The 177,771-nt window shown below is 49.2% G+C and carries 153 protein-coding genes, 2 tRNA genes and 2 pseudogenes; 78 read left to right on the forward strand and 79 right to left on the reverse strand.

All coding sequences use genetic code 11. The annotated features are described in order from the left end of the window. From IT527_RS00165 to hlyD, 5 genes and pseudogenes are all read right to left on the reverse strand, one after another. Window positions 1-211, reverse strand: a pseudogene (locus IT527_RS00165) (carbohydrate kinase); the annotation flags it as partial. A 220-nt stretch (window positions 212-431) separates the two neighbouring features. Beyond that, a complete protein-coding gene (locus IT527_RS00170; RefSeq protein ID WP_292964893.1) occupies window positions 432-1,556 on the reverse strand; it encodes an ABC transporter permease in 1,125 nt (374 codons plus the stop codon). 5 nt (window positions 1,557-1,561) lie between these two features. Beyond that, window positions 1,562-2,710 carry an ABC transporter permease gene (locus tag IT527_RS00175; RefSeq protein WP_292964896.1) on the reverse strand — a complete coding sequence of 383 codons (1,149 nt, stop codon included), beginning with the start codon at window positions 2,708-2,710 and terminating at the stop codon, window positions 1,562-1,564. Further along, complete coding sequence (locus IT527_RS00180; RefSeq protein ID WP_292964898.1) at window positions 2,707-4,479, reverse strand: ATP-binding cassette domain-containing protein; 1,773 nt, start codon at window positions 4,477-4,479, stop codon at window positions 2,707-2,709. The genes IT527_RS00175 and IT527_RS00180 overlap by 4 nt, the downstream gene beginning before the upstream one ends. A gap of 1 nt (window position 4,480) precedes the next feature. Then, window positions 4,481-5,488 (reverse strand): secretion protein HlyD, encoded by a 1,008-nt coding sequence (gene hlyD / locus IT527_RS00185; RefSeq protein ID WP_292964901.1) that lies wholly within the window; start codon window positions 5,486-5,488, stop codon window positions 4,481-4,483. 189 nt (window positions 5,489-5,677) lie between these two features. On the opposite strand from hlyD, the gene IT527_RS00190 reads away from it, so the two are divergent. After that, on the forward strand, window positions 5,678-6,154 hold the full coding sequence (locus IT527_RS00190) for a glutathione peroxidase (protein WP_292964903.1): 477 nt from the start codon (window positions 5,678-5,680) through the stop codon (window positions 6,152-6,154). 67 nt (window positions 6,155-6,221) lie between these two features. Here the strand turns inward: IT527_RS00190 and IT527_RS00195 are convergent, their stop codons facing one another. Next, window positions 6,222-6,782, reverse strand: coding sequence for a carbonate dehydratase (locus IT527_RS00195; RefSeq protein WP_292964905.1), 561 nt, complete (start codon window positions 6,780-6,782; stop codon window positions 6,222-6,224). Between the two features lie 320 nt (window positions 6,783-7,102). On the opposite strand from IT527_RS00195, the gene IT527_RS00200 reads away from it, so the two are divergent. The 11 genes from IT527_RS00200 (at window position 7,103) to IT527_RS00250 (ending at window position 23,125) form a co-directional block, all read left to right on the forward strand. Next, window positions 7,103-7,471, forward strand: a complete 369-nt coding sequence (locus IT527_RS00200) for a DUF6164 family protein (RefSeq protein ID WP_292964907.1) — start codon at window positions 7,103-7,105, stop codon at window positions 7,469-7,471. Window positions 7,472-7,518: 47 nt separating this feature from the next. Then, the gene (gene lnt, locus IT527_RS00205) at window positions 7,519-9,012 is read left to right on the forward strand and encodes an apolipoprotein N-acyltransferase (protein ID WP_292964909.1); all 1,494 of its coding nucleotides are present in this window, start codon (window positions 7,519-7,521) and stop codon (window positions 9,010-9,012) included. An 85-nt stretch (window positions 9,013-9,097) separates the two neighbouring features. Beyond that, complete coding sequence (locus tag IT527_RS00210) at window positions 9,098-10,021, forward strand: glycine--tRNA ligase subunit alpha (RefSeq protein ID WP_292964911.1); 924 nt, start codon at window positions 9,098-9,100, stop codon at window positions 10,019-10,021. Further along, window positions 10,021-12,165 (forward strand): glycine--tRNA ligase subunit beta, encoded by a 2,145-nt coding sequence (glyS, locus tag IT527_RS00215; RefSeq protein WP_292964914.1) that lies wholly within the window; start codon window positions 10,021-10,023, stop codon window positions 12,163-12,165. The genes IT527_RS00210 and glyS overlap by 1 nt, the downstream gene beginning before the upstream one ends. A gap of 22 nt (window positions 12,166-12,187) precedes the next feature. Beyond that, window positions 12,188-12,730, forward strand: a complete 543-nt coding sequence (gene gmhB / locus IT527_RS00220; RefSeq protein WP_292964917.1) for a D-glycero-beta-D-manno-heptose 1,7-bisphosphate 7-phosphatase — start codon at window positions 12,188-12,190, stop codon at window positions 12,728-12,730. After that, complete coding sequence (locus IT527_RS00225; protein ID WP_292964920.1) at window positions 12,730-13,455, forward strand: lysophospholipid acyltransferase family protein; 726 nt, start codon at window positions 12,730-12,732, stop codon at window positions 13,453-13,455. Before gmhB ends, IT527_RS00225 begins: the two co-directional genes overlap by 1 nt. Before the next feature lie 159 nt (window positions 13,456-13,614). Further along, on the forward strand, window positions 13,615-16,056 hold the full coding sequence (locus IT527_RS00230; protein ID WP_292964923.1) for a S8 family peptidase: 2,442 nt from the start codon (window positions 13,615-13,617) through the stop codon (window positions 16,054-16,056). A gap of 56 nt (window positions 16,057-16,112) precedes the next feature. Continuing rightward, window positions 16,113-18,413 carry a glucose-6-phosphate isomerase gene (pgi, locus tag IT527_RS00235; RefSeq protein WP_292964926.1) on the forward strand — a complete coding sequence of 767 codons (2,301 nt, stop codon included), beginning with the start codon at window positions 16,113-16,115 and terminating at the stop codon, window positions 18,411-18,413. Further along, on the forward strand, window positions 18,410-19,465 hold the full coding sequence (gene gnd, locus IT527_RS00240) for a phosphogluconate dehydrogenase (NAD(+)-dependent, decarboxylating) (RefSeq protein ID WP_292964929.1): 1,056 nt from the start codon (window positions 18,410-18,412) through the stop codon (window positions 19,463-19,465). The genes pgi and gnd overlap by 4 nt, the downstream gene beginning before the upstream one ends. Window positions 19,466-19,477: 12 nt before the next feature. Further along, complete coding sequence (gene zwf / locus IT527_RS00245) at window positions 19,478-20,923, forward strand: glucose-6-phosphate dehydrogenase (protein WP_292964932.1); 1,446 nt, start codon at window positions 19,478-19,480, stop codon at window positions 20,921-20,923. A gap of 456 nt (window positions 20,924-21,379) precedes the next feature. Continuing rightward, entirely contained in the window at window positions 21,380-23,125 is a 1,746-nt protein-coding gene (locus tag IT527_RS00250) for a hypothetical protein (protein ID WP_292964935.1), read from the forward strand. Window positions 23,126-23,285: 160 nt separating this feature from the next. Here IT527_RS00250 and IT527_RS00255 read toward each other — a convergent pair whose 3' ends face one another. The 5 genes from IT527_RS00255 to xseA form a co-directional block, all read right to left on the reverse strand. Then, window positions 23,286-24,074, reverse strand: a complete 789-nt coding sequence (locus IT527_RS00255) for a peptidoglycan-binding protein (RefSeq protein ID WP_292964938.1) — start codon at window positions 24,072-24,074, stop codon at window positions 23,286-23,288. A gap of 44 nt (window positions 24,075-24,118) precedes the next feature. Further along, on the reverse strand, window positions 24,119-24,613 hold the full coding sequence (locus IT527_RS00260) for a disulfide bond formation protein B (RefSeq protein ID WP_292964941.1): 495 nt from the start codon (window positions 24,611-24,613) through the stop codon (window positions 24,119-24,121). Window positions 24,614-24,616: 3 nt separating this feature from the next. Next, window positions 24,617-25,783, reverse strand: coding sequence for a THUMP domain-containing protein (locus IT527_RS00265; protein WP_292964944.1), 1,167 nt, complete (start codon window positions 25,781-25,783; stop codon window positions 24,617-24,619). A gap of 63 nt (window positions 25,784-25,846) precedes the next feature. Next, complete coding sequence (locus tag IT527_RS00270; protein ID WP_292964946.1) at window positions 25,847-26,227, reverse strand: DUF423 domain-containing protein; 381 nt, start codon at window positions 26,225-26,227, stop codon at window positions 25,847-25,849. A 65-nt stretch (window positions 26,228-26,292) separates the two neighbouring features. Further along, complete coding sequence (xseA, locus tag IT527_RS00275) at window positions 26,293-27,639, reverse strand: exodeoxyribonuclease VII large subunit (protein WP_292964949.1); 1,347 nt, start codon at window positions 27,637-27,639, stop codon at window positions 26,293-26,295. Between the two features lie 299 nt (window positions 27,640-27,938). On the opposite strand from xseA, the gene IT527_RS00280 reads away from it, so the two are divergent. From IT527_RS00280 to IT527_RS00290, 3 genes are all read left to right on the forward strand, one after another. Continuing rightward, window positions 27,939-28,547, forward strand: coding sequence for a MotA/TolQ/ExbB proton channel family protein (locus IT527_RS00280; protein WP_292964951.1), 609 nt, complete (start codon window positions 27,939-27,941; stop codon window positions 28,545-28,547). Window positions 28,548-28,791: 244 nt separating this feature from the next. Beyond that, window positions 28,792-29,613, forward strand: coding sequence for a VacJ family lipoprotein (locus IT527_RS00285; protein ID WP_292964954.1), 822 nt, complete (start codon window positions 28,792-28,794; stop codon window positions 29,611-29,613). A gap of 4 nt (window positions 29,614-29,617) precedes the next feature. Next, window positions 29,618-30,523, forward strand: a complete 906-nt coding sequence (locus tag IT527_RS00290; protein ID WP_292964957.1) for a hypothetical protein — start codon at window positions 29,618-29,620, stop codon at window positions 30,521-30,523. Here IT527_RS00290 and IT527_RS00295 read toward each other — a convergent pair. From IT527_RS00295 to IT527_RS00305, 3 genes are read right to left on the reverse strand one after another with little or no spacing between them, the layout of a single operon-like run. Then, window positions 30,464-30,814: an EamA family transporter gene (locus tag IT527_RS00295; protein ID WP_292964960.1), complete on the reverse strand. Its 351-nt coding sequence runs from the start codon at window positions 30,812-30,814 to the stop codon at window positions 30,464-30,466. The two genes, IT527_RS00290 and IT527_RS00295, sit on opposite strands and share 60 nt — an antisense overlap. Next, window positions 30,811-31,227 carry an EamA family transporter gene (locus IT527_RS00300; protein ID WP_292964963.1) on the reverse strand — a complete coding sequence of 139 codons (417 nt, stop codon included), beginning with the start codon at window positions 31,225-31,227 and terminating at the stop codon, window positions 30,811-30,813. The genes IT527_RS00295 and IT527_RS00300 overlap by 4 nt, the downstream gene beginning before the upstream one ends. Further along, window positions 31,224-32,366: a GNAT family N-acetyltransferase gene (locus IT527_RS00305; protein WP_292964966.1), complete on the reverse strand. Its 1,143-nt coding sequence runs from the start codon at window positions 32,364-32,366 to the stop codon at window positions 31,224-31,226. Before IT527_RS00305 ends, IT527_RS00300 begins: the two co-directional genes overlap by 4 nt. A gap of 282 nt (window positions 32,367-32,648) precedes the next feature. Here IT527_RS00305 and shc point away from each other — a divergent pair, with 282 nt between their 5' ends. Together shc and IT527_RS00315 are read left to right on the forward strand one after the other, a co-directional pair. Then, the gene (gene shc / locus IT527_RS00310; RefSeq protein WP_292964969.1) at window positions 32,649-34,661 is read left to right on the forward strand and encodes a squalene--hopene cyclase; all 2,013 of its coding nucleotides are present in this window, start codon (window positions 32,649-32,651) and stop codon (window positions 34,659-34,661) included. Between the two features lie 14 nt (window positions 34,662-34,675). Beyond that, window positions 34,676-35,380, forward strand: coding sequence for a purine phosphorylase (locus tag IT527_RS00315; protein WP_292964971.1), 705 nt, complete (start codon window positions 34,676-34,678; stop codon window positions 35,378-35,380). 54 nt (window positions 35,381-35,434) lie between these two features. On the opposite strand, the gene IT527_RS00320 is transcribed toward IT527_RS00315, so the two are convergent. Continuing rightward, window positions 35,435-36,607, reverse strand: coding sequence for an SAM-dependent methyltransferase (locus IT527_RS00320; RefSeq protein WP_292964974.1), 1,173 nt, complete (start codon window positions 36,605-36,607; stop codon window positions 35,435-35,437). Between the two features lie 72 nt (window positions 36,608-36,679). On the opposite strand from IT527_RS00320, the gene IT527_RS00325 reads away from it, so the two are divergent. Beyond that, window positions 36,680-37,420, forward strand: coding sequence for a pteridine reductase (locus tag IT527_RS00325; protein WP_292964977.1), 741 nt, complete (start codon window positions 36,680-36,682; stop codon window positions 37,418-37,420). Window positions 37,421-37,449: 29 nt separating this feature from the next. On the opposite strand, the gene IT527_RS00330 is transcribed toward IT527_RS00325, so the two are convergent. Then, complete coding sequence (locus IT527_RS00330; protein WP_292964980.1) at window positions 37,450-38,067, reverse strand: YqhA family protein; 618 nt, start codon at window positions 38,065-38,067, stop codon at window positions 37,450-37,452. A gap of 92 nt (window positions 38,068-38,159) precedes the next feature. Between IT527_RS00330 and IT527_RS00335 the strand changes: the two genes are divergently transcribed. Together IT527_RS00335 and IT527_RS00340 are read left to right on the forward strand one after the other, a co-directional pair. Then, window positions 38,160-40,232, forward strand: a complete 2,073-nt coding sequence (locus tag IT527_RS00335; RefSeq protein ID WP_292964983.1) for a carbon starvation CstA family protein — start codon at window positions 38,160-38,162, stop codon at window positions 40,230-40,232. Window positions 40,233-40,247: 15 nt separating this feature from the next. Further along, on the forward strand, window positions 40,248-40,451 hold the full coding sequence (locus IT527_RS00340; protein WP_292964986.1) for a YbdD/YjiX family protein: 204 nt from the start codon (window positions 40,248-40,250) through the stop codon (window positions 40,449-40,451). Window positions 40,452-40,504: 53 nt separating this feature from the next. On the opposite strand, the gene folE2 is transcribed toward IT527_RS00340, so the two are convergent. The 4 genes from folE2 to IT527_RS00360 form a co-directional block, all read right to left on the reverse strand. Beyond that, a complete protein-coding gene (gene folE2 / locus IT527_RS00345; protein WP_292964989.1) occupies window positions 40,505-41,311 on the reverse strand; it encodes a GTP cyclohydrolase FolE2 in 807 nt (268 codons plus the stop codon). Window positions 41,312-41,398: 87 nt separating this feature from the next. Continuing rightward, window positions 41,399-43,243, reverse strand: a complete 1,845-nt coding sequence (dxs, locus tag IT527_RS00350) for a 1-deoxy-D-xylulose-5-phosphate synthase (RefSeq protein WP_292964992.1) — start codon at window positions 43,241-43,243, stop codon at window positions 41,399-41,401. A 68-nt stretch (window positions 43,244-43,311) separates the two neighbouring features. Beyond that, window positions 43,312-44,205, reverse strand: a complete 894-nt coding sequence (locus tag IT527_RS00355; RefSeq protein ID WP_292964995.1) for a polyprenyl synthetase family protein — start codon at window positions 44,203-44,205, stop codon at window positions 43,312-43,314. Continuing rightward, window positions 44,195-44,464: an exodeoxyribonuclease VII small subunit gene (locus IT527_RS00360; protein ID WP_292964997.1), complete on the reverse strand. Its 270-nt coding sequence runs from the start codon at window positions 44,462-44,464 to the stop codon at window positions 44,195-44,197. Before IT527_RS00360 ends, IT527_RS00355 begins: the two co-directional genes overlap by 11 nt. Before the next feature lie 166 nt (window positions 44,465-44,630). On the opposite strand from IT527_RS00360, the gene IT527_RS00365 reads away from it, so the two are divergent. After that, window positions 44,631-44,706 (forward strand) — tRNA-Asn (locus tag IT527_RS00365). Window positions 44,707-45,039: 333 nt separating this feature from the next. On the opposite strand, the gene IT527_RS00370 is transcribed toward IT527_RS00365, so the two are convergent. From IT527_RS00370 to IT527_RS00400, 7 genes are all read right to left on the reverse strand, one after another. After that, window positions 45,040-45,116 (reverse strand) — tRNA-Met (locus IT527_RS00370). An 89-nt stretch (window positions 45,117-45,205) separates the two neighbouring features. Next, window positions 45,206-45,760, reverse strand: a complete 555-nt coding sequence (locus IT527_RS00375) for an NUDIX hydrolase (RefSeq protein ID WP_292964999.1) — start codon at window positions 45,758-45,760, stop codon at window positions 45,206-45,208. Between the two features lie 16 nt (window positions 45,761-45,776). Further along, window positions 45,777-46,616, reverse strand: a complete 840-nt coding sequence (locus IT527_RS00380) for a DUF2914 domain-containing protein (RefSeq protein WP_292965001.1) — start codon at window positions 46,614-46,616, stop codon at window positions 45,777-45,779. Window positions 46,617-46,719: 103 nt separating this feature from the next. Further along, window positions 46,720-47,661 carry a DnaJ C-terminal domain-containing protein gene (locus tag IT527_RS00385; protein WP_292965004.1) on the reverse strand — a complete coding sequence of 314 codons (942 nt, stop codon included), beginning with the start codon at window positions 47,659-47,661 and terminating at the stop codon, window positions 46,720-46,722. A gap of 60 nt (window positions 47,662-47,721) precedes the next feature. Further along, window positions 47,722-49,362, reverse strand: coding sequence for a diguanylate cyclase (locus tag IT527_RS00390; RefSeq protein WP_292965007.1), 1,641 nt, complete (start codon window positions 49,360-49,362; stop codon window positions 47,722-47,724). Window positions 49,363-49,387: 25 nt separating this feature from the next. After that, entirely contained in the window at window positions 49,388-50,365 is a 978-nt protein-coding gene (locus tag IT527_RS00395; RefSeq protein ID WP_292965010.1) for an ABC transporter permease, read from the reverse strand. A 22-nt stretch (window positions 50,366-50,387) separates the two neighbouring features. Beyond that, a complete protein-coding gene (locus IT527_RS00400; protein WP_292965257.1) occupies window positions 50,388-52,556 on the reverse strand; it encodes an ABC transporter substrate-binding protein in 2,169 nt (722 codons plus the stop codon). Between the two features lie 263 nt (window positions 52,557-52,819). Between IT527_RS00400 and IT527_RS00405 the strand changes: the two genes are divergently transcribed. The 5 genes from IT527_RS00405 (at window position 52,820) to speB (ending at window position 58,688) form a co-directional block, all read left to right on the forward strand. Further along, on the forward strand, window positions 52,820-53,251 hold the full coding sequence (locus IT527_RS00405) for a group III truncated hemoglobin (RefSeq protein WP_292965013.1): 432 nt from the start codon (window positions 52,820-52,822) through the stop codon (window positions 53,249-53,251). 51 nt (window positions 53,252-53,302) lie between these two features. Next, a complete protein-coding gene (locus IT527_RS00410; protein WP_292965016.1) occupies window positions 53,303-54,280 on the forward strand; it encodes a bifunctional riboflavin kinase/FAD synthetase in 978 nt (325 codons plus the stop codon). A 1-nt stretch (window position 54,281) separates the two neighbouring features. Beyond that, on the forward strand, window positions 54,282-57,104 hold the full coding sequence (gene ileS / locus IT527_RS00415) for an isoleucine--tRNA ligase (RefSeq protein WP_292965019.1): 2,823 nt from the start codon (window positions 54,282-54,284) through the stop codon (window positions 57,102-57,104). Between the two features lie 40 nt (window positions 57,105-57,144). Then, window positions 57,145-57,627, forward strand: a complete 483-nt coding sequence (gene lspA, locus IT527_RS00420) for a signal peptidase II (protein ID WP_292965022.1) — start codon at window positions 57,145-57,147, stop codon at window positions 57,625-57,627. 86 nt (window positions 57,628-57,713) lie between these two features. Next, window positions 57,714-58,688: an agmatinase gene (speB, locus tag IT527_RS00425; protein ID WP_292965024.1), complete on the forward strand. Its 975-nt coding sequence runs from the start codon at window positions 57,714-57,716 to the stop codon at window positions 58,686-58,688. A gap of 55 nt (window positions 58,689-58,743) precedes the next feature. On the opposite strand, the gene ubiE is transcribed toward speB, so the two are convergent. The 7 genes from ubiE to queA all read right to left on the reverse strand — a co-directional run bounded on the left by ubiE (window position 58,744) and on the right by queA (window position 65,520). Then, the gene (ubiE, locus tag IT527_RS00430) at window positions 58,744-59,478 is read right to left on the reverse strand and encodes a bifunctional demethylmenaquinone methyltransferase/2-methoxy-6-polyprenyl-1,4-benzoquinol methylase UbiE (protein ID WP_292965258.1); all 735 of its coding nucleotides are present in this window, start codon (window positions 59,476-59,478) and stop codon (window positions 58,744-58,746) included. A 59-nt stretch (window positions 59,479-59,537) separates the two neighbouring features. Then, window positions 59,538-59,915, reverse strand: coding sequence for a DUF971 domain-containing protein (locus tag IT527_RS00435; protein ID WP_292965027.1), 378 nt, complete (start codon window positions 59,913-59,915; stop codon window positions 59,538-59,540). Between the two features lie 57 nt (window positions 59,916-59,972). Beyond that, the gene (gene secF / locus IT527_RS00440) at window positions 59,973-60,905 is read right to left on the reverse strand and encodes a protein translocase subunit SecF (RefSeq protein WP_292965030.1); all 933 of its coding nucleotides are present in this window, start codon (window positions 60,903-60,905) and stop codon (window positions 59,973-59,975) included. A 24-nt stretch (window positions 60,906-60,929) separates the two neighbouring features. After that, a complete protein-coding gene (gene secD, locus IT527_RS00445; RefSeq protein WP_292965033.1) occupies window positions 60,930-62,777 on the reverse strand; it encodes a protein translocase subunit SecD in 1,848 nt (615 codons plus the stop codon). Between the two features lie 102 nt (window positions 62,778-62,879). Beyond that, window positions 62,880-63,332, reverse strand: a complete 453-nt coding sequence (gene yajC / locus IT527_RS00450) for a preprotein translocase subunit YajC (RefSeq protein ID WP_292965036.1) — start codon at window positions 63,330-63,332, stop codon at window positions 62,880-62,882. Window positions 63,333-63,397: 65 nt separating this feature from the next. Next, entirely contained in the window at window positions 63,398-64,483 is a 1,086-nt protein-coding gene (tgt, locus tag IT527_RS00455; protein WP_292965259.1) for a tRNA guanosine(34) transglycosylase Tgt, read from the reverse strand. Then, complete coding sequence (gene queA, locus IT527_RS00460) at window positions 64,483-65,520, reverse strand: tRNA preQ1(34) S-adenosylmethionine ribosyltransferase-isomerase QueA (RefSeq protein ID WP_292965039.1); 1,038 nt, start codon at window positions 65,518-65,520, stop codon at window positions 64,483-64,485. Before queA ends, tgt begins: the two co-directional genes overlap by 1 nt. Before the next feature lie 152 nt (window positions 65,521-65,672). On the opposite strand from queA, the gene leuS reads away from it, so the two are divergent. The 5 genes from leuS to IT527_RS00485 all read left to right on the forward strand — a co-directional run bounded on the left by leuS (window position 65,673) and on the right by IT527_RS00485 (window position 70,664). Further along, window positions 65,673-68,279: a leucine--tRNA ligase gene (gene leuS / locus IT527_RS00465; RefSeq protein WP_292965042.1), complete on the forward strand. Its 2,607-nt coding sequence runs from the start codon at window positions 65,673-65,675 to the stop codon at window positions 68,277-68,279. Window positions 68,280-68,297: 18 nt separating this feature from the next. Then, entirely contained in the window at window positions 68,298-68,801 is a 504-nt protein-coding gene (gene lptE, locus IT527_RS00470; RefSeq protein WP_292965044.1) for an LPS assembly lipoprotein LptE, read from the forward strand. A gap of 3 nt (window positions 68,802-68,804) precedes the next feature. Further along, window positions 68,805-69,878 (forward strand): DNA polymerase III subunit delta, encoded by a 1,074-nt coding sequence (gene holA, locus IT527_RS00475; RefSeq protein ID WP_292965047.1) that lies wholly within the window; start codon window positions 68,805-68,807, stop codon window positions 69,876-69,878. Then, window positions 69,875-70,294 carry an OsmC family protein gene (locus tag IT527_RS00480; RefSeq protein ID WP_292965050.1) on the forward strand — a complete coding sequence of 140 codons (420 nt, stop codon included), beginning with the start codon at window positions 69,875-69,877 and terminating at the stop codon, window positions 70,292-70,294. The genes holA and IT527_RS00480 overlap by 4 nt, the downstream gene beginning before the upstream one ends. A 214-nt stretch (window positions 70,295-70,508) precedes the next feature. After that, on the forward strand, window positions 70,509-70,664 hold the full coding sequence (locus IT527_RS00485; RefSeq protein ID WP_292965053.1) for a hypothetical protein: 156 nt from the start codon (window positions 70,509-70,511) through the stop codon (window positions 70,662-70,664). Between the two features lie 88 nt (window positions 70,665-70,752). Here the strand turns inward: IT527_RS00485 and IT527_RS00490 are convergent, their stop codons facing one another. The 9 genes from IT527_RS00490 to IT527_RS00530 form a co-directional block, all read right to left on the reverse strand. After that, window positions 70,753-73,683: an EAL domain-containing protein gene (locus IT527_RS00490; RefSeq protein ID WP_292965056.1), complete on the reverse strand. Its 2,931-nt coding sequence runs from the start codon at window positions 73,681-73,683 to the stop codon at window positions 70,753-70,755. A gap of 27 nt (window positions 73,684-73,710) precedes the next feature. Further along, the gene (locus tag IT527_RS00495) at window positions 73,711-74,808 is read right to left on the reverse strand and encodes a hypothetical protein (RefSeq protein ID WP_292965059.1); all 1,098 of its coding nucleotides are present in this window, start codon (window positions 74,806-74,808) and stop codon (window positions 73,711-73,713) included. 127 nt (window positions 74,809-74,935) lie between these two features. After that, window positions 74,936-75,391: a hypothetical protein gene (locus IT527_RS00500; protein WP_292965062.1), complete on the reverse strand. Its 456-nt coding sequence runs from the start codon at window positions 75,389-75,391 to the stop codon at window positions 74,936-74,938. 27 nt (window positions 75,392-75,418) lie between these two features. Continuing rightward, window positions 75,419-76,210, reverse strand: coding sequence for a PEP-CTERM/exosortase system-associated acyltransferase (locus IT527_RS00505; RefSeq protein WP_292965065.1), 792 nt, complete (start codon window positions 76,208-76,210; stop codon window positions 75,419-75,421). 446 nt (window positions 76,211-76,656) lie between these two features. Next, window positions 76,657-78,513, reverse strand: a complete 1,857-nt coding sequence (locus tag IT527_RS00510; protein WP_292965067.1) for an asparagine synthase-related protein — start codon at window positions 78,511-78,513, stop codon at window positions 76,657-76,659. Window positions 78,514-78,625: 112 nt separating this feature from the next. Then, window positions 78,626-79,861, reverse strand: coding sequence for a pyridoxal-dependent decarboxylase, exosortase A system-associated (locus tag IT527_RS00515; RefSeq protein ID WP_292965069.1), 1,236 nt, complete (start codon window positions 79,859-79,861; stop codon window positions 78,626-78,628). Further along, the gene (locus tag IT527_RS00520; RefSeq protein ID WP_292965071.1) at window positions 79,858-81,441 is read right to left on the reverse strand and encodes an acyl-CoA ligase (AMP-forming), exosortase A system-associated; all 1,584 of its coding nucleotides are present in this window, start codon (window positions 81,439-81,441) and stop codon (window positions 79,858-79,860) included. The genes IT527_RS00515 and IT527_RS00520 overlap by 4 nt, the downstream gene beginning before the upstream one ends. A gap of 67 nt (window positions 81,442-81,508) precedes the next feature. After that, window positions 81,509-82,867, reverse strand: coding sequence for a PEP-CTERM-box response regulator transcription factor (gene prsR, locus IT527_RS00525; protein ID WP_292965074.1), 1,359 nt, complete (start codon window positions 82,865-82,867; stop codon window positions 81,509-81,511). 222 nt (window positions 82,868-83,089) lie between these two features. After that, window positions 83,090-85,477 (reverse strand): penicillin acylase family protein, encoded by a 2,388-nt coding sequence (locus IT527_RS00530; RefSeq protein ID WP_292965077.1) that lies wholly within the window; start codon window positions 85,475-85,477, stop codon window positions 83,090-83,092. 457 nt (window positions 85,478-85,934) lie between these two features. Here IT527_RS00530 and IT527_RS00535 point away from each other — a divergent pair, with 457 nt between their 5' ends. The 5 genes and pseudogenes from IT527_RS00535 to IT527_RS00555 all read left to right on the forward strand — a co-directional run. Next, window positions 85,935-86,537, forward strand: coding sequence for a uracil-DNA glycosylase family protein (locus tag IT527_RS00535; RefSeq protein WP_292965080.1), 603 nt, complete (start codon window positions 85,935-85,937; stop codon window positions 86,535-86,537). 311 nt (window positions 86,538-86,848) lie between these two features. Beyond that, the gene (locus tag IT527_RS00540; RefSeq protein ID WP_292965083.1) at window positions 86,849-87,136 is read left to right on the forward strand and encodes a hypothetical protein; all 288 of its coding nucleotides are present in this window, start codon (window positions 86,849-86,851) and stop codon (window positions 87,134-87,136) included. Between the two features lie 35 nt (window positions 87,137-87,171). Further along, window positions 87,172-87,339, forward strand: a complete 168-nt coding sequence (locus IT527_RS00545) for a DUF1328 family protein (protein ID WP_292965260.1) — start codon at window positions 87,172-87,174, stop codon at window positions 87,337-87,339. An 87-nt stretch (window positions 87,340-87,426) separates the two neighbouring features. Beyond that, on the forward strand, window positions 87,427-87,690 hold the full coding sequence (locus IT527_RS00550; RefSeq protein WP_292965086.1) for a hypothetical protein: 264 nt from the start codon (window positions 87,427-87,429) through the stop codon (window positions 87,688-87,690). A gap of 68 nt (window positions 87,691-87,758) precedes the next feature. Next, window positions 87,759-87,995: pseudogene (locus IT527_RS00555) on the forward strand (transposase); the annotation flags it as partial. A gap of 121 nt (window positions 87,996-88,116) precedes the next feature. Here IT527_RS00555 and IT527_RS00560 read toward each other — a convergent pair. The 5 genes from IT527_RS00560 to IT527_RS00580 form a co-directional block, all read right to left on the reverse strand. After that, window positions 88,117-88,296 carry a hypothetical protein gene (locus IT527_RS00560; RefSeq protein ID WP_292965089.1) on the reverse strand — a complete coding sequence of 60 codons (180 nt, stop codon included), beginning with the start codon at window positions 88,294-88,296 and terminating at the stop codon, window positions 88,117-88,119. Between the two features lie 88 nt (window positions 88,297-88,384). Beyond that, window positions 88,385-89,056: a Bax inhibitor-1/YccA family protein gene (locus IT527_RS00565; RefSeq protein ID WP_292965092.1), complete on the reverse strand. Its 672-nt coding sequence runs from the start codon at window positions 89,054-89,056 to the stop codon at window positions 88,385-88,387. 325 nt (window positions 89,057-89,381) lie between these two features. Next, window positions 89,382-91,196, reverse strand: a complete 1,815-nt coding sequence (gene uvrC, locus IT527_RS00570; protein ID WP_292965095.1) for an excinuclease ABC subunit UvrC — start codon at window positions 91,194-91,196, stop codon at window positions 89,382-89,384. Window positions 91,197-91,211: 15 nt separating this feature from the next. Beyond that, window positions 91,212-91,400 carry a 4-oxalocrotonate tautomerase family protein gene (locus IT527_RS00575; RefSeq protein ID WP_292965098.1) on the reverse strand — a complete coding sequence of 63 codons (189 nt, stop codon included), beginning with the start codon at window positions 91,398-91,400 and terminating at the stop codon, window positions 91,212-91,214. A gap of 18 nt (window positions 91,401-91,418) precedes the next feature. After that, a complete protein-coding gene (locus IT527_RS00580) occupies window positions 91,419-92,072 on the reverse strand; it encodes a uracil-DNA glycosylase (protein WP_292965100.1) in 654 nt (217 codons plus the stop codon). Between the two features lie 95 nt (window positions 92,073-92,167). Here IT527_RS00580 and IT527_RS00585 point away from each other — a divergent pair, with 95 nt between their 5' ends. Further along, entirely contained in the window at window positions 92,168-93,964 is a 1,797-nt protein-coding gene (locus tag IT527_RS00585; protein ID WP_292965102.1) for a BamA/TamA family outer membrane protein, read from the forward strand. A gap of 1 nt (window position 93,965) precedes the next feature. Further along, complete coding sequence (locus tag IT527_RS00590; protein WP_292965105.1) at window positions 93,966-97,973, forward strand: translocation/assembly module TamB domain-containing protein; 4,008 nt, start codon at window positions 93,966-93,968, stop codon at window positions 97,971-97,973. Here the strand turns inward: IT527_RS00590 and IT527_RS00595 are convergent. After that, complete coding sequence (locus IT527_RS00595) at window positions 97,970-98,422, reverse strand: Rrf2 family transcriptional regulator (RefSeq protein ID WP_292965108.1); 453 nt, start codon at window positions 98,420-98,422, stop codon at window positions 97,970-97,972. The genes IT527_RS00590 and IT527_RS00595 overlap by 4 nt on opposite strands. A 369-nt stretch (window positions 98,423-98,791) precedes the next feature. On the opposite strand from IT527_RS00595, the gene rimP reads away from it, so the two are divergent. The 15 genes from rimP (at window position 98,792) to IT527_RS00670 (ending at window position 112,760) form a co-directional block, all read left to right on the forward strand. After that, window positions 98,792-99,223 carry a ribosome maturation factor RimP gene (gene rimP / locus IT527_RS00600; protein ID WP_292965111.1) on the forward strand — a complete coding sequence of 144 codons (432 nt, stop codon included), beginning with the start codon at window positions 98,792-98,794 and terminating at the stop codon, window positions 99,221-99,223. Window positions 99,224-99,275: 52 nt separating this feature from the next. After that, on the forward strand, window positions 99,276-100,748 hold the full coding sequence (gene nusA, locus IT527_RS00605; protein WP_292965114.1) for a transcription termination factor NusA: 1,473 nt from the start codon (window positions 99,276-99,278) through the stop codon (window positions 100,746-100,748). 101 nt (window positions 100,749-100,849) lie between these two features. Next, window positions 100,850-103,519 (forward strand): translation initiation factor IF-2, encoded by a 2,670-nt coding sequence (infB, locus tag IT527_RS00610; protein ID WP_292965116.1) that lies wholly within the window; start codon window positions 100,850-100,852, stop codon window positions 103,517-103,519. Window positions 103,520-103,572: 53 nt separating this feature from the next. Further along, complete coding sequence (rbfA, locus tag IT527_RS00615) at window positions 103,573-103,926, forward strand: 30S ribosome-binding factor RbfA (RefSeq protein WP_292965118.1); 354 nt, start codon at window positions 103,573-103,575, stop codon at window positions 103,924-103,926. A gap of 101 nt (window positions 103,927-104,027) precedes the next feature. Next, window positions 104,028-104,948, forward strand: coding sequence for a tRNA pseudouridine(55) synthase TruB (gene truB / locus IT527_RS00620; RefSeq protein ID WP_292965262.1), 921 nt, complete (start codon window positions 104,028-104,030; stop codon window positions 104,946-104,948). A gap of 109 nt (window positions 104,949-105,057) precedes the next feature. Beyond that, entirely contained in the window at window positions 105,058-105,672 is a 615-nt protein-coding gene (gene ccmA / locus IT527_RS00625; protein WP_292965120.1) for a cytochrome c biogenesis heme-transporting ATPase CcmA, read from the forward strand. A gap of 6 nt (window positions 105,673-105,678) precedes the next feature. Beyond that, window positions 105,679-106,338 carry a heme exporter protein CcmB gene (ccmB, locus tag IT527_RS00630; RefSeq protein ID WP_292965122.1) on the forward strand — a complete coding sequence of 220 codons (660 nt, stop codon included), beginning with the start codon at window positions 105,679-105,681 and terminating at the stop codon, window positions 106,336-106,338. A gap of 101 nt (window positions 106,339-106,439) precedes the next feature. Continuing rightward, a complete protein-coding gene (gene ccmC / locus IT527_RS00635) occupies window positions 106,440-107,183 on the forward strand; it encodes a heme ABC transporter permease CcmC (RefSeq protein ID WP_292965126.1) in 744 nt (247 codons plus the stop codon). Beyond that, complete coding sequence (ccmD, locus tag IT527_RS00640) at window positions 107,180-107,362, forward strand: heme exporter protein CcmD (RefSeq protein ID WP_292965130.1); 183 nt, start codon at window positions 107,180-107,182, stop codon at window positions 107,360-107,362. The genes ccmC and ccmD overlap by 4 nt, the downstream gene beginning before the upstream one ends. Further along, window positions 107,359-107,808, forward strand: coding sequence for a cytochrome c maturation protein CcmE (gene ccmE / locus IT527_RS00645; RefSeq protein ID WP_292965133.1), 450 nt, complete (start codon window positions 107,359-107,361; stop codon window positions 107,806-107,808). Before ccmD ends, ccmE begins: the two co-directional genes overlap by 4 nt. 29 nt (window positions 107,809-107,837) lie before the next feature. Further along, window positions 107,838-109,889 carry a heme lyase CcmF/NrfE family subunit gene (locus IT527_RS00650; RefSeq protein ID WP_292965135.1) on the forward strand — a complete coding sequence of 684 codons (2,052 nt, stop codon included), beginning with the start codon at window positions 107,838-107,840 and terminating at the stop codon, window positions 109,887-109,889. Next, window positions 109,886-110,410 carry a DsbE family thiol:disulfide interchange protein gene (locus IT527_RS00655; protein WP_292965138.1) on the forward strand — a complete coding sequence of 175 codons (525 nt, stop codon included), beginning with the start codon at window positions 109,886-109,888 and terminating at the stop codon, window positions 110,408-110,410. The genes IT527_RS00650 and IT527_RS00655 overlap by 4 nt, the downstream gene beginning before the upstream one ends. A 7-nt stretch (window positions 110,411-110,417) precedes the next feature. Further along, window positions 110,418-110,933, forward strand: coding sequence for a cytochrome c-type biogenesis protein (locus tag IT527_RS00660; protein WP_292965140.1), 516 nt, complete (start codon window positions 110,418-110,420; stop codon window positions 110,931-110,933). Next, window positions 110,930-112,264, forward strand: a complete 1,335-nt coding sequence (gene ccmI, locus IT527_RS00665) for a c-type cytochrome biogenesis protein CcmI (RefSeq protein WP_292965143.1) — start codon at window positions 110,930-110,932, stop codon at window positions 112,262-112,264. Before IT527_RS00660 ends, ccmI begins: the two co-directional genes overlap by 4 nt. Before the next feature lie 31 nt (window positions 112,265-112,295). After that, complete coding sequence (locus tag IT527_RS00670; RefSeq protein WP_292965146.1) at window positions 112,296-112,760, forward strand: peroxiredoxin; 465 nt, start codon at window positions 112,296-112,298, stop codon at window positions 112,758-112,760. A 174-nt stretch (window positions 112,761-112,934) separates the two neighbouring features. On the opposite strand, the gene IT527_RS00675 is transcribed toward IT527_RS00670, so the two are convergent. After that, complete coding sequence (locus tag IT527_RS00675; RefSeq protein WP_292965148.1) at window positions 112,935-114,530, reverse strand: multicopper oxidase domain-containing protein; 1,596 nt, start codon at window positions 114,528-114,530, stop codon at window positions 112,935-112,937. Window positions 114,531-114,806: 276 nt separating this feature from the next. Here IT527_RS00675 and IT527_RS00680 point away from each other — a divergent pair, with 276 nt between their 5' ends. Beyond that, window positions 114,807-116,360, forward strand: a complete 1,554-nt coding sequence (locus IT527_RS00680) for an alginate export family protein (protein WP_292965151.1) — start codon at window positions 114,807-114,809, stop codon at window positions 116,358-116,360. A gap of 49 nt (window positions 116,361-116,409) precedes the next feature. Then, entirely contained in the window at window positions 116,410-116,745 is a 336-nt protein-coding gene (locus tag IT527_RS00685) for an NrfJ (protein ID WP_292965154.1), read from the forward strand. A 27-nt stretch (window positions 116,746-116,772) separates the two neighbouring features. Here the strand turns inward: IT527_RS00685 and uvrB are convergent, their stop codons facing one another. Then, window positions 116,773-118,872, reverse strand: coding sequence for an excinuclease ABC subunit UvrB (gene uvrB / locus IT527_RS00690; RefSeq protein WP_292965157.1), 2,100 nt, complete (start codon window positions 118,870-118,872; stop codon window positions 116,773-116,775). A 76-nt stretch (window positions 118,873-118,948) separates the two neighbouring features. Here uvrB and IT527_RS00695 point away from each other — a divergent pair, with 76 nt between their 5' ends. From IT527_RS00695 to IT527_RS00720, 6 genes are all read left to right on the forward strand, one after another. After that, complete coding sequence (locus IT527_RS00695) at window positions 118,949-120,142, forward strand: pyridoxal phosphate-dependent aminotransferase (protein ID WP_292965160.1); 1,194 nt, start codon at window positions 118,949-118,951, stop codon at window positions 120,140-120,142. Window positions 120,143-121,123: 981 nt separating this feature from the next. After that, complete coding sequence (locus tag IT527_RS00700) at window positions 121,124-122,299, forward strand: hypothetical protein (protein WP_292965163.1); 1,176 nt, start codon at window positions 121,124-121,126, stop codon at window positions 122,297-122,299. A 116-nt stretch (window positions 122,300-122,415) separates the two neighbouring features. Then, a complete protein-coding gene (locus tag IT527_RS00705) occupies window positions 122,416-122,784 on the forward strand; it encodes a hypothetical protein (protein WP_292965166.1) in 369 nt (122 codons plus the stop codon). A gap of 82 nt (window positions 122,785-122,866) precedes the next feature. Further along, on the forward strand, window positions 122,867-123,565 hold the full coding sequence (locus IT527_RS00710) for a C39 family peptidase (RefSeq protein WP_292965168.1): 699 nt from the start codon (window positions 122,867-122,869) through the stop codon (window positions 123,563-123,565). 21 nt (window positions 123,566-123,586) lie between these two features. After that, the gene (locus IT527_RS00715; RefSeq protein ID WP_292965170.1) at window positions 123,587-124,087 is read left to right on the forward strand and encodes a hypothetical protein; all 501 of its coding nucleotides are present in this window, start codon (window positions 123,587-123,589) and stop codon (window positions 124,085-124,087) included. A gap of 60 nt (window positions 124,088-124,147) precedes the next feature. After that, window positions 124,148-125,488 carry a transporter gene (locus IT527_RS00720; RefSeq protein ID WP_292965173.1) on the forward strand — a complete coding sequence of 447 codons (1,341 nt, stop codon included), beginning with the start codon at window positions 124,148-124,150 and terminating at the stop codon, window positions 125,486-125,488. 52 nt (window positions 125,489-125,540) lie between these two features. Here IT527_RS00720 and IT527_RS00725 read toward each other — a convergent pair whose 3' ends face one another. Continuing rightward, the gene (locus IT527_RS00725) at window positions 125,541-126,653 is read right to left on the reverse strand and encodes a biopolymer transporter Tol (RefSeq protein WP_292965175.1); all 1,113 of its coding nucleotides are present in this window, start codon (window positions 126,651-126,653) and stop codon (window positions 125,541-125,543) included. Window positions 126,654-126,943: 290 nt separating this feature from the next. Here IT527_RS00725 and IT527_RS00730 point away from each other — a divergent pair, with 290 nt between their 5' ends. Then, entirely contained in the window at window positions 126,944-130,267 is a 3,324-nt protein-coding gene (locus IT527_RS00730; protein WP_292965178.1) for a M20/M25/M40 family metallo-hydrolase, read from the forward strand. A gap of 21 nt (window positions 130,268-130,288) precedes the next feature. On the opposite strand, the gene IT527_RS00735 is transcribed toward IT527_RS00730, so the two are convergent. Then, complete coding sequence (locus tag IT527_RS00735; protein WP_292965180.1) at window positions 130,289-131,287, reverse strand: 2-hydroxyacid dehydrogenase; 999 nt, start codon at window positions 131,285-131,287, stop codon at window positions 130,289-130,291. An 86-nt stretch (window positions 131,288-131,373) separates the two neighbouring features. Between IT527_RS00735 and earP the strand changes: the two genes are divergently transcribed. Beyond that, window positions 131,374-132,492, forward strand: a complete 1,119-nt coding sequence (earP, locus tag IT527_RS00740) for an elongation factor P maturation arginine rhamnosyltransferase EarP (protein WP_292965183.1) — start codon at window positions 131,374-131,376, stop codon at window positions 132,490-132,492. A 65-nt stretch (window positions 132,493-132,557) separates the two neighbouring features. After that, complete coding sequence (efp, locus tag IT527_RS00745; RefSeq protein ID WP_292965186.1) at window positions 132,558-133,115, forward strand: elongation factor P; 558 nt, start codon at window positions 132,558-132,560, stop codon at window positions 133,113-133,115. Window positions 133,116-133,245: 130 nt separating this feature from the next. Here efp and IT527_RS00750 read toward each other — a convergent pair whose 3' ends face one another. After that, window positions 133,246-133,650 carry a VC1465 family Xer recombination activation factor gene (locus IT527_RS00750; RefSeq protein ID WP_300171703.1) on the reverse strand — a complete coding sequence of 135 codons (405 nt, stop codon included), beginning with the start codon at window positions 133,648-133,650 and terminating at the stop codon, window positions 133,246-133,248. After that, a complete protein-coding gene (locus tag IT527_RS00755) occupies window positions 133,640-133,852 on the reverse strand; it encodes a hypothetical protein (protein WP_292965189.1) in 213 nt (70 codons plus the stop codon). The genes IT527_RS00750 and IT527_RS00755 overlap by 11 nt, the downstream gene beginning before the upstream one ends. 464 nt (window positions 133,853-134,316) lie before the next feature. On the opposite strand from IT527_RS00755, the gene IT527_RS00760 reads away from it, so the two are divergent. Then, window positions 134,317-134,814, forward strand: coding sequence for a methylated-DNA--[protein]-cysteine S-methyltransferase (locus tag IT527_RS00760; RefSeq protein ID WP_292965192.1), 498 nt, complete (start codon window positions 134,317-134,319; stop codon window positions 134,812-134,814). 10 nt (window positions 134,815-134,824) lie between these two features. Here the strand turns inward: IT527_RS00760 and rsmA are convergent, their stop codons facing one another. The 4 genes from rsmA to IT527_RS00780 form a co-directional block, all read right to left on the reverse strand. Further along, window positions 134,825-135,595, reverse strand: a complete 771-nt coding sequence (rsmA, locus tag IT527_RS00765; RefSeq protein WP_292965194.1) for a 16S rRNA (adenine(1518)-N(6)/adenine(1519)-N(6))-dimethyltransferase RsmA — start codon at window positions 135,593-135,595, stop codon at window positions 134,825-134,827. Window positions 135,596-135,678: 83 nt separating this feature from the next. Next, window positions 135,679-136,686, reverse strand: a complete 1,008-nt coding sequence (gene pdxA, locus IT527_RS00770; RefSeq protein ID WP_292965196.1) for a 4-hydroxythreonine-4-phosphate dehydrogenase PdxA — start codon at window positions 136,684-136,686, stop codon at window positions 135,679-135,681. A gap of 53 nt (window positions 136,687-136,739) precedes the next feature. Beyond that, entirely contained in the window at window positions 136,740-138,083 is a 1,344-nt protein-coding gene (locus tag IT527_RS00775; protein WP_292965198.1) for a peptidylprolyl isomerase, read from the reverse strand. After that, the gene (locus IT527_RS00780; RefSeq protein WP_292965200.1) at window positions 138,083-140,254 is read right to left on the reverse strand and encodes an LPS-assembly protein LptD; all 2,172 of its coding nucleotides are present in this window, start codon (window positions 140,252-140,254) and stop codon (window positions 138,083-138,085) included. The genes IT527_RS00775 and IT527_RS00780 overlap by 1 nt, the downstream gene beginning before the upstream one ends. Before the next feature lie 201 nt (window positions 140,255-140,455). Between IT527_RS00780 and IT527_RS00785 the strand changes: the two genes are divergently transcribed. After that, window positions 140,456-142,390 (forward strand): ATP-dependent DNA helicase, encoded by a 1,935-nt coding sequence (locus IT527_RS00785; protein ID WP_292965202.1) that lies wholly within the window; start codon window positions 140,456-140,458, stop codon window positions 142,388-142,390. Window positions 142,391-142,442: 52 nt separating this feature from the next. Next, window positions 142,443-144,026: a hypothetical protein gene (locus IT527_RS00790; protein WP_292965204.1), complete on the forward strand. Its 1,584-nt coding sequence runs from the start codon at window positions 142,443-142,445 to the stop codon at window positions 144,024-144,026. A gap of 14 nt (window positions 144,027-144,040) precedes the next feature. Here IT527_RS00790 and purD read toward each other — a convergent pair whose 3' ends face one another. The 9 genes from purD to IT527_RS00835 form a co-directional block, all read right to left on the reverse strand. Then, window positions 144,041-145,336: a phosphoribosylamine--glycine ligase gene (gene purD / locus IT527_RS00795; RefSeq protein ID WP_292965206.1), complete on the reverse strand. Its 1,296-nt coding sequence runs from the start codon at window positions 145,334-145,336 to the stop codon at window positions 144,041-144,043. Between the two features lie 39 nt (window positions 145,337-145,375). Beyond that, on the reverse strand, window positions 145,376-146,938 hold the full coding sequence (gene purH, locus IT527_RS00800; RefSeq protein WP_292965208.1) for a bifunctional phosphoribosylaminoimidazolecarboxamide formyltransferase/IMP cyclohydrolase: 1,563 nt from the start codon (window positions 146,936-146,938) through the stop codon (window positions 145,376-145,378). A 7-nt stretch (window positions 146,939-146,945) separates the two neighbouring features. Further along, the gene (locus IT527_RS00805) at window positions 146,946-147,188 is read right to left on the reverse strand and encodes a helix-turn-helix domain-containing protein (RefSeq protein ID WP_292965210.1); all 243 of its coding nucleotides are present in this window, start codon (window positions 147,186-147,188) and stop codon (window positions 146,946-146,948) included. Next, window positions 147,185-148,198, reverse strand: a complete 1,014-nt coding sequence (gene dusB / locus IT527_RS00810; RefSeq protein WP_292965212.1) for a tRNA dihydrouridine synthase DusB — start codon at window positions 148,196-148,198, stop codon at window positions 147,185-147,187. The genes IT527_RS00805 and dusB overlap by 4 nt, the downstream gene beginning before the upstream one ends. Before the next feature lie 157 nt (window positions 148,199-148,355). Beyond that, window positions 148,356-149,546: an FAD-dependent monooxygenase gene (locus tag IT527_RS00815; RefSeq protein ID WP_363278039.1), complete on the reverse strand. Its 1,191-nt coding sequence runs from the start codon at window positions 149,544-149,546 to the stop codon at window positions 148,356-148,358. A 64-nt stretch (window positions 149,547-149,610) separates the two neighbouring features. Then, a complete protein-coding gene (gene hisD, locus IT527_RS00820) occupies window positions 149,611-150,909 on the reverse strand; it encodes a histidinol dehydrogenase (protein ID WP_292965214.1) in 1,299 nt (432 codons plus the stop codon). A 21-nt stretch (window positions 150,910-150,930) separates the two neighbouring features. Next, window positions 150,931-151,581 (reverse strand): ATP phosphoribosyltransferase, encoded by a 651-nt coding sequence (gene hisG, locus IT527_RS00825; protein WP_292965216.1) that lies wholly within the window; start codon window positions 151,579-151,581, stop codon window positions 150,931-150,933. A 9-nt stretch (window positions 151,582-151,590) separates the two neighbouring features. Beyond that, window positions 151,591-152,229, reverse strand: coding sequence for a superoxide dismutase (locus IT527_RS00830; protein ID WP_292965218.1), 639 nt, complete (start codon window positions 152,227-152,229; stop codon window positions 151,591-151,593). A gap of 72 nt (window positions 152,230-152,301) precedes the next feature. Beyond that, the gene (locus tag IT527_RS00835) at window positions 152,302-152,736 is read right to left on the reverse strand and encodes a biopolymer transporter ExbD (protein WP_292965221.1); all 435 of its coding nucleotides are present in this window, start codon (window positions 152,734-152,736) and stop codon (window positions 152,302-152,304) included. A 191-nt stretch (window positions 152,737-152,927) separates the two neighbouring features. On the opposite strand from IT527_RS00835, the gene purE reads away from it, so the two are divergent. From purE to IT527_RS00850, 3 genes are read left to right on the forward strand one after another with little or no spacing between them, the layout of a single operon-like run. Further along, window positions 152,928-153,419 carry a 5-(carboxyamino)imidazole ribonucleotide mutase gene (purE, locus tag IT527_RS00840; protein WP_292965223.1) on the forward strand — a complete coding sequence of 164 codons (492 nt, stop codon included), beginning with the start codon at window positions 152,928-152,930 and terminating at the stop codon, window positions 153,417-153,419. Continuing rightward, complete coding sequence (locus IT527_RS00845; RefSeq protein WP_292965267.1) at window positions 153,419-154,546, forward strand: 5-(carboxyamino)imidazole ribonucleotide synthase; 1,128 nt, start codon at window positions 153,419-153,421, stop codon at window positions 154,544-154,546. Before purE ends, IT527_RS00845 begins: the two co-directional genes overlap by 1 nt. Before the next feature lie 28 nt (window positions 154,547-154,574). Next, a complete protein-coding gene (locus IT527_RS00850; protein ID WP_292965225.1) occupies window positions 154,575-155,465 on the forward strand; it encodes a phosphoribosylaminoimidazolesuccinocarboxamide synthase in 891 nt (296 codons plus the stop codon). Window positions 155,466-155,520: 55 nt separating this feature from the next. Here the strand turns inward: IT527_RS00850 and IT527_RS00855 are convergent, their stop codons facing one another. Together IT527_RS00855 and IT527_RS00860 are read right to left on the reverse strand one after the other, a co-directional pair. Further along, window positions 155,521-157,023, reverse strand: coding sequence for an EAL domain-containing protein (locus IT527_RS00855; protein ID WP_292965227.1), 1,503 nt, complete (start codon window positions 157,021-157,023; stop codon window positions 155,521-155,523). Window positions 157,024-157,079: 56 nt separating this feature from the next. Then, window positions 157,080-157,910 (reverse strand): hypothetical protein, encoded by an 831-nt coding sequence (locus tag IT527_RS00860; RefSeq protein WP_292965229.1) that lies wholly within the window; start codon window positions 157,908-157,910, stop codon window positions 157,080-157,082. A 508-nt stretch (window positions 157,911-158,418) separates the two neighbouring features. Here IT527_RS00860 and IT527_RS00865 point away from each other — a divergent pair. The 3 genes from IT527_RS00865 to IT527_RS00875 all read left to right on the forward strand — a co-directional run bounded on the left by IT527_RS00865 (window position 158,419) and on the right by IT527_RS00875 (window position 160,057). Then, the gene (locus IT527_RS00865; protein WP_292965231.1) at window positions 158,419-158,619 is read left to right on the forward strand and encodes a (2Fe-2S)-binding protein; all 201 of its coding nucleotides are present in this window, start codon (window positions 158,419-158,421) and stop codon (window positions 158,617-158,619) included. A gap of 54 nt (window positions 158,620-158,673) precedes the next feature. Beyond that, complete coding sequence (gene bfr, locus IT527_RS00870; RefSeq protein WP_292965233.1) at window positions 158,674-159,138, forward strand: bacterioferritin; 465 nt, start codon at window positions 158,674-158,676, stop codon at window positions 159,136-159,138. Between the two features lie 202 nt (window positions 159,139-159,340). Continuing rightward, entirely contained in the window at window positions 159,341-160,057 is a 717-nt protein-coding gene (locus IT527_RS00875) for a tetratricopeptide repeat protein (protein WP_292965235.1), read from the forward strand. A 45-nt stretch (window positions 160,058-160,102) separates the two neighbouring features. Here IT527_RS00875 and IT527_RS00880 read toward each other — a convergent pair whose 3' ends face one another. From IT527_RS00880 to IT527_RS00915, 8 genes are all read right to left on the reverse strand, one after another. Further along, entirely contained in the window at window positions 160,103-161,482 is a 1,380-nt protein-coding gene (locus IT527_RS00880; RefSeq protein WP_292965237.1) for an NAD(P)(+) transhydrogenase (Re/Si-specific) subunit beta, read from the reverse strand. Next, complete coding sequence (locus IT527_RS00885) at window positions 161,483-161,791, reverse strand: NAD(P) transhydrogenase subunit alpha (protein WP_292965238.1); 309 nt, start codon at window positions 161,789-161,791, stop codon at window positions 161,483-161,485. It abuts the gene before it with no gap. A 52-nt stretch (window positions 161,792-161,843) separates the two neighbouring features. Beyond that, window positions 161,844-162,971 carry a Re/Si-specific NAD(P)(+) transhydrogenase subunit alpha gene (locus IT527_RS00890; RefSeq protein WP_292965240.1) on the reverse strand — a complete coding sequence of 376 codons (1,128 nt, stop codon included), beginning with the start codon at window positions 162,969-162,971 and terminating at the stop codon, window positions 161,844-161,846. A gap of 126 nt (window positions 162,972-163,097) precedes the next feature. Then, on the reverse strand, window positions 163,098-166,640 hold the full coding sequence (locus IT527_RS00895; RefSeq protein WP_292965241.1) for an FAD-dependent oxidoreductase: 3,543 nt from the start codon (window positions 166,638-166,640) through the stop codon (window positions 163,098-163,100). 98 nt (window positions 166,641-166,738) lie between these two features. Then, window positions 166,739-168,016 carry a sulfate adenylyltransferase subunit CysN gene (cysN, locus tag IT527_RS00900; RefSeq protein WP_292965243.1) on the reverse strand — a complete coding sequence of 426 codons (1,278 nt, stop codon included), beginning with the start codon at window positions 168,014-168,016 and terminating at the stop codon, window positions 166,739-166,741. A gap of 55 nt (window positions 168,017-168,071) precedes the next feature. Next, window positions 168,072-168,980 (reverse strand): sulfate adenylyltransferase subunit CysD, encoded by a 909-nt coding sequence (gene cysD, locus IT527_RS00905; protein WP_292965244.1) that lies wholly within the window; start codon window positions 168,978-168,980, stop codon window positions 168,072-168,074. Window positions 168,981-169,001: 21 nt separating this feature from the next. Further along, window positions 169,002-169,700 carry a phosphoadenylyl-sulfate reductase gene (locus IT527_RS00910; RefSeq protein ID WP_292965246.1) on the reverse strand — a complete coding sequence of 233 codons (699 nt, stop codon included), beginning with the start codon at window positions 169,698-169,700 and terminating at the stop codon, window positions 169,002-169,004. Between the two features lie 27 nt (window positions 169,701-169,727). Beyond that, a complete protein-coding gene (locus IT527_RS00915) occupies window positions 169,728-171,830 on the reverse strand; it encodes a nitrite/sulfite reductase (RefSeq protein WP_292965247.1) in 2,103 nt (700 codons plus the stop codon). Between the two features lie 305 nt (window positions 171,831-172,135). Between IT527_RS00915 and cysB the strand changes: the two genes are divergently transcribed. After that, window positions 172,136-173,089 (forward strand): HTH-type transcriptional regulator CysB, encoded by a 954-nt coding sequence (cysB, locus tag IT527_RS00920; RefSeq protein WP_292965249.1) that lies wholly within the window; start codon window positions 172,136-172,138, stop codon window positions 173,087-173,089. A gap of 100 nt (window positions 173,090-173,189) precedes the next feature. Here cysB and IT527_RS00925 read toward each other — a convergent pair whose 3' ends face one another. Further along, the gene (locus IT527_RS00925; protein ID WP_292965250.1) at window positions 173,190-174,299 is read right to left on the reverse strand and encodes a transglutaminase-like domain-containing protein; all 1,110 of its coding nucleotides are present in this window, start codon (window positions 174,297-174,299) and stop codon (window positions 173,190-173,192) included. Window positions 174,300-174,380: 81 nt separating this feature from the next. Here IT527_RS00925 and IT527_RS00930 point away from each other — a divergent pair, with 81 nt between their 5' ends. From IT527_RS00930 to IT527_RS00945, 4 genes are all read left to right on the forward strand, one after another. Next, a complete protein-coding gene (locus tag IT527_RS00930; protein ID WP_292965252.1) occupies window positions 174,381-175,055 on the forward strand; it encodes a dienelactone hydrolase family protein in 675 nt (224 codons plus the stop codon). Window positions 175,056-175,070: 15 nt separating this feature from the next. Further along, on the forward strand, window positions 175,071-175,760 hold the full coding sequence (locus IT527_RS00935) for a VIT family protein (RefSeq protein WP_292965254.1): 690 nt from the start codon (window positions 175,071-175,073) through the stop codon (window positions 175,758-175,760). A 50-nt stretch (window positions 175,761-175,810) separates the two neighbouring features. Then, window positions 175,811-176,263 (forward strand): phosphohistidine phosphatase SixA, encoded by a 453-nt coding sequence (sixA, locus tag IT527_RS00940; RefSeq protein WP_292965269.1) that lies wholly within the window; start codon window positions 175,811-175,813, stop codon window positions 176,261-176,263. Between the two features lie 120 nt (window positions 176,264-176,383). After that, window positions 176,384-177,334 carry a polysaccharide deacetylase family protein gene (locus IT527_RS00945; protein ID WP_292965255.1) on the forward strand — a complete coding sequence of 317 codons (951 nt, stop codon included), beginning with the start codon at window positions 176,384-176,386 and terminating at the stop codon, window positions 177,332-177,334. Window positions 177,335-177,771: the final 437 nt, after the last annotated feature.

The following is a 177,771-nucleotide window of genomic DNA, read 5'->3' on the forward strand; positions in this document are numbered from 1 at the left end:
CATTACGCATCAGTCTGATCAGTTTCCGGTGGAGCTCATCGGTACCGGTACGTGTAATCAGCATGGGGTGCAGACCGAATGCCTGAAGATGGCAGCTTACATTCAGGGGAGCGCCCCCCATTACCGGACCATCGGGAAAAATATCAGCGAGTGCCTCGCCGAACAGAATTACATGTTGTCGTGCAAGTGTGTTGTAGAGGTCAGTAGACATGGTGACGAGAATTTCTGCCGGTAGTTACCATGTGTTTCAGGACGGCTATCCATATAAAAGAGGGTATGAACAGCTGCAGAAACAGGCAGAAAACAAGCGCCGGAAGTTGTATTTCCGGCCGGGTGCTTTTTATTCTGGCATGGATGGCGGATATGCGCAAAGAATCATCGGAAAAAAGGTAAAACTGATGGTTTCACGTGATGGATACGCTGTTTTTATTTCACTGCAGCCGGCTGCGGGTAAAAATGATCGCCATGGGCAGCATGGTGAGGGAAATGACAGCCAGTGGCCAGAGGTTGGCAAGAACATCCCGGGGTGGCAGGGCCTTGAGAAAGCAGCCTTCGACAATTACCAGAAAATGGGTGAGCGGGATGGCTTGAGACAGCCATTGCAGCAGCAGCGGCATGTTTTCCACCGGGGTGGCGAAGCCGGAGATCAACACGGTGGGCACGCCGATGACGAATCCGCCCAGAATAGCCTGCTGTTGTGTCATGCTGATAGCGGAAATCACCAGGCCAATGCCGACTGCCGACAGGATAAACAGGATGAGCCCGATCAGTAACAGTCCGAATGATCCGGTAAAGGGAATACGGAAAAACCAGATGGCCATGCTGATCATCAGGAAGGCGAGCAGGGAGCTGATGACCAGTGCCGGCAGTGATTTGGATAAAACAATTTCCAGCGTGGAAGCCGGGGATACCAGCAGTTGATCGAAAGTGCCCAGTTCGCGCTCCCGGGCAATGGAAAGGGCGGTGATCATGAGCGCACTGAAAAAGGCGAGCGTGCCGGTCAGGCCGGGCACCATGAACCAGAGATAAACCAGGTTGGGGTTGAACCAGTGGCGTACAACCACAGATGTTTCCGGCAGTGGAACGGGGTCGGCTGTCAGGCGAATATTCTTGGCGATAGTGGAGAGATAGCCAACAACAATCTGTCCGGAATTGCTGCGCCGGCCATCAACCAGCACCTGGATATGGCCACTTCCTTCAATCGCAACCGTACGCGAAAAATCAGCAGGAATAGCGATGGCGGCAATCACTTTGCCTTGTGCCAGTTGCTCCCGTAACGCTGCGTTGCTGTGGACATGGTGCACCTGCGCAATGAACCGGGCGGCTTCCAGATGCCATATCACTTCCTGTGCTTCCCGTCCTGTGTCCTGGTTATACACGGCAATATCAACATTGCGCACTTCCAGTGTGGCGGCATAAGCAAATATCAGCAGCTGTAACAATGGTGGCACAAACACCACCACCCGGTTGCGCGGATCACGCAGAATACAGAGCAGTTCCTTGATGAACTGGGCATACAAACGGGTAAAAACAACGCGGAAATGTGGATAAGTCATGATCGTTACTCCAGACTTTTACGGGTGTGGCGCTGCGCGATCAGAAAAAATACCAGGCCGATGGCTGCCATACCGATCAGATCGGGGATAAAAACGCTCCAGACATCGCCTGCCAGAAACACCGTTTTCAGTGAAGAAACGAAATAACGTGCCGGAATCAGCCAGGTAATGGCCCGTACGGGGGCAGGCATGGCATCGATTTCAAACAGGAAACCGGACAGCATGAATGCGGGCAGATAGCCGGAAAACAGAGCCAGCTGTGAAGCCAGGAACTGGTTGCGTGTCAGTGACGAAATCAGTAACCCTTGACCCAGTGCCGGGATCATGAAAACAGCAGAAAGTACCAGTAATGCAGGCAGAGAGCCGCGCAGCGGGACATCAAACAGGAATATGGCCAGTGTTGCCGCCGTCAGGGTGGATAACATGCCGAGCACGAAATACGGCAGCAGCTTGCCGGTCAGAATTTCCGGCACGGATGCCGGGGTGGACAAAATAACTTCCATTGTGCCGCGCTCCCATTCGCGCGCGACCACCAGCGCCGTCAGCAGCGTGCCGATAATGGTCATGATGATGGCAATGGCGCCCGGTACCAGCGCACGCCGGCTGGCCAGTTCAGGGTTGAACCAGTAACGCGGCTCCAGCCGGACAGCCGGTGCTGACATGGTTTCGGCAAAACCGGCTGCCCAGGTCTGTATCACGCCCTGCGTGTAGTTGGCGACAAAATCAGCTGTATTGGGCTGTGAACCATCCGTGATGATCTGTACCAGCGGTTGGCCTGTTTTTGCAAAATGCCGTTCAAAATCCTGTGGAATGACGACGTAGCCGCGCAATTCGCCGCTCACCAGTTTTTCGGCAATTTCGCGACGATCATGCGCGTAGGTTACCTCCAGATAAAGGGTGCCGGAAAATGCCTCTGCCAGCGTGCGTGCAGTTGCTCCCGGAGATTCCAGTACGACACCGATGCGCACATGGCGCACATCCAGCGATACCGCGTAGGCAAACAGGAACAGCAGAATCAGCGGTAAAACCAGGGCGATCAGCAGCGTTGACGGATCACGCATGGCCTGCAGGCTTTCCTTGCGTACCAGTGCCAGAAAGCGCGCCAGATCAAAATGACGCACTGTTACAGGTTTCCGGCCGGATGTGCGGTTCATGTTTCCGCCTCATCAGTAAGCGCTGATGTTTCTATCAGATGAATAAACGCATCTTCCATGGTTGGATCGGAGCGGCTGGTACTGGCAGCGTCCTGTTTGAGCGCATCCGGTGTATCCAGTGCAATCAGGCGTGCGCGGTAGAGTATTGCCACACGATCGCAATATTCGGCTTCATCCATAAAATGGGTGGTCACCATGACGGTTACGCCTTTGCGTGCCAGGCCATTGATATGTGTCCAGAATTCACGCCGTGTAATCGGATCCACTCCTGAGGTCGGTTCGTCCAGAAACAGTACCGGCGGGCGGTGCATCAGCGCACAGGCCAGTGCCAGGCGCTGTTTATGCCCCAGTGGCAGTGAGCCGGGTGCGGCGGACAGCCAGTTACGCAGATCAAAGATACTGATCATTTCTTCGATGCGTTCGCGCCGGGTGGCATTGTCCAGTCCATACACACCGGCGGAAAATTCCAGATTCTGCCGTACTGAAAGCAGATCATAGAGTGAAAATTTTTGTGCCATGTACCCCAGCTGTGCTTTGGCGGTACCGGGTGCCCGACGCAGATCCAGCCCGACCACGTGTGCCTCGCCACTGGTGGGTTTGAGCAATCCGCACAGCATTTTGAATGTGGTGGATTTACCGGCACCATTCGGGCCGAGCAAACCGAAAATCTCGCCTTTGCGTACTTCAAAGCTGACATTGTCAGTTGCAACAAAATTACCAAAGCGTTTGGTCAGGTTGTGGCAGGAAACCGCCGTATCAGTCGCTAGTTCGACAGGTGGCAGATGTTCGGCCAGTGCAGAAGTGCCGCCTGGCCCGCCGCCCAGCAGGTCGATAAATGCATCCTCAAACCGTGCCGGGACAGGCAGCAGTTGTGTTCCGGTTCGCTCAGCCAGTGCCTGGATTTGTCCGGGGGATGAGCCGGCACGCAACACCAGGCGCACACTGGCACCTTGAATAACACCATCACTGACACTCTCCAGATCCAGTGCTTCAGCCAGTACAGCGCGGCGCTGCGCACCAACCGCTTCCAGACGGAAACTGCGATTAGTGAGGTGACGGGTCAATTCTCCCGGTGGACCATCAAAAGCAAGTTGCCCCTGGTTGAGCAGCAGTACGCTGTCGCAGCGCTCGGCTTCATCCAGATAGGCTGTAGACCAGACAACGGCCATGCCTTCGCCGGTTAATTCCTGCACCATGCGCCACAGATCCTGCCGGCTGACCGGATCGACACCGACACTGGGTTCATCCAGCAGCAGTACTTCAGGGCGTGCCATCAGTGCACAGGCCAGTCCCAGTTTTTGTTTCATACCGCCAGAAAGATTGCCGGCCAGCCGTCGGGTAAAAGGGGCCAGGCGGGTGAAATCGAGCAGTCGGGTAAACAGATCCGTATGCCGGCCGGTATCCATACCGCGCAGTTGTGCCTGCAGATGCATGTTCTCCATCACCGTCAGATCTTCATACAAACCAAAGCGCTGGGGCATGTAGCCGCTGACCACGTGAATGGCGTCATTGTCTGTTACTGTATCGAAGCCGGCCAGCGTGGCATGACCGGTATCGGGTTTGAGCAAGCCCGTCAGAATACGCAGCAGGGTGGTTTTACCTGCACCATCCGGGCCGACCAGTCCGGTCAGGCGACCGTAGAAAATTCTGGCGCTCAGATTGCGCAGTGCATGTACATTGCCAAAAGATTTGCTGAGCTGACGGATAACAACGGCTGCATTGTCAGATGGGGCAGCAGTAGCAACAGGTAAATCTGCTGCAGCATGCATATCAGGAACCTTCGGCGGACAGATCGGCTGTCGGTCGGGTGTCCACTTCCACTGTGACCGGCATGCCCTGGCGCAACGCCGGATCAGCATCGTTCACCACAATTCGCAGGCGATAAACCAGATCCGTACGCAGCTCGATGGTTTCCACTGTTTTGGGAGTGAATTCAGCGCGGGGAGAAATAAAACCGATCTGGCCATGGTAGGTTTTTCCCGAGGAATCGCTGCGTATCTGAACGGATGTGCCGGGCGCAATACGGCCCAGCACGGTTTCGCTGATGTAGGCGCGCACGTACACCGGATGATCAAGGCTCAGGTTGTAGACGGCATTCTGGCTGGTCACCATGCTGCCGGGTTCGCGGATACGCGCAATAATCGTGCCATCACCGGGGGCAAAAAGCCTGGTATCCGCCAAAGCCGTCGCTGCCTGATCCTGCGCCGCAATGGCTGCCGCCAGCTGGGCTTCAGCCGCTGCGATGTCTTCCTTGCGAAATCCTTCTTCTGCCTGGGATAAAGCCGCTCTGGCTGCCTTGACGCCGGCAACAGCCTGGTCGCGTGCGGCACGGGCGCTATCCATATCCTGCTGGCTGCTGGCTCTGGAAGGCAGCAATTTGTGCACTCGCACGTAATCGCGCTCGGCCCGGTGTGCAAGTGCCTGCGCCTGTTTGAGGGCTTCCCGTGCCTGGGTGATTTCCTGCGGACGCAGGCCGCGATGCATTTTGGCCAGCCCGGCACGTGCCACCTGCACAGCGGCCCGGGCAGCGGCCAATGCTTCCTGATACGGTTGCGCATCCAGTGTGGCCACCCATGTGCCGGCAGCAACAAAATCACCTTCATCGAATAAAACCTGCTCAAGCCGTCCCGGTTGCCGAAAAGCCAGCTGTACTTCCCGGATATCCACATTACCGTACAGATACAGCAGACTCTCGTCCTGGCCGGTACGCTGTATCCACGCAAAGACAGCACTGCCTGCAACGAGCAGCGTAATCATGAAGACCAGAAGCGGTTTCATGGCATGTGATAATTTGTCATATTGTCTACTCCACCTCGCGCAGCTGCGATTTAGAAGAAAATACGCTGTTACCAGCCTAACCGCAAAAACAGACTGCTGCAAGAGAAGGTGGGGAAAGAAGACGGAGCAGGGGAAAGAAACAGAAACCCCCTGAATTGGACGATGATTTTGAACAGGATAATAATTGCGATGACTATCTATAATTACCGCGTAAAAACCAGTGACGGGCAGGAAAAATCACTCAGCGATTATCAGGGTAAAGTTTTACTGATTGTGAACACTGCCAGCCAGTGCGGCTTTACGCCACAGTATCAGGGACTGGAAATGCTTTATCGCCGTTATCAGGATCAGGGGCTGGTTGTGCTCGCTTTTCCCTGCAACCAGTTTGGTCATCAGGAACCCGGCAGTGACCCTGAAATCCAGGCATTTTGCACCACCCGTTATGATGTCAGCTTTCCGGTATTTGCGAAGATGGAAGTGAATGGTGACCATGCTGATCCGCTCTACCGGTTTCTGAAGGATGAAAAGCCGGGTGTACTTGGCTCCAGAGGTATCAAATGGAATTTCACCAAATTTCTGGTAAACCGTTCCGGCCAGGTCGTCAGGCGTTACGCTCCGATGGATAAGCCGGAATCACTGGCCGGTGACATTGAACAGCTGCTGTAACCCGTTTACCTGATGCAGATGTCAGCTTCTGCCGCAATTCGCCCGGAAAACCGGTTTTAGCAGTGTCCTAAAGCTCATTCTGGATACGCTTATACCCCTGCACCAGCGTATTGTTGGTTCTGGCCACATCTTCCGAAAATTCTGAAGCCTGCGGAGAAACCTTGGGAATGGAAGATAAATCCGTGCGCGGCCCGATTCTTTGTGTGGAAGGCACATAAAAGCCTGCCGGCAGATCACAGCCGTCGACCACAGCGTTATGTCGCACAACACATTTTTCACCAATTGTGCAGTTGAACAGCACACTGTTGAATCCGATGAATACATCCGGGCCAACAATGCACGGCCCGTGCACAATCGCCCGGTGCGCAATCGAGGTGCGTTCCCCGATCGTCACTGCCGCACCTGATTTGGAATGGATCACCACGCCATCCTGGATGTTGGAATGGGCACCGACGATGATTGGTTCCATGTTTCCGTTTTCATCTACCTCATCCGCCCGGATCACAGCATAGGGGCCGATAAATACATTTTCATGCACCACCACCCGACCACACAGAATGGCAGTGGGATCGACAAAAGAACTGGCGTGGACAAGCGGCTGATCGCCTCTGGGGTTTTTTCTGATCATGATGATTTTTGAATACGGTTATAAATTGCAATGCGCATCTGTCTGTAACTGTGGTGTAAAAACCAACGGCGGGCAAGGATAAACTATCCGGGTGATAACGATGGTGAAATTTTACAGCCGGCCGTATTGCCGCCTGTCTGCCGGATCAGCACGGCGGGGTGGCTTCGTAAAGATACAGTTACTTTCGCCGTTGTGAGACTGTCGGGTTGAAATAATCCGGAAATTTTCAGCAGGCCGGTTTTACTAATCTCTGAATCTGATGGAGAATTCCTTTTTAACCACAAAATCGTGTTGTCACTTTATTACCCGATTATTACCAAATGGCAAAACTGTTATTCAGGCTGCGTAATGTGCCGGAAGATGAAATAGAGGAAGTTCATGCGCTGCTGAATGAGCATCAGATTGATTTTTATGAGACTTCAGCAGGTAACTGGGGAATCTCGATGCCGGCACTGTGGGTGCGTGATGAAATACAGTATCCGCAGGCGAGGGCATTGCTGGATGCCTATCAGGCAGATCGCAGTGTGCGGATACGTGCGGAATATGCCCGTCTGAAACAGGCCGGCAGGCATCAGACAGTTTTCTCCCGCTTTCGGGAGAATCCATTTGCTTTTATAGCTTACCTTTTTGTCGTGTATGCACTGGTGTATCTGCCCTTCAAATTTATCAGCGAGCTGGCCAAACAGTAAAATCGGCGCTTTGCTTCCGGCTTTCTTCTACCAGATAACCTTCCAAATTGAACAGCACGCTTAAACTGATTTCAGCATTTCTGCTGGGAGGGGCAACAGTTCCCGGTTTCGCCCCTTTTGACTGTTATCCGGTTCCTGTTATAACACTGGCGCTGCTTGCCCTGCTCTGGCGCAAGAGTAAAACACCATTTCAGGCGGCACTGACCGGATTTGCTTTTGGTATGGGATTGTTTGGTGCCGGCGTAACCTGGCTTTACGTCAGTCTGCATGATTTCGGTCATATGGAACCTGCACTGGCGGTACTGGCGCTGATTGTGCTGTGTGCTTATCTGGCACTGTTTCCCGCACTGACCGGGTGGATTGTTACGCTGCGCTGTTTTCGCACCTCCCCGGCCTGGCCGGGAATGGTGGCAGCCCTTTGGGCGCTGACGGAATGGCTGCGTGGTACGCTGTTTACCGGTTTTCCATGGCTGACAATCGGTTATTCACAGGCACCAGACAGCCCGCTGGCTGGTTTTGCTCCGGTGACAGGGGTATACGGCATATCGTTGCTGCTGATGCTGAGTGCAGCCTGGCTGGCCTGCTGGCTGGAAAACAGGTGGAACGGCCGTTTCTGGGCAGGGTTGAGTCTTGTCTGGATTACCGGTTTGGGGTTGCAGCAGATCCACTGGACCGAGCCGGAAGGTGAGCCGGTGACGGTCAGCCTGTTGCAGGGCAATATCCCGCAAAATAAAAAATGGCAGCCGGAACATCTGGCGGCAACCATGCAGGCGTATGCCCGGCTGGTACAGGAAAGTTCAGGCAGACTGATCGTTACACCGGAGATCTCGTTCCCGCTGTTTTACGAACAGGCACCACCGGATTTTCTGTCGCTGCTGGCTGAACAGGCCCGTTCCCGTCAGGGGGATGTACTGATCGGCATGGTGGAGCGCGCGCCGGACAGCGACAGTTATTACAACTCCATGTTCAGTTTTGGTACTGCGCCGGAACAGAACTACCGCAAATATCATCTGGTTCCGTTTGGGGAATATATTCCGCTCAAACCGGTGTTTGGCTGGATTATTGACGTGCTGCACATCCCGTTATCCGATTTTTCGCGTGGCAGACTGGATCAGCAGCCGCTGAATCTGGCCGGGCAGCGTGTAGCCATCAATATCTGCTACGAGGATGTATTTGGTGAGGAAATCATCCTGCAGCTGCCGCAGGCCAGTCTGCTGGTCAACGTCAGTAATGATGCCTGGTTTGGCCGTTCGATCGGCCCCCGGCAGCATTTACAGATTTCACAGATGCGCGCACTGGAAACAGGCCGTTATATGCTGCGGGCGACCAATACCGGTGTTACCGCCATTATTGATGAGCAGGGCAGGGTGCTGGAACAGCTGGAGATGTTTACTACGGCCGGTTTGAACGGCACTGCGCAGGGTTTCAGTGGTGCCACGCCTTATGTCCGTTTCGGTAACCGCCTCCTGTTTGTCATAGCCGGTCTGCTGCTTCTGATCAGTATTCCGGCGGCGTTTTTCGGTCGGGATAAAACGCTGTAAAATGAGCCCGGCTCATTAAAACCGGATCACATTATTTTTAAACCGTTTTCAGGTTATTTTTACGTCGTTTTTACGCCGTCACACTATGCCCAAACCCACTTTTCAGGAAATTATCCTCACGCTTCAGCAATACTGGGCCCGGCAGGGTTGTGCGTTACTGCAACCTTACGATATGGAGGTTGGTGCCGGCACCAGCCATACCGCCACTTTCCTGCGTGCCATCGGGCCGGAACCCTGGCGCGCCGCTTATGTGCAGCCTTCCCGTCGCCCCAAAGATGGCCGCTATGGCGATAATCCCAATCGCCTGCAGCATTACTACCAGTTTCAGGTAGTGCTGAAACCGGCACCGCGCGATATTCTGGAGTTGTATTTTCATTCGTTACAGGTACTGGGTCTGGATTTGCAGCAGAATGATGTGCGTCTGGTGGAAGACGACTGGGAAAATCCCACGCTTGGGGCCTGGGGGTTGGGCTGGGAAGTCTGGCTGAATGGCATGGAAGTGACCCAGTTCACCTATTTTCAGCAGGTGGGTGGAATTAACTGCCGTCCGATCACAGGAGAAATCACTTACGGGCTGGAGCGGCTGGCCATGTATCTGCAGGGAGTGGAAAACGTGTTTGATCTGACCTGGACGGATGGGCTGACCTATGGTGATGTTTATCACCAGAACGAAGTGGAGCAGTCCACTTACAATTTTGAGCACAGTGATACCGGATTTTTGCTGCTCTCCTTTGGCAGACTGGAAGAACAGGCCAACCGGCTGATTGACGCACAGCTGGCGCTGCCTGCGTATGAACAGGTGCTGAAGGCCGCACATACTTTCAATCTGCTGGATGCACGCGGTGCAATTTCAGTGACCGAACGGGCGGCCTACATCGGCCGTATCCGCAATCTGTCACGCCGGGTGGCACAAGCCTATTACGATAGCCGCCTGCGTTTGCAACCGCCGTTTCCACTGGCGCCGCGCGAATGGGTTACTCAAACACTGGATCAGGCGGAGTCTGCGTAATGACCGAAAATCTGTTAATTGAACTGTTGACTGAAGAACTGCCACCCAAATCACTGGATAAGCTGGGTAATGCGTTTGCCGCATCCATTGCCGACAGTCTGAAAAACCAGGCGCTCTCCACAGCAGATACCGTAGTCACAGCGTTTGCCTCACCCCGGCGACTGGCTGTACATCTGACAGCTGTTCCTGCACAGGCACCGGATCAAACCGTAGCGCTCAGGTTGATGCCAGTTGCAGTCGGGTTGGACGCGCAGGGCCAGCCGACGCCTGCGCTGCAAAAAAAACTGGCAGCACTGGGGCTGGGGGAGATTACCGCTACAGCACTCAGACGGGTGCAGGAAGGCAAAGCGGAAATGCTGTTCCTGGAACAGAACGTCACCGGAATCCTGCTGGCAGCCGGATTGCAAAAGGCGGTGGATGAGGCGGTCCGCCAGCTGCCGGTTCCCAAAGTGATGACTTATCAGCTTGATGACGGCTGGGAGAATGTCCATTTTGTGCGACCGGTGCACGGACTGGTTGCGCTGCACGGGCAGCAGATCGTACCAGTCCGGGCTTTCGGGTTTGTTGCCGGAAGAACCACCAGAGGGCATCGTTTTGAAGCCAGGCAGGCAATCCTGGAAATTGACCATGCCGATCATTACGCTGCTTTGCTGGAAACGGAAGGGGCTGTGATTCCGGGTTTCAGCCAGCGCCGTCACCGTATCAGAGAAGGGCTGGAAGCGGCAGCCGGTGCGGTACAGCTGCAATGTCTCAACGATGAGGCATTGCTGGATGAAGTGACTGCACTGGTTGAGCATCCCAACATCCTGATGGGAACATTCCCGGCGGATTTTCTGGAAGTGCCGCAGGAATGCCTGATCTCGACCATGAAGATTAATCAGAAATATTTTCCGCTGCTGGATAGTGATGGAAAACTGACCCACCACTTTCTGATCGTCTCCAACATTACCCCGGCTGATCCGGGGCAGATCATCTCGGGTAATGAACGGGTGATTCGCTCGCGGCTGGCGGATGCCAGATTTTTCTTCGATCACGACCGTAAACGGACACTGGCTTCGCGCCTGCCGGATCTGGACAGGGTGATTTACCACCACCAGCTGGGTTCACAGGGTGAACGTACCCGTTATGTACGTGCACTGGCGAGAATCATCGGGCAATTGTTGGGTGACAGCAATTTGTCCGCACAGGCAGATCAGGCTGCAATGCTGGCCAAAGCAGATCTGCTGACCGATATGGTTGGGGAATTTCCCGAGCTGCAGGGCATCATGGGGCGCTATTACGCCCGGCTTGAAGGTATGGATGAAACCATTGCCTTTGCTATTGAGGATCACTACAAACCGCGCTTTGCCGGAGATGTCCTGCCGCGCAGCATGACGGGAATCTGCGTGGCGCTGGCAGACAAGCTGGAAACGCTGATCAGCCTGTTCAGCATAGGTCAGCTGCCAACGGGCGATAAAGACCCGTACGCCCTGCGGCGGCATGCGCTGGGTGTTATCCGTATCCTGATCGAAAAAGATCTGCCGGTCGGGCTGGACGTGCTGATTTCGCGCGCAGCGGATGTGCTGCAGGATGCGACCATTGGAGATCAGGGGGCAGGTACGAATCATGCCCGCCCGGTAACACCGGCACTGGTACAGCAGCTGCAGGATTTCTTCTACGACCGCCTTGCCGGTAGCCTGCGCGATCAGGGCTATACCGTTCAGGAAGTGGACGCTGTTCTGAATCTGCGGCCTTCACTGCTGTGTGAAATCCCCCGGCGGCTGGCTGCGGTGCGTGCATTTGCCGCTCTGCCCGAGGCAGCCAGTCTGGCGGCAGCCAATAAACGGGTCGGCAATATCCTCAAAAAATCGGCATTTGATGCCACCATTGGAATTGATGAAACCTGTTTGCAGGCCCCGGCCGAGATTGCCCTGTATCGTGCGTTATCTGCAATAGAAACGGATACCCGGCATGCTTTTCAGAAAGGGGATTATGTGACTGCCCTGCAAATTCTGGCTGCCCTGAAAGCGCCGGTTGATACTTTTTTCGATCAGGTAATGGTGAATGATGAAAATGAGGCACTGCGCCGCAATCGCCTGGCGCTGCTGATTGCTTTGCAGGTAACGATGAATCGCGTCGCCGATATTTCCCGGCTGGCTGCCTGATGAATTTCAGAACAGACTGTTAATGAAGCTGATTATTCTCGACCAGAACGGTGTGATCAATCAGGGAAGCGATACCTGTATCAAAACACCTGATGAATGGAAACCCATTCCAGGCAGCTTGCAGGCGATTGCACGGCTGACTCATGCCGGTTATCGGGTAGTGACCGCAACCAACCAGTCCGGAATCGGGCGCAGTCTGATTGACATGACGACTTTCAATGCAATCAACGACAAAATGATCCGTGCAGTACAACAGGCAGGCGGACGGATTGATTCCCTGTTTTTCTGTCCGCATACACAGCATGACAAATGCACCTGCCGCAAGCCGGGGATTGGCATGTTCAGAGAAATCCGGCAGCGCTACGGTATTGAACTCAGTCAGGTACCCGCTGTGGGCGATTCCCTGCGTGATCTGCAGGCGGCTGCCAAAGCGGGTGCGATTCCGGTACTGGTACTGACCGGCAAGGGCCGGACAACACAGATAAGCGGTGATTTGCCTGCAGGGACACAAATTTACCCGAATCTTGCCGCTGTGGCAGATCACCTCGAAATGCAGGTATTGTAATGGCTGGATTACGTTCCCTGATTTATCTGCTGCTGCAGGCGATCATTACTCCGCCATATGCGCTGTTTGCACTGATGTGTTTTCCGCTGCCCCCTCATTCCCGCTATCAGGTTACCTACGGCTGGACCCGGCTGATGCTGTTCATGCTGCGCACCATCTGCGGGCTGCGTTACGAGGTGCTGGGACGGGAGAATATCCCGGATCAGCCGTCGATCATCCTTTCCAAGCACCAGTCTGCCTGGGAAACACTGGCGCTGCAGCAGATTTTTCCACCACAAGTGTGGGTGCTGAAAAAAGAGCTGTTGCGTATTCCATTCTTTGGCTGGGGGCTCGCCATGACCAGCCCGATCGCGATCGACCGCAGTGCCGGTAAAGCAGCGCTGGAGCAGATCGTGGAACAGGGAAAAGAACGGTTGCAGCAAAATTTCTGGATCGTTGTTTTTCCGGAAGGAACACGTATTCCACCGGGTAAAAAAGGCAAATACCGTATCGGTGGCGCCTGGCTGGCGGTACATACCGGTGCGCTGGTTGTACCGGTAGCGCATAACGCCGGTGAATTCTGGGGCAGAAACGCCTTCATCAAATATCCCGGCACCATCACGCTGAGTATCGGCCGGCCAATCGACCCAAACGGGCGCGAAGCTGCTGAACTGATGGCACAGGCGGAAACCTGGATCGAGGCCGAAACCGCACGCATCAGCCGATCGGCAGGGCCAGCCGGATAGCCGCACAGCAACCTCAGGTTTTCTCTCCTCTCCCACTGATTGAAATAACCTGCCTTCGCTGCCACAGGCAGGGGTATTATTTAATCAGCATTGTTTGACCGGATTCAAGCCACCCGGCTCCGATAGAAAACAAGGTGATTCAGACAAGGAGGGTAAATCATGGCTACAGAAAAACGGAGTTCCCATTCCACCAGCAGCAAATCAGTCGGCAGCAAATCAACTGACAGAGGAAAGACCGGACAACCCGGCGCCGGGCACATCAGCCCCTTTGCTGAATTTTCCCGTGCTGCAGCCGGTTTGCCCGCAGAATTCCCGTCGATCCTGAACAAGGAAGGCAGTTCACCGGAAATCGGTACGGTAGTGTATATCCACGGGATCGGGAATAAACCTGTGGCATCCGTCCTGAAGTGCCAATGGGATACAGCCCTGTTTGGATCTCCCATGGGGGATCGTACCCGTATGGCATACTGGGTGGATCGCAACCGTTACCCCAGGCCGGAAGAAGGCAGCTGTGCCGATAAGGATACCCTTCCGGCAGATATGGAGGGGACGGATATACAGGCACTTGCAGAAAATAAGCTGGAATCGGAAATCAAACTGAGTGCTGCTGAACGCAAAATCATGGATGCTTTGGAAAAGCATCTGCGTGCAGAAGAAAAGCAGCCTGGCGATGTCGGTATCAAAGTATTACCCCTGCCGGAAAGTATGCGATTGTGGATCACCCGGCGGATTACCAGACTGTTTCTCAGAGATGTACAGGATTTCTTTTTTGATGAGAACAAGCGCAACCGGATGGTGCAATCACTGCGGGATCGTCTGGATGTGGGGGGCGGGCCCTTCATTGTGGTTGCCCACAGTCAGGGGTCGATGATTGCTTATCACGTACTGCGCCAGTTGCAGAAAGCTGACTGTGATGTGCGCCTGTTTATTACCATCGGATCACCGCTGGGTATTCAGGAGGTGCAGGATGTGCTCGGCAGGATTGATCCGGGTAAACCGCTGGCTGTACCGGAATGCGTGGATCGCTGGCTGAATGTGGCTGAACGTCTTGATCCGGTCGCACTTGATTCACATCTCGAAAATGATTATCAACCCAACAGTCGGGGTATAACAGTCCGGGATTACACCGGCCTGATGATCAATCCTGACTGGGAATCCAATCCGCATTCGGGTACAGGCTATCTTTCACTCGATATCGTGCGCCAGACCGTGCGCGAGGTGGCCGGGCCGACTTTCAGCAACCCGGTTGGCCGCAATATCCTGATGAAGGATCTGGTCGATAACATTGAAGACAGCCGCCGTGAACAGCGGCATCCGACGCTGATCCAGCTGGTATCGGATGACCGTGAAGCTGATTCGCTTGATGAGGTGCGCCAGCGCCTCGGAAAACTGATCGAGGATGTGCTGGTTTTCAATAATGCCAGGCCGGAGGAAGGGCGTATCCAGCTCATGCGCCGTTTTATTTCAGCGGATCTGACCCGGAGCGAAATCGAAGAATTGCGTTCACATTGCAGCGCACTGAAAATTGATCGCGTATGGCGCAATGCTGTCAAGCGCACGCTGTTGTACCAGTCGGCACATACCATCCAGGTGCATCCGGCCAATCTTGGCTATGGCGCCTGTGGAAAAAATATTGCTTGGGCGGTACTCGATACCGGCATTGCTGCCGGTCATCCGCATTTCGAGCAATATAAAAATGTGGTGGCACAATGGGATTGCACGTGTAATGGCAGTCCGAAACAGCTGAAACCAGGGGATAAAGGCTTCGACACGCTGGACGGCAATGGTCATGGTACGCATGTTGCCGCCACCATTGCCGGTACGCTGACCTTGCCGCGTGATGAGAAGGATAAATCTGAGCTCACTTTGCAGGGAATGGCGCCTGAAGCCAGACTGTATGGCTTTAAAGTCCTCAAAGACAATGGCAGCGGGGAAGATGCCTTCATCATCAAGGCGCTTGATACCATTGCGGAACTGAATGAACGTGCCGGAAAACTGGTTATCCACGGCGTGAATCTCAGTTTGGGTGGCAATTTTGATCCAAGCGTGTTCGGTTGCGGCCATACACCACTATGCCAGGAATTGCGGCGACTCTGGCGGCAAGGGGTGCTGGTGTGCCTGGCAGCCGGCAATGAAGGCTATGCACTGCTCGATTCCGCCAGCGGCGTTATCCCGGCAAACATGGATCTTTCCATCGGGGATCCGGCCAACCTTGAAGACGCCATTGCCGTGGGTTCGGTACATAAAACCAATCCGCATACCTACGGTGTTTCCTATTTTTCCTCACGCGGCCCGACTGCAGATGGACGCATGAAACCGGATCTGGTCGCGCCGGGTGAAAATATTCTTTCAGCCCGTCATCAATGGCCAAAGAAAAAACTGACTGTGCGCAATGCCTATGTGGAAATGAGTGGTACCAGCATGGCGACTCCGCACGTCTCGGGACTGCTTGCCGCTTTCCTCTCGGCACGCCGTGAATTTGTGGGTTACCCGGATCGTGTCAAGGCACTGCTGCTGCAGTATTGCACCGACCTTAACCGTGACCCGTACATTCAGGGCAAAGGTATGCCTAATCTGGTGAAAATGATCATGAACACATGATCAGATATCCGTAAAAATCTGGTGGTGTCTGACTGCCTGTAAATCAGAGAACAGATATGAACAAGTTGTGTGGAACACATGCATGGAAAGCGTTACAGGCACATTACTCCACATTCCGGAAAACACATCTGCGCGAGCTGTTTGCGCAGGATGCGGAACGTGCCGGACGGTATGTCGTGGAGGCGGCAGACTGGCGTCTGGATTATTCCAGACATCGTATTGGCGATGAAACACTGAAGTTACTGTTTGGGCTGGCACGTGAACGCAAACTGGAAGCGCAGCGTGACGCCATGTTTGCCGGCAAGGCTGTTAATACCACTGAACAGCGTGCTGCATTGCACATTGCATTACGTGCACCTGCCGATGCAGTCATCAATACGGCCGGTGTAAATGTGGTGCCGGGAGTACATGCAGTGCTCAAACGCATGGCGGAGTGTGCTGAATCGATCCGTGCGGGCAGCTGGAAAGGTTATAGCGGCCGTCCTGTCCGTAACATTGTCAACATTGGTATTGGTGGGTCCAATCTGGGTCCGGCGATGGCGTTCGAAGCATTGCGTTATTACAGTGATCGCAAACTGCAGCTGCGCTTTGTTTCCAATGTTGATGGCACGGATTTTACTGAAGCTGTATATGGGTTGCGACCGGAGGAAACACTGTTCATCGTTGCTTCCAAAACGTTTACCACTCTTGAGACCATGACTAATGCGCACACTGCCCGTAATTGGTTACAGGCAGTGGCCGGGCGTGACGAAAAGAAGATTGCGCCACATTTTGTGGCGCTTTCAACCAATGAAAAGGCTGTCAACGATTTTGGCATTCCTTCCAAACAGATGTTCGGCTTCCAGGATTGGGTGGGAGGGCGCTATTCCATGGATTCCGCCATTGGTCTGTCCACCATGATTGCCATCGGGCCGAAAGCTTTTCACGACATGCTGGCCGGTTTTCACGCCATGGATGAACATTTCCGTACCGCGCCGCTTGAACAGAATATGCCAGCTGTCATGGGGCTGCTGAACGTATGGTATGCAGATTTTTTTGAGACAGGTACGGTTGCAGTTTTACCTTATGCGCACTATCTCAAACACTTTCCTGCCTACCTGCAGCAGCTCGCCATGGAATCCAACGGTAAACATGTGACGCTGGACGGGAAGCAGACGGATTACCACACGGGCCCCATATTCTGGGGAGAGCCGGGTACCAATGGGCAGCATTCTTTTTACCAGCTGATTCATCAGGGGACTCATCTGATTCCCTGTGATTTCATTGCTTTTGCCGAAGCACTCAATCCGGTTGGACGTCATCAGGATCTACTGTTTGCCAACGTGATAGCGCAGGCGGAAGCGCTTGCCATGGGTAAAACACTGGCGGAAGTGCGGCAGGAAGGTGTGTCAGCCAGGCTGGCACCGCATAAAGTCATGGAGGGCAATCGGCCATCGAGCCTGCTGTTTGCCAGACGGCTTACCCCGGCTGCACTGGGCGCGCTGGTGGCGCTCTATGAACACAGTGTCTTTACACAAGCTGCGATCTGGAATACCAATCCGTTTGATCAATGGGGAGTAGAGCTTGGCAAGAAGCTGGCTGCACGCATTGTGGAAGAAATCGAATCACCTGATACCAGACTCGCACATGATGCTTCAACCAATGCCGCAATTGACTGGTACCGCCATGCTCGTCAGGATACCATTCCAGAGAAGTCCCAGCCGTGTCGTGTACTGGTGCTGGATGTGGGGGGAAGCAGTGTCAAGGTCAAAATAACCGGCATGAAATCAAGGATCAAAATTGCCTTCGGACCGGAGATGACCCCGGTTTTTATGCTTGAACAGCTAAAAAAACACTTATGTGATTATCGTTATGATGTAGTGAGTATTGGCTTCCCGGCACTGGTTATGCGCGGACGCATTGCCAATGAGCCTGCCAATCTCGGCAGCGGATGGGTGGGGTTTAATTTTGCCGAAGCATTTGGCTGCCCGGTCAGAGTCGTTAACGATGCAGCCATGCAGGCACTGGGCAGCTATGAAGGAGGAAAAATGCTGTTCCTTGGCCTTGGTACCGGTTTAGGCTCCGCCATGATCATAGATGGGCACATTGAGCCGATGGAGCTCGCTCACCTTCCGTACAAACGCCATACCTATGAATACTACGTTGGGAAACAGGCGCTTGAGCGTTTGGGAAAACGTAAATGGCGAGCCGAGGTATATGCTGAAATAGAGGTGCTGCGTACAGCGCTCGAACCTGACTATATCGTACTGGGCGGAGGGAATGCACGGCTTCTGAAGGAGCTGCCGGCTAATGTGCGCCGTGGTGGTAACGCCAATGCATTCACCGGTGGTTTTCGTTTGTGGGAGAGTGAAATATGAGTAATTCGGTAAATTCTGGTAACACATTGCAACTCGGTTTTGTTGGATTGGGGCGAATGGGTCTTAACATGGTGGAACGATTGCAGAAAACCGGTATAAGTTGCGTGGCATTTGACACCAGCCCCGAAGCGCGTACTGCTGCCGTCAGATCAGGAGCAGGAATCGCTGTTTCACTCAATGATCTGGTCAGTAAACTTGCTTCACCACGCGCAGTCTGGTTGATGTTGCCAACTGCGGTGGTGGATGAAGTGCTTGAAACACTGGCACCTATGCTCGATGCTGGTGATATTGTGATTGACGGAGGGAATTCGCACTATGTGGCAGACCAGCGCCGTGCCATGTCACTTGCAACCAGACAGATTCATTATGTGGATGTGGGTGTCAGTGGTGGAGTATGGGGTCGCGAGCGTGGCTATTGCCAGATGATCGGCGGACCGGATGCAGCCTGTCAGTACCTCGAACCTGTGTTCCGCGCATTGGCGCCGGGTGTACAGGCTGCACCACGTTCATCAGGTCGAAGCGGTGATCCGACACCTGCCGAACTGGGTTATCTGCATTGTGGCCAGAATGGTGCCGGACATTTCGTCAAGATGGTACATAACGGCATAGAGTATGGGTTAATGGCAGCCTATGCTGAAGGCCTGAATATCCTGCATCATGCAAATATCGGAAATATTCAGCAAGAAACGAACGCTGAAACTACACCGCTCGAACATCCCGAACGCTACCAGTACGATTTTCCGCTCGATGACATAGTGGAACTGTGGCGGCGTGGCAGTGTGATTGGGTCCTGGCTGCTGGATTTGACAGCTATCGAAATGAATGAGGACAGGAAACTCTCACATTACACCGGGCGCGTGTCTGATTCTGGTGAAGGACGCTGGACAGTGCTCGCAGCAACTGAGGAAGGCGTCCCGGCGCCAGTGCTCACCGCAGCGTTATTCGGCCGTTTCTCATCACGTGGTCACGATGAATTTGCTGACAAGGTGATGTCTGCAATGCGTCACGGATTTGGCGGGCATATCGAAAAAGCCACTTCAGATAACAGGTAAAGGGGAAAGATCATGCCCGATACGAATCTGGTGATCCTTGGTGCAACCGGGGATTTGACACAGCGCCTGCTGATGCCGGCGCTGTACCGCTTATACCGGTTGGGGTATGCCCGCGATCTTAAAATCACGGGCTATGCTGTTGAAGACTGGAGTGAGCAGTATTTCCGTGATCATATCCGGAAGGCATTACATACGTTTGTACCGGATTACAGGGCTGATGAGGGCCAGGCATTTTGTGCCGGCCTGGATTACATTACCGGTAGTCTTGAAGCCGGGCAGATGAAAGAGATCGGGCATCGTATAAAGGGATCGGCACTTTTCTATCTGGCTTTGCCTCCACCCTTATTCGGTACTGCAGCCATGGCACTCGGTGAAGCGGGCCTTGCACAGGCTTCCGAAGGCTGGCGGCGCCTGGTGGTTGAAAAGCCTTTTGGTACTGATCTCGCAAGTGCTGAAATATTGCGTAAACAGATTCACAGCCAATGGGCTGAGGAAAATATACTGCGTATTGATCATTTTCTGGGAAAGGAAACGACTCAGAATCTGATGGTGTTCCGCTTTGCCAACCGTTTTCTCGAGCCGCTCTGGAACAGCGCACATATCGCACAAGTGCAGATTAGTTGTCCGGAGACTCTGGGAGTCGAGCACCGTGCCGCTTATTATGATCGTGCAGGCGCACTGCGTGACATGCTGCAAAATCATCTGATGCAGCTGTTCTGCCTCACTGCCATGGAGCCGCCGTCAAGCTGGGATGCCGAAGTATTGCGTGATCATAAAGTCGAAGTGTTACGTGCAGCAGTACCGTTCAATGAGCATACGGTATGCAGTTGGGCCGCACGAGGTCAGTATACTGGCGGCAGAATCGGCAGCGAGGAAGTGCCCGCTTACCGTCAGGAACCCGGTATCCCGGGGGATTCAAATACCGAAACCTTTGCAGCATTGCGTTTCGAGATCAATAACTGGCGCTGGCAGGGCGTTCCATTCTATTTGCGCAGCGGCAAGCGCATGGCCAGCAATTGCTCAGAAATCGCTGTACAGTTCAGACAGGTACCAGATGCGCTGCCGGATGGTAAGATTGCACCCAGCAACTGGATGATATTCCGTTTGCAGCCGCAGGAAAGCCTGAATCTGGTGGCAACGGCCAAGAAGCCCGGCATGGAATTTGCCACGCATACCGTCGTACTCACCGCATCGTATGCGCAAGAAAATGCCAAAGAGTTTTCTGCGTATGAACAGTTGCTGATGGATGCAATCGACGGTAACTGCTCGCACTTCCTGCGTTTTGATGAAGTCGAATGGGCATGGCGCTTGCTCGATCCGGTGTTGCGTGCATGGAGCAAGGGCAGTCCGGAGGAATATGCTGCCGGCTCAGAAGGCCCTGCATCGCAGAACCACCTGCTTATACCGGGCCACGAATGGCGGCCGGTCACGGATCCGCACAAAAGAGATTTGCTGTGATTGATTTTAAGAAAAGTACATGGAAACCCGTCACTTACCCCCTGCTGTGAACTGCCGGGGCTGACTCTGAGCAAACCAGTGTGCTGGAGGGTGATTGCACAGCTTCATTGATTGCCAATCCCGTTACGGATAATCGAGATACTTCAATTGCTGATCAGCTATGATCGGCATATTCGGGATTTCACACCACGAGCCGGAAATGCGCTCACCAGAGAATCTCTCCAAACAGTCTGTGAGCGCTGCCAAAGTAGCAAGGAGTTTTCTGAAAAACGTGAATCGGTAGAGCGGTATTCAAACCGCACTGTATCAGCCCCGATTTATAAATGCTGAGCAGGCCGGTGGAAGGTACTGTCCCGATTGTGTGAGGCAGCAGTTCCAGTTGATCGCTGCAACCGGGAGATACATATTGTTTTACCTGCATGATCGATTTTTAAGAAATTCAAAAAGGAGCTGTTTATGAAAGTGCGTATATCAGGATCTATCATGGCAGGTTTGCTGTCAGCGGCTGTCAGTGTTTCCTGCACGACTGTTCCATCCGGTAAAAACCTGGCCGGGCACGGTGAGAACCATGAGATATCAGCTGCAGAGCAGCCATCACACAGACAGCCTGTGCCTGCCGATCAGCTGGTACCCGGAGCACAACCGGCTGCCAGGCTGCAGAATCTTGGTATACATACATTTCCGGTCAGCACTCAGGACAAGCAGGCACAGCTGTACATTAATCAGGGACTTAATCTTGTCTATGGCTTCAATCATGCCGAAGCCGGCCATGCATTTGAGGAAGCAGCAAAACTGGACCCCCGGCTGGCAATAGCCTATTGGGGGCAGGCACTGGCACTGGGGCCTAATATTAATGCACCAATGAATCCGGCAGATGAACCCCGCGCGCTGGAACTGATTAAACAGGCGGAATCATTCATCACATCCGCTTCACCCAGGGAACAGGCTTTAATTCGTGCACTGAAACAGCGTTACTCGGGAGCAGCTGAAAATCGTAAAGCAAACGATAAAGCCTACGCTGATGCCATGCGTGAAGTACACCACAATTTCCCGGACGATTCAGATATTGCACTGCTTTATGTGGAATCGGTCATGGATCTGCGTCCGTGGAATTACTGGATGCGGGACGGTCGCCCGTATGAGGGTACGGATGAAATCGTGGCGGCAACCGAGACGGTATTGCGCAATCACCCGACACATCCTGGCGCGCTGCACATGTATATCCATCTGATGGAGCCCACAAACATGCCGGAACGTGCTGAGCGTGCGGCCGATACCCTGATGACACTGATGCCGGACGCAGGACACATGGTGCACATGTCTTCCCATATTTTTCAGCGGGTGGGGCGTTACGCGGATGCTGTAAAGAGCAATCAGCTGGCGATTGCAGCGGATGAGCGTTATATCGATCACTCCCATACCCACGGGTTGTACCCGATGGTGTATTACCCGCACAACGTTCATTTTCTCTGGTTTTCCGCAACAGCCGGCGGTCAGCGTGCACTGGCGCTGGAAAGTGCACGAAAAGCTGCCGGTATGGTGGACGATGCGTTACTGCGTGAAATGCCGATTACGGCACTTTTTCGTGTGACACCTTACTGGGCACTCGCACGATTCGGGCAATGGCAGGAAATCCTGGCTGAACCTGCACCACCCGCATTCAATGCATTTCTTAAAGGGAGCTGGCACTACGTGCGCGGACTGGCTTTTGTGGCGACAAAGCAGCTGCCACGCGCGGAAAAAGAGCTGCAACAGTTGCGCAGGATCATGAAAAATCATGCTGCACTGAGTGGTACGCTGCTTTCAAGGAATACGACCGGCGATATTCTGCGCATTGCTCCCGAAGTGCTGGCCGGTGAAATTGCGGCTGCCCGTAAGAAATATGATTCTGCCATTGCACATCTTGAACGGGCAGTGCGGTTAGAGGATAGTCTGGCCTATACCGAGCCGGCCGAATGGCATTATCCGCCACGGCTGGCACTGGGCGCTATCCTGCTGGAAGCCGGGCGGCCGGACGAGGCGGAAACAGTGTACTGGGAAGACCTGAAACGTAATCGTGATAATGGCTGGGCACTTTTCGGTCTGCTGCAGGCGTTGCGTGCCCAAAATAAAACAGCAGATGCGGAAGTCATCAGGGCGCGTTTTGATAAAGCGTGGAAACAGGCGGATATAACACTGACAGCATCCCGTTTCGGGCAATGATTGTACCCCTCTCCCTGTATCCGGTAAAAACAGTATGCCAGGGAGGGTTTTCCCTGGCATTGCCGGAAACCTCATCTGCTCATCTGATCTGTTTGCCCTGTTTGGCTATGGTTATCACAGCCGGAGTCCTTTGTCCCGTAACCTGATTCGCAGCAATTCCTTAAGCACGCAGTTTATTCCAGGTGCTTTCTCCAACTATGCCGTTAGCCTCAAGGTTGACGGCTTTTTGAAATGTGATGACGGCAAGCTCAGTGGCTGCACCAAAATCACCATCAATTGAAAGAGAAAATCCTTTTTTAACCAGTAATTCCTGTAGCTGGATGACACCATCGCCAAAAGATCCCCGGTGCAGGACCATCGTGTTACCACCTTCATTCGCCGAGATAATAAGCCCTTCGATTCGTACCAGTTCAGTTTTGGCCTTAATGAGGTAAGTGCGGCGCTCTTCCAGGCCATTCAAACCGCCGTTGACCAGTCTGGTAGCATTTATCAGATCATCCCGGTCGGCTACTGAATTGATATTCCGCTTTTTCCAGTATTCGCATGCTATTTTCAGAGAGGTTGCCGGTTCAGCTGCCATTTCCGGGTTTTGTTCCAGCGGAAGGTCAAGAATCCGGCCAATTTCTCTGTAATTTGCGCGACCGGTGAGCTGAATCAATCCACGTCCCTTGTAGCGCCTTCCATCCCCGGGTTGAGTGTTTCCCAGATCTTGCCGGCCCTCGTAGGCGGCTCCGGAAGCCAATTCTTCCGTAGTAGTGAAACCGGCACATTCGTGTGTGACCTGCCCCATGAAATGGGCAATCCGCAACCGGGTACTGATTCCATAGCGATCAAGTGTTGCTGAAAAAATCGGGGAAATGGCACCGATGATTTTTGTCTGACTGGCTTTCTTGTTACCAGAGAATCGGGGAGCAATCGCGAGTATAAAATTACCATCAACAGGAATCATGTCTTATTCTCCTGAACAGGCCCGATGTCTGTCTGAAATTTTTTCTACCTGAAATTTGCGGGGTGGGCTGATCTGTTTTTCCAGAGCAGTACCGCGGTGAATCCGAATGCGAGAAATGCCAGTAATGACCAGTCAGGAATCGTCAGGGACAGTAATTTCCAGGTGCCATCAGTACAATCCCCATTGGCTTCAAACATGGCCGGCCACCATTGAGCAAGGGGCAATCCGTTCAGGAAAGCTTCCTCCGGGCTGATGCCGCATTCGAATGATTCAGGAAAGCGTATCAGCCAGGCCTGTCGTCCGGCAACTATGGCGCCAGTCAGTGAAAACAGGATAATCAGTACGCAGTAGATACGCCGCCCCAATAGTTGCGGGTTGTGTATAAAGGCGAGTAACGCTGTGATGCCGACCAGCCAGTAGGCAATGCGCTGAAAGATACATAACGGGCAAGGCAGCAGCCCTTCGATGATTTGCAGATACAGTGCGCTGCTTACCAGCCCGGTGCAAACAAGGAAAATCAGCAGGAAGATTATTCGCATAGTTCAATTACTCACAGGTTGATCTTTTTTGCGCATACTGCCCGCAACCAGTTTGTATTCAAGCAGACGACACTCCAGTGCACCGTTGAACAGCGGAATGCGGCGAGAAGGTGTGAGCCGGACAGATTTTGCGAGCTGAGTGTCTGCTGTCAGCAGGAATGCCCGCCAGCCGCTAAACCGTTGTTTCAGTATGTCACCCAGTTGCGGGTAGAGCCCGGCCAGCATCTGCTGATCGCCAATACGCACACCATATGGCGGATTACTGACCAGTATACCGGTTTGGGCGGGCGCGGAGATATCCAGTACATTGGCCTGTTTGAGGGAAACACATTCAGCCAGTCCCGCTGCGGCAAGGTTATGGCGGGCATTGGCCAGCGCATTTCCATAGAGATCACTGCCGTAAACAGATTGAAATGTACGTTCAAGCTGCCTGTCTGTTGCAGTTTGTCTGATTTTTTTCCATGTGCCGGCATCAAACAGTTTCAGTTCTTCAAAGGCAAACCGGCGTCCGGAGCCGGGGGCAATTTGGCAGGCAATTTGTGCGGCTTCCAGCAGTATAGTGCCACTGCCGCACATCGGATCGAGCAGTGGAGTACCGGGCTGCCAGCCGGCCAGCGCGAGGATGCCTGCTGCCAGATTTTCACGCAACGGTGCTTCACCCCGGGTATGACGCAGGCCGCGTTTGAACAGGGCTTCACCCGAAGTATCCAGATAAAGTGTGAACTCCCGGGCATCCAGGAAACCATGAATGCGCATGTCCGGTGTGGCAGTATCAATATCAGGCCGTCTGCCGCAGGCTGCCCTGAATTTATCGCATATTGCATCCTTGATCCGGAGCGTTACAAAATCAAGGCTGCGCAGCGGGCATTTAATTGCAGCCAGGTTAACTTTTACGGTTAGCCGGGGGTCAAACCAGTCCTGCCAGGGCAGGGCACGGGTGAGGTCATAAATATCCACCTCATTCCGGTAAGGATGGCTGGCAACTCGCCATAAAATACGGCTGGCAATGCGGCTTTCAAGATTGGCACGATAGCAGGTTTGCCAGTCTCCCTGAAATGCCACACCACCGGGGGAAGGCCGGATAGCGGTCGCGCCGTCCAGGTGCTCAAGTTCTGCTGCCAGAACGGCTTCCAGTCCACGCGGACACGGTGCAAAAAAATGTTCGGTCATTTCGCGGCCTGAAAGCCGGCCAGATAGGTTGTCAGTAACAGATACGCTGTCAGTAATTTATGCTTATGCAGATTTATGTTTCAAGGCAGCATAGGCAAACAGCAGCCAGCCAGCCATGTAGGATGACCCTCCCAGTGGTGCTACCATCCCCATCCCGCGCCATCCTGTCAAACTGACAACATATAACGTGCCGGAGAACAGTACGATACCGGTCATCATCAGGATTCCCGCAAACTTTAACGTACGCGCTTGCGGAAACCGGTCTATCGCCAGCCCGACCAGTATCAATCCGAAGGCATGATAAAAATGATACTGCACGCCAATCTGGAAGCTGGTGAGCATATCGGCTGTCAGCGTGGCTTTCAGCCAGTGGGCTCCCAGGGCGCCCAGTACAACACACACGAATGCGTTGACAGCACCCAGTGCGATAAAAATTCTGGACATGATTGAGTTAACTCCCGGTTAAAGTGAAGGATGAAATAAACGAAGCCAATAAGGTTTTTTTGGATTTATTTGCCCGTTTCGGTGATATCCGCCCTGGCCCATCCACTGGCCAGCACCAGTCGCACATTGTCACCCGTCCTGACCTGCCGGCTGTCTTGCAAAATATCACCCCGGGCAGTATAGGCGATACTGTAACCACGTGCCAGTACCGCTTTGGGATCAAGATGCATCAGGTGCTGTTGTTGCTGACGCAGCCTGAATTGCCAGTTTTCCAGCTGGTTGGCCATTGTCCGCTGCAGTCGTGCCGCCAGTTCCCGATGGTGTCTGATGTGTGCCTGAATGTCCGGCCGGGCCGATTGCATACGTTGCCGGATCGTATTAATGCGCCACTGATGTATTTCCAGCTGCCGGCCCCAGGCATTCTGCAGGCGATTACCTGACTGCATTAAATATTCCAGCTGATGGCGGATACGTTCACCGGGGTGAACCAGGCGGTGGGCAAGCAGATCCACTGTTTGCATACGGCGTTCCATATTGCGTTCCGTTGTCTGCTGCAGGCGATGCTGCCAGTACTGCAGGCGATGCCGGATTTCCTGTCTGTCGGGTGATACCAGTTGTGCGGCACCTGTTGGCGTTGGAGCACGCACATCAGCTGCAAAATCGGCAATAGTAAAGTCGGTTTCGTGACCAATGCCGGTTACGACAGGAATCGGGCAGGCAGCGATTGCCCGCGCCACGATTTCTTCATTGAATGCCCATAAATCTTCTATCGAGCCACCTCCCCGGCACATGATCAGCACATCACACTCGGCCCGGGATACAGCAGTGCGCAGTGCGGTGGCAATGGAGGCAGCTGCGCCTTCTCCCTGTACCGGCGCAGGGTAAATAATGACAGGGATCGAAGGGGAGCGCCGTTGCAAGGTTGTAAGTACGTCCTGCAATGCTGCGGTGTTAGGGGAGGTGATAATTCCAATCTGCTGCGGAAACCGGGGTAATGGCTGTTTGTATTCCGGGTTGAATAACCCTTCTTGCCGGAGTCTGGCTTTGAGGCGTTCAAATGCCTCAAACAGCACCCCTAATCCGGCACGACGGAGCAGTTCGACTGTAAGCTGAAATTCACCTCGTGCTTCGTACAGCGTCACCAGTACCTGAGCTTCAACCTGCATGCCATCCTGTGGCAGCCAGTCCAGATAAAGATTTTTATGGCGGAACATAACACATCGCACTTGTGCGTTGTCATCCTTGAGTGAGAAATACCAGTGCCCGGATGGATAACGTTTCAGATTGGAAATTTCGCCACTTACCCAGAGCAGCGGAAAGTTCTGTTCAAGTATTACACGAGCATTACGGTTTAATTCACTGACGCACCAGAGGATTTTAGGGGGTGAGGGAAAAAGGTCGTGACCGGTCATGTTATTTTATAATCATCCACAATGACATTTGATTAATTTGGCAAGTCCTGAAAAGCTTGCGTGGTAACAATAACTTAAAATAACCCATTGTTTTTAATAAAATTATTTGGCCTTAAAATTAAGCAGTTTAAAGAACTTCATGCTGGCAATACTACTTATCCGGCTTATTCAGGATTTATTCACAAAGTTATCCACAGGAATTGTGTATAACTTATTCCGACAAAAACGCCGGTTGAGCAAAGTGTGCCAGTACTGCAAAATAGTGCGCTTGGATTCATTACAACTAAGGGGATCAATTCGTGTTTTCAATCATTCAGGCAGCAGGGTGGCCAATATGGCCGATCATACTGGCTTCCGTCCTGGCAGTGGGTATTATCGGCGAGCGTTTATGGAGTCTGCGTCTGTCAAAAGTCGCTCCGCGGGATTTATTGCCAAGAGTATTGCAGGAATATCGCCGTTCAGGTGTACATACAGATACGCTGAATCGCCTGCAGGAGCATTCTCCGCTCGGGCAGGTTCTCGTGGCAGGACTGCGGAATATCGACAGCCCGCGTGAAGTCATGAAGGAATCCATTGAAGAGGCCGGGCGTGTGGCTGCTCACGAACTGGAGCGCTACCTTACCACTTTAGGGACAATTGCTTCGCTCAGTCCGCTGATGGGATTGTTTGGTACGCTGATCGGCATGATTGATATTTTCGGATCCGGTACACCGACAGGCGGTAACCCGATACAGCTTGCGCATGGAATCTCAGTTGCTTTGTATAACTCGGCCTTTGGTATTCTGGTAGCAATCCCCAGCATCATTTTTTACCGCCATTTTCGCGCCAGAGTTGATGAACTGGTGCTGGAAATGGAGCTGCAGGCACTCAAACTGGTGGAAGTGGTGCATGGAGAACGGCGCACCTGACCATATCGGCGCTGATGTTCAGAAATGTCGGGTAAATGTCGTTACAGAGACCTGTCCGGCAGACCTCCGCAACCCCTGACAGTGATAAGGAAAACCTGGCTCAGCTGACCTGATTGATGAAATCAGCTGCTGATTGAAGATTGAAATGAGGTACCGGACTTGCCGGCAGCTTTGTCCGGGAAATACCTTGAAATTTAACAGAAAAAAGAACAGCCGCAGCATAACCGGTGATCAGATTCAACCTATGCCCATTTCCCGATCCAGCTATTTACGGAATCTTGTCTGCTGTCTGGCGCTGATTTGTTCAGCCTGCAGCTCGATTCCCGCACAGAAAGATCAGGCAGATACCCATGATCCTTATGAGCCGATCAACCGTAAATCCTATCGGCTGACTGATGAAATCGATCGCAGATTTCTTGAACCGGTTGCTGATGCATATATCGAGCATGTCCCCAAAGCGATACAGCGCCCGATCAGTAATTTTTACCGGAATCTCTCCTATCCGGGGGTGGTTTTAAACAGCTTCCTGCAGGGGAAAGTGCAGCAGGGATTGTCTGACACGATGCGTTTTATAATCAATACCACAATCGGTGTGGGAGGGCTTTCTGATATGGCCGGGCATATGGGGTTCCCGGAACATAACGAGGATTTTGGCCAGACACTGGCAACGTGGGGGGTGGAGAGCGGCTCTTACCTGTTTATTCCTCTTTACGGGCCAAGTACAGACCGGGATGCTGCCGATATTCCATTCAGCTATTTTTCGGATGGGCTTTTTTATCTGGCTTATGCGCTGGGCGGGCCTGCAATTATTCCTCTTGCGATTCTGCGCATTATTGATAAAAGAGCCAGCCTTGCGGAGGTAATGAAAATTCGTGATGAATCTGCACTGGACCCTTATCTGTTTGTGCGTGAGGGTTATATGCAGCAACGCGAATATCAGATCCATGATGGTAATCTGCCGGCTGATAATTACGACGATGACCCACTGGATGATGAGGCAGATCTGTCAGTAAACGAACCGGTGAGTCAGTCAGCAGACCGGGAAGAAAAAATCATTTCTCCTTGAATAGATGCTGTCAGAAAAAAATTCCACCCAGATCCATATTGATCTGGGTGATGAGCTTACCGACACAGCGGCTTTGCTTCATATCCCGTCTAAAGATGTCAAAATATGGGGGCCACGCCTTCGTTTCTCGGCACGGACTGATGAAATCGAAGATTTCTATTCGGAAATCATGCCGTATTTGCGCCCGTTCATTCTTTACGGATCCGGTGATTTTCATCATTTGAGTGCGCTCTGGATAAGACGGATTCAGGAACCTTTTGTATTGCTTTCATTTGATAATCACCCGGATTGGGATACAAAACCTCCAAAATGGTGTTGTGGCGGCTGGATTAACAGAGCACTTGAGTCCGGCTGGCTGGAATCAGCCCAAGTGTGGGGATGCGGCAATTTTGAGCTTAACTGGCCGCATAACCTGTTTTCACCCGGGCGGGCGTTGCAATCAGGTAGGTTACAGATCTTTTCATGGCGGGAACGTTACCCGAATCTGTCTGTTTGTCAGGATGGGCGTATTTCCCGTGAAACCTGGCGATCCATTTTTCTGCAACAGCTGTCCCGCTGGCACGGGCAATCAATCTACGTCACGATTGATCTGGATTGTCTGGATGCCAGGGAGTTTTTCAGTAACTGGGAACACGGTCTGTTCACGGTAGATGATCTTTGCTGGGCTGTTACACAAATTCGCCGGTACGCCAGACTGATTGGGGGGGACATTTGCGGTGCTTATTCGGACCCGGAATTCTCCCGCATAACCCAGCGTCTGGTTTCAACGCTGGATCACCCAAAAATCACTATACCTTCAGTGCCTGCGGCAATGCAGAATAATTACAGGGCGATCTGCCGGTTGTGGCCATTACTCGCTGGCACCGACGAGCATGAGCCCGGTAATGATCAGCAGGATGCCGTACCATAAGCGGGCTGTCATCTTCTCCTTGAGCACAAGGCTGGCACCAAAGGCCATAAATAGCGGGCTTAAGGCATCAAACGGATAAAGATAGCTCAGTTCCACCTGGGACAGTAATTCCAGCCATAGAAAAAACCAGCCTGTCATCAGGCTGATGCCATAAATGTAAGGAGCAGATCGCTTCCAGAGAGAAGCCTCTGCCATTTCTTCTTTTTTATTCAGGGCATGTTTAAGAAAAAGCTGCCCGCCAACCATGAATATTTGTGAGAAGACAATCAGTATCAGAAACCAGCTGGTCATGCGCGTTCTTCCATGCGGCAGTAGGTTTCTGCGATCAGCCATACTCCCGTTAGCACCAGACATATTCCGGCAATCCGCATGGGGCTGATGAATTCATCCAGGAAAAAATAGCTGGCTGCCGGAACAAACAGGTGTTCGATATTTACCAGGTTGAAAGCAATATTAAGAGGCAAAATCTGGAGCACCTTTATCCAGAATCCCAGACTGACGATATAGCAAAATATGCCCAGCCAGATCCATTGCGAGAGCAGCAGCGGGTTATGTATCAGACTCAGCAGATCATCAGGACCAGCCATATCATTGGCACCTTTTTTCAGAAATACTTCCGATGCGGTAACAAACAGGGAGCAAAAGAGAATTCCCCAGTAAGGCAGGCTGTTTCCGGTTTTAGGTGCAGATTGATTCGGAGTCATCGTAAATCTTTGTAATTCTGGAATTTGGGCAGAAGCGGATCATACTGAGTGGGTTCCAGTGCAGGCATCAGATACCTGCAGAGGAAATTGATAGCCGGGTTGACATGCCGTATGTACAGATCAAGCGGTGCCAGATCCATCTTCAGGTGCAGCTTGGAAGAGTAATTCAGAGGGCTGGTGTAGTACTGTTCCAGATTATGCCTGATCGCCCAGGAAATGATATCCCGGAATGAAACAAAGTAGAGATGTGCAGCCAGTGCTATCTGGTAATCCAACCCGATATAGCAGTCACGCAGCACCTTTTTCTCCAGTACACACAGGTTAAATGCCACGATTTTTCCGCTGGTATCTCGCCAGATAAAGAAACGGCCACTTCCCCCCAGCGCTTTTCCCAGTCCGGCAAAATAATCTTTTGTCAGAATTTCAAATTTGAACTTTGAGCGTGCCAGTACCTGGCAATACAGAGGATAAATTTCATCCAGTACGGGAGTGAAGTCTTCAATCACTTCCATTGAGAATTGCCCGAAACGGTCTGCTTCCCTGAATTTACGGTAAAGATCCTTGCGTGTATTGCGACTCAGTGCCTGTTTCAGGTAGTCCTCAAAATCCTGGTAGATGAGGTCAATTTTACAGGCCGGGAAACTGGGTATCCGTATGTAACTGGCTGAAAGCAGAGGGCTGAGTATGTCACGGTAGCTTGCCGGAAAATCCTTGAAAACAATCAGTGATACTTTCAGCTCACGGGCAATTCTGTGCAGATGTTCTCGCAGCAGCTGTGAAATCTCATGGCCATCAGGCCCGTTGCCGGCCAGCGCGCCTTCACCTGTCGGGCATCCAACCATTAGCATCCTGATTTCAGACAGTCTGCGCGGTGCCCATTTTGTCAACAATTGCCTGAATACGGGAGCAAGCCCTTCAAAAATATTCTGATTTACCAGAAACAGAAGTTGCACATAGGATTTACCATGACTGGTTTTTAAGATCAGATAGCGATGCTCAAACTGATTGCCGAGCGATTTCTGTGCCAGCTGGTAAAATGGACGCTGGTAGTGTTTGTTAACCGAATTTTCTTCGATTGCATGTTCATGTGAATCCGGAATATCCGAGACAAATAAAACGGCAGGTTGATGTGCATTCATTGTGTTATAACAACAAATCAGGTACAGCAAATTCCGGTTGGCCAGTCTAATGCAAACAGCATAATTTAATACAGCGGCATCCTGTTAAATTATTGTATTTACCTGTTGCAGTGAACTCCGGCTTGATTATTTACCCATAAAAAATGAATTCAACACCTTGCGGGTTGTCTTTCTGGCATTAATTTTCTCAAGCGATACAATTTTCAGCTTGCCAGGTTATCCGAACCTGACAGGCGGCGTAATTATTTCACACTGATTTACTGAATGGAGGCTTTTCGCTTTATGGCCATTTCACAAACATTATCCGGATCTTCCCTGCAGAAATCATCCCTGCCGGATAGTCCGATCCTGTCAGAATCTTTGCCAGTTGCTGATGGTGCCGGTAATGAGACAAGTGAAATTCCGGCTGCGGCATTAAACGGCGCCATTACCCGTGCTCGTGCAGCTTTGCTGGCACAGCAGCAGGAAGATGGCCACTGGTGTTTCCCGCTGGAGGCCGATTGCACGATCCCGGCCGAATACATCCTGATGATGCATTTTATGGATGAGGTGAATGGCGAACTGGAGCGGAAAATTGCCAATTTTCTGCGCAGTCGCCAGGTGATTGACGGACATGGCGGCTGGCCACTGTATTACGGTGGTGATTTTGATATGAGCTGCAGCGTTAAGGTGTATTACGCACTGAAACTGGCCGGGGATTCACCGGAAGCCCCACACATGGCGCGTGCCCGTAATGCGATTCTGGAGCGGGGAGGGGCTGCGCGCTCAAATGTATTTACCCGCCTGCTGCTGGCCATGTACCGGCAGATACCATGGCGTGGTGTGCCGTTTATTCCGGCTGAAATCATGCTGTTACCACGCTGGTTCCCTTTTCATCTGAGTAAAGTGGCGTACTGGTCACGAACAGTGATGGTACCGCTTTCCATTCTGTGTACACTCAAGGCCAGAGCCGTTAATCCGCGCAATGTCCATGTGCAGGAACTGTTTACTGTTGACCCGGAAAAGGAAAAAAATTATTTCCCGGTACGCACGCCGCTGAATCGTTTGCTGCTGTATGTGGAACGATTGGGTTCAAAGCTGGAGCCGTTCATTCCTGCTTTTATACGGCACAAGGCTTTGAAAAAAGCTGAGCAATGGACAATCGAGCGACTGAATGGCAAAGACGGTCTGGGCGCAATTTTTCCGGCAATGGTCAACGCCTATGAAGCACTGGTATTGCTGGGCCATGATCGTGATCACCCGCTGCTCCAGCAATGCCGCCTGTCTTTGCGTGAACTGCTGATAAACGAAGAGGATGATGTTACCTGGTGTCAGCCCTGCGTATCTCCCGTATGGGATACCGTACTGGCTTCACTGGCGCTGCAGGAAGATAGCCGGGCCGACAGTGAACCGGTTCACCGTGCGCTCGACTGGCTTGTTCCGCTACAGGCACTTGATGAGCCAGGCGACTGGCGCGACAGGCGACCTGAATTACCGGGTGGCGGCTGGGCATTCCAATATGCCAATCCGCATTATCCGGATCTGGACGATACCGCTGCTGTGGCGTGGGCGCTATGTCAGGCTAACAGGGAAGATTACCGCAACAGCATAACCCGGGCAGCAGACTGGCTGGCTGGCATGCAATCGGGCAACGGTGGTTTTGCTGCTTTTGATATAGACAATACTTACTATTACCTGAATGAAATTCCGTTTGCCGATCACGGCGCATTGCTGGATCCGCCCACCAGCGACGTAACAGCACGCTGTGTCGGCCTGCTTGCCTTGAATGGTGAAACACGACATCAGCAGGCTGTTAAGCACGGGCTGAAATTTCTGTTGAATGAACAGGAGCCATCTGGCGCCTGGTTTGGGCGCTGGGGCAGTAATTACATTTATGGCACCTGGTCAGTGCTGGAGGCGTTCAGGCTGGCGCGCGTGGATCATGATCATCAAGCTGTAAAACGTGCAGTACAGTGGCTGAAATCGGTACAGCGTGCTGATGGAGGATGGGGTGAAACCAATGATTCCTACCTCAATCCAGAGCTGGCAGGGCAGCTGGAAGAAAGTACTTCTTTTCAGACAGCATGGGCTGTGCTCGGATTGATGGCATCAGGAGAGGTGAAAAGTGCAACCGTGCAAAAAGGGATTGATTACCTGATTCGTACCCAGAAATCGGCTGGATTATGGGAAGAGCCGTGGTTTACCGCACCCGGGTTCCCAAGAGTTTTTTATCTGAAATACCACGGCTATTCAAAGTTTTTTCCACTGTGGGCACTGAATCGCTATCGTGCGCTGACTAACCCGGCAGCCGATTAAAGGAGATCGGCTGCGTGAGTCGTGTCGGTATCATTATTGCTTTACGTGCGGAAGCGCAATGTATTACGCGGCAGCGCATTCCTTTCGATCAGGCGGTAACACTGGATAAAAATCTGACAGTCAGGATATGCGGTATGGGTAGTGTTGCCGCCCGGCAGGCAGCAATTGCGCTATGTGAACAGGAAAAAATGACCGGGCTGATCAGTTTTGGAGTGGCAGGCGCACTGGATGACCGTTTGCAGCCCGGTGACCTGATCCTGCCGAAATCAGTACTGGCAGGCCGGAATTATCCGACAGATGATGGCTGGCGTACCCGGGTTCGACATTGCCTGCCGGGGCACGTCAACGTAATTTCGTGTTCATTGGTGACCAGTGATACGGTAGTTACTACAGAAACAGCCAAGCGTACACTTGCGTTACAAAGTGGCGGATGTGCGGTGGATATGGAAAGCGGTGCAGTAGCTGCAGTTGCAGCAGAAAAAGGCATACCATTTCTGGCGATACGCGCTATTTCAGACCCGGTACAGTTTTCTCCGCCAGCTGAACTAATGGCGGCGCTGAAGCCGGATGGAAGCGTTAAGCCAATTCCTCTGCTGACTTTATTGCTGAAGCGCTCACTTCATCTGAACGAGCTGTTGCGTCTGGCGCCTGGTATGCAGGCTGCCTGTCAAACCCTGAGGCAGGCTGTTCAGTCCGCCCGGCATGAACTGGGCCGGTAAATCCCGGCAAGTGCATGGTATGCGGGGTTCGTGCAGAGGCTTCCTGGCAAAGGATTAAAGCAGGCGCCGCAAATCGCCCTTCATAAAACCATAAGCCGCAGTATCAGGCTCAATCCCTTTACTTAAAGCTATTACCTTGAACAATTCGCCCATTTCGGCCGGACTGACCAGGCGCTGCACCTGGCTGGCCAATGGCAGGTAATTCCCCGGCTGATCTGCCGGTGTGCGTGTCAGTAAATCGGTAATCCCGCAGTTAATCAGAAAATGCGCCTGTGTGGTGTAGCCGGCCAGTTCCAGCCCGGAATCGAGAGCTGTCCGGGCAATGGCACTGAAATCAGCGTGGCTGGTAATATCCTGCAATCCGGGAAGAAAAAACGGATCATCGTGGGCATGATGCCGATAATGGCACATCAGCGTACCCTGATACCGTTGCGGGTGGTAATACTCACTCTGACCGAATCCATAATCGACCAGCAGTATGCTTCCCCGCCGAAGTAATGATGCGAGTGAGCGGATGAAATGCCGGTTGGCGAGACTGATTTCGCTGATGTAAGCATGCGGGGAAGGTTGATCAGCCGGAGGCAGTTGCCGGGCAATCTCAAATAATTCCTGATTGACCAGCGGCTGATCCTGCCATGCCAACTCATGATCCTTCCAGATAACGCCCCGCTCCGCGATATTGCCGTCTTGCCAGACAATCAGATGAAAGGGCATGGCATCCAGTACTTCATTGGCGAGAATCAGACCCTCGAATTGCTCTGGTAATGCCGATAACCAATGCACTCGTGAAGCCAGATGCGGGATATGCTGTTCAATTGTTGTCCGCTGCCGCTGTTGCAGATCAGCACTGAGATCAAGGATGTAGTAGTGCTGCGGAAGGTGGTTCAGTTCTTCCAGTGCCCGCAGCAGATCAACTGCCAGCTTGCCGGAGCCCGCGCCAAATTCCAGAATGGCCCCTTGTTCAACTGCACTTAGAATATGTGCCGCCTGTCGTGCCAGCGTCTGGCCGAATAAAGGAGACATTTCCGGAGCTGTGACAAAATCACCGCCTGCCCCAAATTTAGCGGCTCCACCGCTGTAATAGCCTGTTTCAGGGGTATACAAAACGGATTCCATATAATCAGCAAAGGATATCCAGCCACCCGATTGCATGATCCGGTTATGGAGTGCTGATTTTAAGGCATCGCTGAATGTTTGCTCGGAAGAGGCGGGTAAGGGCAGGGGCACGGGGTTTTCAGCAGTAAAAAAGTTTATGGTAGATTGTAGCGGCGAAGTGTAGCGTAAATAAAAGAGGGCTTTGTGAAAGATAAGGTAATTCTGGTAACGGGAGGTGCGCGGCGAGTGGGAGCTGCCATTTGCCGCCGGCTGCATTGTAAAGGTGCCAGGCTCATTGTTCACTATCGGGGCTCATTTGCGGATGCGCAACAGCTGAAACAGGTGCTCGAACAAAAGCGCCCGGATTCTGTCGCATTACTGCAGGCGGATTTGCTGGATGCCGGCAGAATCCCGGATCTGGTTAATGAGGCTGTCCGGCAGTTCGGCCGGCTGGACGTATTAGTTAATAATGCCTCCAGCTTCTTTCCAACTCCCGTGGGTGAATGTACTGAACAGGCCTGGCATGATCTGATGGGCAGCAACCTGAAAGCTCCCCTGTTTCTGTCGCAGGCAGCTGCCCCTTATCTGAAAAAAAATCAGGGCTGTATCGTTAATATTACTGACATACATGCCGAGCAGCCTCTTAAGCATTACATTATTTACAATGCAGCCAAAGGCGGGCTGGTTGCCCTGACACGTTCACTGGCAATGGAACTTGCTCCGGAAGTCCGGGTAAACGGCATTTCCCCCGGGCCGATTCTCTGGCCGGAAACAGGTGAGTGGCAGGAGGAATCGGCGCGCAGACATATTATTGAAAGAACCTTACTGAAACGGATGGGAGAACCGGACGACATTGCGCGCACAGTCGGCTTCCTGGTTGAAGATGCCCCGTTCATTACCGGACAGATTATTGCGGTAGATGGTGGACGCAGTATCAGCCTGTAATATGGAAAATGGATGCTGCTGCTTTCATTTCATTCATGTTCTTCAGAAAGCCGGGCGGTTTGTGAGATGATCCGGTCGCAATAAGCGATTGCAAGTGCAGAAAACAGAAATGCGATGTGAATGACGGTTTGTGCAATCAGTGTTTTTTCATCATAAGCACTTGCGTTGATAAATGTCTTCAGCAGGTGAATTGATGAAATGCCAATGATGGCAGTTGCCAGTTTGACTTTTAATACTGAAGCGTTGACATGTGACAGCCATTCCGGCTGATCAGGATGGCCTTCCAGATTCATGCGTGAAACGAAGGTTTCGTAACCGCCGATAATGACCATGATAAGTAAATTTGAAATCATGACCACATCAATCAGGCCAAGCACTACCAGCATGATGGCGGTTTCATCCAGTTTTTCAGGTTTTTCTGCTCCTTTGACTGCCACCATATCGAGAATATGCTGCAGGGCACCCTGATTGGAAAAGATAGCGCCAATCAGATCCGACAGTTCAACCCAGAAATGATATACATACACGCCCTGTGCCAGTACCAGCCCCAGATACAAAGGCAATTGCAGCCAGCGGGAAAGAAACAGAAAATAGGCAACAGGCGGTATTCGTCTTGGGGAAGTTGTTGTGTTGTGGTCTGGTTGCATGGCGGTTTATTTTCTGAAAAAGTGCAAAAGATTATCACGATGCCAGGCAAATACGAAACAGGCCGTTTCAGTTCGTTTTATCAGGAGTAACCATGAATCAGTTGTTCAAGTGGGCAGGGTGGCTGCTGCTTTCCCTGCTGGGTGCAGCGGCACTGGGTGTCATTGCCCTTAACCGGGGGGAATCGGTCAGTGCTATCTGGATAGTTATCGCTGCGGTGTGTGTATATCTGGTTGCTTTCCGTTTCTACAGCCTGTTTATTGCCAACCGGGTGTTGAAGCTGGATGCCACACGCATGACACCGGCGTATAAGCATAATGATGGGCTGGATCATGTCCCGACCAATAAATATGTGTTGTTTGGACACCATTTTGCTGCAATTGCCGGAGCCGGGCCGCTGGTTGGCCCGATTCTGGCAGCACAAATGGGTTATTTGCCGAGTATGTTATGGCTGCTTGCCGGGGTTGTATTCGCCGGAGCGGTACAGGATTTTATTGTGCTGTTTATATCGACCAGGCGTGATGCCCGCTCGCTTGGTGATCTGATCAAATCTGAACTGGGGCAGACTCCCGGCATGATTGCACTGTTCGGTGCATTTTTCATTATGCTGATTTTACTGGCCGTTTTATCACTGATTGTCGTCAAAGCACTGGCGGAATCACCATGGGGTACCTTCACTGTTGCGGCAACCATTCCAATCGCGATGTTCATGGGGGTTTATTCACGTTATTTCCGGCCATGTGCAATTGCTGAAGTTTCACTGATTGGTTTTGCACTGCTGATTTTGTCGATCATTGCTGGCCAGTATGTTCAGGCGGATCCCGCATGGGCGGCGATGTTTTCAGCAACAGGTGAACAGCTGACCTGGATATTGATCGGCTACGGTTTTATCGCCTCTGTATTGCCGGTATGGTTGCTGCTGGCGCCACGTGACTATCTGTCAACCTTTCTCAAGATCGGCACGATTGTCGGGCTGGCTATCGGTGTTGTAATCATCTCACCAGAGCTGAAAATGCCGGCTCTGACGCAATTTACTGATGGCACAGGGCCGGTCTGGTCAGGGGATTTATTCCCGTTTCTGTTCGTAACAGTGGCCTGTGGGGCGATTTCCGGGTTTCACTCGCTGATCGCATCCGGCACCACTCCCAAAATGATCCGGAATGAAACGGATGCACGCTTTATCGGCTATGGTGCAATGCTGATGGAATCATTTGTTGCAATTATGGCACTGGTCGCAGCGGCATCGCTTGAGCCCGGCATTTATTTCACGATGAACAGTCCGGCTGCAATTATCGGCACAACAGCGGAATCGGCAGTACAAACCATTTCACAGTGGGGATTTCATATCACACCGGAAATGATCACGCAGACTGCACAGAACGTTGGTGAGCACAGTATTATTTCGCGTGCGGGAGGGGCGCCAACGCTGGCAGTGGGTATGGCACAGATCTTGTCAAAAGTCGTGGGAGATACCGGAATGATGGCATTCTGGTATCACTTCGCTATTCTGTTTGAAGCGCTGTTCATTCTGACGGCGGTTGATGCAGGAACACGTGCCGGGCGTTTCATGCTGCAGGATTTGCTTGGTTTATTTATGCCGGCAATGAAAAAAACAGATTCGTTACCGGCCAGCCTGATTGCTACAGGCGTTTGTGTATCCGGTTGGGGATATTTTCTGTATCAGGGCGTGATCGACCCTTTGGGGGGCATCAATACCTTGTGGCCATTGTTTGGAATTGCTAATCAGATGCTTGCCGGTATTGCACTGATTCTGTGCACTTGCGTGCTGTTCAGGATGAAACGTGATCATTTTGCCTGGGTTACGGTAATTCCGGCAGCCTGGGTTTATACCTGTACGCTGGCTGCTGCCTGGCAGAAGATTTTTCATGACAATCCGCGTATTGGTTTTCTTGCACATGCAAAAAAATATCAGGATGCGGTTGCCCGGGATACGGTACTGGCCCCTGCCAAATCAATCGGACAAATGCAGCAGGTGATATTCAATGACTATATCAACACTGCGCTGACCGCGCTGTTTATGGCTGTCCTTGTCAGCATACTGGTATTTGGTGTTCGGGCTGTACTGCAGGCTCGCATGGCTGCCTGTCCAACGACCCGGGAAGCACCGTTTGAGCTGCTGCCTGTTTATGCAGTTATTGAAAAATAATCGGGAGAAATTACAATGGCTGACAATAAATTGAATCGCATAGGAAAGCGATTTGCACAAAGTTTGCGTTTGATGATCGGTGTGCCGGAGTACAGCGCCTATGTCGAACACATGAAAAATGCACACCACGGCCAGGCAATCATGTCGCGGGAAGCATTTTTTCGTGAAAGGATGGAGGCGCGTTATGGAGGAAAAGGCAGGATGAATCGCTGCTGCTGATCTGCAATGAAGGCGGGAGGAGCGCCGGTGTGTGCTACCCCCGTGGCCCCGTATTACTGTAATCGTTTATCACGCTCAATTAGAGCGTAAGCAGAGTGGTTGTGTATAGATTCAAAATTTTCCGATTCAACGATATAAGCATCGACGCGATCATCGTGATTGAGTACCTCAGCCACATCGCGAACAATATCCTCAACAAACTTCGGGTTATTGTAAGCCTTCTCGGTAACGTATTTTTCATCCGGACGTTTCAGCAGTCCATACAGTTCGCAGGAAGCCTGTTCTTCGGCGATCCTGATAACATCTTCAATCCAGACAAAGCTGTTGGTACGCACGGAAATTGTCACGTGTGAACGCTGATTGTGCGCGCCATAATCCGATATTTTTTTGGAACAGGGACACAGGCTGGTCACAGGAACAACCACTTTCATGGTGAATCCATACTGACTGCCATCTTTGATCTCACCAATAAACGTGACTTCGTAATCCAACAGACTTTTTACCCCGGAAACCGGAGCGGATTTGTTAATAAAGTAAGGGAAAGACATTTCAATATGCCCGGAATCGGATTCCAGCCTGCCAACCATGGAACGCAGGATTTCTTCAAACGATTCGACCGAGATTTCGCGTTCATGACTGTTCAATATTTCCACGAAGCGAGACATGTGCGTCCCTTTGAAGTTGTGGGGCAGATTAACGTACATATTGAACTGCGCCACGGTATGCTGGGAGCCGCCATTTTTATCAGCCACCAGAATGGGATGACGGATTGCCTTGATTCCCACCCGATCGATCGCGATATGTCTTGTGTCCAGTGAGCCTTGTACATCAGCAATGGGCAGATCGGTATGTTTGTTCATAAATCTCCTTCCTGTAAGCTGTTCCCGGATCAGAGCTGACTGACTGTTGCTCGAATAGATCTGAACAGTAATGCTGTTTAGACGGTGTTACGAAGAGAGCCTCGCTTTTACTGATTGAATGATCCCGGCTCTATCCAGCCCGCAATCAGATAACATTTGTGCGGGATCCCCCTGATCAATAAAAATATCCGGTAAACCCAGCTGTAACAGATTGATATTTTTACCCAGATGGGAAAGACATTCCATTACAGCGCTGCCGGCTCCCCCCATAATAGTATTTTCTTCAATAGTAACCAGCAGCTCGTGATCAGCAGCGAGTGTAATGATCAATTCCTGATCCAGTGGCTTAACGAAGCGCATGTTCACCACTGTAGCGTCCAGTTCTTCCCCGGCTTCAAGGCCCGGAGTCAGCATGCTGCCAAAAGCCAGCAGTGCAATCCGATTACCTTGCCGGCGAATTTCTCCCTTACCCAGCGGGATAGCCCGCATTTCCTGCCGAATTGGCACACCGGGGCCAGTACCACGCGGATAGCGAACAGCGGTAGGGGAGTCGAGCAGGAAAGCCGTGTAGAGCATCTGGCGGCATTCATTTTCATCAGCCGGTGTCATGACAGTGATATTGGGAATACAGCGCAGATAACTTAGATCAAAACTGCCGGCATGTGTCGGACCATCAGCACCAACAAGTCCGGCGCGATCAATTGCAAAAATAACTGGCAGATTCTGTATGGCAACATCGTGGATCAGCTGATCATAGGCACGTTGCAGAAAGGTTGAATAAATTGCCACAACGGGTTTCAACCCTTCGCAGGCAGCACCGGCGGCAAAAGTGACCGCATGCTGCTCTGCAATTCCCACATCAAAATAGCGATCCGGATATTCTTTTGAAAAACGGATGAGGCCGGAGCCTTCCCGCATGGCGGGAGTAATGCCGATCAGACGTGAATCTTTTGCTGCCATATCACATAACCAGTCACCAAATATCTGGGTATAAGCGGGTCTGGCAGAAGGTTTCAGTACGATACCCTGATCCGGCTGAAATTTTCCGACACCATGGTAAAGAATCGGATCCTCTTCTGCCGGTTTGTAACCCTTACCCTTGCGGGTTACAACATGCAGAAACTGCGGACCGTCAAGCTGTTTGATGTTGTTCAGTGTCGTCAGCAAAATCTCCAGATCATGGCCATCTATCGGGCCGATATAATTAAAGCCAAGTTCTTCAAACAGTGTGCCGGGTGTTACCATGCCTTTGACATGTTCTTCCGCTCGTTTGGCCAACTCTAAAACCGGCGGTACCACACCCAGCATTTTTTCACCTGCACGCCTGGCTGTTGCATAAAAACGGCCTGACATCAGCTTGGCAAGATAATTATTAAGTGCTCCCACGGGGGGGGAGATGGACATATCGTTATCGTTCAGGATAACCAGCAAATCTGCATCCATCACTCCCGCATTATTCAATGCCTCAAACGCCATGCCCGCACTCATGGCACCATCACCAATCACAGCTATTGCATGCTGTTTTATGCCTCTGAGGCGGGCCGCCGCCGCCATACCAAGTGCTGCGCTGATTGAGGTACTGGAATGTGCTGTGCCAAATGCATCGTATTCACTTTCATCTCGCCTGGGGAAACCGGCAATGCCTCCCCGCATGCGCAGGCGGGCCATGCCTGAGCGCCGGCCAGTGAGAATTTTATGAACATAGGTCTGATGTCCCACATCCCAGATCAGGCGATCAGAGGGAGTATCAAAGACGTAATGCAATGCAATGGTCAGCTCGACCGTGCCGAGATTGGAAGACAAATGCCCACCTGTACCCGCTACGGATTCAACCAGGAAACTGCGTAATTCTTCCGCTAACTGCGGCAGCTGGCTGCGTTTTAGTGTACGTAATTGTGCGGGTATCTCAATGCGATCAAGTAATGGATACATGCAGATTTAGAAAATGTATGACTGAAAAAGAATGGTGGGTCAACTGGGGGTGCAAGTCTAGCGCAAGCCTAAAACTCGCGCTGTACTATGAAATCCGTAACCTGCTGTAAACGCAGCGCACCGGTACCAAACTGGCCTAATACTCCGGTGGCTTCCTGTCTGAGTTCCTGAGCAAGTTCTCGTGCTTGTTTGATACCCAGTATACTAACATAGGTGGGTTTGTTGTTTTCCGCATCCTTCCCGGCAGTTTTTCCCAGCGCAGTTGTAGTGGCTTCGGCGTCGAGGATATCATCTATTACCTGGAATGCCAGCCCCATGCACTTGGAAAAATGGTCCAGCTGCTTGAACTGCGTTTCACTCAGCTTGTTGCCGCAACGCGCACCCAGTGTTACTGCTGCCCGGATCAGTGCCCCGGTTTTATGGATGTGCATAAATTCGAGTTCTGGCAAATTCAGTATTTTACCTACGCTGTCCAGATCAATTGCCTGACCTCCCGCCATACCTCGTGATCCGGCGGCAAAGGCGAGGTGTCGAATCATTTCCAGTTGTACGGAAGGATCATCGGTCAGACGAATCTCTGTCAGTAACTGAAAAGCCAGGCTTTGCAAACTGTCGCCCACCAGCAGGGCGGTGGGTTCATCGTATTTAATGTGGCAGGTTGGTTTGCCGCGCCGCAGTGTATCGTTATCCATACAGGGCAGATCATCATGAACTAAAGAATAGGCATGAATCAGCTCAACAGCCGCACCGGCAACGGTTACATGTGCCTGATCTGCACCACTTAACTCTCCGGAAGCGAAAGCCAGGAGCGGTCGCACTCGCTTGCCGCCACCCAGTACAGAATATCGCATTGCATCATGCAAGCGTGCAGGGGCACAATTTGTGGCTGGAAGATGTTTCTCCAGGCAGGTCTCAATGAGGGCAAGCCGCTCACTTGCCCATAACTGGAAATCAGGATGCATCACGTTCAGTAAGTGGAAAATTTTTCAGCATATCCGCTTCAAGTATTTTTATCTGCTGCTGCGAATCTTTCAGCATATTCTGGCAATATTGTAACAACTCCACCCCGCGTTTGTACGCGGAAAGCGCATCTTCCAGAGATATTTGCCCTGCTTCCATGCCGGCTATAATCTTTTCAAGCTCAGCTGTAGCAGTTTCAAAATTTTTTTGAGGGGGCGGTGGTGCTACTGCTTCAGTATCCGATGATATTTTTTTTTTCATACCGGTAAAAATTTTGCAAGGCGAAAAAAGCGGAATTATCCCACGCTTCTTCAGAAAACAGCCTGATTTGGCTGGTGCTATTATTAACGCTGTAACTGATTGCGGGAATTGTTGACCAAAATGATATAAAAGTCTAACATACCGCGCTTGTAGTAATTGCCTGTATTCCCCGATAGCTCAGTCGGTAGAGCGACGGACTGTTAATCCGCAGGTCCCTGGTTCGAGCCCAGGTCGGGGAGCCATCCAGTTTCAATCTAACAATAAACGCAGGGTTTGGCAGTCACATGGCCCCTTGGTATTCTCCGGGGGGCGCGTAGTCCTAATCCCCGCTTCTGCTCTGTCTTTGTATACCAGCGTGGCGCCATATTTCTGTTTTATTCCATCCATAGTATGCCGGGCCAGGATTTGGCCAATCTGATACATATGCCGTGAGGAAAGCGCGCTGCTCGTAAAAATGCAGGAAAATTGGCGCTCGGCATGGTTTACTGCTTTAATGGTTCGGGCTAATATGCCCGCTGTACGCGGGCTCCCTGTCGTTAAGGGAGCCGGAAAAAAGAAGGAGGTCGAAACAGGACTGGTTGCGGGGGCAGGATTTGAACCTACGACCTTCGGGTTATGAGCCCGACGAGCTGCCAGACTGCTCCACCCCGCGATTGAGCCTAGCATTATAAAGAAGACAGTACCTCCAGTCAAACATGAATTTTTGCTGACAGGTTAGAACTGCTGAAAACAGGTTGTTATTCATTCATTTGCACTGCCCGTCTGTATCTTATCAATAACACCCATGTGAAAAGAGGAGTGTTCCTGATATCGTTCTGTCATGTAACGTTTTAGCGGGTCATGTATTACACGGAATGCAATTTCATCCCATGGGATCTCCTGTTCGCTAAAAAGTTTGACTTCAAGACTTTCAATTCCCGGAGAAAAATCAAGATCCAGCAAAGTTGCCCGGAACAACATATAAACCTGACTGATATGCGGCAAGCTGTAAACTGCGTAAAGATCACGAATTTCCACTCTGGCATTCGCTTCTTCCATTGTTTCTCTTGCGGCACCCTGCACTAATGTTTCATTATTTTCCATGAATCCGGCGGGTAGCGTCCATTTACCCCGGTGGGGCGTAATGGCGCGTCTGCATAATAAAATTTTATTTTCCCATTCAGGAATGCATCCGACGATTACTTTGGGGTTCTGGTAGTGGATAGTATGGCATTTCACACAAATATACCGGGGCAGCGAATCACCTTCCGGAATACTTAAACTAACTTCACCACCACATTGGCTACAGAATTTCATACGTGTACAAATTGTTTTAACGTGTAACGTTGAACTTGAATTCGGCTAACAGCTTTCCGGTTTGATCAGAAGCGGTAACACGCCATGGGCCGAGCCTGTTCTGGTTGAGTACCTTGCTGGAGTAGGTGCGCCAGTCATTATTGCCAACCAGTAAAGAAATTTTAGCGATGGACTGGTTTTGGTAATACCAGTTAATGAATATTTTTTTGCCTTTGAACTGACTCAGATGTAAAAAAAGGAAAACAGGCCGGCTTGATTTGCCATTAAGTGAAACCTGGTCAATATTATCAACAGGCTGCCGTTGCCGGATATTTGAAGTCAATTGTGCTTTGACTAAACCAGGAGATCGACTGGTTTTTTGTGAATTACTCCCGGGTTTTGATTGAGGCAGGATGAAATCCGGTTTAATTCCCGGTTTGACAGGGGAGCTGGATGTGACTTGAGAAATCTGCTTTTTCGATGGCAGGTCAGGTACTTCCGCGACGTGGTTCGAGTCTGTATCTTTTCCGGGTGGATTACTATCTCCTGAATTATTTTCAGGTAACTGACCGGATAAATATTCAGCTGATTCTGCCGGTTGCGTGGATTTTGCTGATGCGGCAGGCAAAGTGATTTCAGCCGGATTTGTTTCCAGTTCCGCTTCATCAGATGATGTATCTGAAATTATCCAGACAATAACAATCAGCACAAACAGCAGAACAGCGCCTGCAATCGCAATTCTTGGCCAGTTATATTCATATTCAGGAGGAAGAGGGGAGAGCGATTCTTCTGGCTGCTCCGGCAAATGCTGCCCGATCTCCGGGCGATCAGTCGACTGGTCCAGCCGGATACGGATTTTTAATTGTGGTTCAGACATGGTGATCAGGAATTTTGAGAGAAAATCAATCTGTCAGCTGCAAGAGGGTAATGGGGTTTCGTTAAAAAACTGCTTGTTCTCATACACCGAAACCTCTGGGTGTTCAGGTATGCATTTTTGCACGCGGATTGAAGGGAAACTTCTGTTCCATCTCACGATAAAACCCGCGGGCCGGCTCGCTATCGGCCGGTGGTAATACGATCTGTAAAATAACATAGAGATCACCGGGGGACGTTCCTGGAATTCCACGCCCCTTCAGGCGCAATTTTTGACCGGAACGTGAACCGGCCGGGATTTTGAGATCGACTGTCCCGGCCGGGGTAGGTGCTGAAATGGTAGCACCTAATGCGGCTTCCCATGGTGCCACAGGCAGATCCAGAAAAATATCTCTGCCTTCCACCCTGAAAAATGGATGAGGTCTGAATGTAATTTCAAGATAGAGATCACCGGCTTTGCCCCCTCCCGCACCCGGACTGCCCTGGCCTGTCAGCCGAATATGCTGCCCCTGTTGAATACCTTTAGGTATGCGTACATTTAATGTACGCTCCCTGATACGCGGCCGTCCATCCGGCCCGGGTTCTGTATGTTGCAAAGTCAGACTGCGGACACCTCCCTGGAATGAATCTTCCAGAGAAATTGAAATTTTTGCACGGGAATCCTCTCCACGCAGATGGAACCCCTGATCGTGGTACTGACGGCTGTGCTGGGTTCTGCCGAACAATGATTCAAAAAAACTGCTGAACTGAGATGTCGCCTGAGAGAACCCGCCACCGTGAAATTCAAATCCCTGATCCCATTCTGGTGGAGGCTGAAATTCCTGGCCGCTTTTCCAGCGTGTTCCCAGCCGGTCATAAGCCGCCCGTTTCTCAGGGTCTTTGAGCACTTCATTGGCTTCACCAATTTCTTTGAAGCGCGCTTCAGCATCTGGCTCCTTGCTGACATCAGGATGATATTTACGTGCCAGCTTGCGATAAGCGTTTTTAATATCATCCTGACTGGCATCGCGCGCGATGCCCATAATCTGGTAATAATCCTTGTATTCCATTTTACTGTACCCGGATAGCGTAATTTACCCTAAAACTGACGATAGCTCTGGATGTCAGCATTAATCCACGTTGATACAATACACCCGGTTGCGGCCAAGTTTTTTGGCTTCATACAGTGCCACATCCGCACGAGCCATCAGTTCTCCTGGCGTTGTATCGCCGGGGTGGCTCTGGGTAATACCAATACTCAAAGTAATTTCAACCGGGTTTTCTTCAAATTTTCGACAGGCTGCACTGGCCTCGGAACGGATCCGTTCTGCTGTTTTAATGGCAGCGCTGGAATTGGTCTCAATCAGAATAGCCATAAACTCATCTCCCCCGTAGCGCGCTGCGTAATCGATCGTTCTAACTGATTTCAGCAATACAGATGCCAGCGTGATCAGGATCTTGTCCCCCATAATGTGCCCGAGCTTATCATTGATGTTTTTAAAATAATCCACATCAATCATCAACAGGCAAAAGGCACGATTGTTACGATGAAATCTGGCAAGTTGCTCGGTCAGGATGGTGTTAAGTTTTGTCCGGTTGTACAGCCCCGTTAGCCCATCCGTAATTGAAAGTGTTTGCAGAAGCTGATTTTGCTGCTGCATAGCCTGATTAACGGACATGATCTCCGTATGCTTGTTACGCAATGCATCAGTCATTTGATTGAAGATGGTGGTCAGCTGCCCGACTTCATCTTTTCGCTTGGCCGGCAGGTAGATATCCAGATTGCCTTCAGCAATTCCTCTTGCCGCGCTGATCAGCTGCTTTAACGGGGTAACAATGGAATGCCCCATGTACAGGGCGATCAGAGTGACGATGACCATTAATATTCCAACAAATTCGAGAAAGCGGTTGCGCAATTTCATCCATGCGGCCTGTATGGCGCTTTGATCCTGTTCCACCAAAGTGATTACCGGAATATTTTCTGATGTATGCAGCAGGCCAATTGCTTTCGGGTAAGCCAGCCCGTCATGAATTATCGATTCATCCTCGGCTTGCATGGATGTAAAATAATGCGGGTCCAGTGCTGCCAGATGATCAATTCCGGCAGCACTGCTGAGTAATACCCTGCCTTCCTGATCTAACAGGGTAATTTCACCTGTCGAAAATCTGTTGATTTCCAGCAGCTTTCTCTTGAACAGCCCCAGGTCCAATGTGGCTGCAATGGAGCCGATGAGCTGGCTGTCGTAAGACAGTACCGGGTAGACAACACTAAACGTCGCGGTATCGTAGAGAGTATTCCAATGCGGCGCAATGACGATCGTACCTCTGGTCAGAGAAACATGTGACCACTGTTCCGGGGATTCAATGACTTCCGGATTGCTGGCACTGCTTGCAACCATTTTTCGGGAATGATCAAAAACAGTCAGCTCCAGCACCTCATCCAGTTTGCCTTTTACAGAAATCAGGTAGCTTGTCATCACTGACTGAACCGGTTTTGCCGTGCTGCCTTTTTTATTGAGAGAAACCAGCCCTTCGATAACAGGATTGGAGGTCGACAGGGCGCGGATGGTAAGCATATTTTCATCCATCCAGAGATTCAGCTGGCGATTGATGTTATCGGCAAGGACCCGCAACTCACGTGTAACACTGTCAACAATCATTGCTTCATTCTGTTTAAATGACAGCAAACCAAGGCCGGCCGTGGGTAACAGCGTGGCAATCATGGCAAAGATCACAATTTTGCTTTTTATACTGTACAGAACGGGTCTCAAGATAGACTGAACCTTAAATGAGTGATTATTCCAACCTTACTCTTGGATCTGCCAACGTGTAGGAAATATCGGTCAATACCAGCCCGATGATATAAAGCAGTGATCCCAGGAATACCATAGCGCGCACTACTGCAAAATCCTGTGATTGAATCGCATCGATGGTATAGCTCCCCAGCCCCGGAATACCGAAGAATGATTCTGTAATCAGCCCGCCGAGAAAAAGCAGCGGAATTACAGCTACAGCACCGGTCAGTATGGGGATCAACGCATTTTTGAGCACATGTCTGAACAGGATCGCGCTTTCTGATAATCCTTTGGCCCGGGCAGTGCGGACATAATCTCTGGTGATCTCCTCCAGAAAGAGGGTGCGATACCAGCGTGTATTGGCTCCGGCACTGCTGATTACACCAATAACGATGGGAAGCAAGAGGAATCGGCCGATATCCAGCCCGCTGCCATACCCGGAAACAGGTACCAGATGCCATAGTTTACCCGCCAGAAACTGGCCTCCTATGATGTAGAACAAACTGGAAACGGACATGAGCATTACACACAGAATAACCCCCCAGAAATCGACATAAGTTGCACGAAAAAAAACCATCACCAGAGCAAAGGTAATGTAAGTCAGCAAACCGAGCAAAAACACGGGCAGCGCGATCGCCAGGCTTGGCCACATGCGCGACTGAATTTCGTAGGCAATATCACGGCCGTCATCAGCACGACCGAAATCGAAAACAAACATCGAAACTGATTTTTCAAAGAAGATGGTGTTGGTAAATTTTTCGAACCTGTGGGCGGTTTCGTTATAGAGCAGCGGTTTGTTATAGCCATGTTCCTCCTTCCATTTCCAGATGGCTTCTCCGGTAACATGCTTGGTGCCAAGGTGCATACGTGCCATGTCATCAGGTGTGTTGACCACAAAAAAAAGTACGAAAGTGATGAGATTAACGCCAGCGAGAATTGGAAGTGCATAGAGTATCCGGCGGATGATGTAATTCAGCATGGGTTTAAAATGGACCGGGCCGTCAGTTAAGTAATGCAGCAATACTCTGTTGCTGTTGTTTACGGCGATACATCAGCCATGCCGGTAACAGTACGACAATCAGCAACACCATTCCTGTACCAATTGGCCATAGTACGGGCTGATTCCACTCGCTGCGTTTCTGATCACGTAATTCCGGGTTAATCCGATAATATTTGAGCATGTTGTATGCCATTCGATTGGGTTTCACATTCTGATACCAGGCGTGATACAGCGCGAATTCTTTTGGATGATAACCCCACAGCCAGGGGGCATCTTCCCGCAGTATCGTAACCATTCGATCGATAATCTGCACGCGCTGCGGGCCATGCTCCATATTTTTCATCTGTTCGAACAGGTGGTTATATTCAGCATTGTCATAATTTGCCGCATTTTCGCCACTATCGGCCACTTTGCCCTGCGGGCCGTATAACAGAAACAGAAAATTTTCCGGATCCGGGTAATCTGCATTCCAGCCCCATTCAAAAATCTGGGCATTGCCCTTGCGAATTTTGTCCTGGAAACGGTTGTAGTCCGTACTGCGCACAACCAGCTGGATATTGAGTTTGTGAAACTGCTTGCGCATCCAGTCAAGGATAGATCGGTCATCGGCGCTGCGCGAGGTGACATCGTAGTACAACATAAGCGGCTTTCCGGTTTTACGGCTGATTCCTCCAGGGTAGCCTGCTTCAGCAAGCAATGCCTGCGCCTGTCTGATTGACTTGCGCTGCACTTCACCGTTTTGCCACGCATAGACGATTGGATTGATTCCCGTCTCGCCTTCGTGATAACCCTCAATTCCCGGGGGAATCGGCCCGTGTGCAGCAATACCGCGCCCGTTGGCAAATATGGACAGATATTCTTCGTAATTAACTGCAATGGAAATCGCCTGGCGCAGTTTACGTGCTGAAGCCTTTTCTGCTTCACTGCGGCCTCCCACGACCGGATCAAGCATATTGAAACCGATGTAATACGTCGATGGCGCAACAGCTGTTTCCAGCCGGATTCCCTGTGCTTCCATTTCGTCTGTAATGGTTGCTTCACCCTGTCCTGTTATTTGTACCGCCTGATCGAAACTGTCCGAACCAATGCTGGAGGCATCGTAATAGCCCTGCAAAAATTTGTTCCAGTAGGGGATGCTTTCCTTTTCCCGGCTGTACACAATTTTGTCAATGAATGGCAACGGCTTGCCGGCATCACGCAGCAACCCTTTGTTGATATCTTCCGGCATTCCGTCGTCAGGGTAGTACTCCCCCCGGAAGTTGGGGTTACGTTCCAGCACCATAATCCGGTTGGGATTATTTTCGGTCAGCATGTACGGGCCGGTCCCTACCGGATACCAGTCGAGTGTGAAATTTTTTTCAGCCATACCGGGTTGTGAAAAAAAATGATCCGCTTCCCAGGGAACCGGCGCAAAAAATGCCATAGTCAGCCAGTAGATAAATTGAGGATATTTACCTTTGATACGAATGTGGTAAGTGTAATCATCCACTCGTTCCACCCCGGCCAGAGGAAAATTGCGTAAATCCAGAAAACTGTTTTCGGGCTGTATTTCAGCTTGCCGTTTCAGGACATTAGCATATTCGCGCAATCCTGTAATGTAATCCGCCATCAGGCCAAATATTGGTGAATGCAACCCGGGATGAGCCAGCCGCTTGATCTGGTAGATAAAGTCGTCAGCTACCAGTTCCCGCGTACCGGTATGTTTAAAATCACTGATCTTATGGACAGGCTGCATATCCTGCGCGGTCAGTGCATGATAAAGCAGGCTCCTATTTTCGTTTCTGGCAAAGGCCGGGTGGGGCTGGTAGAAAATACCGGGTTTAATTGCGATTTTGTAAATGGAATAGGCAATATCGGCATCAGCCGCATCAGCAGGTAATTGTTTATCATTACTGTCAAAGTAGCTGACGGCTGGCAGGTTGCTGGCAGTTTGCGGGATCAGTGTCAATGGTCGTTTCAGAAAATGGTACTGCAGCGGTGGCTGATAAATCTGGGCAGTAAACTGGATTTCGTTTGAGCTGTATGATTGCACGGGATCAAGGTGTTTCGGGCGTTCAGCAAACGCACTGTAGAGGATGTTTTTTCCGGAGTCCGCAGCTGGATAAGGGTTGTTCCAGATCCCCGTGCAACCGGACAATATCGCATTCAGAAAAAACAGGCCGGTTGTCAGACTGATTGTCCGCCCCGGGCGAAAAACCCGCTTTATGATGGAACAGATCAGAGTCAAACAATCATATGCACGAACCGACTGTAACCAGATTTTTTTCATAAGTAATTAAAGATTTCAGATATCCCGGTTGCCACATAAAGAAAGAGGCTCGAAGCTGTATTGCAAATATGAGAAAATTGGCACTGTCGAAAGTCAGTTTGATACCCGGGCCTGAGCCGTTCAGCCGGATGCCCTTTAACCCGTACAACTACATTGAGTGAGCCATGATACCCCGTCCCATACCTGAACCCAGCCCCGATCTGTACACTGAGGAAGAAGTTTCAAAACTGGTGCACGAATTTTATGCCAAGGCGAGAAAAGATGCTGCATTAGGCCCCATCTTTGAAGAGCATGTAATTGACTGGGATGCGCATTTCGTGCAGATGATCAATTTCTGGTCTGCACAATTACGTGGCACCAGCCGTTTCCGTGGTGCTCCCATGCCTAAACACATCGCACTGCCGGAACTGGATGATTCACTTTTCAAACGCTGGTTGCAGCTTTTCCGGCAAACCACTCTTGAACTGGGTAATCCGACGCTGAAACTGCATGCGGATGCCGTTGCCGAATTTATTGCAGGTCGTCTCTGGATGGGTTACCAGATGAGTCATTTTCCACATCGTGAACCAGCCGTTCTTGATACCTCCGGAGTGTAAGGCAAGCGGCAAATTCAATTTGTCTGACTGGATAATGCCGGTTCTGATGGTATGCATATAACCCGGCGGCGGATAACGGACAGGGGAGAGCCTGTTGCACTGACCATAGGCAACTTTGACGGCGTGCATCTTGGTCACCAGGCAATGATTGCCCGGTTGAAACGGGCTGCCGGCCGTTTGGGAATTGCTGCATGTGTCATGACATTCGAGCCGCATCCGCGAGAACGGCTGATGCCAGGGCAGGCTCCAGCAAGGTTGACTGATCTGCGTGAAAAACTGGAGTTACTGGCCGCATACGGCGTAAGCCGGGCGCAGATCTGCCGCTTCGATCATGCTTTCGCAAAAATCAGTGCGGAATCGTTCGTTACGCGCATTTTGCAGCAGGAGATGAATGTTCGCTGGCTGTTGGTAGGAGAGGATTTTCGCTTTGGTGCTCAACGCACTGGTGATATTGCCCTGCTGCAAAAGATTTTTCCGGAATCAGGCGAAAGAGAACTGGAAATAATGCCTCCCGTTACCCTAGACGGGCAACGGGTTTCAAGTACCGCTGTGCGTAGCGCCTTGTTATCCGGTGATCTTGATCTGGCAACAGATCTGATGGGGCGCCCTTACAGTGTAAGCGGCCGAGTTGTGGACGGACTCAAACTGGGCAGAGAACTGGGTTTCCCAACTGCCAATATCCGACTGAAACAGCAACGCCTGCCATTAAACGGTATTTTTGCAGTGGAAGCCGGCTGGTGCAATGATTCCGGCCATACACGCAGAGCCAGAGGAGTGGCCAGCCTGGGTGTCCGGCCAACAGTTCTCAATGATGCACAACCTCTGCTGGAAGTACATTTGTTTGATTTTAACGAACAGATCTATGGGCAGCGTTTGCGTATTGATTTTTTACAGAAGCTCAGGGATGAAGAAAAATTTCCTGATATAGAAACACTCATAACACAGATAGAGCATGACATAGATTGCGCTAAAGCCTATTTTTCCCGTATGGATGCCGCCATGCACCAAACTGTCTGTCTGGATTGCTGAAATGACCATTGACTATAAAAAAACCCTGAATCTGCCTGATACACCTTTTCCCATGCGTGGGGATCTGGCTCGACGTGAACCTGCCATGCTCAAAGCCTGGCAGGAAAAAAAACTCTACCGGAAGATACGGACGGCCTGTCAGGGACGGCCAAAGTTTATCCTGCATGATGGCCCGCCTTATGCTAATGGTGATATCCATATCGGTCACGCTGTCAATAAAATTCTTAAAGATATTATTATTAAAAGCAAAACATTATCCGGTTTTGATGCCCCGTATGTGCCGGGCTGGGATTGCCATGGTTTGCCAATTGAACATCAGATTGAAAAAAAACATGGAAAACATTTGCCGGCCGATCAGGTGCGCCAGCTTTGCCGGGTTTTTGCACAAGAACAGGTAGATCGGCAGAAAGCCGACTTTATAAGGCTGGGTGTACTGGGGGACTGGGATAATCCCTACCTCACAATGAATTATGCAACTGAGGCTGGCATTATTCGTGCACTGGGGAAGATTTACCGCAATGGCTACCTTTATCAGGGGCAAAAGCCGGTCAACTGGTGTATTGATTGCGGTTCGGCACTGGCGGAAGCCGAGGTGGAATATGAAAACAAGCATTCACCTGCGATTGATGTCGGATTTGAGATTGTCACCGGAGAGAATGGCAACCTTCCGCTTGCAGAAATCCCGGCAATGGAAGTTCCTGCCGGTACCCGTATTTTTGCTGTGATCTGGACAACCACACCATGGACACTTCCGGCCAACCAGGCGGTTTGCGTACATCCTGATTTTGAATATAGTCTGGTCGATACTTCACGTGGCTGGCTGCTTCTGGCTTCCGGACTGGTGGAAAGCTGTCTTGCCCGTTTTCAGCTTGAAGGGCGGGTGGTGGCAACCTGCCAGGGCCATTCTCTGGAAGGGTTGACCCTGCGCCATCCTTTTGCTGATCGCAGCGTCAGGATAATCAGCGGAAAGCATGTCACACTGGAGGCGGGTACCGGCCTGGTTCATACCGCACCGGCACACGGGCTGGATGACTATTTTGTCGGCCAGCAGTATGGTTTGCCAAGCGACAGCCCGGTTAAAGGAGATGGAAAATTTTCAGAACAGACGCCACTGGTGGGAGGAATGTTTGTCTGGAAGGCTAACAGCGTTGTGATTGAAACCTTGCAGGCGAACGGGAACTTGCTGCATGCAGAAACCATCGAGCATAGTTACCCCCATTGCTGGCGACACAAAACTCCGATTATATTTCGTGCAACACCACAATGGTTTATCGGGATGCAGCGACAGGCTGCCACTGAATCACAATCTGCCGGTGAATCATTGCGCGATCTTGCACGCAGCGCGGTAGAAAATACACACTTTTACCCTGCCTGGGGCAGGGCACGGCTGGAAGCCATGATCGGCAACAGGCCCGACTGGTGTATTTCACGCCAGCGCAACTGGGGTGTTCCAATGACCTTTTTTATCCACAGAGAAACCCATGCACTGCATCCACACACCCCTGCACTGCTGGAAAAAGTAGCTGATCTGGTCGAGCAACAGGGGATTGAAGCATGGTTCAGTCTGGATGCGGCTGAGCTGCTGGGTGAAGAAGCCCGGTACTATCAAAAGCTGACAGATACGCTGGATGTCTGGTTCGATTCCGGCACCACTCATGAAACCGTATTGAAACAGAATCCGCAGCTGAAACATCCGGCTGATCTTTATCTGGAGGGTTCTGACCAGCATCGGGGCTGGTTCCAGTCCTCATTGCTGACAGGGTGCGCAATCGACGGTTATGCTCCTTATGCTGCCTTGCTTACACACGGTTTCGTAGTGGACGGGCAGGGCTACAAAATGAGTAAATCAAAGGGTAATGTTATCGCTCCTCAGAAAATTGCTGATACGCTTGGCGCTGACATCTTGCGCTTATGGGTTGCTTCTACCGACTACTCTGGAGAACTCTCCATTTCTGATGAAATTCTCAAGCGTACAGTTGAAACCTATCGCCGCATCCGTAATACCCTGCGTTTCCTGCTGGCTAACCTGGCTGATTTCGATCCGGCTGCAGACACATTGCCACCAGCTGAATGGGTAGAAATTGACCGTTATATGCTTGTCTATACAGCAGCGCTGCAGAATGAACTGCTCGGGCTGTATGAACGGTATGAATTTCATCAGATCGTTACCCGGCTGCACCATTTTTGTTCTGAAGATTTGGGTGGGTTCTACCTGGACATTCTCAAGGATCGCCTTTATACCTCATCAACGAATGGTAAAGCACGGCATTCCGCACAGAATGCGCTTTACCATATTGCACACAGTCTGGTACGCCTGTTTGCTCCCGTATTAAGCTTCACTTCTGAAGAAGTCTGGCAGGCACTGGGTAAATCGGCAGAAGACAGTATATTTTTGCAAACCTGGCATCGTTTTTCGGAACAGCCGGAAATGTTATCCGGTACCCAACCCCTGATGCAGCGCTGGCAACGGTTGCGTGAACTGCGTGCCAGAGTGTTAAAACAGCTTGAGGATGCGCGTATTCAGGGCACGATTGGCTCATCACTGGCTGCTGTTGTTGAAATTCATGCGACAGGTGAAGATTTTGCCCTGCTCAATTCACTGGGTGACGATCTTCGGTTTGTGCTGATCACATCAGAAGTGTATTTGACACGGGCAGACAATGCCGCTGAGGAAAGCATCCGGGTGACAGCCAGCACGTATGTAAAATGTGAACGCTGCTGGCATTATCGGCAGGATGTGGGGGCAGTACCTGAGCATTCCTCACTGTGTGGCCGTTGTGTAAACAATCTTGCAGGCCCCGGCGAGCATCGCCGTTTTGCCTGATTAACAGACCCATTGCTGAAAAAATATATAAAAGCAAACAATGAAACTTTATTACAGTCTGATTCTGGCAGTGGTCGTCCTGGCGCTGGATTTACTCTCCAAACGCTGGATTGAATTTAATCTGGCTTATGACCAGCAGATAGTAATTACCGATTTTTTCAATCTTGTACTTGCCTACAATGCAGGTGCGGCTTTCAGTTTCCTGAGTGATGCTTCTGGCTGGCAGCGCTGGTTTTTAAGCGCAATTGCTGCCCTTGTATCCTCCCTGATTATCTATCTGTTGTATAAAAACACATCAAACCGATTGTTCTGCTTTGCACTGAGCCTTATTCTGGGAGGGGCACTGGGTAATCTCTGGGATCGTATTATGCTCGGACATGTTGTTGATTTTCTGGATTTTCATTTGAGAGGCTATCACTGGCCGGCATTTAATCTTGCGGATTCGGCCATTTTTTGCGGAGCATTTCTGCTGATTCTGGACAGCATCCGGAACGGGCGAAAAGATTCTGTTCAGGGAGGGTAAGTACATTTTTACTCTGCACTGCGACACGTTGCTTCCTGTTGCATCGAAATTAAAACAGGGAATCGGAGTAACAACAGGGGCAGATAATGCCGGATAAAGATAGCCAGATCAGAATAGATGGTGCCATCGCGCGAAAAACACCTTATGGCATGCTGCGGGAACCCACATTCTCAGGCATGCTTTCTTTTATGCGCTGTAATTTCCGCAAAGATCTGACCGGTGCCGATCTGGTTATCAGTGGTGTTCCGCTGGATCTGGCAGTCTCTTACCGTTCCGGTGCACGTTTTGGCCCGCTGGGAATACGACAGGCTTCAGCTGAAATTGCTTCACTTAAACCTTATCCATGGGGGTTTGATCCATTCGAACACCTTGCCGTGATCGATTCTGGCGATTGTTTTCTCGACGTGCATAACCCGCTGACGATCCATGGTGCGATTGTTAATCACGCACGGCATATTCTGGCCTCTGGCACACGTATGCTGACACTCGGCGGTGATCACTCGATCTCTTATCCGCTGCTGCAGGCGCATGTGGAAAAGACAGGTGCTCCGCTGTCACTGATTCACTTTGATGCGCATTGTGATACCTGGTCTGATGATTCGCCTGCTTCACTGAATCATGGCTCCATGTTTTACAAAGCGGTACGGGACGGCCTGATTGATATCAAACATTCAGTCCAGGTTGGCATCCGCACCTGGAATGATGATTTTATGGGAATCAGTATTCTGGATGCCAGCTGGGTGCACCGGCAGGGCACAGATGCTGCAGTTGCAGAAATCGAGCGCATTGTTGGCACTCGACCGGCTTATCTCACTTTTGATATTGATTGCCTTGATCCTGCCTACGCCCCCGGTACCGGCACACCGGTTTGCGGAGGGTTATCTACAGCACAGGCGCTGGCAATTATTCGTGGTCTTACCGCAATCAACCTGGCTGGAATGGATATTGTAGAGGTATCCCCGCCTTACGATCACAGCCAGATAACCGCACTGGCTGCAGCACATATTGCCTGTGATCTGATTTGTCTGCTGGCCAAACGTAAAGCCGAGGGACTGCTATAGGCTCTGTTTGAATCTGTGAGCAGATTCGCGTATTCCGTATAAACAGTCAGTGGAATCAGAATTTATAGCCGCGGTGGAGTGCAACAACACCTGCGGAAAGATTGAAATATTCGACCCGTTCAAAACCAGCCTGCTCCATAAGCTGTTTCAGTTCTTCCTGCGAGGGATGCATGCGAATGGATTCTGCCAGGTAACGATAACTGGCATCATCGCGGGTAATGATTTTCCCCATGAGTGGCAGTGCCTTAAAGGAGTAAGTGTCGTACAACGGTTGCAAGGGTTTCCATACTTTGGAAAATTCCAGCACAATCAGCGAGCCGCCCGGGGATAACACGCGCCACATTTCCCGCAGAGCGCCATCTTTATGTGTCATATTCCTTAATCCAAAGGCGACACAAACCCGATCGAAATAGTTATCCGGAAACGGTAATTTTTCCGCATCACATTGTGCAACCGGCACACTTTTGCCCTCGTTCAGCATACGATCACGACCGATCGACAGCATGGAATTATTAATATCGGTCAGCCAGACTTCTCCCGTATTACCTGTTTTTTCCCGGAACAGTGCGGTTAAATCAGCAGTGCCACCAGCAATATCAAGCACCTTATCCCCAATCTTAGTACCGCTGACATCAATTGCAAACCGTTTCCACAAGCGGTGCAACCCCATGGACATGAGATCATTCATCAGGTTGTAGCGAGCTGCCACAGAATGAAAAACTTCTGCAACCTTGCGGGCCTTTTCTGTTTCCGAAACGGTTGTAAAACCAAAGTGTGTAGTATTCATTATCCTGGTGCTATTTTTTAATTGGGTAACCGGTGTCTGCCAAACAAGGTTATATGACAGGGTTATTTTGCTTCGCGGCTGCCACCGGCAGCGTGCAGCCGCTGCAGATAATTCTGCCACATGGTCTCCTGGTTCAGACCATAACTGTAAAGCAGATCCCAAGAGTATAAACCGGTATTGTGTCCGTCAGAAAAATCCAGTCTGACCGCATAGCGGCCAACCGGCTCAATATGGGTAATAGCCACATTCTTCTTTCCGGTTTGCAAGACTTCCTGCCCCGGTTCATGGCCGCGAACTTCTGCAGAAGGGGAATATACGCGCAAAAATTCACAGGTAAACCCAAACACTTTGCCATCGCTGAAGACTACATTCAATACCCCGGATTTACGATGCAGCTTCAGTTCTGTCGGGATGGGAGATTGTGGATTAAGCCCTGCCATGAATGCCACCTTACAGATGCAAGAAAATTGTGCCTCAGAAAAACTGTTGATATCGCTTTACGGTAGTGCTTCTTCTTGTGATTTGCGCTCAAGTTTGATCAGATCTTCACGCTTGACACCCAGCAACAGAAGTATCGGGCTGGCAATCATGATGGAAGAATAAATACCAAATAAAATACCGATAGTGAGTGCCAATGCAAAGTTATGTAATGCCACCCCACCAAACAGAAGCATGGAAACCACCACCAGCTGTGTACATCCGTGAGTAATCACGGTACGTGACATGGTTTCGGTAATGGCATTGTTGATCACTCTTGTTACATCTGCCTTGCGCAGCTTGCGAAAATTTTCCCGAACCCGGTCAGAGATAACTACAGATTCGTTGACTGAATAGCCCAGGATAGCCAGCACAGCAGCCAGCACAGTCAAATCGAACTCCCACTGGAAAAAAGAGAAACAACCCAGGATAACCAGTACGTCATGCAGGTTGGCGATGATACAGGAAACGCCAAATTTCCATTCAAATCGTAAAGCCAGGTAGGCAACGATGCCCATGGAAACAAACAGCATTGCCAGCAGGCCATTTTCCAGCAATTCATCTCCAACCTGAGGCCCCACAAATTCCACCCGTTTCATCTCAACTGAAGGATCATCTTTTTTAAGTGCGGTCATGACAGCTTCGGACAGATTGCCTCCGGTGTGCTCTACCTTGGCCGGCAGCCTGATCATGACATCCCGGGAGGTACCAAAATTCTGCACGATTGCATCAGGCATCCCGATATCGGCAAGCACTTTACGGGTTTTATCAAGATCAGCAGGGTGCTGATAGCTGATTTCCATCACAGTGCCGCCCGTAAAATCTACCGCAAGATTCAGTCCCTTGGTTGCGAGAGAATAAATTGCCAGAATAGAGATGATCAGGGAAAAAGTCATTGATAACTTTCCCCAGCGGGTAAAGGGAATATCGCGTTCGAATCTGAAAAAATCCATGGTTATCCGGTTTCAGTAAGTATTTTAATTTTTGGTGCTGCTTTTTTTGGGCATCTTGATGGTTCCGATCGGGACACGCGCAAGCTTGCGGTTTCCGTACAACAGATTGACCATTGCACGCGAAACAGTGACTGCACTGAAAAGCGTAGTCATAATTCCCAGACACAGCACAACGGCAAAACCTTTTACCGGCCCGCTGCCAAATATCATCAAACCCAGACCGGCAAGCAATGTGGTGAGGTTCGTATCGATAATGGCGTCCCATGCACGTTCATATCCGGCATGGATGGCTGCTTGTGGCGAAGCACCGTGACGCATCTCATCACGAATACGTTCATTGATCAGTACGTTTGCATCAATTGCCATCCCGACGGTCAATGCCATTCCAGCCATTCCGGGAAGCGTTAATGTCGCCTGCAAGATCGAAAGCAGCCCGATGAGAAACAGCAGGTTAACAGCAAGTGCCACTACAGAAATTGCACCAATGGCTGAATAATAGACCACGATGAATGCAGCTACCGCCAGGAAGCCAAACAAAGTTGAATTGAAGCCCTTGGAAATATTTTCAGCACCCAGGCTTGGCCCCACTGTACGCTCTTCGATGATTTCCATGGGAGCAGCCAATGCGCCGGCACGCAGCAGCAGGGAGATATCACGTGCTTCAATACTGTTCATCTGCCCGCTGATCTGTACGCGCCCCCCCCCAATTTCTTCACGGATGACGGGAGCAGTAACGACTTCAGTCAGATTTTTCTCAACCAGCAGGATTGCCATGCGCTTACCGACATTATTGCGTGTCAGCTGCTTGAAAATCCGCGAACCATTGTTATCCAGCGTAACATGGACGGCTGCCTGCTTATCCTGATCAAACCCGGGTTGAGCATCAGTAATGCGGTCACCCGTAAGCAATACCTGTTTCTTAACCAGCAGATGTCCTCCCCCGCGCTCGGAAAGCAGCTCGGTTCCGGAAGGAACCGATCCGCGCAATGCAGCATCGATGTCACCATCTTCATCCACCATGCGCACTTCCAGTGTCGCTGTTCTGCCCAGAATATCCTTTGCTTTGGCCGTATCCTGCACGCCCGGTAACTGCACAATGATACGGTCAGCACCTGCCTGCTGAATGATCGGCTCAGCCACACCCAGCTCGTTTACGCGATTGCGCAGGGTGGTGATATTGCGTTGTACGGCCGTATTTTGCATACGTGTCACTGCTTCAGGCCTGACTGTGGCAACCAGGCGCTTTTCTCCGCCCATGTCTTCCGGCTTGAAAGCCAGATCCTCAAAAGTACTGCCTAATTCTGCAACAGCTTTATCTCGTGCCTGTTCATCCCGGAATTTTATAATGATTTTTGAACGGTCACGTTCGATACCGGCGGATGGGATCCTGTGTTCACGCAAAGTACTGCGCAAATCAGCGTTATAACGGTCGAGTGCCTTGGTCAGGGCGCCCGCCATATCCACCTGCAGCATGAAGTGGACTCCTCCTCGCAAGTCCAGACCCAGATACATGGGTAATGCGCCAATGTGGCGCATCCATTGCGGAGAGTTAGGCAACAGATTGAGGGCGATAACATAGTCCTTCCCGATTTCCGAATCCAGAATGTCCCGAGCTTTGATCTGGGTATCCGTATCGGTAAAACGAACCTTGATGCCGGTTGACTCAAGTATCGTACCGTTATATGGAAGGTTTTGCTGCTTTAGCACCTGTTCGACACGCTGCAGCAGTGCTGTGTCAGTTTGTGTACTGGCTCGCAGTGGCGAAATCTGAATAGCGGGAGATTCACCAAAAAAATTTGGCAGGGTGTACAGCAAGCCGAGCAGTATTGAAACGGCGATGACGATATATTTCCAGAGAGGGTAGCGATTCATGATGACCAGTGTTTCAGAAGAAAGGGGAGAGCTGGAAACAAAACTACGGTCTTAGCAGATAAAAAGACCGCAGTCACGGTACATATTCGTTTTTTCGTTATTTTATTTAGTGGAGTCTTCACTGTCTGCGCTATTGGTTGTTTCGCTGTTTTCTGCTTCAGCCTGATGAGATTCACCGGTTTTCTGTTTATTGTTTTTTAATGCACGATTACTTTTGCCGGTTTCAACACTTTTCAGTGTGCCTTTGGGTAACAGTGTCTGTACAGAAGATTTGAGAACGATAACTTCAACACCTGCAGCAATTTCCATGGTGATATAGCTTTCACCCGCACTGACGACACGCCCCAGCTCTCCGCCGCTGATAACAATCTCATCCCCTTTCTGCAATCCGTTTTGCATTTCTTTCTGTTCCTTGGCACGTCTGGTTTGCGGGCGGATCAGCAGAAAATAGAAAATTACAAAGATACCCACCATGGGCAGATAGCTCATCAGTGTCGGTTCGATTGTCTGAGCGGCATTATTGGCAGCCTGGGCAAAAGCTTCATTTATGAGCATGTGTTCTTCTCCTTGGTTTGGATGGGGGGTGGCAATAAAATCAGCGCGTATTTTAGCATGAAGTCCTAACCAGAAAATTTACGCACAAACTGCTCAAATTGCCGGATTTCAATCGCTTTACGGATATCGGACATGAGTTGCTGGTAGTAATGCAGGTTGTGCAGCGAGTTAAGCCGGGCGCCAAGCATTTCTCCGGTACGCTGCAGATGATGCAGGTAGGCACGAGTGAAATGACGGCAGGTATAGCAGCTGCAGCTCTCATCTGGCGGAGAGGTATCCAGCCGGTAGCGGCTGTTACGCAATCTGAGAATCCCCTGGCTGGTATAAAGCCAGCCGTTGCGCGCGTTGCGTGTGGGCAGCACACAATCAAACAGATCAATGCCTTGTGCCACCGCATGAACCAGATCCTCCGGTGTACCCACTCCCATCAGGTAGCGCGGCTTGTCCACAGGCAGTTGTGGCGCGGTATGGCCGAGAATCCGCTGCATATCCGGTTTAGGCTCTCCTACCGATAATCCGCCAATGGCGTAACCATCAAATCCGATGGCACACAGCCCTTCCACAGAACGATCACGCAATGATTCATACATACCTCCCTGCACGATCCCAAACAGTACATTCGGATTACCGGCGTGTGCTGTTTTCGAGCGCTCAGCCCAACGCAAACTGAGCAGCATGGAAGATTCAGCCGCCAGTTTATCAACGGGATAGGGCGTACATTCGTCGAATATCATCACGATATCCGAATTCAATACCCGCTGGATGCGCATGGATTCTTCCGGTGTCAGAAAACAGGCGTCACCATTGACTGGCGAACGGAAACGAACTCCTTCTTCACTGATCCTGCGCAACGCCCCCAGACTGAATACCTGGAACCCCCCTGAATCGGTCAGGATCGGCCCATTCCAGTGCATGAACCGATGCAGTCCGCCATGCGCCTCAATGACCTCCAGTCCGGGGCGCAGCCATAAATGAAAGGTATTACCCAGGATGATTTCAGCACCCAGGGTTTGCAGCTCATCCGGGGATAACCCCTTGACGGCGCCATAGGTGCCAACCGGCATAAAAGCCGGTGTTTCTATTGTGCCGTGAGCAAGTGTCAGCGTTCCCCGGCGGGCCTCACGATCACGGCAATGCAGCTGAAATTTCATCATCGGCCGTTACACTCAATGAACATGGCATCACCGTAGCTGAAAAACCGGTAACGATTATCAATGGCATGCCGGTAGGCATGGCGAATGGTTTCCACTCCGGCAAAAGCCGACACCAGCATCAGCAGGGTAGAGCGCGGCAGATGAAAATTGGTCAGCAGCCGGTCCACGATACGAAACCGGTAACCCGGGGTAATAAATAAACCGGTTTCATTCGTGCCGGCGACCAGCCTGCCATCATGAAGCTGCGCACATGCTTCCAGCGTGCGCAGGCTGGTGGTACCCACGGCAAGCACACGGCCTCCTGCCAGCCTGCATTGCCGAATGATCTCAATGGTTTCTTCAGGGATGTGATATTGCTCGGTGTGCATGACATGCTGCTCAATATTTTCCGCACGTACCGGCTGGAAAGTCCCGGCACCAACATGCAGGGTGATATACGTAACGTGAACACCCATGGCACGCAATACTTCCAGCATGGCTTCATCAAAATGCAGACCGGCAGTAGGTGCAGCAACAGCGCCACTTTCCCGGGCAAAAACAGTTTGATAACGGCTTGTATCCGACAGGGTTGCGGATCGCTCAATATAAGGTGGCAGCGGAGTTTGTCCATACTGATCGAGTAACTCGGTCAGTGGCAGTGTATGGATGAAATGCAGTGTATAAATATCCTGTTCGCGCGCTTCCACCCGGGCAGTGATCCCGTTTTCCAGCAGTAAAGCAGAACCCGTTACCGGTGCATGACTGGCGCGAATCAGGGCACGCGCCTGATGTGTACCCAGTATACGTTCGATCATGACTTCAACTTTGCCGCCGGTTGATTTGATACCTGTCAGGCGGGCTTTGACGACGCGCGTGTTGTTGAGCACGACCACATCACCCGGATTAAGGTAATCCGGCAGGTTTCTGAAAGCGGTATCGCGCAACTCCGGATGGGTGTGATTCACATACAACATCCGGCTGTCTGCCCGATTGGCAAGCGGAAATTGTGCAATCAGCTCATCGGGAAGATGGAAATCGAAATCATCTGTTTTCATGGTGCGGATTATACCGGCGGCAGGTGAGATACCCGAGCCTTTTGAAGGAGAACACATTGGCCGGCTGCCGTTTTTGCCGGAGTCACCCTGTCAGCCTGAATGGTTAACGGTATAATTGTAAATTTACTATTCCGGCAATAAACCATCCACCCATGCAAGAAAAATACCATCCGCAGGAAATAGAACAGCAGGCCCAGCAAAGCTGGCAGGAAACTGGCATTTTTAATGCTGCTGAAATACCGGGCAAGCCGAAATACTACTGTCTTTCAATGTTTCCTTATCCTTCCGGCAAGTTGCACATGGGGCATGTGCGCAATTATACGATTGGAGATGTATTGTCGCGTTACCGCCACATGCGGGGCTATAACGTCATGCAGCCCATGGGCTGGGATGCTTTTGGACTGCCGGCTGAAAATGCGGCCATCCAGAAGGAAGTGCCACCCGCAAAATGGACTTACGACAATATCGCTTACATGCGCAGCCAGTTGAAAAGCCTGGGATTTGCCATTGACTGGAAGCGAGAGCTGGCCACTTGCGATCCGCAGTATTACCGCTGGAATCAGTGGCTGTTCCTGCGCATGCTGGAAAAAGGGATTGCCTATCAGAAAACACAAATAGTCAACTGGGATCCGGTGGATCAGACTGTGCTGGCCAACGAGCAGGTAATCGACGGATGTGGCTGGCGTACCGGTGCGGTAGTGGAAAAACGGGAAATTCCCGGTTATTACCTGGCCATTACCCGCTATGCCGATGAACTGCTGGCTGATCTGGAAAAGCTGCCGGGATGGCCGGAGCGGGTGAAAACCATGCAGGCCAACTGGATTGGCAAGAGCCTGGGTGTCGATATCACATTCCCGCCAGACACTTCCTCTGGTATGCCACAAGCCCTGAAAGTATTTACCACCCGGGCGGATACGCTGATGGGGGTAACCTACGTGGCCGTAGCGGCAGAACATCCGGTTGCCTTGCAGGCAGCACAGAATCAGCCCGCACTGGCTGCTTTTATCGAATCCTGCCGGCAGGGCGCCACCATGGAGGCCGAACTGGCCACGCAGGAAAAAAGAGGAATGGCAACCGGGTTATATGTTCTGCATCCATTGACGGGTGAGCGTTTGCCGGTGTGGATCGCCAACTATGTATTAATGAGCTATGGTGAAGGTGCTGTGATGGCAGTGCCGGCACATGATGAACGTGATTTTGATTTTGCCCGTCAGCACTCCCTGCCAGTCAGACCGGTCATCCGGCCGGAGAACGGGGAATTATCTGTCCCGCTTGCGCAGGCATTTACTGACAATGGCATAACATTCAACTCTGATCGTTTTTCCGGTTTGAAATCAGCAGAAGCGATTCATGCAATCGCAACGGAACTGGGGAAAACAGGGCAGGGGGAAAAACGGACACGCTACCGCTTGCGTGACTGGGGAATTTCACGTCAGCGTTACTGGGGTTGCCCGATTCCGCTGATTCATTGTGGCAGTTGCGGTGTCGTACCGGTACCGGATGATCAGCTGCCCGTTGTACTTCCGGAAGATCTGGTGCCGGATGGCTCCGGCAATCCGCTGACGAAAACCCCGTCATTTTATGAATGTACCTGTCCGCGCTGCGGACAGCAGGCGCGGCGCGAAACCGACACCATGGATACATTCGTTGATTCTTCATGGTATTTCATCCGTTATGCCTGCCGGGATCAGCATGCCGCCATGACCGATCAGCGTGCCAACTACTGGCTGCCGGTTGATCAGTATATCGGCGGTATCGAACACGCCATTCTGCACCTGCTGTATTCACGTTTCTGGAGCAAGGTCATGCGCGATCTGGGACTGGTGTCATTTGATGAACCCTTTGCCAATCTGCTGACGCAAGGCATGGTGCTGAACGAGATATTTTTCCGTAAAACCGGCAGCGGGCGGATCCGGTATTTCAACCCGACCGAAGTGGATGTGCAATACAACGGAGAAGGCAAAAGAACCGGTGCCATCCTGCGGGCAGACGGCCAGCCAGTGGAGTCCGGCGGAATCGGCACCATGTCAAAATCGAAAAACAACGGGATTGATCCGCAGGAAATTATCGAGCAATACGGAGCAGATACCGCCCGGTTATTCATGATGTTTGCCAGCCCGCCCACGCAGACGCTGGAATGGTCAGATGCCGGTGTCGAGGGAGCTTTCCGGTTTCTCAGGCGGTTATGGCGGCAGGTTTATCTGCATATGCGTGAAGCCGGTAAAGCTGCTGCAGCCGCTCCGGTGCCACATCAGGAATATCCGGCCTGTCTGCGAGATCTGCGCTGTCAGCTGCATCAGACAATCGTCAAAGTAACGGATGATCTGGAACGGCGCCACACCTTTAATACCGCGATTGCGGCCATCATGGAACTGATGAATGAACTGTCCGGCGTGCAGGAGACCGGAGCCGCCGCCCGTCAACTGATGCAGGAAGCACTGGAAAACATTGTGCTGCTGCTTTCTCCTATCGTGCCCCATATCTGCCATGCATTGTGGCGTGAACTCAAACCGGGCACAGAATTACTCAATCAGCCCTGGCCGCTGGCTGATGATCAGGCTCTGGTTCAGGATGAAATCGAGATTGTCGTGCAGATAAACGGCAAGTTGCGAGGGCAGATACGTATTGCCAGGGAAGCAGATCGGGATACTATCGAACGGGCGGTACTGGGAGATGAACATATTCAGCGGAGTATTGCCGACCGGACGATCAAACGGGTGATTATCGTGCCGGGCAAACTGGTCAATATCGTTGTTTGACAAACCGGGGTCTTATATATGACAGCGTTCCGAAACCGTGTGGTTATCCTGCTTGTACTGGGTCTTGCCGCCTGTGGTTTTAAACTGCGCGGACAGGTTTCTGAGCTTCCCTTTGAACATGTTTACATCGCGGCCCCTGCCGGGCAAACCATTGGATCTGATCTGGAGCGGGTAATCAGTACACACACCCGGGCCAGGGTTGAAAAGAAAGTGGAACGATCTGATGCCACCATCCAGATCGCCTATGCAATCCGGGAAAAAAGGATTCTTTCACTCGCTGAAAATGGCCGGGTGCGGGAATTTGAACTGATTTACCGGGTGGCTGCCCGATTACTGGACAGGCAGAACACCGAACTGGCAGCCTTGCAGGAAATCAGGCTGTCGCGCACGCTTCCGTTCCTGGATGCGCAAGAGCTGGCAAAGGCAGCCGAGGAAGAAATGCTGTACAAGGATATGCAAAAAGATGCCGTGCAGCAGATCCTTCGCCAGATTGCAGCTGTAAAACCCAAACAAAGCATGTAGCTCATGCTGCCGGATCCGGAAAAAATCACCAGACAACCTGATGGAGATCTCGCTCCGCTATATGTCGTATCTGGAGATGAACTGCTGCTGGTGACGGAAACAGTTGACCGGATTCGTGCCCATGCCAAACAGCAGGGTTATACCGAGCGTGAAATTTTTACAGTCGATCAGCGCTTCGACTGGGCAAACCTGTCCCAATGGGGGCGTCAGTCTTCACTGTTGAGTGGAAGGCGTGTGCTCGACTTACGTATTCCGTCCGGCAAGCCGGGAAAGGAGGGCGGTGCAGCGATTGAACTGTTCTGCCGGGCATTGCCGCACGATACCGTGACGGTCGTTACCTTGCCGGGTATGGATAAGCAGGGACGTGCAAGCAAATGGTTCAGGGCGCTTGAACAGGCTGGACAGGTTATTGAAATAAAGCCTGTCGGGCGTGATCGGCTGGCACACTGGATCAGACAGCGTCTTGAACAGCAAAATCAGACAGTCGATCGGGATACGCTGCAATTTTTTGCAAACAGGGTTGAAGGTAATCTGCTGGCAGCACATCAGGAAATCAGGAAACTCGAATTACTCTATCCCCCTGGCCGGCTGACTTTCGAACAGCTTAAAAATGCCATTCTCGATGTCACGCGTTTTGATGTACTCCAGCTGCCGGAAGTAATGCTCTCAGCCGATATGGCGCGTTACAGCCGTATTCTGGAAGGACTGCAGGGGGAGGGAATGGCCCCTCCGCTGATACTGGCTGTTTTATCAGAGCAGATTCGTCTGCTGATAAAAATTCATCTGAAAAAAAAATCCAGTCCGGGTATAACGGCCGAGCAGGCCATGACAGCACTGCGAATCTGGCCTTCCAGACAAAAACTGATGGCGGGAGCAGTACAGCGTGTGCGTTACCCGATACTGGTGCAGGCACTGATGCGGGCAGCTGCTATCGATCGAATCGTTAAAGGTGTGGCAAAAGGAGATATCTGGGAAGAACTGCTGAATCTCGGGCTGTACTTTACAGCGGAAGCTAACGCCAACCCTGCCGGAAGAAATGGTTTTTTATCTGTGATCAACTCATCTCTCAATAAATGAAAGCGAATATTACATGGCAGCATGAAGGAGTCAGCTTTCTCGGGCAAACCGGGAGCGGGCATTCTGTACTCATGGATGGTGCACCGGAAGCAGGTGGAAAAAATCTGGGACCACGCCCGATGGAAATGGTATTACTGGGTCTGGGGGGATGTACCACTTTCGATGTCGTACATATTTTACGCAAGGGCCGACAGACGATTACCGGTTGCGAAGTTGAGATGGATGCACAGCGTGCAGCAGAGGATCCTAAAGTATTCACCCATATCCATCTGCATTTTATTGTGACAGGGAATAATCTTGATTCACGACAGGTGGAGCGGGCAATTAACCTGTCTGCCGAGAAATACTGTTCCGCTTCAATGATGCTGAAAGCAACCGTGGACATCACTCACGATTATGAAATCATAGCCGGATAAGGGAACAGGCCGGAATGACTGATTTTTCAGTACTTCTTCAGGCTGTATTTACTTAACCGGACAATCTTATGCGAGGCCAATCCGAATGTACTGGACAACAAATTTTGATTCTGATAAAAATAGCAGGCGCTGGTTTTTCAGGAATGAAAGCCAGGCAGCAAGTGGCTTAAGAAAGACTATAAATTCTTAATTTTTTATAAGGGAGACAGAGAAAATGAAACTTTTACATGTGCTGGTTGCTGCAATGATTACGGCTACTACCTTGACCGGGTGTATTGATACTGATAAACCTGCCAACTATCCACCAAGCATGTCCATGGAACGTGATTCCATGCCTGACAATGTAGACAAGGATGATCAGAAAAAATAATGAGAGAAAAATGATTCAAATATACTAACCGCCCTTTCGGGCGGTTTTTTTTTACTCTGTCCTCCGCTGTTACACCCGGCTTCTGTTTTTACTCCGCTTTATCAGGAAAGAAATTTTCAACCGGTGCAGGAATACCAATATGGTATCCCTGTGCAAAATCGACATCCATCCTGCCCAGAATATTCAGAATATCTTTATTTTCAACAAATTCTGCTGTGATTTTTTTACCGAAGCCTTTGGCAACAGCACATAGGGCGCTGACAAGGATCTGATCATCCGGATTGCTGTCAAGGTTACGGATAAAAGTGCCATCAATCTTGACAGCGTCCACCGGCAGCTCACGTAAATAATAAAAAGAAGAAAAGCCCACACCAAAGTCATCCAATACAAAACCGCATCCGAGCTGTTTGAGATCGCGCAACAGGGTGCGTGTCCCCGGAAGATTATCCAGTGCGGCTGTTTCCGTTATCTCGAATATCAGTAACCCCGGGTCAATCTGATGAATGGAAAGTGCCTGACTGATCGCAGGCAATAGCTCCGGGTCATTAAAAGCATGCGCTGACAAATTGATGGATAAACTGATCCGGTCACTGTTGGATCGGTTGATTTTTGCGGCAAGTGCGACTGCCTTGTACAGCACCATGTGGTCAATTTTGTGAATCAGTCCGGTATGTTCTGCAGCGGGGATAAATGCTGATGGAGAGTGAATCGTCCCGTCAGCATCCCGCATACGCAGTAAGACCTCATAATGGTGAACCAGTCCGTCATACAGCGACTGGATGGGCTGCAGGTACAAAACGTATTGATTGTGTGCATGGGCATATTCGATTTTTTCTTTCCAGTAAACCAGTGTATGCACGCGTTCACGTGTCTGATCAACACTGGAATACACATGCCAGGTTCCGCGCCCTGTTTCTTTGGCCTGATACATGGCGAGATCTGCTGCCGCCAGCAAATCATGAACGTTATTGCCATGCTCGGGAAAGATTGCAATACCGATACTCGCAGAAATACTGTGTGTTCTGCTGTTGATCGTCAGCCGGGTTTCCTCCAGGCGCACAAGAATTTTCTTTGCCACTTCGATCGCTGCATTGGAAGCAATTTCCGGCAGAATGACCGCAAATTCATCGCCGCCCAGCCGCCCGGCAACATCGGCTGTTCGAATCGTGCGGGATAACATGTCAGCCACCATTTTCAACATGGCATCTCCCGCCTGGTGACCACTGGTGTCATTGACATACTTGAACCGATCCAGATCAAAAAACAGCAGCGCCCCGGGGTGCCGGTATCGTTCCGCCCAGCCGAGAATCTGCTCCAGTTCTTCACTGAAGCGGCGGCGATTGTATAGATTGGTTAACGGATCGTGATCCGCAAGCCATGCCAGATGACCTTCCACACGTTTATATTCAGTGATATCCAGACCTACTGAAAGAATGGCTGAAAGATCATCTCTGGATTGGGACGCCAGGCGCGAATGGAGCCAGGTAACATGCCGTTTTGAATCATCTTTACACATGACAATAGCTTCATGACGTAACTGATCACGCTGTCCCTGGTGGATTTCAAGCAAGTACAGATCAAGGTTATATTGCTCACTGTCTGGCGCCAGCAGATCAAGAAAATGCCTGCCTTGCAGTTCATCCTCGCTGTATCGGGTCAGTATTTCCCCATAAGCATTGAGCATCACTATCTTTCCCCTGGTATCCTGCGTCAGGACAATTACCTGTGCAGTATCCAGCAGATTTTCAATAAAATTCTTCTCTTTACTGAGTTCATCTCGCTGATGAACCAGCATTTTGGTACGGTAGGCAACTTTTTCTTCCAGGTTTTCAAGCCTGTGGGAAAGTGTCAGAGAAGCATCGTGCAGAAGGTCGATCTCATCCTTAAAGAAACGTCGCTTCCAGTGGGAAGCGAGAGAACTGCGAAAGCTGCTAAAGCCACCGGAGCCGCCTCCTGCCAGCTGCGGAATAATGGATACAAGGTGCTTGAGCAGAGATAACGGTCTGGAAAGTATGGCCAGCAGGATGATTTCAGAAAGCAGTAAACTGGCAAGACCAATAATAATAATTCGCCAGATGGAATCCTGAATCGCCCGAATCGTATCAGTCACTTCAGTAATGATAATTAACTGTGCCTGGTCTGCTGCACGGACTCCCTGTAGCGGAATCAGTTTTATCTGATGGTACCGGTTGTTCCATTTGTTCTGGACACCCTGGCTGACCGTTTTCAAATCAGGGTGAGCCATCGCTGCTTTCCTCAGGATAGCTGAATTCTTCCTGCTATCCGTCATGGCTGCAATATAAACATTCCATTCCGGGATACTCGTATTGCCATTGTCAGGTAATTCATTTTTATGGAGGGATGTAAGAGGTTGTTTGACTAACAACCCGATATCCGAGCCTGACGCACGCTTGAAATTCAGGAATACATCAACAAGAGATGAGCCAAGGACAATGGTTCCAACGCGTTTGCCTTCAACCAGCAGTGGTTCAACGATATACTGGGTACAACTTTCCACGCATATCATCAAAGTGGTGGGCTGCTCATGCAGGTTGACTTCGCGGATATGCTCAAGAACCAGATCATCACGATAGCTGCTCGCCTCAAAATTGCCCCATTTAGCCAGAAGCACATCGGATGAACCATAAAAGCGCACATCTTCAATATCATTCTGTATCTGGAACAGCGTCCAGTAACGGTCAAAAGCCTTGTACACCTTCTCTGCCTTACCTGACAGCAGACCGGGCTCCATACCTTTTAGAAAAGGAATGATCCTGATCAGTTCGTGCAGATTTTCAGAATTCTGGCCAATCAAACTCTCTATTTCACGGGTATAACGCTGATACTTTGCATCCCTCTCCTGATCAATACTGTCGATCAGGCTGCGATAGTTGATGGCGCTGAAGACGACCACCACGAGCAACAGGATCAGACTGCTCAGGAGTGAAATTTTCCAGCTTAATCCAACAAATACCCTTGAGGATTTTTTACCGGCATTTTTTAAGATTTTAAAATCCACGAAGCCTATGGATTATGTTGAGTAATGTTAAAACCGGTAGGAAGCCTGTACAGCAAACAGATTCCAGTTTTTTTCCGTATGGGCTATATCGGGATTATCCAGCGAAGACAACCACGCCGTCCCGTTGATTCGATGATATTCAGTGCTCAGCATGATGGCAGGAGTAATGTTCCAGCGCAACCCGACAGTAAAATCTCTGGCGTACTGGTTATGTGCCGGATACTGATAGCCCGTTTTGGCTGCAAATTTCTTGCCGCTGCGATCTTTTCTGTCAGCAAAGAGCAAGTCATAACGCAATACTGCTTCCCAACTGGGAGAAAAACGGTAAGTACCCTGCAGATAGAAGCTCTCGCCTGTCAGATGCTGTTCAAACTTTGGGTCACCAAAGTTGCTCATCCGAAAATGTCTTAATGCATATTCGGATGTGATGCTCCAGCGCTCCGCATTATATTGTGCGGATAAAATCACCGGATAAAATTTAACTGATCCCGAGCTGTTTAATATATCTCCCTCGCCACTATCATATCCGGTATTGACCTGTGAGCCACTTACTGCCAGACGAAGCCGGCCACTTGGCTGTTCATAGAGGATACGACCCAGATACGAAGCCCGGGATTTAAGATTGCCGGAGTGTGGTATCTGGCCAAGAAGAGATAATTCTGTAGATCGATCACCCACTTGTGGGTATCCAACACCGAATTGCACTGTGATATTACCCCAATCCGCGCGAGATTCCCCGTATAGCTGTCCTCCATCGGAAGCCAGTGCCAGGTTGCGGGTGCGGTCAAAATAAATCGACTGAGGAAGCAGTATGCTCGGGCGCGTAAATGGCACATCGCGGGTATCGTTATAAAATCCGAACGGGTTTTTCGTCCTGCCCAGACGGATACCGATTTCAGCGGAGGGAGTATTGATAAAGTTATAGTCCATGAAACCAAAGTCAATATGGACGCCACCACTGCTGCCTTCACCGGCCCTGCGATGCAGCAGCTGACCGGATAGCTGCAGTCTGGGTGTAGGACGTAATGAAGCTGTCAGACCGATTTCACGGAAATCAAAACTGCCTGAATTATTACTGTGGCCGAAAAAATTATTCCGGTTTGTCTTGATGTAACCCTGGCTCACGAAACCATTGATCTTAAAAAGATCCTGATTTTTCAGCCCGGGCTGTTCCTCCGCCAGCCCAGTTCCGGAAAGGAACATAAGAGTCAGCGCAGCGCAGCCTGACGAGATTGTAGTGAGAAATCTGCTGTTATTCACTGATATGAACAATCTGAACGCTATCATCAATCTTGCTGTCATCCAAATAACCAATTGCACCAGGAGTGGATGCTATACGTGAACGCATCTCTTCTTCAGTTTGCACAACGAATGGTGCCTGCCCGGTTCCGGAATAGACCATGCGATCCCAGGCTGAGCGTAACTGATAAGGAAAAATATTGAGTTTTTGCTTTGCAAAACGGCTATGCAAAGGTGCATCGTCAGGTAAAACGAAAACGATGATAGGGAGACCATTTTGCCACGTTCTGAGCCGCATGCTGAAGATAGAACGTAACAGATTTCTGGAAAGGGTGTGTGTTTCTGTACCGGGGTGAACAACCGCTTCCACACCGTCACTGGATGACAGTGCGTTGTCCGCAAAAGTCAGCGTTACTAACAGGGTAAAAAGAAGTGCACCCCAAACGCAAAAATCAGAAATTCCCTTCACAGTGTCAAGTGTTATCGCGACTGATAACTACCCCGGTATACCAATATTATTGGTACACGTTAATTTAAGTGTTTTTTTATGTATACAAGCCAGGTTCATGGGCCAGATTTTTCCGTGATCCGTTACAAGCTCCCAAATTAAACGGTGTTCCTGGTACATTCGATCGAGAACATCGAGTAAATAAACATAACATGGGGTGCGAATCCCGTGATAATCAGCAGAAGGGCCAATCGGATTCAGCTGCAAGCCATAAAACCCCAGCAGTCTGTTAAGGGCAGGCTCCATGGACGAAATCAGGTGATAGATATTGTGGCGTGCACACAGCTGTGCAATTCCAACGACAAGTGCCAGCATGGGGTGCGGGAAGCGGCGCCGATCCTGCATCTCACTTCTTACTTCGTCAGATTGAGACAATATGCCGTGCTCATCCTTTCGTTTAAAAAAATCGCTCAGTATGGCAAAGCGGGATATCTCGGCCGTATGCTTCCGGATTGCCGGGTCCAGAGCAAAATCCGGATAAAAACGGGTGTTATGTTCTGTTGGAAATTTATCAGTCAGATCTTTCTGATTGGGCAGAATAAGGCGAGTCGTACCAATGTAAGTTCCTGTTGGTTTATGGCGCAGAAGAATATGAACAGAACGCCTGTCATACTCGTCTTTTTCCAGGCCATCAGGAAATTTTGATCCGCCAAAATCCGGAAAAGTATTGTGGACACATAAAATCCGGTAGCGTAAATCGAAAACTGTTTTAAGCAACTCCGGTGTATCTGCGTTAACAATCTCAAAATACTGGTGAAAAGCTGCTTCGATATCATTCATATTTTTCCTTGAACAGGCTATATCTGGGATGGGTGTCAGACCGAATGGAATAGATTGTATTGTGTAAGTCAGCTTTTGATTCCGGGAATATATGAATAATATGATTTTATATTTATGGCTTTGCCATTCGGTATTTCCCTGTTTCCGGGCAGGCAGGCAAATTACTCAACCTGGAAACAGGGCATACATGTCGTTGAAACAAGACGCTTCTTACTATACTTATGTCGTCATAATATGACAAGCCAATGATGGCTGGTTTTTGAGAATTTACTGAAAAATATATTAGTGAGACAGCTGGTACAAAGAAAAAAACAGGCAAAAAAGTACAGTTTACCGATCGTAAATGAACGTTTTTAGCCTGTTTCTAACGTGGCGGATAATGCAGATCGTTTTTCAGAGCGTCCTTAACCGTCTCCGAGGCAGGGTATAGCGTAAATGAATCACAATTAAGATCTGGCAGGGTGGTGTTGCTTGAACCAGAACTCCAGCATCATCAGCAGCCATACCATCGTACCGTGATAGCTGGCATGTTCATGAAGATGCCGGTCGAGCAGTCTGTCAATAAAATCAGTACGAATAATATTGCGCGATTTAAGGTCGCTTAAACTATCTGCCGAAATCTCTCTCAGAGATTGATGCGTCTGGAGCCAGACACCAAACGGCAGGCCAAATCCCTGTTTTTTCTTGGTAATAATCTCATCCGGCAAAAATCCGCGTAGTGCCTGCTTAAAGAAATAGCGCAGCTGTGTTCCTTTTAGCTTCTGCTCGGGTGGAAGTGCAAGTGAGAAAGCAAGCATTTCATCATTGGCAAACGGGAATGCGACCTCCATACCGGCCAGGCGACAAGCCTGGACAACTTTGGGAAAATCATTATCAGCAAGCGTAAATTTCCAGTCAAAGGCGAGCATGCGATTGATCAAACTATGTGCATGAGATGCTTCCCGATAGGTTTGTTCAATCAGCCGGGAAGGTTGTGCCGTATTAATTTTTGCCAGTAATTCCGCCGAGAATACAGTTTCAGCCCCGTAATGCATCAACAGGTTATAAGTTTCCATACGATGCGGCATGGGGACAGTGGCCTGCGCAACATAGCTCCGCGCCTTGCGCAGTAATTTTGGACCTTTGTCTTCCGGGAGAGACAGAATTAAAGGGGAAAGCAGATAATTTCTGAATGGTGCCGGAATTTTTTCATAAAGCGAAAAAATATACTGTTTTGCATAACGTGTGTTACCACCAAACAGTTCATCTCCACCGTCTCCTCCCAGTAACAGATCCAGCCCGTCATTTTTAGCCATGCGCCCGCAATAGTAAGCCGGGAGAGCTGATGCATTACCGAAAGGCTGGTCAAAGACTGATGCGATCATCGGGATGGTTTCCACCACATCATCCGGTGTGACATAGTATTCGTGGTGATCAGTCGAAAAATGCCGGGCAGCAGTGCGCGCGTAATACATTTCATCGTAGCCGGTCGCTTCAAAACCAATTGAATATGTTTTGGCTGGCTCGCCGGTAATTTCTGTCAGTATTCCTGCAAGTGTGGAGCTGTCCGTCCCGCCGCTCAAAAATGCTCCGGCTTTCTGTCCCTGTATGGCTTCACCAACACTTTTTCTGAGGAGCGAGAGAAATTCCTGCTTAAGTTCAGGAAAAGGACGCTTTACAGTTTCATTAAACTGGAGCTGCGTATGGTGGCCAGTCTCTATGTGCCCGTTATGGCAATACAGATATTCTCCTGGAAGCAGGCGTTTCTGTGCCTGATAAATCGTATCAGGCCCCGGTATCATGTGAAAATAGAGGTAGTTAAACAGCCCTTGCGGGTTGATTTCAGTATTGGCCTCAGGGTGAAGGAGCAGGGCATCGGCGGAGGTGCCAAACAGAATCCCATCCGCCATCGACTGGTAATAAAGCACGTGTGTGCCCAGTGGATCAATGGCCAGAGCAACTTCACCCGTATTACTGTCCACAATGCAGCACACAAATTCACCCGCAAGGTCAGAGAAAGATTGCCTGCCTTTCTGCTGCCACAGGACAGCAAGTGCTGCAGCCATTCCCTGCGCATTAATAGAAGCCTGCAGGGCTGCATTGCGGGATTTTATCCTTCCCCAGATGCCTGTCAGCAGACCATCTTTTTCATGTAAATGTGCGTGACTCACCTTCGCGGCGATGGAAAGCGCAGCGTTACCCCGCACCGCTGTCTGTGCCACGCTGCTATCAAAGCGAGTCAGTGATCGGGCCATGCGATCAATGATTTGCTGATTTTCGATTGCTGAGTGACTTGTTCCCAGCCAACCACCTATTCCGCTCATATCATTTCCTTATTCGATATAAAAACCAGGAAATCTCCATGGTTTCAGTATGATGTTTTCAGGGTATTTGCCGGATTATCTGCTGGAACAGATACCGGCCCGGCGTAATTTTTCAGACCAGAACTTCCAGTGGAGCAGGGTGGCTGAGAAAGGCAACAGGGCTGGCCGTCAGCCCGTAGGCACCAGACTGAAAGACGACGACCCAATCCCCCGGTTCAGCTCTGGATAACGCCATCCGGTCAGCAAGCAGATCCAGTGGCGTACAAAGCGGCCCCACCACTGAAACGGTTTCAGTGTCGTTTATCCCCATTTTATTTCCAATAGCAACCGGATAATTTTTGCGGATAACCTGGCCAAAATTTCCGGAAGCCGCCAAATGGTGATGAAGGCCGCCATTGGTGATAAGAAAAACCTGACCTCTCGAAATTTTCCTTTCCAGAACACGGCACACATAAATCCCGGCTTCTGCGACGATATAACGCCCCAGTTCGATGATGAACCGGATGGTTGAAAACCTGACGGGGATGGCTGCCAGCAGGTGCTGCAGATTGTTTCCTACAGCACCCAGATCCAGTGGATTTTCACCGGGGAAATAAGGAACACCAAAACCACCACCGATATTGATAGTGCGGACAGGAACCGGTGAGACAGCAGCAAGCTGCAAACCCAGTTGCAGTGTTTTTTCATGTGCTTCCTGAATGGCTTCAACCCGCAGATTCTGTGATCCGCTAAAAATATGCAATCCCTCAAAATCAAGTTTAAGCTGAGCAATGCGCTGCAGCACTGCCGGAACACGTTCGGCATCGATACCAAACTGCTTGGAGCCACCCCCCATTTTCATCCCGGAAGATTTCAGCTCGAAATCGGGATTAACCCGTACCGCAACGCTGGCCTGAAAACCGGTTTCTTTTGCCAGTTGTGCAATTGTTTCCAGTTCGTACTCCGATTCCACATTCAGGATAATCCCTGCCGCAATGGCACACGCCAGTTCCTGACGACTTTTTCCCGGCCCGGCAAAACTGATGGCTTCAGGTGCAACCCCCGCATCCAGTGCCACTTTCATTTCACCAGTAGAAGCCACATCAATTCCATCTACCAGTCCAGCCAGGTGCTGTACCACGGCAGGCATGGGATTGGCCTTCATGGCGTAATGCAAATGGATATTTGCCGGTAAATGCTGCCTGAGAGATTGAACACGCGCTGAAATCAGCTGGCGATCATAAGCATAGAAAGGAGTGCTTCCAATCCGCTGTGCCAGGCGTGCAAGTGAAATTCCGCCAATGACAAGGCAGTTATCGTGTATCGGAAACTGTGTTATCGGCGCATGTTCAGGATGATTCACCATCATAATTTCTCTGTCTGAAAAGCTTGCTGAAATTCACTGGCAAGAATCTTGCGATCGATTTTCCCATTCGGGTTGCGAGGCAGACTGGTTTGTCTCAATTCGATCAGGCCGGGTTGCATGAAAGCGGGTAAATGTTGTTTGCAGGCGGATTGCAGTGTATCCCGGTCAAGCGCCAGGCCCGTTCCGGGGGTGGCGACAACAACAATAGCCTGTCCCAGTGTGGGGTGAGGTACCCCGAAAGCAGCAGCTTCAGCCACCATTTCAGTGGCATAAATGACCTCTTCCACTTCGGTGGGGCTGACACGGTAACCGGAAGTTTTGATCATATCGTCACGCCGGCCAATGAAATACAGATAACCTTCGTCATCCATACGTACCGTATCCCCCGACCAGACTGCCAGCTCAGGAATGGTCAAACCGGGCTGACGCGGTGCAAGCGGCCGGAAACAGGCTGCTGTTTTGTCCGCATCATTCCAGTACCCCAGGGAAACAAGCGGGCCGCGGTGTACCAGTTCACCCGGCTCACCCGGTGCGCAGTGAGAACCATCCTCGCGCAGCACCATGACTTCTGCATTGGGAATGGCTTTGCCCATGGAATCCGGGCGTTTGTCTATTTCTTCGGGAGGCAGATAGGTCGAACGAAACGCTTCGGTCAGGCCATACATCAGGAAAATTTGTGTGTTGGGCAATGTATTGCGCAGATGCGCCAGAGTGGAACGGGGCATGGCGCCACCTGAATTGGTGATGTAGCGCAGGCTTTGTGCCTCTTTCCAGTTCAGTTGCGCCAGTTGTGTCCACAAGGGCGGCACCGCAGCCAGCCCCGTTATCTGCTCACGCCTGACAACGGCAAGAATATCGCGCGGCAGCAGGTAATTCATCAAAATGGCAGTAGCACCAACATGGAAAGCAGTATTCAGCTGATTCAATCCATAATCAAAGCTGAGTGGCAGCACTGCCAGTATGCGATCATCCGGCCGGTTGTTCAGATAGCGGGAAACACTGATCGCGCCGGTTACCAGATTGCGGTGGGAAAGCACCACTCCCTTGGGTTTACCGGTGCTGCCCGAGGTATACAGAATCGCGGCCATGTCGCTGTCAATACAGCGTGGCAGCCGGCCGACTTTTGAAGACAGCTGTGTTTGTTCCCACAGAACAACATTTAACCCTTGTGGAACGGTTCCCTGAAAATCATCTGTAACGATTACGGTATGCAGATCATGGCACTGTGGCAATACCGGCTTCAGCAGATTGAATCTTTCAGCAGAAGTAACCAGTATTCTGACGTTGCAATCGTTCAGGATATAGCCAACCTGCTCGGCTCTAAGTAATGGATTAACCGGAACAAACGCCCCTCCCGCAGCAGATGCACCAAACAGTGCAATAACTGTTTCAAGCCGTTTTTCCAGATAAACAGCCAACCGTTCTCCACGTCCCAAACCCAGGGTGTGTAAGGTACTGGCGGCAGATTGCACCGCTTCAGATAATGCAGCATAGGAAAGGTGTCGCTTCTGATCAGTCAGTGCGACTGAATCAGGATTGCGGATGGCTGATTGATAAATCAGTTCATGAAAAAGACTGGGCATTTGTCAGAGTAATATCTGTCAGTAGGTTACGGTATGGATCAGTCATAAACCGACCGGATTCTACAGCCTATTTGAGCCCGTGACGATTCATCAGATCGTAAAGTGTGGGTCGTGTAACGCCAAGTAATTCAGCCGCCCTGGCGATATTACCATTTACCCGTGCCAGCACTTTGATGAGCATTTCCTGCTCGGCCTGATCCCGAACCTCACGCAACGTGGCCGGCTCAAATATTTTTTCTCCTGGCAGTAAACCAAGGTCTTCAGCCGTGATTTGCGACCCTTCCGCCATGATAACCGCACGCTTGATACAGTTTTCAAGTTCACGGATATTGCCCGGCCAGGAATGATTGCTGATGGCATCCAGCGCATCCTGGCTGAAATTGAGTGCCTGGCGCTTTTCTTTTATTCTGAAATGATTTTTGAAATGATGCGCAAGCAACACGGCATCTTCAATACGATCCCGAAGTGCCGGAATCTGGATATTGATCTCACACAGGCGATAGTACAAATCTCCACGGAAAGTACCGGCTTCAATCATTTTTTTCAGATTCTGGTGTGTTGCGCAGACAACCCGTACATCTACCGGAATTTCTTCTCTGCCCCCGACACGTTCGATAACACGCTCCTGCAGGAATCTCAGCAGTTTGGCCTGTAATGCCAGCGGCAAATCACCGATTTCATCCAGGAAAAAAGTACCGCCCTGCGCCAGTTCGATTTTGCCGGGTGTTTGCCTGGCTGCTCCGGTAAAAGCCCCTTTTTCGTAGCCAAACAGTTCTGTTTCCAGCAGGGATTCAGGAATTGCAGCACAGTTGACTGCAATTATTTTATTGCGTTTCCGGCGACTCAGCTGATGGAGTGCATTGGCCAGCACTTCCTTGCCGGTTCCGCTTTCACCCAGTAGCGTGACCGTAACATCGGAAGGTGCAATACGCTTGATTTCCTGACATATTTTCAGCATCCCCGGGTCATTGGTAATCAGCCCGGGAATATCCGTACTCGAAGTGGATTTCAGTAATTCACGATTTTCGCGCTGTAATCTGTGCAGATAGAAAGCCCGGTTTACAATCAGGTTGAGCACATTCGCATCAAGTGGCTTCTGATGAAAATCATACGCACCCATGCTGATTGCTTTCAGTGCATTTTCATGATTCTGGTTGCCCGTCAGTACGATGACCTTGGTATCAGGTGCCAGGGCAAGAATTTGCTGCAAGGTTGCCAACCCTTCCGTTGCGCCATCCGGATCAGGAGGCAGGCCCAGATCCATCGTTACAACTGCAGGTTCATGCTTGCGGATTTGTACCAGTGCACTTTCACGGTCAGAGGCGACCGCCACACTGCAATCATCAAAATTCCAGCGCAGCTGCTTTTGAAGCCCGGGATCATCTTCTATTACCAGCAGTTTTTTCTGTATTTCATTTGCACTCATATCACGATTACCGATTCTGGCATTACTGGTTGAATAACCATAAATATATTGTATTTCAGCATGTTATATCTATTAAAGTAAAATGACGATGGCGATGTAAGATTTATCGACATTCTTTCAGAGATATTAAGGGGATTCCTGAAAATCCGGTGGATAACGCATAAGAAATGAGAATATATCTTTAAATAAGCCTGGACTGGTCTGAAGACAGGCTATGTCTCATCAGTGAAATACCCTGAATCCGGCCGGCTGCAGGAGCAGGGTCTGCTGCGTTAAGCCGGGCATGAACGGCACAGGCTTCCCGGCTACCCAGTCAGCATGTCCGCTCCCGTAATAGGGAGAAAGCAGATGTCCGCTTTGGCCGCCAGGCATTTCAAAATAGCCCTGTTCTTCTTTTCCGGGCGCAACGACAAGGCGTAACGATGCACCGAAACTTGGTGCCTGCACACGTGGCATGTGATGATCTCCGGGTAACGGATCAGCCGGCATATTCAGCCAGGCAGCAATCCATGAAGGCAGAGCGCGACTGAATGGATGTCTGATGTCAGCCGTATTTTTTTCTCCCCAGCTGCGTGCAGTAATTCCGCCAGGCAATGCCTGCATCTGTTCTGTTACCTGGCGTGCGCGAGCTGCAAGCATGCTGTCCCAGTCACGGTCACCTGCAGGCAATAAATGAGGCGGGCGCTGTTCAATCAGCTTCCATACCGCGTGCTCGGCCTGACCCAAACGTGGCATTTCAAATTCGGGATAATCAGATTTTATTTTGGCAGTAAATCCATCGAGGAGATGTTTTATTACTTCAAGACGAAAAATATGCACAATCCGGTAAGCAACTGATTGCGGAGAAGCGTGTCCATCCCAGTCCTGCAGTGCCTGCTGTATTTCATTACGCCATGTGGCAGGTGGTGTTTTTTGCAGTGTTTCATCCAGCAGCTGCTTCCAGCGGGTAAGAAGTAATGCGCGATCATCCAGCTGGATAGCCAGCAGATCCGCAGGTGAAAACCGGTTTTGAGCATACAGCTTATCCCGAATTTGCCGGCTGCGCGCTCCAAGCTCGTATCCGCCATCCCCCAATTTATTTAATAAAACACCGTCAATCATTCTGGAATTACCGTTCCAGAGGCGCATATCCGGCGGGTTGATCACCAGCGGATAATCTTCATCTGCGAGCCGGCCGTTCCAGCCAACGGGCCGGCTTCCCCAATCTGCCGGCAGGCCGGGATCATAGTTTCCCGCACGTAGCGGAATATGGCCGGCAATCGTCCAGGCAATATCACCATTGCTGCTGCCGGCAATGAAATTTTGTGCCGGCATACCGATATGCCGGGCGATATTTACTGCTTCTTCCAGGCTGTCCGCCTGTTCCAGATCGGCCATATTCAGATTGACTGCATCAGCCTGATGAGCCACCCAGGCCAATGCCAGAGGCGTACCATCAAAATCCTTTGCCAGAATCGGGCCCCATTCGGTTTCATGGATTTCAAGAACTTCGTCAGGAGCACCACGCACATACAGCGTTTCGCGCCATATTTTTATGGGCTTCCATTCACCCTGATTCAGGTAACGGGTGGAATCGTCCGAATCAAGGCGAATTCTTACCCAGTCAGCAAAATCACCATAAGAATTGGTAAATCCCCAGGCAATATGGCGATTGGAACCGGCAACCACCACCGGTGTACCTGGCAGACTGACGCCAGTCACATCAATTTTCTGTTCAGGGTGTTGCGGATCCGAATAAATCAATCGGGTGCGAAACCATAAATTGGGTACCTGCAAAGCCAGATGCATATCATTGGCCACCAGTGCACTGCCATCTGTCAAATGCCCGCCCACGGCAAATCCATTACTGCCGACAGCAGGGATTTCTTCAAATTTGCTGTCTGATACAACCTGTCTGCGGATGGCATGCAAGTCAAGATCAGTTGCGGGCGGACAGGGTGGCCACTCAAATTGCTCTCCAAACAGCGGTGCATCCCATTCGCCTCCGGCAGCAGCCAGAAACCGATAGGCGGATTCCGGTAAAGAAGCATGCATCATTGATAAACCCAGCTCACGCTCAATACTGTTCTCCTGCAAAATCATATACATGGTAAGTACAACTAACAGCGTATCTTCGTTTCGCCAGGGCTGTGGTACGGTTTGTGTAAGCAAATAACCCAACTGCCTGACAGAGAGGCTGTCCAGCCCGGCATTAATTCCATCCCGATAAGCTTCAAGCAGATGAAGCTGATTTTCCGGCAGCTTCTGTAACATTGCCTGTGCCCGGGCACGCATACGATGCATACGCGCCTTCCGGTCTGAGGGTAACGCAGCGGTACCGAACAATTCCGCCAGCTCACCGGCAGCTTTACGGCGCATCAGATCCATTTCAAAAAAGCGCTCTTGCGCATGAACAAAGCCCAAGCCGCGAGCCAGATCAAGCCGGTTTTCAGCACTCAGCGTTACGGTACCAAGTTTGTCCCGTTCAATAGTGACCGTTTTCGCCAGTCCCGGAACAGATCGCTCACCTTCATAGACAGGTAAACTGCCTTTAAGAAGCAGCCAGGCAGCCAGCAATGTGGTTATTATAAATAAAAACAGAAAAAACAATATGTTGCGTAATAACTTCATACTTGATCTTTAAAATGGAAACTGTTGGAATTACAACAGCGGGACCTCATCTTCGCTCAGGAAACAGCACCGCCCCCAATTGCACATTGTCATTTCAGAGGCATTATTTTTTTGTCCACAATTCCTGTGGATAAGTTTGTGTACAATCTGGTAACGACTTGCTTAAGATTGTCATTTCAAACGGTATTTTTAAAGCTGCTGAATTTTTGTACATTTATTTTAATGTTTATAAACAGTATCTTATTTTATTTATCAATACCAGAGCCGGTTTGCGGTGCTGTCAATACCATCTGAGGCAGAGGTGTGGATATTTTCGCATGTGTCAAGGAGATTTTTTCATGACATCCAGAAAATCAGGATTTCCGTTTTTTTCAAAAGAACGATCAGGCATGATTTCCCTGGTTATTTCCGGTTTTTACACATGTGACCGGCCATTCTGCGAGTCACAGGGGTAAGTATGAATGATCTTGATTCACTGATCAGGCAGGTGCGCTGCTGTACTTTATGTGCCGAGCATTTGCCATTGGGGCCAAGGCCTGTCTTTCAGCTGCATCCATCAGCTCGTATCCTGATTACCAGCCAGGCGCCAGGCAGGCGAGTGCATGAAACCGGCTTACCGTTCAATGACCCCAGTGGCGACCGACTGCGTGCGTGGCTGAACATGACACGCGAAACTTTCTATGATTCCAGCCGGATTGCTATTTTACCCATGGGTCTGTGTTTTCCGGGAACAGGAAAATCCGGTGATTTACCTCCCCGGCCTGAATGTGCTCCTGCCTGGCGATCAGAACTGTTATCGCATCTGAATCATATCCGGCTGACACTGCTGGTGGGCCAGTATGCACAGGCTTATTATTTTTCCCGGCAAGACAGGAAATCAGCATCATTAACTGAAAATGTCCGCTCCTGGCGGAAATTCTGGCCTGATATCGTGCCACTCCCTCACCCCAGCCCGCGTAATAACCTTTGGTTGAGGCGCAATCCGTGGTTTGAGGAAGAAATCATCCCGGCACTCCAGGAACGTGTGGCGATAATTCTGAATCAGACAGCCGATTCCTGAGTTTCCATGCCGGAATAACGTCCGGTGCCATTCATTTCCGGTCAGAAATGCCTAATCTACCGGCTGATTTGTATCGGATTACAATAAATAATAATTAATGCGTTGAACTTTATATATGAAGTTTTACCTGATTCAAGAAAAGGTAGCAGTGTTCGGATATGCCATTTCGATTATTTGTTTGTATTAGGTTTTCTGCTTTACGGACATGTGACTGTGGAGTAGAGTAAACCACGAGCGTCTGTTCATTAACTCAGAAAGCGGTTTGCGTTTGCAAATCATTAATAACCATAACCTGAAAGGAGTGGTAAAGCATGAGTAATAGAGAAGCTTATATCAAGAAGGCTGAAGTTCAGTTAAAAGAGTGGAGTGCACAAATCGATCTCCTGAAAACAAAAGGAGAAAACCTGACTGCTGATGCCGAAATCGAGTTCAAGAAGAAATTAGATGAGGCAGAAGAAAAACGAGCTGAACTCTCATCCTATCTGGATCAGCTGGCAGATAAAACAGACAGTATCTGGGATGATATAAAGGATGAAGCAGAAGAAAAATGGAATACTGTCAGCAAAACATTTTCTGATTTTGTCGGTAAGTTCAAGTAAACAGACTGAATCTCTCAACTGAAGTGGAGGAGACTATGTTTAGTAGGGCATTAGTTTTCTTTCTCATTGCTGTTCTGGCTGGAATCCCGGGTTTTGCAGGTATTGCAGGAACGCTTGCATGGGCAGTGAAAGTGTTGTCCTTCACAGGCCTGATCCTCACGGTAGTTTTTTATCTGCCGGGCAAAAGGACACTCCCTGTTTGAATCGGTATTCCCGGTGAGAATTCAAGTAATTGACCACGCCATACAAGGACGTTTGTATGTTCTAATTTTAAACAAAGGAGTAGAAAAATGAAAAAAATCTATCTGCTGTCAACTGTTCTTCTTATGTTTCTGTCATCTTCCGTCATCGCAGAGGAAACTTTCACCGAAAAACTGGAAACAAAGACAAATGATGCTAAAAGAGCAGCCAATAAAGCAATCAATCGTACACAAGAAGCAACCTGCACAGACAGTGATGCTGAATGCTTGAAGCAAAAAGCAAAGAACAGGGCAAGTGAAGCTTATGATGCTACTAAAGACAAAGCATCTGAAATCAAAAATAAAGTTGACTGATTGCCTGCCCCCACTAAACAGCGCCGACTGAAATCCAGCAAAGTCCGTTTTCATAAAGGAGAAAGGACTTGAAGAAGCGGTTTACGGAAGAGCAGATCATTGCTGCTCTCAAGCAAGCCGAGGTTGGTACGCCCGTCCCGGAGCTGTGTCGAGAGCACGGCATCAGCTCGGCGACGTTCTATAAATGGCAGGCGAAATATGGCGGTCTGGACGTGTCTTTGATAGCCAGAATGAAGGAACTGGAGGCGGAGAATGCCCGGCTGAAGAAGGTGTACGCCGAGGAGCGTCTCAAGGCCGACATCCTGATGGAGCCGGGTCAGGTGTAGGTCAGGATCTGCATACGCCTAGAGAACATGCGAGAGCTGACAATAAAAAGGTCAGCTGAGAATGGTTAACAAGCTTGAGCTCGCACCAGAAAAACTTGACTTAAACTAACTTAATTAACAACATAATAAATAAAATAATTATTATTAGAGGGGCAATAATAGCTTTCCAATCCGAAGAAGTCGCTTTAGGGCTGTTCCTCATCATTTCCAGCGCTGCAGGAAATAAAATTATTAAGAATATTATTAACGCTAATGCAGAGGTGATTTGCATCCAATCCATGCCCAGACCTCTTTTCCTTCCATTTATTCCACTCTAAAAATAAAGCCTCGATTTGACCGAGGCTTTGAATAGCTAAAGTAGCCGACAATTAATCGTCATTACCCATAATTCCTAGAATTTGCAACAAGCTGATAAAGATATTGAAAATAGTCATATATAGCCCGATTGTTGCTAACACGTAATTAGTTTCACCACCATGAATAATACGACTCGTATCATATAAAATAAAACCGCTCATGGTGAGAATAACTACAGCTGATATCGCTAATGACATTGCAGGTATTTGTAAGAAAATATTTGCCAGAGCAGCAAGTAAAACTAACAAAAAACCTGCCATCAAGAATCCACCCAGAAAACTAAAATCTTTTCGTGTGGCAAGAGCATATATGGATAATCCCATAAATATCGTGCCTGTACCCGCCAGTGACAATGTAATGATATTTCCACCATTAGGCAGAGAAGCATACATGGTTAACATGGGGCCCAATCCAAATCCTAATAAACCTGTAATCAGAAAAACAATTCCGATTCCCGCTACAGATTGAGCAAAACGGGGTAATACAAACATTGCAATCAGCATGCCACTCATCACAGAAATCAAATATGTCATTGGTGGCATGTTTAAGAACATTGAAAGCCCGGCAGTTAGACCGCTGAACAATAGCGTTAAGGATAACAGTATGTAAGTGTTACGCAATACCCTGTTAGTCGCAAAAGCAGATGATGCGTTATGAGCAATTGTGGAATAACTTCGATTCATTTTAATGACCTCCAAACATAAGTATATAAATTACTACTATTTTTGTTATAGTGACTCAGACGTCTTATTTATAGCTCACCTTATAAGTATAACCTCAATAGTATTTAGTTTTTATAAATCAATGATTTCTATTTTGTAAAAATTTATCAAGGAAATCCTGAAGAATACTTCCTGATTTTGGCAAAATACCTGGATGCCACCTACCGAGTATCCCGATGAAGCAGATGACTTTTGTCAACGTCGAAGTCGTCAGCAAGTGCTGGCAAAATGAACCAGAACGCTTTACCACCAATCCATACCATCATAATACGGGGAACTAAGTACTTTAGCGTAATTCCCGATAGATTTTCTCTGCCAACGCCCGGCTGATACCTTCAGTCTGCTGTAATTCCTCGACACTGGCATTTTTCACACCTTTGAGGCCGCCAAAACGGGTAAGCAGGCTCTGGCGACGCCTGGCACCAATGCCGGAAATCTGCTCAAGGGTTGAGATCCTGCGGGTTTTTCCCCGTTTTGCCCGGTGTCCCTGGATGGCAAAACGATGGGCTTCATCACGGATTTGCTGGATAAGATGCAGGGCAGGGTGATCATCCGGCAGATGTAATGCATCGTCCTGCCAGGGAAGAATCAGCTGCTCCAATCCCGGTTTGCGGGCCTCTCCCTTGGCCACCCCCACCAGTGGAATATCGTTGAGCCCCAGCTCTATCATGACTTCGTTGGCTACCCTGATCTGTCCCTTGCCGCCATCAATCAGGATCAGGTCAGGCAATTTTCCTTCTTCCATGGCAATTTTTGCATAGCGCCGCTGCAGCGCATTGCGCATTGCCGCATAGTCATCCCCCGGTGTGATACCGGTGATGTTATAGCGGCGGTACTCACCATTGCGCATGGCAAAACGGTCATACACCACACAGGAGGCAATCGCGGCCTCCCCCATGGTATGGCTGATATCAAAACATTCAATACGCATCAGACCGGGCAGATTCAGCACTTCCTGCAACGCCTGCAATCTGTCTTCCTGGCTTGCCTGCCGGGTCAGCATTTGCTGCAGGGCCAGTTGCGCATTTTCGGCAGCCATATCCAGCCATTTGCGCCGATCTCCAATCGGGCTGGTCGTCAGTACCACTTTATGGCCGGACTGCTCAGACAGCAGTTTCTGCAACAGTGTTACGCGAATTTTGTGACCGAGGATAATCAGCGGAGGTACGCTGCGATTCAGATAATGTTGAGTGACAAAGGCTTCCAGTACTGTGCTGATGTCTTCTTCATGCGCGTTTTGCGGGAAAAAAGTTTTGTCACCCAAATGGCGGCCACTTCGGATCATGACCAGATTGACAGCAACAGCATGGCCATCAGCTCCGGTTGCGCAGGCAATTACGTCTGCATCCAATGCCCTGCCGCTATCGACAAACTGTTTTTCCTGGATTTTACGCAACGCCTGCATCTGGTCACGAAACAGTGCAGCCTGTTCGTAATCCTGTCGATCGGATGCAGCAAACATTTTCTGTTCAATCATTTTCAGTACCTCATCCTGTTTGCCCTGCAGAAACAGAGTGGCACTTCTGACATCCTCCTGATATGTTTCCCGGGCAATTATGCCAACACAGGGCGCACTGCAGCGTTTGATCTGATAAAGCAGGCACGGCCTCGTGCGGTGGTCAAACACCGAATTCTCGCAGGTGCGCAGACGAAACACTTTCTGCAGCAGCTGGATGCTGGATTTGACCACCCCCGCATTCGGAAACGGACCAAAATACTGATGACGGCTATCCAGCGCACCGCGATAAAATGCAAGCCGTGGAAAGGTATGCCCCGTCAGCAGCAGATAGGGGTAAGACTTATCATCCCGGAACAGGATGTTATAGCGTGGCGCAAGGCTCTTGATCAGGTTGTTTTCCAGCAGCAGAGCTTCCGCTTCAGAGCGGGTAACTGTGGTTTCGATCCCCGCAATCTGTGACACCATGAGTTGAATGCGCGGCGACAGACCGGATTTCTGAAAATAGGAAGATACCCTTTTCCGCAGATCAATGGCCTTCCCAACATAAATGACATCACCTGCCGCATTCAGCATGCGATATACGCCCGGCTGGACGGGTAATGTCAGAACAAATGCTTTACCGTCGAAATATACTTCCGGCAAGGAAGGATCACCCCGTTATTTATCGTTACCCAGCAATTTGCCGCCTATAGCCCAGTTTTCGTGTGGCAGCTCATCAAATGCGATGTAAGTGTAGGATTTTGGCTTATGTGCAATGCGTTCCAGTGTATCCGTGATCTCAGCAGCAATCTGTTGCTTCTGTTCGCTGGTCAGTGAACCGGCCAGCCGGATGTTGATGTAGGGCATACTGTTACTCTCCTGAAATTAGCGGGTGGCGGCCATATCCTGACAGATTCTGCTGACAACCTGTTCAAACATGGTTTCTGTCAGGCGCCGGGTCTGGGTATTGTAGCGACTGCAATGGTAGCTGTCATACAGTCTCACCCCTTCAGCCACATGATGAACTGCGCCATGACTGAAGGGAAAATCGCGATTCCTGTACCCTAAAGCCATCAGCACCGCCTGATGGGCGACAGTTCCCAGCACCAGTAATGCCCGTCCGCCATTTTGTGCAAACTGACCCAGTTCGGAAGTCAGAAAAACGTTGCACTGGCGTATTTCTGCCGGCTGAGGCTTATTTGCCGGCGGCAGACATTTCACGGCATTGGTGATGCGGCAGCCGGTCAATCGCAGTGTATCGTCCGCTGCAAGTGATTCGTGATGACTGGCGAACCCGAATTTATGCAATGTCCGGTATAGCAGTATCCCGGCATAATCCCCGGTAAACGGGCGACCCGTCCGGTTGGCGCCATGTAATCCGGGAGCCAGTCCAACGACCAGTAACCCGGCTGAAGTGTCACCGAACGGAGCAACCGGCCGGGCATGATAATCGGGATAATCCGCCTTAACCTTGTCCAGATACTGTGCAAGTCGCGGACAATCGCGGCAGTCCGGCCGAAAAGAGCTTAATACGGTCATGGAATCCTTTTGCTGTAAAATGATATTTTTATGTTGACACGTTACATCGGTACGCTGTCATAGCTGATTCCCTTCCAAACCAGTGGAGCAAGCACTTGCAACATGCCTTCAAATGTTATCACGGCAATAAGCAATGGCTGGTTGTGCTGCTGTCGTGCTGGCTGCTGTACCTGTCCGGTTGTGGCATTGTTATGGCTGCCTCATCTGCCGAAAAGAAAAAAAAACCGGATCCGGTCGAGGTAAAAATCGTTGCCCCCGCAGCCCTCAAAAAACTGCTGGAGAAATATATAACCTTGCCAGCCCAGCCCTTCAAAGATGATATCAGCCAGGCAATCTACGCACGTAAAATCAGGCAGGAATCAGCCGAGCTGCTGGTAACAGAAGGGTACTTCACACCCGGAATTGAGTTTGGCAGGCAAAAAGAAAACAGCCAAGCATATGAGCTGCGTATCAAACCAGGCGCCAGGACGCGTGTGGCCACTATATCGATCGAATTTCGGGGGGAACTGGCGGCAGATGACCCGGAACACCGTGCCCGGACAGCACAGTTGCAGGCAGAATGGCCACTGAAGCCAGGTGACATTTTTCGCAGTGCACGCTGGGAAGATGCCAAATCCGCTTTACTCACCAGTGTGGTGGAGAAGGATTACGCCACAGCGCACATCACTGAAAGTCAGGCAAAAGTGGATCCGGATACTGCCCGGGCAACATTGTCAGTCATTATTGACTCCGGACCGGCCTTCCGTTACGGAGAACTGCAGATCACCGGGCTGGAACGCTATAAATCCGATGTGATACAAAATAGTGTTCCTTTTCGCCCAGGAGATCCGTATCGCCGTGAGCAGTTATTCGCATTTCAGGCAGCACTGCAAAACAGCCAGCTGTTTAACGCTGCGGCTGTTGCCATCAAAACAGATGTGGCCTTACACAGGGCGGCACCAGTCGTTGTTACCCTGACCGAGGCCCAATCCAAACACGTAGGCGCCGGCCTTGGTTACAGCTCCAACAATGGTGCGCGTGGCGAAGTCAATTATCGTGACTACAATTTTCTGGGACGTGCCTGGAACCTGGGCAGCCTGTTGCGGCTGGAGCAAAAACGCCAGACCTTTTCGGCCAGAGTAGATACGCTGCCCGATGCCAATCGCTACCAGTACTCATTGGGAGCGCGCGTTGAAATGACCGACATCAGAAACCTGAAAACCTTCAATCAGCGAGTGGATTTTTCCAGAATACGGACAACTGCCCATTCCATTCTGCAAGCCGGTATCAACTGGCAGCGCGAACAGCAGGAACCTGCCGGCGCGCCGAAAATGACAAATGAAACTCTGGCGCTGGATTTGTGGTATCGCTATCACGATATCAATGACCCGGTGAATGTGCGCAGCGGCTATGTTTCGGAAATACGACTGGGGGGAGGTTCCCGTTATGCGCTATCTGACCAGAATTTTATCCGCAGCTATGCACGGCATCAGCACTGGTTCCCGGTGGGGCAGCGGGATACGCTGTATTTTCGTGCGGAAGCAGGCTATACCCTTGCACCTTCCCGCAAGGGCATTCCACAGGAATATCTGTTCCGCGCCGGGGGAATTCAATCCATCCGGGGTTATGATTTTCTGAGTCTGGGTGTCAGTGAAGGGGACGCTATCGTCGGCGGACGTGTTCTTGCAACCGGTACAGCCGAGTATGTCCACTGGCTGACGAATGACTGGGGAGCAGCTGTATTTACGGATGTCGGTGATGCAGCTGACAGCCTGAAAAAATTTGATCTCGCGCTGGGTTACGGGGTTGGTGCACGCTGGCGCAGCCCCGCCGGTCCGTTTGCACTGGATCTGGCCAGGCGGCACGATACCGGAACATTACGGCTGCATTTCTCCATTGCGGTAGCATTCTGATATGGACAATCAGACAGAAAACGAAAACCGGGAATCGCAATCATCCGTACAGCCTGTACGGCGATTCAGAAAATGGATTGCAGGCGTACTGGCAGGATTAGGATTGGCTATGGCCGGTGGCATGTACTGGCTGATTTTTACCCCGGCCGGCTTGCACTGGCTGCTGGCAACGGCTTCTCAAGCTACCCGTGGCGCTCTGACATTCTCGGATGTGAGTGGCAGTCTGCATCACACCTTCCACGCCGGAACGATTGCTTATAAAAGCGATAATCTGAAGGCCGAGGTTGAAGGTGTCACTTTCCGCTGGCAGCCACAGCGTTTACTGACCGGAAACCTGCATATTGAGGCATTACTGATCCGGTCGGCTGAAATACACAGTACCGCTTCTGAAAAACAGGAACCGGCCACCCTGCCGGAATCGCTGTCGCTTCCCGTCAGTGCGGTTATTGAAAAACTCGGTATCCGATCATTAAAGACATATACATCGGGTAATGACAGGCCGGATATCGCCATTAACGATCTTGCCTTACGGCTGGACAGTGATGGTAAACGTCATTACCTGAAAACCCTGGCGCTGGATCTGGGGTGGGGGAAAATCGCGGGTAACCTGGAAATTGGTGTGCATTCCCCGTTTGAGCTGACATCCCGGCTGGTTTTTTACAACTGGGCAAATGCCACTCATACTGACGCCAGCGGGCCAGGGTATGCTGCAATTCACCTGAACGGCAATCTGCAGCAAATAAAAGCGGCTTTGACCGTAAAAGACGGGAAGCTGGCCGGTAACGGCAGCTTTACGATAAATCCATTTGCAGCACTGCCGCTGCTTAACGCCACCATCGTGCTCAGCGGAATGGATCCTCATATTTTTTCTCCTGATTTTCCCAAAGCTGACCTGAACCTGAACAGTCAGCTGGAGCAGAAGCAGGCCGGACGGCTTACCGGCTTCCTCACTGCCGGCAATGCACTTGCCCGTCCACTGGATAAGGAAGGTATCCCGCTCAAGGATGCCCGTATGCTGCTCGATCTGACCAGCGACAAAATACAGCTAAGTAATATCGCACTGCGTTTATCCGATCAGGAACCCTGGTCAGGCAGCCTGTCAGGTGAAGCCACCTGGCAGATCAGTACAAAAACCGGACAGGCCGATATTCGAGTGCAGCAACTGAACCCCGCCCATCTGAAAAGCAGCCTGCGTCCGGCCAGATTGGCCGGTAATCTGCATTTTGAAGGTGACGGCCAATCCCAGCACGGGCGGATCGGGCTCCACGATGAAGCACTTCATCTGAATATGGATATGGTACTGACACGTGTGGATTCACTCATTTCTGTCGAAAAACTGGATCTGGCGCGAGGTGATTCGAAATTATCCGGGCATGGCACTTTGCAGCTGGATCAGTCGCAACCCTTTACCTTTGAAGGACTGCTCAAGCAATTTGACACTTCCGCTTTTGCTGATATGCCACCTTCCGATCTGAATGCAGAATTCAACCTGACAGGCCAGCTGGTACCGCAACCTGTCGCCAGCATCAGGCTTGCGTTTGAACGTAGCCATTTTGCCAGTCAGCCGGTTGCCGGTCAGGCCGGTTTTGTGCTGCAGCAACCCGGCCATCTGCGCAGTGATACCCGCCTGCGCCTGGGTGACAATCAGCTTGAAGTAAAAGGTGCGCTGGGCAATCCCGGGGATCACCTGGTAATGACCCTGTCAGCTCCCAAACTGACCCAAATCGGTTTTGGACTGCAGGGGGACATCCACTCCCGCATTGAATTCAGTGGTGCCATGGATCATCCTGAAGTGGCATTCGAGATTAATTCAACCCATTTCGGCTATCTCAGCCACCATGAAGAACATCGGCTTGTTCATCTCAATGCCAGGGGAAGTCTGCAAAAAACCGCTCTCCAGCTTGATCTCAAGACAGGAGAATATCGGAAGAACGATCAGCCCTATCTGCAGAAACTGTTGCTCGGACTGACCGGTACACGATCGCAGCATCAATTGATCCTCACGAGCCGGATTGATCCGGCAACCGAAATACAGTTTCAGGCAAGAGGGGGATTAAATATCCGATCAGGCGAGGCATCTCAGCCGCAATGGGATGGTGTAATCGAGAAACTGGCCATGACCGGCGCAGTACCACTCAATCTGGTCACGCAGCCGGATATCCACATCGGCCCGGAAGCAGCTGCACTGGGGCGAACCCGGATAACAGTGGCAGCAGGTGAAATTGATATTCACGATGCCAGCTGGACACCCCGGCAATGGTCTACTCAAGGTAATTTTACCGGAATTGCGCTGCGCTCGGGCGGCCTGTCATCCAAAGAAGTGCCCGAAAATGCAGATCCCCTGAAACTCGGTGGACACTGGCAGTTTTCAATGAATAAACAATTGACCGGACGCCTGCAGGTACAGCGGGAAAAAGGAGATTTTATTCTGCCGACAGAAACGCCATTCGCACTGGGTTTACAAACATTCATGCTCAATCTTCAGGCTGAAAATAATGATCTGAATGGGCAATTAGCGATTCGCGGAAAACAGGTGGGTGAGGCTGCTGTCCGGATCAGTGCACCCCTGCAATCAACTGGATCAGCCTGGGAAATCAGGAAAAATGCACCATTAAAAGGCGATATGCAACTGAATCTGCCTGATCTGGCCTGGGTTGGTAAAGCATTGAATGATAATCTGCGCAGTGAAGGCCGGATAGCTGCACAGGCCAGTCTGGCAGGCACACTTGACCAGCCGCAGTTGCAGGGCAGTGTAACCGGGGACGAATTGGCAATTGCAATGCTGGATCAGGGATTGCAGCTGAAAGATGGAAAGCTGGTACTCGGCTTCAATCAGGACAGGTTACAGCTTGAAACATTCAGCTTTATCGCGCCACTCGAAAAACCTTCAAAAGATCGATTACTTAAAAATCTGAAACTATCCCGGAAGACCGGTCAGATAAATGCATATGGCAGTTTTGATCTCCATGACCGGCAAAGCAGTCTGGCGATTGAACTCGATCACTTGCCTGTTGCTCAGCAGGAAGATCGCTGGATCGTGGTTTCCGGAAACAGTCAGATCCGTTTCAGAGAACAGGCACTGGATATCATCGGAAAAATCGTGACAGATGCTGGATTTATCAGGCAACCGGCAGCCGGCAGACCTGGATTGGCTGATGATGTGATCATCAGCGGAAAAAATGAATCCGGATCTGAATCACCGAAATTAAAGGTGAATCTGGATGCCACCCTGGACCTGGGAGAGCAGTTCTTTTTACGCGCTTCCGGACTGGAAGGACGATTAGCCGGGCAGTTACACCTGTCAAGCAAACCCGAACAGCTGCTAAGCGCCATTGGAACCATCGCTACACGTGACACCCGTTTTGAAGCTTACGGTCAGCGTTTGCAGGTGAGACGCGGAATCGTTAACTTTGACGGACCGCTGGATAATCCGGGGCTCAATATCCTTGCTATCCGTTCGAACCAGCAATCTGATTCAGGTGATGATTCATCTGATGTAATCGATCAGCCCTCCCAGGACAGCAGCATCAATGCACTGGCAGTACGTGGCGGCATTCGCGTGGAAGCCGGTGTGGAAATTACCGGTACGGTAAAGCACCCTAAAATCAAACTGGTATCACAGCCGGAAGTACCGGATTCCGAGAAATTGTCCTGGATTGTACTGGGGCGGCCGGCAGATAAAAGCGGTCTGGATAGTGCTTTGCTGCTGAATGCCGCCAGCAGTATTCTGGGAGGAACGGATGAAGGTGTTCTGGCAAATATTACCCAAGGGCTGGGGGTGGATGATTTTTCAATCCGGCAGCAGGCGGGTGGTTCGCTGACCGATCAGGTAGGTTCTGTTGGAAAACGGCTATCTTCCCGCGCTTACCTGAGTTATGAGCGCGGTTTGACATCCGCTTCGGCCGGGGTTGCCAAACTGACCTACAGCCTGTTCCCGCATATTTCGGTTGTTACCCGGGCGGGGGACGATAGTGCTGTTGACCTGTTCTACAACTTCCAGTTCGACTAGCGCAAATTATCGGACATCTGCAGAACCTGCAGTTTTTCACTCAGCTGGCGTTTTGGCACCATCAGATCAGCCAGCGTGTAACCATCCAATACCGCCATAAATGCAGACAGTGCTTCCGAGATAGCCGTTTTCAGCACACAACTGCAGCAAATAACGCATGTATTCTGGCTGCTGAAACACTCAACAATATCCATGGATGCTTCCGTATGGCGTATCACTTCACCGATATTAATTTTTTCAGGAGAGCGAGCCAGTCGAATCCCGCCATGTTTTCCTCGCATCGTATCCACATACCCCAGCTGACCCAGTTGATGCACGATCTTGACAATATGATTGCGTGAGATACCGTAACAATTTGCAATTTCCGTTATGGTGGACAGTTCTTCTTTTTTCAGACCGAGATAAGTCAGGATACGTAACGCATAATCGCTGTAGTTTGTCAGTCTCATGAGGCTTTACCCATTTGTTGAGTGAGGGATAGCAGTATAGCTTTACTTTTTCACTCCTGCCCGAAAAGTACAGCGAGCAAACACTTTATGCTTACCGCTTCAAATACCATAATGACCGGAAGGCACGGCCCCGGTCCTGTTATCCGGATTTTGAAAAATAACCTTATCCATAGGCAAAAATGATAGCTGTGCAAATTTATGTTGACAGAATAAGCGGGCCAGGGTGAGCTGCCGGCAGCCATTTTAATAACTTATTGGAAACATTGGGATAATACAAATTTCTGTTTTTTAGGGATGTAATTCTTGCTATAATGATATACGTGTTGTGAAGGTGGGCTGGTTAGCCCATTTTTTATTTGTGGTGAGCCTATGTCTTTATTTGAGTTGCTCGAACCAACGTTAGCCGGCTTGGGATATGAACTGGTTGATATTGAACAGTCCGCCCCCGGAAGATTGCTGCGGGTATTTGTAGATAAAAAAGAAGGATCAATAACACTGGATGACTGTGTTGCCATTAGCAATCATTTGAGCCAGCTGCTGGCTGTCGAGCATGTTGACTACAACCGGCTTGAAGTTTCTTCTCCTGGGTTGGACAGGCCATTGAAGAAAAAAACTGATTTTATCCGGTTTGCAGGCGAGCCAGCCCGGATCAGATTGCGGATTCCTTTACAGGGACAAAGAAATTTTACAGGGATGCTGGTTGAAGTGAATGATGATGTCCTGACATTGGATGTCGACGGAAAGTTGTTGCAAATTGAACTGGAAAATCTGGAAAAGGCCCGGCTGATTCCAAAATTGTAATTCTGATAATTCTGACAATAGGTTTAAGGTTGAAAAATAGGGCTGGAGGGATATGAGCCGCGAGATTCTGCTGTTGGTCAATGCTTTGGCGCACGAAAAGAATGTGGATAAAAACATTGTTTTTACTGCTCTTGAAATGGCGCTGGCTTCTGCTGCCAAAAAACACATCAAGGATGATATTGAGGTGCGCGTCACGATTAACCGCGATACCGGCGAGTTTCAGTGTTTTCGCAGGTGGCTGGTTGTAGAGGAAGATCCTGTTGAACATCCTGAGCGACAAATTACACTGAGTGAAGCACAAAAACACAATCTGCAGTCTGCTCTCGGGGAATATGTCGAAGAGCCGATGGAAGGTGTGACTTTCGATCGAATCGGTGCTCAGGCGGCCAAACAGGTTATTTTCCAGAGGATACGGGATGCTGAGCGCGAACAGAATCTGAGTGATTTTCTTGATCGCGGGGAATATCTGGTAAATGGTGTAATTAAACGCATGGATCGTGGAAATGCAGTCATCGAATTTGGCAAAGTTGAAGCGGTACTGCCACGTGATCAGATGATTTCACATGAAAATCTGCGTATGGGAGATCGCGTTCGCGCCTATCTTCTGAGAATCGATCGGTCGGTAAGAGGGCCGCAACTGGTGTTGTCCAGAACATCTCCGGCATTTCTGACCAAGCTGTTCGAGCTTGAAGTTCCTGAAATTGAAGAGGGAATTTTAGAGATCAAGGCAGCGGTAAGGGATCCGGGTTCCAGAGCAAAAATTGCTGTCAAATCAAATGACAGTCGTGTAGATCCGATTGGTACATGTGTGGGAATGCGTGGTTCGAGGGTACAAGCAGTTACCAGTGAACTTGCCGGCGAGCGGGTGGATATTATTCAGTGGTCGGATGATCAGGCGACATTTGTCATCAATGCGTTGGCACCGGCTGTGATCAGCAGTATCGTGGTGGATGAAGACAAACATTGCATGGATATTGTGGTAGATGAAGAAAATCTGGCTCAGGCAATCGGTCGGGGGGGGCAGAATGTCCGACTGGCATCCGAGTTAACGGGCTGGCATCTTAACATCATGACAGAAGATGAATCCCGGGAGAAAACTGAGGAGGAGACAACATCAATTTGTGAGCTATTCATGGAGAAACTCGATGTTGATGAAGATGTCGGGCGTATTCTGGTAGAGGAAGGATTTTCCACGCTGGAGGAGATTGCCTATATTCCGATTGAAGAAATGTTGGAAATACAGGAGTTTGATCACGAAACAGTTGAGGAATTGCGTAATCGTGCCCGTAACGTTCTCCTGACGGATGCGATTGCAACTGAAGAGAAAGTGGGCCACGCATCAGAGGCATTGCTTGCTCTGGAAGGAATGGATATTGATTTGGTGCGCGAGCTGGCTGAAAAGGGAATCACGACTCAGGAAGAGCTGGCTGATCTGGCGGCGGATGATCTGGTCGAATTAACCGGGATAGATTTTGACCGGGCCAGTAAAATTATTATTAAGGCTCGTGAGCCCTGGTTCACATGATTTCCGGTGCTGATCGGATGATTGCGTATATGATTCCGGTTAGGGCACAGAGTAATTATTGTATTTTTAGATTTTTATTGGATTCGAAGTAAGGGTTGCTGATGACTCAAATGACTGTAGAGCAATTTGCGCATGATCTGGGTATGTTGCCCAATTTATTGCTGGAACAGCTTCAGGCCGCTGGTGTTGGTAAACACTCTGCGGCAGATTTTGTAACGGAGCAGGACAAAACCCAGCTTCTCGATTATCTGCGTAAATCGCATGGAAGCAGCGGATCCAGAACCAAGATTACTCTGTCACGCAAGCAGACGACCGAGATAAAACAATCGGATAGTGCAGGCAGACCTCGAACTATTGAGGTTAAAGTCAGGAAAAAACGAGTACTGGCCAGACAGGATGAACCCGAAGTGGTTGAAAAGGCAGCGGGTGAACAGGTTGTTCCTGTAAAAATAATTGAGATATCAGAGTCAACTGTACCAGCCACATCGGTTATTGATGCTGAACAAATGGCTTTACGTGCTGAAGAGGCCAGAAAAAGATCTGAGCTGATTGCACGTCAGGCTGCTGAGATAAAAGAAAAGCAGGAAAAAAGAAAACAACAGGCTACAGCCCAGGCTGGTGCAAAAGAAAAAGCTGAACCACCCGTTCAGGAGGCTGCTCCGGCTGTACCTGTTATACCGGAGGCAGGCACTAAGGTTTCAGTAAAACTGCCTGAAACAGAGGCTAAAGCATCTCCGACGGCTGCAACCGCGCAAGCTGCACCATCAGCCCCGGCCGCCGGAATGAAAGGTACTCTGCAGAAACCTGCTGTCAAAACGGAAGACAAGGGTGAGAAGAAAAAGAAACAAACCCGGCAGCAGGAAGCCTGGAAAGATGAGCCGGGCAAGCGCCGTGAATCCAAAGCACGCGGTGATTCATCCGGCGGGCAGGAATGGCGGATGCGCAAGGATAAACACGGGAAGCACAGATCGGATGAATTGCAATCCCAGTATGCTTTTTCAGCACCTACCGAACCCGTTGTCCATGAAGTACTGATTCCTGAAACTATTTCCGTGGCAGTCCTGGCACAAAAAATGGCCGTCAAGGCAGCTGAAGTTATTAAAGTGCTGATAAAAATGGGCAGCATGGTAACAATCAATCAGATGCTTGACCAGGAAACTGCCATGATTGTTGTCGAAGAGATGGGGCATGTAGCCAAGGTGGCTGCATCAGATAATCCCGAATCTTTCCTGGAAGAGGTTGATGCGGCTTCAGATGAGAACAAAATGGAGCCACGTGCACCTGTAGTTACTGTAATGGGGCACGTTGATCATGGTAAAACCTCTTTGCTTGACTACATACGTCGCACCCGTGTGGCGGGAGGAGAGGCTGGTGGCATTACCCAGCATATTGGGGCTTACCATGTTGAAACTTCCCGTGGAATGATCACATTCCTTGACACCCCGGGACATGAAGCGTTTACCGCGATGCGTGCACGTGGCGCTAAGATCACCGATATTGTAATTCTGGTTGTGGCTGCGGACGATGGTGTCATGCCGCAGACGATTGAAGCTGTTAACCATGCCAAGGCGGCCAGTATCCCTATTGTAGTAGCCGTCAATAAAATGGATAAACCGGAAGCCAATTTTGATCGCATTAAGCAGGAGCTTGTCAGTTATGGTGTTGTTCCTGAAGATTGGGGAGGGGATGCCATGTTCATTGGTGTTTCGGCCAAAACCGGTCTTGGGATTGATGAATTGCTGGAAGCGGTTTTATTACAGGCTGAGGTACTTGAGCTTAAAGCTGTCCGGGATGCCCCTGCCAAAGGTGTTGTGATTGAATCCCGATTGGATAAGGGACGTGGCCCGGTTGCAACAATTCTAGTTCAATCGGGAACCCTGAGGCGAGGTGACGTGGTGCTAACCGGTGCCGTGTTCGGAAAAGTCAGAGCCATGCTGGATGAACGGGGAAAACCGGTTAATGAGGCAGGCACGTCCATTCCTGTGGAAATTCAGGGGTTATCTGAAGTTGCGGGTGCGGGTGAAGTATTTATTGCACTGGATGATGAGCGTAAAGCGCGTGAGATCGCACTTTTCCGTCAGGGTAAATTCCGCGATGTTCGTCTGGATAAACTGCATGTGGCCAAAATGGAAGATGTGTTTGGTCAGCAGGAGGATATCAGCACACTTAATTTGATTATCAAGGCAGATGTACAGGGATCTTGCGAGGCACTGGCGTACGCATTAAAAAAACTTGAGACCGATGAGGTAAAAATCAACATCGTACATAGCGGTGTGGGAGCAATCATCGAATCCGATATTAACCTGGCGCTTGCATCCAAGGCTGTTGTCATAGGGTTCAATTGTCGCGCTGATTTGAGTGCACGGAAGCTGATAACATCAACGGGGGTGGATGTCCGTTACTACAACATCATCTATGAAGCAGTTGATGAGGTTAAAAAAGCATTGTCAGGAATGATGATGCCGGATCGCAAAGAAAAAATCCTGGGTATGGTGGATATTCGTGAAATCTATCGAATATCCAAAATCGGTGTCGTGGCCGGTTGTTATGTACTGGAAGGTTTAATTAGACGGGATGCGCTGGTTAGAGTGCTGCGTGATGGTGTCGTCATTCATAGCGGGAGTCTGGATTCACTGAAACGATTCAAAGATGATGTCAAAGAAGTGAAAGCCGGTTTCGAGTGTGGGCTTTCACTGAAGAATTTTAATGATATCCAGCAAGGTGACCAGATCGAAGTATATGAGATTGTTGAAACTGCCCGTGTGTTGTGATGCCGTACAAACAGTGATGCAGGCAGATTTCAGAGATAAAAAAGGAGGTAATCATGCCCAGGGATTTCTCACGTACTGTCCGGGTGGCTGACCAGATTCAGCGTGAGCTGGCGCTGCTGATCCAGCGCGAAATTAAGGATCCAAGAGTCGGGATGGTGACGTTAACCGGGGTGGAAGTCACACGTGATTACGCTTTTGCAAAAATTTTCTACACCTCCCTGGGTGGAAACGAAAATATCCAGCTTATTGATGAAGGGCTGAAACGTGCCGCTGGTTTTTTACGCAGTCAACTGGCCGGCAAAATCAGGTTAAGAATCATTCCACAGTTGCAATTCGTTTACGATGAATCTGTTGAGCGTGGCATGAAGCTCTCCCGGTTAATTGATGAAGCGGTCGGTAAAGTTTAACCCAATAGAACCGGATATCCAGGTTCTGTTACCTTAATTTTCTGGTTCAATTTACTGTAAGGTCTGCTCTGTTTAAACCTGCTTCTATCAGCGGAGTCCTGCTGCTTAACAAACCTTCCGGTATCACATCCAATCGCGCCCTCCAGATCAGCAAGCGTTTGTTATCTGCAGCCAAGGCAGGGCATACCGGAACGCTGGACCCGATGGCGCAGGGGTTGCTGCCAATTTGTTTTGGTGAAGCTACCAAATTTTCTTCAGCGCTATTAAGCGCGGAGAAAACTTACATTGCCTCCCTCAAACTGGGCTACATCAGTAATACTGGTGATGCTGAGGGCCAAATCACGCAGGTGGCTGATTCTGATACTAAGCTGACTGATTCCAGGCAGGTAACAGAAATTCTGAAAACATTTCTTGGTCGATCCAGCCAGATTCCACCCATGTTCAGCGCGCTAAAGCAACATGGTAAACCGCTTTACCGATATGCTCGCGAAGGGGTAACAGTTGAACGCAAAGCCAGAGAAATCGTTATTTATACATTGACTCTTAATGTTTTATCAGGCAGTGACATGACGATTACTGTTCGTTGCAGCTCAGGAACCTATGTCCGAACATTGGCTGAGGATATCGGCAAAGCACTTGGTTACGGTGGCGCTTACCTTACTGCGCTATCCCGCACTGCGATTGGTCATTTTGATCTATCTCAATCCTGTAATCTGGATCAGCTTGAATCAGAAGTCTCTGTGCATCGTCAAAAATTTTTATATCCGGCAGACAGTCTTTTGCAAGATCTGCCTTCAATCATATTTGAAGATGATGAAGTGCTGCGTTTGCAGCAAGGCCAAAAAATCAGGAAGGATGTATCCCGATATGAGTTGCCGGTTAACACGAGATTAAAGCTGTACAATCGTCAGAGTACTTTTCTTGGTTTGGGTGAGCTGGCTGAATCCGGGATTATTGTCCCAAGAAGAATGGTTTCACCATGTATGACCGGAGTACCCATGACAGTCAATCAGGCGAGTTAAGTGTCATCCTGTACAACTTTTATGCGCGAGTGAACTGCGGTGATACTAATAAGGTGGCAATGCGTTATAATTTCCTGCTTTTATACCCGCGGATTGGTTACTAACCAGGATGCTGACGACCAAAAATCTTGAGTGTATACGGGGAGAGCACAGGCTCTTCAGTAATATTTCTTTTTCTGTTAACCCTGGCGAACTGATGTTCGTAGGTGGCCCTAACGGAAGTGGCAAAACCAGTTTACTCCGATTGCTGTGCGGGTTGTCATTACCGGACAGTGGTGAAATCTGCTGGAATGGAACAGATATCCGGGAGCTGTGTGGAGATTACCGTAATGTAATGACGTACCTTGGACACTTGGGTGGTATCAAGGATGATCTCACGGCGATTGAAAATCTGCGGATATCCAGCGCACTGGCAGGTTGCGGAATAGATGAAGATCAGGCAGCAGATGCACTGGGGCAGATGGGACTGGCCGGGCGTGAAATGTTGCCGGCCAAGGTATTATCACAGGGACAGCGCAGAAGAGTGGCACTCGCCCGATTACTGGTGACTCAAACCAAATTATGGATTTTGGATGAACCGCTGACTGCTCTGGATATTGCTGCAGTTGATCTGATTAAAGGAATACTGGAGCATAACCTTTCGACAGGAGGGATGGTCATTATGACAACTCACCAGGAAATTGCCATGACCGCTGCAACTGTTCACCATTTGACCCTGTCCTGATTAGATATGATCTGGTGGATAATTAAACGGGATTTGTTACTGGCAATGCGTCGCCGATCTGATATGCTGACAACACTGTTTTTTTTCATTATCGTTGTCAGTCTTTTTCCTCTGGGGGTCGGGCCGGAAGCTAATATGCTGAGAATGATGGCTTCCGGTGTGGTCTGGGTGGCAGCCTTACTGGCTTCGATGCTGTCACTTGGCCGCATGTTTTCCAGTGATTATGCGGATGGAACTCTGGAGCAGATGCTGCTTTCTCCGGTTTCCTTATCCGCACTGGTGATGGGAAAAACCATATCGCATTGGCTGGTGACAGGGATTCCACTGGTACTGATGGCTCCAATACTGGGTATACAGTATGATTTATCAGTAGAGGCTCTGGTTGTACTGACACTGTCGTTGCTGCTGGGAACGCCAGTGTTGAGCCTGATTGGAGCAATCGGCGCAGCACTAACCCTGGGATTAAGAGGAGGGGGAGTACTGGTGTCAATACTGGTTCTGCCTCTCTACATTCCCGTACTGATCTTTGGAACAGGTGCTGTTGAAGCCAGTACAGCTGGCATGGGGTTTGGAGCACATTTTTCGATATTGGGCGCTGTCTTACTGGTTTCCATCGTCTTCTCACCCTGGGCAACCGCCGCATCCCTTCGGATTTCCATGGGATAACAGAAAAGATCATAACCGCAAAAAATGAGCGATATTTGATATTTATCAGGTAAGAGTAAATTGTCTTATTTACCAAATTAATTTAGAGAGAATATCAGGGCATGACTATCAACTGGTTTAAATACGCTTCTCCCGCAAGTTTTTATTTTTTAGCGGGACGGATGATTCCTTATTTCTCCGTCGCAACAATCATTTTTTTAATAGCAGGTTTATATATAGCTTTTTTTTCCGCCCCAACGGATTTTCAGCAGGGGGAGGCTTACCGGATTATTTTTATCCATGTTCCAGCTGCCTGGATGTCAATGTTTCTGTATGTGATCATGGCATTCTGGGCGGGAGTGGGATTGGCTTTCAATACCCGGCTTTCCTCTATGGTGGCAAGCGCCATAGCACCGACTGGAGCAATGTTTGCCTTTCTTGCTTTGTGGACAGGCGCCTGGTGGGGTAAACCAATGTGGGGAACATGGTGGGTCTGGGATGCCCGTCTAACTTCAGAGTTGATCCTGTTTTTTCTGTATATCGGTTTTATGTCACTGCAGGCAGCTATTGATGACCCAAGACGCGCAGATAAAGCCGGGGCAGTTATTGCTCTGGTCGGTGTGGTTAATGTCCCGATTATTTATTTCTCGGTTCAGTGGTGGAACACCCTGCATCAGGGGGCTTCAGTCAGCCTGGTTCAATCTCCAAAAATGGCAACCGCAATGTTGTCTGGCATGCTGATTATGTCACTGGCTGCATGGATGTATGCAATTGTGATGGTTCTGATTCGATCCCGTCTCATTATTTTGGAGCGTGAACGCCATACAGCATGGGTATCGGAATTGAAGGAAGGAGTATTGGAATGAAGTGGGAAAGTGTATCTGATTTCTTCGCCATGGGTGGTTATGGCCTGTATGTGTGGGGATCCTATCTGGTTGCAATGTTCTGCATAATTGGTGAAATTATACTGATTCGTATTCGTAAACGAACTTTATACAAGCATCTGGGTCTGAGAAAAAGATCAATTCTGCGAGGAGAAAAATGAAACCACGTCATAAAAAAATGACCATTATTGCATTGAGCGTCGGTGCTTTGGCTGTTGCCGTAGTTCTGGTACTAAATGCATTTCAGAGTAATCTGGTTTTTTTCTTCAGCCCCAGTCAGGTGGCTGCGAAAGAAGCTCCTGTTGGTAAAAGTTTCAGAATAGGTGGTCTGGTGGAAGAGGGCTCCCTCAAGCGGGAGGGGGATGGGACAATGCTGAAATTTGCCATTACAGATACAGCAGAAGTAATTCGGGTAGCTTATACAGGAATTCTTCCCGATCTGTTCAAAGAAGGGAAAGGTGTAGTAGCTCAGGGAAAAATGGCAGATGATGGTATTTTTTATGCGGATGAGGTACTGGCCAAGCATGATGAAAATTACATGCCTCCCGAAGCTGCCAGTGCTTTGGAACAGGCAGCCAAGGCACAGAAAACCACACTGACGCAGTAATTCATTTTTAATAAGGAAAATTTCTAACCATGATTCCAGAACTTGGTAATTTTGCCCTCATACTTGGAATGCTGCTGGCCCTGGTTCAGGGAACACTACCTATCATAGGCGCAGCACGGGGTATACCTTCGTGGATTGCTCTGGCGCGACCGGTTACACAAGGACAGTTTGTATTTATTGCTATAGCCTTTGGGTGCCTCGCTTATTCTTTTGTCAATAATGATTTTTCAGTATTGAACGTGGCATCCCATTCAAATTCAGATCTTCCTCTGCATTTTCGCTTTGCCGCAACTTGGGGGTCTCATGAAGGATCACTATTGCTGTGGGTAACTATGCTTGCCGGCTGGTCTGTCGCCGTGAGTGTATTCAGTCGCCAACTGCCGGACGATATGGTGGCGCGAGTTCTGGGCGTCCTGGGGCTGGTCAGTGCGGGTTTTCTGATGTTCCTTCTGTTTACCTCCAATCCATTTGACAGACTGTTACCTGCAGCAGTTGAAGGAAATGACCTTAATCCATTGTTGCAGGATCCCGGTATGGTCATGCACCCCCCCATGCTTTATATGGGATATGTAGGTTTTTCAGTTGCGTTTGCATTTGCGATTGCCGCATTACTTAACGGGCAACTGGATGCGGCCTGGGCCAGATGGTCACGTCCGTGGACTATCGTTGCCTGGATTTTCCTGACTATTGGCATCATGGGCGGCAGCTGGTGGGCATATTATGAGTTGGGGTGGGGGGGCTGGTGGTTCTGGGATCCGGTTGAAAATGCATCATTCATGCCTTGGCTGGTGGGCACAGCACTTGTGCATTCGCTGGCTGTTACTGAAAAGCGGGGGAGCTTCAAAAGCTGGACCGTTTTATTGGCAATCACTGCCTTTTCCTTGAGTTTGCTGGGAACCTTCCTGGTTCGTTCAGGTGTTTTAACTTCTGTACATGCTTTTGCAACTGATCCGGCACGTGGAATATTTATCCTGGTTTATCTCTCACTGGTTGTAGGGAGTTCACTGATACTGTTTGCCTGGAGAGCTTCCAAAGTAGGTCTTGGTGGTAACTTTGAAATCATTTCGCGCGAGACTACTTTACTTGCCAATAATGTGTTGTTACTGGTGGCTGCTGGCAGTGTACTGCTGGGCACACTTTATCCTCTTCTGGTTGATGCGCTGGATCTTGGAAAAATTTCTGTAGGGCCTCCTTATTTTGAAGCAGTTTTTGTGCCTCTGATGGCACCTGCTGTTTTCCTGATCGGGTTAGGGCCGGTTGCTCGCTGGAAGAAAGCAAGTTTACCTTCTCTGATAGTACTGTTGAGATGGGCATTCGTGGTGAGCCTGGTAGCAGCTGCAATCACGCCATTCATCATGGGTGAATGGAAGCCCATGGTCAGTTTTGGATTACTTTTGGCTTTCTGGGTTATAGCCAGTGTTTTTGTCAGCATCCGACATCGGCTGCAGAACAGTGGTGAAGGCGGGCTATTCGCCAGGCTGATAAAGCAGCCAAGAGGTTACTATGGCATGCACTGTGCTCATTTGGGTGTGGCGGTATTTATCATTGGCGTCACCCTGGTTAACGGATATGAGACCGAGAAAGATGTGCGTATGGAAGTTGGCAGCACGGTGGCGCTCAAAGAGTATTCTTTCCAGTTTAATGGCATTAAATCTGTTACCGGTCCTAATTACAACGCTTCCCAAGGGCAGGTAGCGGTATTGAAAGATGGAAAGAAGATAAATGAGCTGCTGCCTGAAAAGAGAACTTATACAGCATCAGGTATGCCGATGACCGAGGCGGCAGTGGACATGGGTTTGCTGCGTGATTTGTATGTGGCTTTGGGCGAACCGTTAGAAAATGGTGCCTGGATAGTTCGTATTTATCACAAACCCTTTGTTAACTGGATATGGTTAGGCTGTATGTTAATGGCTCTGGGTGGAATGTTATCTGTTAGCGATCGGCGTTACCGTATTGCAATTGGCAAGAAATCCGGAAATAAAGTAACAACAGTACCTGCAGCGCCTATGTCTGAAACTATCCCGGCAGGAGGTATGGTTACCAATTCAGCATCCCTCTCGGAGGAAGGTGCTAAAGCATGACACGCTTTCTGCTGCCCCTTGCGGTATTTGTAGTACTGGTTATATTTTTAGGAGTTGGTCTGACTCTAAATCCGCGTCAGGTCCCTTCTCCGCTGATAGATAAACCTGCACCGGCTTTCCATCTGCCCCAACTTTTTGATACAAGTAAAACACTTTCATCCAAGGAAAATCTGGGAAAGGTGTGGATGCTGAATGTTTGGGCATCCTGGTGTGTTGCCTGTCGTGATGAACACCCTGTTCTGGTTGAACTTTCGAAATTGGGTATCGTCCCCATTTATGGTCTGAACTATAAGGATCAGCGAGATACTGCCATGCAATGGCTTAAACAATTTGGTAATCCTTATGAAATCAGTATTGTTGATGCAGATGGAAAAGTTGGTATTGATTATGGTGTTTACGGGGTACCGGAAACTTATGTCATCGATAAACAGGGCATTATCAGATATAAACACATCGGCCCGGTAACGATCGAATCGCTAAAAAACAAAATTCTTCCTTTAATCAAAGAATTGAAGGGATGAGTTAACTATGGTGATGCAATTGACACATATGACGATGCGCTCGTTAAGACGTTGTTTAGTGGTACTGGCTTTATCTCTGATATCTTTGCCGGGTTATGCAAATGAAGCTGTACCCGTTGCTGAAGATCCTGTACTTGAAAAGCGATTGGTAAATCTGGCCGAGAATCTTCGCTGCCTCGTTTGCCAGAATGAATCATTGGCGGCATCGCGTGCAGATTTTGCCAATGATATGCGGCGTGAAATTAGAGAACAGATGCGGATGAATAAAAGTGATGAAGAAATCGTGGCATTTCTGGTTGAGCGTTACGGTGACTTTATTCTTTTCAACCCTCCTTTGAAATCCACAACCTGGCTGCTATGGTTTGGTCCATTTACTCTGTTTTTTGTTGGCGGGACCGTGCTCATACTTTATCTGCGCCGCCGGCGGGCGCAGATAAATGAAAAAGAGCTGCCTTTGACAGAAAGCCAGCGTCTGCAAGCTGAATCTCTTATTAAAGACATGGACAAGGATCAAAGTATATGACCGCATTCTGGGCTACAGCCACTATTTTCATCATGGTGGCACTATTATTTGTAATACCTGTACTGTTGAGAAATAAAAAAAATAAATCACAGGAACAGGTTGAGCGCCAGGCTGCAAATATTGCTATCTATCGCGACCAGATTGCAGAGCTGGATCGGGATTTACGCGATGACACTTTGTCTAAGGAGCAATACGAATCCAGTAAACAGGAATTACAAAAACGGATGTTGCAGGACGTATCGGAAAATACAGATGCAGCTTCTGTTATTCCCAATAGTCAGCATGGTGTTGTTGCGAGCATTATTGTCGCTTTGACCATTCCGCTTGCTGCTATCTATCTCTATATGGTTATCGGTGATACACGAGGGCTGCTACCCCAGTCACAATTGGCCAATGCTGCACAGTTTGAGCAGAATGGTGATGAGGGAGGGACACCATCCGGGCATAGCGAGATTAACTCAATGGTTGACAGTCTCGCAGCACGCCTTAAGGAAAATCCGGAAGATGTAGAAGGCTGGGTAATGTTAGGGCGCTCGTATGCAATTATGGAACGTTTTGCAGATGCGAGTGCTGTTTATGACAAGCTGATTCAGCTGGTACCGGATAATCCCCAGTTTTTGAGTGATTATGCGGATATGCAGGCCATGGTAAATAATGGCAGCTTGCTGGGCAAACCGGCTGAAATGATTAAAAAGGCACTCGATATTGATCCGAATTACCCTAAGGCACTGGCTTTGGCGGGAACGCTTGAATTTGAACAAAACAATTTTACCCAGGCAATATCCTACTGGGAGCGTTTACTGGGTGCCATACCCCCGGATTCAAAGCTGTATAAGTCAGTGAGCGATAGTATTGTGCAGGCCAGAGATCTGGCTGTGAAAACTACAGGCGGATCTGCTCCGGTGCAATTAGCACAAAATGCAAACGTCGGAACAGATGTTGAAGTGAAATCTTCCTCAGTAGAAAATCAGAAAGGGATTGGTAACGTACCCGGTATTTCAGGCTCAGTTACACTGGACCCCTCTCTGGCGAATAAATTCTCTCCGGATGATACGCTTTTCATTTTTGCGAGAGCCAGCCAGGGACCCAAAATGCCACTGGCTATTTTGAGGCTAAACGCTAAAGATCTTCCTGCTTCATTTAAACTTGACGATAACATGGCAATGACCCCAGCAATGAAACTTTCCAGTTTTCCTGAAGTGGTGGTGGGAGCAAGAATCAGCAAAACCGGGCAGGCTGTTCCTTCCAGTGGAGATTTGGAGGGCTTTAGCAAGCCGGTAAAAATTGGTGACGGGGAAGTGTCAATTACTATCGATCATGTTGTACCCTGATTCAGACTATTGATATAACTTATATTTTTATATGTCTAGCGACCTGATTCCAGATTTTGAGCTGGCCTCCACGAGTAACAAGCTCTTTCGTCTGTCAGACATCAAGAGTAGGTACCTTGTAATTTTCTTTTATCCCAAAGACGATACGCCGGGCTGTACCAATGAAAGTCAGCAGTTCAGGGATTTATACCCGGAATTCGTACAAATGGATTGTGAGGTGGTTGGAATTTCTCGCGACAACCTGAAATCACACGAAAAATTCAGAGAAAAATATGATTTGCCTTACGATTTGCTGAGTGACAATGGTGAAACAGTCTGCGAGCTGTTTGGCGTTATAAAGATGAAGAATATGTACGGTAAACAGGTCCGTGGGATAGAGCGCAGTACATTTGTACTGGATCGGGAAGGTAAACTGTATAACGCTTGGAGAGGGGTTAAAGTTCCAGGGCATGCTGAAGAAGTTTTAACGTTTATCAAATCAATTTCTGCTGTATAAACAATATGTTATACCACCTACTTCTATCTGCCTGTCTGCTGCTCCACCAGCCTGTTCAGGCAAATAATTACTGTACAAGATTTCCGTTACCCGGTTGAAACAGAGAAAAGGGCGATCAGATAAATTGCTCGCCCAATCTTAACCTGGCAATTGTTGTTCGGCAGTAACTGGTATTCAGCCAACAAAAAAATTACGCATCATACCCATGTCTTCATGTTCCAGATTGTGGCAGTGGTAAAGAAACAAGCCCGTATAATCCCCAAAGGGTTTAATGATTTCAATTTCCTCACCTGGCATAACCAGTACGGTATCTTTCCAGCCATTGTTGATAAATCCGTCTTTAACAGTCGCATAAACACTGTCTGCATAGCCCGGTTTACGTGACAGGATCTGGAACTGCTGTCCATGAAGATGGATCGGGTGCGGTTGAGCCATCATCATGCCCATCATGCCTCCCCCCCGGCCACCTCGCATACCGCCGCCCATTCCACCTCCCATAGCCGAGTTAGCGTTGGATATCCGGATTTTTTGCATGGTATTTACCGGTATTTTCTCTTGCTCCATATAATCCAGCATTTCAAAGGTTCTGCCATTGAGATTGAATGTCATGCGATGCATACCAATATTGATTGGCACAACTTTGTCAGGATTTGAGATCGCTCTCTCACTCAGACGATGAATGGGAACGAGTGTATCCGGCAATTTAGGCGAGTCGCTAACCTGTTCAGTAATCATGAACCTGACAATAGTATCCCGGTTACCTTGACCCTCTCCCATTCCACGCCCTCTACCGCCACCCATACCCATAGAAGATATCTGATAAGGCAGTGTCTGCAAAGCCAGCTCAGCGCCAGGTTTATATCCGCTAAAATCAATCCAGAGCTCTACCCGTTCTGCCGGAGCAAGCATGATGTAGGGAAAAATTTCCGGCCTTGCCAGCAATCCGCCATCAGTACCGATGGCTGTAACTGGAGAGCCATCACTCCAGCCCAGTTTATATATCCTGGCATTGGAGCCATTCAGGATGCGGAGACGATAAGCGCGTGTTTTGACAGGAATAGTGTAATTATGCTGACCATTTACCAGAATCGTATCTCCCAGAAAACCCTGCATACGCTGATGCATGGTCAGCGCATAGTAAAACTGGTTATCCGGGGTAAAACTGCGATCCTGAATGATCAGGGGAACGTCAAACTCACCACCAGGCAAATCCAGTTTGCGCTCTACCTCATCTGTGATGGTAATAAGTCCGGCAAGCCCCTGATATACCTGTCTGGCTGTTAATTCATGTGTATGCGAGTGATACCAGTTGGTTCCTGCGGGGTTTTTTACCTCAAATTCATATACATATTGTTCACCTTCAAGAATGGCGTACATCGGATGCCCATCCATGATTTGCGGTACATGCATGCCATGCCAGTGTGTTACACAGGGCTGCGGTAGCTGATTGTAAAAAAACAGCCGAACTTTCTGGCCTTGTTCAAAATTGAGGATAGGGCCCAGGTAACCGGGAAGTTCCTTTAGGGTACCTGCTGGCCCTTTCAGCAATTTACCGGTGTATTTGAAAACCCGGGTACTCGCTCCAGGCAAAATCGGAATTGCAGTGGTCTGTGCAGTCAAGGCTATTTCGACATCAGGCTTGAATGCACTGTCGGGAATCCGGTTGAGATTCCGGCTTTCCGGAAATACCACACCGGGCAGGGTGGTGGTAAACGTTCCCAATGCGGCATATTGCAAAAATCTGCGACGATGATGATTGATGGTTGACATGGTAATTAACCTTCTGCGTTAACGGGAATATAAACAAGTATCAGCTTACATAAATGATACGCAAGTGTGGAATAAAACCTGCACGATTTCAAAAAGTGAAAAATAAATATGTGTAAAATTTACCGGATTTCTGTTGCCCGGATGTTTTGGGGAAAGCAGTGAGATAATTGTTGTACCTTGAGATTTATCATTATTTATAGGGTGTGTTTAGAAATGTACAAAGCTGATCCTGAAATTCATGCTTTCAATCGAGAGAGGATTGTTAATACATTGAAAATGGCGGTCATATGTTTGGGTTTCCTGGCCGGAAATAACCTGGCATTAGCGGATGAGAGGGTAACTTCCGCTGAAGCGCAGGTAGACTGGTCCAACGTACCGTTCGTCACTCCTCCCCCGCGCGCCGGGATTTTTGTCAAACCACCAGCAGGCCCGGGTTATTTTTCTTTACTGGATTTGATCAATGGTAACAGCCGTGAAAAACCGCAAACAGATCCTTTCCCACCTTCCGCCCTGACAACAACGCCAGCTTACGATTTTGATTTCCGTTACCTTGAGCAACCGGGCCACGAAAAAGATTTTTTTGATCCGGTCAAACGTATCCACCTGGGTAATGACTGGTTGTTGTCTTTTGGCGGCAGTTTCTGGTATCGCTATATGCATGAAACAGATAGCCGTTTGAATGCTGCCGGAATCAATAATAACTACCATTTATTGCGCACACGGCTGAATGCTGATCTCTGGTATCAGGATCGGTTCCGGTTATTCGCCGAGATGCTGGATGCCCGTGCTTTTGGGCTGGATTTACCGAGTCTGGCAATCGACCGAAACCGTACCGATATGCTTAACCTGTTTGCCGATGTCAAGTTGGGTCAGTTTTTGAATGGCCCGGCTTATCTGCGGGTAGGGCGCCAGGAACTCGCTTACGGGTCACAACGCCTGATATCGACGCTGGATTGGGCAAATACCCGCCGGACGTTTCAGGGAGTAAAAACTTTCTGGCAGAACCCGACGTTTAATCTGGACGCATTCTGGGTACGACCAATGACGACTGAACCCAATAATTTCGATAACTGGGACAAGGATCGTAACTTTGTCGGCTTATGGGGGACTTATAAAGCTGTTCCGGGCCAGGTGTTCGACCTGTATTACCTGAGCCTGATCGACAACAGAGTCATTTCCCCAGCCAATATTAACCAGGGTAATGTGCTGCAGGGAGATTCGATTCTGCACACCATCGGCACGCGCTGGGCGGGTGACTATGAACGTATCCTCTATGAACTGGAAGGTATGTATCAGTTCGGGAGACGTTCTCATCTTGATATTTCAGCTTTTTCGATTGCTTCCGGAGTGGGTTATCAGTTACCGCTGCCGATGAACCCTCAGTTCTGGTTACGCTATGATTTTGCCTCGGGGGATCGCAATCACCGTGACGGACATAGCAATACATTCAACCAGCTTTTCCCGTTCGGGCACTATTATTTTGGCTATATGGATCAGGTGGGGCGGCAAAACATTCATGATTTTAATGCACAATTCACTTTGCATCCTCAGCCGTGGGTCACATTCCTGGGGCAGTATCACCGTTTCTACCTGGCGAATAAACGTGATTATCTGTATAACGCGGCCGGAGTGGGAATAATGCGCGATATCACCGGCCAGTCAGGCAGCCATGTAGGGGATGAAATCGATTTTCTGCTTAATTTCCATGTTGCACGGCATCACGATGTGCTGTTGGGATATTCAAAACTTTTTACCGGCGAGTTCATCAAAAGTATGCGTCCCGGTGCTTCACCTGATTTATTCTATGCGCAGTATAATTTCCGGTTCTGATCAGCAGACTGGTGTAGCTTTTTTCACAACTTTATAAAGGGAAAAATAAATGTTAAAAACAGTATTTGCTGCAATGCTGACAGTTTCACTCGCAAGCGTTAACCTGTCTGCCGCCTATGCAGAAGAAGCACCTAAAGTTGAGACAATGCCTGCGGATGAGGGAATTGTCGTTTCCTCAATTGATGCGGCAGGCTATACTTATATGGAACTTGCCAATGGTGACAAGAAAATCTGGATAGCAGCACCAACGACCAAAGTCAGCAATGGTGAACACATTCGCTTCGTGGAAAACATGAGGATGCATAATTTCACCAGTAAAACCCTGAATCGGACATTTAACGAGCTGATTTTTGTGACTTCTACACAAACTGCGGTAGCAAAATAAAATTATTCCCTGTCGAGGAGAAGGAAATCAGGCTCGCTGTTGCCTGGCAGATTTTCTACCTGGTTTTTTGCTGATTGTTTGTGGCAGTTCTTTGATCTCGGCAGGATCTACCATACCGATAAAGAGTTTATTTCTAAGGTTTTTTATTTCGTCACGATACCGGGTAGCCAGTTCGAATTCCATATTCCTGGCTGCTTCCAGCATATTTTTTTCCAGACGCTGAATTTCTTTTGCCAGCTGCATCTCATTCATGGCGGCATAGCGTGCCTGAACCTGCGCAATTTTCTGGTGTTCTGCTGCATTTTCACTATCATAAACACCATCAATCAGATCCTTGATGCGCTTACTGATACCGCGCGGTGTAATGTTGTTCTGCTGATTAAACAACTTCTGTCTGGTGCGTCGCCGCTCGGTTTCATCAATGGCGCGCCGCATAGAACCGGTGATCCGGTCGGCGTAGAGGATGGCTGTACCATTAACATGCCGGGCAGCACGCCCCATGGTCTGAATCAGCGATCGTTCCGACCGCAGAAAACCTTCTTTATCAGCGTCCAGTATGCCAACCAGTGAAACTTCCGGAAGATCCAGTCCTTCCCGCAGCAGGTTGATGCCCACCAGAACGTCGAATTTGCCCAAGCGTAAATCCCGAATGATTTCAACCCGTTCAACGGTATCAATATCGGAATGCAGATAACGTACCCGGATACCATGATCAGAAAAATAATCAGTCAGATCTTCAGACATGCGTTTGGTTAGCGTGGTGACCAGCACCCGTTCTCCCTGAGCAGCCCGAACAGAAACTTCCGACATCAAATCGTCCACCTGGGTAGCAATCGGACGAATGATGATAACCGGATCCACCAGGCCGGTTGGCCTTGCAACCTGTTCTGCAATCTGGCCACTGTGCTGAATTTCGTATTCTGCCGGAGTAGCTGAAACAAAAATGGTTTGCGGCATCAGCTTCTCGAATTCCTCGAATCGGAGTGGCCGGTTATCCAGTGCGGAGGGCAGACGAAAGCCGTAAGCCACCAGGTTTTCTTTTCTTGAACGATCACCTTTATACATTCCGCCGATCTGAGGGACAGTAACGTGGCTTTCATCAATAACCATGAGTGCGTTGTCCGGCAGATAGTCAATAAGTGTAGGCGGAGGATCTCCAGGCTGCCGCCCTGACAGGTGGCGTGAATAATTTTCAATCCCCTTGCAAAAACCCAGCTCATTGAGCATTTCCAGATCAAAGCGTGTGCGTTGCTCCAGACGCTGGGCTTCCACCAGTTTGTGATTTTCATAAAAACAGCTCAATCGCTCGGCAAGCTCGGTCTTGATGGTTTCTATGGCCCGCAGGGTGGTGCTGCGCGGGGTAACATAATGACTGGAGGGGTAGACCGTATAGCGTGATACTTTTTGCCGGGTATGTCCGGTAAGCGGATCAAACAATGTCATGCTTTCCACTTCGTCATCGAACAGGGAAATACGCAACGCAATCTCGGAATTCTCTGCCGGAAAAACATCCAGCACATCCCCGCGGACACGAAAAGTACCGCGCGCAAACTCAAATTCATTCCGCTGGTACTGCATGCCCGTGAGACGCTGGACGATATCTCGCTGCGAGATTTTTTCGTGCTCACGCACGTGCAGGATCATGCCGTGATAATCAACCGGATCCCCGATACCGTAGATACAGGAGACCGTTGCAACAATAATTGCATCGTCCCGTTCCAGCAGAGATTTTGTGGCAGACAGGCGCATCTGCTCGATATGCTCATTGATACTGGAATCTTTTTCGATAAACAGATCACGGGAGGGGACATAAGCTTCCGGCTGATAGTAATCATAGTAGGAAACAAAATATTCCACCGCATTTTCCGGGAAAAATTCCCGCATTTCGGCATAGAGCTGCGCAGCCAGTGTTTTATTGGGGGCCATAATGATGGCAGGACGCCCCAGCTGTGCAATCACATTGGCGATAGTGAAGGTTTTGCCGGATCCGGTTACGCCAAGCAGCGTCTGGAAGGATAAACCGGATTCCATCCCTTCCACCAGCTTGCTAATGGCTTCCGGTTGATCGCCTGCTGGCTGAAATGCCTGATTGAGCTTGTAAGGACTGCCCGGAAAAGTAATAATCACGGATTTGTAAGTCACCTTCAAAATTTAACGTTTTTGATTCTAACATGTGCAAATCACATCCATCAGGAGCTGTATCGTGAAACTCTCACAACGCGTTCAGGCGATTAAACCTTCTCCCACGCTGGCTGTCACTGCTAAGGCAGCCAAACTCAAGGCGGAAGGGAAAAATATTATTGGTCTGGGAGCTGGTGAGCCGGATTTCGACACACCGCTGCATATCAAGGATGCGGCAATTACGGCGATCCGCAATGGATTTACGAAATATACGGCAGTGGGTGGAACAGCATCTCTGAAACAGGCGATCATCTCAAAATTCAAACGGGAGAATTCACTGGAATTTGTACCAGGAGAAATTCTGGTTTCCAGTGGGGGGAAACAAAGCTTTTTTAACCTGGCGCTGGCGACAATTGATCCGGGTGATGAAGTTGTGATTCCTGCCCCTTACTGGGTCTCTTATCCTGATATTGTGCTGATTGCCGGTGGAAAGCCGGTTTTCATCAATACCGGAATTGGAGAGAAATTCAAAATTTTACCAGATCAGCTGGAAAAAGCGATTACACCCAGAACCCGCATGTTTGTCCTTAACAGTCCGGGCAATCCTTCCGGCAGTGTATACAGCCTGGAAGAACTGCAGGCCCTGGGTGCGGTATTGCGTAAATATCCTGATATTCTGATTGCCACGGATGATATGTATGAGCATATTCTTCTGGCTGGAGATAAATTTGTTAACGTTCTGAACGCGTGCCCGGATCTGAAAGAGCGTACTGTTGTACTCAACGGCGTATCCAAGGCTTATGCCATGACGGGATGGCGTATCGGCTATTGTGGCGGGCCGGCGGCAATCATTACTGCAATGGAAAATATCCAGTCACAAAGCACCTCCAATCCAAACTCGATTGCCCAGGTTGCGGCTGAAACTGCATTAAATGGAGATCAATCCTGCATGATCCCGATGATTACTGCCTTTCAAGAACGTAACCAGTTTCTGACAAATGCATTGAATTCCATTACAGGAATTCGCTGTCTGTTATCTGAGGGTGCTTTCTATGCTTTTGTGGATGTGAGGCAGGTTATCAGCCGCTTACATTCACAAAAAATACTGCAGGATGGCAGTGACCTTGCTTTCTGCAACTACATACTGGAAAAGGCGGAAGTGGCTGTTGTTCCGGGCTCAGCCTTTGGTTGTGAAGGTTACATGCGGCTATCGTTTGCAACTTCGATGGACAACCTGCGGGAAGCCATGAAACGTATTACCGGTTTACTGGGTTAATCGTTTCCCCTGTGAAATGTACTCAAAACAACCCGGCTTTGACTTCCTGCCACATGCAGCAGGAAGTCATATACAGCAAAGCATACCGGCTGTTGTAAACTGTCATAAAAAAACGACACACCTTCGTATTTCTGCTCGTATCCAGCTCTCTCCCGTGTGCTGTTTTTACAGCGGGTTATTCTTCCTGATCAGATACAGCACGTCTGCTCTTCCGGATCAGACCCTGTTCTTCTGCCTTGCGTAGCGCTTCATACCTGCAGTGGACTTCAAGAAGCGCCATAATTCTCTGAAACTGAGTCCGAACAGTAGCGGGTGTCCGATCCAGATATTGTGCGAGGACTTTTGTGTTGGTTGTTCTTTTCTCCCGGCTCGCCTCGAGTAAGCTGTAATGTGATGGAGGTAAGCGTTTTAGCTGTTTGAGATCCATATACATTTCTCCAGTTTGATTGAAGTTCAACTGAAATACTATTCAGGATTATTATTCAATCAGTTACAGGTACTGCTTTGAGGGTAACCCTATTATTTACAGTTTAGCCCATCTCAGCACTATTCGTTAGTTATAAAGCAATAAATATGCCATAAATTTATATATTTGATTTTTAATGTTTATTATCTGCCGGATTAGCTATGTTCAGAAGGATTGTAAAATTTTCCGGCAAATATACTACTGCATTACCATGGGTAAAGTGCTGAGTTTTTGGGGGCTATTTTGAGATAGCTATATAAAAAATCGGAATAAAAATACCTGTGTGAATAACCTTTTTCCTCCAATACCAGCTGTTCCTGCTGCCTCCTCTGCTCTGATCCATTTTGCAATTCCTGACTCTGTATGCAATTGCAGTATTGTCCTGACGGGCACAACCTTCTTACTATGCTTAACGCAGCAAGTGCTGTGGCCAATAGGCGACATTTAACTTGTTGGGGTTGCAATACAGATTACGTAATCTGTGTTTTATAAATTTTATGAAAAAGGAAAATACCATGGATCAATTTTCTAAAAAAATTCTGGTTGCCAGTATCGTTCTGGCATTTGGTGCAGCAGGTAATGTTTGGGCAGCCGGAAGTGACAGCCCGGCTCCTGTTACCAAAAGCGTAACAGATGGAAAAGATGTCACAAACGCCGGAAAAGGTGCCAGTAACTCGGCAGCCAATGGTGGAAGTACTTCAAGCACAGCTGACAGTAGCAACAGCGGTAATACCGACAGCAGCAACAGCGGTAATACACAAACCGATAACAGCAACAGCAGCAAAACTGTTACCAAAACTGACAACACCAACAACAGCGATAATCGTGTTGATAATACCAACAACACCAAGACCATTACCAGGACAGACAGCAGCACAAACGACAGCAACAACAGCAAAACCAAAACTGTTACAAATACTGACAGCAGCAATAACAGCACCAATGACAGCAATAACAGAACTAAAACTGTAACTGCTGACAGCAACAACACTGACAGCAGCAACAACAGTGACAACAGCAGCAAAACCAAAACTGTTACGAAAGACAGCTATAACGACAGTAGCGATAACAGCCAAAGAACCAAGACTGTAACCCGCGACAGCAACAACGATAACAGCAGTGCTAATGCTGATGGTAAAGGCAACGCATCTGCTAACAACAGCGGTACAGCAAGTGTAACTGACAGCAGTGGTAGCGGTAACACCAAAACTGTTACAAAGGACAGCAACAACGACAACAGCAGCGCAAGCGCACATGGTAAAGGCAATGCTTCTGCTAACGGTGGCAGCACAGCAACAGCTGACAACAGTGATAACAGTGATAACAGCAAAGCCGGTGCCAAAGATAGAGGTGCAGCTGCAAATGGCGGCGGCTCAGCAAGCGTGACCGATAGCAGCGATAACAGCAGAACCAGCGCTAAAGGTGATGGCAGTGCTGCAGCTAACGGCGGTAATGCAACAAGCACCTATTCTGTTAACAATGCGTCACTGAGCGGTGTGGTAACCGGTCAGGCTGCTGATGGTGTGCCTGTCAGTGATGCAGTTGGTCTCGTAGGCGGTACTCTGAGCAACAACATTGATAATTCAATCAATGGTGCCGGCCTGAACCAGGTTGCTCAAAATCTGGGATCAAGCTCCCTGATCCAGCAACAGGTTTCCTTCCAGGGTAACGTAAACGTTAACCGCCCATAAAACTGAACAGCTAACAGGGTAGAGGTGTAACTTCAGGCTGGCAGGCAACAGTAACGTTGTCTGCCAGTTTTTTTTCCAGGATAGGAAAAAAATATGAGTAACAAGTGGAGACGATTATGAAAACCTGTACCAGAAAAGGTTTTGTTGTACTTGCGATATGGATGACCGTCAGTATGACCTGCGGGGCATCGGGAGTAAGGTCACTTGCACAGGAAGATCATTATCTTCCTCAGGCTGAAAGAGCATCACTGGAGGAGCTTGATAATGCAACAGGACGTGAAGGAGTTGATGTAACCACTCTAAATAATATGAACGTCCGCGCACTGCTTGCCGGCAACAGGGCCACAAACAATGCAAGCGGTTTTAATTCCATTGATAACGGTTCTTTTGTTGGGGCAAGTGGTATGTTTTCGGTAATACAGAACTCGGGAAACAATGTTCTTATTCAGGATTCGACAATTATCAATGTAACGATACTGCCCTGATTTGAAGTGTGCTTACAGGAAATAAAATTTCAGGTTATCCGCAAAACCGCGAGCTATGCCGTTGTCTGTTCTGGAAATAAGCATGAGATTTTTATTTAGATTATTCGTTATTTTGCAAATTTTCTGGGTAATCCGGGGAGGAGAAGCATTTGCCATGGATATGATTGGTGTAGCGGGCGGAGCCAATTTCAATATTCAGGGAAAAAGCTTTGCAGAACGGCGATTCAATACGGTTTACAGGCAACAGTTTGATTTCAGCTGCGGATCGGCTGCGTTGGCAAGCCTGCTTACTTTTCATTATGACGATACAGTTAATGAGCAGTCTGTTTTCATAGACATGTACCAGAATGGTGATCAGGAAAAGATCAAACGGGAAGGCTTTTCCATGCTGGATATGAAACTGTATCTTGAACGCAGAGGATATCGTTCGGATGGATTCAAGATTAATCTGGATCAGCTTTGGGCTACCGGGAACCCTGCCATTACCATTATTAACCTTAATGGCTACATGCATTTCGTCATTATTAAGGGGGTGGATGAAGAAAAAGTTCTACTGGGGGACCCGGCAATGGGTGTCAAGTCCATGGATCGTACCGAATTTGAAAAAATATGGGGTAATCGCATCTTGTTTCTGATCCATAGCGATACTGATCCTGCAGTAAGCTATCAGAAAATACATGCAGAGTGGGCTGGAAGACTGGCGCCATTGGGCGAAGCGGTAGATCGAACAAGTTTGGGTGTCTTCAATGTACTGCGCCCGGGCCCCTGGGATTTTCGATAATTTGTGTAATACGAGAGAAAAATGAAAACTACTGATTTCTTTCCGGCTGTTAGGCGCATGCAATTGCGCCTGATGTTATTGGCACTGTTCTGTTTTATGAAACAGGTGCACGCTGGAGATATTAACGCCGACTCCGCAACACAAAGTGTTTTTCATCAGGAATGGGAACGGGCGTCAGATGAAGAACTCGCTTCTCTCAGGGGAGGATTTATTCTTCCCAATGGGATACAGGTTGATATGAGTCTGGAAAAATTTATTCATTTGAATGATGTGCTGGTGCATTCGTCTTCCGTTCACGTTCCGGGAGAAGGTGTGCTTCTGCAAGCCGGAGGAATGAACTCCGTGTCCGGTTCTGTTGCTGTGCCACAGCTCAGCACCTTTATCCAGAATACACTGGATAGTCAGCACATTGACGCACTGACGAAAATCAACATAGATATCAGCAATGTAAAAGGAGCAACGGCAAGTCTAGGTAATCACCGAATGATTACCGATTATCTGGCTCCTGCACTGTCGCGGTAATCCAGCCTGATGCTGCCCGATATAAAAAATATATGTGAGGAAGACAGCCAGATGTCAAATATGACTTATAAATTATTTGCCGGTTGCCTCACAATATTTCTTGCTGTGTATTCTCAGGCAGGAAGGTCTTCGGATGAAATACTTGAGCAATATAAATCTCTTTTTTCGCAGCAGCAGAAGGAATTTGAGAAACAGCGGCAAATTATTATCGAGCAGGGAAAAGAGATCGAAAAACTGAAATCCCGTCTGGATTCCCTGACACAGCAGCCAGCCGGCCAGCAGTCCACCAGCAACAGGGCTGATAAAGGAGCAGAGCAACCGGATTCAGCAAAATTACCCCATTCAAAAGCAGTCGCAGCGCAGCCTGTTGACAAAAGAGATGATCATCAGGCGCAGGCACGTGCCGAATCCGGTAATCTTCCAAGTGGCCCGGTAGGGCAGGCGCCACCTAAGCAGAATGAAAAACCAAGACCACCTGAAATGCCCAGGTTGAGTGATTCGGTAGGAGGAGTGCTGACGCGTAAAGGCAAAATAGTGATTGAACCTTCGCTGGAATATGCTTTTACGGGAGGGAGTCGGGTTTTTCTGGATGCATTTACCTTTCTTCCGGCTATTGCCATTGGTCTGATCGATATTCGCCAGATCAAGCAGCATAGCCTCATGGCGAGTATTGGTGCCCGTTACGGTCTGACAGACCGTTTGGAAATCGAAGCGAGAGTTCCCTACCGGGCCCGATTTGATGAACAACGCTCAAGACCGGTCAGTATTGGCGCAGCAATTGATGAAACATTTAATGCTTCCGGTAATGGTCTGGGAGATATTGAATTTGCCGCTCGCTACCAGCTGAATTCAGGTGCGGGAGGATGGCCTATTCTGGTGGGCAACCTGCAAGCTACAGCGCCTACAGGTAAAGGCCCGTTTGATATTAAATATGCCAGGGCTCAGGGGGTTCCGGGTGCGGTATTTCCTACCGAGGTTCCTACCGGATCAGGTTTTTTCAGTTTTGAGCCAAGTGTGACTGCACTGTATGCAACTGATCCGGCAGTGTTTTTTGCAAACCTGGCCTATAACTACAATATGGGCTCCAAACAAAAAGCAATTGACGGGTCAGGTGACAGGTATAAAGTTGATCCCGGCTATGGTCTTGGTTTAACTGTTGGTATGGGGTTTGGGATAAATGAACGTTCTTCATTCAACATCGCGTACTCTCACCGCCATATCTTTAATACCAGGATCAATAACCAGACGTTGAAAGGCAGCCAGCTTGATATAGGCCAGTTGCTGATCGGCTACGCCTTCAAGTATTCACCACAGACCACCCTGAACTTCTCCTTTGCAATAGGCACAACCGAAGATGCACAGGATGTGAGGCTCAGCTTCAGGGTACCTATGGTCTTTTAGATGTCCCGGGGCGCCGGATCAGGTCAGTTAATACAATCAATCTTACTTTGCATCATTTCAGCCCCAGGCTCTCCAGTACTTTTTCGTGATTCCATTTTCCGTGAAACAGGCGGCCTTTATGATCAGGCGTACGGTCACTCGTCCAGGTAATATACTGTCCATCCGGGGTAAATACCGGTAATCCATCGAATCCTTCCTCATCAGTTACCCGCACCGGCTCTTTTGTACCGTTGATATCAACGATATAAAGCTCAAAATTACGATGCCCTTCAACATTGGTTGCAAAAATAATGTACTGATTTGACGGGTGATAAAAAGGTGCCCAGGACATTCTGTTAAGCCGGGTGACTTGTTTCTGATCTGACCCGTCAATATTCATGGTAAATATTTCTGCTTCCTGCCCGTTTTCTGAAAAGCGGCGCCAGACAATCCGCTTCCCGTCCGGACTGAAGAATGGCCCTCCGTCATAGCTGCTGGTGTGTGTCAGTCTTTTAATATTGGAACCATCTGCATCCATGATATAAATATCGATCATGGAAGAAGGGTTGTTGTTGAAAAGAATAGTTTCTGCTTCAGACAAGGGTTCATTGTACGCCCGGCGATTGGAAGCAAAAGCAATCAGTTTTCCGTCAGGCGACCAGGAGGCTTCTGCATCATAGCCCTTAGTATGGGTCAAATTCCTGATATGCCCACCGTTGAAATCCGCTTCGTAGATATCGTAGAACTCATCGTAATCCCAGGCGTATGCCCGGCGCTGGCCGGATTTTCTCTGTTCAATTTCAGCCACCATTTTGGCCTTAACCTCAGGGTCATCATGGGTTGAAGAAAACAGTACTTTTTCCTGGCTGGGGTGTATCCATGAACAGGTCGTTTTGCCAACACCGGGCGAGATCTGTTGTACATTCCCATTTGTCAGGTTTTTCAGATAAATCTGATAAAAAGGATTCTCACCGGTAACTTCGGCCTGATAAACCAGCCATTTGCCGTCAGCACGATAATAACCTTCACCTGACCGGACTTCCTGATCCGAAATCTGCCTTGCATCGGTAATGAAACCGGCAGCATCTGCCTGTGTCACAGCAAAAAAACAGGCAATGATCAGTAAACTGCGGGCAAATAAGTACGGAAGGTCAGAAAAATTGATCGATTGTGTAAAATTTTTCATTTAGTTCATAATTCCTGTTGGTAAATAAAAATCATTTAAACATAGCTTCCGGAAAAAAGTAAGCTGATCCACCTGTCGGAAGAGTAGCTGATTGGCTTCAACTGCTGTCAGACAAGTAAACAATTACTCCAATTCAGGCGGAATCGGATCAATCACCCTTATCCACCACCCAATCCAATATGACAAAATCCGCCAGATTGCTTTCTTCATGCTGCCTTATTGCTGCCAGCCTCTTCTGCAGCATCAATGTATCTGCCGGCAACCAGATTTTTCATCATCAGATGGAGGTAATGCTTTCACCGGACAGTTCAGAAATCCGGGTGAAAGATCAGATCCGGATACCGGCAAACAGAGTGGACCAGACAGCAGCCACTCGCCTGGAATTCAGTCTGCATGCCGCTCTGACCGTTATTGCAGATGAAGATACTGAAGTTATTGTTCAGACGGCAGGTAATACCGATGTACATGCCGGCCCCGTACCCCTGAAACGATACAGAGTCACACTTCCCGCAGGAAAAGATACTTTTTCCCTTGGCTTCAGCGGGCATATTCACCATGCAGTGCGCGATCCCAGCCTGGAATACGCACGCAGTTTCAGCTATTCACCCGGACTGATTACCGAAGAAGGGGTATTCCTTGCCAGCTCCACTGCCTGGTATCCGCAATTTGACGGAGATATGGTGTCATTTCATCTGGATGTTCAGCTGCCTGCCGGCTGGGATGTCGTCAGTCAGGGCAAACGGGTTGCCGAGCAAACTACAAAAACTGTCCGGCACGTTATCTGGGAAGAAATAAATCCACAGGACGATATTTACCTTGTCGCCGGACGCTACCAGCGTTATCAGCAATCTATCGGGGCGGTGGAAGCCTATGTTTACCTGCGCAGCCCCGATCAGGCGCTGGCACAAAAATATCTGGATACCACAGGGCAATATATTGCCCTGTATAACAGGCTGATCGGTCCTTACCCTTATCCAAAATTTGCACTGGTCGAGAATTTCTGGGAAACCGGTTACGGCATGCCTTCTTTCACGCTGCTGGGGCCAAAAGTCATCCGTTTTCCGTTCATTCTGCACACCTCCTACCCGCACGAGATTCTGCACAACTACTGGGGCAACGGAGTATTCGTTGATTACAGCAAAGGAAACTGGTCAGAAGGGTTGACGGCTTATCTTGCCGATCATCTCACCAGTGAGCAGAGCGGCAAAGGGGAAGAATACCGTCGTGATGTGCTGCAGAAATATACTGATTTTGTGAATCAAGAAAAGGATTTCCCGATTATCCGTTTTACCTCACGCCACAGTCCCAGTTCAGAAGCAATCGGTTATGGCAAAACTATGATGCTGTTTCATATGTTGCGGCAGGAATTGGGAGACAGGGATTTTATTAACGTGTTGCGCAGCTTTTATAAACAATATCTATTCAAACAGGCGACTTTTGAAGATTTGCAGAATATTTTCAATACACAAACCGGTAAGGATTTTTCTTCATTTTTTCAGCAATGGGTGTATCAGAGTGGTGCGCCGGATCTGTTGCTTGAAAGTGCACAAGCTGAGCCTAATACAGCATCCGGGGAGAAAAGTTATCGGCTAAAAGCGATCATCAAACAAACGCAATCGGGGATGCCTTATCAGCTGAATGTGCCGGTTGCCGTACATCTGGAAGGGGAGACAACTGCCTGGCAGACGCGGATTAATATTGATCAATCGGTAAACCTCATCGAACTGGATCTGCCGGCACGTCCGGTACGGATTGATGTTGATCCGCAATTTGATGTATTCCGGCGTCTGGACAGTCGTGAAATTCCCGCTGCCCTGTCACAGGGATTTGGTGCAGAAAACCCGTTGCTGATCCTGCCGGCCAGTGCCGGCAGGGAATTACTGCAGGCATATCAGCAGCTTGCCGCTACCTGGCAGAAAACCCAGTCCGGTTCACTGGAAATTATTCAAGATGATGAGCTGGAAACATTGCCTGCAGATCGCACTGTCTGGATCCTGGGTTGGCAAAACAGATTCAGTCATCACATGATTACTGCTCTGTCGGAGCATCATGTGACCGGTAAAACAGGAGAATTGCAGCTGAATGGGCAAACTTACCAGCAGGAAAAACATGCTGTGGTGCTGTCAGTGCGACAACCGGCCAACCCCGACCTGACATTGCTGTGGGTGGCAGCAGATCAACCTGAAGCGATTGCGGAACTGGCCGGAAAACTGCCGCATTACCGCAAATACAGTTATCTGGCATTTGAAAGCGGGGGAGAGGGCGGGGAATTAAACAACATCAGTAAGGGCCAGTGGCCGGTAACCCGCTCACCCCTGACGCGACTGATCACACAGAAGGGTGATGCTTCGCTTACCTCCGGCCATACCGGCACGCTGGCGCCACGCCATGCACTGGCAGAGTTACCGCCACTGTTTTCAGAAAACCGCATGCTGGAAGATATTACATTTCTGGCTGGTGAAACGCTTAAAGGACGCGAGCTTGGCAGTCCGGAACTGGATAAGGCAGCAGACTATATTGCACAGCAATTTCAGCAGGCAGGGTTGCAACCCGGTGGCGATGGAAAGGGTAAGGAGGGCTATTTTCAGGATTGGCATCAGGAAGTGGGGGCACCAAAAGGCAAAATCCCGCTGCGGAATGTTATTGGCATCCTGCCTGGTATCAATCCGCAACTGACCGGACAAAGCCTGATTATCGGCGCACATTACGACCATCTCGGTTTGGGCTGGCCGGATGTGCGTGCAGCCAATCGCGGCAAGATTCATTATGGTGCGGATGATAACGCCAGTGGTATTGCCGTTATGCTTGAACTGGCGCGACAGATTGCAACCAAATGGCAACCGCAACGCACCATTATTTTTATTGCCTTTACCGGAGAAGAAGCTGGTTTACTGGGTGCTACCCATTACCTGAGCAATCTGACCGGTTACCCGGCGGACAAGATCATTGCCATGCTGAACCTGGATACCGTTGGTCGATTGGGAAACAATCCTGTTACTGTGTTTGGTACAGGAACAGCAAGCGAGCTGGTGCATATATTCCGCGGCGCTGGTTTTGTTACCGGTATTCCCGTTAACGCGATAACCCATGATTTTGGCTCCGGTGATCAGACTGCTTTTATCAAAACCGGGATACCGGCAGTCCAGTTCTTTGGCAGCACACACAAGGACTATCACACGCCGGGTGACACCATCGATAAAATCGATACGGCCGGGCTGGTCAAAGTGGCAGCCATTCTCAAGGAAGGTGCAGAATATCTGGCCAATCGTCCTGAACTGCTAACGGTTGCGCCGGGTAACGGTCATCGGTCAGCCGGCACAGTACAGGCACCCGATCGGATAAAAGCCAAACGCAAAGTCATTATTGGTACCGTACCGGATTTTTCCTGGCAGGGGGAGGGGGTACGTGTGGATGGTGTGCTTCCTGATTCACCGGCACAGCAAGCACAATTACAGCCGGGCGACATACTGACCCGGCTGGCGGGACAGCCCATCACTGATTTGAGATCATACGCCGATATTCTTCGTCAACTGAAGGCAGACAGGGAAGTCGAACTGCAGTTTCAGCGGGGAAAAGAGCACACAGCAATAAAAATTGTACCGGTTGAGCGTTAACAGACTGACAGTAAAACCAGATCAATCATCAACCTTGACTTCATTTACCGGTATTTCCCCGGCAAGGAACTGTTTTACATTATCAAAGGTTGTCAGTGCGATCTGGCCGAGTGCTTCCTGTGTAAAAAACCCCTGATGTGCAGTGATCAGTACGTTCGGAAAAGTCATAAGCCGTGCAATGGTATCGTCGAGAATAATCTGATCGGAGAGATTCCGAAAAAACAGATCTTCTTCCTGCTCATAAACATCTATCCCCAGATAGCCGATTTTGCCTGATTTCAATCCGGCAATGACGGCCCTGGTATCTACCAGTCCACCTCGTCCGGTATTAATCAGCATAACGCCCGTTTTCATTTGAGCAATGGTTTCATTATTGATGAGATAGCGCGTTTTTTCATTAAGCGGGCAATGCAGCGAGAGAATATCGCATTGTGGCAAAAGCGTATTGACGGCAACATACGAGACGCTCATTTTCTCCATCTCCGGTTTCTTTACCGGATCATAAGCAAGAATATTGCAACCCAGACCATGCATAATCCGGCAAAAAACTTCACCAATATGACCGGTACCAATTACACCTACCGTTTTTTTATAGAGATCAAATCCAAGCAGCCCGTTTAACGAAAAATTCTGTTCGCGGATTCGGTTATATGCCTTGTGCGTTTTGCGATTCAGCGCCATGATCATTGCCAGTGCATGCTCCGCCACGGCATGCGGAGAATAGGCGGGGACGCGTACCACTCTGATGTTGCAGATTTGAGCTGCCTTAAGATCCACATTATTGAAACCGGCGCAACGCAATGCGATGAGCGGTATATTCAGCCGGGCAAGCTGGCGGATAACTGCTTCATTAAGGCAGTCGTTGACAAAAACACATACGGCATCACTTCCATCGGCTAGAAATACAGTGCGTTCAGTCAGCTTTTCTTCCAGAAAAACAAATTCAAAACACGTATCTGCACAATATTTTGTAAATGATTCGCGGTCATACGGTTGTGTACTGAAGAAAGTAATTTTCATTGGCTGTTTCCCGGCAAGGGTACCTGCATAAAGGAAAGAAACATATGAATTGTAATGGAGCCATTTAATTGACAACGGGAAAAACGATGCGCTGGGATATTTTCTGTCATGTAGTTGATAACTACGGCGATATCGGTGTCTGTTGGCGTCTGGCACGTCAACTGGTGATGGAATTTGCTGTTTCCGTACGAATACTGATCGATAATCTGGATTCAATGCAGCGCATTTGCCCGGAAACCAACCCTGATCTGGCTGTTCAGCATATCCTGGGGATAGAGATTCTGCACTGGGTTATGCCATTTCCGGATCTTGTACCGGCAGATGTTGTGATTGAGGCTTTTGGCTGCGAATTACCCACCCGTTACGTGACAGCAATGGCTGCTGAAAAAACAGGCCCTGTATGGATCAATCTGGAGTATCTATCTGCCGAGCCATGGGTAGAAAGTTGCCACGGTCTGGCTTCTCCCCATCCTGGTTTACCGTTGATCAAATATTTTTTTTTCCCGGGCTTTACAGCAGAGACCGGTGGATTAATACGGGAAGCCGGATTATTTTCCCGGCGGGATGCGTTACAAACAAATTCAGCAGGATTGTGGCAGGAATTGGGTATCCCCGGCCCAATCCCGGGTGAAACCACCATTTCACTGTTTTGTTATAGCAGTGCCCCGACCCGTAATTTACTGGACGCCTGGGCAAATTCAGCATCACCAATTCGATGCCTGCTGCCTGAAGGTGCAGTTTCGCAGCAGGTAGCCGGCTGGGCAGGCAAATCATACCTTGCAGCGGGAGAATGCATTCAGCGCAGAAGCCTTATTTTGCAGGTTATCCCTTTCCTGTCACAGGAAAATTATGATCATTTGCTGTGGGCATGCGACTGTAATTTTGTACGCGGTGAAGATTCTTTCGTACGCGCGCAATGGGCAGCACGGCCCATCATCTGGCAGATTTATCCACAGCAGGAAAATATACATTTAACCAAACTCAATGCTTTCCTGGATCTTTATTGCCAGAATCTGATCAAAGAAGCAGCTGATGCCTTGCATGCCTTTCACCGGAGCTGGAACCGTAACGAAAACCCGGATTGGGATGCTTTCTGGACACATCAGAAAATACTGCAATCTCATGCAATCAGCTGGGCTGATCAGCTTGGGAAAATGCCCGACCTCACTTCCAGTCTGGTAGATTTTTGCAGAAACCGGCAATAATTCCTTCGCCCCACTGGGGAAGACGAAGTATAATTCCCTGTTTTTCCACAACTTATAGTAATTAGATGAAAACTGCTCAAGAACTTCGTGTAGGTAATGTGTTTATGCTCGGCAAAGATCCAATGGTCGTACTGAAAACTGAATTTTCCAAGTCGGGACGTAATTCCTCTGTAGTTAAAATGAAATATAAAAACCTGCTGACTGAATCACCAGGTGAAGCTGTGTACAAGGCTGATGATAAATTTGATGTGGTGGTACTGGAAAAGAAAGAAGTTACCTATTCCTATTTTGCCAGCCCAATGTACGTATTCATGGATGCTGAATTCAACCAGTATGAAATTGAAGAAGAAACCATGAGTGCCGCACTCAGCTTTCTGGAAGATGGCCTGCCTTGCGAAGTTGTGTTCTACAACGGCAAACCCATTTCAGTTGAGCTGCCCAATGTTGTTGTACGTGAGATTATTTATACCGAACCCGCTGTCAAAGGTGATACCACAGGTAAGGTAATGAAGCCCGCGAAAATCGCCACCGGCTTTGAACTGGCTGTACCTTTATTTTGTGAAATCGGTGACAGAATTGAAATTGACACCCGGACAAACGAGTATCGCAGCCGTGTCAAATAAACAATAGTGATATCTGTACTCAATATGCTGATATTCCGACATACACGGGGGTACTTGTATGTCGGAATAATTTACTGATAACACCACAGCGCAGAAACGGCCAGCGTTTTTATCCTGCCGAACAAGCCGATCATAACATCTCCCCCTTGATCACCTTCAGCGGCACGACGGGGGCAGACTGCCGACGGTATTCCTCATCCCACATCCGGGCTTTGTCGATCATCCAGGTAAGCGGGTAAAGATCCCCGGGAGTGAAGATTTTCCCCTCGGGCGAAATGAGCTGGTTACGCAGTAACATCCAGCCTTCCCAGGCCTTAAAGGGCAGTTCATAGCCGGTCATGATGCGCAGCAGTCGGAACGCGGCATACGGTATCCGTACGACGCCGCGTTCCCAGTACTGGACAGTCCGCAGTGAAACCCGAAGCATGTCGGCAACCTGTTGACGGGTAAGCCCCGCCAGAATCCGCGTCTCACGCATAACGTCATAGTTCACGGGTTTGTAGGGTTTACGCTTGTAACGGCGTTTACGGGGCATGGTGATACCTCACAGGCAGCGGGATATACCAGCGATGATGACGACGGTGATAAAAGGCACCTTCAAAGCGACCCTCAGCACACCAGTCGAGAATATCGCCCAGGGGAAGGCGAAGGTGACGAGCCAGGGATTCATCCGCGATCACGCCAGTTACCGAATTAGTGAAAAAATCACCTGATTTTCCAGGGTAAAAACGAGTCATTTCAGTCTCCAAAACCAATTTTAAGACTAGCGCCGGTTAGTCTAATTTTTCCCAGAATGGGAATGAATGGACTGGGTGTCAAAGAGTGCAAAACTGCCAAAATGGCAGTAAATGGACTAGGCAAAATAAAGTGCAAGGAGTGCAAAATTTGCACTGAATGGACTAGTGTTACTATGTCCATTCGGGCATTCCTCACTCCTCGCTGCGCTCGTCGTTCGGTTGCCCTCATTTCCCCCCGCTCAAAGTAGAAAATCAAACAGGTTTTGCTGAGTAACTTTTCAATTTGACATAATGCATTTCTTCCTGCGTTTTTATACCGGCAGCATGAGCACTGAATTGCGTATAATGTATATTATGTTAAACGGTGGATGATTTATTTCTGAATAAACGCTATATCGCTTACCATTAACCATTGACTCAATTGGTACTGCTAAAAAATTAAATCATACTGGGAAGGTCGGATAATGAACTACTACACTCTTCTGGAAAGTCCTGTTGATCGGTTATTGCTTATGAGTGATGACGATTTTCTGACGGGGGTGTATATGGAGATTGAGATACAGAAATTACTGCCGCGTATCATAGGGAATAGTAACTGGCGACAGGATAAAGTACCTTTCACTGAAACAATTGCTCAGCTAAACGCTTATTTTGCGAAGGAACTGATTGAGTTTGATCTGCCAATGAAAGCAATCGGAACCCCTTTCCAGCAGGCTGTCTGGCAGCAGTTAAGTACCATCTCCTATGGTGAAACTGTCAGTTACAAATACATCGCTGAGCGTATCCACCTGCCTAAAGCTGCACGTGCTGTGGGTATGGCCAACGGACAAAATCCCATTTCGATTATTATTCCCTGTCATCGTGTAATTGGCGCCAATGGCAAGCTGACGGGCTATGGCGGTGGAGTTCACCGTAAGCAGTGGTTACTGGCACACGAAGACAGGCAAACCTCTTTCACCTGATTCCTGATTATCACCTGTTCTCATAAATCTGCCTGGTAATCGCAGAATATTGTTTCAGGGACAGATTCTCTGCTCGCAACCCTGCATCAATTCCTAACTGTTCAAAATTACTGACAGTCAGGTAGTTCCGCAGCGTATTACGCAATGTTTTACGCCGCTGAGAGAATGCAGCAGTCACCAGCTCGGCAAACAGCTTTTCCTGTTCAAATGGAATAACCGGCTCCGCTCTTGGCCGCATGCACACAATGGCAGACTGGACTCGTGGCGGCGGGTTAAACGCTTCTGCAGGCACATCCAACATCTGTTCCATCTCAAACCGGTTCTGCAGCATGAGTGACAAACGCCCGTAATCCGATGTGGAAGGTAATGCCACCATACGTTCCACCACTTCGAGCTGCAGCATGAAATACATATCAATAATCAGATTGCTGAATTGAGCCAGATGAAACAGCAATGGTGTAGAAATGTTATAGGGCAGATTTCCAACGATCCGCAATCTATCCCCCAGCGCAGAGAAATCAAATTTCAGCGCATCAGCATTATGGATAACCAGCTTCTCGGTATCAGTACGAGAAAGATGATCGACAATATCCCGATCTATTTCAATAACCTGCAGCTTGTCAAGAATGCTGAGAAGCGGTCTGGTCAGCGCGCCCAGTCCAGGCCCTATCTCGATCATCCGGTCACCGGGTGCCGGATGAATGATATGGATAATTTTGGTAATGAGGTGTGTATCGACCAGAAAATGCTGGCCAAAACGTTTGCGCGGGATGTGCCGCATAGCAGTGTGCTGAGTAGGTTTTGAATAAATCTGCACACACCAGTCCGATTTTCCCGGATTTAAGGTTATGACAGAGACTGGCTTTATTGGGCTACAGCAACGGTGCGTGTTTTCTCGATGAGCATCAACGCTGTTTCAATCGCAGTATTCATACTGCCGGTTTCAGCCCGTCCGCTTCCGGCCAGCTCCAATGCCGTGCCATGATCAACAGAAGTACGAATAATGGGCATTCCCAAACTGATATTGACGCCGTGTCCAAAGCTGGCATGTTTGAGCACCGGTAATCCCTGATCATGGTACATGACAAAAATACAATCGTATTCCTTGAGCCTGGGCGGGTTGAACATGGTATCTGCCGGTAACGGACCGAGCAGATTCATCCCTTCCTGTCGCAATTTTTCCAGTACCGGGATAATTACATCGATTTCTTCCCGGCCGAGATGACCGGATTCTCCTGCATGTGGATTCAGTCCTGCCACGGCAATACGCGGGTTTTTGATCGCAAAACGTACTATCAGATCATGGTGAATGATACGCAGCTTTTGTTCCAGCCGTTCAGGTGTAATGGCTGCTGGTACATTTTTGAGTGGCAGGTGTGTCGTAGCCAGCGTTACTCGCATCCCTCCCCCGGCCAGCATCATGACTGCGTGGCTGTCAGTCAGCTCAGACAGGTATTCAGTATGCCCGGAAAATGGAATACCGGACTCACTGATAATGCCTTTATGCACCGGCGCTGTAACCATGGCATCAGCCTTACCTGTAACACAGGCTTCAACAGCCAGCCGCAACGTTTCCAGAACGTAAGCAGCATTGCTGACATCCAACTGCCCCGCTACAACAGGATTTTTAACAGGTACATGCCGCACGTGCAAGTAACCTGCCTGATGAGTACAGGTATTGGCAGCTTTCTCGTCTATCAGCTGTAAAGGTAATCCCAGTTTTCCGGCACGCTGCTCAAGTACATGGCGATCAGCAATGACTGTCATCCGGCAGGGCAAATTCTGCTGTGCAATCTGCACACATAAATCCGGACCAATGCCGGCAGGTTCACCCGCAGTTACCACCAGATGAGGAATGAAAGAAGGTGCCATATTAAACAATTACCCGGTTTTATTTACGAACAGGGGGTCACTCTGCAGGATTATCAGTTATCTTCGATCTTGTACTCGACATAAGCCTGATCCCTGAGCTGTTGTAGCCATTCCTGCACAATAGCATCCGCCTTGCGCGCATGGATGGTTTTACGAGCCATTTCGCGCTCCTGACGTTCACTGACATCCTGCGAGCGTCGCTCGATCACTTTGATCAGATGCCAGCCAAATGGAGAGCGAACCGGCTGGCTGACCTGACCAGGCAGCAGTATATTCATTGTTTGCTCAAACTCCGGCACAGTATCACCTGGCGAAACCCAGCCCAGATCTCCTCCGGCAGAGGCGCTGGCATCTTCTGAATGTGCCTTGGCAACATCCATAAAATCCGCTCCGTTATGGATGCGTTCCATGAGCTGACCAATCAGCTGACGAGCATCTTCTTCTGAAACCAGTTCACTGACTTTAATCAGAATATGTTGCGCATGGGTCTGCTCGATAATGGCTGCTTTCTTTTCCTGCTGGCGACGTGCGAGCAGTTTGAGGATATGAAAACCAATCGGGCTTCGCACAACTGGCGTAATCTCTCCGGGCTGCATTTTTATCAGCATTTCGGCAAAGGGTGAGCCCATCTGGCCAACAGGCCGCCAATCCATCTCCCCCCCCTGCATGGCATCCGATGCATCAGAAAATTCAGCAGCTACCTGAGCAAAACTGATTCCCTGGCGAAGATTCTCATAAGCTGTCTCAGCACGCTTGTGTCTGGCTTCAATCTGGGCTTCACTCATCTGTTCAGAAATCTGCACCAGAATATGGGCGATACGGTATTCTTCGTTATTAGTGGGTGAATTAGCCTGATTCTTCAGAAAATTATCAATTTCACTTTCAGTTACGTTAACGCGGCTGTTTACTTCCTGCTCTTTCAGTCGGGACATCAGGATTTCACCACGGATTTCCTCACGGAACTGGCTCATGTCTGTTCCTTCCTGAAAAAGAATCTGCCTGAATTCTTCCATAGTCAGGTGGTTATCTTGTGCAATCCGGCGCAGCGTCTGGTCAAGATCGTTATCACTGACAGTTACCCCGATTTCTTTCGCACGTTGCAGTTGTATCCGCTTAAGGATTAAACGTTCCAGCAGCTGTTTTTCCAGAATTTCCATACGTGGCAGCTGCGTGTTCTGTTTTTGCAGCTGCTGAACCGTACTATGCAGAAGTTCACTGATTTCCTGCTGAGTGATAATTTCCTCGTTCACAACCGCCACAATACGATCGAGCGGTTTAATATCATTCCGTGAATCGGAAACCCGGGCCGAAACGTTGATTGCCCATATAAAAACCAGCATGCCGATCAGAAATCTTCTGCTGATTTTCAGTTGCCTGTTACTGCCAGATTGGATCATTACAGTTCTGCCTTTGTATAGCCCGGGATACCCTGTCGCAAGACATCGATCGGATTAGTACCAATCCTCATTAAATCGTTCAATTCCAGCTGGACAAAAAAGTTGGTCGAAGTACTTTGTGATGCATCAGTAAACCGGTTAGCCACCAAACGCAGCGTCCAGCAGCACGCGTTATATTCGAGACCCACCAGACCGGCAATCAATTTATCATTCTTCAATGAATAATTGACGGCTAAAAACCCCTGCCAGTTCTTCAGAAATGACCATTGAGTGGAAAGATCAACCTGTTCCAGAACATCCCGCGTAAAGCGATAACCTGCATTTACAATCTGCCCGGGAGCAGGTCGATAGCTGATCCCTGTGCGTATTTTCTCGATCAGAAAATTATTCTGATTTAACTGCACACCTGAATCTGTCTTGATAGATTGCGTAAGATTCCCGGAAATTTCTGCGATAAAGTCTGAACCGGCTCTGGTAACCTGAGGAGAGTTAAGTAACACCCGGCGCTCAGTAAAACGGACTCTCTGACCGGCTGAAATACGCAGATACTCGTTACCCGTCGCGGAGTGGATCAGGCGGGAACTGACTGCCATCGTAATTTCATTGGCATCATTGATTCTGTCTTCGCCACTGAACCGCCTTTCCAGAAACAGCTGCGGGTAGCTAAAGTCCATTTCAGCAGAATCAAAGTTAGGTAATAACTGCTGATTTCTGTATGGAATATAGGTATAAAAAACACGGGGTTCAATGGTCTGGACAAAATTCTGGTTTCCCAGCGTGGTATCGCGTTCCATCGCAATACCGCTATCAAGGCTGAAAATGGGAACAGCCCGGCTCATATTTTTATCATCGGAATCAGGGCTTGCCGACCTGTTCAAATTATAATGTGTGTAATGAAGCGACATTCTGGGGCGAATAAACCCAAAAGAATTTTCCAGTGGAAAGCTGACACCAGGCAGTAATGTCAGGCGTTGGCCATGTGGCAAAGTAGGATGCGAGAAATTTGACCAGCTGCTGGCAAGATCAAAATCGAAACCATATACATTCCTTTTCGAAGCATTTACAGTAAATCGCGGCAGAATTTTGAAAGGAGAAGTAATCGGAATTCTCGGGTCCTGAACAGTCTGGAATTGCTGGACAAGTGTACTAAAGGAAAGCATGCCATTGCGACCCAGCTCACTGAAATAGCTGGCAAAAGCCTGTTGCAACAGGTTGGTCTGGGACGTCACAAGAATATTGTTACCCAGATCCCGGAAATAATTATGGTCTGATACCTTGTTAAAGTTAACCATTCCAAACCATCCCGAGCCCAGGTTCTGGTAATGATTAAGCTGCATTCCATAACGTTTGGTGCTGGTTACCAGGTCATTTGGCAAATAATCCAGTAAAAGCTGTCCATTAAGTGCCTGTCCAATATAGCGAAACTCGTTATTCAGCATCAGGCCACGCTTGCTCATCAGCCGTGGCGTAATCGTTGCATCGTAGTTCGGCGCAATATTCCAGTAAAAAGGGACAGAAAGCTCGACTCCCCTCCTGCTGGAGTTACCCATAATGGGTGATAAAAATCCAGTCTTTCGTTCATTGCCGTAAGAAAAATTCATCCACGGCAGGTACAAAATGGGCACATCCTTAAACCGGATCGTCGCACGGCGGGCAGTTCCTTCCTTCTTGTTCTTATCCACTTCCAGATCATCCGCCAGAATGTACCAGTCATGGTTATCCTCGGGACAAGTGGTGTAGCGTACTTTTTTGAAACGATACTGTTTTTCTCCATGCAACAATAATAATTCTGCTTCACCACGTCCGCTACCATCTTTCTGAAGATAGCGCGGATTAATCAGCTCTCCTGTATCATCATTCAGATTCATCTGCAGGTAAGTGCCCCACAACGTATCGTCCGGCCGCTCAAGCATTGCATTACCTTCAACTTCAACATCATCACTGCTTTGATAGTATTTCACCCGATCGGCTGTTAAGGTTTCATCCCCGCGGCGCATGCGTACATTACCGGTTGCTTCAACTTCCTGCTGATAATACCCATCAATCCGGTCTGCTTCGATATGCACCGGCTGACTGTTTCCGGCCCGGGATGACTGATCTGCACTCATGGTCCGGACAGGAAACAGCACCAGACAGATACACAGAATCCAATGCAGTTTAAGTTTGTTCATTCAGGGCTGAAACGTTAGCGAAGTTTTTGCAGATGTATTTTTATAAAGGCGCTATTATCCGACAATTTTTCCGGATGCTCGACCAGAACAGAAACCGGGTTTCGGGTGATTTTACCTGTTTGAACCAATAATCTGACGCCGGTGGCAGATTGCCCGGAAAAGCGCATATCGCCCCGTTATTTTTATCTACCAGCTATTTCCATGCCTGATCTTAATGCTATTTTTTCTGCTGATGGACTGCTTGCGCGGACTATACCAGACTATCGTCCACGTACCCAGCAGCTGGAAATGGCGCTATCCATTTCACAGATCATTGAAAAACAAGAAATTCTGGTTGCTGAAGCCGGTACAGGAACAGGTAAAACCTATGCTTATCTGGTACCGGCTTTACTGTCCGGCGGAAAGGTAATTGTATCAACCGGTACGAAAACGCTGCAGGATCAGCTTTTCCAGCGTGATATCCCAACCATGCGTGCTGCCCTGAAAATCCCGGTAACTGTTGCATTACTCAAGGGGCGCGCCAATTATATCTGTCATTATCATCTTGAGCGCACACTGAATTCGGATCAGATTCATTTTGCCAACCGGGCAGAAGTAAAATACCTCCACCTGATTGAGCGTTATGCCGGTACCAGCAGTCATGGTGATAAAAGCGGTCTGGATAAAGTGCCGGAACAGTCTTCCATCTGGCAGTATGTCACTTCCACGCGTGAAAACTGTCTGGGATCAGATTGCCCGCATTACAAACAGTGTTTTGTGATGGAAGCCCGCAAACAGGCACTGGCAGCCGATATGATCGTCGTCAATCACCACCTGTTCTTTGCTGATGTCATGCTTCGTGATGAAGGATTGTCCGAACTGCTGCCTGCCTGCAATACCGTGATATTCGATGAAGCGCACCAGTTACCCGAAGTGGCCAGCCTGTTTTTTGGTGAATCCGTCAGTACAGGTCAGATACAGGTACTGGTGCGTGATACTGATACTGAAGCACTGCTTGAAGCCCGGGACTTCACCCCTCTTTCTGATGCCACCGCAGCTGTTGAAAAAGCGGTGCTGGACTTACATCTGACCATTACAGAAAAACATGCCCGCCTGTCTTCCACAGCAGCCGCACAGTACTCCGGATTTAGTGAGGCACGTCAGGAATTACAGGAAAAACTGACTTCACTGACGGGATTGCTCGAAACTCAGGCTGTCCGCTCCCAGGGATTGCAAAACTGCTGGGCACGAGCACAAGTCATACTCAACCGGATCAGACAGTGGCACGAGCAATCGGAATCACCGGATTCCATCAGCTGGATCGAAACCTACAGTCAAAGCCTGCAGTTCAATACCACCCCTCTATCTGTTGCAGAGATCTTCAGTAAACAGCTCCATGCCTCCGCCCGTGCCTGGATATTTACCTCTGCCACTTTGTCGGTCAAAAAGGATTTTTCCCATTACAACCGGATGATGGGGCTGTTTGATGCCAAAACAGCCAGCTGGGACAGCCCGTTTGATTATCCCAATCAGGCGCTGCTTTACGCTCCCGCTCAACTGCCTGATCCGAATACGCCACACTATACTGAAAGTATTGTCGAAGCAGCATTACCTGTTATCCGGGCAAGCCAGGGACGGGCTTTTATCCTGTGTACCAGCCTGCGCAACATGCAGCAGATTCATGATTTACTGCAAGCGTCTTTTCAACAGGAGCAGCTTGATTTTCCTTTACTGCTGCAGGGGCAGGAAACTCGCTCTGCTCTTCTGGATCAATTTCGCAAGCTGGGTAATGCGGTGCTGGTAGGCAGTCAATCTTTCTGGGAAGGCATTGATGTCCGCGGACGGGCGCTTTCACTGGTTATTATTGATCGTTTACCCTTTGCTTCACCCGATGATCCGGTGCTGTCCGCCCGTATCGAAAAAATTACCCGCGAAGGCCGTAATGCTTTCATGGAATACCAGCTGCCTCACGCCGTCATCAGTCTGAAACAGGGGGCCGGTCGCCTGATACGGGATGAAAGTGATCGTGGCGTACTAATGATCTGCGATCCGCGCCTGGTATCCAAATCCTACGGTAAACGGATCTGGCAAAGTCTACCGCCGATGAAACGTACGCGCGATCTGGAAGAAGTAAAATGTTTTCTGACAGCTGTTTGATGTATCCCGCCTCCTGATTGTTTATCAGACTCAACCATAACTGGAGACCGATATGACAACATTTATACGTATTCTTGCTTTTGCAGCTTTATTCTGGACCGGAATCGTGCTGGCTGATGGTAATCACCACGCCACATATGATATTGATCAGGAAAAACTCGGAAAAGTACACTTCCCGGTATCTTGCACACCTGCTGCACAAATTCAGTTTGATAAGGCTCTGGCAATGTTGCACTCGTTCTGGTATGACGAGGCGGAAAAAGCTTTTCAGCGGGTTATCTCGATTGATCCGGGCTGTGCCATGGGGTATTGGGGAATTGCCATGAGTCTTTACCAGCAGTTATGGGCAACCACACCAACCATGGAAGAAATGCAGCGGGCACACGATGCACTGGCACAGGTACAGCCATCCATGATTAAAACCGCGCGGGAAAAAGCCTATCTGGGTGCAATTGCCATCATCTATCCGGTAACAGAGAATGGCCATGATTACAGTGCACGCAAGCTGGCGTATGAACAGGCCATGCAACAGATTGCTGAACAATTTCCGGATGACAGCGAAGCCACACTGTTCTATGCGCTGGCATTGATTTCCAATGCATCACTGGATGACAAAACCTTTACCCGGCAAAAACAGGCATTGCATTTGCTGCAACGTATCCTGAAAAAAGAGCCGCATCATCCCGGCGTGGCACACTACATTATTCACAGCAGTGATTATCCTGAACTGGCTGCAGCCGGGCTGGATGCCGCCCGTGCTTATACGTATATTGCACCAGCAGTACCACACGCTTTGCACATGTCCTCGCATATCTTTGTCCGGCTGGGGCTGTGGCAGGATGTCGTGCAATCCAATCTGGCTGCTTGCCGGGCCTCTCAGGAACATGCTTCAGATAACTACGGAGATGACATTCACTATAAGGACTATCTGCTGTATGCCTATTTACAGTTGGGTGAAACGGAGAAAGCACGTGCAATTGTGCAGGAAATACTGACGACAGATCAGGCGCATCCGCATAACACCACAATTGCCTACGCCTTTGCTGCTATTCCGGCACGCTTTGCTGCCGAGCGTGGTGACTGGCACGCAGCAGCCGGATTGAGCGTTCATCCGGCAAATTTTCCATGGCAGCAGTTTGGCTGGTGTGAAGCACTCACCCACTTTACCAGAGGGATGGGAGCGGCCAGAACCGGTGATACAGACGAGGCACGACAAAGCCTGCAACGATTAACCGTGTTGCGTGATCACGATTACACTGCGCATCAGGATTACACTGCCGGCCAAATTGAAATCCAGCGTTTGACAGTGGCTGCCTGGATTGCACTGGCAGAAAATCATGCTGAAGAAGCACTGCAACTGATGCATGCAGCGGCTGATCTGGAAGACTCAACTGAAAAAGATAATGTCACCCCGGGTTCCATCCTTCCGGCACGTGAATTACTTGGGGAATTATTGCTGACACTGGATCAGCCTGCAGCTGCACTTAAGGAACTGGAAGCTTCCCTGCAACGTACACCTAACCGGCGCAATAGCATTTCACTCGCAGCCAGAGCTGCAAAGAAGGCGGGTGATCTACCCAGGGCAGACCGCTATGAACGGCAATTTCAGGCGTTGCAGTACAAGGAACCGGGTTAATTTGTTTTCGTTATTCAGCTTTTCAATCCGCGATAGCCAATATCCCGGCGCATCTGGCAGCCATCGAAATGAATATTTTTTACAATGGCATACGCTTTGGATCGCGCCTGCTGAATAGTTTCACCCAGAGCTGCCACACTCAGCACGCGCCCACCTGCAGTCAGGATTTGCTCTCGATTTTCACTGCTTGTAGTGGTGCCGGCATGAAAAATATGAAATTCATTAGCGTTACGCTGATCCGCCATTGCGCTTTCCAGTCCATGAATAACATCATTTTTCCTGGGATTGTCCGGATAACCGTGAGCGGCCATGACAAGGCATAAAGCAGCGCGAGTATCCCACTCGGCATTGATTTGATCCAATGTGCCACTGGCAGCGTGATTGAGCAGCGTAAACAAATCTGTCTTCAGTCGCAGCAAAATGACTTGAGTTTCCGGGTCACCCAGACGGCAATTAAATTCCAGTACCCTGATATCTCCATGAGGAGAGATCATCAGCCCGGCGTAAAGAAATCCTGTGTAAGGCTGCGCCTGCTGTGCCATGCCACGGATGGCAGGCATAATAATGGCTTGCATGATTTTGTCATGCAAATCCGGGGTAATAACGGGGGCAGGAGAATAGGCTCCCATACCGCCCGTGTTCGGCCCTTCATCATTATCCAGTAAACGTTTGTGATCCTGGCTGGTAGCCAGTGGTATGACATTTTCTCCATCTGATAACACAATAAAACTGGCTTCCTCGCCTGCCAGATATTCTTCAATCAGGATCTGCGACCCGGCTGCACCCAGTTTGTTGGCAACCAGCATGGTATCAATGGCGGAATGCGCTTCTTCCCGTGTTTGCGCGATGATGACGCCCTTACCGGCGGCCAGTCCATCCGCCTTGATCACAATCGGGACATCGTGCTGACCAATATAGCGATGGGCAGCTGCGGCATCACGGAATGATTCGGACATTGCTGTCGGTATGCCGTGCTTTAACATGAACGCCTTGGCGAAACTTTTGGAGCCTTCCAGTTGCGCGGCATAGCGGACAGGTCCCACTATCTTCAAACCGGCTGCCTGGAAGGCATCGACAATACCTTCAGTCAATGGTGCTTCCGGGCCGACGACAGTCAGATCAATTTTTTCCTGTTGCGCAAACGCTACCAGATCAGGGATAGCAGTCACCGGAACATTCTTTAATCTGGATTCCAGCGCGGTTCCCGCATTACCGGGAGCAACAAAAACAGTTTCAACCTGCGGGGATTGGGCCAGCTTCCAGGCAATAGCATGTTCTCTGGCGCCGCTGCCAATTACGAGTAGCTTCATTATTGGTTCAAATGGAATTTAAAAATGCGCAGTCGCCACTTAATGCCTGAAATGCCTGACACCGGTAAAAACCATGGCTACCCTCTGTTCATTGGCGGCAGCAATGACTTCTTCGTCGCGAATACTGCCACCGGGCTGGATCACAACGCTGGCACCAGCCTGCGCAAGCACATCCAGACCATCCCGGAACGGGAAGAATGCATCGGACGCGACAACTGAACCATGCAGATCAAGATTGGCCTGACCTGCTTTGATCGAAGCGATACGTGCGCTGTCCACCCGGCTCATCTGACCGGCGCCGATCCCCAATGTCTGGCCATTAGCACAAAATACGATCGTATTGGATTTGACGAATTTCGCTACCCGCCAGGCAAACAGGCAATCCTCGATTTGTGCGCTGGTGGGTTTGATTTGTGTTACTACCTGCAACTGATCGGCTGTGACGTTGAGATCATCCGGTGTTTGCACCAGTAATCCACCATCAACCCGCTTCAGATCATAGCGATTACCATGCGTACCGAGCGGAACGGTAAGCACGCGGATATTGGCCTTGCTGGCCAGAAGCTGTCTGGCTTCTGCACTGAATTCCGGTGCAATGATGACTTCGACAAATTGCTGCAATATGGCTTTGGCCAGATCCGCTTCAACTGGGCGATTAAGCGCGATAATGCCGCCAAAAGCGGATACCGGATCAGTGGCAAATGCCTTCTGGTAAGCAGCCGGCAGATTTTCCGCAACTGCTACTCCACAGGGGTTGGCGTGTTTGACGATAACGCAGGCTGGCTGGTCAAAAGTTCTGACACAGGCCCAGGCTGCATCAGTATCGGCAATATTGTTATATGACAATTCCTTGCCCTGCAATTGCTGATAATCTGCCAGACTGCCGGCAACATCGGCAATATCACGATAAAACGCAGCCTGTTGATGCGGGTTTTCACCATAACGCAAGGATTGAGCCAGCGTGAAACTGAGATTGAGTTGATCCGGGAAAGGTTTGCGCCGTGAATCTGCTGATTCCAGTGCAGTCAGATAATTGCTGATGGCGCCATCATAGTGAGCAGTATGCGAAAAGGCTTTTTTGGCCAGCTGAAAACGATAATCCTGATCTACTGATCCGTTACTGGCGCGCATTTTTTCCAGCAATATCCCGTAATCCTGCGGATCGGTTACAACAGCCACTCGCTGGAAGTTTTTGGCAGCTGCCCGGATCATGGTTGGGCCACCGATATCAATATTCTCAATCGCCTCTTCAAACGAACAATCGGGCCGGGCAATTGTTTGGCTAAATGGATAAAGGTTAACCACTACCAGATCAATTGTCGGAATTTGTGCCTGTTCCATCGTCTGCCGGTGCTCAGGTAAATCCATTCTGGCGAGAATACCCGCGTGTACTTTGGGATGCAGCGTCTTGACCCGGCCATCAAGCATTTCAGGGAATCCGGTATAGTCACTCACTTCAATAACAGGAATTCCGGATTTTTGAAGTAACTTTGCAGTGCCACCGGTTGAAAGAATCGTAATGTTGAACTGATGCAGGACTGTTGCCAGTTCAACCACACCCGTTTTGTCCGAAACACTGATTAATGCCTGTTTTATATTCATTTAAAAATTATCCGATCTGATGTTTGATTAACCGGTTGCGCAAGGTATTGCGATTGATACCAAGTAAATCAGCTGCTTTACTCTGATTGCCCTGAGCGTATTGCATGGCGATTTCAATAAGTGGTTTTTCCACACTGTGTATTACCATTTCATAAATGGGGCATGGTTTTTCACCATCCAAATCCTGAAAATAGGCTTCTACTGCCCTGCGAACGCAAAGTGCAATTTCATTTTCGTTGATTACAGTCATGCCTCAATGGCCTCTTCATCAATATAGGTAAGGGTGTGACCCTGATCGGCGAGTTCAGAGAAGAATTGCTGCGTGGCCGACAGCTGTTCTTCAACGGTTGCGAGACGATTCATCGCATGGCGAAAAGCGGCAGAGCCGGCAAGTCCACGCGTATACCAGGAGATATGTTTGCGTGCTATCCGTACGCCAGAATATTCGCCATAGAAAAGATACAGCTCTTGCAGGTGATCAATCAAAACACGCTGAATTTCAGCCACTTCAGGAGAAGGCAGGAAATTTCCTGTCGTCAGATAATGATGGATCTCCCGAAAAATCCAGGGTCTTCCCTGAGCAGCCCGCCCAATCATGACAGCATCAGCACCGGTATATTCAAGCACTTCCTTCGCTTTTTCCGGTGTATTGATGTCGCCATTGGCGATAATCGGGATATTGATCGCCGCCTTGACAGCGGCAATAGTGTCATATTCAGCCTGTCCCCGGTAAGCACAGGCACGTGTACGGCCATGAATGGCTAACGCCTGTATACCGCTGCTTTCCGCAATCCGTGCAACACTGACTGCATTTTTATGCTGCGTATCCCACCCGGTTCTGATTTTCAGTGTTACCGGAACATCTACGGCCTGCACTACCGCATCAAGAATCCTGCTGACCAGAATTTCATCTTTCAGCAAAGCTGACCCTGCCATCACATTACAGATCTTTTTGGCCGGGCAACCCATGTTGATATCAATGATTTCGGCACCCTGATCAGCATTGTGGCGTGCAGCCTGTGCCATCATGGCCGGATCTGCCCCTGCGATCTGTACCGAAACCGGCTTTACTTCTCCTTCATGGCTGGCACGGCGCCGGGTTTTTTCTGATCCATACAGCAGGGAATTACTGGAAACCATTTCCGATACAGCCATCGCAGCTCCCATCCGTTTGCATAGTTGCCGAAAGGGACGATCGGTCACTCCCGCCATGGGAGCTACGACCAGCTTATTTTTAAGCGAATAGGAACCAATTTGCATGTGGCAGACAAAGCTCGTTATAAAAATATTAGGGGGGAAACCCGGCGGCTGCAAGGTAATGCCGGCCACCATACAAATTCAGCGAACCTGATTGAAAAACCGTCTCAACTGCCAGAGGTGAGTAAATCCGGGCTGTACGTTCCGGGGGAATGCGGAATTATCCAACAAACCAGCCTTTACTGCCAAATATCATCTGGCGCGCCACCCATTGCCGGGCTGGCGGCAGGATATCCAGCGCTGTCAGTCCCAAGCCATTGCAAGCCTGAACCAGTGATATGTCTGCTGTGAACAGTTTTACCAGAGAATCCGTAAATAGCCGGCTCATATGTTTATCGCCCTGACGCCGCCTGCTGTAGGCCGCCAGCATCCTGGCAGAACCTGGTTCACCCGGTGTGTCTGACGGGATACGGGTAATTTCACTGGCAAGTTCCCATGCATCACGCAGCCCAAGATTGAAACCCTGACCGGCGACCGGATGAAGGGTCTGTGCAGCATTCCCGATCAGGACAGACCGATGGCCAATGATAGTCGATGCATGTTTAAGAATCAGCGGGAAGCTTGAACGCTGACCAACACAGATAAAATCACCCACACGATTGCCGAATTGCTCGTGCAGATGCAGCAGAAACGACTTGTCATCCAGTTTCAATATTTTATTTGCGGTGGCAGCGGGCATCGTCCATACCAGCGCATATCCTTCACTTGCCGGCAGTAATGCCAGGGGCCCATTCAGCGTAAAACGTTCAAATGCCGTTTCCGGCAAGGCTGATTCAACCTTGACATTAGCCACAATGGCCATCTGCCGATAGTCATGGGCATAATATCGAACCCCATCAATCTGCTCCGCAAGTTTTCCACCATCTGCCAGCACCAGCAATTTGGCACATACCTGTTTGGTTACTCCTGCCTGCTGGTACGTTACCTGCGCCAATGGCAAATCAGTTCGAACGGCAGTTACCAGCGCATTGATCCGATAAACGGCACTGCTGCTCCGCACCGCTTGTCCCATGGAATGATAGAGATTATGGTAGTTAACTACATACCCCAACTCCGGGACATCGGCATCTTCCGGCGTAATAACGGTATGGCCGAAATAGCCCCGGTTAGAAATATGAATTGTGGTAATGGGTGTGGGCTGTATCAGGTTTTTCCAGATACCCAGCCGTTGCAGAATTAACCGGCTGCCGTATGAAAGCGCCAGTGGACGCGGATCATCCACTTTTTCAGGCAATTCACGTGCCTCCAGCAGCAGAACTGAAAATTCATACTCGCGCAAAGCCAGTGCCAGCGCCATTCCAACCGGGCCACCACCTGCAATGACAATATCAAATTGCTCAACTACCATCATTACTTAAACAAGCTGATTGACCAGACATGCTGACTTTATCCCCTGCTTCCCAATCTATGATTTTTTACCGGCAGCGCGACTCAGCTGACCCGGCATGGGCATCCAGCCCTTCTCCTTTTGCCAGAATAGAGGCTATTTCACCCAGTCTGGATGCTCCGGTCGCTGAAACCTGGATCAGGCTGGTTCGTTTCTGAAAATCATATACCCCCAGTGGTGAGGAAAAACGTGCTGTGCCGGAAGTGGGAAGAACGTGGTTAGGTCCGGCACAATAATCTCCCAGCGCTTCACAGGTATATCGCCCAAGAAAAATTGCACCGGCATGCCGGATGCTGTCCACCCATTGCTCTGGCTGATCAACGGACAGTTCCAGATGCTCAGGCGCAATCCGGCTGGCAATTTCACAGGCTTCTCTCAGATTGCGTACATGAATCAAGGCACCGCGATTTTCCAGTGAAGCACGAATAATGGCCCGGCGTGGCAGTGTATCAATCAGGCGGGAGATGCTGTCTGCCACTGCGGCAAGAAATGATTGATCCGGGCTCAGTAAAATTGATTGTGCCTGTTCATCATGTTCGGCCTGTGAAAACAGATCCATGGCAATCCAGTCCGGATTGGTTTTTCCATCACAGATCACCAGAATTTCTGATGGCCCTGCCAGCATATCAATACCGACTGTGCCAAAGACATGCCGTTTTGCTGCTGCCACATAGGCATTACCTGGCCCGACAATTTTATCCACCCTGGGAATGGTTGCCGTACCATAAGCCAGAGCGGCAACGGCCTGTGCCCCTCCAATGGCGAAAACACGATCCACTTCACAGATTGCAGCGGCGGCCAGTACCAGCGGGTTTTTCTCGCCTTTGGGCATTGGCGTTACCATGATTAACTCCCCGACACCAGCCACGCGAGCAGGAATCGCATTCATCAGTACGGAAGAAGGATAAGCCGCCTTGCCTCCGGGAACATAAAGTCCCACCCTATCCAAAGCGGTAATCTTCTGTCCCAGCCGCGTACCGTCCGGTTCAACATAATCCCATGATTGGGATAACTGTTTTTCATGGTAGACCCGTATACGAAAAGCAGCCTGTTCCAGCGCGTCGCGCTGTGCTCTGCCCAGAGCCGACAGCGCAGATTTTAATTGATCCCGTGACAGCTCAATTTCTTCAACCCGGGTAATTCCCGGGTTATCAAAGCGGCGTGTAAATTCAAGCAGTGCATCATCCCCATGAGTTCTGATCTGACGCAGAATTTGGGTTACAGTTCGCTCGATCTCACTATCGACAGAAACTTCAAAACTCAACAATTTGTCAAGCTCTGCCTGAAAATTCACATCGGCTGATGACAGCTGCCTTATTTGAATCATGGTAATTTTGGAATCGCTGGATTACGGGTTTTCTGGAATCGCCGCACTGAAGGCTTCCAGTAATGGCTGTATCGTGGTGTTTTTCAGCTTCAGTGCTGCCTGATTAGCAATCAGGCGGGCTGAAATCGGCATAATCTCTTCGACTGCATGTAAATGATTGGCTTTGAGTGTACTGCCGGTTGAGACCAGATCGACAATGGCATCCGCCAAATCAACCAGTGGCGCAAGCTCCATCGAACCGTACAGCTTGATCAGATCGACATGCATCCCTTTTGCAGCAAAATGACTGCGTGCAGTTTTTACGTATTTGGTAGCCACACGCAAGCGGGCGCCGCGAAATACTGCCGAGGCATAATCATAATCATCCCGTACTGCAACCATCATGCGGCATCGGGCAATTTTCAGATCAAGCGGCTGATACAGCCCAATGCCGTCATGTTCCAGCAGCACATCTTTCCCGGCCACACCCAGATCTGCCGCTCCGTATTGCACATAGGTCGGTACATCTGTGGCACGCACCATAACAAGTCTGACATCCGGTCGGTTGGTCCCAATAATCAGTTTACGCGAGGAACCGGGATCATCGCTCGGAATGATCCCGGCCGCCTGCAGAAACGGGATGGTGTCTTCAAAGATCCGCCCTTTGGAAAGGGCAATGGTAATGTCGGACATCAACAGTCGTTATCCAAGATTTGCCGCAGCAAATTCCCAGTTAATCAGTTTGTCGATTACCGTGTTGACATAATCAGGACGGCGATTCTGAAAATCCAGATAGTAGGCATGTTCCCATACGTCAATCGTCAGCAGCGGACGAATGCCACGCGTCAGAGGCGTATCTGCGTTACCCGTTTTAATGATGGTTAATTTGGACCCCTCCTGGGCAAGCCAGGCCCAGCCACTACCAAATTGTGTGACAGCCGCATTGGCAAACTCCTGTTTGAAAACCGCCACACTGCCAAAGGCTTCTTCAATTTTCTGTTTCAGTGCGGCAGGTGGCTCCCCTCCTCCTTTGGGGCTGAGGCTGTGCCAGTAAAACATGTGATTCCAGATTTGTGCTGCATTATTAAAAATACCTGCTTTATCCGCCTGGCCGGCTGTAGCTGTGATGATCTGCTCCAGTGACTGCCCGGCAAACGCCGTTCCTGCAACGAGCTTGTTCAGGTTATCAACATAGGCCTTGTGATGTTTGCCATAGTGAAAGCTCAGTGTGTGCGCGGAAATAACCGGCTCTAATGCATTATCGGCATAAGGAAGTGGTGCCAGCACGTAGGCATCTCCTGATTGCGCAGCTTTCGAAAAATTATCCAAATTAGTACTCATTTTCTCTCCTTTATTTCTGAAAATGGATTTTAATATTGAAAACATAAGGTTGGACGATATAAATGGGAAAAATTATTGACTGTTGTTTGTCACTTCAGTTGCGAAGGTTACCTGATTGTATCCGGCCAATCTCGCAGCTTCCATTACTGTGATTACCGATTGATGCGTTGCCTTTGCGTCAGCACTGATAATGATGATCGGATTTTCCTGGTTTCTGGCCGCCCCCTGTAAAGCATCACGCAGACCTTCAATACTGGAAAACTTAATCGGAACAAGGTTAACCGTATAATTCCCTGTTGCACTGACTGACACATCTATCACCTTTGAGGTATCCGGGGCCTGGTCGGCTTCAGTGGCGGCAGCCTGGGGTAATGTTATTTCCAGCTCTGAGAATTTTGAATACGTTGTGGTAATAACCAGAAAAATGAGAATTACCAGCAACACATCAATCATTGGTATGAGGTTGATCTCCGGCTCTTCTTTTTTTTGTCCTCGTTGAAAGTTCATTGATATCTTTCCGGATAATAGATCAATAAAAAACAGCCGGTTGTCATCTTTCTGCTGGAATTACGGTAGCGGATATAAACGTTACGCTCCCGAAACTTGCGGGTTAACAGACTTATTCTAGTTTATTATTACCACTTTCACCATGCCCAGGCATATTTTGAACTGTTCCTGTTTTCTGTAGAAGGTTGCATGTGGATCATCCAGTAGTCAGTATTGTAATGGGCAGCAGCAGTGATTGGCCGGTCATGCAGCATGCTGCAGATACCCTGAAAAACTTTAATATCCCACACGAAGCCCTGATAATTTCGGCACATCGCACACCTGACAGGATGTTTGAATACGCTGAAACTGCCCGTAATCGTGGAATCAGATGCATTATTGCCGGAGCAGGAGGAGCAGCCCACCTCCCTGGCATGATTGCCGCCAAAACCACTCTTCCTGTTTTGGGGGTTCCAGTTACATCAAAACATCTGCAAGGGGTAGATTCACTTTTATCCATCGTGCAGATGCCAAAAGGGGTGCCTGTTGCCACTTTTGCCATCGGAGAAGCAGGTGCTGCCAATGCCGCGCTGTTTGCCGCCGCCATTCTGTCTGGTGAAGATATTTTACTTGCTGAAAAACTTGATCAATTTCGTAAAGATCAGGCAGCGTCTGTCGCCGCAATGGCCCTCCCGGAATTATGATGTATATAAAACCAGGCGCTATGCTGGGTCTGCTGGGTGGCGGACAGCTGGGAAGAATGTTTGTCATGGCGGCACAGCAAATGGGGTACCGGGTGACCGTACTTGATCCGGCAACCGAGAGCCCGGCCGGAAGTGTTGCAGAACGCCATTTACAGGCAGATTATCTGGATGAACAGGCGCTTGACGAATTAAAATCAACATGTGCTGCGGTAACTATCGAATTTGAAAATGTACCTGCCCGGGCGTTACGTTATCTGGCGGAGCATTGTATTGTCAGCCCCGGTGCTGAGAGTGTTTCAATTGCACAGAATCGGATCCTCGAAAAACAGTTCCTTGCTGAAAATAATTTTCCGATTGGACCATTTACTGTTATCCGCGATGAGCAGGATATTTCCAGGATAGACACATCGCTGATTCCGGGCATACTTAAAGCCAGTCAGTTTGGTTATGATGGCAAAGGACAAATATCAGTTGACGATGCAGGGAGCCTGCCCGAAGCATTCTCAAAACTTGGAAATAAACCCTGCGTGCTGGAAAAACGGTTACCTCTTGATCGTGAAATCTCCGTTATCCTGGCACGTGACAATCTTAATCAGATTGCTCTATTCCCTGTTCCTGAAAACCGTCATGAACAGGGTATTCTGGATATGAGCATTGTTCCGGCTGCGTTACCGGATGAAATTATTGGGAAAGCACGCACCATTGCTCAACAAATTGCCATACGGCTGAATTATATTGGTGTGCTGTGCGTAGAGTTTTTTGTGCTGGCTGATGGCAAGGTTCTTGTAAACGAAATTGCCCCCCGGCCGCACAACAGTGGGCACTATTCACTAAATGCCTGTATTACTTCTCAATTTGAACAACAGGTTCGTGTTTTATGTGGATTGCCTCATGGCAGTACTCAGCTGATACAAGCTGCTGTCATGACAAATATACTCGGAGATCTGTGGAAAAATGGTGATCCCGACTGGAGTCTGATATTAGGCAATCCCCAGGCCAAATTACATTTATACGGAAAGCACGAAGCAAAACCGGGAAGAAAAATGGGACATTTCACTGTACTGGCAGATACAGTTGAGCAGGCCATGCAGCAATCCACACAAATCAGATCAGCTTTGCGGCGCTGATACGGGATATTTATAAACGAATAACATCATGTCAAACACAACAGCACTGTTTGAGACCAGCATCACCAGCCTGCCCTTATTACACCGGGGTAAAGTGCGCGATCTCTATGAAGTGGATGAAAATAATTTACTGATTGTACAAACTGACCGTATTTCAGCATTTGATGTGGTGTTACCGACCACGATCCCGGAAAAAGGGAAAATTCTGACAAAAATCTCCCGCTTCTGGTTTGATAAGCTTGCCCATATTATTCCGAATCATCTCACCGGAATCGCCCCCGAAACCGTTGTTCACCCCCGTGAGCGCGATCAGGTTGCAGACCGTTCTTTTGTGGTCAGAAAACTGAAGCCTTTACCTGTTGAAGCCATTGTTCGCGGTTATCTCTCTGGTTCAGGATGGAAAGATTATCAACGCACCGGTACCATTTGTGGCATCACCCTCCCGAAAGGGTTGCGGGAGGCCGATAAAATTCCAGGTGGTGCAATTTTTACCCCATCGACCAAGGCGGAAGCAGGGTCGCATGATGAGAACATCTCCTGCGCTGCCTGCGAACAAATTCTGGGAGCACCATTAGCTTCAGCTGTCAGCAAATATGCTGTGGCACTTTATACAGCCGCTGCTGATTATGCGCTGACACGGAATATTATTATCGCGGATACCAAATTTGAATTTGGCCTGGATAAAGCCAGTCAGATTTATTTGATTGATGAGGCTTTAACACCGGATTCTTCACGCTTCTGGCCCGCAGAAAGTTATGAGCCGGGGAAAACACCGCCCAGCTATGACAAACAATTTATTCGTGACTGGCTGGAACAGACTGGCTGGAATAAGATTCCACCCGCACCTTCTATCCCGGATGACGTTCTTGCCAAAACGATAGAAAAATACCGGCAGGCTTACCAGGTACTAACAAGGTAGCTGAAGGCGGCTTTCTGTTACAAAACGAATCAGAATCATTCAGGCCACTACCCCGCTACTGTATTTCTTCAATCGGAAACGGGCACCCCACTAAAAATCCCTGGATATAATCAATCCCGATTTTTGCCAATCTTTCCCGAATATCCTGCGTCTCAACCAGCTCACCTATTGTTCCAATTTTTAGGGCATGTGCAAATTTGCTGATATTTTCAACTTTTTTCAGATCTTCCGCATCACGCAATATGTTACAGATCAGGCTGCCATCTATCTTTAAAAAATCAGCCCGAATATGCTTCAGCAAATCAAACGAACTGCGATCATGGTTAAAACTGCATAACGAAATAAGGCAGCCAGATTGCCGTAATTTTTTTACAAATTGAGCTGTGTTTTGCAAATTATCCATTGCATCAGCTGTTTCAATTTCGAAACATAGTTTCCCCGGTTCAATTTTGACAGCGTTCAGCAATTGCCGAATATGATCAGCAAACAGTGGATCGTTTAACGTACTCCGTGCCAGATTAATCCCAAACGAAACTCGCGATCCCTGTTTCTGTTTAGCAATGTAATGAATTATTTTTTCAGCCACCCACTTATCTAAACGTGGCATCAGGTTATATTTTTCAACAAAGGGCAGAAAAGCACCCGGAGGAATCAGGTTGGATTCCTCCTCCGCCATTCGTATGAGTACCTCATAGCAAATTGGCACTTCCTGATCCGATCTTGCAGCAACTATGCTTTGGCAGTACAGATGGAATTCATTCTGCTCGATAGCCTGAATAATTCGCTTTGAAAAATCTACAGACACCCAGGCTACTTGTTGATCCGTGTTCTTACCTGAAATCTGTGTATCTTTAGTTCCCTGTAATTGCTTTTGCCAGGCCGCTACCTGATCTCCCATATTTTGCGGCAGTATTTCCCCTTTTTTCATTAATCGCGGAGTGTAAAGCATATAAAACCCTATCACCCTGCCAGCCGAATCAAAGTGCGGCATAAAATGACCTGTAACCAGACACGCTGACTGATTTGCAAGTTGCTGAACATATTGGTTCTGTACAGTCTCTCCTGAGAGTACGCGTTCAATAGCAACACCAATATCAAAAAATAACGATTGATTAAAAAATTCTTTAAGGAATCTGTTTTCCACTTGCTCAGATCGTAATCCAAACCATTGCCGGAAGGCCCGGTTGTGGTACTGGCACTGTTGCTCTGTACTAAAATAAGCGAGCATTACTGGAAAGTTTTCATCTACGATCTGTAGCTTTGCCTTACTCTCTGAAGAAGTTTTTTCAGCCCAGAGCCGATATTTAATCTCATTAGCCAAGCGCTCTTTTTGTGCTGCTAATTGCGCGAATTGCTTTGCAAAAACTTTTTCGGTATGTGCAATTTGTACAATCATCACCAGAATTGCTGCCAGCAGGATTACCCATAATCCGGCAACAATATATGAGTCAGTCGTAATTAAAGAATGATCCAATGCAATTAATAAAGCCATGACAACAACTGCTGCCATGGCCGATAAGAAAGGTTTAATCGCACTGATTTTTGAAGTGGTACGCATAGCCATATTCAGGAGCATTTATCGAAATACTTATTCCCCAAAAAACTGACAGCAAATTAGCTGTAAACACTCAGCGGGTGTACTGAAGCCCAGAATTTCCAGAAATCACCAGGCGTTACTACAAAATCCCGGGTGGCATTTTCATTGACTGCAGTCAATTTTAATTGCCGAATTTTTTTCTTTCTCAGGGCCTGGAGTAATGGTAAAAACCAGTTTTTTTCCAGGTTAACCAACTCGTTCCGCCAGCTGTACGCATCCCTGTATTGAGCATATTTCTGCAGATCATCCAGCACAATCAATTGCCTGCCCACGTTACTGGAATGATTGAGTAATGCATCTGCATCTTTCGGTAAAGGATGGTGCATACCCCCCCCTGCTTCTGCCAAAGCCCGGGTAAATAAGTTATTTCCCCAAACGCTGTCATAGGTTGAATGTATCTTTGCAGGCCGGACTCCACCTCCCCACACCCACAAACTGTTTATTGGCAGCTCACCTCGCATTTCTCTGGCCTGATTTATCGGGTGCTCATAAAAAATCATCTGGATTTCATTAATCCTGCTGTTCCAGCTCCTGCTGTTTTTTCCCTGCGGCAAAAGGTTGTTGATGTTTTTCCCGGCAGCTTCGCTCAATAAAAATGTTTTTAAATCCGGAATCTCATTGCATTTCAGGTACCAGCGATTGGGGTGAAGGGGCAGTAAAGCTGCTCCATCATCTGAAAGAAGCTTATTGATACTATCGGCAAGAGAATTTGCTTCCTTTAAGGAAATATTCAGAATGTGACTATCTCCAAGGAGTATGTGGTTATTTTCGATTCGCAAATAAACCGGATCAGCTCGCAGCCAGTAATTTTCTCCAATTTCAATTTTATTTTCTTCATGTAACAGCATGATCGAAGCTACAGGCCAATCATGTTGTTTATCAACATTAAAATTTTTACATAGCCAGGATTCCAATACCTGCCCTGCAGCTGTAGCACTATCACTTTTAGCCAGAATAGTTTCCAAAGCGGGCAATTTCAAATCACGATAGATATCAGTTAGTGATCTATCCGGCCAAAACATATCAGGAATAAATAAATGCAGATTCATTTAAAGTAAAAAAATAAAAGACTTGAAAATAAATAATTATTGTGACTTGAAGATATGTATTTTTCAGCCCGGCTATAGATCTTATCTACTGCTTAAGTATCTCGCTGTTATGCTCTGTGTACATTGCTTCATCTCGTACCATCCGGTTTCAGAGGCACCTTTATAAATTAATAAGAACCATTAGTTGCATATTTGTCAGATTTGAATATAATTTTAAGAATCGTTCTCATTATTAAATGCAGGCATAGCTGGCAGGCCTTAAGTATAGAACGTGAATCTGAAAACTATTCGACAAAAAATATCTTTCATGTATATTTGTTTATGCAAGGGCGTAACTGATCGTGATATCTGTCAGGCTGTAAAACAGGGCGCTGTAAGGATGCGTGATCTGAGAAGCAGCCTGGGTGTTACCGGACAGTGTGGTGTTTGTGCTTGCCGTGCCAAAATGACGCTGGATAAAGCATTAAGCCAGGAATTTGCTCAGCAGGCTGGTGTCAGGTCATTGTAAAAACCGTACCCGGTTTGCCGGTATTTGTTAACAGTTCATTTATAGAGAAAAACCATGAAAGGGAATGCCGATATTATTCGCTGGCTAAATCGTCAGTTACAGCATGAATTGACTGCGATCAATCAATACTTCCTTCATGCGCGTATGTATAAAAACTGGGGATTTAACAAACTGGGATCGCATGAATATCACGAATCTATTGAAGAGATGAAACATGCAGATCAATTGATTGAACGTATTCTTTTTCTTGAGGGGCTGCCTAATCTGCAAGAACTTGGCAAGTTATTGATTGGTGAAAATGTACAAGAATGTATCTCTTGTGACTTAGAGCTGGAGCGTACTGCCAGGGAAACACTTATCAGTGCAGTCGCCGCTTGTGAAACAGCTCAAGATTTTGTCTCACGTGAAATTTTCAAGGAAATTCTGGAAGATACAGAAGAGCATATTGACTGGCTGGAAACTCAGCAGGATATGGTTCAAAGTATCGGGTCACAAAACTGGCTGCAAAGTCAGATTTAATTTTCTGAGCGTATTTCACTGGTGGCCAGGTTGTAAACCGGTTCTGTCTGTCTATGCAGACTGTTAAAGATCAGGATATACAGTAGAATACTGTGCATAGTGAACTAGGTTTATTACTATGACTATCCATTGTACCCAGTGCAACAGCGGTCGTGTCTACAGGTCAAGATTAAGACCTGGTGAGCGTACTCCCGCCCATTTATTGCTGGCTCCTTATCGCTGTCGTGACTGCAAAACGCGTTTCTGGGGGCGGGACAGCAATGCCTATCTGGTTACTGCTGTAGGAATAGGTAGTGTACTTCTACTGGGCTCCCTTACTTGGATAGGATTTTCTTCTGATGAATCAGTAGAAAGAAGCCCGCTGTTACAGCCACAAACAGCATCTACCATAGATTCACTTCAATCCAGTTCCCAACTTCCCTCTCCCAGCCCGTCAGCCAAACCGACACTTACTGAAGCAATTGCACGTGGAGAGAATATTGATCTTCAGTCAGTTAAAAGTGAGAACACAAACATTTTACCTAATCCGGACGATAACCGGCTTTATACAATTAATTTATTCCTTGAAAAAGCAAAAAAAGGTAATGCGGACGCCCAATACCAATTGGGTATTCTGTATCTAACCGGGAAAGGGACACTTCAGGATTTTTCAGAAGCGTCAAAATGGTTTATTTCTGCAGCTGAACAAAATCACCCACTTGCACAATATGAGCTGGGGTTGCTTTATCAAATTGGTCAGGGTGTGGAAATGGATAACGAAAAAAGTTATATGTGGTTGAATCTGGCAGCAGCTGCTGGTATAGAACAGGCTGCACTTGCTCGAGACAAGGTCATGCGATTGCTTAGCCGTACTCAACTTGCTTCAGCACAAAAAGCGGCCCGGGAATGGCTTACTTCCAGAAATAAATCTGAAAAATAAATTCCTTCCCCGAGCTTGATAAATCAGTAAAAAACACTCCAGCCTTTAGAGTGCTTTTACCATATCCTCAACAACCTTTTTGGCATCACCGAATACCATCATGGTCTTGTCCATATAGAAAAGATCGTTATCCAACCCTGCATAACCAACAGCCATACTGCGCTTGACAACCATCACTGTGCGCGCCTTATAGGCTTCCAGAATCGGCATTCCGTAAATTGGACTACCCTGCACATTTGCAGCCGGGTTAACCACGTCGTTTGCACCCAGTACAAGAACAACATCCGTATTCGGGAAATCACTATTGATTTCGTCCATCTCCTGTACCATCTCGTAAGGAATTTCAGCCTCTGCAAGTAAGACGTTCATATGCCCCGGCATACGGCCTGCAACAGGGTGAATGGCAAAACGTACATTGATCCCTTTCTTATGTAGTGCCTGCGCCAACTCTTTAACTGCATGTTGTGCACGTGCAACCGCCAGCCCATACCCGGGAATGATGATAACGCTATCCGCATTCCCCATCAGGAATGCCGCATCATCTGCGCTACCGCTACGATAGGATTTCTGTGTGCCATCATCAACACTCTGACTGCCGCCATCGCTACCGAAACCTCCCAGAATGACAGAAAGGAACGGGCGATTCATGGCCTTACACATGATATAGGAAAGAATTGCACCAGAACTGCCCACCAGCGAGCCCGCAATAATCAGCATCGGATTCCCGAGTGAAAAGCCAATTCCTGCAGCTGCCCATCCGGAATAGGAATTCAGCATTGAGATCACAACTGGCATATCTGCACCGCCAATTGGAATAATGATAAGGAAACCAAGCAGGAAAGCAATAGCAGTCATTGCTGAAAATGCTGTCCAGTTTGTTGCCTCGCTAAAGAAAAACCATAATCCGAAACCGATCATAACAATGGCCAGTAACAGATTGATCATGTGCTGACCACCAAAAATAATTGGTGCTCCACTCATCCGGCCGGACAGTTTAAGAAATGCAATAACAGAACCGGACCATGTCATGGCGCCAATGAAGGTACCCAGAAAAAGTTCGAGTTTGTTGCCGGTTGGCAATATTTCAGGCAAATCAAATGAAGCCGGATTATTAACGGCTGTAATTGCAATAAATACTGCAGCCAGACCAACAAGTGAATGCATAAATGCAATCAGTTCCGGCATAGCCGTCATCTGGATACGCTGCGCTATAATTGAACCAATGATTGCACCAATAGCGATACATCCCAGAATTAGCCCCCAGTTTCCGGTAATCGTCAATGTAGTAGATACAGCGATAGCCATACCCAACATGCCAAGAAGATTTCCGCGGCGAGCAGAAAGAGGTGAACTCAACCCCTTAAGTGAGAGAATAAAAAATACAGCTGCGACCAAATAGGCAAGAGCAATAAAATTAACAGACATTTAGGCTTTTCCTTTTTTGTCTTTTTTCTTAAACATTTCCAGCATCCGCTGAGTAACCAGAAATCCACCAAATACATTGATAGATGCCAGAATAACGGCAGCAGCCCCCAACCAGGCACCCCAGTCAGCCTCAGTAGATCCGGCTGCCAGCATTGCCCCTACCAGAATGATGCTGGAGATGGCATTGGTCACGGACATTAAAGGGGTGTGGAGAGCTGGCGTCACATTCCACACTACATGGTAACCAACGAACACTGCCAGTACAAATATTGTCAGATTAACAATCGTTGGATCGACTTCTCCAATCATATGTTTTCCTTATAGAAATTCATAAATTTTTATGAGTACAGCAAGTGTTCACTTATACCTTGCCAATTACTTCCCCGGCAATACAGGCCAGGCTGCCATTGATAACCTCGTCTTCACGATCTATTTTGAGCTCACCGGTTTGTGCATCAAGTATCAGATTCAGAAAATTCAGCAGATTACGTGCATATAACGCACTGGCATCGGCTGCCACCAATCCGGGTAAATTCGCAATACCCACCAGATGTACGCCGTGTTTAACCACTGTTTTACCCAATTCTGATAATGGGCAGTTCCCACCCGCCTCAACCGCCATATCAACAATGACTGACCCCGGCTTCATGGCCTTAACTGTTTCTTCACTGATGAGAACAGGTGCAGGTCGCCCTGGAATCAGAGCTGTCGTAATAATAATGTCAGCAGCAGCAGCGCGATCCTGAATCAACTCACCTTGCCGGCGTTTATAATCCTCCGACATCTCCGATGCATACCCGCCAGCTGTCTCGGCTTTGGCTTTTTCTTCATCCGTCAGTGGAACTTCCACAAACTTTGCCCCTAAACTCTCAACCTGTTCCTTGACTGCTGGCCTTACGTCAAAAGCTTCAACTACAGCTCCCAGCCGTTTGGCAGTGGCAATAGCCTGTAACCCGGCCACACCCGCCCCCAGAATCAGCACACGCGCTGCCTTAACTGTACCTGCAGCCGTCATCAGCATGGGGAAAAATTTCTGGTATATATTAGCAGCCAGGATAACTGCTTTATATCCGCCAATATTGGCCTGGGAAGAGAGAACATCCATACTTTGCGCTCGCGATATACGCGGTAATTTTTCCATCGCAAACGCAGTTATCCCATGCCTGGCTACAGATTCGAGTTCCTCCAGATGATGTGGTGCAAGCAAGCCAATAAGTACGGCATCCTTTTTCATTAGTGCCAGCTCACTTATTTCCGGCCCTCTCACTTTCAGCACAATCTGAGATTGCTCATATAGCTGCGAAGCAGAAGAAACAACAGTAGCACCTGCTTCCTGAAAGGCCGAATCCGGAATACTCGCACCAACACCAGCACCTGACTGCACCAGAACGATATGCAATCCCTTGGCAGTTAATTTTTTGACAGTTTCCGGCGTGGCCGCCACGCGCGTTTCCCCTGCACGTGTTTCAGCAGGTATGCCTATGTGCATGGATATTCCCCCTTATTATTTTGATAATTCATTGATTAGAATTGATATAAATTTAATTAATGCTGGATTATAAATCAATTTACTGTTGATTAAATCTCGGTGGCATTTTCTGCCCGGTCAGGAAATTCAGTTACCGCCATGTTGCAGACAGTGACCGATCCACCGGCCTGTCAGCTTCTCCTGAACACTATTTTGGCGTAAACGTGATGCCAGCCCGCTAAAATCAACCATATCCAGCGGCTGATCCTGGTTAAAACAGGAAAATACATATGTGACCTCCCCCGTTACCGGGTCTTTCTGCGGCTGCAGACACTGTGCACAAATCTCTTTCATCATGCATTGCATCGGGGAATTGATCGAGCCAACTGCAAAATGTTCCGCCTTAAGATAAGGAGCAAGCTGCTGATGCCGTGCCGCACCGACAGCAGCCATCATACGATCGGAACCGATAACAATAATACGATCAGCTGCCTGCATCGGAATCGGTATACGGCCAAGTTCACCCCTGGCATAAGCCACCATCGCCTGCACAATATTCCCGACATAACTCAGATCACCCGGGCGGGAAGGCTGAAACCCGGGTGCCTCGTCACTGCACCAGACAATGGTATCCGCTGCTGCTTCTATTTCTGCCACCTTATAACGATCTGCCAGCTTTTTGTATCCGGCAAAATACAGAACCCTGCAACCGGCAGCACGTGCGGCAGCACCAATAGAGAATAACACCGCATTACCCAGACCGCCGCCAACCAATACAACGGTTTCATTGGATTCAATCTCTGTTGGAGCACCTGTCGGGCCCATCAGTACGACCGGTTCGCCTGGCTGCAGCAAAGTGCATAAATTTGCTGATCCTCCCATTTCCAGTGCTATCAGCGAAACCAGTCCTTTGGATACATCAACCGAAGCACCGGTGAGTGCGATACCTTCCATCGCAAGACGAGTCTCTCCAGAAATTTTGGCAAGTGATGCATAATTCTGGAAGCGATAAAACTGCCCCGGGTGAAAATGACGTGCTGCCTGCGGGGCATGAACAACAACTTCTATGATGTTTGAGGTCAGTCTTTCCACCTTATGCACAGTAGCACGCAACAATCCTCCAACTTCAGCAAAAAACCGGGAAGGAGCCTGTGCTGACGCAGGATCGACTTGAGCCAGCACCTGGCTTACTACAGGATACCCCTGCTTAGCGCTCGCCATTGCCTTAACCACATTTCCCGAATAAGACGGATGCAAATCACCGAAGAAACTGATAAAGCGTCCGTCATCAGAGCAACTTAACAATACTGCCGGTATTTCCGGTTTAGGGTTACTCCGAACCGCATCAAGGGGGTTGCCCTGCTCATCGCAGGAAGCGAAATAGCGCCCGTTCAGCTTGAAATTTTGTGCATCTTCACGCGCCAGAACTGTATTTGGCTGAGTTCCCGCAGCCACCAGGATTGTACGCGCAGGCAGAGTAACCTCTCTGGTTTTTTGCCAGCTGCCTTCCTCATTTACCTCCTGTACCGTAAAGTGAATGGATTGAACATGTTCCCACTGATCAATATCAATTCTCGCTGGTGTCAGACCCTCTGCAAAATATATTCCTTCTTCCAGTGCCTTCTCTACTTCTTCGTGATTCAGCGTATAAGAAGGGCTGTCGATCAACCGTTTCCGATAGGCAATCATGGCACCACCCCAAGATTGCAATAATGCGGCAACACGAGGCTCACGCCCTTCCAGCGCAGCTAAAGCCTTTTCGCTGCGGATGGCTTGCGCATGTCTCATAAATTCTTCCGCAATCTCGCATTCTTCACTATCCCAGTTCACGCGCACCGCTTCTTCACCCTGTACGGCGGCCAGTATTTCATAGCGCTGCAGGAATTTTTCCACCTGAACCGGATAATAGGCCAGTGCTTCGGTCGCTGCATCAATAGCCGTCAGCCCCCCTCCAATTACTACAACCGGTAAGCGTAACTGCATATTGGCAATGGAGCTGCTCTGTGCTGCACCTGTCAGCTGGAGAGCCATCAAAAAATCGGAAGCTGCACGCACACCGCGTGCCAACCCGTTGGGAATGTCCAGAATTGTTGGGCGCCCTGCACCTGCTGCCAGTGCAATATGATCAAAACCAAGATCCCATGCATCTTCAACAGTTAGTGTGCCACCAAAACGCACACCACCAAACAGGGCAAATTCCGAGCGACGCTCCAGCAACAAACGGATCAGTTTGAGAAAATTCTTATCCCAGCGGACTGTTATGCCATATTCAGCGACACCACCGAATCCGGCAGGCAACCGTTCCCCCAGATCTTCACCCAGTTGTTTTACATCAAAAATTGGTACAAAGGCACTGCGCTCACCCGCTATATTTATCCCGGACACCGCAGCCGATAAAGGCTCTATTTTTAACCCATCGACCCCTACCACAGTATGCCCATCATTCATCAGATGATGCGACAGCGTATAACCCGCCGGCCCCATACCGACCACCAGCACTTTCCTGCCGGTTGCCGCTTTAGGATAAGGTCTGAGAAAATCAAGAGGATTCCAGCGCGTCAACAAGCTGTAAATTTCAAATCCCCAGGGCAATTCAAGTACATCTTTCAATGTCCGTGTCTCAGCCTGAGGAATATTGACCGGATCCTGCTTCTGATAAATACACGATTTCATGCAATCATTACAGATCCGATGGCCCGTTCCGGCACACATTGGATTATCCAGCACAATCATAGCCAGACTGCCGATTGCCACCCCCTGTGATTTCAGTTTATGAAATTCTGAAATCCGTTCTTCCAGCGGACAACCGGCCAGCAATACACCCAGATCATTTTTTTTGAATGCTTTAACTTCCGGAGTTTCTTTTGATTTTTGTAAAAATCCTTTTGAACAGGAATCTTTGCCCTGTTCATGGCACCAGATACAGTAATTGGTTTCATCCAGAGCACCTGTTAAATCAGTTCCCTGATCAGTCAGCGAAAACCCTTCCCGATGCCGGGTATGGTCAAGACTGTGAACCGTATATCCATTCAGGTCATTACTCGTCAGCGACAACAGATGCCGGGAATCTAGTTTACGCGGAGATTTAAACAAAATACCCTGCCGGGTATGCGCCTGCCCTTCGGGGGTACGTAACGCCCAGGCAGCATATTGCAATGCAAGTTCAAGTTGTGCTGCATGCTTGGCTTCATCTTCCAGCCAGCGCGCAACATGAGACGCAAAAACCAGCTCCGAAAAAGGCTGACCAAATTCTTTGGTTAACTTCTGTTCAAGTGCCACCCCATCCAATACCTGCAATACCTCATCGCTCACTTTGCCCCTGGCTTTCCGCTGTACAAACTGCCGTTTGCAAAAATAGAGCGGAGCAAGCTCGTGATGGCGTGCTGCCAGCGCATTTACCTCGGCTTTAATACCAAACAGTGTTGCGATGAAATCCTCCAGCCAGGGGGCAATCTCAATCAGCAAAGCAGATTCATCTTTTTGCGCCAGTTGCTCAGGGTTCTGACGACCGCGAATCAGCTGATCATGTAATGGGGCATCACCTTCCCTAAGAAAATTCAGGAACAGCTGATCAAGCTTGACCAGTCCATCACGCTCATATAACTCGGGAAAAGACATACCAAACCCGAGCGCGAGTACAGCATCAGAAGTCGTTGAAGGATTATTACGTGTTGATCGGAAATCAATCATGTTTTTAATCAGTAATTGGGTATTTTAGATACGGATACGAGGGGTGAGATAAACCGAAACCAGCTGATAACGTAATATGTGATTCAGCAGATACCCGATCAGGAATTACAAATCATGCCAGCAGCAACAGTGTTGTTGCTGACTTCATCAATCAGGATAAAACAACCGGTTCCACGATTTTTTGTGTACTCGTCAATAACGAGCGGCTGCTGCACTTTCATCCCGATCCGGGCAATATCATTCATAACCAGAGTGTCAGCCACCTCATGATTCATGGTATTGATATCAACCCGATAATCAATACGACCAATCAAACCTTTAACCATACGTGTCGTATGCTTGACAATATATTTCCGGCCGGAATCAAATGCCTGTTCAGACAGCCAGCAGAGTATGGCATCGAATTCCCGGGTAATTTCGGGCTGTCCGCCACTGCTGACCAGCATATCTCCTCGAGAGATATCCAGATGATCTTCAATTGTCAGGGTAATGGATTGCGGAGCAAATGCTGTTTTCAGAGTATCGTTATAAAAAAGGATTTCCCTGATATGCGACGTCAAACCGGAAGGCAGCACTGTTACAGGATCCCCTACCTTGACAGATCCGGATTCAACCCGTCCCATATAGCCACGGAAATCATGCATGGCCTCTGTTTGAGGACGTGAAACCCACTGTACCGGAAAACGGAAATCCTGCGTATTGATATCGTGTTCTGTATTGATCGTTTCCAGATAATCCAGCAAAGGCTTTCCTGAGTACCAGTTCAGATTATCTCCGCGCTCCACGACCATATCACCCGCCAGCGCGGACATCGGAATATATTCAACAGAGCGCAGCCCTAATGCCTGTAAAAAAGGAGAAAACTCGGAGCGAATCTGGTTGAAGATATCCTGGGAATAACCAACCAGATCCATTTTATTGATCGCCACCACCAGATGAGGAATCCCCACCAGGCTGGCAAGGTAAGCATGCCGTCTGGACTGTGTCAGAACCCCTTTGCGTGCATCAATCAGAATAATTGCCAAATTTGCTGTAGAAGCGCCCGTTACCATATTACGGGTGTACTGCTCATGGCCAGGTGTATCAGCGATAATGAATTTACGCCTGGGGGTGGTGAAATAACGATAAGCCACATCAATAGTAATCCCCTGCTCCCGCTCTGCCTGCAAACCATCAGTAAGCAGCGAGAGATCCATTTTCTCCATCCCTCGTTTGTTGGAAGTTCTGGCAATGGCACTCAGCTGATCCTCGAAGATAGACTTGGAATCATGTAACAGACGCCCTATCAGCGTACTTTTGCCATCATCCACACTTCCAGCTGTAATAAATCGCAGTAGCTCGGCATGGTCGAGGCCGACATTTTCAACGACTGACATGTTTCAGAAAAACCTATGAAGATAAAAAATAAAATTGAAACTGCCCGGCGGTACGCTAAAAATAACCTTCCCGCTTTCGCAACTCCATTGACGCTTCGGAAGTCTGGTCATCCATGCGTGTTGCGCCGCGCTCGGTAATCCGAGTTAACGCTGTTTCCGCAATGATTTCTTCAACATTTCTGGCATGAGAGGCTACCGGGCAGGTACAGCTCATATCCCCGACGGTACGGAACCGTACCATTATATTTTGCACATGCTCTCCTGCCTTAGGCTGAACCAGATATGACACCGGCACCAGACTGTTATCCCGCACAATCACCTCTCTTTCATGTGCGTAATAAATTGAAGGAATTTCAAGCTGTTCCCGTCCAATGTATTCCCAGATATCCAGTTCTGTCCAGTTACTGATCGGAAAAACCCGGATATTTTCACCCGGGTGTGTCCGGGTATTGTAGAGACTCCATAGCTCCGGGCGCTGATTCTTGGGATCCCACTGCCCGAATTCATCACGAAATGAAAAAATACGTTCCTTTGCACGTGCTTTCTCTTCATCTCTGCGGGCGCCGCCAATACAGGCGTCAAATCCGAATTCCTCAATCGCGTCCAGTAGCGTAATTGATTGAAAAGGATTGCGGCTCTGGCCTTCAGAGCGTAAAACAACTCGACCGCGCTGAATGGAATCTTCCATACTGCGTACTATCAGACGTTCTCCCAGATTTTTTGCCCGGTAGTCACGAAACTCGATAACTTCCGGAAAATTATGGCCGGTATCGATATGCATCAGCGGAAAAGGAAAATGGCTCGGACGGAAAGCCTTTTCAGCCAGCCTCAACAAAACGACTGAATCCTTTCCACCGGAAAAAAGCAGTACAGGGTTGGTGCACTCTGCAGCCACTTCCCGCATGATATGGATCGCTTCACTTTCCAGTGCATCCAAATGAGTAAAATTTAACCGTTGATTCATCTTGTTCATTAACAAATTGATTTATGTTTCCGCTTTTCTGGCATGCAGACCACATTCTTTAGATTCAGGATTTTCCCACCACCATCGCCCGGAACGAATGTCCTCTCCCGGAGTAATCGCTCTTGTACAGGGTGCACAACCTATACTGGGATAAAAACGATCATGCAGTGAATTGTAGGGAACCTGCTGCTGCCTGATATAGTCCCACACATCCTTTTCTGTCCATTCACAGAGAGGACTGAATTTATGCAAACTGTGATCATTATCAAAAACCAGTAACTTCAACCCGTCGCGTGTTGCAGACTGCTCACGGCGCATTCCTGTAATCCAGGCTTTTTTGCCGGCCAGAGCCCGTTTCAAAGGCTCAACCTTACGGATATAACAGCAACGCTTGCGCAAGTCGATGCTATCGTAAAACCCATTCGGCCCGTGTTGTGCCACATAACTTTCGACAGCTGATGCATCAGGAAAATAGGCATATACAGAAACACCATAATGCTCTTTTACCTTTTGCATCAGATCATAGGTTTCCTCTGGCAGCCGGCCGGTATCCAAGGTAAACATACCAATCCCGGGATAATGGCGCACGATCAGATCTGTCAGCACCATATCCTCAGCACCAAAACTGTTGGCAAATACGGCAGGTGCATAATTCTGCTGAATATCACTCAGCACACCGTGCAATTGATCAACTTTTTGCTGCAATGCCTGATCTTCCATGGTGAAATCCAACCTGCCAGGAAAGCCTCAAACAGTGGAAGCCGGATTACCGGTCTGATGCTTCAAAACAGCCCCACCTGAAATTTGCGGCAATGCACCTTCCAGATCAAGCTGGCGATCAAATTCCATACAGAATTTCGCTGCATCATTAGTCCAGGCATCCATTTCAGCGTACCATTCAGTCAGTAGCTGATCATTTAACCCTTCATCCGGCCAGGAAAAATACCGCACAAAGTTAGAAATGGATTTCGCCAGGGCGGAATGCGCAGGGGCTATTTGCGCTAACTCCATAGCCTGTTCTGCAAGTGTTTCATGTTTACGCCCCCCGGCCAGCTGTATTACTCCCTGGCTGATCATTTGAATAACTGCCTCAGCAGATTTAAGGGATTCCACAAAATCACGCTGGAATTTCAGCGCATTGCGGTAATTCCGCTCATTAGCTGCGTCAAAGAAGGTTGTACCAATCTGCACCTGCTTGGCTCCCGCACATTCGCCTCCACCCAACTGCAATACTTTAAAATCATCGGCATGGCCGTGATCACGCGCGACAGAAGCCAGTTCCTCAGAACTGACCTCTATTAAATCAGCAACCAGTTCACTGAAATATCCGGTACCTTTACGGCGAGTCCAGTTAAAAAATGATTCATCCGCTGCACGATCCGCATCAAATGAGGTTTTCACGCGATCAATGGCTGTCTCAATGCGAGCGGTTGGAACAGAAGGCCCCTTGAAAGCCAGCCCTCCCCCTGCCATCCCATCCCCTCCAAAATACATCTGATAATGCGGTACCAGCTTGCCATGCATGCGCTTACCTTCACCATATATACCAATATCTCCGACTTCAGGCTGAGCGCAGCCATTGTGGCACCCTGACACACGAATCCTCAGATCGTGCTTGCCACCTGATAATTTTCCTCCCACAGTAGGACTGGAAGTAATCCCCAGTCGGCATGTGGATGTACCCGGACAAGCCACAACATTATCACCCGCCCTGGGTAAACCCAGATCCAGCCCGGCCAGCGCAAGCTGGATATCAGAGAGCAAGTCCTGCGGCACGTTTACCAGCATCATGTTTTGATCCTGGGTTGTACGCACTTCGAGAAAATCATGTTTCTTTAATAACCCGGCCAATCCTCTCAACTGAACAGCACTTAGCTGTCCCAGACGGACACTGATTGGCACTACTTTTAAGTCAGGCTGTTTTTGTTCAAAAATATGACGTGGTGCACCCTGACCAGGCGCCTCAACATCTGTTCTGCCTGCCGCCCATTTTCCTTCGGGGTAAGGCTGGTTTTTCAATACCTCTTTGATACGGGCAAGCTCTTCCTGATATTTTCCGATAAAACCTTCTTCACCAAATTTATCCACCAGAAACTTGATACGTGATTTTGCACGCTTGGCTCGATCTGAATATTTGTTATGAACGGTCAACGCTGCTTCGATAACCAGAAACAGATCCTTTTCTTCAATAAACGGCTCAACCACAATTGCTTCATGCGGTTTATGACCAAGCCCGCCACCAATTACAATTTTGAAGCCAAACTTCCCTTCCTGATTCTTGACTGCAACAATTCCCAGATCATGGATCATGGACTGAGCGCAATCCGATTCGCATCCCGAATAACTGATCTTGAATTTCCGTGGCATCAGCTGATTAAGCGGTTTGCGTAAAAAGTGCCGTACCGTAGCATTAAGATAATGAGTAACATCGGTATGCTCTCGTGAGCACACCCCTGCCAGGGGACACGCAGTAATATTGCGGATCGTATTGCCACATGCTTCCCGCGTTGTCAGGCCACCCTGCAGCAAACGGCGCATGGCAGCCGGCGTATCTCTCAGCGGGACGTAATGCAGCTGGATATCCTGACGGGTTGTGATATGTGCCTTATCGTGCTGTGCGTAGTTTTCCAGCACATCTGCAATTGCCTCAAGCTGTGTGCGCACCAGTCGCCCGCCCGGAATTTTGACACGCACCATGTGGACACCTTCCTGCCGCTGACCGTAGATACCCATTTGCAGACGGGTGGCCATAAACCGGTCACCATCCACCTGACCATTTATCATTCCGAGCATCGCCTGCTCGTAGGCATCAATTTCTTTGCTGTCAGCAAGATCAGTCAAATAATCCATTTTCACTCTCCGTAGCTTCCTTTAGTGCGCTATATTGTTGTTTGTTATAAATTTGTTGAATTATTTCAACAGGGAAAGCGCAGCATTTTATCTGATAATCACGTACTGCTGGCGCCAATCTTGTAAATAAGAGGCTGAATTACCGCATTATCGGCCATATAACATCATCCGGATTTTGTTAGCCGGCAATTTTTAATCGTATCAGTCGTATCCCGCCTCAGCTCTATTTTTCCGAGAGCTTAACAATATTTTTTTATAAAATAAAATACTAATAAATTAAATACATATTACTAAAATATATATAAATGAAACTCCAGCAACTGCGATACCTCAATGAAATTGCCAGGCAAAAGCTTAATCTGTCCAAAGCAGCGGGTGTACTGCATACCTCCCAGCCCGGCATTAGCCGGCAGATCCAGCTGCTGGAACAGGAGCTGGGCGTTGAAATCTTTACACGCAACGGGAAACGTCTCACACATATCACCCCGCCGGGATTAGCGATTCTCGAAACAGCGCAGAGAATGCTGCAAGATGCGGATAACCTGAAAAAGATTGGCAAAGAATTCAGTGACAGAGAAAGTGGCACACTCATTATCGCCACGACACATACACAGGCACGATATGCTCTGCCCGCCGTCATCAAACGTTTTATCGGGCGCTATCCAAAAATCAAGCTAACATTGCGTCAGGGCAGTCCGATTGAAATAGCCACCTGGGTTTCCTCCGGCAAAGCTGATTTGGCCATTGCAACCGAAGCAATCGAATTATTTGATGAACTCGTTATGTTGCCTTGCTATGAATGGAACAGATGTATCGTTGTTCCTCCCAGACATCCTTTGCTCCTGCTCAGGGAATTAACGCTTGAAGCCATCGCTGAACACCCTATTGTCACTTACGATTTTGCTTTTACCGGCCGTTCCAAAATCAACCAGGCATTTGAAGCCAGAGGACTAAAACCAAACGTCGTTCTGACAGCGATTGACGCTGACGTAATCAAAACCTACGTGGAAATTGGATTGGGTGTGGGCATCCTGGCAAAAATGGCTTTTGATCCGGTGCGCGACAAGAAGTTACGGGCGATTGATGCCGCGCATTTGTTTGAACCCAGCACCACCCGTATCGGTATCAGTCGTAACAGCTATATTCGCCACTATATTTACGATTTTATCGAGATGTTTGCTCCACATCTGGATACAGAAACTGTCAAAAAAGCATTAACGAAGCATGTCTCCGCAGAATATAAACAGCAAACCCGTTAATGCGCAAAGATCAGGTTGACTGCCACACAAACAGCGATATTGAAAGTGCCTGACAACCACTGCGCACGCGAATGGCCATCAGGCTATATCAGATAGCAGACTACAGCTTCGCGCCAGTACCTACCAGGACAGCAGAAACAATCTTGTAAGAAAAAGTTTCAGGTTCCAGACTGTCTTGCGGACGTCCGTCGATCTCTGCATGCGGATAGCCAAAAGATGGCAGTTTGCCAATAGCACAAGCCTTGCCGAGATCAACATTTTCTCCATCGTTGAAAGCCACCCAGTTCATCTCCCAGGATCCAAACAGCTTTTCTCTCAACTGACTGATTGTTTCATGGTTATGTGGCAATGATTCAGCTGCCGCCACCCTCGCCACATCAGACGGATCTACCGGCACCCAACCGAATCCGGAAAGATAAAATTCCGCCTGGCAATGCTGGGAAGTACTTACATCCCCTGTTTTACCCAGGTTTTTGTTCAGTGCAGAGTCATTGATACGAATCCCGTACTGGATTCTGGCCGGGATGCCGGAAGCACGCGCAAGTCCGACAAAAATCGTATGAATATCAGCACATTTCCCGCTGAGTTTATCTTTCTTCGAAAGTAGACTCCGTAGATCGCCATTGCCCTGGCCGCGCATATTCACATCATAAGCAACATTATCAATCACCCAGTCATAAATGGCGCGTGCCTGTTGCAAAGGTGAGCCTGCCCTGGCCTGGCCAGTTATGGAAAATGCTGTTTTTTTCACAGCATCGTCTAACGGGATCAGTCTGGTTGACTGCAAATAGCGTTTTACATCCTGAGGAATCACAACCCTGGCCGGTGCCTTATAAAAACGCAGATCAACCGACCGATCACACGTTTTTACGATGCTGCTCACCTTGACGGTACGCTCTCCCCCTTTTTGCCATTCGGCATGGAATACCGGTGAGCGGGTACCGGGTAACATGCTGAATCCGGCTGAACTGGCATTGCCACTCCAGTTGCTTCCCTGTGTGAACTGGTAAGTGGTATCCGTGGTATCCGGCAGTGGCAGCCACAGCTTTGCAGCTTTACCTGCCGCGGGTAACGTCACCTGATACGTCAGCTGATAACCACGCCATTTAGCCTGATTTAAAGGCAATGCGGCTGCTCGTGATATTGCCGGAAACAGTGCCGCAGCTGCCGCACCTGACCCAACCAGCTTGAAAAAACTCCTGCGTTTCATACAACTCCTCATCAATGGTAGTATTGGAACCCGCTAAATTTATCGCTGCCGGCCAACCTCGTCAATTCCCAACGGTTTTTCATGCCAGACAACTCATTTCAGCTTGCCGCAATTGATATTACAACCGGCGACAACCCGTTATACACCGTGATATGGATGCACGGGCTGGGGGCAGATGGTAATGATTTTGTACCCGTTGTACAAACGCTCGATTTGCCAGCCGTTCCAGTCCGTTTTCTGTTTCCTCACGCTCCCCTGCAACCCGTCACCATCAACGGCGGCTATACCATGCGGGCCTGGTACGATATCCGGCATACTGATCTCATTGAACAGGAAGATGAAGCCGGGCTGTACAGATCTCAGCATGCCATCACGGCACTCATCGAACGTGAACACCAGAGGGGTACCCCGTCTGACCATGTTATTCTTGCCGGGTTCTCGCAAGGCGCTGCCATGGCACTGCAAACCGGATTACGTTATCCAGGCAGGCTTGCCGGCATTATCGCGTTATCAGGCTACCTTCCGCTCGCTCATAAAATTGCTGAAGAGGCACATACCGCCGGCAAAGCCACTCCCGTATTCATGGCACACGGGAATGAAGATCCCATCGTTCCGATAGCATTGGCACACACCTCGCTGCAACTGCTGCGCAAATACCATTATTCTGTAACCTGGCATGAATATCCGATGGAGCACAGCGTATGTAATCAGGAACTGGCCGACATTTCCCGCTGGCTGAAAACCCTCCTGAAATAAGAGTAAATTCAGGCAATGGCTCACGACAACAACCATTATTCACACCGTTCCGGCTGGTTACGAGCCGCCGTACTGGGTGCTAATGACGGCATTGTTTCAATCGCCAGCCTGATTATCGGGGTGGCCGCCGCTTCTACTACCGTGAATGAAATCGTTCTTGCGGGCGTGGCCGGCCTTGTTGCCGGCGCCATGTCAATGGCAGCGGGTGAATATGTATCTGTCAGCTCTCAATCCGATACAGAAAAAGCGGATATTGCCCTGGAGCAATATCATCTTGACCGGGATATTGATTTCGAACTGCAGGAACTTACGGATATCTACATCAAACGAGGCCTGCAACCCGAACTGGCATCACAAGTTGCTGAAGAACTCATGGCACATGATGCACTGGATGCTCATCTGCGAGATGAACTGGGTCTACACGAACGCACCAACGCAAAACCCATTCAGGCTGCTTTCACTTCGGCAGGCATGTTTACTGTTGGTGCCTCGATTCCTCTCGCGGCAACTATCATTGCACCTGCAGGCCAGATTATTCCTACTGTGGCAGCATCCTCTCTGCTCGCACTTGCTGCACTGGGCGCAGAAGCCGCCTATCTTGGAAGAGCCAATATAGTGACAGGTACTGCACGTGTCATTTTCTGGGGAGCGCTGGCCATGGGATTTACCGCACTTACCGGCATATTCTTCGGGATCGTTGCCTGAAGGTAACCTGCAGCAACACCAACCATTTTCATCATAAAAGGAGCCCTGCCCTGGATCTGATCTTATGGCGCCACGCTGAAGCGGAAGACCGCATTCCCGATTCAGCACGTGAGTTAACCGAAAAAGGCCTGAAACAGGCACAGAAAGTGGCCCGCTGGCTTGAACCCAGACTACCGGAAAATACCCGCATTATCGTCAGTCCGGCTGTACGCACACAGCAAACGGCCTCGGCACTGACCACCCGCTTTGAAACCAGTGATCAGATAGGTACAAGCACCACACCACTCAAAATACTGAACACAGTTGCCTGGCCGGCGGCGGAAGGAACAGTGCTGGTAGTGGGACACCAGCCAACCCTCGGCAAAATTGCTTCCCTCCTGCTCAAAGGAGATGAAAGCGGTTTCACTGTACGCAAAGGCTCAATCTGGTGGTTCAGCTGCAAACAAAAAGATGAGCAGGGAGGCACTATTTTGCGGGCGGTGATCACCCCTGAAATTCTGTGAATCCCCCTTCTTATTTCCCAAAATAAGGCGAAAAAACAGCTGCTGACAGTGACATAGTGGTAAAAATACGGCTGTATCCTTCCCTTTCACCGATCAGATCAAACCACCAGTACAGCACACATGAAAATACTGCCTTCCCTGTTTTCCCCTGCAGGCAAAAACGCAAAACTTTCCATTGTCATTTACCATCGCGTACTGCCGGAACCGGATCTGCTAACGGGAGAAGGAGGAATCGCACAGTTCGAAAAGGGATTGAGCTATCTGGTTAACAACTTCAACGTTCTGCCCTTATCCGAAGCAGTAAACCGGCTGCGCAGCGGCACTTTGCCTGCCCGCGCTGCCTGCATTACCTTTGACGACGGTTATGCGGACAATGCCGAAACTGCACTCCCTATTCTGCAAAAACACGGTATCACCGCAACATTCTTCATCGCTTCCGGTTTTCTCGATGGAGGAAGAATGTGGAACGATACCGTCATCGAATCGGTACGACTGGCCCGGGGTGACAGACTCGACCTGAGCTCGATCGATCTGGGGAACCACGCCATCACTACACTTGAACAACGGCAGGCTACCCTGAACCGGCTGATAGGCAAGCTGAAATATCAGTCCCACGCAACCCGATCCGAACTGGTGGAAAAACTGAGCACCATAATTGCGGCCAGACTGCCGGACAATCTCATGATGACTTCAGCACAGGTTAAACAGTTACATGAAGCCGGAATGGAAATCGGCGGCCATACCCTCACCCACCCGATTCTCGCCAGCATCGATGATGCTGCCGCCCGTACCGAAATCGCAGAAGGTAAAGCGAAACTCGAAGCCATCATCGGCACACCCCTGCGCCTGTTCGCCTACCCGAACGGCAAACCGGGAAAAGACTACCTGTCTGCCCATGTAGAAATGGTCAAGGATGCCGGATTTGAAGCAGCTGTTTCAACCGCATGGGGAGCTGCCCGACAGGATAGCGACAAGTTCCAGCTACCGCGTTTCACCCCCTGGGATAAAAGCGAATGGCGCTATGTACTGCGCATGGTGCAGAACATGAGACAAAGAATTCAGACTGTATAACGTTTATTGGGCGCTGTATCTTCCCTGCGCCCGTGGAGATACTTCTCCGATCCGATATTCGCTAAAGTCACCAGAATAGAAATTGATGGATTAATTCGGTTCAATTCAATGTCTGGATAAACAAAACTCTCGTTATGATCATTCGTAATAACTCTAGTTTTTACAGAATAGATCCCTTGAAATCGCCCATAAAAGCCAATCCACTCAGAAATCCGGGTGAATCCCTGAATCACCGTCTTCAGAATATTTTCCTGGATGATGTTGCTCCTTATTCCATAGCAGCATTATGTTTTGTATTAATAGCCGCGTAGGAATGGATACGGTGGTATACACAAACATCACCAAACCCGGTTTTATTTACAGTGATGGCTATACCTTGTATCGCAACACTTCTATGGAAAATTTATAAAGGGCGCAAAGAAGTCAAGCGTATCAAG

The sequence above is a fragment of the Nitrosomonas sp. genome (genome assembly GCF_020852615.1).
Taxonomy (GTDB): Bacteria; Pseudomonadota; Gammaproteobacteria; order Burkholderiales; family Nitrosomonadaceae; genus Nitrosomonas.

Coding starts and splice junctions, on each gene's coding strand:
- IT527_RS00880 (WP_292965237.1), bottom strand. CDS start 161,482: ATGTCTGTTAATTTTATTGCTCTTGCCTATTTGGTCGCAGCTGTATTT.
- IT527_RS00785 (WP_292965202.1), top strand. CDS start 140,456: ATGCCTGATCTTAATGCTATTTTTTCTGCTGATGGACTGCTTGCGCGG.
- folE2 (WP_292964989.1), bottom strand. CDS start 41,311: ATGAACAAACATACCGATCTGCCCATTGCTGATGTACAAGGCTCACTG.
- IT527_RS00650 (WP_292965135.1), top strand. CDS start 107,838: ATGATTCCAGAACTTGGTAATTTTGCCCTCATACTTGGAATGCTGCTG.
- IT527_RS00805 (WP_292965210.1), bottom strand. CDS start 147,188: ATGACTGTAATCAACGAAAATGAAATTGCACTTTGCGTTCGCAGGGCA.
- infB (WP_292965116.1), top strand. CDS start 100,850: ATGACTCAAATGACTGTAGAGCAATTTGCGCATGATCTGGGTATGTTG.
- cysN (WP_292965243.1), bottom strand. CDS start 168,016: ATGTCAGTCGTTGAAAATGTCGGCCTCGACCATGCCGAGCTACTGCGA.
- IT527_RS00710 (WP_292965168.1), top strand. CDS start 122,867: ATGAGATTTTTATTTAGATTATTCGTTATTTTGCAAATTTTCTGGGTA.
- IT527_RS00540 (WP_292965083.1), top strand. CDS start 86,849: ATGAGTAATAGAGAAGCTTATATCAAGAAGGCTGAAGTTCAGTTAAAA.
- IT527_RS00385 (WP_292965004.1), bottom strand. CDS start 47,661: ATGGAATACAAGGATTATTACCAGATTATGGGCATCGCGCGCGATGCC.
- hisD (WP_292965214.1), bottom strand. CDS start 150,909: ATGATTCAAATAAGGCAGCTGTCATCAGCCGATGTGAATTTTCAGGCA.
- IT527_RS00935 (WP_292965254.1), top strand. CDS start 175,071: ATGGCTCACGACAACAACCATTATTCACACCGTTCCGGCTGGTTACGA.
- IT527_RS00730 (WP_292965178.1), top strand. CDS start 126,944: ATGCTTTCACCGGACAGTTCAGAAATCCGGGTGAAAGATCAGATCCGG.
- IT527_RS00830 (WP_292965218.1), bottom strand. CDS start 152,229: ATGAGTACTAATTTGGATAATTTTTCGAAAGCTGCGCAATCAGGAGAT.
- IT527_RS00915 (WP_292965247.1), bottom strand. CDS start 171,830: ATGGATTATTTGACTGATCTTGCTGACAGCAAAGAAATTGATGCCTAC.
- glyS (WP_292964914.1), top strand. CDS start 10,021: ATGACCGAAAATCTGTTAATTGAACTGTTGACTGAAGAACTGCCACCC.
- IT527_RS00655 (WP_292965138.1), top strand. CDS start 109,886: ATGACACGCTTTCTGCTGCCCCTTGCGGTATTTGTAGTACTGGTTATA.
- dusB (WP_292965212.1), bottom strand. CDS start 148,198: ATGCAAATTGGTTCCTATTCGCTTAAAAATAAGCTGGTCGTAGCTCCC.
- IT527_RS00375 (WP_292964999.1), bottom strand. CDS start 45,760: ATGAAATTCTGTAGCCAATGTGGTGGTGAAGTTAGTTTAAGTATTCCG.
- IT527_RS00360 (WP_292964997.1), bottom strand. CDS start 44,464: ATGAAAAAAAAAATATCATCGGATACTGAAGCAGTAGCACCACCGCCC.
- IT527_RS00305 (WP_292964966.1), bottom strand. CDS start 32,366: ATGAATGCACATCAACCTGCCGTTTTATTTGTCTCGGATATTCCGGAT.
- IT527_RS00505 (WP_292965065.1), bottom strand. CDS start 76,210: ATGAATGATATCGAAGCAGCTTTTCACCAGTATTTTGAGATTGTTAAC.
- IT527_RS00550 (WP_292965086.1), top strand. CDS start 87,427: ATGAAAAAAATCTATCTGCTGTCAACTGTTCTTCTTATGTTTCTGTCA.
- IT527_RS00355 (WP_292964995.1), bottom strand. CDS start 44,205: ATGCATCCTGATTTCCAGTTATGGGCAAGTGAGCGGCTTGCCCTCATT.
- IT527_RS00545 (WP_292965260.1), top strand. CDS start 87,172: ATGTTTAGTAGGGCATTAGTTTTCTTTCTCATTGCTGTTCTGGCTGGA.
- rimP (WP_292965111.1), top strand. CDS start 98,792: ATGTCTTTATTTGAGTTGCTCGAACCAACGTTAGCCGGCTTGGGATAT.
- queA (WP_292965039.1), bottom strand. CDS start 65,520: ATGAAAACAGATGATTTCGATTTCCATCTTCCCGATGAGCTGATTGCA.
- IT527_RS00680 (WP_292965151.1), top strand. CDS start 114,807: ATGGCGGTCATATGTTTGGGTTTCCTGGCCGGAAATAACCTGGCATTA.
- IT527_RS00180 (WP_292964898.1), bottom strand. CDS start 4,479: ATGCATGCTGCAGCAGATTTACCTGTTGCTACTGCTGCCCCATCTGAC.
- lptE (WP_292965044.1), top strand. CDS start 68,298: ATGACAGCGTTCCGAAACCGTGTGGTTATCCTGCTTGTACTGGGTCTT.
- IT527_RS00255 (WP_292964938.1), bottom strand. CDS start 24,074: ATGATTCCTGTTGATGGTAATTTTATACTCGCGATTGCTCCCCGATTC.
- purD (WP_292965206.1), bottom strand. CDS start 145,336: ATGAAGCTACTCGTAATTGGCAGCGGCGCCAGAGAACATGCTATTGCC.
- IT527_RS00720 (WP_292965173.1), top strand. CDS start 124,148: ATGACTTATAAATTATTTGCCGGTTGCCTCACAATATTTCTTGCTGTG.
- IT527_RS00225 (WP_292964920.1), top strand. CDS start 12,730: ATGGCTGGATTACGTTCCCTGATTTATCTGCTGCTGCAGGCGATCATT.
- gnd (WP_292964929.1), top strand. CDS start 18,410: ATGAGTAATTCGGTAAATTCTGGTAACACATTGCAACTCGGTTTTGTT.
- ccmB (WP_292965122.1), top strand. CDS start 105,679: ATGATCTGGTGGATAATTAAACGGGATTTGTTACTGGCAATGCGTCGC.
- rsmA (WP_292965194.1), bottom strand. CDS start 135,595: ATGCGGCACATCCCGCGCAAACGTTTTGGCCAGCATTTTCTGGTCGAT.
- ileS (WP_292965019.1), top strand. CDS start 54,282: ATGACCATTGACTATAAAAAAACCCTGAATCTGCCTGATACACCTTTT.
- xseA (WP_292964949.1), bottom strand. CDS start 27,639: ATGACCGGTCACGACCTTTTTCCCTCACCCCCTAAAATCCTCTGGTGC.
- earP (WP_292965183.1), top strand. CDS start 131,374: ATGCGCTGGGATATTTTCTGTCATGTAGTTGATAACTACGGCGATATC.
- IT527_RS00575 (WP_292965098.1), bottom strand. CDS start 91,400: ATGCCCTACATCAACATCCGGCTGGCCGGTTCACTGACCAGCGAACAG.
- IT527_RS00945 (WP_292965255.1), top strand. CDS start 176,384: ATGAAAATACTGCCTTCCCTGTTTTCCCCTGCAGGCAAAAACGCAAAA.
- IT527_RS00480 (WP_292965050.1), top strand. CDS start 69,875: ATGAAAGCGAATATTACATGGCAGCATGAAGGAGTCAGCTTTCTCGGG.
- IT527_RS00190 (WP_292964903.1), top strand. CDS start 5,678: ATGACTATCTATAATTACCGCGTAAAAACCAGTGACGGGCAGGAAAAA.
- ccmD (WP_292965130.1), top strand. CDS start 107,180: ATGAAGTGGGAAAGTGTATCTGATTTCTTCGCCATGGGTGGTTATGGC.
- IT527_RS00515 (WP_292965069.1), bottom strand. CDS start 79,861: ATGATGGTGAATCATCCTGAACATGCGCCGATAACACAGTTTCCGATA.
- IT527_RS00925 (WP_292965250.1), bottom strand. CDS start 174,299: ATGAAACGCAGGAGTTTTTTCAAGCTGGTTGGGTCAGGTGCGGCAGCT.
- tgt (WP_292965259.1), bottom strand. CDS start 64,483: ATGAAATTTCAGCTGCATTGCCGTGATCGTGAGGCCCGCCGGGGAACG.
- IT527_RS00290 (WP_292964957.1), top strand. CDS start 29,618: ATGCTGTCAGAAAAAAATTCCACCCAGATCCATATTGATCTGGGTGAT.
- IT527_RS00835 (WP_292965221.1), bottom strand. CDS start 152,736: ATGAACTTTCAACGAGGACAAAAAAAAGAAGAGCCGGAGATCAACCTC.
- cysD (WP_292965244.1), bottom strand. CDS start 168,980: ATGAATCAACGGTTAAATTTTACTCATTTGGATGCACTGGAAAGTGAA.
- leuS (WP_292965042.1), top strand. CDS start 65,673: ATGCAAGAAAAATACCATCCGCAGGAAATAGAACAGCAGGCCCAGCAA.
- IT527_RS00865 (WP_292965231.1), top strand. CDS start 158,419: ATGTATATTTGTTTATGCAAGGGCGTAACTGATCGTGATATCTGTCAG.
- IT527_RS00755 (WP_292965189.1), bottom strand. CDS start 133,852: ATGACTCGTTTTTACCCTGGAAAATCAGGTGATTTTTTCACTAATTCG.
- prsR (WP_292965074.1), bottom strand. CDS start 82,867: ATGAGTGCAAATGAAATACAGAAAAAACTGCTGGTAATAGAAGATGAT.
- IT527_RS00195 (WP_292964905.1), bottom strand. CDS start 6,782: ATGATCAGAAAAAACCCCAGAGGCGATCAGCCGCTTGTCCACGCCAGT.
- IT527_RS00700 (WP_292965163.1), top strand. CDS start 121,124: ATGGATCAATTTTCTAAAAAAATTCTGGTTGCCAGTATCGTTCTGGCA.
- IT527_RS00520 (WP_292965071.1), bottom strand. CDS start 81,441: ATGCCCAGTCTTTTTCATGAACTGATTTATCAATCAGCCATCCGCAAT.
- IT527_RS00340 (WP_292964986.1), top strand. CDS start 40,248: ATGGCTGACAATAAATTGAATCGCATAGGAAAGCGATTTGCACAAAGT.
- IT527_RS00250 (WP_292964935.1), top strand. CDS start 21,380: ATGAAAGTGCGTATATCAGGATCTATCATGGCAGGTTTGCTGTCAGCG.
- IT527_RS00560 (WP_292965089.1), bottom strand. CDS start 88,296: ATGGATTGGATGCAAATCACCTCTGCATTAGCGTTAATAATATTCTTA.
- IT527_RS00780 (WP_292965200.1), bottom strand. CDS start 140,254: ATGAACAAACTTAAACTGCATTGGATTCTGTGTATCTGTCTGGTGCTG.
- IT527_RS00860 (WP_292965229.1), bottom strand. CDS start 157,910: ATGCTGTTACATGAAGAAAATAAAATTGAAATTGGAGAAAATTACTGG.
- IT527_RS00230 (WP_292964923.1), top strand. CDS start 13,615: ATGGCTACAGAAAAACGGAGTTCCCATTCCACCAGCAGCAAATCAGTC.
- efp (WP_292965186.1), top strand. CDS start 132,558: ATGAAAACTGCTCAAGAACTTCGTGTAGGTAATGTGTTTATGCTCGGC.
- IT527_RS00895 (WP_292965241.1), bottom strand. CDS start 166,640: ATGATTGATTTCCGATCAACACGTAATAATCCTTCAACGACTTCTGAT.
- pdxA (WP_292965196.1), bottom strand. CDS start 136,686: ATGGCACCTTCTTTCATTCCTCATCTGGTGGTAACTGCGGGTGAACCT.
- IT527_RS00715 (WP_292965170.1), top strand. CDS start 123,587: ATGAAAACTACTGATTTCTTTCCGGCTGTTAGGCGCATGCAATTGCGC.
- IT527_RS00815 (WP_363278039.1), bottom strand. CDS start 149,546: ATGATGGTAGTTGAGCAATTTGATATTGTCATTGCAGGTGGTGGCCCG.
- IT527_RS00660 (WP_292965140.1), top strand. CDS start 110,418: ATGGTGATGCAATTGACACATATGACGATGCGCTCGTTAAGACGTTGT.
- IT527_RS00565 (WP_292965092.1), bottom strand. CDS start 89,056: ATGAATCGAAGTTATTCCACAATTGCTCATAACGCATCATCTGCTTTT.
- IT527_RS00380 (WP_292965001.1), bottom strand. CDS start 46,616: ATGTCTGAACCACAATTAAAAATCCGTATCCGGCTGGACCAGTCGACT.
- IT527_RS00735 (WP_292965180.1), bottom strand. CDS start 131,287: ATGAAAATTACTTTCTTCAGTACACAACCGTATGACCGCGAATCATTT.
- IT527_RS00510 (WP_292965067.1), bottom strand. CDS start 78,513: ATGAGCGGAATAGGTGGTTGGCTGGGAACAAGTCACTCAGCAATCGAA.
- IT527_RS00705 (WP_292965166.1), top strand. CDS start 122,416: ATGAAAACCTGTACCAGAAAAGGTTTTGTTGTACTTGCGATATGGATG.
- ccmC (WP_292965126.1), top strand. CDS start 106,440: ATGACTATCAACTGGTTTAAATACGCTTCTCCCGCAAGTTTTTATTTT.
- gmhB (WP_292964917.1), top strand. CDS start 12,188: ATGAAGCTGATTATTCTCGACCAGAACGGTGTGATCAATCAGGGAAGC.
- IT527_RS00850 (WP_292965225.1), top strand. CDS start 154,575: ATGTCAAACACAACAGCACTGTTTGAGACCAGCATCACCAGCCTGCCC.
- IT527_RS00265 (WP_292964944.1), bottom strand. CDS start 25,783: ATGACCGAACATTTTTTTGCACCGTGTCCGCGTGGACTGGAAGCCGTT.
- holA (WP_292965047.1), top strand. CDS start 68,805: ATGCTGCCGGATCCGGAAAAAATCACCAGACAACCTGATGGAGATCTC.
- IT527_RS00890 (WP_292965240.1), bottom strand. CDS start 162,971: ATGCACATAGGCATACCTGCTGAAACACGTGCAGGGGAAACGCGCGTG.
- IT527_RS00725 (WP_292965175.1), bottom strand. CDS start 126,653: ATGAAAAATTTTACACAATCGATCAATTTTTCTGACCTTCCGTACTTA.
- IT527_RS00675 (WP_292965148.1), bottom strand. CDS start 114,530: ATGTCAACCATCAATCATCATCGTCGCAGATTTTTGCAATATGCCGCA.
- bfr (WP_292965233.1), top strand. CDS start 158,674: ATGAAAGGGAATGCCGATATTATTCGCTGGCTAAATCGTCAGTTACAG.
- hisG (WP_292965216.1), bottom strand. CDS start 151,581: ATGTCCGACATTACCATTGCCCTTTCCAAAGGGCGGATCTTTGAAGAC.
- ccmI (WP_292965143.1), top strand. CDS start 110,930: ATGACCGCATTCTGGGCTACAGCCACTATTTTCATCATGGTGGCACTA.
- nusA (WP_292965114.1), top strand. CDS start 99,276: ATGAGCCGCGAGATTCTGCTGTTGGTCAATGCTTTGGCGCACGAAAAG.
- speB (WP_292965024.1), top strand. CDS start 57,714: ATGCCGGATAAAGATAGCCAGATCAGAATAGATGGTGCCATCGCGCGA.
- IT527_RS00210 (WP_292964911.1), top strand. CDS start 9,098: ATGCCCAAACCCACTTTTCAGGAAATTATCCTCACGCTTCAGCAATAC.
- IT527_RS00845 (WP_292965267.1), top strand. CDS start 153,419: ATGTATATAAAACCAGGCGCTATGCTGGGTCTGCTGGGTGGCGGACAG.
- zwf (WP_292964932.1), top strand. CDS start 19,478: ATGCCCGATACGAATCTGGTGATCCTTGGTGCAACCGGGGATTTGACA.
- IT527_RS00405 (WP_292965013.1), top strand. CDS start 52,820: ATGATACCCCGTCCCATACCTGAACCCAGCCCCGATCTGTACACTGAG.
- IT527_RS00285 (WP_292964954.1), top strand. CDS start 28,792: ATGCCCATTTCCCGATCCAGCTATTTACGGAATCTTGTCTGCTGTCTG.
- IT527_RS00590 (WP_292965105.1), top strand. CDS start 93,966: ATGGACAATCAGACAGAAAACGAAAACCGGGAATCGCAATCATCCGTA.
- dxs (WP_292964992.1), bottom strand. CDS start 43,243: ATGTATCCATTACTTGATCGCATTGAGATACCCGCACAATTACGTACA.
- ccmE (WP_292965133.1), top strand. CDS start 107,359: ATGAAACCACGTCATAAAAAAATGACCATTATTGCATTGAGCGTCGGT.
- IT527_RS00530 (WP_292965077.1), bottom strand. CDS start 85,477: ATGAAGTTATTACGCAACATATTGTTTTTTCTGTTTTTATTTATAATA.
- secD (WP_292965033.1), bottom strand. CDS start 62,777: ATGAATCGCTACCCTCTCTGGAAATATATCGTCATCGCCGTTTCAATA.
- rbfA (WP_292965118.1), top strand. CDS start 103,573: ATGCCCAGGGATTTCTCACGTACTGTCCGGGTGGCTGACCAGATTCAG.
- secF (WP_292965030.1), bottom strand. CDS start 60,905: ATGGATTTTTTCAGATTCGAACGCGATATTCCCTTTACCCGCTGGGGA.
- IT527_RS00260 (WP_292964941.1), bottom strand. CDS start 24,613: ATGCGAATAATCTTCCTGCTGATTTTCCTTGTTTGCACCGGGCTGGTA.
- IT527_RS00535 (WP_292965080.1), top strand. CDS start 85,935: ATGAATGATCTTGATTCACTGATCAGGCAGGTGCGCTGCTGTACTTTA.
- IT527_RS00200 (WP_292964907.1), top strand. CDS start 7,103: ATGGCAAAACTGTTATTCAGGCTGCGTAATGTGCCGGAAGATGAAATA.
- IT527_RS00595 (WP_292965108.1), bottom strand. CDS start 98,422: ATGAGACTGACAAACTACAGCGATTATGCGTTACGTATCCTGACTTAT.
- IT527_RS00410 (WP_292965016.1), top strand. CDS start 53,303: ATGCATATAACCCGGCGGCGGATAACGGACAGGGGAGAGCCTGTTGCA.
- IT527_RS00685 (WP_292965154.1), top strand. CDS start 116,410: ATGTTAAAAACAGTATTTGCTGCAATGCTGACAGTTTCACTCGCAAGC.
- IT527_RS00395 (WP_292965010.1), bottom strand. CDS start 50,365: ATGCTGAATTACATCATCCGCCGGATACTCTATGCACTTCCAATTCTC.
- yajC (WP_292965036.1), bottom strand. CDS start 63,332: ATGCTCATAAATGAAGCTTTTGCCCAGGCTGCCAATAATGCCGCTCAG.
- IT527_RS00930 (WP_292965252.1), top strand. CDS start 174,381: ATGCCAGACAACTCATTTCAGCTTGCCGCAATTGATATTACAACCGGC.
- lspA (WP_292965022.1), top strand. CDS start 57,145: ATGAAACTTTATTACAGTCTGATTCTGGCAGTGGTCGTCCTGGCGCTG.
- IT527_RS00760 (WP_292965192.1), top strand. CDS start 134,317: ATGAACTACTACACTCTTCTGGAAAGTCCTGTTGATCGGTTATTGCTT.
- IT527_RS00175 (WP_292964896.1), bottom strand. CDS start 2,710: ATGAACCGCACATCCGGCCGGAAACCTGTAACAGTGCGTCATTTTGAT.
- IT527_RS00485 (WP_292965053.1), top strand. CDS start 70,509: ATGAAACTTTTACATGTGCTGGTTGCTGCAATGATTACGGCTACTACC.
- IT527_RS00790 (WP_292965204.1), top strand. CDS start 142,443: ATGACAACATTTATACGTATTCTTGCTTTTGCAGCTTTATTCTGGACC.
- pgi (WP_292964926.1), top strand. CDS start 16,113: ATGAACAAGTTGTGTGGAACACATGCATGGAAAGCGTTACAGGCACAT.
- IT527_RS00580 (WP_292965100.1), bottom strand. CDS start 92,072: ATGACCGTATTAAGCTCTTTTCGGCCGGACTGCCGCGATTGTCCGCGA.
- IT527_RS00270 (WP_292964946.1), bottom strand. CDS start 26,227: ATGTCCAGAATTTTTATCGCACTGGGTGCTGTCAACGCATTCGTGTGT.
- IT527_RS00910 (WP_292965246.1), bottom strand. CDS start 169,700: ATGGAAGATCAGGCATTGCAGCAAAAAGTTGATCAATTGCACGGTGTG.
- purH (WP_292965208.1), bottom strand. CDS start 146,938: ATGAATATAAAACAGGCATTAATCAGTGTTTCGGACAAAACGGGTGTG.
- ccmA (WP_292965120.1), top strand. CDS start 105,058: ATGCTGACGACCAAAAATCTTGAGTGTATACGGGGAGAGCACAGGCTC.
- IT527_RS00775 (WP_292965198.1), bottom strand. CDS start 138,083: ATGATCCAATCTGGCAGTAACAGGCAACTGAAAATCAGCAGAAGATTT.
- IT527_RS00330 (WP_292964980.1), bottom strand. CDS start 38,067: ATGCAACCAGACCACAACACAACAACTTCCCCAAGACGAATACCGCCT.
- IT527_RS00750 (WP_300171703.1), bottom strand. CDS start 133,650: ATGCCCCGTAAACGCCGTTACAAGCGTAAACCCTACAAACCCGTGAAC.
- IT527_RS00670 (WP_292965146.1), top strand. CDS start 112,296: ATGTCTAGCGACCTGATTCCAGATTTTGAGCTGGCCTCCACGAGTAAC.
- cysB (WP_292965249.1), top strand. CDS start 172,136: ATGAAACTCCAGCAACTGCGATACCTCAATGAAATTGCCAGGCAAAAG.
- IT527_RS00885 (WP_292965238.1), bottom strand. CDS start 161,791: ATGATTGGAGAAGTCGATCCAACGATTGTTAATCTGACAATATTTGTA.
- IT527_RS00295 (WP_292964960.1), bottom strand. CDS start 30,814: ATGACCAGCTGGTTTCTGATACTGATTGTCTTCTCACAAATATTCATG.
- IT527_RS00170 (WP_292964893.1), bottom strand. CDS start 1,556: ATGACTTATCCACATTTCCGCGTTGTTTTTACCCGTTTGTATGCCCAG.
- IT527_RS00335 (WP_292964983.1), top strand. CDS start 38,160: ATGAATCAGTTGTTCAAGTGGGCAGGGTGGCTGCTGCTTTCCCTGCTG.
- IT527_RS00300 (WP_292964963.1), bottom strand. CDS start 31,227: ATGACTCCGAATCAATCTGCACCTAAAACCGGAAACAGCCTGCCTTAC.
- IT527_RS00435 (WP_292965027.1), bottom strand. CDS start 59,915: ATGGCAGGGCTTAATCCACAATCTCCCATCCCGACAGAACTGAAGCTG.
- hlyD (WP_292964901.1), bottom strand. CDS start 5,488: ATGAAACCGCTTCTGGTCTTCATGATTACGCTGCTCGTTGCAGGCAGT.
- shc (WP_292964969.1), top strand. CDS start 32,649: ATGGCCATTTCACAAACATTATCCGGATCTTCCCTGCAGAAATCATCC.
- IT527_RS00855 (WP_292965227.1), bottom strand. CDS start 157,023: ATGCGTACCACTTCAAAAATCAGTGCGATTAAACCTTTCTTATCGGCC.